At 65.5% G+C, this 225,943-nt stretch carries 215 protein-coding genes, 3 tRNA genes, 3 rRNA genes, 2 pseudogenes and 1 riboswitch (2 of these 224 cut by a window edge); of the genes and pseudogenes, 172 read left to right on the top strand and 51 right to left on the bottom strand.

From position 1 onward, the window contains the following. The 36 genes from recQ to dsbD all read left to right on the top strand — a co-directional run. A protein-coding gene (gene recQ, locus BLS50_RS07065) for a DNA helicase RecQ (RefSeq protein ID WP_006477197.1) crosses the window boundary here: on the top strand, positions 1-950 show its 3' portion. It extends 898 nt beyond the left edge of the window; only the last 950 of its 1,848 coding nucleotides appear in the window; its start codon lies off the left edge, out of view; its stop codon occupies positions 948-950. Positions 951-1,176: 226 nt separating this feature from the next. After that, complete coding sequence (rpsL, locus tag BLS50_RS07055) at positions 1,177-1,557, top strand: 30S ribosomal protein S12 (protein WP_006400662.1); 381 nt, start codon at positions 1,177-1,179, stop codon at positions 1,555-1,557. A 172-nt stretch (positions 1,558-1,729) separates the two neighbouring features. Then, entirely contained in the window at positions 1,730-2,200 is a 471-nt protein-coding gene (gene rpsG, locus BLS50_RS07050; RefSeq protein ID WP_006477195.1) for a 30S ribosomal protein S7, read from the top strand. Between the two features lie 123 nt (positions 2,201-2,323). Beyond that, positions 2,324-4,426 carry an elongation factor G gene (gene fusA, locus BLS50_RS07045; protein ID WP_006482929.1) on the top strand — a complete coding sequence of 701 codons (2,103 nt, stop codon included), beginning with the start codon at positions 2,324-2,326 and terminating at the stop codon, positions 4,424-4,426. A gap of 41 nt (positions 4,427-4,467) precedes the next feature. Next, a complete protein-coding gene (tuf, locus tag BLS50_RS07040; protein ID WP_011350666.1) occupies positions 4,468-5,658 on the top strand; it encodes an elongation factor Tu in 1,191 nt (396 codons plus the stop codon). Positions 5,659-5,945: 287 nt separating this feature from the next. Then, the gene (gene rpsJ, locus BLS50_RS07035; protein ID WP_004199280.1) at positions 5,946-6,257 is read left to right on the top strand and encodes a 30S ribosomal protein S10; all 312 of its coding nucleotides are present in this window, start codon (positions 5,946-5,948) and stop codon (positions 6,255-6,257) included. 178 nt (positions 6,258-6,435) lie between these two features. Further along, positions 6,436-7,086, top strand: coding sequence for a 50S ribosomal protein L3 (gene rplC, locus BLS50_RS07030; RefSeq protein ID WP_006482922.1), 651 nt, complete (start codon positions 6,436-6,438; stop codon positions 7,084-7,086). Next, positions 7,086-7,706, top strand: coding sequence for a 50S ribosomal protein L4 (rplD, locus tag BLS50_RS07025; RefSeq protein ID WP_006477192.1), 621 nt, complete (start codon positions 7,086-7,088; stop codon positions 7,704-7,706). The genes rplC and rplD overlap by 1 nt, the downstream gene beginning before the upstream one ends. Further along, positions 7,703-8,017, top strand: coding sequence for a 50S ribosomal protein L23 (gene rplW, locus BLS50_RS07020; RefSeq protein ID WP_004199275.1), 315 nt, complete (start codon positions 7,703-7,705; stop codon positions 8,015-8,017). Before rplD ends, rplW begins: the two co-directional genes overlap by 4 nt. A 2-nt stretch (positions 8,018-8,019) precedes the next feature. After that, positions 8,020-8,847 carry a 50S ribosomal protein L2 gene (rplB, locus tag BLS50_RS07015; protein WP_006482900.1) on the top strand — a complete coding sequence of 276 codons (828 nt, stop codon included), beginning with the start codon at positions 8,020-8,022 and terminating at the stop codon, positions 8,845-8,847. 10 nt (positions 8,848-8,857) lie between these two features. Beyond that, positions 8,858-9,133 carry a 30S ribosomal protein S19 gene (gene rpsS / locus BLS50_RS07010; protein WP_004199273.1) on the top strand — a complete coding sequence of 92 codons (276 nt, stop codon included), beginning with the start codon at positions 8,858-8,860 and terminating at the stop codon, positions 9,131-9,133. A gap of 12 nt (positions 9,134-9,145) precedes the next feature. Then, positions 9,146-9,475 carry a 50S ribosomal protein L22 gene (rplV, locus tag BLS50_RS07005; RefSeq protein WP_004199272.1) on the top strand — a complete coding sequence of 110 codons (330 nt, stop codon included), beginning with the start codon at positions 9,146-9,148 and terminating at the stop codon, positions 9,473-9,475. 11 nt (positions 9,476-9,486) lie between these two features. Continuing rightward, positions 9,487-10,287, top strand: coding sequence for a 30S ribosomal protein S3 (rpsC, locus tag BLS50_RS07000; protein ID WP_006482899.1), 801 nt, complete (start codon positions 9,487-9,489; stop codon positions 10,285-10,287). A gap of 2 nt (positions 10,288-10,289) precedes the next feature. Next, the gene (gene rplP, locus BLS50_RS06995) at positions 10,290-10,706 is read left to right on the top strand and encodes a 50S ribosomal protein L16 (protein ID WP_006482873.1); all 417 of its coding nucleotides are present in this window, start codon (positions 10,290-10,292) and stop codon (positions 10,704-10,706) included. A 9-nt stretch (positions 10,707-10,715) separates the two neighbouring features. Next, positions 10,716-10,910, top strand: a complete 195-nt coding sequence (gene rpmC, locus BLS50_RS06990; protein ID WP_006400652.1) for a 50S ribosomal protein L29 — start codon at positions 10,716-10,718, stop codon at positions 10,908-10,910. Beyond that, entirely contained in the window at positions 10,907-11,179 is a 273-nt protein-coding gene (rpsQ, locus tag BLS50_RS06985; protein ID WP_006477189.1) for a 30S ribosomal protein S17, read from the top strand. The genes rpmC and rpsQ overlap by 4 nt, the downstream gene beginning before the upstream one ends. Before the next feature lie 309 nt (positions 11,180-11,488). Further along, positions 11,489-11,857 (top strand): 50S ribosomal protein L14, encoded by a 369-nt coding sequence (gene rplN / locus BLS50_RS06980; protein ID WP_006482918.1) that lies wholly within the window; start codon positions 11,489-11,491, stop codon positions 11,855-11,857. A gap of 9 nt (positions 11,858-11,866) precedes the next feature. Further along, positions 11,867-12,175: a 50S ribosomal protein L24 gene (gene rplX / locus BLS50_RS06975; RefSeq protein WP_006477187.1), complete on the top strand. Its 309-nt coding sequence runs from the start codon at positions 11,867-11,869 to the stop codon at positions 12,173-12,175. Between the two features lie 16 nt (positions 12,176-12,191). Then, entirely contained in the window at positions 12,192-12,731 is a 540-nt protein-coding gene (gene rplE / locus BLS50_RS06970) for a 50S ribosomal protein L5 (RefSeq protein WP_006477186.1), read from the top strand. Positions 12,732-12,738: 7 nt separating this feature from the next. Continuing rightward, positions 12,739-13,044: a 30S ribosomal protein S14 gene (gene rpsN, locus BLS50_RS06965; RefSeq protein WP_006482884.1), complete on the top strand. Its 306-nt coding sequence runs from the start codon at positions 12,739-12,741 to the stop codon at positions 13,042-13,044. Positions 13,045-13,058: 14 nt separating this feature from the next. Then, positions 13,059-13,454, top strand: a complete 396-nt coding sequence (gene rpsH, locus BLS50_RS06960) for a 30S ribosomal protein S8 (protein ID WP_006477185.1) — start codon at positions 13,059-13,061, stop codon at positions 13,452-13,454. A gap of 18 nt (positions 13,455-13,472) precedes the next feature. Next, entirely contained in the window at positions 13,473-14,003 is a 531-nt protein-coding gene (gene rplF, locus BLS50_RS06955; protein WP_006477184.1) for a 50S ribosomal protein L6, read from the top strand. Positions 14,004-14,015: 12 nt separating this feature from the next. Next, a complete protein-coding gene (gene rplR, locus BLS50_RS06950; protein ID WP_006477183.1) occupies positions 14,016-14,381 on the top strand; it encodes a 50S ribosomal protein L18 in 366 nt (121 codons plus the stop codon). A gap of 14 nt (positions 14,382-14,395) precedes the next feature. Then, positions 14,396-14,914 (top strand): 30S ribosomal protein S5, encoded by a 519-nt coding sequence (gene rpsE, locus BLS50_RS06945; protein ID WP_006752931.1) that lies wholly within the window; start codon positions 14,396-14,398, stop codon positions 14,912-14,914. Between the two features lie 15 nt (positions 14,915-14,929). Beyond that, entirely contained in the window at positions 14,930-15,112 is a 183-nt protein-coding gene (gene rpmD / locus BLS50_RS06940) for a 50S ribosomal protein L30 (RefSeq protein ID WP_006400644.1), read from the top strand. 26 nt (positions 15,113-15,138) lie between these two features. Further along, a complete protein-coding gene (rplO, locus tag BLS50_RS06935) occupies positions 15,139-15,573 on the top strand; it encodes a 50S ribosomal protein L15 (RefSeq protein WP_006477180.1) in 435 nt (144 codons plus the stop codon). Positions 15,574-15,615: 42 nt separating this feature from the next. After that, positions 15,616-16,965 (top strand): preprotein translocase subunit SecY, encoded by a 1,350-nt coding sequence (gene secY / locus BLS50_RS06930; protein WP_006482915.1) that lies wholly within the window; start codon positions 15,616-15,618, stop codon positions 16,963-16,965. A gap of 7 nt (positions 16,966-16,972) precedes the next feature. After that, positions 16,973-17,191: a translation initiation factor IF-1 gene (gene infA, locus BLS50_RS06925; protein WP_004521905.1), complete on the top strand. Its 219-nt coding sequence runs from the start codon at positions 16,973-16,975 to the stop codon at positions 17,189-17,191. 20 nt (positions 17,192-17,211) lie between these two features. Beyond that, positions 17,212-17,328, top strand: a complete 117-nt coding sequence (rpmJ, locus tag BLS50_RS06920) for a 50S ribosomal protein L36 (protein ID WP_004199844.1) — start codon at positions 17,212-17,214, stop codon at positions 17,326-17,328. Between the two features lie 38 nt (positions 17,329-17,366). Then, the gene (gene rpsM, locus BLS50_RS06915; RefSeq protein ID WP_006477178.1) at positions 17,367-17,732 is read left to right on the top strand and encodes a 30S ribosomal protein S13; all 366 of its coding nucleotides are present in this window, start codon (positions 17,367-17,369) and stop codon (positions 17,730-17,732) included. Between the two features lie 28 nt (positions 17,733-17,760). After that, positions 17,761-18,162, top strand: coding sequence for a 30S ribosomal protein S11 (gene rpsK, locus BLS50_RS06910; protein WP_004197937.1), 402 nt, complete (start codon positions 17,761-17,763; stop codon positions 18,160-18,162). Between the two features lie 154 nt (positions 18,163-18,316). After that, positions 18,317-18,940 (top strand): 30S ribosomal protein S4, encoded by a 624-nt coding sequence (gene rpsD / locus BLS50_RS06905; RefSeq protein ID WP_006477177.1) that lies wholly within the window; start codon positions 18,317-18,319, stop codon positions 18,938-18,940. A 124-nt stretch (positions 18,941-19,064) separates the two neighbouring features. Continuing rightward, positions 19,065-20,042: a DNA-directed RNA polymerase subunit alpha gene (locus BLS50_RS06900; RefSeq protein ID WP_006477176.1), complete on the top strand. Its 978-nt coding sequence runs from the start codon at positions 19,065-19,067 to the stop codon at positions 20,040-20,042. Positions 20,043-20,191: 149 nt separating this feature from the next. Further along, entirely contained in the window at positions 20,192-20,587 is a 396-nt protein-coding gene (rplQ, locus tag BLS50_RS06895; protein ID WP_006477175.1) for a 50S ribosomal protein L17, read from the top strand. 202 nt (positions 20,588-20,789) lie between these two features. Next, on the top strand, positions 20,790-21,116 hold the full coding sequence (gene cutA, locus BLS50_RS06890) for a divalent-cation tolerance protein CutA (RefSeq protein WP_012327750.1): 327 nt from the start codon (positions 20,790-20,792) through the stop codon (positions 21,114-21,116). Beyond that, a complete protein-coding gene (gene dsbD, locus BLS50_RS06885) occupies positions 21,109-22,956 on the top strand; it encodes a protein-disulfide reductase DsbD (RefSeq protein ID WP_074801573.1) in 1,848 nt (615 codons plus the stop codon). The genes cutA and dsbD overlap by 8 nt, the downstream gene beginning before the upstream one ends. Positions 22,957-23,085: 129 nt before the next feature. Here the strand turns inward: dsbD and hemB are convergent, their stop codons facing one another. Continuing rightward, the gene (hemB, locus tag BLS50_RS06880; RefSeq protein ID WP_074801571.1) at positions 23,086-24,084 is read right to left on the bottom strand and encodes a porphobilinogen synthase; all 999 of its coding nucleotides are present in this window, start codon (positions 24,082-24,084) and stop codon (positions 23,086-23,088) included. A gap of 252 nt (positions 24,085-24,336) precedes the next feature. Further along, positions 24,337-24,996, bottom strand: a complete 660-nt coding sequence (gene yihA / locus BLS50_RS06875; RefSeq protein ID WP_006477171.1) for a ribosome biogenesis GTP-binding protein YihA/YsxC — start codon at positions 24,994-24,996, stop codon at positions 24,337-24,339. A 214-nt stretch (positions 24,997-25,210) separates the two neighbouring features. Between yihA and BLS50_RS06870 the strand changes: the two genes are divergently transcribed. From BLS50_RS06870 to msrQ, 5 genes are all read left to right on the top strand, one after another. Then, the gene (locus BLS50_RS06870) at positions 25,211-25,864 is read left to right on the top strand and encodes a c-type cytochrome (RefSeq protein ID WP_074801569.1); all 654 of its coding nucleotides are present in this window, start codon (positions 25,211-25,213) and stop codon (positions 25,862-25,864) included. A gap of 222 nt (positions 25,865-26,086) precedes the next feature. Further along, complete coding sequence (locus BLS50_RS06860) at positions 26,087-28,300, top strand: cytochrome c biogenesis protein ResB (protein WP_069232086.1); 2,214 nt, start codon at positions 26,087-26,089, stop codon at positions 28,298-28,300. Positions 28,301-28,304: 4 nt separating this feature from the next. Further along, positions 28,305-29,495, top strand: a complete 1,191-nt coding sequence (ccsB, locus tag BLS50_RS06855) for a c-type cytochrome biogenesis protein CcsB (RefSeq protein WP_012327754.1) — start codon at positions 28,305-28,307, stop codon at positions 29,493-29,495. A gap of 159 nt (positions 29,496-29,654) precedes the next feature. Further along, positions 29,655-30,650 (top strand): protein-methionine-sulfoxide reductase catalytic subunit MsrP, encoded by a 996-nt coding sequence (msrP, locus tag BLS50_RS06850; protein WP_069232087.1) that lies wholly within the window; start codon positions 29,655-29,657, stop codon positions 30,648-30,650. Positions 30,651-30,670: 20 nt separating this feature from the next. Then, positions 30,671-31,357: a protein-methionine-sulfoxide reductase heme-binding subunit MsrQ gene (gene msrQ / locus BLS50_RS06845; RefSeq protein WP_027809235.1), complete on the top strand. Its 687-nt coding sequence runs from the start codon at positions 30,671-30,673 to the stop codon at positions 31,355-31,357. 94 nt (positions 31,358-31,451) lie between these two features. Here the strand turns inward: msrQ and lptM are convergent, their stop codons facing one another. Further along, positions 31,452-31,730, bottom strand: coding sequence for an LPS translocon maturation chaperone LptM (gene lptM, locus BLS50_RS06840; protein ID WP_011546635.1), 279 nt, complete (start codon positions 31,728-31,730; stop codon positions 31,452-31,454). A 36-nt stretch (positions 31,731-31,766) separates the two neighbouring features. Here lptM and cyaY point away from each other — a divergent pair, with 36 nt between their 5' ends. Next, the gene (gene cyaY / locus BLS50_RS06835; RefSeq protein ID WP_006477165.1) at positions 31,767-32,093 is read left to right on the top strand and encodes an iron donor protein CyaY; all 327 of its coding nucleotides are present in this window, start codon (positions 31,767-31,769) and stop codon (positions 32,091-32,093) included. 81 nt (positions 32,094-32,174) lie between these two features. On the opposite strand, the gene BLS50_RS06830 is transcribed toward cyaY, so the two are convergent. Next, positions 32,175-34,562 (bottom strand): penicillin-binding protein 1A, encoded by a 2,388-nt coding sequence (locus BLS50_RS06830; protein ID WP_085962274.1) that lies wholly within the window; start codon positions 34,560-34,562, stop codon positions 32,175-32,177. A 226-nt stretch (positions 34,563-34,788) separates the two neighbouring features. On the opposite strand from BLS50_RS06830, the gene BLS50_RS06825 reads away from it, so the two are divergent. The 12 genes from BLS50_RS06825 (at position 34,789) to ugpQ (ending at position 46,929) form a co-directional block, all read left to right on the top strand. Beyond that, positions 34,789-35,712, top strand: a complete 924-nt coding sequence (locus BLS50_RS06825) for a type IV pilus biogenesis protein PilM (RefSeq protein WP_074801567.1) — start codon at positions 34,789-34,791, stop codon at positions 35,710-35,712. Further along, entirely contained in the window at positions 35,712-36,356 is a 645-nt protein-coding gene (locus tag BLS50_RS06820) for a fimbrial protein (protein WP_074801565.1), read from the top strand. Before BLS50_RS06825 ends, BLS50_RS06820 begins: the two co-directional genes overlap by 1 nt. Continuing rightward, positions 36,353-37,219, top strand: coding sequence for a pilus assembly protein (locus BLS50_RS06815; RefSeq protein ID WP_074801563.1), 867 nt, complete (start codon positions 36,353-36,355; stop codon positions 37,217-37,219). Before BLS50_RS06820 ends, BLS50_RS06815 begins: the two co-directional genes overlap by 4 nt. Next, entirely contained in the window at positions 37,216-38,847 is a 1,632-nt protein-coding gene (locus tag BLS50_RS06810; RefSeq protein ID WP_069232090.1) for a type IV pilus secretin PilQ, read from the top strand. The genes BLS50_RS06815 and BLS50_RS06810 overlap by 4 nt, the downstream gene beginning before the upstream one ends. A gap of 40 nt (positions 38,848-38,887) precedes the next feature. Beyond that, complete coding sequence (gene aroK / locus BLS50_RS06805; RefSeq protein WP_027809241.1) at positions 38,888-39,442, top strand: shikimate kinase AroK; 555 nt, start codon at positions 38,888-38,890, stop codon at positions 39,440-39,442. Then, complete coding sequence (gene aroB, locus BLS50_RS06800) at positions 39,439-40,518, top strand: 3-dehydroquinate synthase (protein ID WP_074801561.1); 1,080 nt, start codon at positions 39,439-39,441, stop codon at positions 40,516-40,518. The genes aroK and aroB overlap by 4 nt, the downstream gene beginning before the upstream one ends. 41 nt (positions 40,519-40,559) lie before the next feature. Next, positions 40,560-41,768 (top strand): deoxyguanosinetriphosphate triphosphohydrolase, encoded by a 1,209-nt coding sequence (locus BLS50_RS06795; protein ID WP_006477157.1) that lies wholly within the window; start codon positions 40,560-40,562, stop codon positions 41,766-41,768. 88 nt (positions 41,769-41,856) lie between these two features. Beyond that, positions 41,857-43,191 carry a sn-glycerol-3-phosphate ABC transporter substrate-binding protein UgpB gene (gene ugpB, locus BLS50_RS06790; RefSeq protein ID WP_074801559.1) on the top strand — a complete coding sequence of 445 codons (1,335 nt, stop codon included), beginning with the start codon at positions 41,857-41,859 and terminating at the stop codon, positions 43,189-43,191. A 96-nt stretch (positions 43,192-43,287) separates the two neighbouring features. Next, positions 43,288-44,172, top strand: a complete 885-nt coding sequence (gene ugpA, locus BLS50_RS06785; protein ID WP_027809243.1) for a sn-glycerol-3-phosphate ABC transporter permease UgpA — start codon at positions 43,288-43,290, stop codon at positions 44,170-44,172. Beyond that, a complete protein-coding gene (ugpE, locus tag BLS50_RS06780) occupies positions 44,169-45,014 on the top strand; it encodes a sn-glycerol-3-phosphate ABC transporter permease UgpE (protein ID WP_006477155.1) in 846 nt (281 codons plus the stop codon). Before ugpA ends, ugpE begins: the two co-directional genes overlap by 4 nt. Positions 45,015-45,044: 30 nt before the next feature. Further along, complete coding sequence (locus tag BLS50_RS06775) at positions 45,045-46,130, top strand: sn-glycerol-3-phosphate import ATP-binding protein UgpC (protein ID WP_074801556.1); 1,086 nt, start codon at positions 45,045-45,047, stop codon at positions 46,128-46,130. A gap of 28 nt (positions 46,131-46,158) precedes the next feature. Beyond that, positions 46,159-46,929 carry a glycerophosphodiester phosphodiesterase gene (gene ugpQ / locus BLS50_RS06770; protein WP_006477153.1) on the top strand — a complete coding sequence of 257 codons (771 nt, stop codon included), beginning with the start codon at positions 46,159-46,161 and terminating at the stop codon, positions 46,927-46,929. 178 nt (positions 46,930-47,107) lie between these two features. Here the strand turns inward: ugpQ and BLS50_RS06765 are convergent, their stop codons facing one another. Beyond that, positions 47,108-47,839 carry an OmpW/AlkL family protein gene (locus tag BLS50_RS06765; protein ID WP_011546624.1) on the bottom strand — a complete coding sequence of 244 codons (732 nt, stop codon included), beginning with the start codon at positions 47,837-47,839 and terminating at the stop codon, positions 47,108-47,110. 193 nt (positions 47,840-48,032) lie between these two features. On the opposite strand from BLS50_RS06765, the gene BLS50_RS06760 reads away from it, so the two are divergent. From BLS50_RS06760 to thpR, 5 genes are all read left to right on the top strand, one after another. Continuing rightward, the gene (locus tag BLS50_RS06760; protein WP_006477151.1) at positions 48,033-48,746 is read left to right on the top strand and encodes a transposase; all 714 of its coding nucleotides are present in this window, start codon (positions 48,033-48,035) and stop codon (positions 48,744-48,746) included. A 288-nt stretch (positions 48,747-49,034) separates the two neighbouring features. Further along, positions 49,035-53,738 carry a glutamate synthase-related protein gene (locus BLS50_RS06750; RefSeq protein WP_012327769.1) on the top strand — a complete coding sequence of 1,568 codons (4,704 nt, stop codon included), beginning with the start codon at positions 49,035-49,037 and terminating at the stop codon, positions 53,736-53,738. An 85-nt stretch (positions 53,739-53,823) separates the two neighbouring features. After that, positions 53,824-55,290, top strand: a complete 1,467-nt coding sequence (locus tag BLS50_RS06745) for a glutamate synthase subunit beta (RefSeq protein WP_074801553.1) — start codon at positions 53,824-53,826, stop codon at positions 55,288-55,290. A 346-nt stretch (positions 55,291-55,636) separates the two neighbouring features. Continuing rightward, a complete protein-coding gene (locus BLS50_RS06740) occupies positions 55,637-57,130 on the top strand; it encodes an alanine/glycine:cation symporter family protein (protein ID WP_074801550.1) in 1,494 nt (497 codons plus the stop codon). Then, on the top strand, positions 57,127-57,711 hold the full coding sequence (gene thpR, locus BLS50_RS06735; RefSeq protein WP_074801548.1) for an RNA 2',3'-cyclic phosphodiesterase: 585 nt from the start codon (positions 57,127-57,129) through the stop codon (positions 57,709-57,711). Before BLS50_RS06740 ends, thpR begins: the two co-directional genes overlap by 4 nt. A gap of 73 nt (positions 57,712-57,784) precedes the next feature. Here the strand turns inward: thpR and BLS50_RS06730 are convergent, their stop codons facing one another. The 4 genes from BLS50_RS06730 to BLS50_RS06715 form a co-directional block, all read right to left on the bottom strand. Beyond that, positions 57,785-59,086 carry a D-amino acid dehydrogenase gene (locus BLS50_RS06730; protein ID WP_027809250.1) on the bottom strand — a complete coding sequence of 434 codons (1,302 nt, stop codon included), beginning with the start codon at positions 59,084-59,086 and terminating at the stop codon, positions 57,785-57,787. Between the two features lie 25 nt (positions 59,087-59,111). Next, positions 59,112-60,374, bottom strand: a complete 1,263-nt coding sequence (locus BLS50_RS06725) for an MFS transporter (protein WP_074801545.1) — start codon at positions 60,372-60,374, stop codon at positions 59,112-59,114. A gap of 128 nt (positions 60,375-60,502) precedes the next feature. Further along, positions 60,503-61,279, bottom strand: a complete 777-nt coding sequence (locus BLS50_RS06720) for an SDR family NAD(P)-dependent oxidoreductase (RefSeq protein ID WP_074801542.1) — start codon at positions 61,277-61,279, stop codon at positions 60,503-60,505. Next, the gene (locus BLS50_RS06715; protein ID WP_074801539.1) at positions 61,276-63,045 is read right to left on the bottom strand and encodes an ABC transporter ATP-binding protein/permease; all 1,770 of its coding nucleotides are present in this window, start codon (positions 63,043-63,045) and stop codon (positions 61,276-61,278) included. Before BLS50_RS06715 ends, BLS50_RS06720 begins: the two co-directional genes overlap by 4 nt. Before the next feature lie 270 nt (positions 63,046-63,315). Continuing rightward, positions 63,316-63,439, top strand: a riboswitch (TPP riboswitch). Positions 63,440-63,664: 225 nt separating this feature from the next. Here BLS50_RS06715 and BLS50_RS06705 point away from each other — a divergent pair. The 29 genes from BLS50_RS06705 to tatC all read left to right on the top strand — a co-directional run bounded on the left by BLS50_RS06705 (position 63,665) and on the right by tatC (position 85,220). Further along, positions 63,665-64,801, top strand: coding sequence for an FAD-dependent oxidoreductase (locus BLS50_RS06705; protein WP_074801536.1), 1,137 nt, complete (start codon positions 63,665-63,667; stop codon positions 64,799-64,801). A gap of 32 nt (positions 64,802-64,833) precedes the next feature. Continuing rightward, positions 64,834-65,031: a sulfur carrier protein ThiS gene (thiS, locus tag BLS50_RS06700; RefSeq protein ID WP_027809254.1), complete on the top strand. Its 198-nt coding sequence runs from the start codon at positions 64,834-64,836 to the stop codon at positions 65,029-65,031. Between the two features lie 38 nt (positions 65,032-65,069). After that, positions 65,070-65,885, top strand: coding sequence for a thiazole synthase (locus tag BLS50_RS06695; protein WP_006477140.1), 816 nt, complete (start codon positions 65,070-65,072; stop codon positions 65,883-65,885). Beyond that, a complete protein-coding gene (thiE, locus tag BLS50_RS06690; RefSeq protein ID WP_074801533.1) occupies positions 65,882-67,009 on the top strand; it encodes a thiamine phosphate synthase in 1,128 nt (375 codons plus the stop codon). Before BLS50_RS06695 ends, thiE begins: the two co-directional genes overlap by 4 nt. Positions 67,010-67,093: 84 nt before the next feature. After that, complete coding sequence (locus BLS50_RS06685; protein WP_006477138.1) at positions 67,094-67,915, top strand: ABC transporter ATP-binding protein; 822 nt, start codon at positions 67,094-67,096, stop codon at positions 67,913-67,915. After that, entirely contained in the window at positions 67,912-68,679 is a 768-nt protein-coding gene (gene mlaE, locus BLS50_RS06680) for a lipid asymmetry maintenance ABC transporter permease subunit MlaE (RefSeq protein ID WP_006486220.1), read from the top strand. The genes BLS50_RS06685 and mlaE overlap by 4 nt, the downstream gene beginning before the upstream one ends. A gap of 24 nt (positions 68,680-68,703) precedes the next feature. Then, entirely contained in the window at positions 68,704-69,273 is a 570-nt protein-coding gene (gene mlaD, locus BLS50_RS06675) for an outer membrane lipid asymmetry maintenance protein MlaD (RefSeq protein ID WP_006477136.1), read from the top strand. Between the two features lie 31 nt (positions 69,274-69,304). Next, positions 69,305-70,273 carry an MlaA family lipoprotein gene (locus BLS50_RS06670; RefSeq protein WP_074802766.1) on the top strand — a complete coding sequence of 323 codons (969 nt, stop codon included), beginning with the start codon at positions 69,305-69,307 and terminating at the stop codon, positions 70,271-70,273. Positions 70,274-70,384: 111 nt separating this feature from the next. After that, on the top strand, positions 70,385-71,014 hold the full coding sequence (locus BLS50_RS06665; protein WP_027809257.1) for an MlaC/ttg2D family ABC transporter substrate-binding protein: 630 nt from the start codon (positions 70,385-70,387) through the stop codon (positions 71,012-71,014). Beyond that, a complete protein-coding gene (locus BLS50_RS06660) occupies positions 71,011-71,286 on the top strand; it encodes an STAS domain-containing protein (RefSeq protein WP_074801530.1) in 276 nt (91 codons plus the stop codon). The genes BLS50_RS06665 and BLS50_RS06660 overlap by 4 nt, the downstream gene beginning before the upstream one ends. A gap of 192 nt (positions 71,287-71,478) precedes the next feature. After that, a complete protein-coding gene (locus BLS50_RS06655) occupies positions 71,479-72,405 on the top strand; it encodes an ABC transporter ATP-binding protein (protein WP_074801528.1) in 927 nt (308 codons plus the stop codon). Further along, entirely contained in the window at positions 72,402-73,223 is an 822-nt protein-coding gene (locus BLS50_RS06650) for an ABC transporter permease (protein WP_011546608.1), read from the top strand. Before BLS50_RS06655 ends, BLS50_RS06650 begins: the two co-directional genes overlap by 4 nt. Positions 73,224-73,278: 55 nt before the next feature. Further along, positions 73,279-73,518: a BolA family protein gene (locus BLS50_RS06645; protein ID WP_006477131.1), complete on the top strand. Its 240-nt coding sequence runs from the start codon at positions 73,279-73,281 to the stop codon at positions 73,516-73,518. A 14-nt stretch (positions 73,519-73,532) separates the two neighbouring features. Beyond that, positions 73,533-74,882, top strand: coding sequence for a UDP-N-acetylglucosamine 1-carboxyvinyltransferase (gene murA, locus BLS50_RS06640; protein ID WP_006477130.1), 1,350 nt, complete (start codon positions 73,533-73,535; stop codon positions 74,880-74,882). Beyond that, positions 74,879-75,532: an ATP phosphoribosyltransferase gene (gene hisG / locus BLS50_RS06635; RefSeq protein WP_006477129.1), complete on the top strand. Its 654-nt coding sequence runs from the start codon at positions 74,879-74,881 to the stop codon at positions 75,530-75,532. Before murA ends, hisG begins: the two co-directional genes overlap by 4 nt. A 24-nt stretch (positions 75,533-75,556) precedes the next feature. Further along, positions 75,557-76,873 carry a histidinol dehydrogenase gene (gene hisD, locus BLS50_RS06630; protein WP_074801523.1) on the top strand — a complete coding sequence of 439 codons (1,317 nt, stop codon included), beginning with the start codon at positions 75,557-75,559 and terminating at the stop codon, positions 76,871-76,873. A 142-nt stretch (positions 76,874-77,015) separates the two neighbouring features. Further along, complete coding sequence (gene hisC / locus BLS50_RS06625) at positions 77,016-78,089, top strand: histidinol-phosphate transaminase (RefSeq protein ID WP_011546607.1); 1,074 nt, start codon at positions 77,016-77,018, stop codon at positions 78,087-78,089. Positions 78,090-78,154: 65 nt separating this feature from the next. Continuing rightward, positions 78,155-78,742, top strand: a complete 588-nt coding sequence (gene hisB, locus BLS50_RS06620; protein ID WP_011546606.1) for an imidazoleglycerol-phosphate dehydratase HisB — start codon at positions 78,155-78,157, stop codon at positions 78,740-78,742. Between the two features lie 60 nt (positions 78,743-78,802). Further along, positions 78,803-79,423 carry a YchE family NAAT transporter gene (locus BLS50_RS06615; protein WP_006485349.1) on the top strand — a complete coding sequence of 207 codons (621 nt, stop codon included), beginning with the start codon at positions 78,803-78,805 and terminating at the stop codon, positions 79,421-79,423. Then, on the top strand, positions 79,420-80,061 hold the full coding sequence (gene hisH, locus BLS50_RS06610; RefSeq protein ID WP_074801514.1) for an imidazole glycerol phosphate synthase subunit HisH: 642 nt from the start codon (positions 79,420-79,422) through the stop codon (positions 80,059-80,061). The genes BLS50_RS06615 and hisH overlap by 4 nt, the downstream gene beginning before the upstream one ends. 163 nt (positions 80,062-80,224) lie before the next feature. Further along, positions 80,225-80,980 carry a 1-(5-phosphoribosyl)-5-[(5-phosphoribosylamino)methylideneamino]imidazole-4-carboxamide isomerase gene (hisA, locus tag BLS50_RS06605; protein ID WP_006477123.1) on the top strand — a complete coding sequence of 252 codons (756 nt, stop codon included), beginning with the start codon at positions 80,225-80,227 and terminating at the stop codon, positions 80,978-80,980. Between the two features lie 107 nt (positions 80,981-81,087). Beyond that, a complete protein-coding gene (hisF, locus tag BLS50_RS06600; protein ID WP_006751800.1) occupies positions 81,088-81,861 on the top strand; it encodes an imidazole glycerol phosphate synthase subunit HisF in 774 nt (257 codons plus the stop codon). After that, positions 81,861-82,277: a phosphoribosyl-AMP cyclohydrolase gene (gene hisI / locus BLS50_RS06595; protein ID WP_011546604.1), complete on the top strand. Its 417-nt coding sequence runs from the start codon at positions 81,861-81,863 to the stop codon at positions 82,275-82,277. The genes hisF and hisI overlap by 1 nt, the downstream gene beginning before the upstream one ends. After that, positions 82,274-82,639 carry a phosphoribosyl-ATP diphosphatase gene (locus BLS50_RS06590; RefSeq protein ID WP_074801511.1) on the top strand — a complete coding sequence of 122 codons (366 nt, stop codon included), beginning with the start codon at positions 82,274-82,276 and terminating at the stop codon, positions 82,637-82,639. Before hisI ends, BLS50_RS06590 begins: the two co-directional genes overlap by 4 nt. Positions 82,640-82,709: 70 nt before the next feature. Then, a complete protein-coding gene (locus BLS50_RS06585; protein WP_006477118.1) occupies positions 82,710-83,102 on the top strand; it encodes a DUF4870 family protein in 393 nt (130 codons plus the stop codon). Between the two features lie 31 nt (positions 83,103-83,133). Then, the gene (locus BLS50_RS06580) at positions 83,134-83,499 is read left to right on the top strand and encodes a histidine triad nucleotide-binding protein (RefSeq protein WP_011546602.1); all 366 of its coding nucleotides are present in this window, start codon (positions 83,134-83,136) and stop codon (positions 83,497-83,499) included. A 94-nt stretch (positions 83,500-83,593) separates the two neighbouring features. Beyond that, a complete protein-coding gene (gene tatA, locus BLS50_RS06575) occupies positions 83,594-83,824 on the top strand; it encodes a Sec-independent protein translocase subunit TatA (protein WP_006477115.1) in 231 nt (76 codons plus the stop codon). Between the two features lie 26 nt (positions 83,825-83,850). Further along, positions 83,851-84,390, top strand: coding sequence for a Sec-independent protein translocase protein TatB (tatB, locus tag BLS50_RS06570; protein WP_074801509.1), 540 nt, complete (start codon positions 83,851-83,853; stop codon positions 84,388-84,390). A 41-nt stretch (positions 84,391-84,431) separates the two neighbouring features. After that, positions 84,432-85,220, top strand: a complete 789-nt coding sequence (tatC, locus tag BLS50_RS06565; RefSeq protein ID WP_023476200.1) for a twin-arginine translocase subunit TatC — start codon at positions 84,432-84,434, stop codon at positions 85,218-85,220. A 205-nt stretch (positions 85,221-85,425) separates the two neighbouring features. Here tatC and BLS50_RS06560 read toward each other — a convergent pair whose 3' ends face one another. After that, entirely contained in the window at positions 85,426-86,631 is a 1,206-nt protein-coding gene (locus BLS50_RS06560) for a Do family serine endopeptidase (RefSeq protein WP_023476201.1), read from the bottom strand. Positions 86,632-86,652: 21 nt separating this feature from the next. Between BLS50_RS06560 and BLS50_RS06555 the strand changes: the two genes are divergently transcribed. The 8 genes from BLS50_RS06555 to BLS50_RS06520 all read left to right on the top strand — a co-directional run bounded on the left by BLS50_RS06555 (position 86,653) and on the right by BLS50_RS06520 (position 92,321). Further along, on the top strand, positions 86,653-87,399 hold the full coding sequence (locus BLS50_RS06555; RefSeq protein ID WP_006477111.1) for a Nif3-like dinuclear metal center hexameric protein: 747 nt from the start codon (positions 86,653-86,655) through the stop codon (positions 87,397-87,399). A 218-nt stretch (positions 87,400-87,617) separates the two neighbouring features. Then, on the top strand, positions 87,618-88,238 hold the full coding sequence (petA, locus tag BLS50_RS06550; protein ID WP_006477110.1) for a ubiquinol-cytochrome c reductase iron-sulfur subunit: 621 nt from the start codon (positions 87,618-87,620) through the stop codon (positions 88,236-88,238). Further along, entirely contained in the window at positions 88,238-89,620 is a 1,383-nt protein-coding gene (locus BLS50_RS06545) for a cytochrome b (RefSeq protein ID WP_012327783.1), read from the top strand. Before petA ends, BLS50_RS06545 begins: the two co-directional genes overlap by 1 nt. 21 nt (positions 89,621-89,641) lie before the next feature. Beyond that, entirely contained in the window at positions 89,642-90,400 is a 759-nt protein-coding gene (locus tag BLS50_RS06540) for a cytochrome c1 (RefSeq protein WP_006477108.1), read from the top strand. Between the two features lie 94 nt (positions 90,401-90,494). Further along, positions 90,495-91,106, top strand: a complete 612-nt coding sequence (locus BLS50_RS06535) for a glutathione S-transferase N-terminal domain-containing protein (RefSeq protein WP_006400565.1) — start codon at positions 90,495-90,497, stop codon at positions 91,104-91,106. 71 nt (positions 91,107-91,177) lie between these two features. Beyond that, positions 91,178-91,699: a ClpXP protease specificity-enhancing factor gene (locus BLS50_RS06530; RefSeq protein ID WP_011546600.1), complete on the top strand. Its 522-nt coding sequence runs from the start codon at positions 91,178-91,180 to the stop codon at positions 91,697-91,699. 18 nt (positions 91,700-91,717) lie between these two features. Further along, positions 91,718-91,793 (top strand) — tRNA-Thr (locus BLS50_RS06525). Between the two features lie 324 nt (positions 91,794-92,117). Continuing rightward, positions 92,118-92,321 carry a hypothetical protein gene (locus tag BLS50_RS06520; protein WP_074801507.1) on the top strand — a complete coding sequence of 68 codons (204 nt, stop codon included), beginning with the start codon at positions 92,118-92,120 and terminating at the stop codon, positions 92,319-92,321. A 110-nt stretch (positions 92,322-92,431) separates the two neighbouring features. On the opposite strand, the gene BLS50_RS06515 is transcribed toward BLS50_RS06520, so the two are convergent. Next, a complete protein-coding gene (locus BLS50_RS06515; protein WP_011546588.1) occupies positions 92,432-93,232 on the bottom strand; it encodes a transporter substrate-binding domain-containing protein in 801 nt (266 codons plus the stop codon). A gap of 356 nt (positions 93,233-93,588) precedes the next feature. Here BLS50_RS06515 and BLS50_RS06510 point away from each other — a divergent pair, with 356 nt between their 5' ends. From BLS50_RS06510 to BLS50_RS06485, 5 genes and pseudogenes are all read left to right on the top strand, one after another. Beyond that, entirely contained in the window at positions 93,589-96,780 is a 3,192-nt protein-coding gene (locus tag BLS50_RS06510; RefSeq protein WP_074801504.1) for a type VI secretion system Vgr family protein, read from the top strand. Positions 96,781-96,831: 51 nt separating this feature from the next. Next, positions 96,832-101,475, top strand: a complete 4,644-nt coding sequence (locus BLS50_RS06505; protein WP_080486859.1) for an RHS repeat-associated core domain-containing protein — start codon at positions 96,832-96,834, stop codon at positions 101,473-101,475. Positions 101,476-101,546: 71 nt separating this feature from the next. After that, a complete protein-coding gene (locus tag BLS50_RS06495; protein WP_069232109.1) occupies positions 101,547-101,906 on the top strand; it encodes an SMI1/KNR4 family protein in 360 nt (119 codons plus the stop codon). A gap of 99 nt (positions 101,907-102,005) precedes the next feature. Next, a pseudogene (locus BLS50_RS06490) lies at positions 102,006-102,425 on the top strand (RHS repeat-associated core domain-containing protein); the annotation flags it as partial. A 226-nt stretch (positions 102,426-102,651) separates the two neighbouring features. After that, the gene (locus tag BLS50_RS06485; RefSeq protein ID WP_074801495.1) at positions 102,652-102,969 is read left to right on the top strand and encodes a DUF7716 domain-containing protein; all 318 of its coding nucleotides are present in this window, start codon (positions 102,652-102,654) and stop codon (positions 102,967-102,969) included. 87 nt (positions 102,970-103,056) lie between these two features. Here BLS50_RS06485 and icmH read toward each other — a convergent pair whose 3' ends face one another. The 3 genes from icmH to tssJ form a co-directional block, all read right to left on the bottom strand. Beyond that, positions 103,057-103,839: a type IVB secretion system protein IcmH/DotU gene (gene icmH, locus BLS50_RS06480; protein WP_011546582.1), complete on the bottom strand. Its 783-nt coding sequence runs from the start codon at positions 103,837-103,839 to the stop codon at positions 103,057-103,059. Then, positions 103,836-105,182, bottom strand: coding sequence for a type VI secretion system baseplate subunit TssK (gene tssK / locus BLS50_RS06475; RefSeq protein ID WP_006477098.1), 1,347 nt, complete (start codon positions 105,180-105,182; stop codon positions 103,836-103,838). Before tssK ends, icmH begins: the two co-directional genes overlap by 4 nt. A 102-nt stretch (positions 105,183-105,284) precedes the next feature. Next, positions 105,285-105,896: a type VI secretion system lipoprotein TssJ gene (tssJ, locus tag BLS50_RS06470; protein WP_074801492.1), complete on the bottom strand. Its 612-nt coding sequence runs from the start codon at positions 105,894-105,896 to the stop codon at positions 105,285-105,287. Positions 105,897-106,268: 372 nt separating this feature from the next. On the opposite strand from tssJ, the gene BLS50_RS06465 reads away from it, so the two are divergent. The 16 genes from BLS50_RS06465 to BLS50_RS06395 all read left to right on the top strand — a co-directional run bounded on the left by BLS50_RS06465 (position 106,269) and on the right by BLS50_RS06395 (position 122,157). Further along, positions 106,269-106,904: a tetratricopeptide repeat protein gene (locus tag BLS50_RS06465; protein WP_011546581.1), complete on the top strand. Its 636-nt coding sequence runs from the start codon at positions 106,269-106,271 to the stop codon at positions 106,902-106,904. Between the two features lie 46 nt (positions 106,905-106,950). Further along, the gene (tssB, locus tag BLS50_RS06460; protein ID WP_006484395.1) at positions 106,951-107,466 is read left to right on the top strand and encodes a type VI secretion system contractile sheath small subunit; all 516 of its coding nucleotides are present in this window, start codon (positions 106,951-106,953) and stop codon (positions 107,464-107,466) included. 15 nt (positions 107,467-107,481) lie between these two features. Next, the gene (gene tssC, locus BLS50_RS06455) at positions 107,482-108,972 is read left to right on the top strand and encodes a type VI secretion system contractile sheath large subunit (protein ID WP_006477094.1); all 1,491 of its coding nucleotides are present in this window, start codon (positions 107,482-107,484) and stop codon (positions 108,970-108,972) included. Between the two features lie 70 nt (positions 108,973-109,042). Next, entirely contained in the window at positions 109,043-109,546 is a 504-nt protein-coding gene (locus BLS50_RS06450) for an Hcp family type VI secretion system effector (RefSeq protein ID WP_006477093.1), read from the top strand. A gap of 62 nt (positions 109,547-109,608) precedes the next feature. Beyond that, positions 109,609-110,094 carry a type VI secretion system baseplate subunit TssE gene (gene tssE, locus BLS50_RS06445; protein WP_006477092.1) on the top strand — a complete coding sequence of 162 codons (486 nt, stop codon included), beginning with the start codon at positions 109,609-109,611 and terminating at the stop codon, positions 110,092-110,094. A 76-nt stretch (positions 110,095-110,170) separates the two neighbouring features. Continuing rightward, positions 110,171-112,006, top strand: coding sequence for a type VI secretion system baseplate subunit TssF (gene tssF / locus BLS50_RS06440; protein ID WP_006477091.1), 1,836 nt, complete (start codon positions 110,171-110,173; stop codon positions 112,004-112,006). Beyond that, positions 111,970-113,070 (top strand): type VI secretion system baseplate subunit TssG, encoded by a 1,101-nt coding sequence (tssG, locus tag BLS50_RS06435; protein ID WP_027809803.1) that lies wholly within the window; start codon positions 111,970-111,972, stop codon positions 113,068-113,070. The genes tssF and tssG overlap by 37 nt, the downstream gene beginning before the upstream one ends. Before the next feature lie 41 nt (positions 113,071-113,111). Next, positions 113,112-115,781, top strand: coding sequence for a type VI secretion system ATPase TssH (gene tssH / locus BLS50_RS06430; RefSeq protein ID WP_074801489.1), 2,670 nt, complete (start codon positions 113,112-113,114; stop codon positions 115,779-115,781). 44 nt (positions 115,782-115,825) lie between these two features. Next, a complete protein-coding gene (gene tssA, locus BLS50_RS06425; protein ID WP_074801485.1) occupies positions 115,826-116,947 on the top strand; it encodes a type VI secretion system protein TssA in 1,122 nt (373 codons plus the stop codon). 79 nt (positions 116,948-117,026) lie between these two features. Further along, positions 117,027-117,278, top strand: coding sequence for a hypothetical protein (locus BLS50_RS06420; protein ID WP_176934176.1), 252 nt, complete (start codon positions 117,027-117,029; stop codon positions 117,276-117,278). After that, the gene (locus tag BLS50_RS06415) at positions 117,265-118,095 is read left to right on the top strand and encodes a DUF3304 domain-containing protein (protein WP_074801482.1); all 831 of its coding nucleotides are present in this window, start codon (positions 117,265-117,267) and stop codon (positions 118,093-118,095) included. The genes BLS50_RS06420 and BLS50_RS06415 overlap by 14 nt, the downstream gene beginning before the upstream one ends. Before the next feature lie 144 nt (positions 118,096-118,239). Beyond that, positions 118,240-119,091: a DUF3304 domain-containing protein gene (locus BLS50_RS06410; protein WP_074801478.1), complete on the top strand. Its 852-nt coding sequence runs from the start codon at positions 118,240-118,242 to the stop codon at positions 119,089-119,091. Positions 119,092-119,304: 213 nt separating this feature from the next. Continuing rightward, entirely contained in the window at positions 119,305-120,141 is an 837-nt protein-coding gene (locus BLS50_RS06405; RefSeq protein ID WP_074801475.1) for a DUF3304 domain-containing protein, read from the top strand. A 24-nt stretch (positions 120,142-120,165) separates the two neighbouring features. After that, on the top strand, positions 120,166-121,002 hold the full coding sequence (locus tag BLS50_RS06400) for a DUF3304 domain-containing protein (RefSeq protein WP_074801472.1): 837 nt from the start codon (positions 120,166-120,168) through the stop codon (positions 121,000-121,002). A gap of 20 nt (positions 121,003-121,022) precedes the next feature. Further along, positions 121,023-121,244 (top strand): hypothetical protein, encoded by a 222-nt coding sequence (locus BLS50_RS35190; protein WP_124625265.1) that lies wholly within the window; start codon positions 121,023-121,025, stop codon positions 121,242-121,244. After that, complete coding sequence (locus BLS50_RS06395; RefSeq protein ID WP_074801469.1) at positions 121,237-122,157, top strand: DUF3304 domain-containing protein; 921 nt, start codon at positions 121,237-121,239, stop codon at positions 122,155-122,157. Before BLS50_RS35190 ends, BLS50_RS06395 begins: the two co-directional genes overlap by 8 nt. A 286-nt stretch (positions 122,158-122,443) precedes the next feature. On the opposite strand, the gene BLS50_RS06390 is transcribed toward BLS50_RS06395, so the two are convergent. The 4 genes from BLS50_RS06390 to BLS50_RS06375 form a co-directional block, all read right to left on the bottom strand. Further along, positions 122,444-123,394 carry an OmpA family protein gene (locus tag BLS50_RS06390; protein ID WP_074801466.1) on the bottom strand — a complete coding sequence of 317 codons (951 nt, stop codon included), beginning with the start codon at positions 123,392-123,394 and terminating at the stop codon, positions 122,444-122,446. A 4-nt stretch (positions 123,395-123,398) separates the two neighbouring features. After that, positions 123,399-124,388: a type VI secretion system-associated protein TagF gene (tagF, locus tag BLS50_RS06385; protein ID WP_054928314.1), complete on the bottom strand. Its 990-nt coding sequence runs from the start codon at positions 124,386-124,388 to the stop codon at positions 123,399-123,401. Further along, positions 124,385-128,329 (bottom strand): type VI secretion system membrane subunit TssM, encoded by a 3,945-nt coding sequence (gene tssM, locus BLS50_RS06380; RefSeq protein WP_074801463.1) that lies wholly within the window; start codon positions 128,327-128,329, stop codon positions 124,385-124,387. The genes tagF and tssM overlap by 4 nt, the downstream gene beginning before the upstream one ends. A gap of 301 nt (positions 128,330-128,630) precedes the next feature. After that, positions 128,631-129,476, bottom strand: coding sequence for a M15 family metallopeptidase (locus BLS50_RS06375; protein WP_027805517.1), 846 nt, complete (start codon positions 129,474-129,476; stop codon positions 128,631-128,633). A 121-nt stretch (positions 129,477-129,597) separates the two neighbouring features. On the opposite strand from BLS50_RS06375, the gene BLS50_RS06370 reads away from it, so the two are divergent. Beyond that, complete coding sequence (locus tag BLS50_RS06370) at positions 129,598-130,587, top strand: phage tail protein (RefSeq protein ID WP_074801461.1); 990 nt, start codon at positions 129,598-129,600, stop codon at positions 130,585-130,587. Between the two features lie 211 nt (positions 130,588-130,798). After that, on the top strand, positions 130,799-131,827 hold the full coding sequence (locus BLS50_RS06365) for a transporter (protein WP_011546564.1): 1,029 nt from the start codon (positions 130,799-130,801) through the stop codon (positions 131,825-131,827). Between the two features lie 30 nt (positions 131,828-131,857). On the opposite strand, the pseudogene BLS50_RS06360 reads toward BLS50_RS06365, so the two are convergent. Further along, positions 131,858-132,004 (bottom strand): annotated as a pseudogene (locus BLS50_RS06360) (DUF1427 family protein); the annotation flags it as partial. Positions 132,005-132,031: 27 nt separating this feature from the next. Beyond that, positions 132,032-133,009 (bottom strand): quinone oxidoreductase family protein, encoded by a 978-nt coding sequence (locus tag BLS50_RS06355; protein ID WP_074802765.1) that lies wholly within the window; start codon positions 133,007-133,009, stop codon positions 132,032-132,034. Between the two features lie 162 nt (positions 133,010-133,171). On the opposite strand from BLS50_RS06355, the gene BLS50_RS06350 reads away from it, so the two are divergent. After that, on the top strand, positions 133,172-134,092 hold the full coding sequence (locus tag BLS50_RS06350) for a LysR family transcriptional regulator (protein ID WP_074801456.1): 921 nt from the start codon (positions 133,172-133,174) through the stop codon (positions 134,090-134,092). 122 nt (positions 134,093-134,214) lie between these two features. On the opposite strand, the gene BLS50_RS06345 is transcribed toward BLS50_RS06350, so the two are convergent. Continuing rightward, on the bottom strand, positions 134,215-136,383 hold the full coding sequence (locus BLS50_RS06345; RefSeq protein WP_027811726.1) for a M1 family metallopeptidase: 2,169 nt from the start codon (positions 136,381-136,383) through the stop codon (positions 134,215-134,217). Between the two features lie 17 nt (positions 136,384-136,400). On the opposite strand from BLS50_RS06345, the gene BLS50_RS35875 reads away from it, so the two are divergent. The 5 genes from BLS50_RS35875 to BLS50_RS06320 all read left to right on the top strand — a co-directional run bounded on the left by BLS50_RS35875 (position 136,401) and on the right by BLS50_RS06320 (position 140,259). After that, positions 136,401-136,610, top strand: a complete 210-nt coding sequence (locus BLS50_RS35875; RefSeq protein WP_154233672.1) for a hypothetical protein — start codon at positions 136,401-136,403, stop codon at positions 136,608-136,610. Between the two features lie 416 nt (positions 136,611-137,026). After that, positions 137,027-137,521, top strand: coding sequence for an LEA/WHy family protein (locus tag BLS50_RS06335; RefSeq protein WP_074801454.1), 495 nt, complete (start codon positions 137,027-137,029; stop codon positions 137,519-137,521). Positions 137,522-137,676: 155 nt separating this feature from the next. Then, positions 137,677-138,009, top strand: coding sequence for a YegP family protein (locus BLS50_RS06330; protein WP_011546557.1), 333 nt, complete (start codon positions 137,677-137,679; stop codon positions 138,007-138,009). A gap of 136 nt (positions 138,010-138,145) precedes the next feature. Next, positions 138,146-139,279: a methyltransferase gene (locus BLS50_RS06325; RefSeq protein ID WP_074801450.1), complete on the top strand. Its 1,134-nt coding sequence runs from the start codon at positions 138,146-138,148 to the stop codon at positions 139,277-139,279. Positions 139,280-139,368: 89 nt separating this feature from the next. After that, positions 139,369-140,259: a class I SAM-dependent methyltransferase gene (locus tag BLS50_RS06320; protein ID WP_074801447.1), complete on the top strand. Its 891-nt coding sequence runs from the start codon at positions 139,369-139,371 to the stop codon at positions 140,257-140,259. A 47-nt stretch (positions 140,260-140,306) separates the two neighbouring features. Here the strand turns inward: BLS50_RS06320 and BLS50_RS06315 are convergent, their stop codons facing one another. Then, positions 140,307-140,879 carry a DUF1415 domain-containing protein gene (locus tag BLS50_RS06315; RefSeq protein ID WP_006477075.1) on the bottom strand — a complete coding sequence of 191 codons (573 nt, stop codon included), beginning with the start codon at positions 140,877-140,879 and terminating at the stop codon, positions 140,307-140,309. 77 nt (positions 140,880-140,956) lie between these two features. Then, entirely contained in the window at positions 140,957-141,577 is a 621-nt protein-coding gene (locus BLS50_RS06310) for a TetR/AcrR family transcriptional regulator (RefSeq protein WP_011546554.1), read from the bottom strand. 219 nt (positions 141,578-141,796) lie between these two features. On the opposite strand from BLS50_RS06310, the gene BLS50_RS06305 reads away from it, so the two are divergent. From BLS50_RS06305 to BLS50_RS06295, 3 genes are all read left to right on the top strand, one after another. Then, positions 141,797-143,080, top strand: a complete 1,284-nt coding sequence (locus BLS50_RS06305) for an MFS transporter (RefSeq protein ID WP_011694131.1) — start codon at positions 141,797-141,799, stop codon at positions 143,078-143,080. 157 nt (positions 143,081-143,237) lie between these two features. Further along, positions 143,238-143,843, top strand: coding sequence for a nitroreductase family protein (locus BLS50_RS06300; RefSeq protein ID WP_074801443.1), 606 nt, complete (start codon positions 143,238-143,240; stop codon positions 143,841-143,843). Positions 143,844-144,031: 188 nt separating this feature from the next. Further along, complete coding sequence (locus tag BLS50_RS06295) at positions 144,032-145,282, top strand: Hsp70 family protein (protein ID WP_006477071.1); 1,251 nt, start codon at positions 144,032-144,034, stop codon at positions 145,280-145,282. A gap of 103 nt (positions 145,283-145,385) precedes the next feature. On the opposite strand, the gene BLS50_RS06290 is transcribed toward BLS50_RS06295, so the two are convergent. Further along, positions 145,386-145,589 (bottom strand): cold-shock protein, encoded by a 204-nt coding sequence (locus tag BLS50_RS06290; protein ID WP_006477070.1) that lies wholly within the window; start codon positions 145,587-145,589, stop codon positions 145,386-145,388. Between the two features lie 419 nt (positions 145,590-146,008). Here BLS50_RS06290 and BLS50_RS06280 point away from each other — a divergent pair, with 419 nt between their 5' ends. Next, complete coding sequence (locus BLS50_RS06280; RefSeq protein WP_011546550.1) at positions 146,009-147,607, top strand: APC family permease; 1,599 nt, start codon at positions 146,009-146,011, stop codon at positions 147,605-147,607. A gap of 112 nt (positions 147,608-147,719) precedes the next feature. On the opposite strand, the gene BLS50_RS06275 is transcribed toward BLS50_RS06280, so the two are convergent. The 7 genes from BLS50_RS06275 to BLS50_RS06245 all read right to left on the bottom strand — a co-directional run bounded on the left by BLS50_RS06275 (position 147,720) and on the right by BLS50_RS06245 (position 153,828). Then, the gene (locus BLS50_RS06275; protein ID WP_074801440.1) at positions 147,720-148,511 is read right to left on the bottom strand and encodes a DODA-type extradiol aromatic ring-opening family dioxygenase; all 792 of its coding nucleotides are present in this window, start codon (positions 148,509-148,511) and stop codon (positions 147,720-147,722) included. Positions 148,512-148,713: 202 nt separating this feature from the next. Further along, positions 148,714-149,310: a UbiX family flavin prenyltransferase gene (locus tag BLS50_RS06270; RefSeq protein ID WP_006477067.1), complete on the bottom strand. Its 597-nt coding sequence runs from the start codon at positions 149,308-149,310 to the stop codon at positions 148,714-148,716. A gap of 23 nt (positions 149,311-149,333) precedes the next feature. Further along, positions 149,334-149,645, bottom strand: a complete 312-nt coding sequence (gene grxD, locus BLS50_RS06265; protein WP_006477066.1) for a Grx4 family monothiol glutaredoxin — start codon at positions 149,643-149,645, stop codon at positions 149,334-149,336. 67 nt (positions 149,646-149,712) lie between these two features. Next, the gene (prmC, locus tag BLS50_RS06260; protein ID WP_074801435.1) at positions 149,713-150,555 is read right to left on the bottom strand and encodes a peptide chain release factor N(5)-glutamine methyltransferase; all 843 of its coding nucleotides are present in this window, start codon (positions 150,553-150,555) and stop codon (positions 149,713-149,715) included. Between the two features lie 7 nt (positions 150,556-150,562). Then, positions 150,563-151,645 carry a peptide chain release factor 1 gene (gene prfA, locus BLS50_RS06255; RefSeq protein ID WP_006477064.1) on the bottom strand — a complete coding sequence of 361 codons (1,083 nt, stop codon included), beginning with the start codon at positions 151,643-151,645 and terminating at the stop codon, positions 150,563-150,565. A 93-nt stretch (positions 151,646-151,738) separates the two neighbouring features. Then, the gene (gene hemA / locus BLS50_RS06250) at positions 151,739-153,037 is read right to left on the bottom strand and encodes a glutamyl-tRNA reductase (RefSeq protein ID WP_006477063.1); all 1,299 of its coding nucleotides are present in this window, start codon (positions 153,035-153,037) and stop codon (positions 151,739-151,741) included. 26 nt (positions 153,038-153,063) lie between these two features. After that, on the bottom strand, positions 153,064-153,828 hold the full coding sequence (locus BLS50_RS06245) for a response regulator transcription factor (RefSeq protein WP_074801432.1): 765 nt from the start codon (positions 153,826-153,828) through the stop codon (positions 153,064-153,066). A 171-nt stretch (positions 153,829-153,999) separates the two neighbouring features. Between BLS50_RS06245 and BLS50_RS06240 the strand changes: the two genes are divergently transcribed. The 4 genes from BLS50_RS06240 to BLS50_RS06225 all read left to right on the top strand — a co-directional run bounded on the left by BLS50_RS06240 (position 154,000) and on the right by BLS50_RS06225 (position 157,347). Next, a complete protein-coding gene (locus BLS50_RS06240) occupies positions 154,000-154,254 on the top strand; it encodes a DUF1129 domain-containing protein (RefSeq protein WP_006477062.1) in 255 nt (84 codons plus the stop codon). 18 nt (positions 154,255-154,272) lie between these two features. Continuing rightward, complete coding sequence (locus BLS50_RS06235) at positions 154,273-156,087, top strand: aminopeptidase P family protein (RefSeq protein ID WP_074801428.1); 1,815 nt, start codon at positions 154,273-154,275, stop codon at positions 156,085-156,087. 88 nt (positions 156,088-156,175) lie between these two features. Further along, a complete protein-coding gene (locus BLS50_RS06230; RefSeq protein WP_074801425.1) occupies positions 156,176-156,727 on the top strand; it encodes a cysteine hydrolase family protein in 552 nt (183 codons plus the stop codon). Further along, a complete protein-coding gene (locus BLS50_RS06225) occupies positions 156,724-157,347 on the top strand; it encodes an HAD family hydrolase (protein WP_011546543.1) in 624 nt (207 codons plus the stop codon). Before BLS50_RS06230 ends, BLS50_RS06225 begins: the two co-directional genes overlap by 4 nt. A 129-nt stretch (positions 157,348-157,476) precedes the next feature. Here BLS50_RS06225 and ettA read toward each other — a convergent pair whose 3' ends face one another. From ettA to gcvA, 3 genes are all read right to left on the bottom strand, one after another. Next, positions 157,477-159,144 carry an energy-dependent translational throttle protein EttA gene (gene ettA / locus BLS50_RS06220; RefSeq protein ID WP_006494122.1) on the bottom strand — a complete coding sequence of 556 codons (1,668 nt, stop codon included), beginning with the start codon at positions 159,142-159,144 and terminating at the stop codon, positions 157,477-157,479. Positions 159,145-159,313: 169 nt separating this feature from the next. Continuing rightward, complete coding sequence (locus tag BLS50_RS06215; protein WP_012327825.1) at positions 159,314-159,622, bottom strand: DUF3761 domain-containing protein; 309 nt, start codon at positions 159,620-159,622, stop codon at positions 159,314-159,316. 57 nt (positions 159,623-159,679) lie between these two features. Continuing rightward, on the bottom strand, positions 159,680-160,606 hold the full coding sequence (gcvA, locus tag BLS50_RS06210; protein WP_074801422.1) for a transcriptional regulator GcvA: 927 nt from the start codon (positions 160,604-160,606) through the stop codon (positions 159,680-159,682). 205 nt (positions 160,607-160,811) lie between these two features. On the opposite strand from gcvA, the gene BLS50_RS06205 reads away from it, so the two are divergent. From BLS50_RS06205 to BLS50_RS06185, 4 genes are all read left to right on the top strand, one after another. Further along, positions 160,812-162,083 carry an MFS transporter gene (locus tag BLS50_RS06205; protein ID WP_074801419.1) on the top strand — a complete coding sequence of 424 codons (1,272 nt, stop codon included), beginning with the start codon at positions 160,812-160,814 and terminating at the stop codon, positions 162,081-162,083. Between the two features lie 81 nt (positions 162,084-162,164). Beyond that, complete coding sequence (locus tag BLS50_RS06200) at positions 162,165-162,509, top strand: MmcQ/YjbR family DNA-binding protein (protein WP_074801417.1); 345 nt, start codon at positions 162,165-162,167, stop codon at positions 162,507-162,509. 380 nt (positions 162,510-162,889) lie between these two features. Next, entirely contained in the window at positions 162,890-164,281 is a 1,392-nt protein-coding gene (gabP, locus tag BLS50_RS06190) for a GABA permease (protein ID WP_074801415.1), read from the top strand. Positions 164,282-164,511: 230 nt separating this feature from the next. Then, positions 164,512-165,711, top strand: a complete 1,200-nt coding sequence (locus BLS50_RS06185; protein WP_074801412.1) for a glycosyltransferase family 87 protein — start codon at positions 164,512-164,514, stop codon at positions 165,709-165,711. A gap of 150 nt (positions 165,712-165,861) precedes the next feature. Here BLS50_RS06185 and ychF read toward each other — a convergent pair whose 3' ends face one another. Further along, complete coding sequence (gene ychF, locus BLS50_RS06180; protein ID WP_006477050.1) at positions 165,862-166,956, bottom strand: redox-regulated ATPase YchF; 1,095 nt, start codon at positions 166,954-166,956, stop codon at positions 165,862-165,864. 248 nt (positions 166,957-167,204) lie between these two features. On the opposite strand from ychF, the gene BLS50_RS06170 reads away from it, so the two are divergent. From BLS50_RS06170 to BLS50_RS06155, 4 genes are all read left to right on the top strand, one after another. Continuing rightward, positions 167,205-168,383, top strand: coding sequence for a UbiH/UbiF family hydroxylase (locus BLS50_RS06170; RefSeq protein WP_074801405.1), 1,179 nt, complete (start codon positions 167,205-167,207; stop codon positions 168,381-168,383). A 90-nt stretch (positions 168,384-168,473) separates the two neighbouring features. Beyond that, on the top strand, positions 168,474-169,202 hold the full coding sequence (locus BLS50_RS06165) for a DsbC family protein (RefSeq protein ID WP_006477048.1): 729 nt from the start codon (positions 168,474-168,476) through the stop codon (positions 169,200-169,202). 105 nt (positions 169,203-169,307) lie between these two features. Next, on the top strand, positions 169,308-171,107 hold the full coding sequence (locus BLS50_RS06160; protein WP_074801402.1) for a M61 family metallopeptidase: 1,800 nt from the start codon (positions 169,308-169,310) through the stop codon (positions 171,105-171,107). Positions 171,108-171,261: 154 nt separating this feature from the next. Next, positions 171,262-171,858 (top strand): FMN-dependent NADH-azoreductase, encoded by a 597-nt coding sequence (locus tag BLS50_RS06155; protein ID WP_027809353.1) that lies wholly within the window; start codon positions 171,262-171,264, stop codon positions 171,856-171,858. Between the two features lie 129 nt (positions 171,859-171,987). On the opposite strand, the gene BLS50_RS06150 is transcribed toward BLS50_RS06155, so the two are convergent. The 8 genes from BLS50_RS06150 to rpe form a co-directional block, all read right to left on the bottom strand. Further along, on the bottom strand, positions 171,988-172,911 hold the full coding sequence (locus BLS50_RS06150) for a uracil-DNA glycosylase (RefSeq protein WP_074801398.1): 924 nt from the start codon (positions 172,909-172,911) through the stop codon (positions 171,988-171,990). A 13-nt stretch (positions 172,912-172,924) separates the two neighbouring features. Continuing rightward, the gene (locus BLS50_RS06145; protein WP_011546533.1) at positions 172,925-173,551 is read right to left on the bottom strand and encodes a CYTH domain-containing protein; all 627 of its coding nucleotides are present in this window, start codon (positions 173,549-173,551) and stop codon (positions 172,925-172,927) included. After that, positions 173,551-174,336, bottom strand: a complete 786-nt coding sequence (trpC, locus tag BLS50_RS06140) for an indole-3-glycerol phosphate synthase TrpC (protein WP_006477043.1) — start codon at positions 174,334-174,336, stop codon at positions 173,551-173,553. The genes BLS50_RS06145 and trpC overlap by 1 nt, the downstream gene beginning before the upstream one ends. Positions 174,337-174,364: 28 nt before the next feature. Continuing rightward, positions 174,365-175,396 carry an anthranilate phosphoribosyltransferase gene (gene trpD / locus BLS50_RS06135; protein ID WP_006477042.1) on the bottom strand — a complete coding sequence of 344 codons (1,032 nt, stop codon included), beginning with the start codon at positions 175,394-175,396 and terminating at the stop codon, positions 174,365-174,367. A 13-nt stretch (positions 175,397-175,409) separates the two neighbouring features. Beyond that, positions 175,410-176,009, bottom strand: a complete 600-nt coding sequence (locus BLS50_RS06130) for an aminodeoxychorismate/anthranilate synthase component II (RefSeq protein ID WP_006477041.1) — start codon at positions 176,007-176,009, stop codon at positions 175,410-175,412. 13 nt (positions 176,010-176,022) lie between these two features. Next, complete coding sequence (trpE, locus tag BLS50_RS06125) at positions 176,023-177,516, bottom strand: anthranilate synthase component I (RefSeq protein ID WP_006477040.1); 1,494 nt, start codon at positions 177,514-177,516, stop codon at positions 176,023-176,025. 357 nt (positions 177,517-177,873) lie between these two features. After that, positions 177,874-178,638: a phosphoglycolate phosphatase gene (locus BLS50_RS06120; RefSeq protein ID WP_027813568.1), complete on the bottom strand. Its 765-nt coding sequence runs from the start codon at positions 178,636-178,638 to the stop codon at positions 177,874-177,876. A 4-nt stretch (positions 178,639-178,642) separates the two neighbouring features. Next, the gene (rpe, locus tag BLS50_RS06115; protein WP_006482066.1) at positions 178,643-179,329 is read right to left on the bottom strand and encodes a ribulose-phosphate 3-epimerase; all 687 of its coding nucleotides are present in this window, start codon (positions 179,327-179,329) and stop codon (positions 178,643-178,645) included. Between the two features lie 177 nt (positions 179,330-179,506). On the opposite strand from rpe, the gene apaG reads away from it, so the two are divergent. Continuing rightward, a complete protein-coding gene (gene apaG, locus BLS50_RS06110; RefSeq protein ID WP_006477037.1) occupies positions 179,507-179,881 on the top strand; it encodes a Co2+/Mg2+ efflux protein ApaG in 375 nt (124 codons plus the stop codon). Positions 179,882-179,902: 21 nt separating this feature from the next. On the opposite strand, the gene BLS50_RS36275 is transcribed toward apaG, so the two are convergent. After that, a complete protein-coding gene (locus BLS50_RS36275; protein ID WP_006482075.1) occupies positions 179,903-180,046 on the bottom strand; it encodes a hypothetical protein in 144 nt (47 codons plus the stop codon). A 28-nt stretch (positions 180,047-180,074) separates the two neighbouring features. Here BLS50_RS36275 and mltA point away from each other — a divergent pair, with 28 nt between their 5' ends. After that, positions 180,075-181,199: a murein transglycosylase A gene (gene mltA, locus BLS50_RS06105; protein WP_027809350.1), complete on the top strand. Its 1,125-nt coding sequence runs from the start codon at positions 180,075-180,077 to the stop codon at positions 181,197-181,199. A gap of 286 nt (positions 181,200-181,485) precedes the next feature. On the opposite strand, the gene paaK is transcribed toward mltA, so the two are convergent. From paaK to paaN, 5 genes are all read right to left on the bottom strand, one after another. Further along, positions 181,486-182,784, bottom strand: a complete 1,299-nt coding sequence (paaK, locus tag BLS50_RS06100; RefSeq protein WP_074801395.1) for a phenylacetate--CoA ligase PaaK — start codon at positions 182,782-182,784, stop codon at positions 181,486-181,488. A 38-nt stretch (positions 182,785-182,822) separates the two neighbouring features. Then, a complete protein-coding gene (gene paaI / locus BLS50_RS06095; RefSeq protein ID WP_011546526.1) occupies positions 182,823-183,275 on the bottom strand; it encodes a hydroxyphenylacetyl-CoA thioesterase PaaI in 453 nt (150 codons plus the stop codon). Between the two features lies 1 nt (position 183,276). Continuing rightward, positions 183,277-184,068 carry a 2-(1,2-epoxy-1,2-dihydrophenyl)acetyl-CoA isomerase PaaG gene (gene paaG / locus BLS50_RS06090; protein ID WP_074801392.1) on the bottom strand — a complete coding sequence of 264 codons (792 nt, stop codon included), beginning with the start codon at positions 184,066-184,068 and terminating at the stop codon, positions 183,277-183,279. 45 nt (positions 184,069-184,113) lie between these two features. After that, positions 184,114-185,316, bottom strand: coding sequence for a 3-oxoadipyl-CoA thiolase (gene pcaF, locus BLS50_RS06085; RefSeq protein WP_012327842.1), 1,203 nt, complete (start codon positions 185,314-185,316; stop codon positions 184,114-184,116). Positions 185,317-185,403: 87 nt separating this feature from the next. Then, on the bottom strand, positions 185,404-187,110 hold the full coding sequence (gene paaN, locus BLS50_RS06080) for a phenylacetic acid degradation protein PaaN (protein WP_074801390.1): 1,707 nt from the start codon (positions 187,108-187,110) through the stop codon (positions 185,404-185,406). Positions 187,111-187,239: 129 nt separating this feature from the next. Between paaN and BLS50_RS06075 the strand changes: the two genes are divergently transcribed. The 8 genes from BLS50_RS06075 to BLS50_RS06040 all read left to right on the top strand — a co-directional run bounded on the left by BLS50_RS06075 (position 187,240) and on the right by BLS50_RS06040 (position 198,143). Beyond that, entirely contained in the window at positions 187,240-188,016 is a 777-nt protein-coding gene (locus BLS50_RS06075; RefSeq protein WP_074801386.1) for an enoyl-CoA hydratase, read from the top strand. A 564-nt stretch (positions 188,017-188,580) separates the two neighbouring features. After that, positions 188,581-190,113: ribosomal RNA gene (locus tag BLS50_RS06070) — 16S ribosomal RNA — on the top strand. Between the two features lie 62 nt (positions 190,114-190,175). Beyond that, positions 190,176-190,252: transfer RNA gene (locus BLS50_RS06065), tRNA-Ile, on the top strand. Between the two features lie 41 nt (positions 190,253-190,293). Continuing rightward, positions 190,294-190,369, top strand: a tRNA-Ala gene (locus BLS50_RS06060). Positions 190,370-190,700: 331 nt separating this feature from the next. Beyond that, a 23S ribosomal RNA gene (locus BLS50_RS06055) occupies positions 190,701-193,582 on the top strand. Positions 193,583-193,763: 181 nt separating this feature from the next. Next, positions 193,764-193,876 (top strand): 5S ribosomal RNA (gene rrf / locus BLS50_RS06050). The 16S, 23S and 5S rRNA genes sit together here with 2 tRNA genes alongside, the layout of an rRNA operon. 380 nt (positions 193,877-194,256) lie before the next feature. Further along, positions 194,257-196,332 carry a molybdopterin-containing oxidoreductase family protein gene (locus tag BLS50_RS06045; RefSeq protein ID WP_074801383.1) on the top strand — a complete coding sequence of 692 codons (2,076 nt, stop codon included), beginning with the start codon at positions 194,257-194,259 and terminating at the stop codon, positions 196,330-196,332. 137 nt (positions 196,333-196,469) lie between these two features. Beyond that, positions 196,470-198,143: a long-chain fatty acid--CoA ligase gene (locus BLS50_RS06040; protein WP_011544492.1), complete on the top strand. Its 1,674-nt coding sequence runs from the start codon at positions 196,470-196,472 to the stop codon at positions 198,141-198,143. Positions 198,144-198,662: 519 nt separating this feature from the next. Here the strand turns inward: BLS50_RS06040 and BLS50_RS06030 are convergent. Next, positions 198,663-199,814 (bottom strand): porin, encoded by a 1,152-nt coding sequence (locus BLS50_RS06030; RefSeq protein WP_023477229.1) that lies wholly within the window; start codon positions 199,812-199,814, stop codon positions 198,663-198,665. A gap of 276 nt (positions 199,815-200,090) precedes the next feature. On the opposite strand from BLS50_RS06030, the gene coq7 reads away from it, so the two are divergent. The 18 genes from coq7 (at position 200,091) to lpxC (ending at position 220,262) form a co-directional block, all read left to right on the top strand. Next, the gene (coq7, locus tag BLS50_RS06025; RefSeq protein ID WP_074801377.1) at positions 200,091-200,717 is read left to right on the top strand and encodes a 2-polyprenyl-3-methyl-6-methoxy-1,4-benzoquinone monooxygenase; all 627 of its coding nucleotides are present in this window, start codon (positions 200,091-200,093) and stop codon (positions 200,715-200,717) included. A 386-nt stretch (positions 200,718-201,103) separates the two neighbouring features. After that, positions 201,104-201,532 (top strand): division/cell wall cluster transcriptional repressor MraZ, encoded by a 429-nt coding sequence (gene mraZ / locus BLS50_RS06020; protein WP_006477025.1) that lies wholly within the window; start codon positions 201,104-201,106, stop codon positions 201,530-201,532. 23 nt (positions 201,533-201,555) lie between these two features. After that, on the top strand, positions 201,556-202,497 hold the full coding sequence (gene rsmH / locus BLS50_RS06015; RefSeq protein ID WP_011694135.1) for a 16S rRNA (cytosine(1402)-N(4))-methyltransferase RsmH: 942 nt from the start codon (positions 201,556-201,558) through the stop codon (positions 202,495-202,497). Continuing rightward, positions 202,494-202,835, top strand: a complete 342-nt coding sequence (gene ftsL / locus BLS50_RS06010) for a cell division protein FtsL (RefSeq protein WP_006477023.1) — start codon at positions 202,494-202,496, stop codon at positions 202,833-202,835. Before rsmH ends, ftsL begins: the two co-directional genes overlap by 4 nt. After that, positions 202,832-204,679 (top strand): peptidoglycan D,D-transpeptidase FtsI family protein, encoded by a 1,848-nt coding sequence (locus BLS50_RS06005; protein ID WP_053526016.1) that lies wholly within the window; start codon positions 202,832-202,834, stop codon positions 204,677-204,679. The genes ftsL and BLS50_RS06005 overlap by 4 nt, the downstream gene beginning before the upstream one ends. Then, positions 204,676-206,223 carry a UDP-N-acetylmuramoyl-L-alanyl-D-glutamate--2,6-diaminopimelate ligase gene (locus tag BLS50_RS06000; protein WP_074801374.1) on the top strand — a complete coding sequence of 516 codons (1,548 nt, stop codon included), beginning with the start codon at positions 204,676-204,678 and terminating at the stop codon, positions 206,221-206,223. Before BLS50_RS06005 ends, BLS50_RS06000 begins: the two co-directional genes overlap by 4 nt. Then, positions 206,220-207,626, top strand: coding sequence for a UDP-N-acetylmuramoyl-tripeptide--D-alanyl-D-alanine ligase (locus BLS50_RS05995; protein WP_074801372.1), 1,407 nt, complete (start codon positions 206,220-206,222; stop codon positions 207,624-207,626). Before BLS50_RS06000 ends, BLS50_RS05995 begins: the two co-directional genes overlap by 4 nt. Before the next feature lie 16 nt (positions 207,627-207,642). Continuing rightward, complete coding sequence (mraY, locus tag BLS50_RS05990; RefSeq protein ID WP_006477019.1) at positions 207,643-208,812, top strand: phospho-N-acetylmuramoyl-pentapeptide-transferase; 1,170 nt, start codon at positions 207,643-207,645, stop codon at positions 208,810-208,812. Positions 208,813-208,840: 28 nt separating this feature from the next. Then, a complete protein-coding gene (murD, locus tag BLS50_RS05985) occupies positions 208,841-210,352 on the top strand; it encodes a UDP-N-acetylmuramoyl-L-alanine--D-glutamate ligase (protein ID WP_074801369.1) in 1,512 nt (503 codons plus the stop codon). After that, positions 210,349-211,632 (top strand): putative lipid II flippase FtsW, encoded by a 1,284-nt coding sequence (gene ftsW, locus BLS50_RS05980; RefSeq protein WP_011544500.1) that lies wholly within the window; start codon positions 210,349-210,351, stop codon positions 211,630-211,632. Before murD ends, ftsW begins: the two co-directional genes overlap by 4 nt. Beyond that, positions 211,629-212,732 (top strand): undecaprenyldiphospho-muramoylpentapeptide beta-N-acetylglucosaminyltransferase, encoded by a 1,104-nt coding sequence (murG, locus tag BLS50_RS05975; RefSeq protein ID WP_027809362.1) that lies wholly within the window; start codon positions 211,629-211,631, stop codon positions 212,730-212,732. Before ftsW ends, murG begins: the two co-directional genes overlap by 4 nt. Next, positions 212,729-214,126, top strand: coding sequence for a UDP-N-acetylmuramate--L-alanine ligase (gene murC / locus BLS50_RS05970; RefSeq protein WP_011544502.1), 1,398 nt, complete (start codon positions 212,729-212,731; stop codon positions 214,124-214,126). The genes murG and murC overlap by 4 nt, the downstream gene beginning before the upstream one ends. A gap of 1 nt (position 214,127) precedes the next feature. Beyond that, a complete protein-coding gene (locus tag BLS50_RS05965; RefSeq protein ID WP_011544503.1) occupies positions 214,128-215,069 on the top strand; it encodes a D-alanine--D-alanine ligase in 942 nt (313 codons plus the stop codon). Between the two features lie 19 nt (positions 215,070-215,088). Continuing rightward, positions 215,089-215,841 (top strand): cell division protein FtsQ/DivIB, encoded by a 753-nt coding sequence (locus BLS50_RS05960; RefSeq protein WP_006477014.1) that lies wholly within the window; start codon positions 215,089-215,091, stop codon positions 215,839-215,841. 26 nt (positions 215,842-215,867) lie between these two features. Continuing rightward, positions 215,868-217,100, top strand: a complete 1,233-nt coding sequence (gene ftsA / locus BLS50_RS05955; RefSeq protein WP_006487138.1) for a cell division protein FtsA — start codon at positions 215,868-215,870, stop codon at positions 217,098-217,100. A 112-nt stretch (positions 217,101-217,212) separates the two neighbouring features. Further along, complete coding sequence (gene ftsZ / locus BLS50_RS05950) at positions 217,213-218,409, top strand: cell division protein FtsZ (protein ID WP_006477012.1); 1,197 nt, start codon at positions 217,213-217,215, stop codon at positions 218,407-218,409. Positions 218,410-218,597: 188 nt separating this feature from the next. Continuing rightward, complete coding sequence (locus BLS50_RS05945; protein WP_011544504.1) at positions 218,598-219,104, top strand: peroxiredoxin; 507 nt, start codon at positions 218,598-218,600, stop codon at positions 219,102-219,104. Positions 219,105-219,344: 240 nt separating this feature from the next. Continuing rightward, entirely contained in the window at positions 219,345-220,262 is a 918-nt protein-coding gene (gene lpxC, locus BLS50_RS05940) for a UDP-3-O-acyl-N-acetylglucosamine deacetylase (RefSeq protein WP_011544505.1), read from the top strand. A gap of 83 nt (positions 220,263-220,345) precedes the next feature. Here the strand turns inward: lpxC and BLS50_RS05935 are convergent, their stop codons facing one another. Beyond that, positions 220,346-220,822: a DciA family protein gene (locus BLS50_RS05935; protein ID WP_006487136.1), complete on the bottom strand. Its 477-nt coding sequence runs from the start codon at positions 220,820-220,822 to the stop codon at positions 220,346-220,348. A 256-nt stretch (positions 220,823-221,078) separates the two neighbouring features. Between BLS50_RS05935 and secA the strand changes: the two genes are divergently transcribed. The 3 genes from secA to BLS50_RS05915 all read left to right on the top strand — a co-directional run. Next, positions 221,079-223,877, top strand: a complete 2,799-nt coding sequence (secA, locus tag BLS50_RS05930; protein ID WP_011694136.1) for a preprotein translocase subunit SecA — start codon at positions 221,079-221,081, stop codon at positions 223,875-223,877. Between the two features lie 144 nt (positions 223,878-224,021). Continuing rightward, complete coding sequence (gene argJ / locus BLS50_RS05920; protein ID WP_006496770.1) at positions 224,022-225,263, top strand: bifunctional glutamate N-acetyltransferase/amino-acid acetyltransferase ArgJ; 1,242 nt, start codon at positions 224,022-224,024, stop codon at positions 225,261-225,263. A gap of 19 nt (positions 225,264-225,282) precedes the next feature. Beyond that, positions 225,283-225,943 carry the 5' portion of an ATP-binding protein gene (locus BLS50_RS05915; protein WP_012327857.1) on the top strand. The gene runs 209 nt beyond the window's last position, so only the first 661 of its 870 coding nucleotides appear in the window; the start codon lies at positions 225,283-225,285; its stop codon lies beyond the right edge, outside the window.

Here is a 225,943-nt window from a genome sequence, read left to right as displayed (position 1 = left end):
GCATCGACAAACCCGACGTGCGCTTCGTCGCGCACCTCGATTTACCGAAGAGCGTCGAAGGCTATTACCAGGAAACCGGCCGCGCGGGTCGTGACGGGATGCCCGCCAACGCGTGGATGGCGTATGGCCTCGGCGACGTCGTCCAGCAGCGCAAGATGATCGACGAATCCGATGCGGACGACGCGCACAAGCGCGTGCAGACGTCGAAGCTCGACGCGCTGCTCGGGTTGTGCGAAACGATCTCGTGCCGCCGCGTGCGGCTGCTGAACTACTTCGGCGAGGCGAGCCAGCCGTGCGGCAACTGCGACACGTGCCTCGAGCCGCCCGCTTCGTGGGACGCGACGCGCGAGGCGCAGATGGCGCTGTCGTGCGTGTTCCGCGCACAGCGCGCGAGCGGCTTCAATTTCGGCTCGAGCCACCTGATCGAGATCCTGCGCGGCGGGCGCACCGAGAAGGTATTGCAGCGCGGCCACGACCAGCTCAGCACGTTCGGCATCGGCGCGGCGCTGTCCGAGCCCGAGTGGCGCGCGATTTTCCGGCAACTGGTCGCGTACGGCTACCTGGCGGTCGACCATGGCGGCTTCGGCGCGCTGATGCTGACCGAGGCCGCGAAGCCCGTGCTGAAGAACGAGGAAAAGGTCACGCTGCGCCGCTACGTGAAGCCGCAGCGCACCCGCCAGTCGTCGAGCCGCAGCGGCACGCGCGTCGACCCGACGGCCGGCATGGGCGCCCGCGAGCGCGCACGGTGGGACGCGCTGCGCGCATGGCGCGCGGAAACCGCGAAAACGGACGGCGTGCCGGCCTACGTGATCTTCCACGACGCGACGCTCGCCGAAATCGCGCGCAACGCGCCGGAGACGATCGACGACCTGCGTCACATCCCCGGCATGGGCGTGCGCAAGCTGGAACGCTTCGGCGACGAAATCATCGACGTCGTCGAATCGGCCTGACACAGCGTTCCGACCCCTCCTGTAAACCCCGCGATCGGCCGGCAAATCACGCAAGCCGTTGACTTAGTTGGTATTTCCGGAATATCATGCTGGGTTCCGGTATTCGGCGGGCCGAGTCGCGTTCGACAGTTCGCACCCGATTCGCCGGTTCGGAAGTCAACTGTGCGTCGATTCTCGCTTTGCCCGAAATCGTCGTGCAGATTTTGTTCAATTTCAGGAATAAACAATGCCAACCATCAACCAACTGGTTCGCAAAGGCCGTCAGTCGGAAACGACGAAGAGCAAGAGCCCGGCCCTGCAGGACTGCCCCCAGCGTCGCGGCGTGTGTACCCGTGTGTACACGACGACGCCGAAGAAGCCTAACTCGGCACTCCGTAAGGTTGCCAAGGTTCGTCTGACGAACGGCTTCGAAGTGATTTCGTACATCGGCGGTGAAGGCCACAACCTGCAGGAACACTCGGTTGTGCTGATCCGCGGCGGCCGTGTGAAGGACTTGCCGGGTGTGCGTTACCACATGGTTCGCGGCTCGCTGGATACCCAGGGCGTCAAGGACCGTAAGCAAGCGCGTTCGAAGTACGGCGCGAAGCGTGCAAAGGCTGCCAAGTAAGCAGTTTTTGATCAGGGATCGCCGCAGGGCGGTCAAGGCGGGAGTGCCGGATTGCCGGTGCTGTCGAGTAAGTGGTCACCCGGCCAAGCTGGTTAGTCGTGAAGATGTGATCGGGTTTGTTGGTGGCCGCGGAGCTGAATCCAGCTCCAACTGAACAAGTAAAGGAAGAATCATGCCGCGTCGTCGCGAAGTCCCCAAGCGGGAAGTGTTGCCGGATCCGAAGTTCGGTAACGTTGATGTTGCCAAGTTCATGAACATGCTGATGCTGTCCGGCAAGAAGTCGGTCGCAGAGCGCATCGTTTATGGCGCATTCGAACAAATCCAGACCAAGGGTGGCAAGGACCCGCTGGAAGTGTTCACGGTTGCGCTCAACAACGTGAAGCCGGTGGTCGAAGTGAAGAGCCGTCGCGTTGGTGGTGCCAACTATCAAGTTCCGGTCGAAGTGCGCCCGTCGCGTCGTATGGCATTGGCGATGCGCTGGCTGCGTGAGGCTGCGAAGAAGCGCAGCGAGAAGTCGATGGCCCTGCGTCTGGCAGGTGAACTCTCCGAAGCGGCCGAAGGCCGTGGCGGCGCGATGAAGAAGCGCGACGAAGTTCACCGCATGGCAGAAGCCAACCGCGCGTTCTCGCATTTCCGTTTCTAAGCGCCTGGCTGGGCTGTTTGCGGAAATAAATTCCGGGCGGGTGCGCTTTTCAGGCGCCTCGCCCGTTTGTGTTGAGGCGTGATGCAGCAGGGCTGCATCACGTCATCCCAGTAGAGGATCAAAGTGGCTCGCAAGACTCCTATCGAGCGCTACCGCAATATCGGTATTAGCGCTCACATCGACGCCGGCAAAACGACGACGACCGAGCGCATTCTGTTTTACACCGGTGTGAACCACAAGATCGGTGAAGTCCACGACGGCGCAGCCACGATGGACTGGATGGAGCAGGAACAAGAGCGTGGCATCACGATCACATCCGCTGCTACCACGGCCTTCTGGAAGGGCATGGGCGGCAACTATCCGGAACACCGCATCAACATCATCGACACCCCGGGCCACGTCGACTTCACGATCGAAGTGGAACGTTCGATGCGCGTGCTCGACGGCGCGTGCATGGTGTACTGCGCAGTGGGCGGCGTGCAGCCGCAGTCGGAAACGGTGTGGCGCCAGGCGAACAAGTACAAGGTGCCGCGTCTCGCGTTCGTCAACAAGATGGACCGTACCGGCGCGAACTTCTTCAAGGTCTACGACCAGCTCCGTCTGCGCCTGAAGGCGAACCCGGTTCCGGTCGTGGTGCCGATCGGCGCGGAAGAAAACTTCAAGGGCGTCGTCGACCTGATCAAGATGAAGGCGATCATTTGGGACGAAGCGTCGCAAGGCACGAAGTTCGACTACGTCGACATCCCGGCCGAGCTCGCGGAGACCTGCAAGGAATGGCGCGAAAAGATGGTCGAAGTGGCTGCCGAAGCCAGCGAAGACCTGATGAACAAGTACCTGGAAGAAGGCGATCTGCCGGAAGCCGACATCGTCAAGGCGCTGCGTGATCGTACGATCGCGTGCGAAATCCAGCCGATGCTGTGCGGTACCGCGTTCAAGAACAAGGGCGTGCAGCGCATGCTCGACGCCGTGATCGATTTCCTGCCGTCGCCGGTCGACATCCCGCCGGTCAAGGGCGAACTCGAAAACGGCGAAGAAGCAGAGCGCAAGGCGTCGGACGAAGAGAAGTTCTCGTCGCTCGCGTTCAAGATCATGACCGACCCGTTCGTCGGCCAGCTGATCTTCTTCCGTGTGTACTCGGGCGTCGTCAACTCGGGCGACACGCTGCTGAACTCGACCAAGGGCAAGAAGGAACGCCTCGGCCGTATTCTGCAGATGCACGCGAACCAGCGTGAAGAAATCAAGGAAGTCCGTGCGGGCGACATCGCCGCAGCGGTCGGCCTGAAGGAAGCAACCACGGGCGACACGCTGTGCGACCCGGCGAACCCGATCGTTCTCGAACGCATGGTGTTCCCGGAGCCGGTGATTTCGCAGGCAGTCGAGCCGAAGACCAAGGCCGACCAGGAAAAGATGGGCCTCGCACTGAACCGTCTGGCTCAGGAAGACCCGTCGTTCCGCGTGCAGACCGACGAAGAGTCGGGCCAGACCATCATTTCGGGCATGGGCGAGCTCCACCTCGAAATTCTGGTCGACCGGATGAAGCGTGAATTCGGCGTGGAAGCGACCGTCGGCAAGCCGCAGGTTGCGTACCGCGAAACGATCCGTTCGACGGCGAAGGATGTCGACGGCAAGTTCGTCAAGCAGTCGGGTGGTCGCGGCCAGTACGGTCACGCGGTCATCACGCTCGAGCCGAATGAACAAGGCAAGGGCTACGAGTTCTTCGACGAGATCAAGGGTGGTGTGATTCCGCGTGAATACATCCCGGCGGTCGACAAGGGTATCCAGGACACGCTGAAGTCGGGCGTGCTGGCTGGCTTCCCGGTCGTCGACGTGAAGGTTCACCTGACGTTCGGTTCGTACCACGACGTTGACTCGAACGAAAACGCGTTCCGCATGGCCGGTTCGATGGCGTTCAAGGAAGCGATGCGCAAGGCGAACCCGGTCGTCCTCGAGCCGATGATGGCTGTCGAAGTCGAGACGCCGGAAGACTACATGGGCAACGTGATGGGCGACCTGTCGGGCCGTCGCGGCATCGTCCAGGGCATGGAAGACATGGTTGGCGGCGGCAAGATCGTGCGCGCCGAAGTGCCGCTGTCGGAAATGTTCGGTTACTCGACGTCGCTGCGTTCGCTGACGCAAGGTCGTGCAACGTACACGATGGAGTTCAAGCACTACGCTGAAGCTCCGCGCAACGTTGCTGAAGCGATCATCAGCGCGAAGTCGAAGTAAATCTGTAGCTACCCACCGATAATTTTTGAAAGAAGAGAATCATGGCAAAAGGTAAATTTGAGCGGACCAAGCCGCACGTGAACGTTGGTACGATTGGTCACGTTGACCACGGCAAGACGACGCTGACGGCAGCGATCACGACGGTGCTGACGAAGAAGTTCGGCGGCGAAGCGAAGGCATACGACCAGATCGACGCGGCACCGGAAGAAAAGGCGCGCGGCATCACGATCAACACGGCACACGTCGAGTACGAAACGGCTAACCGCCACTACGCACACGTCGACTGCCCGGGCCACGCTGACTATGTGAAGAACATGATCACGGGCGCAGCGCAGATGGACGGCGCGATCCTGGTTTGCTCGGCAGCAGACGGCCCGATGCCGCAAACGCGCGAGCACATCCTGCTGGCACGTCAGGTTGGCGTTCCGTACATCATCGTGTTCCTGAACAAGTGCGACATGGTTGACGACGCGGAACTGCTCGAGCTGGTCGAGATGGAAGTTCGCGAACTCCTGTCGAAGTACGACTTCCCGGGCGACGACACGCCGATCGTGAAGGGTTCGGCGAAGCTGGCGCTGGAAGGCGACACGGGCGAGCTGGGCGAAGTGGCGATCATGAGCCTGGCCGACGCGCTGGACACGTACATCCCGACGCCGGAGCGTGCAGTTGACGGCGCGTTCCTGATGCCGGTGGAAGACGTGTTCTCGATCTCGGGCCGCGGTACGGTGGTGACGGGTCGTGTCGAGCGCGGCATCGTGAAGGTCGGCGAGGAAATCGAAATCGTCGGTATCAAGCCGACGGTGAAGACGACCTGCACGGGCGTTGAAATGTTCCGCAAGCTGCTGGACCAAGGTCAGGCAGGCGACAACGTGGGTATCCTGCTGCGCGGCACGAAGCGTGAAGACGTGGAGCGTGGCCAGGTTCTGGCGAAGCCGGGTTCGATCACGCCGCACACGCACTTCACGGCTGAAGTGTACGTGCTGAGCAAGGACGAAGGCGGCCGTCACACGCCGTTCTTCAACAACTACCGTCCGCAGTTCTACTTCCGTACGACGGACGTGACGGGCTCGATCGAGCTGCCGAAGGACAAGGAAATGGTGATGCCGGGCGACAACGTGTCGATCACGGTGAAGCTGATCGCTCCGATCGCGATGGAAGAAGGTCTGCGCTTCGCAATCCGCGAAGGCGGCCGTACCGTCGGCGCCGGCGTCGTCGCCAAGATCATCGAGTAATATCGACGATCCGCGGATCCCGACGGGGTCCGCGATTCCCGCGGTACGCGGTTGTACCGTCGAAACCGGGTGCCCAGCTTGCGCTGGCGCCCGGTTTTGTTTTTTCGGCGGCGCGTTGCGCGCACCAAGAAACACGCAACACTGCTTCAGAATTTCGTGTAGAATCGCGGGCTTAGCAGTGGAAGTACTGTCCGGAACCTGATGCTTCGCTCCCCGCTGGCGTCATGTTTCACGTTCTTTTAGTGTCCGGCGATGCAACATCGCCTCGCTCTTTTCAAGGAATTGTCATGCAGCAACAGAAAATCCGCATTCGCCTGAAGGCATTCGACTATCGTCTGATCGATCAATCGGCTGCCGAAATCGTCGATACCGCGAAGCGGACTGGCGCAATCGTCCGTGGCCCGGTGCCGCTGCCGACGCGCATTCAGCGTTTTGACATTCTGCGTTCGCCGCACGTCAACAAGACGTCGCGCGATCAGCTCGAAATCCGTACCCACCAGCGCCTGATGGACATCGTCGACCCGACGGACAAGACCGTTGACGCGCTGATGAAGCTCGACCTGCCGGCTGGCGTCGACGTGGAAATCAAGCTGCAGTAAGGCTTCCAGCGCCGGTCGGTCCGCCGGGCGGTGCTAAGTCTTTGTATTGCTTGCGGAAATCGGAAAGTCGGGCTATACTGCTTGGCTTTTCGCGTATTCGCGTAAAAAAGTTGGGCCTTGCGTGCCCGGCATTTTGTAAATCAGCCCCGACCAATCGCAGTCGGGAATGGAGAAAATGATGAGCCTTGGACTCGTAGGTCGCAAGGTTGGCATGACCCGTATCTTCACGGCTGAAGGGGATTCGATTCCCGTCACCGTGCTGGACGTGTCGGACAACCGCGTGACGCAGATCAAGACTGTTGAAACCGACGGCTACACGGCCGTGCAGGTTGCATTCGGCTCCCGCCGCGCATCGCGCGTGACGAAGCCGCTGGCAGGTCATCTCGCCAAAGCCGGTGTCGAAGCCGGTGAAATCCTCAAGGAATTCCGCATTGACGCGGCCAAGGCAGCCGAGCTGTCGAATGGCGCCGTGGTCGGTGCAGATCTTTTCGAAGTGGGCCAGAAGGTCGACGTGCAAGGCGTGTCGATCGGTAAGGGCTACGCCGGTACGATCAAGCGTTACAACTTCTCCTCCGGCCGTGCCACGCACGGTAACTCGCGCTCGCACAACGTGCCGGGCTCGATCGGTATGGCGCAGGATCCGGGTCGTGTTTTCCCGGGTAAACGCATGACGGGTCACATGGGTGACGTGACGGTGACGGTGCAGAACCTCGAAATCGCTCGTATCGACGCAGAGCGCAAGCTGCTGCTCGTGAAGGGTGCGATTCCGGGCGCGAAGGGCGGCAAGGTCTTCGTGACGCCGGCCGTCAAGACCAAGGGGGCGAAATAATGGAACTCAAGCTCCTGAACGAAAATGGTCAGGAAGGTGCAGTGGTCAACGCATCGGACGTCGTGTTCGGTCGTGACTACAACGAAGCGCTGATCCACCAGGTCGTCGTCGCTTACCAGGCGAATGCTCGCCAGGGTAACCGCGCGCAGAAGGACCGTGAGCAAGTCAAGCACACGACCAAGAAGCCGTGGCGCCAGAAGGGTACGGGCCGCGCTCGTGCCGGTATGTCGTCGAGCCCGCTGTGGCGTGGCGGTGGTCGTATCTTCCCGAATTCGCCGGAAGAAAACTTCTCGCACAAGGTCAACAAGAAGATGCATCGCGCAGGTCTCTGCTCGATCTTCTCGCAGCTGGCCCGTGAAGGCCGTCTGTCGGTCGTCGAGGACATCATCCTCGAAGCGCCGAAGACCAAGCTGCTGGCCGACAAATTCAAGACCATGGGTCTCGACTCCGTGCTGATCATCACCGACACGGTCGACGAGAACCTGTACCTGGCTTCGCGCAACCTGCCGCACGTGGCGATTGTCGAGCCGCGCTACGCTGACCCGCTGTCGCTGATCTACTTCAAGAAAGTGCTGGTCACGAAGGCTGCGGTCGCCCAGATCGAGGAGTTGCTGTCATGAGCGAGATTCGCAAGAACGATCATCGTTTGATGCAGGTCCTGCTCGCACCGGTGATCTCGGAAAAGGCGACGCTGGTTGCCGACAAGAACGAGCAAGTCGTGTTCGAAGTCGCACCGGATGCCACGAAGCAGGAAGTGAAGGCGGCTGTCGAGCTGCTGTTCAAGGTTGAAGTTGATTCGGTCAACGTGCTGGTTCAGAAGGGCAAGCAAAAGCGCTTCGGCCGTTCGATGGGCCGCCGCAAGGACGTGAAGAAGGCGTACGTTTGCCTGAAGCCCGGCCAGGAAATCAACTTTGAAGCGGAGGCCAAGTAATCATGGCAATCGTTAAAGTTAAGCCGACATCGCCGGGTCGCCGCGCGATGGTCAAGGTGGTCAACAAGAACCTGCACCAGGGCAAGCCGTTCGCGGCACTGCTCGACTCGCAGAGCTCGACCGCCGGCCGTAACAACAACGGTCGTATCACCACGCGTCACAAGGGTGGTGGTCACAAGCAGCACTATCGTATCGTCGATTTCCGTCGCACGAAGGATGGCATCCCGGCAAAGGTCGAGCGTCTCGAGTACGACCCGAACCGCAGCGCGAACATCGCGCTGGTGCTCTACGCAGACGGCGAACGTCGCTACATCATCGCCCCGAAGGGCCTGACCGTCGGCCAACAGCTGATGTCGGGTTCGGAAGCGCCGATCCGTGCAGGCAACACGCTGCCGATCCGCAACATTCCGGTCGGTACGACGATCCACTGCATCGAGATGCTGCCGGGCAAGGGCGCGCAAATGGCGCGTTCGGCTGGCACGTCGGCCATGCTGCTGGCGCGCGAAGGCGTCTACGCGCAGGTTCGTCTGCGTTCGGGCGAAATCCGCCGCGTGCACATCGAGTGCCGTGCAACGATCGGTGAAGTCGGCAACGAAGAGCATAGCCTGCGCCAGATCGGCAAGGCTGGCGCGAACCGCTGGCGCGGTATCCGCCCGACGGTGCGTGGCGTTGCGATGAACCCGGTTGATCACCCGCACGGTGGTGGTGAGGGCAAGACGGCTGCAGGTCGCGACCCGGTGAGCCCGTGGGGTACGCCGGCTAAGGGTTACCGCACCCGCAGCAACAAGCGCACGACGACGATGATCGTCCAGCGCCGTCACAAGCGTTAAGGAGTAGGCAATGGCACGTTCTGTTAAAAAAGGTCCGTTCTGCGACGCCCATTTGCTGAAGAAAGTTGAGGCGGCTGCAGCTTCGCGCGACAAAAAGCCGATCAAGACCTGGTCGCGTCGCTCGACGATTCTGCCGGATTTCATCGGCCTGACGATCGCTGTTCACAACGGCCGTCAACACGTTCCGGTGTACATCTCGGAAAACATGGTCGGCCACAAGCTTGGCGAGTTCGCACTGACCCGTACGTTCAAGGGTCACGCAGCCGACAAGAAGGCCAAGAAATAAGGGGCAATCAAGATGGAAGTGAAAGCAATTCATCGCGGTGCCCGCATCTCGGCGCAGAAAACGCGCCTTGTGGCTGACCAGATCCGCGGTTTGCCGGTCGACAAGGCGCTGAACGTTCTGACGTTCTCGCCGAAGAAGGCGGCTGGCATCGTGAAGAAGGTTGTGCTGTCGGCAATCGCGAATGCGGAGCACAACGAAGGCGCTGATATCGACGAGCTCAAGATCAAGAGCATCTACGTCGACAAGGCTGCATCGCTCAAGCGTTTCACCGCGCGCGCCAAGGGCCGCGGTAACCGCATCGAGAAGCAATCCTGTCACATCACTGTGACGGTCGGGAATTAAGGAGCCATACGATGGGACAGAAAATTCATCCGACTGGCTTCCGCCTGGCTGTCAGCCGCAATTGGGCTTCGCGTTGGTACGCGAACAACAACAATTTCGCGGCGATGCTGCAGGAAGACATCGGTGTTCGTGAATACCTGAAGAAGAAGCTGAAGAACGCTTCGGTCGGTCGGGTCGTCATCGAGCGTCCGGCGAAGAACGCGCGCATCACGATTTACAGCTCGCGTCCGGGCGTGGTCATCGGCAAGAAGGGCGAGGATATCGAACAGCTGAAGACGGAACTGCAACGCCGCATGGGCGTGCCGGTTCACGTCAACATCGAAGAAATCCGCAAGCCGGAAACCGATGCTCAGCTGATCGCTGACTCGATCACGCAACAGCTCGAGCGCCGGATCATGTTCCGTCGCGCGATGAAGCGTGCGATGCAGAACGCGATGCGTCTGGGTGCCCAAGGCATCAAGATCATGAGCGCAGGCCGTCTGAACGGTATCGAAATCGCTCGTACGGAGTGGTATCGCGAAGGTCGCGTGCCGCTTCACACGCTGCGTGCTGATATCGACTACGCGACTTCGGAAGCGAAGACGACTTACGGGATCATCGGCGTCAAGGTGTGGGTCTACAAGGGCGATACGCTCGGCCGCAACGACGCACCGGTGGTGGAAGAAGTAGCCGAAGACAAGCGTCCGCGTCGCAATGCGCGTCCGGGCGACCGTCGTCCGCGCCGTGACGGCGAAGGCGGCGCTCCGGGTGCTCGTCGTGGCGCACCGCGCCGTGGCGCCGGCAAGCCCGAAGACGGCAAGACTGGAGAATAACGATGCTGCAACCGAAACGCAGAAAGTATCGTAAAGAGCAGAAGGGTCGTAACACCGGCAAGGCGACGCGCGGCAACGCAGTGTCGTTCGGTGAATTCGGCCTGAAGGCGATCGGTCGCGGTCGTTTGACCGCACGTCAGATTGAAGCGGCGCGTCGTGCAATGACGCGTCACATCAAGCGTGGCGGCCGCATCTGGATCCGGATCTTCCCGGACAAGCCGATTTCGCAGAAGCCGGCCGAAGTGCGTATGGGTAACGGTAAGGGTAACCCGGAGTACTACGTCGCCGAGATTCAGCCGGGCAAGATGCTCTATGAAATGGACGGCGTAACCGAAGAACTGGCACGCGAAGCGTTCCGTCTGGCCGCAGCCAAGCTGCCGCTCAAGACGGCATTCATCGTGCGCCAGCTCGGCGCCTAAGGAGAAAACATGAAGGCTTCCGAACTTCTCCAGAAAGACCAGGCCGCGCTCAACAAGGAGCTGGCGGACCTGCTGAAGGCGCAATTCGGCCTGCGCATGCAACTCGCGACCCAGCAGCTCACGAACACGAGCCAGCTGAAGAAGGTTCGTCGCGACATCGCACGTGTGCGGACCGTCATGACTCAGAAGGCGAACCAGAAATGAACGATAGCGTGAAAACCTCGCTGAAGCGGACGCTGGTCGGTCGGGTCGTCAGCAACAAGATGGACAAGACCGTCACCGTGCTGATCGAGCACCGCGTCAAGCACCCGATCTACGGCAAGTATGTCGTGCGTTCGAAGAAGTACCACGCGCACGATGAAGCGAACACCTACAACGAAGGCGATCTCGTCGAAATCCAGGAAACGCGTCCTGTTTCGAAGACGAAGGCCTGGACGGTGTCGCGCCTCGTCGAAGCCGCTCGCGTCATCTAAGCGGGCAGTGCAGTAGGCAGTAACAGGCACTTCTCCACGAAGTGCTTGAAATCGCAAAGTTTTTGCTTGCGGGACCAGGATTATTTGTTATAATCCTGGTCTTCCCTCTTTATGGGAGCCCCGTCGCGGGCGAAGTTGGTGGGGGAAGCGGACTGGCGCCAGCCTGTCCGAAAGATTCACCGAATTGCGATGGCGGGTTTCGTTTGCCGTCGCTGCTGTTCCAACCCAAGCAGCCGATTGGCTGACGGGACCAAGACTGACCGAATGCATCATGGTGGTGCATCCGGATTAAGTTGGGAAAGACAAACCATGATCCAGACCGAATCTCGGCTCGAAGTAGCCGACAACACGGGTGCACGTGAAGTCCTGTGCATCAAGGTGCTCGGCGGCTCGAAGCGTCGTTATGCCGGCATTGGCGACATCATCAAGGTGAGCGTCAAAGAGGCAACGCCGCGCGGGCGCGTGAAGAAAGGCGAAATTTACAACGCCGTGGTGGTTCGCACCGCCAAGGGCGTGCGCCGTCAAGACGGCTCGCTGATCAAGTTCGACGGCAACGCCGCTGTGCTTTTGAATAACAAGCTCGAGCCGATCGGCACCCGTATCTTCGGGCCGGTGACGCGTGAGCTGCGTAGCGAACGATTCATGAAGATCGTTTCGCTGGCGCCGGAAGTGCTGTAAGGAGTCGCGATGAACAAGATTCGCAAAGGTGACGAAGTCATCGTCGTCACTGGCAAGGACAAGGGCAAGCGCGGCGTCGTGCTGGCTGTCGGTGCTGAACATGTGACGGTTGAAGGTATCAACCTCGTCAAGAAGCATGTGAAGCCGAACCCGATGAAGGGTACGACGGGCGGCGTGGAAGCGAAGACGATGCCCCTGCATATTTCGAACGTCGCACTGGTCGACGCGAATGGCAAGGCGTCGCGTGTTGGCATCAAGGTCGAGGAAGGCAAGAAGGTTCGCTTCCTGAAGACGACCGGTGCCGTACTGAGCGCCTGACGCAGCGGAGTAAAAAATGGCTCGTTTTCAAGAGTTTTACAAAGAAAAGGTTGTGCCCGGCCTGATCGAGAAGTTCGGTTACAAGTCGGTCATGGAAGTGCCGCGCATCACCAAGATCACGCTGAACATGGGTCTTGGCGAAGCGATCGCTGACAAGAAGATCATCGAGAACGCCGTTGGCGACCTCACGAAGATCGCCGGCCAGAAGCCGGTCGTCACGAAGGCTCGCAAGGCAATCGCAGGCTTCAAGATCCGCCAGGGTTACCCCATCGGCGCGATGGTGACGCTGCGTGGCCAGGCGATGTACGAATTCCTCGACCGTTTCGTGACGGTTGCCCTGCCCCGCGTGCGTGACTTCCGCGGTGTGTCGGGTCGTGCTTTCGATGGCCGTGGCAACTACAACATCGGTGTGAAAGAGCAGATCATTTTCCCCGAAATCGATTACGACAAGATCGACGCACTGCGTGGGCTGAACATCAGCATCACGACGACTGCGAAGACCGACGACGAAGCAAAGGCTCTGCTCGCCAGCTTCAAGTTCCCGTTCAGAAACTGAGGTTACCGTGGCTAAACTGGCACTGATCGAACGTGAAAAGAAGCGCGCCCGCCTGGTCGCGAAGTTCGCAGCAAAGCGCGAAGCGCTGAAGGCGATCGTCGAAGACCAAAGCAAGTCGGAAGAAGAGCGCTACGAAGCACGCCTGGAGCTGCAGCAACTGCCCCGCAACGCAAACCCGACCCGCCAGCGTAACCGCTGCGCGATCACGGGCCGTCCGCGTGGCACGTTCCGTAAATTCGGCCTCGCGCGTAACAAGATTCGTGAAATCGCATTCCGTGGCGAGATTCCTGGCCTGACCAAGGCGAGCTGGTAATAGGAGAAACGTAAATGAGCATGAGTGATCCTATCGCCGATATGCTGACTCGCATCCGCAACGCGCAGATGGTCGAGAAGGTATCGGTCGCGATGCCCTCGTCGAAGGTCAAGGTTGCAATCGCGCAAGTCCTGAAGGACGAAGGCTATATCGACGATTTCGCCGTGAAGGCGGAAGGTGCGAAGTCCGAACTGAATATCGCGCTGAAGTACTACGCAGGTCGCCCGGTCATCGAACGCCTCGAACGCGTGTCGAAGCCTGGTCTGCGCGTGTACCGCGGCCGTAACGACATTCCGCAGGTCATGAACGGCCTCGGTGTGGCAATCGTGTCGACGCCGAAGGGCGTGATGACCGACCGCAAGGCGCGCGCTACCGGCGTCGGCGGCGAAGTCATCTGCTACGTCGCTTAAAGCCGAGGAGAGAGAAACATGTCTCGAGTAGGTAAGAGCCCGATCGCGCTGCAAGGCGCGGAAGTCAAGCTGGCCGACGGTGCAATCACCGTCAAGGGTCCGCTGGGCACCATCACGCAAGCGATCAATCCGCTCGTGAACGTGGCGAACAACGACGGCACGCTGAATCTGTCGCCGGTCGACGAAAGCCGCGAAGCAAATGCACTGTCGGGCACGATGCGCGCGATCATCGCGAATGCCGTGCACGGCGTGACCAAGGGTTTCGAGCGCAAGCTGACGCTGGTTGGCGTCGGTTACCGTGCGCAAGCGCAAGGCGACAAGCTGAACCTGTCGCTGGGTTTCTCGCACCCGGTGGTGCACCAGATGCCGGAAGGCGTCAAGGCCGAAACCCCGACGCAAACCGAAATCGTGATCAAGGGGATCAACAAGCAACAAGTCGGTCAAGTGGCTGCGGAAGTCCGCGGTTACCGTCCGCCGGAGCCCTACAAGGGCAAGGGCGTGCGTTATGCCGACGAGGTTGTGATCCTCAAAGAAACGAAGAAGAAGTAAGGGTGCGCAATCATGGATAAGACTCAATCTCGCCTGCGCCGCGCTCGCCAGACGCGTATCAAGATCGCTGAGCTGCAGGTCGCGCGTCTCGCCGTGCATCGCACGAACACGCACATCTACGCTCAAGTGTTCTCGCCCTGCGGCACCAAGGTGCTCGCCAGCGCGTCGACGCTCGAGGCAGAAGTGCGCGCAGAACTGGCCGACAAGTCGGGCAAGGGCGGCAACGTCAATGCCGCGACGCTGATCGGCAAGCGTATTGCCGAAAAGGCAAAGGCTGCCGGCATCGAATCCGTCGCCTTCGACCGCTCGGGCTTCCGCTACCACGGCCGCGTCAAGGCGCTGGCTGAGGCAGCTCGCGAAGCTGGGCTCAAGTTCTAAGGAAGGAATTCGTCATGGCAAAGATGCAAGCGAAAGTTCAGGCTGACGAGCGCGACGACGGCCTTCGCGAAAAGATGATTTCGGTCAATCGCGTGACCAAGGTCGTGAAGGGTGGCCGTATTCTCGGCTTCGCCGCACTGACCGTGGTTGGCGATGGTGATGGCCGCATCGGTATGGGCAAGGGCAAGGCGAAGGAAGTGCCGGTCGCTGTCCAGAAGGCAATGGAACAAGCTCGCCGCAACATGTTCAAGGTGCCGCTCAAGAACGGCACGCTGCAGCACGAAGTGCACGGCAAGCATGGCGCATCCGCTGTCCTCCTCGCTCCGGCGAAGGCAGGTACGGGCGTGATCGCCGGCGGCCCGATGCGCGCAGTGTTCGACGTGATGGGCGTTCAGAACGTCGTGGCGAAGAGCCACGGTTCGACGAACCCGTACAACCTCGTTCGCGCCACGCTGGACGGTCTGCGCAAGCAGTCGACCCCGGCAGACATCGCGGCGAAGCGCGGCAAGTCCGTCGAAGATATTTTGGGCTAAGCCCGGGTGGTCACCATGTCTGAAAAAACTGTCAAGGTTCAGCTCGTCAAGAGCCTGATCGGGACCCGCGAATCGCACCGCGCGACCGTGCGTGGCCTGGGCCTGCGCCGACTCAATTCGGTTAGCGAGCTGCAGGACACGCCGGCGGTCCGCGGCATGATCAACAAGGTCTCGTACCTCGTTAAGGTCATCGCGTAAGCGGCCCTACGGATCAAGGAGTTGATATGGAATTGAATAACCTGAAGCCGGCCGCTGGTGCAAAGCACGCCAAGCGTCGCGTCGGTCGTGGCATCGGTTCGGGCCTCGGCAAGACGGCTGGCCGTGGTCACAAGGGTCAGAAATCGCGTTCGGGCGGCTTCCACAAAGTCGGTTTCGAAGGCGGTCAGATGCCGCTGCAACGTCGTCTGCCGAAGCGCGGCTTCACGTCGCTGACGAAGGAATTCGTCGGTGAAGTGCGCCTGAGCGACCTCGAGAAGCTGCCGGTCGACGAGATCGATCTGCTCGCACTGAAGCAAGCCGGCCTGGTCGGCGAGCTGACGAAGAGCGCAAAGATCATCGCGACGGGCGAACTGAAGCGCAAGATCGTCGTGAAGGGTCTCGGTGCCACCAAGGGTGCGCGCGCTGCGATCGAAGCGGCTGGCGGTTCGTTCGCCGAGTGACACGCGTAGCGCGTCGTCACTTGCATTCATCGGAGAAGGTACTTGGCTAACAGCCCGAGTCTTGCAAAACCCGGTCGAAGCACGGCGAAATTCGGCGATCTGCGCCGGCGAGCGATGTTCCTGCTCCTGGCGCTGATCGTCTATCGCATCGGCGCGCACATTCCCGTGCCGGGCATCGATCCGGATCAACTGGCTAAGCTGTTCCAGAGCCAGGCGGGCGGCATCCTGGGCATGTTCAACATGTTCTCGGGTGGCGCACTGTCCCGCTTCACGATCTTTGCGCTGGGGATCATGCCGTACATCTCGGCGTCGATCATCATGCAGTTGCTGGCGATCGTTTCGCCGCAGCTCGAGGCGCTGAAGAAGGAAGGGCAGGCAGGGCAACGGAAGATCACGCAGTACACGCGGTATTTCACCGTGGTGCTCGCGACCTTCCAGGCATTCGGTATCGCGGCCGCGCTGGAAAACCAGCCGGGCCTCGTCACCGATCCCGGCATGCTGTTCCGTCTGACGACGGTCGTGACGCTGGTGACGGGCACGATGTTCCTGATGTGGCTCGGCGAGCAGATTACCGAGCGTGGTCTGGGCAACGGTATCTCGATCATCATCTTCGGCGGGATCGCAGCAGGGTTCCCGAATGCCGTGGGTGGGTTGTTCGAGCTGGTGCGTACGGGTTCGATGAGCATCATTTCGGCGATCATCATCGTGGTTCTGATCGCCGCGGTGACTTACCTGGTCGTGTTCATCGAACGCGGTCAGCGCAAGATCCTCGTGAACTACGCGAAGCGTCAGGTCGGCAACAAGATCTACGGTGGGCAGTCGTCGCATCTGCCGCTGAAGCTGAACATGTCGGGCGTGATTCCGCCGATCTTTGCATCGTCGATCATTCTGTTCCCGGCAACGATTCTCGGCTGGTTCAGTACCGGTCAGCCGACGGGAAGCTGGATTTCCAATACGTTGCATAACGTTGCGGAAGCGCTGAAGCCGGGGCAGCCGGTCTACGTGCTGCTGTACACGCTGGCAATCGTGTTTTTCTGCTTCTTCTACACCGCACTGGTGTTCAACAGCAGGGAGACCGCGGACAACCTGAAGAAGAGCGGCGCGTTTGTTCCGGGCATTCGTCCGGGCGATCAGACCGCACGATATATCGACCGCATCCTCACGCGTCTGACGCTGGCCGGTGCGATCTACATCGTCTTCGTGTGTCTGCTGCCGGAATTCCTGGTGCTGCGCTGGAACGTGCCGTTTTATTTTGGTGGAACGTCGCTGCTGATCATTGTCGTCGTCACGATGGACTTTATGGCGCAGGTGCAGTCGTACGTTATGTCGCAACAGTATGAGTCACTGCTCAAGAAGGCTAACTTCAAGGGCGGCAACATCCCGATGCGTTGAAAGGACTATGGCCAAAGACGATGTAATCCAGATGCAGGGTGAGGTGATTGAAAACCTCCCGAATGCGACCTTCCGTGTGAAGCTGGAAAACGGCCATGTCGTGTTGGGGCATATTTCCGGAAAGATGCGGATGCACTACATCCGCATTCTGCCCGGCGACAAGGTGACGGTTGAGTTGACGCCTTACGATCTGTCTCGTGCGCGGATCGTGTTCCGGGCGAAGTGATTTGAAAAAAGGGTATTATCATGAAAGTGATGGCATCGGTTAAGCGCATTTGCCGCAATTGCAAGATCATCAAGCGCAAAGGCGTCGTTCGCGTGATCTGCAGCTCGGATCCGCGCCACAAGCAGCGCCAAGGCTGACCGCGCGTTTGTTTGCGCTTTTTGTTTGAGGAAAAACAATGGCTCGTATCGCAGGGGTTAACATCCCGAATCACCAGCACACCGAGATCGGCCTGACGGCTATCTTTGGTGTCGGCCGCACCCGTTCGCGCAGCATCTGCGTGGCAGCTGGCGTCGATTTTTCGAAGAAGGTCAAGGATCTGACCGACGCAGACCTGGAAAAGCTGCGTGAAGAAGTGGGCAAGTTTGTCGTCGAAGGCGATCTGCGCCGTGAAGTGACGATGAACATCAAGCGCCTGATGGACCTCGGTTGCTACCGCGGCGTCCGTCATCGCAAGGGCCTGCCGATGCGCGGTCAGCGTACGCGTACGAACGCACGTACCCGCAAGGGTCCGCGTCGTGCAGCGCAAGCGCTGAAGAAGTAAGCGGAACTGACAGTTACAGGAAAACGTAATGGCTAAGGCTTCGAACACCGCGGCGCAACGCGTTCGCAAGAAGGTTAAGAAGAACGTCGCTGAAGGCGTGGTTCACGTTCACGCGTCGTTCAACAACACGATCATCACGATCACCGATCGCCAAGGCAACGCTCTGGCATGGGCGACGTCGGGCGGTCAGGGCTTCAAGGGCTCGCGCAAATCGACGCCGTTCGCTGCTCAGGTCGCAGCCGAGTCGGCTGGCCGCGTCGCGATGGAATACGGCGTGAAGAATCTGGAAGTGCGGATCAAGGGCCCGGGCCCGGGTCGCGAGTCGGCAGTGCGCGCACTGCACGGCCTCGGCATCAAGATCACCGCGATTTCGGACGTCACCCCGATTCCGCACAACGGCTGCCGCCCGCCGAAGCGTCGTCGTATCTAAGGATGTGCTGGCACGTTCGTGCTAGCGCATTGCCTGTCGCCGCTCAGCGTCGACGGGCGTTGCTTTTTTGATTGACTAAGCCCACCGTTCGCCCCAAAGGGAGCGGACTAGCGCGGATTTCGATCCGCGTGACTGATTGATAAAGGAATGCAAAGTGGCACGTTATATCGGCCCCAAAGCCAAGCTGTCCCGCCGTGAAGGCACCGACCTGTTCCTGAAGAGCGCACGCCGTTCGCTCGCCGACAAGTGCAAGCTCGACAGCAAGCCGGGTCAGCACGGCCGTACCTCGGGCGCACGTACGTCCGACTACGGTACGCAGCTGCGCGAAAAGCAGAAGGTCAAGCGTATCTACGGCGTGCTGGAGCGTCAGTTCCGTCGCTACTTCGCTGAAGCCGATCGTCGCAAGGGCAACACGGGTGAAAACCTGCTGCAACTGCTCGAGTCGCGCCTCGACAACGTCGTGTATCGCATGGGCTTCGGCTCGACCCGCGCTGAAGCGCGTCAGCTGGTGAGCCACAAGTCGATCACCGTGAACGGCGTCGTCGCAAACGTCCCGTCGCAGCAAGTGAAGGCGGGTGACGTCGTCGCGATCCGCGAAAAGGCGAAGAAGCAGGCGCGTATCGTCGAAGCGCTGTCGCTGGCCGAGCAAGGCGGCATGCCGAGCTGGGTTGCAGTCGATGCGAAGAAGTTCGAAGGCACGTTCAAGCAAATGCCGGAACGCGCTGAAATCGCAGGCGACATCAACGAAAGCCTGATCGTCGAATTGTATTCGCGTTAATCCGATTGACGGCCGAGGTACCCCGATTGCGTTGCGCAAGGAGGGGCCTCGGCTGTTTATTTTCTGGTTGTTACCGGTCAGCCTTATCGGTGTAACGAGCCGAGGGTATTGAAAAGGAAAGCCCATGCAAACCAGTTTGCTGAAACCCAAGATCATCGCCGTGGAATCGCTGGGCGAGAACCACGCGAGGGTGGTCATGGAACCGTTCGAACGCGGTTACGGCCACACCTTGGGCAATGCGCTTCGCCGCGTGCTGCTGTCGTCGATGGTGGGCTACGCGCCGACCGAAGTCACGATCGCAGGCGTGGTGCACGAGTACTCGACGCTGGATGGCGTGCAGGAAGACGTCGTCAACCTGCTGCTGAACCTGAAGGGCGTGGTGTTCAAGCTGCATAACCGTGACGAAGTGACGGTTACGCTGCGCAAGGAAGGTGAAGGCGTCGTGACGGCCGGCGATATCGAGCTGGCTCACGATTGCGAAGTCATCAACCCGAATCACGTGATTGCGCATCTGTCGAAGGGCGGCAAGCTCGACGTTCAGATCAAGATCGAAAAGGGTCGCGGCTATGTGCCCGGCAACGTCCGTCGCTATGGCGAAGACACGGCCAAGATTATCGGCCGCATCGTCCTCGACGCATCGTTCTCGCCGGTTCGCCGCGTGAGCTATGCCGTTGAAAGCGCACGTGTCGAGCAGCGTACCGACCTCGACAAGCTCGTGATGAACATCGAGACGAGCGGCGTGATCACGCCGGAAGAAGCGATCCGCCAGTCGGCCCGCATCCTGGTCGACCAGCTGTCCGTGTTCGCGGCGCTGGAAGGCACGGAAACGGCAGCCGAAGCGCCGTCGCGTGCACCGCAGATCGATCCGATCCTGCTGCGTCCGGTGGACGATCTCGAGCTGACGGTTCGTTCGGCGAACTGCCTGAAGGCCGAGAACATCTACTACATCGGCGATCTGATCCAGCGCACGGAAAACGAGCTGCTGAAGACGCCGAACCTCGGTCGCAAGTCGCTCAACGAGATCAAGGAAGTGCTCGCTTCGCGCGGTCTCACGCTGGGCATGAAGCTCGAGAACTGGCCGCCGGCTGGTCTCGACAAGTAAGCCCGGTTGTAGCCTGGCTATAGCTGTAGTTGGCAAAGATGCGGATTTTCCTTTAAAATCCGCATCTTGCTTTTTTTCGTTACCGGCCCGTGCACCCTTCGAGGTGCGATAGAAGAGCTGGACCAAAACTTTGAATCAAGGAAACTGAAATGCGCCATCGTCATGGTCTGCGGAAACTGAACCGCACGAGCAGCCACCGTCTGGCTATGCTCCGTAACATGTCCAACTCGCTGATCGAGCACGAAGTCATCAAGACGACGCTGCCGAAGGCGAAGGAACTCCGTAAGGTCGTCGAGCCGCTGATCACGCTCGGCAAGAAGCCGTCGCTGGCAAACCGTCGCCTGGCGTTCAACCGCCTGCGCGATCGTGACTCGGTGGCGAAGCTGTTCGACGTGCTCGGTCCGCGTTTCGCGAACCGTCCGGGCGGCTACCTGCGCGTGCTGAAGTTCGGCTTCCGCGTGGGCGACAACGCACCGATGGCACTGGTCGAACTGCTCGATCGTCCGGAAGTCGACGAAACGGAAAACGTGCAAGAAGCTGAGTAAGCTTCCGGTACGCAGCAGGATCTGAAAGGGGCCGAGCAATTGCTTGGCCCTTTTTGTTTTTGAGATGCCGGCTGCGATCGATTGTCGCAGGCCGGTGCCGGCAGCGTCGCGCGGGCTGCGCTACGATACGGGGCAACCGGTGCGGTCCCTGAACGCGTAACCGGCGCCGACAGAAGCCGGCAGACTCGTTAGGAGGGCGCGGATGATAGTGGTGCTGATGCTGACGACGGTCCCCGATGCGGCGACGGCCGCGGCGCTCGCGGACGGCGCGCTCGACGCGCGGCTGGCCGCGTGCGTGTCCGAGCTCGGCACGATCAAGTCGCGCTATCACTGGCAGGGCAAGGTCGAAACGGCCGACGAGATCCAGTTGCTGTTCAAGACGAGCCCGATCCGGGCACTCGAACTGGAGCGGTTCATTCTCGCGCATCATCCTTACGAGACGCCCGAAATCGTCTCGTGGCAGACGACGGCATCGGCCGCGTATGGCCAGTGGGTGACCAGCGAAACTCAACGTCTATTTCATGTTTAACGGTATGGCGCTTTCGGTGCGCGTGCGCGCGCTGCGGTTTCTTGCGGTCCTGTTGTCGTTCGTGCTCGTGCTGGGCGGATTGTCCGCCGCGCGCGCGGCCGACGATTTCCTCGATCCGTCGGTTGCATTCAAGTTCAGCGCGAGCGAATCGCCGGGACAGGTGGACGTCCGCTTCAAGATCGCCAACGGCTATTACATGTATCGCGAGCGGTTCGCGTTCGCGGTGAAGAGCGGTCAGGCCACGCTCGGCGAGCCGCAATTCCCGGCCGGTCACGTGAAGTTCGACCAGACGTTCCAGAAGAACGTCGAGACCTATCGCGATGAAGTCGTCGTTCACGTGCCGGTAAAGCAGGCGGCCGGGCCATTCGAGCTCGCGGTGACGTCGCAAGGGTGTGCGGACGAAGGGATCTGCTATCCGCCGGCCGAGCACGTGATGAAGGTCGATGGCGCAGCGCTCGGCGCCGCCTCCTCGTCCGGTGACACGGCTGCCGCGGGTAGCTGGTTCGACAAGGTCACGAGCGCCGATTTCGCGCAGTCGCTGCTCGAAGGCCACGGCTTCTTCACGATCGTCGCGCTCTATTTCGTCGCGGGTGTCGTGCTGAGCCTGCTGCCGTGTTCGTACCCGATGATTCCGATCGTGTCCGCGATCATTATCGGCCAGGGCACGCGCGCGACGCATGCACGCGGCTTCGCGCTGTCGCTGACCTACGTGGTCGGCATGGCGCTGGTCTACACGGTACTCGGGATCGCCGCCGCGCTGGTCGGCCAGAGCCTCGGCGCGTGGTTGCAGAATCCGTGGGTGCTCGGCGCGTTCGGCGTGCTGCTGACCGCGTTCGCGATATCGCTGATTTCGGGCAAGGACATCGCCCTGCCGGAGCGCTGGCAGAACGGCGCGGCCGAGGCATCGAGCGCGCGCCAGGGCGGCCACTTCGTCGCGGTTGCGGCGATGGGCGCGTTGTCGGCGCTGGTCGTCGGCGCGTGCATGACGGCGCCGCTGTTCGCCGTGCTCGCTTTCATCGCGCACACCGGCAATGCGTTGCTCGGCGGCGCGGCGCTGTTCGCGATGGGGCTCGGGCTCGGCGTGCCGCTGCTGGTCGTCGGCGTCGGGGCCGGGACGGTGCTGCCGCGCGCAGGTGCGTGGATGGACGGCGTCAAGGTGTTCTTCGGCATCGTGCTGCTCGCGGCCGCGTTGTGGATCGTGTGGCCGGTGCTGGCGGGCGCGCTGAAGATGGTGCTCGCGGCGTTTTGGCTGCTGATCGCGGCCGCGGCGCTCGGGCTGTTCACGCCGAATGCCGGTGCCGCGTCGATCTGGCGCCGCCTGGGCCGCGGCGTGGGCGCCGCGCTCGCGATCTGGGCCGCGACGCTGCTCGTCGGTCTGGCTGCGGGCTCGACCGATCCCGTCAAGCCGCTGGCCGTGCTGGCGGCGCGTACGGTAGCGTCCGGCGGCGCGGCGACGGCCGGCGCGGCTGGTGCGCAGGACGGTCCCGCGTTCGCATCGGTGCGCTCGAGCGGCGAACTCGACGCGCTGCTGAAGACGTCGGGCCAGCCCGTGATGCTCGACTTCTACGCCGATTGGTGCGTGAGCTGCAAGGAGATGGAGCATCTGACGTTCACCGACGCGCGCGTGCAGGCGCGGCTCGCGAAGCTTCACCTGGTGCGCGCGGACGTCACCGCGAACAACCCGGACGATCAGGCGCTGCTCAAACGCTTCAACCTGTTCGGGCCGCCGGGCATCATCTTCTTCGATCGCAACGGCAACGAGATCGGCCGGGTGGTCGGCTATCAGGCGGCCGACACGTTCCTGCGCAGCCTCGATCGGGCGGCCGTGCCGACGGTATGACGGTAGCCGCCGGGAGCGAACCGGCGAACGGAAGATTCGGGCCGGCTGACAGTCTCGATCGACGGTAAACAAAAAACGGCGGAACACCGAGGTGTCCCGCCGTTTTTGCAGGTGCGTGCCGATGCGCGATCAGCGCTGCGCTTTCAGCAGACGCGCGGCATCGAGCGCGAAGTACGTGAGCACACCGTCGGCGCCTGCCCGCTTGAACGCGAGCAGCGATTCGAGCACGACCTTGTCGTGGTCGAGCCAGCCGTTCATCGCGGCCGCCTTCAGCATCGCGTATTCGCCGCTCACCTGGTACACGTAGGTCGGGAAGCGGAACTCGTCCTTCACGCGGCGCACGATGTCGAGATACGGCATGCCGGGCTTGACCATCACCATGTCGGCGCCTTCGTCGATGTCGAGGCGCACTTCACGCAGCGCTTCGTCGCTGTTCGCCGGATCCATCTGGTAGGTCATCTTGTTGCCCTTGCCCAGGTTGGATGCCGAACCGACCGCATCGCGGAACGGGCCGTAGAACGCCGACGCGAACTTCGCCGAATAGGCCATGATCCGCGTATGGATATGACCGTCGCTTTCCAGCATCTCGCGGATCGCGCCGATGCGCCCGTCCATCATGTCCGACGGCGCGACGATGTCGACGCCGGCTTCGGCCTGCGCACGCGCCTGTTCGATCAGGATTTCGATCGTATCGTCGTTGATCACGTAGCCGTTCTCGTCGAGCACGCCGTCCTGGCCGTGGCTCGTGTACGGATCGAGCGCGACGTCGGTCAGCACGCCGAGCTCGGGGAAGCGCTTTTTCAGCTCACGCACGGCGCGCGGAATCAGGCCTTCCGGATTGGCCGCCTCGCGGCCGTCGGGCGTTTTCACCGACGGATCGATGGCCGGGAACAGCGACAGCACGGGCACGCCGAGTTCGACGCACTGCTCGGCGACCTGCATCAGCAGGTCGACCGACACGCGCTCGACGCCGGGCATCGACGGGATGGGCTGGCGTTGCTGGGTGCCTTCGACGACGAACACCGGGTAGATCAGGTCGTCGGTGGTCAGGCGGTTTTCGCGCATCAGGCGGCGGGAGAAGTCGTCGCGGCGCATCCGGCGCGGACGATGAAGCGGATGGAAGCTCATGGCGATTTGGCAGAAATCAGGGCAAGAAGACCTTACGGAACCCTTAGGTCATTTTCGAGATCGTTGGTATATGATAGCGATCGAGCGGCACGCGTTGCGTGCAGCTCCCCGCTTCTCCTCCCTGAGCGGGTGCCTGTCGTTTTTCGATTAGGCTGTTTGACCCGCCGTTCAACGGCGGGTTTTTTTATGAGCCGGCCGAATCCGCAGGTGCCGTCAGGTGCGCACAGCCGATCCCAGCCGCGCGTTGCCCGCTCATTGTGCTACAGGCTCGCTTTTTTCGTCGGCGACGGACGGCCGCAGCCAGCTCTCGATCAGTTCATGGGCCTCGTCGAGCCCCGTACGCTTCAGCGCCGAGAACAGCTGGACCGTCAGCTTGCCCTTCACGCCCTGGTCGCGATACGCGTCGAGCCCCTTCTGCGTGTTGCGCAGCGCATTGATGCTTTCCTGGCGCGTCAATTTGTCGCACTTCGTCAGCAGCGTGTGGATCGGCTTGCCGGTCGGTGCGAACCACTCGATCATCCGTCGATCGAGATCGGTCAGCGGACGGCGTGAATCCATCATCAGGATCAGGCCGCAGAGCTGCGAGCGCGTCGCGAGATAGGACGACAGCAGCATTTCCCAGTGCGCCTTGGCGGCACCGGGCACTTCCGCGTAGCCGTAGCCGGGCAGGTCGACGAGGTTCGCGACGGGCTCGGCGGCCGGGCCGACGGAGAAGTAGTTGATATGCTGCGTGCGGCCGGGCGTCTTCGACGCGAAGGCCAGCCGCTTCTGGTTGCACAGCACGTTGATCGCCGTCGACTTGCCGGCATTCGAGCGGCCCGCGAACGCGATTTCCGGCTGAACCGTCGGCGGCAGGTCGCGCAGATGGTTGACGGTCGTGTAGAAGCGGGCTTGATGGAGCAGAAAGGCCATGGGAACCGGAAGGACGGGCGGCGCGAGCCGCTTGGTGGAGGCGGGGTAGCCCCGATAGGCGCGGGGGCTTTCAGCACGATATTGTACAATACGGCGGTTTTACCGAAGGCCACCGGGCGCCTGCCTCGCGCTTTTATGTGGCTTCTGCGGTAGACTGAACGCCGTCGTTTTTTGCAGAACCTCAAATTCCCACAAGACGAAACAGGGTGTGCGAATGAATCGACTGTGCAAGTCTCTGATGGTGCTTCAGGTTGCAGCAGGGTTCGTAGGTTTCGTAGCGGGGGCAAATGCGGCAGATGCGGCCAAGCCGGATCTGGACCGCGGCAAGGCGATTGCCGGGCAGGTCTGCGCGTCGTGTCACGGCGCCGACGGCAACAGCGCGTCGGGCAGTTTCCCGAAGCTCGCCGGCCAGCATCCCGAATATCTGGTCAAGCAGTTGAACGACTTCAAGACGCAGCCGGGCGCGAAGGGGCCGGTGCGTAATAACGCGGTGATGGTCGGATTCGCGAGCGCGTTGAGCGCGGACGACATGCGCAACGTCGCCGCGTACTACGGGTCGCAGACGACGAAGCTCGGTACCGCACGCAATGCGGCGACGGTGCCGGTCGGCCAGAAGATCTATCGCGGCGGCATCGCGGAAAAGGGCGTACCGGCCTGCGCGAGCTGCCACGGGCCGACGGGGCAGGGGATCCCGGTCCAGTACCCGCGTCTGTCGGGGCAATGGGCCGATTACACGGTCGCGCAGTTGACCGCGTTCCAGCAGGGTGCCGGCGCGCGCAACAACAACGAGGCGATGCATCAGATCGCGTCGCGGCTGTCGGATACCGAGATCAAGGCCGTCGCGGATTACATCGCGGGCCTGCGTTGAGCGGTCAGCCGCGAATGGAATGACCGGGCGCCCGAAGGGCGGCCGGAGTCAGAACAAGAAAAGGGTGGGGCGCCGCGTCGTCGCGGTTGCCTCGCCCTTCTTTTTTGTCGGCACGCGCCGGGCCGAGCCGGGATGGCGCGGCTTGCGGGCGATTGGGGGGCTGCCGCCTCCCGAGCCGAACATAGTGAGCGTGGGGGCTGTTTCCCCTTAGTCGGAGTTTGAATGAGCGTTACCACGTCGGGGTTGCAGTCGAAGTCGGGTCAGGGTGCGTCGAAACGTGCGGTCGAGCTGCTGAGCTCGATGCGTTTCGCGATCGCGTTGCTGGTGGTGTTGTCGATCGCGAGCATCATCGGCACGGTCCTGACCCAGGACGATCCGTATCCGAACTACGTGAACCAGTTCGGGCCGTTCTGGGCGGACATCTTCCGCTCGCTCAGCCTGTACACCGTGTACAGCGCGTGGTGGTTCATGCTGATCCTGATCTTCCTCGTCGTGTCGATCTCGCTGTGCGTGATCCGCAACGCGCCGAAGATGCTCGCCGATGCGAAGAGCTGGAAGGACAAGGTCCGCGAAGGCAGCCTGCGCGCATTCCACCACAAGGCCGAGTACACGGCATCCGGCACGCGCGCGAGCGTCGCGGCGACGCTCGCCAGTTTCGTCACGAAGGCCGGCTACAAGCACGTCGTGCGTGAAACCGACGGCGCGACGCTGATTTCCGCGAAGCGCGGCGCGATGACCAAGTGGGGCTACATCTCGGCACACCTCGCGATCGTCGTGATCTGTATCGGCGGCCTGCTCGACAGCAACCTGCCGATCAAATTCCAGATGTGGATATTCGGCAAGAGCCCGGTCAACACGAGCGCGACGATCAGCGAGATTTCGCCCGACCATCGCCTGTCCGCGTCGAACCCGACGTTCCGCGGCTATGCGTGGGTGCCGGAGGGCCAGTTCGTGTCGACCGCGATCCTGAACCAGCCGAGCGGCTCGCTGATCCAAGATCTGCCGTTCTCGATCCAGCTCGACAAGTTCATCGTCGATTACTACACGACGGGCATGCCGAAGCTGTTCGCCAGCGACATCGTCGTGATCGATCGCGAGACCGGCCGGAAGATCCCGGCACGGGTCGAGGTCAACAAGCCGTTCACGTACAAGGGCGTGTCGATCTACCAGTCGAGCTTCCAGGACGGCGGCTCGCAGATGCAGATGACGGCCTATCCGATGACCGGCAGCCAGGCGGCGACCGTCCCGGTGAAGGGCACGATCGGCAGCTCGGCACCGCTGCAGGTTCCGGGCGCCGACGGCGACACGATCGAGTTCTCCGACTTCCGTGCGATCAACGTCGAGAACATGGCCGACGCGAAAGGCAAGCCGGACGTACGCGGCGTCGCGACGACCAGCTCGCTGAAGGAAGTGTTCGACGAGCGGCTCGGCTCGGGCGCGAAGACGTCGAAGCCGACGCAGCTCCACAACATCGGCCCGTCGGTGCAGTACAAGATTCGCGGCAAGGACGGCCAGGCGCGCGAATTCAACAACTACATGCTGCCCGTCGACATGAACGGCGAGCGCGTGTTCCTCGCCGGTGTGCGCGCGAGCCCCAACGATCCGTTCCGCTACATGCGGATTCCGGCCGACAGCCAGGATTCGATCGGCGAATGGATGCGCCTGCGCGCCGCGCTCGAGGACCCGGCCGTGCGTACCGAAGCCGCCGCGCGCTTCGCGCAGCGCTCGCTGCCGGGCGACGCGTCGCTGCGCGGCCGTCTGCAGGACAGCGCCTCGAAGGTGCTGACCCTCTTTGCGGCGAGCGACGACAGCATCGGCCGCGGGGCGGACGGCCAGCCGGTCGGTGGTTTCCAGGCGGTGGCGACCTTCATCGACCGCTCGGTGCCGAAGGGCGAGCAGGAGAAGGCCGCGAGCCTGCTGCTGCGAATGCTCGAGGGCTCGATGTGGGAGGTCTGGCAGATCGCGCGCGAGCGGGCCGGCGAGCCGGCCGCGCAGCAGGGGACCGACACGATCCGCTTCGTGCAGAACGCGATCAACGCGCTATCCGACAGCTTCTTGTATGGATCGCCGGTCTATTTGCAGCTTGACTCGTTCAAGCAGGTGCAAGCTTCGGTATTTCAGTTGACGCGCGCACCCGGCAAGAATCTGGTGTATCTTGGCAGCCTGCTGCTGGTCGCCGGCATCTTCTCGATGTTCTACGTGCGCGAGCGGCGACTCTGGTTCTGGCTGAAGGACGCCGGTTCGGGCGTCGATGTGGTGATGGCAATGTCCACGGCCCGCAAGACCTTCGATTTCGAGAAAGAATTCGTGCAGACGCGCGACGCGGCCGGCGCCGCCTTGCGCGCCGCACCTCGCGACGCCGCGCCCACCGGTGCGGCTTCGACTGCCCGCTCGCCTGCCGGCGGCGGTTCCGATTCCGAGAATTCCACCCGGTAACATCATGGATCTCACGCAAGTTTCCTCTTCCCGTACGGCGTCGGCTCCGGCGCCGTCATCGTCGCCGTTGTTCGACGAGCGTCCTTTTCTCGCGCGCCTGTCGCTGTTCGACTGGCTGTTTGCCCTGGCGCTGGTGGCGGGCGCGGGCTATGCGCTCGTGCACTACAACGCGCACATGGATTATTACGACAAGGCGGTGATGATCGGCACCGTGCCGGCGCTCGTCGCGCTCGGCTGGCGCTGGAAGCCGGCGCGGCTGATGATGGCGTCGATCGCCGTGCTGTCGCTGCTGTCGATCCAGATCTACCAGGGCGATCTCGCCCGCGCCGATTCGGCGTTCTTCCTCAAGTACTTCCTGTCGAGCCAGTCGGCGATCCTGTGGATGAGCGCGTTGTTCGTGCTCGCGACGATCTTCTACTGGATCGGCCTGCTCGCGCGCTCCGAAACGGGCGCCGCGATCGGCCAGAAGCTCACGTGGGTTGCCGTGCTGATGGGCTTCACGGGGCTGATGGTGCGCTGGTACGAGTCCTACCTGATCGGTGCGGACGTCGGGCATATCCCCGTGTCGAACCTCTATGAAGTGTTCGTCCTGTTCAGCCTGATCACCGCGCTGCTTTATCTGTATTACGAAGGCCACTACGGCACGCGTTCGCTCGGCGCGTTCGTGTTGCTGGTCATCAGCGCGGCGGTCGGCTTCCTGATGTGGTACTCGGTCGCGCGCGATGCGCAGCAGATCCAGCCGCTCGTGCCGGCGCTGCAAAGCTGGTGGATGAAGATCCACGTGCCGGCGAACTTCATCGGCTACGGCAGCTTCGCGCTGTCGGCGATGGTGTCGGTCGCGTACCTGATGAAGGAACGCGGCGTTCTTGCCGATCGCCTGCCGACGCTGGAAGTGCTCGACGACGTGATGTACAAGTCGATCGCGGTCGGTTTCGCGTTCTTCACGATCGCGACGATCCTCGGCGCGCTGTGGGCGGCCGAAGCGTGGGGCGGCTACTGGAGCTGGGACCCGAAGGAAACCTGGGCGCTGATCGTGTGGCTGAACTACGCGGCGTGGCTGCACATGCGGCTGATGAAGGGCCTGCGCGGCGCGGTGGCCGCATGGTGGGCGCTCACCGGCCTGCTGGTCACGACGTTCGCGTTCCTCGGTGTCAACATGTTCCTGTCCGGGCTGCACAGCTACGGCAAGCTGTAAGATTTCCGTTGCTCGTCCGACTATCAGACCGCCGGTGCACTGCGTGCCCGGCGGTTTTGTTTTGTAACGGGCGGGCGAACCGGGCGTCGAACGGCGCGTGACGGGCCGGGTCGAACGCTGATGAAGCATGCGCGCCGCGCATGCGGGAGGAGCTGCACGATGTGGATCAAACGCCCTTTGCGTAACGTACTGACCGGCGCGGATATCGCGTCGAGCGAGATCACGCCGCGCGCGGTATTCGAGAACCGGCGGCGCGTGTTGCAGGCCGCCGGCCTCGCGGCGGCGGGTGGCCTGTTCGGCACCAGCGGCGCGGCGCTCGCCGCGTATGCGTCGCCCGACCCGCGGGCGGCGAAGCTCGCGGCAAAAACCAATCCGAAATTCGTCGCCATCGACAAGGTGACGCCGTTCAAGGACATCACGTCCTACAACAACTTCTACGAATTCGGCACCGACAAGAGCGACCCGGCACAGAACGCCGGCACGCTGCGGCCGCGCCCGTGGCGGGTGAGCGTCGAGGGCGAGGTGCAGCACCCGAAGGTGTTCGATCTCGACGAGCTGCTGAAGCTTGCGCCGCTCGAGGAGCGCGTGTACCGGCTGCGCTGCGTCGAGGGTTGGTCGATGGTGATCCCGTGGATCGGCGTGCCGCTGTCCGAGCTGATCAAGCGCGTGCAGCCGACCGGCAACGCGAAATACGTGCAGTTCGTCACGCTGGCCGATCCGTCGCAGATGCCCGGCCTGTCGACGCCGGTGCTCGACTGGCCGTACTCGGAAGGGCTGCGGATGGACGAGGCGATGAATCCGCTGACGCTGCTGACGATGGGCGTCTACGGGCAGGTGCTGCCGAACCAGAATGGCGCGCCGGTGCGGATCGTCGTGCCGTGGAAGTACGGCTTCAAGAGTGCGAAGTCGCTCGTGAAGATCCGCTTCGTCGACAAGCAGCCGAAGACGAGCTGGAACACGTATGCGGCGAACGAGTACGGCTTTTACTCGAACGTGAACCCGAACGTCGATCATCCGCGCTGGAGCCAGGCCACCGAGCGGCGCATCGGCGAGGACGGCTTCTTCACGCCGAAGCGCAAGACGCTGATGTTCAACGGCTACGGCGATCTGGTCGCATCGATGTATCAGGGCATGGACCTGAAGAAGAATTTCTGAGCGTGACCGTGAGAAACGACATGCCGCCTTCGACGCTCACGCCTGCGCGCGCCGCCAGCACCGGGCCGGCCGCACGAGGGGTGCGCGCGGGTGGGAGCCGTCCCGCCGCGCCGCGCTGGCTCGTACCGGCCAAGGCGCTGGTGTTCGCGGCCGGCCTCTATCCGCTCGCGCGCCTCGTGCTGTTCGGGCTGACCGACCGGCTCGGCGCGAACCCGATCGAGTTCATCACGCGCTCGACGGGCCTGTGGACGCTCGTCCTGCTGTGCGTCACGCTTGCCGTCACGCCGGTCAGGCGCATGACGGGTTTCGCGCCGCTGTTGCGCTTTCGCCGGATGATCGGGTTGTTCGCGTTCTTTTACGCGACGCTGCATTTCACGACCTATCTGTGGTTCGACAAGTGGTTCGACGTCGTCGCGATCCTGAAGGACGTCGGCAAGCGCCCGTTCATCACGGTCGGCTTCGCGGCGTTCGTGCTGCTGATCCCGCTTGCCGCGACGTCGCCGCGTGCGATGGTGCGCAGGCTCGGTCGCCACTGGGCGACGCTGCACAGCGCCATCTATGCGATCGCGCTATTCGGCGTGCTGCACTTCTGGTGGATGCGCGCCGGCAAGCACAATCTCGCGCAGCCGAAGCTCTACGCGGCGATCGTCGCCGTGCTGCTCGGCTGGCGGCTGGTTGCGTGGGGATGGCGGCGCGTGCGCGCGTGACGGCGCGGCCCGGAAAAACGCCCTGGAAAAACAAAAGGCGATGACCGGGAAGTCATCGCCTCGTTTCGCGCGCCGCGCGGGCGGCCTCGCGTCGTTACTTCGTGGCGGCCGGGCCCGATGCCGGAGCGGGCAGGGTCGAGGCGCTGCTCGACAGCTCGGGCGACAGCATGAGCGGCGAGCCGGACGTATCGGGCGTCTCGTCGGACGACGCGTTTTCGTCGGTCGGTTTCACATCCGACGGCGGCGTGTTCTGCGGCTGGATCGGCTTGGGCATCGGGGGCACGGTGGGCAGATAGAGCGCGCCGCTTTGACCGCAGCCGGCAAGAATCGCCAAAGCCGCTACAATCGCGCTCATCCGGAAAACGACTCGCATGATCGTCCCTGAACAATTTAACCGATAGAGTTTAGCATGTCCGATACTGAATACCTGGCCCGTGCCGAGGCCGTGCTGGCGGCCGTCGAGCGTACCGTGGACGTCGCGAACGACGGCGATCACGACATCGATCTGGAGCGCAACGGCAGCGTGCTGACGCTGACGTTCGAGAACGGCTCGAAGATCATCGTCAACCTGCAGCCGCCGATGAAGGAAGTGTGGATCGCCGCGAAGGCAGGCGGATTCCACTACCGTTTCATCGACGGCGAATGGCGCGATACGCGCACCGGTACCGAGTTCTTCTCGGCGCTCACAGAGTACGCGACCCAGCAGGCTGGCCTGCCGATCACGTTCGGCGCGTGACGGCCGGGGCGCGGCGCTCCGCGCGTCGTGCCCAAAGAAAAAGCGCCCCGCGGGGCGCTTTTTTCATGGCCGGGCCGAGCGTCAGTGGCCGCGGAACAGGTTCATGATGTCCTGCTTTTCCTGCTCGTCGACGTGCGGCACGGCCTCGTCGACGTTCTGCGCGGCCGGCGCCTGCGGCACGCCGACCGTCGACACGAAGCCGTGCCCCGGCGTGAACTCGGTGAAGTACAGCTCGCCGCCGAGCGATTCGACACCGTCCGGCACCGTCGGCTTGAACTCGGGCACGCCCTTCAGCGCCGCACCCATGTACTCGATCCAGACCGGCAGCGACAGGCCGCCGCCGGTTTCGCGATCGCCGAGGCTGCGCGGATTGTCGTAGCCGATCCACGCGATTGCGGCGAGCGTGTGCTGGTAGCCGGCGAACCACGCGTCGTGCGAGTCGTTCGTCGTGCCGGTCTTGCCCGCGAGGTCGGTGCGCTTGAGCACGTTGGTCCGGGCGCCCGTGCCGCGCTGCGCGACGCTCTGCAGCAGGCTGTTCATCACATAGGCGTTGCGTGCGTCGATCGCGCGCGGCGCGTTCTGCTCCGCGACGAGCGGCTGCGCGCGTGCGACGATCGCGCCGTTCGGATCGGTGACCTCGGCGATCAGGTACGGATTGACGCGATAGCCGCCGTTCGCGAAGACCGAGTACGCGCCGGCCATCTGCAGCGGCGTGACCTGGCCGGCGCCGAGCGCCATCGGCAGGTAGGCCGGATGGCGATCGGCGTCGAAGCCGAAGCGCGTGATGTATTGCTGCGCGTATTTCGTGCCGATGTTGTTGAGAATCCGGATCGACACGAGGTTGCGCGAGCGCTGCAGAGCGGTGCGCATCGACATCGGGCCCTCGAAGCCGCCGCCGTAGTTCTTCGGCTCCCACGGCTGGCCGCCCGTTTCCGCGGCGCTGAAATACAGCGGGCCGTCGTTGATCACGGTCGCCGGGCCGAGGCCCTTGTCGAGCGACGCCGAGTAGATGAACGGCTTGAACGACGAACCCGGTTGCCGCCACGCCTGCGTGACGTGGTTGAACTTGTTCTTGTTGTAGTCGAAGCCGCCGACGAGCGAGCGGATCGCCCCGTCCTGCGGGACGATCGACAGGAACGCGCCTTCGACCTGCGGCAACTGCGTGATCGACCATTTGCCGGCGTCGTTCTTCACGACGCGGACGATCGCTCCGGGGCGGATGCGGCGGTTCGGCTGCGCGTTGGTCGACAGCGCGCCCGACGCGAAGCGCAGGTTGTCGCCCTCGATCGTCGCCGTGCTGCCGTCGATGAACGCCACCGTGATCTGGCGCGGGCTCGCGGCCGTCACGACCGCGGCGATCAGCTCGCCGTTGTCGGGATGTTCGAGCAGCGCGTCGTCGATCGCCTGTTCGCGATCGTCGGCGCCGGCCGGCAGCTCGATGAAGCCTTCCGGCCCGCGATAGCCGTGGCGGCGCTCGTAATCCATGATGCCCTTGCGCAGCGCGGTGTACGCGACCTGCTGGTCCGCGGAATCGATCGTCGTGACGACGTTGAAGCCGCGCGTGTAGGTTTCCTCGCGATACTGCGCGTACATCATCTGTCTGACCATTTCCGCGACGTACTCGGCGTGCACGCTGAAATCGCGGCCCGGCCCCTTGACGACGAGCGGCTGCGCGGCGGCTTCGTCGTACTGCTCGCGCGTGATGAAGTTCAGCTCGAGCATCCGCTGCAGGATGTATTCCTGGCGCACCTTCGCGCGCTTCGGGTTGACGACCGGGTTATACGCGGACGGCGCCTTCGGCAGCCCCGCGAGCATCGCGGCTTCCGCGAGCGTGATGTCCTTCAGGTCCTTGCCGAAATAGACCCGCGCGGCGCTCGCGAAGCCGTACGCGCGCTGGCCGAGATAGATCTGATTCATGTAGACCTCGAGAATCTGATCCTTCGTCAGCGCGCGCTCGATCCGGTACGCGAGCAGCATCTCGTAGATCTTGCGCGTGTAGGTCTTCTCGCTCGACAGGAAGAAGTTGCGCGCGACCTGCATCGTGATCGTGCTCGCGCCCTGCGACGCGTGGCCGTTCGTCAGCGCGACGAAGCCGGCGCGGATGATGCCGGTGAGGTCGACGCCGCCGTGATCGTAGAAGCGCGCGTCCTCGATCGCGAGAATCGCCTTCTTCAGCGAGTCGGGCACGTCCTTGAAATGGACGACGTCGCGGCGCTCCTCGCCGAATTCGCCGATCAGCACGTGATCGGACGTATAGATGCGCAGCGGCACCTTCGGGCGGTAGTCGGTCAGCGCGTCGAGCGACGGCATGTTCGGCCAGGCCACGACGAGCGCGTAGCCGAGCACGAGGCCGCCGGCCACGACGAGGGCCACGCACATCGCGGCGAAGCCGAGCAGGACTTTTTGCCACCAGGGCCGCTTCTTCGGCTCCGGGGCGGGAGGCGGGGACGTAGGAGTCGTGGATTGCATAGGCATACCGGAAAACAGTCCCGCGATTATAGCTGTCCGGTAAGACCGGTCCTGACGCGGGGGCCGCCCGTCGGAAAGCCGCGGTCGGCGTGCCGTCAGCATAAGTCCGTGCGCGGCCGCCGCGAGCAGATGCTGGCCGTTTGGCCGACTGTCGGCCGCACGCATCGCTTTGCAGAATCAGGTCTCGGAAACGCGGCGTGGGCCGCGACGATCTCGGGAGGCTGGGATGGCAGGACGATGGGTGGCACGGTTTGCACAGGGCAGGTACCGGTCGACGGGAATCGACGTCGGTGCGCACGAGGTGAGGGTGGCCGTGGTGAGCCGGCGCGGCAAGTGCGCGAACGTGCGCGTCGAGGGGCTCGAGCGGGAGCCGGTCGGGTTGGCGGGCGGGCCGGAAGATGCGCGTTGGGCAGCCGTCGCGCGGTCGCTGGCGGCCGCCGTGTCGCGGCTATCGGCGTCCGATGTGCAGTGCGACGTGCGCGGCGTGATGGCGCTGCACGATGACGAGATGCGTACCGCGACGCTCGATCTGGCCGGGCGCGGCGACATCCCGGACGCCGCGCGGCAAGCGGCCGAACGCATTTCGGGGCTGGCGCCGGATAGTCTGGCGTTCGACTGGCGGCATTACGGCGGCGTGCGGTCCGGCGAGATCGCGGTGGCGGTGGCGCCGCTGGCGCTGCTCGAACGGCGGATCGACGTGGCCGCCCAGGCTGGTATCGACCTGACGGTGATCGACGGCGAGTCGGTTGCCGTGCTGCGCGCGCTGCGCTATGCCGCGCAGTTCGAACTCGACGCGCAGGGTTCCTACGCCGTGCTGTGGTTCTGTGACGCGGGTGTGCGCGGCTGGCGCATCGAGGGCCGATCGGCTGTCCCGGTGCTCACACTGTCCGGCACGTTGCCGGAAGCGCTTCCCGATGCGTTGCGCCGGCGCGTGCTCGGAGCCGTGGGTTGCGTATTCGTCGCCGGGGACGAGCGATGTATCGCCCGCTTCGACACGTCCGTCGCCGAGATTGGCGATGTGCTCGGCACGGCGGTGGTGCCGTTCGACTGCGCGGGGTGGGACGGCCAGCCGTGCGCGCGCGCCGGCATGCCGGGCGGCCCGGCGTTTGCCGTCGCATTCGGGCTGGCGTTGCGCGGGGTGTGGGAGTGATGGCCGGTCACGTGGCGGCGAGCGGGGCCGCGGCGATTGCGCCCGGGCAGGCAGTACTCGGCGACTTCAACCTGCTGCCGTACCGCGAGCGATTGGCGCAGGCGTTGCGGCGTCGCCGGGTCGCGCAGTGCGGTGTCGCGATCCTGCTCGGCGTGCTCGGCGCCGGCCTGTGGACGGGCGCTGCCGGGTTGTCGCGGTGGCGGGTGGACGCCGAGCGTGCCAGCGTGGAGACGCGGCTGCGGCAGTTGCAGCCCCAGGTGGCGGCTGCGACACGCGCCGCCAATGCCGCTGCCGCCGTCGCGCAGCGCGACGCGCAGGCGGCTGCGCTGGCCGCACCCTACCGGCGCGTGGCAGGGTTGCTCGCGACCCTCACGCAGGTGCGCGCCGATCATATCCGGCTCGACGCGCTGCGCATGACGTCGACCGGCGCCGTGCTCGATGCCCGTGCCGCGAGTTACCGGGCGGCTGCGCGGTGGCTCGCCGCGATGGCGCGCGAGCAGCGCGACTGGCGGATCGATATAGAGACGTTGAAGCCTGCCTCGGACGCGCCGGCTGCCCCGGCCGGGATGCCGTTCCGGTTCTCGGTGCAGTTGCGCTGGCACGACGCGATGCCGTCGCGGACGGTGTCGGGAGGTGGAGCATGACCGTGCTCGTGTATCGGCCGGTGCTGCGCGGAGGTGCCGGGTCGGGCCGCCTGTCGCGTGTGTCGCCGGCGGCCGTGCATGCCATGGGGTGTGTACTGGCATTCGCCGCCGTGCTGGCCGGCGGCATTCATCTGGCGAATGCGGCCGACTGGAGCGGGCTGGCCCATAGTCGCGCGTTGCTCGCCGCAGCGCAGGCGCGCGCGGCCGACGCGCAACGTGTGCTTGCTGCCGCGGGACGACGACGCGACGGACATCGTGCGTCGACGCGCGACGATCATTCGCCGCATGCGCCGGAATGGGCGGCACTGATGCTGGAACTGGCCGATCTCGCCGCGTCGAGCGGGCTGCGCGGGGTATCGATCGAGCCGCAGCGCGCCGATGGCGCGGAATCGGACGGCCGGCGCACCGTGCACATCGCCGCGGATGGCGGTTTTCGCGCGCTGCTGCACATGGTTGGCGGGCTCGCGCGCTTCCCGGTGCTGGCGGTACCGACGGCGCTGCGTATCGAGCGTGGCATGGCGGCGGCGCGGGTGGACATGTCCGTCGACGTGTTTCCGGCACTGCCGGCGACAACGACTGCTCCGGACAACACGCCGGTTCGCGCCGCGGCGCTCGACGCCGATCCGTTCGGCGAGGCTGGCCCGGCCGAAGCGGCGGGGCACGCGGCGCGCCTCGCCGGCACGATTCGCGACGCGCGCGCCGGTCTCGCGTTGTTCGACGACGGCGATGGCGCGTTCACCGCCGTTGCGCCTGGCGACCTGCTCGGGGCCGCGCGCGTGGTGCGCGTCGAGCGCGCGGCCGTGACGCTTGCGACGGCGGACGGAGCGCAGCGGCTCGTCCTGGACGACGGAGGCCGGCCATGACGAAACACGGCTGTTGGCTATTTGCCATCTGGGCCGGGGTGACGGCGGCCGACGCCGGCGCGTCGTTGCCGCCGCTGCCCGCGGTCTGGCCCGCCGGGGCGACGGATGTGTCGGTGCCAGGCTTGCCGCAGTCGCTGCGCGTGGCCGACGGCGCGGACGGTGCGGTAGCGCAGGACGCCGGCCCGCCGCCATTCGATCAGGCGGCGCGCACGGCACTGCCGACGGAAACCGCCGCAACGACCCCCACGCTGGAGGGACCGCCGATCCCGCTGGCGCCGCCGGCCCGGATGAGCGACGCTGCGGCCCGGCAACCGGGCGATGCGGACGACGCGCGGCGGATCTCGCTGAATCTGCAGGGCGTCGGGCTCGCGGCCGCATTCGACGCGATCGCGCGGTTCACGGGGCTCAATATCGTCGTCGGCGAGCAGGTGCGCGGCACGGTGACGTTACGTCTGAATAATGTCCGCTGGCGCGAGGCGTTCGACACGCTGCTCGACACGCACGGGCTCGCGATGTCCCGGCGCGGCAACGTGATCTGGGTCACACCGGCAGCCGAGCTGGCTGCGCGCGAACGCGAGCGCTTCGAAATGCATGCGCGGGCCGCCGATCTGGAGCCGCTCGCGAGCCGTACGTTCGTGCTGCACTATCCCCGCGCGCAGGACGTGCAACGGCTGCTGGCCGGCGCGACCGGCCAGCGCCTGCTGTCGAAGCGCGGCGCTGCTGCGGCCGATCCCCGCACGAACCTGCTGTTCGTCACCGATCTCGCGCCGCGCATCACGCAGATCGCGGGCCTGATCGATGCGATCGACCGGCCGTCGCGGCAGGTCCGGATCGAGGCCCGCATCGTCGAAGGCGAGCAGGGTTTCTCGCGCAACCTCGGCGCCCGCGTCGCGCTGCGTGCGCAGGGGCGGCCGCCAGCGGCCGAAGGCGCGCCCTTCACGGCGAACGCACGCAACGCGCTCGACCTTGCCGCGCGGCCGCTCGGCGGCTTCGACGCGGTGACCGCCGGTTTCACGCTGTTCGCCGCGCCACTCAGCCGCGTACTCGACATCGAACTGAGCGCGCTCGAGGCGCAGGGACGGGGCCAGATCGTTTCGCGTCCGCGGGTGGTGACGGCCGATCGCGTCAAGGCCATCGTCGAACAGGGTTCCGAGCTGCCGTACCAGGCGAAGGTCGGCAACGGCATGAGCGGTGTGCAGTTCCGCCGCGCGACGCTCAAGCTCGAAGTCGAGCCGCAGATCACGCCGGACGGGCGCGTGGTGCTCGATCTCGACGTGACGAAGGACAGCGTCGGCGAGCCCACCGCGGCGGGCCCCGCCATCCATACGAAGCATGTGCAAACGCGCGTCGAGGTCGAGAATGGCGGGACGGTCGCGATCGGCGGCATCTATGAACAACTGAACCGGAACGATGTGACGCGGGTGCCGCTCTTGGGCAAAATACCGTTTCTGGGCGCGCTTTTCCGGCACCGCGCGCAGCGCGACCAGCGCAACGAACTGGTCGTTTTCATCACGCCGACCGTCGTCGATGCGCGTTGCGGCGCACCCGGCGCGGGCGACGCGGATGCCGAGGAAACGGGGCCGGAAGCCGCCGGCGCAGGCTCGACAAGGCAGCCGCTTTGCCAGTAAGCTGCGCCACACACCAGCAAGATTGAAGCAGAGGAAGCCGTTGCAAGCGCGGGACCCACATGCAAACGTATTTTTCGTCGGCCTTATGGGAGCGGGTAAGACCACCGTGGGCCGTGCGGTCGCGCGTCGTCTCGACAGGACGTTCTTCGACTCCGACCACGAAATCGAGGCCCGCACGGGCGCGCGCATTCCGGTGATCTTCGAGCTGGAGGGCGAGGCCGGGTTTCGCGATCGCGAAACGCAGGTGATCGCCGATCTCGCGCAGCGCGAGAACATCGTGCTCGCGACGGGCGGCGGCGCGGTGCTGCGCCCGGAAAATCGCGACAGCCTGAAAGCCAACGGCATCGTCGTCTACCTGCGCGCCAATCCGCACGATCTGTGGCTGCGCACGCGCAAGGACAAGAACCGCCCGCTGTTGCAGACGGAAGATCCGAAGGGGCGTCTCGAAGCGCTGTACGAAGTGCGCGACCCGCTGTACCGCGAATGCGCGGATTTCGTCATCGAGACCGGCCGTCCGTCGGTCAACGGTCTCGTCAACATGGTGCTGATGCAACTCGAACTGGCCGGCGTCATCGCCAAGCCGCTACAAGCATGATTACTGTCAACGTCGATCTGGGCGACCGCGCCTATCCGATTCATATTGGCGCCGGCCTGATCGGCCGCACCGAGCTGTTCGCGCCCCACATCAAGGGTTCGTCCGTCACGATCGTCACGAACACGACGGTCGATCCGCTCTATGGCGACGCGCTGCGCGCGGCGCTCGCGCCGCTCGGCAAGCGTGTGTCGACGGTCGTGCTGCCTGACGGCGAGGCGTACAAGAACTGGGAAACGCTGAACCTGATCTTCGACGGCCTGCTGACGGATCACGCCGATCGCAAGACGACGCTCGTCGCGCTCGGCGGCGGCGTGGTCGGCGACATGACCGGCTTTGCCGCTGCGTGCTACATGCGCGGCGTGCCGTTCATCCAGGTGCCGACGACGCTGCTGTCGCAGGTCGATTCGTCGGTCGGCGGCAAGACGGGCATCAACCACCCGCTCGGCAAGAACATGATCGGCGCGTTCTACCAGCCGCAGGCCGTGATCGCGGACATCGGCGCGTTGACGACGCTGCCCGATCGCGAGCTGGCGGCGGGCGTGGCCGAAGTCATCAAGACGGGCGCGATCGCCGATGCCGGGTTCTTCGACTGGATCGAGGCGAACGTCGAGGCGCTGAACCGTCGCGAGCCCGCAGCGCTCGCGTACGCGGTGAAGCGTTCGTGCGAGATCAAGGCGAGCGTCGTCGCGGCCGACGAACGCGAAGGCGGCCTGCGCGCGATCCTGAATTTCGGCCACACGTTCGGCCATGCGATCGAGGCCGGGCTCGGCTATGGCGAATGGCTGCACGGCGAGGCGGTCGGCTGCGGGATGGTGATGGCGGGCGACCTGTCGGTGCGGCTCGGCCTCCTCGACGAAGCGTCGCGGCAACGCCTCGATGCGGTGATCGCGGCCGCGCATCTGCCGACCCGCGGGCCCGCGCTCGGCGATGCGCGCTACATGGACCTGATGCGCGTCGACAAGAAGGCCGAGGCCGGCGCGATCAAGTTCATCCTGCTGAAGCGATTCGGCGATACGCTGATCACGCAGGCGCCGGACGAAGCGGTATTCGCTACACTGGCGCAGACGACGCGCTAACGGCGGCCCGGATTCGCCGGCGCCCCTGACATGGAGGAGACGTGAGCGAGACATCCAGCAGCACACTGCCCGAAGCCAGCCGCGCATCCGCTGCGCCGGTGGCCGAGCCGCCGACGCTGGCGGCGCTGGAAGCCCATCTCGCTCCGTATGCCGCGCACGCGTCGCAGTCACGCGGCCGCCGCCATCCTGAAACGCCGCCGGCGGCGCGCACCGAATTCCAGCGCGATCGCGACCGCATCGTCCATTCGACCGCGTTTCGCCGGCTCGAATACAAGACGCAGGTCTTCGTCAATCACGAAGGCGACCTGTTCCGCACCCGCCTCACGCACAGCCTCGAAGTCGCGCAGATCGCGCGCTCGGTCGCACGCAACCTGCGCCTGAACGAGGATCTCGTCGAAGCGATCTCGCTCGCGCACGATCTCGGCCATACGCCGTTCGGCCATGCCGGGCAGGACGCGCTGAATGCGTGCATGCGCGAGCACGGCGGCTTCGAGCACAACCTGCAGAGCCTCGCGGTGGTCGACGAGCTCGAGGAGCACTACGGCGCGTTCAACGGGTTGAACCTGTGCTTCGAGACGCGCGAAGGCATCCTGAAGCACTGCTCGCGCGAGAATGCGCGCAAGCTCGGCGCGCTCGGCGAGCGCTTTCTGCAGGGTCGCCAGCCGTCGCTCGAAGCGCAGCTCGCGAACATCGCCGATGAAATTGCCTACAACAACCACGACGTCGACGACGGCCTGCGCTCCGGCCTGATCACGATCGAGCAGCTCGCCGAAGTGGAGCTGTGGCAGCGTCACTACGAAGCGGCGCTCGCCGAATTCCCGCACCTCGAAGGCCGCCGGCTCGTGCACGAGACGGTGCGCCGCATCATCAACACGCTGATCGTCGACCTGATCGACGAGACGACGCGCAATCTCGCCCGCGTCGCCCCCGCGTCGCTCGACGACGTGCGCGCCGCGCCGCCGCTCGTGTCGCACAGCCCGGAGGTCGCCGCGCAGGCGGCAGCCCTCAAGCGCTTCCTCTTCAAGAACCTGTATCGCCACTACAAGGTGATGCGCATGGCGAGCAAGGCACAGCGCGTCGTCACCGGGTTGTTCGACGCGTTCATCGACGATCCGCGCCTGCTGCCGCCGCCGTACCAGTCCGACGACGCGGCGCAGCAGCCGCGTCTCGTCGCGCACTACATCGCCGGCATGACCGACCGCTTCGCGCTGAAGGAATATCAGCGCCTGTTCGTCATCAACGACAACTGACTGTCACAAACGATCACTAGACTTCGCCGGTTCAATGGCGACGGGAATGTTGCACACGCTGTTGGTAACGTTTTCATAGGAGAGGTCGATGAAGAAGAAGCCTGCGGGGACACTGGTTCGTTCGATCGCGCTCGGCGGCGCGCTGATGTTCGGGGTACAGCACGTGGCGCTCGCCGCGACGGAAATCCAGTTCTGGCATGCGATGGAGGCCGCGCTCGGCGAGCGGGTCAATGCGATCGCCGACCAGTTCAACGCGTCGCAAAGCGATTACAAGATCGTGCCGGTCTACAAGGGCACCTACGACCAGGCGCTCGCAGCGGGCATCGCGGCCTATCGCAGCGGCAACGCGCCGGCGATCCTCCAGGTCTATGAAGTCGGCACGGCGACGATGATGCAGGCGAAGAAGGCGGTCGTGCCGGTCTACGACGTGTTCAAGCAGGCCGGCGTGACGCTCGACGAAAAGGCGTTCGTGCCGACCATCGCGAGCTACTACAGCGACGCGAAGACGGGCCACCTCGTGTCGATGCCGTTCAACAGCTCGACGCCGGTGCTGTACTACAACAAGGACGCGTTCAAGAAGGCGGGCCTCGATCCGAACCAGCCGCCGAAGACGTGGGCCGACGTGAAGGCGGATGCCGAGAAGCTGCGCAAGTCGGGGATGGCGTGCGGCTTCACGACCGGCTGGCAAGGCTGGATCCAGCTCGAAAACTACAGCGCGTGGCACGGGCTGCCGTTCGCGAGCCGCAACAACGGCTTCGACGGTACCGACGCCGTGCTCGAGTTCAACAAGCCGCAGCAGATCGAACACATCTCCTTCCTGCAGCAGATGGCGAAGGACGGCACGTTCACGTACGCGGGCCGCAAGGACGAAGCGTCGGCGAAGTTCTACAGCGGCGACTGCGGGATCCTCACGACGTCGTCGGGCGCGCTCGCGAACGTGCAGAAATTCGCGAAGTTCAGCTACGGCACGGGCATGCTGCCGTACGACGCGAACGTGAAGGGCGCGCCGCAGAACGCGATCATCGGCGGCGCGAGCCTGTGGGTGCTGGCCGGCAAGGACCCGGCGACCTACAAGGGCGTCGCGAAATTCCTCGCGTACCTCGCTTCGCCCGCGGTCGCCGCGAAGTGGCACCAGGACACCGGCTACCTGCCGGTCACGACCGCCGCGTACGATCTGACCCGCCAGCAGGGCTTCTACGCGAAGAACCCGAGCGCCGAAACCGCGATCAAGCAGATGCTGAACAAGCCGCCGCTGCCGTACACGAAGGGGCTGCGCCTGGGCAACATGCCGCAGATTCGCACGGTGGTCGACGAGGAGTTCGAACAGGTCTGGGCGCAGAAGAAGTCGCCGAAGGACGCGCTCGATTCGGCTGCGTCGCGCGGCGACGAGCTGCTGCGCCGTTTCGAGAAGTCGGGCGGCTGAGCACGCATCGCTTCGTGCCGCCGGCGGTATCGCGCGTCAGCGCATGCCGTCCGGCGGCGCGGTTTCCCTTCCGTTTCGCCTGACCGGATATCCGCGATGCAATCCCGTTCCCGTTTCGGTACGAGCCCGGTGCCGTACCTGCTGATCGCGCCGCAGCTCGCGATCACCGCCGTGTTCTTCCTGTGGCCGGCCGGCGTCGCGCTGTGGCAGTCCACGCAGACGCAGGACGCGTTCGGCACGTCGAGCGAATTCGTCGGCCTCGCGAACTTCACGCACCTGTTCGCCGATCCGCTGTATCTCGATTCGTTGCGCACGACGCTCGTGTTCAGTTCGCTGGTCACGGTGAGCGGGCTCGTCGTGTCGCTGCTGCTCGCCGCATGCGCCGACCGCGTGATCCGCGGCGCGCGCGTGTACCGCACGCTGCTGATCTGGCCGTACGCGGTCGCGCCGACGATCGCGGCCGTGCTGTGGGCGTTCCTGTTCAACCCGAGCATCGGCCTGATCACATATGCGCTCGCGAAGGGCGGCATCGTGTGGAACCATGCGCTGAACGGCGAGCAGGCGATGTTCCTCGTCGTGCTGGCGTCGGTGTGGAAGCAGGTGAGCTACAACTTCCTGTTCTTCTACGCGGGGCTGCAGGCGATTCCGCGCTCGCTGATCGAGGCGGCGGCGATCGACGGCGCGGGGCCGGTGCGGCGCTTCTTCAACATCGTGCTGCCGCTGCTGTCGCCGACGAGTTTCTTCCTGCTGGTCGTGAACCTCGTCTACGCATTCTTCGACACCTTCCCGGTGATCGACGCGGCCACCGGCGGCGGCCCGGCGCAGAGCACCAGGACGCTGATCTACAAGATCTTCGCGGAGGGCTTCCAGGGGCTCGACATCGGCAGCTCGGGCGCGCAGTCGGTCGTGCTGATGATCATCGTCGTCGCGCTCACGGTGATCCAGTTCCGCTTCGTCGAACGCAGGGTGCAATACGCATGATCGAAAATCGCAAGGGCTTCGACCTGTTCTGCCACGCGGTGCTGATCGCGGGCGTGGTGCTGATCGTGTTCCCTGTCTACGTCGCGTTCTGCGCGGCGACGATGAACGCGCAGGAAGTGTTGACGGTGCCGCTGTCGCTCGTGCCGAGCACGCACCTGTTCGAGAACGTCGCGTACATCTGGGGGCACGGCAGCGGCGGCACGACGGCGCCGTTCGGCCGCCTGCTCGTGAACAGCTTCGCGATGGCGCTCGGCATCGCGGTCGGCAAGATCGCGGTATCGATCCTGTCCGCATACGCGATCGTCTATTTCCGCTTCCCGTTTCGCAACACGGCGTTCTGGCTGATCTTCATCACGCTGATGCTGCCGGTGGAAGTGCGGATCTTCCCGACCGTGCAGGTCGTGTCGACGCTGCATCTGACGAACACCTACGCCGGGCTCTCGCTGCCGCTGATCGCGTCGGCCACCGCGACGTTCCTGTTCCGCCAGTTCTTCATGACACTGCCCGACGAACTGATGGATGCCGCGCGCATCGACGGCGCGGGGCCGCTGCGTTTCTTCTGGGACGTCGTGCTGCCGCTGTCGAAGACGAGCATCGCCGCGCTGTTCGTGATCACCTTCATCTACGGCTGGAACCAGTATCTGTGGCCGATCCTGATCACGACGGAAGCGTCGCTGTCGACGGCGGTGGTGGGTATCAAGACGATGATCGCGAGCGGCGACGCCGCGACCGAATGGCAATACGTGATGGCGGCGCTGCTGCTGGCGATGATCCCGCCGCTCGTCGTCGTGCTGGCGATGCAGCGCTGGTTCGTGCGCGGCCTCGTCGATTCCGAAAAATAACCCCCACGGTAACCGGGAGAAGGACCAGGTATGGCTGCGCTGAGCTTGAAGGGCGTCAGGAAATCCTACGACGGCAAGCAGCACGTGCTGCATGGCATCGACGTGGAGATCGCCGACGGCGAATTCATCGTGCTGGTCGGCCCGTCGGGCTGCGGCAAGTCGACGTTGCTGCGGATGATCGCGGGGCTCGAGAGCGTGACGGACGGCGAGATCGCGATCGGCGACCGGGTCGTCAACACGCTGGAGCCGAAGGATCGCGACATCGCGATGGTGTTCCAGAACTATGCGCTGTACCCGCACATGACGGTCGCGCAGAACATGGGTTACGGGCTGAAGATCCGCGGGATCGAGCGCGCGACGATCGATTCAAGGGTGGCCGCGGCCGCGAAGATCCTCGAGCTCGAGCCGCTGCTCGCGCGGCGCCCGCGTGAACTGTCGGGCGGGCAGCGGCAGCGCGTCGCGATGGGGCGCGCGATCGTGCGCGAGCCGTCGGTGTTCCTGTTCGACGAGCCGTTGTCGAACCTCGACGCGAAGCTGCGCGTGCAGATGCGGCTCGAGATCCAGCGGCTGCATGCGCGGCTCGCGACGACCAGCGTGTACGTGACGCACGACCAGATCGAGGCGATGACGCTCGCGCAGCGGGTGATCGTGATGAACCGTGGTTACGCGGAGCAGATCGGCGCACCGGTCGACGTGTACGAGAAGCCGGCGACGGTGTTCGTCGCGGGCTTCATCGGCTCGCCCGCGATGAACCTGATGCACGGCCGGCTGTCGGAAGACGGCGCGAGCTTCACGGTCGCGGGCGGCGGTCCCGCGCTGCCGGTGGCCGGCGCGCCGGGCATCGGCCGCGAGATCGCCACCGGGCGCGACTGGGTACTCGGCATGCGTCCCGAACACATGACGCCGCAGCCGGGCGTCGCGCAGGCGACGCTGCCGGTCGATTCGTGCGAGCTGCTCGGCGCGGACAATCTCGCGCACGGCCGCTGGGGCGATCACGACATCGCGGTGCGCCTGCCGCACGCGGACCGCCCCGCGCGCGGCACGGCGCTGGCGGCCGCGCTGCCCGCGCACCGGCTGCATTTCTTCGATCCCGAATCCGGCAAGCGCGCCGGCTGAAACCGCTGCATTCGCCGAGAGACCGACGATGATCACCCGTATCGACTGGCCCTATCCGCGTGTCGTCGCCCATCGCGGCGGCGGCACGCTCGCACCGGAGAACACGCTGGCCGCGCTCGACGAGGGCGCGCGGCGCGGGCACCGGATGGTCGAATTCGACGCGAAACTGTCGGCCGACGACGTGACGTTCCTGCTGCATGACGACACGGTCGACCGGACCTCGAACGGCCACGGAGCGGCGGCGGGCATGCGTTATGCGGCGCTGGCCGCGCTCGACGCGGGCGCGTGGCGCGATGCGCGCTTCGCCGGCGAACGGATGCCGACGCTCGAGGCGGCGGCGGCGCGCTGCCTCGCGCACGGGCTGGCCGCGAACGTCGAGATCAAGCCGTGCCCGGGGCGCGAGCGCGAAACCGGGCAGCGCGTGGCGGCCGACGCGGCTGCGTACTGGCGCGATGCCGCCGTTGCGCCGTTGCTGTCGTCGTTCTCGTTCGAGGCGCTGCAACAGGCGCGTGCGACGGTGCCGGCGTTGCCGCGCGGGATGCTCTACGAAGTCGTGCCGGACGACTGGCATGCGCAGGTCATCGATGCGCTCGACTGCGTATCGTTGCATGCAGACCACACTCGGCTCGACGAATCGCTGGTGCGCGCGATCAAGGCGGCCGGGTTGCGCATCCTGGTTTACACGGTGAACGACCTCGAACGGGCACGCGAACTCGCGCGCTGGGGCGTCGATGCCGTCTGCACGGACCGCATCGACCTGATCGCGCCCGATGCGCTGGACGACATCGACGTCGTCTAGCGGCGATGGCCGCGTCCGCGTCCGGTAAAAAACCGTCGCCCGGACCGTGCCTGACGCGAAAAAACGACGCCCCGGCGCGCTGAGCGCCGGGGCGTTTTGCATCGTGGAGACGTTACGCCAGGAAAAATCCGCTACAAATTGCAGCAGGATTAACCATTCCCCAAATATTCGACTACGCTTAGAAGCGGTAGCCGAGGTTCAGGTACGTGACGATCGGGTTCAGCGAGATGTGGGCCTTCGACGTTTCCGTCAGCGTCCCGACCGGCGTCCGGCGGGCCGTCGTGAACGTCGCGGTCACGCTGACCGGGATGTACGACAGCGACAGGCCTGCGAACCAGTGTTTCGTGAAGTTGTACGTGAAGCCGGCGTTGAGCACGGGCGCCCACTGGTTGCTGGTCGTCGCGCTGGTCGGGCCGCCGAGCACGCCGTTCTCGAACGCGCTGTTGGTGATCTTGGCGCCGGTGAACCAGACGTACGTCGCGCCGACGCCGACATACGGACGGAACTTCGCATTGGCGTCGTTGAAGTGGTAGCGAAGCAGGACGGCAGGGCTCCACTGGTATGCACGGCCGAGTACGCCGAATCTGTCGAACTGACCCTTGCCGGTGATGTCGAACTTCGGCGGGATCCCCATCACGAGCTCGGTGGAGATATGGTCGGTGACGAAGTAGCCTGCTGCGAGCCCCAGCGTGTCGGCGTCGTTGATGCCGGCGCCGGTGTTGGGAATCGATTGGTTGATGGGCGTGCCGCCTACGCGGTAGACGAACAGCGGGTCACTGCTGTCCTGCGGCGAAAGGTGCAGCCAGCCGGTGCTGACGTAGAAATCACCTGCGGATTGTGCATGTGCCGTACCGCCCGCGAACGTGAATGCGAGCGCTGCGGCCCCCGTAATGGCCAGTTTTCGTTTCATTGTGTCTCCTCCGATCAAAGGCGTGCTCATTATGACGACTGCGTTTAAAACCAAACAAGCTCGTAAGTTAGAGTTTTCTCCCTAGGATTCGCACGACCGTACGCTTACGCGCGCCGCAGGGACAGGCATTCTACGCAGGTGCGCACTTTCGGACCTCCGGGTATTTCCTAACGCGTTCAAACGGACATTCAGCATGGCACGGTTAGCACGACTCTACGTTCCCGACCAGCCGCAGCACGTGATACTGCGCGGCCTGGATCAGCAACCCGCGTTCGTCGACGACCAGGACTACGAACTCTTCATCGATTGCCTGAAGGCCGCCGCACGCGATCATCACCTGTCGGTGCATGCCTACGTGCTGCTGCCGCGCCAGGTGCAACTGCTCGTGACGCCCAGCGACGAAGCCAGCCTGCCGAAGGCGATGCAGGCCGTCGGCCGTCGCTACGTCGCGCATTTCAACCGGCGCTATTCGCGCCGCGGCACGCTGTGGGAAGGCCGCTATCGCGCGACGGTGATCGAAGGCGAGCGTTATTTCCTGCTCGCGAGCCGCGTGGTCGAGATGAGCCCGGTGCGTGCGCAGCTCGTCGCGACGCCCGAGGCCTATCGCTGGTCGAGCTACCGGCATCACGTCGGGCTCACCGTCGACAGCCTGATCACCGACCATCCGCTCTACTGGGCGCTCGGCAACACGCCGTTCGACCGCCAGCGTGCGTACAAGGAGCTGTGCGAGCAGCCGCTCGACGAGCGGCAGGCCGACCAGCTGCAGCAGGCGACGCTGAAGGGCTGGGTGCTCGGCGGCGAGAATTACCGCGAGTGGGCGGCGCGCACCGCGAACCGGCGCGTTTCGCCGTTGCCGCGCGGACGCCCCAGAAAGGTGCGTGAAAACACGCCACCGATCCAGCAGTAATGCCGGAAAGGCGGGCCAGAAGCGGCGCTGCGGGCGCCGCTTCTTTTTGCACCAAAACGATGCGCCCCCAATAAAACAGCACCAGATCAAGGCATCCATTTAATTGGGGTTCGATCAAGCGGTTTTTGTTGCTATTCCCTTGATTCGTCGCGTATATTCCGAATTCCGGTGGCCCGGGCGAAGCCTGCCCAACCACTGTCGGCCGTGCCGTCTCCCGTCGGGAGCGGGCTCGACGGCAACAAGAAAACGGTTCAACGGCCTCCAGGCCCCCTTTACGACGGTGTCCCCATGAACGACCACCAGCAGCCGCTCGCCGCGGTGCCCGCCGCACAAGGTCTGTACGACCCGCAAAACGAACACGACGCCTGCGGCGTCGGCTTCGTCGCTCACATCAAGGGCAAGAAGAGCCACGAGATCATTCAGCAAGGCCTGAAGATCCTCGAGAACCTCGATCACCGCGGCGCGGTCGGCGCCGATCCGCTGATGGGCGACGGCGCGGGCATCCTGATCCAGATTCCGGACGCGTTCTATCGCGAGGAAATGGCGAAGCAGGGCGTGGACCTGCCGCCGGCCGGCGAGTACGGGGTGGGGATGATCTTCCTGCCGAAGGAAAACGCATCGCGTCTCGCCTGCGAGCAGGAACTCGAGCGTACGGTGAAGGCCGAAGGCCAGGTCGTGCTGGGCTGGCGCGACGTGCCGGTCGACCATGCGATGCCGATCTCGCCGACGGTCAAGGCGAGCGAGCCGCTGATCCGCCAGATCTTCATCGGCCGCGGCAAGGACATCATGGTGACGGACGCGCTCGAGCGGAAGCTGTACGTGATCCGCAAGACGGCGAGCCACCGCATCCAGGCGCTGAAGCTCAAGCACGGCAAGGAATACTTCGTGCCGTCAATGTCGGCGCGCACGATCGTCTACAAGGGGCTGCTGCTCGCGGGCCAGGTCGGCGTGTACTACCGCGACCTGCAGGACCCGCGCGTCGTGTCGGCACTCGCGCTCGTGCACCAGCGCTTCTCGACCAACACGTTCCCGGCGTGGGAGCTGGCTCACCCGTACCGGATGATCGCGCACAACGGCGAGATCAACACCGTGAAGGGCAACGTGAACTGGTTGAACGCACGTACCGGCGCGATCGCATCGCACGTGCTCGCCGACGACCTGCCGAAGCTGTGGCCGCTGATCTATCCGGGCCAGTCGGATACCGCATCGTTCGACAACTGTCTCGAACTGCTGGTGATGGCCGGCTACCCGCTCGTGCATGCGGTGATGATGATGATCCCGGAAGCGTGGGAACAGCACACGCTGATGGACGAGAACCGCCGCGCGTTCTACGAATACCACGCCGCGATGATGGAACCGTGGGACGGCCCGGCCGCGATCGCGTTCACCGACGGTCGCCAGATCGGCGCGACGCTCGACCGTAACGGCCTGCGTCCGGCGCGCTACATCGTGACCGACGACGACCTCGTCATCATGGCGTCGGAAGCTGGCACGCTGCCGATCCCCGAATCGAAGATCGTCAAGAAGTGGCGCCTGCAGCCGGGCAAGATGTTCCTGATCGACATGGAACACGGCCGCATCATCGACGACAAGGAACTGAAGGACAACCTCGCGAACGCGAAGCCGTACAAGAGCTGGATCGACGCGGTGCGCATCAAGCTCGACGAGATCGAGCCGAAGGCCGAGGAAGTCGCGGCCGGCCGCACGCAGGGCGCTGCGCTGCTCGACCGCCAGCAGGCGTTCGGCTACACGCAGGAAGACCTGAAGTTCCTGATGGCGCCGATGGCGCAGCAGGGCGAGGAAGCCGTCGGTTCGATGGGCAACGACTCGCCGCTCGCGGTGATGTCGAACAAGAACAAGACGCTCTATCACTACTTCAAGCAGCTGTTCGCGCAGGTCACGAACCCGCCGATCGACCCGATCCGCGAAAACATGGTGATGTCGCTCGTGTCGTTCATCGGCCCGAAGCCGAACCTGCTCGACACGAACAACATCAACCCGCCGATGCGGCTCGAAGTGTCGCAGCCGGTGCTCGACTTCAAGGACATCGCGAAGATCCGCGCGATCGACCAGTACACGGGCGGCAAGTTCAGCGCGTACGAACTGAACATCTGCTACCCGGTCGCGTGGGGCAAGGAAGGCATCGAGGCGCGCCTCGCGTCGCTGTGCGCGGAAGCCGTCGACGCGGTGAAGTCGGGCTACAACATGCTGATCGTGTCGGACCGCAAGACCGACGCCGAGCACGTCGCGATTCCGGCGCTGCTCGCCACGTCGGCGATCCACACGCACCTCGTCCAGCAAGGGCTGCGCACGAGCACGGGCCTCGTCGTCGAGACGGGCTCCGCGCGTGAAACGCACCACTTCGCGCTGCTCGCGGGCTACGGCGCGGAAGCCGTGCACCCGTACCTCGCGATGGAAACGCTCGCGAAGATGGCCGAAGGCCTGCCGGGCGACCTGTCGCCGGAGAAGGCCGTCTACAACTTCACGAAGGCCGTCGGCAAGGGCCTGCAGAAGGTGATGTCGAAGATGGGCATCTCGACGTACATGTCGTACACGGGCGCGCAGATCTTTGAAGCGCTCGGCCTGTCGAGCGACCTCGTCGAGAAGTACTTCAAGGGCACGGCATCGAAGGTCGGCGGCATCGGCCTGTTCGAAGTCGCGGAAGAAGCGATCCGCCTGCACCGCGATGCGTTCGGCGACAGCCCGGTCCTGCGCGACATGCTCGACGCGGGCGGCGAGTACGCGTACCGCGTGCGCGGCGAAGACCACATGTGGACGCCGGATTCGATCGCGAAGCTGCAGCACGCGACGCGCAGCAACTCATACCAGACGTACAAGGAATACGCGCACCTGATCAACGACCAGACCAAGCGTCACATGACGTTCCGCGGCCTGTTCGAGTTCAAGGTCGAGCCGACCAAGGCGATCCCGATCGACGACGTCGAGCCGGCGAAGGAGATCGTCAAGCGCTTCGCGACCGGCGCGATGTCGCTCGGTTCGATCAGCACCGAAGCGCACGCGACGCTCGCGGTCGCGATGAACCGGATCGGCGGCAAGTCGAACACCGGCGAAGGCGGCGAGGACCAGAAGCGCTATCGCAACGAACTGCGCGGCATTCCGATCAAGGCGGGCGAGACGCTGAAGTCGGTGATCGGCGACGAGATCGTCAGCGACATTCCGCTGAAGGACGGCGATTCGCTGCGCTCGAAGATCAAGCAGGTCGCGTCGGGCCGCTTCGGCGTCACCGCCGAGTACCTGGCATCGGCCGACCAGATCCAGATCAAGATGGCGCAGGGCGCGAAGCCGGGCGAAGGCGGCCAGCTGCCGGGCCACAAGGTGTCGGAATACATCGGCAAGCTGCGTTACTCGGTGCCGGGGGTCGGCCTGATCTCGCCGCCGCCGCACCACGACATCTACTCGATCGAGGATCTGGCGCAGTTGATCCACGACCTGAAGAACGTGAACCCGAGCGCGAGCATCTCCGTGAAGCTCGTGTCGGAAGTGGGCGTGGGCACGGTCGCGGCCGGTGTCGCGAAGGCGAAGGCCGATCACGTCGTGATCGCCGGCCATGACGGCGGCACGGGTGCGTCGCCGCTGTCGTCGGTCAAGCATGCGGGCACGCCGTGGGAGCTCGGCCTGGCCGAAACGCAGCAGACGCTGGTGCTGAACCGCCTGCGCGGCCGCATCCGCGTGCAGGCCGACGGCCAGATGAAGACGGGCCGCGACGTCGTGATCGGCGCGCTGCTCGGCGCGGACGAATTCGGCTTCGCAACGGCGCCGCTCGTCGTCGAGGGCTGCATCATGATGCGCAAGTGCCACCTGAACACGTGCCCGGTCGGCGTCGCGACGCAGGACCCGGTGCTGCGTGCGAAGTTCAAGGGCCAGCCCGAGCACGTCGTGAACTACTTCTTCTTCGTCGCCGAGGAAGTGCGCGAGATCATGGCGCAGCTCGGCGTCGCGAAGTTCGACGACCTGATCGGCCGCGCCGACCTGCTCGATACGCGCAAGGGCATCGAGCACTGGAAGGCGAAGGGCCTCGACTTCTCGCGCGTGTTCTACCAGCCGGAAGAGTGCGAGGACGTCGCGCCGCGCCATGTCGACGTGCAGGATCACGGCCTCGAGCGCGCGCTCGACCACGTGCTGATCGAGAAGGCGAAGGCCGCGATCGAGAACGGCGAGCATGTGTCGTTCATCCAGCCGGTGCGCAACGTGAACCGGACGGTCGGCGCGATGCTGTCGGGCGTGATCGCGAAGAAGCACGGCCACGACGGCCTGGCCGACGACGCGGTGCACATCCAGCTGAAGGGCACGGCCGGCCAGAGCTTCGGCGCGTTCCTCGCGAAGGGCGTGACGCTCGACCTCGTCGGCGACGGCAACGACTACGTCGGCAAGGGCCTGTCGGGCGGCCGGATCATCATTCGTCCGACCAACGACTTCCGCGGCAAGTCCGAGGAAAACATCATCTGCGGCAACACGGTGATGTACGGCGCGATCGAAGGCGAAGCGTTCTTCCGCGGCGTGGCCGGCGAGCGCTTCTGCGTGCGCAACTCGGGCGCGACGGCGGTCGTCGAAGGCACGGGCGACCACGGCTGCGAATACATGACGGGCGGTACGGTCGTCGTGCTCGGCGAGACGGGGCGCAACTTCGCGGCCGGCATGTCGGGCGGCCTCGCGTACATCTACGATCCGGAAGGCACGTTCGCGGCGAAGTGCAACAAGTCGATGGTCGCGCTCGAACCGGTGCTGCAGCAGGCCGAGCAGGAACGCACGGTCGACCGCGCGCTCTGGCACGAAGGCACGACGGACGAAGCGCTGCTCAAGGGGCTCGTCGAGCGTCATTTCCAGTTCACGGGTTCGCCGCGCGCGAAGTCGCTGCTGGAAAACTGGGACGCGGCGCGCCGCCAGTTCGTGAAGGTGTTCCCGCACGAATACAAGCGCGCGCTGGGCGAGATCGGTGCGAAGAAGGCGGCGAAGGAAGTGCTGGCCGCCTGAGCGACGAACGACATAGCGAATGCCGCGCGCGCCTGACGGCGGCGCGTGGCTCCCCCACCCGATACACCGAACAGAAGAGCACCTTATGGGCAAGGCAACCGGTTTTCTGGAGTTCGAACGCCGCCACGAGGCGTACGAAGCACCGCTCACGCGCGTGAAGCACTACAAGGAATTCGTCGCGGCACTGACCGACGCGGACGCGAAGATCCAGGGCGCGCGCTGCATGGATTGCGGCATCCCGTTCTGCAACAACGGCTGCCCGGTCAACAACATCATCCCGGACTTCAACGATCTCGTTTACCGCCAGGACTGGCAGCAGGCGATCGAAGTCCTGCACTCGACCAACAACTTCCCGGAATTCACGGGCCGCATCTGCCCGGCGCCGTGCGAAGCGGCGTGCACGCTCGGGATCAACGACGACCCGGTCGGCATCAAGTCGATCGAGCACGCGATCATCGACAAGGCTTGGGGCGAAGGTTGGGTCAAGCCGCTGCCGGCCGAACACAAGACGGGCAAGAAGGTCGCGGTCGTCGGTTCGGGCCCCGCGGGCCTCGCCGCCGCGCAGCAGCTCGCGCGGGCGGGCCACGACGTGACGGTGTTCGAGAAGAACGACCGCATCGGCGGCCTGCTGCGGTACGGGATTCCCGACTTCAAGCTCGAGAAGTGGCTGATCGACCGCCGCATGCGTCAGATGGAAGCGGAAGGCGTGACGTTCCGCACCAGCGTGTTCATCGGCAAGGAGCCGCTGCCGGAGTCGATCGGCAGCCTCGCGAAGGAAACCATTTCGCCGGACACGCTGAAGGAAGAATTCGACGCGGTCGTGATCGCCGGCGGTTCGGAAACGCCGCGCGACCTGCCGGTGCCGGGCCGCGAGCTCGCGGGCGTCCATTTCGCGATGGACTTCCTGCCGCAGCAGAACCGCGTGAACGCGGGCGACAAGCTGGCCGACCAGCTGCTCGCGAAGGGCAAGCACGTGATCGTGATCGGCGGCGGCGATACGGGTTCGGACTGCGTCGGCACGTCGAACCGTCACGGCGCGAAGCACGTCACGCAGTTCGAGCTGCTGCCGCAGCCGCCGGAAGAGGAAAACAAGCCGCTCGTGTGGCCGTACTGGCCGATCAAGCTGCGCACGTCGTCGTCGCACGACGAGGGCTGCGAGCGTGACTGGGCGGTCGCGACGAAGCGTCTCGAAGGCAAGAACGGCAAGGTCGAGAAGCTGATCGCGGTGCGCGTCGAGTGGAAGGACGGCAAGATGCAGGAAGTGCCGGGTTCCGAGTTCGAGATGAAGGCCGATCTCGTGCTGCTCGCGATGGGCTTCACGCAGCCGGCCGCGCCGGTGCTCGACGCGTTCGGCGTCGCGAAGGATGCGCGCGGCAATGCGCGTGCGGCGACCGAAGGCGATCGTTCGTACTACACGTCGGTCGACAAGGTGTTCGCGGCAGGCGACATGCGTCGCGGCCAGTCGCTCGTGGTGTGGGCGATCCGCGAAGGCCGCCAGTGCGCGCGCTCGGTCGATGCGTACCTGATGGGGCATTCGGAACTGCCGCGCTGAGCTGAAGCGCGCGAGCGGGTTTCGATGGAAGCCGGGCGTCCGAAAGGGCGCCCGGTTTTTTTATGGCTGGGCGCGCGATCGATGTCGTTGCATCAGCGTCGGCCCGGATGAGCCGAGCGGCGTCCGGCGTTCCTGCCGCGCGGGCGCGAGCCGGTGGGCCGGGGCGCCATCATCGCTCCCGCATTTTCGCGAAGCGTCGTCTAACCTGATGACATCCGGCGTCGATTTTTCGTCATCTCAAATCCTTTCGTTTTGTAATGATCCTTGAGAACTGTCATATCATGTCGCCCCTCGGGCCGCATTCGCGGTCGCCGCACATGACTGACGTTATTTACAAGGACTCTGGATGGAAGCATTCGTGCAAGGGCTGATCGAAGCCGTCAACGGCGTGCTGTGGAACTACGTGCTGATCGCGCTGCTGCTGGGCGCCGGCGCGTGGTTCACGTTGCGGTTCCGGATGATCCAGCTGAAGGCGCTGTTCCTCAGCATGAAGCTGGTCGGCAGCAAGGGCGAGCCGGGCAGCATCTCGTCGTTCCAGGCGTTCGCGACCGGGCTCGCGAGCCGCGTCGGCACCGGCAACATCGCCGGCGTCGCGGTGGCGCTGACGGTCGGCGGGCCGGGCGCGATCTTCTGGATGTGGATGACCGCGCTCGTCGGGATGTCGTCCGCGTTCGTCGAGGCGACGCTCGCGCAGATCTTCAAGGTGTCGCACCCGGACGGCAGCTATCGCGGCGGCCCCGCGTACTACATCCAGACGGGGCTGCGCTCGCGCGGCTTCGGCGTGCTGTTCTCGCTGTCGCTGATCCTCGCGTTCGGCTTCGTGTTCAACGCGGTGCAGGCCAACGCGATCGCCGATGCGTTCCATACGTCGTTCGGCTGGCGTCGCGAGACGGTTGGCTTCGGTCTCGTGCTGCTGTCCGCGCCGATCATCTTCGGCGGCATCCGCCGCATCGCGACGGTCGCACAGGTGATCGTGCCGCTGATGGCGATCGGCTACCTCGCGCTCGCGGTCTACGCGGTCGCGACGCACATCACGCTGGTGCCCGGCGTGATCGCGTTGATCGTGAAGAGCGCGTTCGGCCTCGAGCAGGCGGCCGGCGGCCTGACCGGCTATGCGGTCAGCCAGGCGATCGCGATCGGCGTGAAGCGCGGGCTGTTCTCGAACGAGGCCGGCATGGGTAGCGCGCCGAACGCAGCCGCGACCGCCAGCACGCGCCACCCCGTCACGCAGGGGCTGATCCAGATGCTCGGCGTGTTCGTCGACACGATCGTGATCTGCAGCGCGACCGCGTTCGTGATCCTGCTGTCGGGCCAGTACGAACTCGGCACCGGGATGGAGGGCGCGGCGCTCACGCAGCGCGCGATTTCGAGCCACGTCGGCGACTGGGGCGGCATCTACATGGCCGTCGCGATCTTCTTCCTCGCGTTCTCGTCGGTGATCGGCAACTACGCGTATGCGGAAGGCAACGTCGAATTCATCACGAAGCGGCGCGGCGTGTTGCCGCTGTTCCGCATCGCCGTGCTCGGCATGGTGATGTTCGGCAGTGTCGGGCAACTGCCGCTCGTGTGGGCGATGGCCGATACGAGCATGGGGCTGATGGCGATCATCAACCTGATCGCGATCCTCGCGCTCGGCAAGTACGCGCACGCCGCCTGGGCCGACTATCGCCGCCAGCGCGCGGCCGGCGTCGCCGATCCGGTGTTCACGCGCAACACGATCCCCGAACTCGCACGCGTGCTGCCGGCCGACGTGTGGGGCGAGCATGGCCCGCTGCCGCAGCGCCCGGTTGCTTCCGCCGACGCGCCGAATGCGCCGCGGGCCGCCGTGAGCGAATCATGAACGGCGACCGGCTCCGTGCGTTCGTCGCGCTGATGCCCGATGCGGCATCGCGCGACGCGCTGCACGCGTTGCCGGTCACCCGTGGCGCGCGGCGCATGCCGCCCGCGCAACTGCACATGACGCTCGCGTTCATCGGCGCAATCGAGCGGGAGCGGTGCGACGCGCTGGCCGCGCACCTGCCCGCGCTCGCGGCCGCGCATGCGTTGCCGTCGTTGCCGGTCGAGCGGATCGCGTGGTGGCCGAGCCTGCCGCGTGCGCGGCTGATCGTCGCGGAACTCGCGGCCGATGCCGCCTGCGTCGCGCTGAATGCGGGGCTGGCGGCGCTGCTGCGCGAACTCGGCGTGCCGGCCGACCGGCGGCCGTTCCGGCCGCACGTGACGCTCGCGCGGCTGCCGCACGATGCGATCGGCCAGCCCGCGCACGGCGGCGCGCCGGGGCGGCCCGTCGAGGTGCGCGTCGAAGCGCTGACGCTGTTCGAAAGCCGGCTGTCGCAGGAGGGCGTGTCGCATCGGCCGATCGTGTCGGCGCCGATTGCACGCGCGGACGACAGCGTCGGCGCTGAGGAGCGGCCCCACGAATGAATTTTTCCAGCTAGTGCAACGTGCCTTCCCGCCCGCATGGCGGCGTCGCTCGTCGTGATTGGCGCGAACACGCCTACCTGCCGTACCGCGCGAGCGTCAACCCCGCCAGATCGATCTCCGGCGTGCGTCCGGTGACGAGATCCGCGACCACCTTTCCCGAACCCATCGACATCGCCCAGCCCGTCGAGCCGTGGCCGACGTTGAGCCAGAGGCCGTCGATCCCGCTCGCGCCGAGCAGCGGCGGCCCGTCTGGCGTCATCGGCCGGCGGCCGACCCAGAAGCGCGCCGACGCGCGATCGGCCGCGTGCGGAAACCAGTCGTCGAGCACCTTCATCAGCGTGTCGAGCGCCTGCTGCCGCAGCGCCGCGTGGCGATTGCCGAGCTCCGCGGTGCCGGCGACGCGCAGCGTCGGGCCGAAGCGCGTGATCGCGGTCTTCAGCGATTCGTCCATCAGCGCGGCGCAGGGCGCCTTTTCGTCGTCGACGACCGCGAGCGTGGCCGAGTAGCCCTTCACCGGATACAGCGGCACGTCGATGCCGTACGGTCGCAACAGGCCGGCGCTGTCGACGCCGAGCGCGACGACGATCGCGTCGGCGGCGAGTGTCGTGCCGTGTCGCGCGCCGCCGCTACCGTTGCCTTCGTGGTTTCCGCCCGCGGCGACGACGTGGACGCCGCGCGCTTTTCCGCCCGCGACATCGAGTGCGCGCAGTTCGGTGTTGAAGCGGAATGCCACGCCGTTCGCTTCGCACAGCGCCCGCAGTTCGCGGGTGAAGCGCGCGCAGTCGCCGGCTTCGTCGTCGGGCAGATAGATGCCGCCGACGGGCGCTTGCCGTGCCCAGCGCAGGCCCGGTTCGATCGCGGTGCAGCCGGCCGCGTCGAGTTCGCGAAACGCGATGCCGGCATCGCGCAGCACCTTCAGCGCGGGCTGCACCATGTCGACGTCGAACGCGCCGCGCAGCAGTTGCAGGTAGCCGCGGCTCGCGCCGTAGTCGAAGGGATAACGCTCGCGAAACGCATGCAGGCACGCGCGGCTGTAATACGCGATGCGCTGCATCCGCTGCTTGTTCACGCGAAACCGCTCGAATTCGCATTCGCGCAGCCAGCGCGCGATCCAGCGCCACTGCGCGGCGTCGAGCGCCGGCCGGAAGATCAGCGGCGACGCGGGCTTGAACAGGTATTTGAGGATCTTGCCGGGCATCCCGGGCGCGGCCCACGGCGTCACGTAGCCCGGCGCGATCACGCCCGCATTGCCGAGGCTCGTCGCCTGCGCGACATCGGCCTCGCGTTCGATCACGGTGACGTCGCAGCCTGCTTCGCGCAGGTGCCAGGCGGTGGTGACGCCGATCACGCCGGCGCCGAGAACGATCACGTGCATGCGGTGTCCGGAACGAAGCGGTGGCTCACGACGCGACGGCCGGATCGTCGACGAGCGACTTGCCGCGCGTTTCCGGCAGCACGAGCGCCGCGACGATCACCAGCAGATAGCCGCCGCCCGCGACGAGGCCGATCGCCTTCACGAGCGACATCGATTGCGACAGCGCGCCGACGAGGATCGGAAAGAACGAACCGAGCCCGCGCCCGAGGTTGTAGCAGAAGCCTTGGCCCGAGCCGCGGATCGCGCCCGGATACAGCTCCGACAGATACGCGCCGACGCCCGCGAAGATGCCCTGCACGACGATGCCGAGCGGGAAGCCGAGCAGCAGCATCGCGGTATCGGTGATCGGCAGCATCGTGTACGCCATGCCGAGCGAGAACGAGCCGACGGCGAACAGGATGAACGATGCGCGGCGGCCGAGCCGGTCGGACAGGATCGCGCCGACCACGTAGCCGACGAACGAGCCGACGATCAGCACGACCAGATAGCCGCTCGTGTTGAACACCGACAGGTGGCGCACGGTTTTGAGATAGGTGGGCAGCCACGTCGTGATCGCGTAGTAGCCGCCGAGCATGCCGGTGCACAGCGCGCTGCCGAACAGCGTCGCGCGCAGGTGCGGCGGCGAGAAGATCTCGAGGAAGTGGCCCGATACGCGGCCTTCGTCGCGGGCACGGCGCGTGGCCGTATAGATGTCCGGATCGCTGACGTTGCGGCGGATATAGAGAATCCACAGGGCGGGCACGATGCCGATCCAGAAGCACGCGCGCCACGCGACCTGCTCCGGCAGCAGCGCGAAGAACGCCCAGTAGAGGATCGCGGCCGCGCCCCAGCCGAACGACCAGCTGCTCTGCACGGTGCCCACGGCCTTCGCGCGATGCTCGGGCGAGCGGATCGTCTCGGCCATCATGATCGTCACGACCGACCATTCGCCGCCGAAGCCGAAACCCTGCAGCGTGCGCGCCGCAAGGAGCTGCCAGAACGAATGCGTGAAGCCGGACAGGCACGTGAACAGCGCGAACGTCGCGATCGTCCACTGCAGCACGCGCACGCGGCCATAGCGATCGGCGAGGATGCCGGCGACCCAGCCGCCGATCGCCGACGAGATCAGCGAACTGGTCGCGATCATCCCGGCCTCGCTCTTCGTCATGCCCCAGGTGGCGATCAGCGTCGGGATCAGGAACGAATAGATCATGAAGTCGAACGCATCGACCGCATAGCCGCCGAATCCGGCGTACAGCGTCCGGCGCTCGCGCGTCGACAATTCGTTGAACCACTGGAATGCCTGCATGCTTGCCGCCCCCTCTCGTCTTGTCTCGTCCCGCGCTGTCGCGTCGCGGTTATTTTACGGGCGCGATCCGGCATGCCAAAAAGGCGGATGCAGGTTCGTGATGAAAAGCAGGCAGGAGGGAAGACGCGTCAGAGCGTCAGGCCGCCATCGACGTGGATGACCTGGCCGGTGATCTGCCGCGCCGCGTCCGACAGCAGGAACGCGATCAGCGCGGCGACGTCGTCGGGTTCCGCGATGCGGCCGAGCGGTGTCGCCTGTTCGGCCTGCGCCCATGCGGCGGCGTTGCCGGCGCTCGGCCCGTGGTCCTTGCGCGTGAAGCCCGGCGCGACCGCATTGACGGTGATGCCGTGCGCGGCGAATTCGGCGGCCGCGCTACGCACCAGCGATTCGAGCGCGGCCTTCGCGGCGGCGGTCGCCGCGAACGGTGCATCGGCGCGGTAGCGGTGCGCGACGAACGAACTGACCGCGACGATCCGCGGCGTGGCCGACGTTTCGAGCAGCGGCCGCGCACGGCCCGCGAGCGCGGAGAACGCCCCGGGCATCGTCGCGAAGGCGGACGCGAGTGCGTTCGCGGAGAGCTCGGAAATGGATTGCCGCGCGGCGAAGCCGGCGTTCGCGACGAGCTGGTCGAGCCCGCCGAAGCGCGTCGCGGTGCTATCGACCAGTGCGGCGGCGATACCCGGTTCGCCGAGATCGCCGGTCAGCGTGATGCACTCGGCGCCGGCCGTCGTGCACGCATAGGCGACGTCGGCGAGCCGCGCCCGCGCCGTCTCGTCCGCGCCGCGCGCATGCAGCGCCAGCGCGATGCCGGGCGCCGCGAGCCGCCGCGCGAGCGCCGCGCCGATCCCCGAGCCTGCGCCGGTGATCAGCGCGATGCGTTCGAGGTGCGCGGCGCGTGCGTTCACGCGGCGACCTTGTCGTCGCTGCTCACGCGCTCGACGTTGATCGTGCCGACGTGGAACGCGGCCAGCGACTCGCGGTGCGCGATGCTGACGATCGCAGCCTTCGGCAGTCGTTCGGCGAACAGGTGATAGAGGCGGGCTTCGTTATCCGCGTCGAGCGCGCTGGTCGCTTCGTCGAGGAACAGGAAGTCGGGCTTGTGCAGGAGCACGCGGGCGCCGGCCAGACGCTGCTGCTCGCCCGGCGACAGCACGCGGGTCCAGTGCGCGGTTTCGTCGAGGCGCTCGACGTAGTCCTCGAGGCGGCACGCGCGCAGCGCATCGCGGCACGCTTCGTCGCTGAAGGTGTCGGGCGTCGCCGGGTAGGTAAGCGCGGCCTTGAGCGTGCCGATCGGCAAATAGCTGGTTTGCGGCACGAACATCATCCGCGCGCCGACCGGCGCGTCGATCGCGCCGTCGCCGAACGGCCACAGGCCCGCGAGCGCGCGCATGAACGTGCTCTTGCCGGAACCCGACTTGCCGATCACGAGCCAGCGCGAGCCGGGCTCGATCGTGACGTCGCCGATGTTCGCGAGCGCGTTGCCGTTCGGCAGCGCGAGCTTGAGCGACGACGTCGACAGTTTCGCGGCGTCGATGTAGTGCAGGTTGATGCCGCCGTGCTCGGTCGCGGGCGACAGGCTTTCCTTCAGGTGCGACGTGCCCATCACACGCTTGAATTCGCGCAGACGGTTGACGGTGGCGCGCCATTCGACGAGGGTCGAGTAGCTGTTGATGAACCACGAGAACGAGTCGCTGACGGTGCCGAACGCGGACGAGATCTGCATCAGCACGCCGAACGAGAACGCACCGGCAAAGTAGCGCGGCGCCGCGACGACGAGCGGGAAGATGATCGCGATCTGCCCGTAGAAGCTCAGCACGAACGTGAGCCGCTTCGTGTACTTCATCACGCGCCACCAGTTGTCGCGGATGCGCGTGAAGAGGGTCTGCGCGTTGCCGGCCTCGGTCTTCTCGCCGTCGTAGAACGCGATCTGCTCGGCGTTCTCGCGCACGCGGATCAGCCCGAAGCGGAAATCGGCCTCGACGCGCTGCTGCTGGTAGTTGATCGACACGAGCGGATGGCCGACCTTCTGGATGATCAGCGAGCCGACCACCGCGTACAGCGCGGCCGCCCACACCATGTAGCCGGGAATCGCGATCGGCGTCGCGCCGAGCGTGAACGTCAGCGCGCCGGCGAGCGACCACAGGATCGTGATGAACGACACGAGCGTGACGACCGTCGACAGCAGGTCGAGCGACAGCGCGAGCGTCGTGGTCGCGAACGACTGGAGGTCGTCGGTGATCCGCTGGTCGGGGTTGTCGGCGAGGCGGTCACGTTCGATCCGGTAGAACGCGCGATCGCCGAGCCACTGGCCGAGGAAGCGGTCGGTGAGCCACTGGCGCCAGCGGAAGCCGAGCATCTGCCGCAGGTAGCGGCCGTACACGGCGAGGATGATGAACGCGAAGGCGAGCGCGGAGAACTGCATCAGCAGGTTCGGGAAGTCGTGGACGTCCTTCGACTGCAGCGCGTTGTAGAACTGCGCGTTCCACTTGTTCAGCCGGACGTTGATCCAGACCACGCAGAGGTTGATCGCGATGATCGTGACCAGCAGGCCCCACGCGATTTTCCATTCGGACGATACCCAGTAGGGCTTGATGAGGCTCCATGCGGATACCGGGCGCTCGTCCTGCGGCGCGTCGGGTGCGGAGCGGACGGGATCGATCGATTGGGTCATGTGCTTCCTGATGATGAGCCGGCGCGCGGGCCGGGCGAAACCGGGCGCGCGCCGCGATACGGCATGCCGGGGCGCGGCGCCGACTGACGGCGGGCGTCCGGATGGTCGCCCGTGCGTCTTAAACGGCACTTAAAAACCGGCGGTGACGCGGCAACCGGCCGCTCGCGCGGCCGGCCTGCGGGCATTGTGCCAGAGCGGCGCGGCACGCCGGCGAATTTGCCGCTAGGGGGACAGTTTGCGGCGCTTTCCGCTTTTATGGTCTAATGGCCGACGACGAAACAGGGGTGCTTCGTGGCGCGGCCGGCAGATGTTCCGGGCAGCGCGGCGAGGCTGAGAAAGACCCTTCGCACCCGATCCGGGTAATACCGGCGAGGGAAGTTTCTGATCCCGCCGGGCCGCGCTGGCCGCCATCCCACATGGTCAGCGCCCGAGTCCCGCCCGGCCGGCCTTTGCTGCCGGTTTCGTCCTTTTGGGTACGCGCATTGCGCGTTACGGAAGGAATGATGGCCGCACAATCTTCAGTCTTTTGCAGGGCTTCCGCCCCGATGTCGCGTGCGTTCGCAGGCGGCGGCGCGTGTGCGTCGACATTCGTCGCGCGTGACCGCGCGGAGGGCGCGCGATGAACGTCCGGGATACACGACCCGATTTCGCGGTGCTCGGCGGCGGCCTCGTCGGCCGCCTGATCGCGTGGCGGCTCGCGGGCGACGGGCATCGCGTCGCGCTCTACGAGCGCGGCGGCCCGGACGGCGAGCAGTCGGCCGCGTGGGTCGCGGCCGCGATGCTCGCGCCGCTCGCGGAAGCGGCCAGCGCGGAACTGCTGATTACCGAGCTGGGCGCCGCGTCGCTCGCGCGCTGGCCGCAGTGGCTCGCGGAACTGCCCGAACCCGTCTTCTTCCAGCAGCACGGCACGCTCGTCGTCTGGCATCACGCGGATCGCGCGGAGGCGCCGCTGTTCGAGCGGCGCGTGCGCGCGAACGCGCCGGCCGAGCTGCTCGACGGCGGCTTCGTGACGCTCGCCGGTGCGCAGATCGATGCCGCAGAACCCGTGCTCGCGGGCCGCTTCGCGCGCGGGCTGATGTTGCCGCGCGAAGGGCAGCTCGACAACCGCCAGGCGCTGCGCGCGCTCGCGGCGGGCCTGGCCGAACGCGGCGTCGCGCTGCACTGGCATGCGTCGGTCGACGACGCGAATCTGCCGGCCGCGCATTTCACGATCGATTGCCGCGGGCTCGGCGCGAAATCCGCGCTGCCCGCGCTGCGCGGCATTCGCGGCGAAGTCGCGCGCGTGCATGCGCCCGGCATCGGGCTCACCCGGCCCGTGCGGCTGCTGCATCCGCGCTACCCGCTGTACATCGCGCCGAAGCAGGACGATCTCTATGTGATCGGCGCGACCGAGGTGGAGGGCGAGGACATGTCGCCCGTCAGCGTGCGTTCGGCGCTCGAGCTGCTGAGCGCGGCGTTTTCCGTGCATCCGGCGTTCGGCGAGGCGCGCATCCTCGAACTCAACGCGCAGTGCCGGCCGACGCTGCCCGATCACCGCCCGGCGGTGATCTGGGACGGCGCGTCGACGCTCGCGGTCAACGGCCTGTACCGGCACGGCTTCATGATCGCGCCGGAAGTCGCGCAGGCGGCCGTCGTGTTCGCGCAGGCCGCGCTCGGCGGCGCACTCGGCGATGCCGACGCGTTCGCCGCATGGCGCGACGCCGCCCGCTGGCCGACGCTGCTTCATCACCGCAACGACGCGCGCCAGCCGGCCTGACGCGCGCAGCCGACCGAATCCGACCGAGCCTCATGGATATCCAGATCAATCAACAGACCCTGACGTTGCCCGATGACGCGACCGTGGCCGACGCGCTGGCCGCGTACGGCGCGCGTCCGCCGTACGCGGTGGCGCTGAACGGCAACTTCGTCGCGCGCACGCAGCATGCGGCGCGCGCGCTCGCGGCGGGCGACCGGCTCGACGTCGTGCACCCCGTCGCGGGCGGCTGAGCGCCGCCGGTTCGTCCCCGCTCTTCCAGGAAAACGACATGACGTCCCACCCCTCCGCCGACGCGCTGACGCTGTACGGTGAAACCTTCGCAAGCCGCGTGCTGCTCGGCACGTCACGCTATCCGTCGCTGCAATCGCTGTCCGATTCGATCGCCGCGTCGCGCCCCGGGATGGTGACGGTCGCGCTGCGCCGGCAGATGACGGGCGGCACGGCCGAAGCCGGCTTCTTCGACCTGCTCAAGCGCCACGCGGTGCCGTTGCTGCCGAACACGGCCGGTTGCCAGACCGTCGCCGAAGCCGTGACGACCGCGCACATGGCGCGCGAGGTCTTCGACACCGACTGGATCAAGCTCGAACTGATCGGCGACGACTACACGCTGCAGCCCGACCCGGTCGGGTTGATCGAAGCGGCCGCGCAACTGGTCAAGGACGGCTTCAAGGTGCTGCCGTACTGCACCGAGGATCTCGTGATCGGCCGGCGCCTGCTCGACGCCGGCTGCGAGGCGCTGATGCCGTGGGGCGCGCCGATCGGCACCGGCAAGGGCGTCGTGAATCCGTACGGGCTGCGCGTGCTGCGCGAACGGCTGCCGGACGTGCCGCTGATCGTCGACGCGGGGCTCGGCGTGCCGTCGCACGCGTGCCAGGTGATGGAGTGGGGCTTCGACGGCGTGCTGCTGAATACGGCGGTGTCGCAGGCCACGCACCCGGAAATCATGGCAAGGGCGTTCGCGCAGGGCGTCGAGGCGGGCCGCGCCGCATATCTCGCCGGTCCGATGGACGCGCGCGACACCGCGCATGCGAGCACGCCGGTCGTCGGGATGCCGTTCTGGCACCAGGACGGAGGCGGCGCATGAGCGCGGCGCGCTTCGCCGATGCGTTCTGGCCGCCGGCCGACGAGCTGGCCGAAGCGGCCGAGCGGATTCGCGCGCGGCTCGGCGACTGGCCGGCCGGCGCGGCGCCGTGGCGGCTCTGCGTGGCGGCGCCCGACGTGCCGGCCGACGGCGACGTGCTGATCGTGTCGGCGGGCGACCGTGCCGCGCAGGCACGCGCATCGGCCGTGTCGCGGCCTGCGTCGCCCGATGCGGTGGCGATCGAATTCGACGAGCAGGGCGCCGTGCTGCATGCGGCGGGCGTGCGTTACGCGCTCGACGCCGCGCATCCGCTCGGGGACGACTGGATCGCGGCGCTCGCCGCGTTCCTCGATTGCGGCTTCGCGCCGGTCGACGCGCTGGTGCTCTCGCTGGCGTGGCGCGACGGCGACGAGACGCGCGCCGCCGACGCATGGCCGGTCGATGCCGCGCGATTCCCGCGGGTGGCCGGGCTGCCGCCCGCGCCGGAGCCGGCGTTCCCGCCGTGCCCCGCGCGGCTCGGCCTCTATCCGGTCGTGCCGAGCGCCGAATGGGTCGAGCGCGTGCTCGACGGCGGCGCGCGAACCGTGCAATTGCGCGTGAAAGAGGCGACGCCGGACACACTGCGTCAAGAAATCGCGCGCGCGGTCGCGGCCGGGCGCCGCTATCCCGATGCGCGCGTGTTCATCAACGATCACTGGGAGATCGCCGCAGAAGCAGGCGCGTACGGCGTACATCTCGGTCAGGAAGACCTCGAAACGGCCGATCTGGCCGCGATCGCGCGCGCGGGCCTGCGGCTCGGACTTTCGAGTCACGGCTATTACGAGATGTTGCGGGCGCTGCACGAGCGGCCGAGCTACCTCGCGCTCGGCCCCGTGTACGCGACCGCCACCAAGGCCGTTGCCGCGCCGCCACAGGGGCTCGCGCGGATTGCCCGCTACGCGCGCTTCGCCGGCGCGCGCGCGCCGCTCGTCGCGATCGGCGGGGTGGGGCTCGACACGCTGCCGGCGGTGCTGGCGACGGGCGTGGGCAGCGTCGCGGTGGTCAGCGCGGTCACGGGCGCGGCCGACTATCGGACGGCGCTTATTGCACTGCAGCAGTGCTTTACCGGACAATTTGACAATCATTGACCGCAGGGCCCGGAACGGCGTCACGACATCATTCCAATGCAGGCCCTATAATTCGGCGTTCTGCGTAAAAGGACTGTCAGCTCCGTGAGCCCCACTCCTACCGAGACCCTGCTGGAACTTCGCGACGTCGACTTTGGCTACGGCGACCGCCTCGTCCTGTCCAACCTGAACCTGCGCTTCGGGCGCGGGCAGGTCGTCGCGGTCATGGGCGGCTCGGGTTGCGGCAAGACCACCGTGCTGCGCCTGATCGGCGGCCTCGTGCGTGCGCGCCGCGGCCAGGTGCTGTTCGACGGCGCCGATGTCGGCGCGCAAACGCGCGACGGCCTGTACGCGCTGCGCCGCAAGATGGGCATGCTGTTCCAGTTCGGCGCGCTGTTTACCGACATGTCGGTGTTCGAGAACGTCGCGTTCGCGCTGCGCGAGCATACCGACCTGCCCGAAGACCTGATCCGCGACCTCGTGCTGATGAAGCTCAACGCGGTCGGGCTGCGCGGCGCGCGCGACCTGATGCCGTCCGAAGTATCGGGCGGGATGGCGCGCCGCATCGCGCTGGCGCGTGCGATCGCGCTCGATCCGCAGCTCATCATGTACGACGAGCCGTTCGCGGGCCTCGATCCGATCTCGCTCGGCATCACCGCGAACCTGATCCGCACGCTGAACCAGGCGCTCGGCGCGACGTCGATCCTCGTCACGCACGACGTGCCGGAATCGTTCGCGATCGCCGACTACGTGTATTTTCTGGCCAATGGCGGCGTGCTCGCGCAGGGCACGCCCGACGAGCTGCGCGCGTCGACCGATCCGAGCGTGCGGCAGTTCATCGACGGCGCGCCGGACGGCCCGTTCAAATTTCATTACACGAGCCCGCCGCTCGCAGCGGATTTCGGGCTCGGCGGAGGGCGCGCATGATCAGCGCGATCGGACGTTACGTCATCGGCGGCCTCGAGCGCGCGGGCTACGGCACGCGCCTGTTCGTGCGCCTCGTGCTGGAATTCTTCCCGCTGCTGCGCCGGCCGCGGCTGGTCACGAAGCAGATCCACTTCCTCGGCAACTATTCGTTCGTGATCATTGCGGTGTCGGGGCTGTTCGTCGGTTTCGTGCTCGGCCTGCAGGGCTATTACACGCTGAATCGCTACGGTTCCGAGCAGGCGCTCGGCCTGCTGGTCGCGCTGTCGCTCGTGCGCGAGCTCGGGCCGGTCGTCACCGCGCTACTGTTCGCGGGCCGCGCGGGTACGTCGCTCACGGCGGAGATCGGCCTGATGAAGGCCGGCGAGCAGCTCACCGCGCTCGAGATGATGGCGGTCGACCCGATCAAGAACGTGATCGCGCCGCGCATGTGGGCGGGCATCATCGCGATGCCGCTCCTGGCCGCGATCTTCAACGCGGTCGGCGTGCTCGGCGGTTACTTCGTCGGCGTCGTGCTGATCGGCGTCGATCCGGGCGCGTTCTGGTCGCAGATGCAGGGCGGGGTCCAGGTCTGGGCCGACGTCGGCAACGGTGTGATCAAGAGCATCGTGTTCGGCTTCGCCGTGACCTTCATTGCGCTGTACCAGGGGTATGAAGCGAAGCCCACGCCCGAAGGCGTGTCGCGCGCGACCACCAAGACGGTCGTGTTCGCGTCGCTCGCCGTACTCGGCCTCGATTTCCTGCTGACCGCGCTGATGTTCAGCTAAGCCTCAGCCAAGCCAAATTTTGGGATGACGATGAAAAAGACTGCTCTCGACTTCTGGGTCGGCCTGTTCGTGGTGGTGGGCTTCCTTGCGGTGCTGTTCCTGGCGCTGAAGGTCGGCAACATGAGCTCGCTGTCGTTTCAGCCGACCTACTCGGTGAGGATGAAATTCGACAATATCGGCGGGCTGAAGCCGCGCGCGGCCGTGAAGAGCGCGGGCGTCGTGGTCGGCCGCGTGAAGTCGATCGGCTTCGATCCGAACACGTACCAGGCGGTCGTCACGATCGACGTCGACGGCCAGTACCCGTTCCCGAAGGATTCGTCGGCGAAGATCCTCACGTCGGGCCTGCTCGGCGAGCAATATATCGGCCTCGATCCGGGCGGCGACACCGAAATGCTGAAGTCCGGCGATACGATCACGATGACGCAGTCGGCGATCGTGCTCGAGAACCTGATCGGCCAGTTCCTGTACAGCAAGGCCGCCGATGCGGGCGGCGCGAAGCCGGCAGCGGGGGCGTCGGCCGTTCCGGCCGCGCCGGCCCCGGTGGCGGTACCGGCGTCGGCGGTGTCCGGCGCGTCCGGCTCGGCGGCTCAATAACCACACGAGAGAAAACAAGAGGGTAATGACCATGCACACGATCCGCATCAGGCACGCCGCGCTGGCGATGGCGGCAGTCGCCGCGTTGAGCGGCTGCGCGACCGTGCAGACGCCGACCAAGGGCGATCCGCTCGAAGGCTTCAACCGGTCGATGTACAAGTTCAACGACACGGTCGATACGTACGCGCTGAAGCCGGTCGCGAAGGGTTACCAGTACGTGGTGCCGCAGCCGGTGCGCGACAGCGTGACGAACTTCTTCTCGAACATCGGCGACGTCTACATCGCGGCGAACAACATCGTGCAGCTGCGGATCGCGGACGGCGTCGGCGACATCATGCGCGTCGTGATCAACACGGTGTTCGGCGTCGGCGGCCTGTTCGACGTCGCGACGATCGCGAAGCTGCCGAAACATACGGCCGACTTCGGGATCACGATGGGCCGCTACGGCGTGCCGTCGGGCCCGTATCTCGTGTTGCCGCTGCTCGGCCCGAGCACGCTGCGCGACACGGCCGGCCTTGGCGTCGACTACGTCGGCAACCCGCTCACCTACGTGAAGCCGGACGGCCTGAGCTGGGGCCTGTTCGGCGTGAACCTGGTCAACACGCGCGCGAACCTGCTCGGCGCAGGCGACGTGCTGGATGCCGCGGCGCTCGACAAGTATTCGTTCGTGCGCAACGCGTACCTGCAGCGTCGCCAGATGCTGATCAGCAACGCGCGCGGCGAGGCCGCCGCGACGTCGAGCAACGACGCGCTGCCGAAGTACGATCTGCCGGAAGACGGCGCGGCACCGGCGGCAGCCGGCGCGGCCGGAACGGCGGGCGCGGCAGCGGTGGGCGGCGCGGCGCCGGCGCCCGCGCCCGCATCGGGCGCGGCGGTTGCTGCGCCGGCCTCGGGCGCGGCCGAAGCGCCGAATCCGGCCAGCGAAACGAACGTGCCGGCGATGCAGGTCGCGCCGCCGTCGCCGGGCGGGTTCCGGTTTCCGAGCATCCGGCTGCACTGACGGACTTACATTCGTTACAGCCGGAAACGATTCAGTCGGTAGCGTAGGCGAACTTGCGCGTAAGCTACCTGCTCCAACCTTCGCATCGACTCATTCATGCAGGCCACTATGATGAAAAAACTGTTCCTGATCCCCGTTTTCGCGGCGCTGTTCTCGTTCGGCAGCGCAGCTCACGCGCAAGTCGACCAGTCGAACCCGCAAGCGCTGATCAAGACGGCGACCCAGCAGGTGCTCGACGAAGTCAAGCAGCAGACGATCAAGCAGGGCGACACCAACCGCATCATCTCGATCGTCAACAAGGACATCCTGCCGTACACCGATTTCCGCCGCACCACGCAGCTCGCGATGGGCCGCAACTGGCGCACGGCGACGGCCGAGCAGCAGCAGCAGGTTCAGGAGCAGTTCAAGCTGCTGCTGATCCGCACGTATTCGGGCGCGCTCGCGCAGCTGAAGCCGGACCAGCAGATCCAGTACCCGCCGTTCCGCGCCGATCCGGCCGATACCGACGTCGTCGTGAAGACGGTCGCGCTGAACAACGGTCAGCCGGTCCAGATCGACTACCGCCTGTACAAGACGGCGAACGGCTGGAAGGTGTATGACCTGAACGTGCTCGGCGCATGGCTGATCCAGACGTACCAGCAGCAGTTCAACGAGAAGATCCAGCAAAGCGGCGTGGACGGCCTGATCAAGTTCCTGACGCAACGCAACCAGGAGCTTGCCGCGGGCAAGCAGGCGTCGTGAGCGGCTTCGAAGCCGGCTCCTCGCTGACCGTCGCGAGCGCGAAGTCCGCGCTTGCGGACGGTCTTGCACGCATCGGCGCCGGCGCGACCGCCGTCGATTGCGCGGCGCTGACGCAGTTCGACTCGTCCGCGCTCGCCGTGCTGCTCGCATGGCAACGTGCCGCCCAAGCGCGCGGCACAGCCCTCGACATCCTCAATCTCCCTCCGAAGCTCGCCAGCCTCGCGCGCGCCTACGGCGTCGACGCACTCATCGAAGGCACCGGGCGACATTGACCCTGTCCGACCGAAGCCTGCCGCGCCAGCCAGCGCGCGCACGCTTCAGGCCGCGCGCCGTCGGCGCCGGCTCCACCAGCCGGTTTGCCCTATAATCAAGCGTTTTGCGGGGCAGCCAATCGGCGTCCGGCCCCCATTTTCTTTCGCAGCAAGCACAGAATAGGCGTCGCGGCCCTTGCGTCGCGCACAGTCATGTCAGCCATAGAAATCCGTCACGTCAAGAAGCGCTACAAGTCGCTTCAGGCGCTCAAGGGCGTCAGCCTGTCGGTCGAGGAAGGCGAGTTTTTCGGTCTGCTCGGCCCCAACGGCGCAGGCAAGACCACGCTCATCAGTATCCTCGCCGGGCTCGCCCGGGCCGACGAAGGCAGCATCTCGGTGCGCGGTCACGACGTCGTCCAGGACTTCCGCAACGCGCGCCGCGCCCTCGGCGTCGTGCCGCAGGAACTCGTTTTCGACCCGTTCTTCACCGTCCGCGAGACGCTGCGCATCCAGTCCGGCTATTTCGGGCTGCACCGCAACGACGACTGGATCGATGAAGTGATGGCCAATCTCGATCTCACCGAGAAAGCCGACGCGAACATGCGCGCGCTGTCGGGCGGGATGAAGCGCCGCGTGCTGGTCGCGCAGGCGCTCGTGCACCGGCCGCCCGTGATCGTGCTCGACGAGCCGACCGCCGGCGTCGACGTCGAATTGCGCCAGACGCTGTGGAAATTCATCTCGCGCCTGAACCGCGAGGGTCACACGATCGTGCTGACCACCCATTACCTCGAGGAAGCCGAGTCGCTGTGCGACCGCATCGCAATGCTGCGCCGCGGTGAAGTCGTCGCGCTGGATCGCACCGACGCGCTGCTGCGCCGCTTCGCGGGCCTGCAGCTGTACCTGCGGTTCGCGACCGGCGCGCTGCCGGCCGAGCTGCGCGGGCTGGAGACCGACCCGGCCGCGCGCGTGCCGGGCGAGCATCTGCTGCGCCTCGCGAGCTACGACGAGGTCGAACGCATCCTCGCGCAATGCCGCGCGGCCGGCTGCACGTTCGACGAGATCGAGGTCCGCAAGGCCGACCTCGAGGATGTGTTCGTCCAGGTGATGAACGGAGCCGAGGTGATCGAGGGTCTGGCATGAATCAACACTCCCCACGCGAACTGCGTTCGCTGACGTCCGAGGGGACGGCCCGGCCCGTGCCGGGCAGCGGGTTTCGCACGCTGTTCTACAAGGAACTGCTGCGTTTCTGGAAGGTGTCGTTCCAGACGGTGCTCGCGCCGATCGTCACGGCGCTGCTGTACCTGACGATCTTCGGCCACGCGCTGTCGGGCCGCGTCGAGGTGTATCCGGGCGTCGAGTACGTGAGCTTTCTCGTGCCGGGCCTCGTGATGATGAGCGTGCTGCAGAACGCGTTCGCGAACAGCTCGTCGTCGCTGATCCAGTCGAAGATCACCGGCAATCTCGTGTTCATGCTGCTGCCGCCGCTGTCGTACCGCGACATCTTCGGCGCGTACGTGCTCGCGTCCGTCGTGCGCGGGCTCGCGGTCGGCACCGGCGTGTTCGTCGTGACGATCTGGTTTATCCCGATGCACTTCGCAGCGCCGCTGTTCATCATTGCGTTCGCGCTGCTCGGCTCGGCGATTCTCGGCACGCTCGGCCTGATCGCCGGGATCTGGGCCGAGAAGTTCGACCAGCTCGCCGCGTTCCAGAACTTCCTGATCATGCCGCTGACGTTCCTGTCCGGCGTGTTCTATTCGACGCATTCGCTGCCGCCCGTGTGGCGCGAAGTGTCGCGTCTCAACCCGTTTTTCTACATGATCGACGGCTTCCGTTTCGGGTTCTTCGGCGCGTCCGACATCAACCCGTTCGCGAGCCTCGCGATCGTCACCGGTTTCTTCGTGCTGCTCGCGCTGATCGCGATGCGGCTGCTCGCGACCGGCTACAAACTGCGTCATTGATATCGACAGGCCGCGGCCGCCCCAGGGCGGCGCGCGCCGACAGGAGCCTTACACCATGTTGCCGACTCCCGAACAGGTCAAGCAATACATCGCCGGCGGTCTCGCCTGCACGCATCTGGAAGTCGAAGGCGACGGCCAGCATTTCTTCGCGACGATCGTGTCGGCGGCCTTCGAAGGCAAGCGGCCGATCCAGCGGCACCAGCTCGTCTATGCGGCGCTCGGCGATCGCATGAAGCAGGAAATTCACGCGCTCAGCATGAAGACGCTGACGCCCGCCGAATGGCAGAACGCATAAACGGAAATCACTGAGTGCAAGTCACCGTCAACGAGCGCGACGCCGTCCAGAGCGTCGCCACGGCACACCCGGCCGCCAACGGGGAATCGCAGGGACAGGGGATGGACAAACTCGCGATCGAAGGCGGTAACCGCCTGTCGGGCGAGATCGTCGTGTCGGGCGCGAAGAACGCCGCGCTGCCGATCCTGTGCGCGGGGCTGCTCACCGCCGATCCGGTCGATCTCGACAACGTGCCGAACCTGAAGGACGTGCGCACGACGCTGAAGGTGCTGAACCAGATGGGCGTGAAGAGCGAGACCGACGGCTGCCGCGTGCAGCTCGACGCGTCGCGCGTCGACAACCTCGTCGCGCCGTACGAGCTCGTGAAGACGATGCGCGCGTCGATCCTCGTGCTCGGGCCGCTGCTCGCGCGTTTCGGCGAGGCGAAGGTGTCGCTGCCGGGCGGCTGCGCGATCGGCGCACGGCCGGTCGACCAGCACATCAAGGGCCTGCAGGCGATGGGCGCGGAGATCAGCATCGAGCACGGCTTCATCGAAGCGCGCGCGAAGCGCCTGAAAGGCGCGCGCATCGTGACCGACATGATCACGGTGACGGGGACCGAAAACCTGCTGATGGCCGCGACGCTCGCCGACGGCGAGACGGTGATCGAAAACGCCGCGCGCGAGCCGGAAGTGAGCGATCTCGCACACTTGCTGGTCGCGATGGGCGCGAAAATCGACGGCATCGGCACCGACCGCCTCGTGATCCAGGGCGTCGAGCGGCTGCACGGCGCGCGTCATTCGGTGATCCCCGACCGGATCGAGGCCGGCACGTTCCTGTGCGCGGTCGCGGCCGCCGGCGGCGACGTGATGCTGACGGGCGTGCGCCCGCACATCCTCGACGCGGTGATCGACAAGCTGCGCGAAGCCGGCGTGTCGATCGAGGAAGGCGACAGCTGGCTGCGCGTGAAGATGGACCGCCGCCCGTCGGCGGTGACGATCCGCACGTCGGAATACCCGGCGTTCCCGACCGACATGCAGGCGCAGTTCATGGCCCTCAATACGGTCGCGACGGGCACCGCGCAGGTCGTCGAGACCATTTTCGAGAACCGTTTCATGCATGTGCAGGAGCTGAACCGGCTCGGCGCGAACATCACGATCGACGGCAACACGGCGCTCGTGACCGGCGTCGACAAGCTGTCCGGCGCGAACGTGATGGCGACCGACCTGCGTGCGTCGGCGAGCCTCGTGATCGCCGGGCTGCGCGCCGACGGCGAAACGCTCGTCGACCGCATCTATCACCTGGACCGCGGCTACGACCGTATGGAAGCCAAACTGACCGCCGTCGGCGCGAACGTGCGCCGCCTTTCCGGGAGCCAAGCATGACCGCGCCGCTGACCCTCGCCCTGTCGAAGGGCCGGATTTTCGAGGAAACCCTGCCGCTGCTGGCCGCCGCCGGCGTGCAGGTGGCCGAGGACCCGGAAACGTCGCGCAAGCTGATCCTGCCGACCACCGATCCGAACCTGCGCGTGATCATCGTGCGCGCGAGCGACGTGCCGACCTACGTGGAATACGGCGCGGCCGATTTCGGCGTGGCCGGCAAGGACGTGCTGGTCGAGCACGGCGGCTCGGGCCTGTACCAGCCGATCGATCTGAACATTGCGCGCTGCCGGATGTCGGTGGCCGTGCCGGCCGGTTTCGACTACGCGAACGCGGTGCGCCAGGGCGCGCGCCTGCGGGTCGCGACGAAATACGTCGAAACGGCGCGCGAACACTTTGCCGCGAAGGGCGTGCACGTCGACCTGATCAAGCTGTACGGCTCGATGGAGCTCGCGCCGCTGGTCGGGCTGGCCGACGCGATCGTCGACCTCGTCAGCTCGGGCGGCACGCTGAAGGCGAACAATCTGGTCGAGGTCGAGGAGATCATGGCGATCTCGTCGCGCCTCGTCGTGAACCAGGCCGCGCTGAAACTGAAGCGCGCGGCGCTCAAGCCGATCCTCGACGCGTTCGAACGCGCGTCGCAGAATGGCGGTTGAGCGCATCACCGTAACGGAACTCCCATGTCCATCACCATCCGCAAGCTCGATTCGACGAACGAAGGCTTCGGCGCCGCGCTGCGCGCCGTGCTCGCGTTCGAGGCGAGCGAAGACGAAGCGATCGAGCAATCGGTCGCGAAGATCCTCGCCGACGTGAAGTCGCGCGGCGACGCCGCGGTGCTCGAGTACACGAACCGTTTCGACCGGCTGAGCGCGAACAGCGTCGCCGCGCTCGAACTGCCGCAGGACGCGCTGCAGACGGCGCTCGACGGCCTCGCGCCGAAAGCGCGCGCGGCGCTGGAAGCGGCCGCGGCGCGGGTACGCGCGTACCACGAGAAGCAGAAGATCGAATGCGGCACGCATAGCTGGCAGTACACGGAAAGCGACGGCACGGTGCTCGGCCAGAAGGTCACGCCGCTCGACCGCGTCGGCCTGTACGTGCCGGGCGGCAAGGCCGCGTATCCGTCGTCGGTGCTGATGAACGCGATTCCCGCCCGCGTCGCGGGCGTCGGCGAGATCGTGATGGTCGTGCCGACGCCGGACGGCGTGAAGAACGACCTCGTGCTGGCGGCGGCGCTGCTCGGCGGCGTCGATCGCGTGTTCACGATCGGCGGCGCGCAGGCGGTCGGCGCGCTCGCGTACGGCACCGAGACGGTGCCGGCCGTCGACAAGATCTGCGGCCCCGGCAACGCGTACGTCGCGTCGGCGAAGCGCCGCGTGTTCGGCACGGTCGGCATCGACATGATCGCCGGGCCGTCGGAAATCCTGGTGCTGTGCGACGGCACGACCGATCCGAACTGGGTCGCGATGGACCTGTTCTCGCAGGCCGAGCACGACGAACTCGCGCAGTCGATCCTGCTGTGTCCGGACGGTGCATTCCTCGATCGCGTCGAGAAGGCGATCGGCGAGCTGCTGCCGACGATGCCGCGCCAGGACGTGATCCGCGCGTCGCTCGAAGGCCGCGGCGCGCTGATCAAGGTGCGCGACATGGCCGAGGCGTGCCGGATCGCGAACGACATCGCGCCGGAACACCTCGAAATCTCGGCGCTGGAGCCGCAGCAATGGGGCCAGCAGATCCGCCACGCGGGCGCGATCTTCCTCGGCCGCTACACGAGCGAGAGCCTCGGCGACTACTGCGCGGGCCCGAACCACGTGCTGCCGACGTCGCGCACCGCGCGCTTCTCGTCGCCGCTCGGCGTGTACGACTTCATCAAGCGCTCGAGCCTGATCGAGGTCAGCGCGGAAGGCGCGCAGACGCTCGGCGAGATCGCATCCGAGCTCGCCTACGGCGAAGGGCTGCAGGCGCACGCGAGGAGCGCCGAGTTCCGGATGAAGGGCTGACCGCGCATCGTGCGCGGGGCCGGGCGGGCGCCGAGGCGCCGGCACCGGCGGCACCCGGAGCGGGGCAGGAGACCAGCGCAGGGCGGCAGCCGCCGCCTTGCCGACCCATTGACGCCGGCGCGACGCACGCCGGCTTGAGACCATGACGACGCCACAAGACATCATCCGCCGCGACGTGCTCGCGATGACCAGCTATCCGGTGCCGGACGCGAGCGGGTTCGTGAAGCTCGACGCGATGGAGAACCCGTACCCGCTGCCCGCGCCGCTCGCCGCGGCGCTCGGCGAGCGGCTCGCGCAGGTCGCGCTGAACCGCTACCCGGCGCCGCGCCCGGCCGCGCTGCTCGACAAGCTGCGCCACGCGATGCGCGTGCCGGCCGGCTGCGACGTGCTGCTCGGCAACGGTTCCGACGAAATCATCAGCATGATCTCGGTCGCGTGCGCGCAGCCGGGCGCGAAGGTGCTCGCGCCGGTGCCGGGCTTCGTGATGTACGAACTTTCGGCGAAGTTCGCGCAGCTCGAATTCGTCGGCGTGCCGCTGAAGGCGGACCTGACGCTCGACGTCGACGCGATGCTCGCGGCGATCGCCGAGCACCGGCCGGCGATCGTCTATCTCGCGTACCCGAACAACCCGACCGGCACGCTGTACGACGATGCCGACGTCGAGCGGATCGTCGCGGCCGCCCGGCACAGCCTGATCGTGATCGACGAGGCGTATCAGCCGTTCGCCGAGCGTTCGTGGCTGCCGCGCGCCGCCGAGTTCGACAACGTCGTCGTGATGCGCACGGTGTCGAAGCTCGGCCTCGCGGGTATCCGCCTCGGCTACCTCGTCGGCTTGCCGGCGTGGCTGAACGAATTCGACAAGGTGCGCCCGCCGTACAACATCAACGTGCTGACCCAGGCGACCGCCGATTTCCTGCTCGATCACCTCGACGTGCTCGACGCGCAGGCGGCCGAATTGCGCGCGGAACGCACCCGCCTCGCGCAGGCGGTGGCCGCGCTGCCGGGCGCGACGGTGTTCCCGAGCGCCGGCAATTTCCTGCTGGTGCGCGTGCCGGACGCGGCCGCCGTGTTCGATGCGCTGCTCACCGAGCGGGTGCTGGTCAAAAACGTGAGTAAAATGCATCCATTACTGGCCGAATGCGTGCGGCTGACCGTCGGTTCTCCCGACGAAAACGCCCGCCTGCTGGCCGCCTTGAAACTCGCGCTGCCCGGTTGAGCCCAGGGCGCGGCGGCGCGCGACGATCAATCCCCATTTACATCAGACTCAATCAAGGAATTGCCATGCGTGTGGCGGAAGTCGTTCGCAATACCAGCGAAACGCAGATCCGTGTGAAGCTCGATCTCGACGGCACCGGCCGGCAGAAGCTGGCCACCGGCGTGCCGTTTCTCGACCATATGCTCGACCAGATCGCGCGACACGGTCTGGTCGATCTCGAGGTCGAAGCGCATGGCGACACGCATATCGACGATCACCACACGGTCGAGGATGTCGGCATCACGCTCGGTCAGGCCGTCGCGAAGGCGATCGGCGACCGCAAGGGCATCCGCCGCTACGGCCATTCGTACGTGCCGCTCGACGAGGCGCTGTCGCGCGTCGTGATCGATTTCTCCGGCCGGCCGGGCCTCGAATTCCACGTGCCGTTCACGCGCGCGCGGATCGGCACGTTCGACGTCGACCTGTCGATCGAATTCTTCCGCGGGTTCGTGAACCACGCGGGCGTCACGCTGCACATCGACAACCTGCGCGGAATCAACGCGCACCATCAGCTCGAGACGGTGTTCAAGGCCTTCGGCCGGGCGCTGCGCGCGGCGGTGGAGCTCGACGAGCGGGCGGCGGGGCAGATTCCGTCGACCAAAGGCAGCCTCTAACCTCCGAACGGACGACGCCAAGGACGACCTCACGGCTTCGGCGCGGCGCGCCGGCGTGCGATGGATCTGCTCAAATCGTTCATTTCGCTGCTCGCGCTGATCAACCCGGTCGGCGCGGTGCCGTTCTTCCTGAGCCTGACGGCGCAGCAGACGGACGACGAGCGGCGGCGCACGATCCGGATTGCATCGGTGTCGGTGTTCTGCGTGATGACGGTGACCGCGCTGCTCGGGCAGCAGATCATCAACTTCTTCGGCATTTCGGTCGGGTCGCTCGAAGTGGGCGGCGGGATCATCATGCTGCTGATGGCGATCAACATGCTGAACGCGCAGATCGGCAACACGCGATCGACGCCGGAGGAGCGCCACGAAGCCGAGCTGAAGGACAACATCGCGGTCGTGCCGCTGGCGATTCCGTTGCTCACGGGCCCCGGCTCGATCAGCACGGTGATCATCTATGCGGCGAACGCGCATCACTGGTATGAACGGGCCGGGCTGGTCGCGATCGGCGCGGTCCTGGCTTTTCTGTGTTTCGTCGCGATGCGGCTCGCCGAGCCGATCGCGAACTGGATCGGCCGCACCGGCATCAACATCGCCACGCGGCTGATGGGTCTGATGCTGTCGGCGCTGGCGGTGGAATTCATCGTCAATGGACTGAGGGCGCTATTGCCTGCACTGAGATGAAAACTTCGATTGCGATTGTGGATTATGGGATGGGCAACCTGCGCTCGGTCGCGCAGGCGCTCAAGAAGGCCGAACCGGCCGCCGACGTGGCGATCGTCGACACGCCGGTCGCGATTCGCGCGGCCGACCGTGTCGTGCTGCCCGGCCAGGGCGCGATGCCCGACTGCATGCGCTGCCTCGGCGAATCGGGCCTGCAGGAGGCCGTGATCGAGGCGTCGCGCACGAAGCCGCTGCTCGGCGTGTGCGTCGGCGAGCAGATGCTGTTCGACTGGAGCGCGGAAGGCGACACGAAGGGCCTCGGCCTGCTGCCGGGCAAGGTCGTGCGCTTCGCGCTCGACGGCCGCGTGCAGGACGACGGCTCGCGCTTCAAGGTGCCGCAGATGGGCTGGAACCGCGTGCGCCAGGCGCAGCCGCACCCGCTGTGGGACGGCGTGCCCGACGACGCGTATTTCTACTTCGTGCACAGCTATTACGTAACGCCGGACAACCCGGCGCACACGGTCGGCGAAACGGCCTACGGCGCGCCGTTTACGTCCGCGGTCGCGCGGGACAATCTCTTCGCGACCCAATTCCACCCCGAGAAAAGCGCGGAGGTCGGGTTGCGTCTGTATCGCAACTTCGTACACTGGAAACCGTAAACGTGGTGCGGGAGCCACAGTCGACGGCGCGCAAGCGCCTGTCGTGCGGGGCTCTCACGCTTAAGCGCCGAAAGAGTTGTACTAAACTAGCGAGACGGCGCGGCACCGGTTTGGCCGGTACGCGCCGGATTCTTTTCTTTTTCCACGACGACACCCGATTGCTATGTTGCTGATTCCGGCCATCGACCTCAAAGACGGTCAGTGTGTGCGCCTCAAACAGGGCGATATGGACCAGGCCACGATTTTTTCCGAGGACCCGGCGGCGATGGCCCGCAAGTGGGTCGATCTCGGCGCCCGGCGGCTCCATCTCGTCGACCTGAACGGCGCATTCGCCGGCAAGCCGAAGAATCTCGAGGCGATCGAAGCGATCCTCGACGAAGTCGGCGACGAAATTCCCGTCCAGCTCGGCGGCGGCATCCGCAGCCTCGAGACGATCGAGAAGTATCTCGACGCCGGCCTGTCCTACGTGATCATCGGCACCGCCGCCGTGAAGAACCCGGGCTTCCTGCAGGATGCGTGCACCGCGTTTTCCGGCAGCATCATCGTCGGGCTGGACGCGAAGGACGGCAAGGTCGCGACCGACGGCTGGAGCAAGCTGACCGGCCACGAGGTGATCGATCTCGCGAAGAAGTTCGAGGACTACGGCGTCGAATCGATCGTCTACACGGACATCGGCCGCGACGGGATGCTGCAGGGCATCAACATCGACGCGACCGTGAAGCTCGCGCAGGCGGTCGGCATCCCGGTGATCGCGTCGGGCGGCCTGTCGAACCTCACGGACATCGAGAGCCTGTGCGAAGTGGAAGAGCACGGCGTCGAAGGTGTGATCTGCGGCCGTGCGATCTACTCCGGCGATCTCGATTTCGCGGCCGCGCAAAAGCGCGCGGACGAACTGAACGGCGAACTCGACAACGCGTAACCGCGCGTCGTCCCGTTCGCCGGGGCTGCCCGCAGGCGGCCCCGACCGGAAGCCTCGCGCGAGGCTTCCGCAACCGGCCGTCCCAGCGCGGCATTTGGCGCAACATCATGGCTCTAGCTAAACGCATCATCCCCTGCCTGGACGTGACCGCCGGGCGTGTCGTCAAGGGCGTCAATTTCGTCGAGCTGCGCGATGCCGGCGACCCCGTCGAAATCGCCCGCCGCTACGACGACCAGGGTGCCGACGAACTGACCTTCCTCGACATCACCGCGACGTCCGACCAGCGCGACCTGATCCTGCCGATCATCGAAGCCGTCGCGTCGCAGGTGTTCATTCCGCTGACCGTCGGCGGCGGCGTGCGCGCCGTCGAGGACGTGCGGCGCCTGCTGAACGCGGGCGCGGACAAGGTCAGCATGAATTCGTCGGCGGTCGCGAACCCGCAGCTCGTGCGCGACGCGGCCGACAAGTACGGCTCGCAGTGCATCGTCGTCGCGATCGACGCGAAGCGCGTGTCGGCCGACGGCGAGACGCCGCGCTGGGAAGTGTTCACGCACGGCGGCCGCAAGAACACGGGCCTCGACGCGATCGAGTGGGCGCGCAAGATGGCCGAGCTCGGCGCCGGCGAGATCCTGCTCACGAGCATGGACCGCGACGGCACGAAGTCGGGCTTCGACCTCGCGCTCACGCGCGGTGTGTCGGACGCGGTGCCGGTGCCGGTGATCGCGTCGGGCGGCGTCGGTTCGCTGCAGCATCTGGCCGACGGCATCAAGGACGGCCGCGCCGACGCGGTGCTGGCCGCCAGCATCTTCCACTACGGCGAGCACACGGTCGGCGAGGCGAAGCGCTTCATGTCCGACCAGGGCATCCCGGTGAGACTGTGATGAATACCGAAACGAAATCCCTGCCCGCGTGGCTCGACAAGGTCCGCTGGGACGACAACGGCCTCGTGCCGGTGATCGCGCAGGAAGCGTCGACGAACGACGTGCTGATGTTCGCGTGGATGAACCGCGAGGCGCTCGCGAAGACGATCGAGACGCAGCGCGCGGTCTACTATTCGCGTTCGCGCAAGCGCCTGTGGTTCAAGGGCGAGGAGTCGGGCCACGTGCAGCACGTGCACGAAGTGCGGCTCGATTGCGACGAGGACGTCGTGCTGCTGAAGGTCGAGCAGGTGTCGGGCATCGCATGCCACACCGGCCGGCATTCGTGCTTCTTCCAGAAATTCGAAGGTACGGTGGACGGCGGCGACTGGGTCGCGGTCGAGCCGGTGCTGAAAGACCCCGAACACATCTACAAATGACGCAATCGACCGAAGACACGCTGCTGCGCCTCGCGGCCGTGATCGACAGCCGCAAGGGCGGCGATCCCGATCAATCGTACGTATCGCGCCTGTTCCACAAGGGCGACGACGCGGTGCTGAAGAAGATCGGCGAAGAGGCGACGGAAGTCGTGCTGGCCGCGAAGGACGTGCGCCAGGGCGGCGCGCCGAGCGCGCTCGTCGGCGAGGTGGCCGACCTGTGGTTCCACTGCCTCGTGATGCTGTCGCATTTCGACCTGAACCCGGCCGACGTGATCGCCGAACTCGAGCGTCGCGAAGGCTTGTCGGGGATCGAGGAAAAAGCGCTGCGCAAGCGCCGCGAGCGCGAGGAAAACGGCGGGTGACACGCAGGCCCCGCCGCGGTGGCAACAGTGCGGTAAGCTGTAAGAATTGTCATCCAACGGGGGTAGCATCATGAACGATACGTCGAACCAGTTCCCGACGCCGGCGGTGTCGGGGGCAGCGGAGGCCGAACGCCTGAACGGGCTGCGCACGCTGACCCACGTGCTGTACGGCCTTTATGCGATTCACTGGCTGACGGGCGGCGTCACGGGCATCATCGCGATCATCATCAACTACGTGAAGCGCGGCGACGTGGCCGGCACGCCGTACGCCGATCACTTCGAGTGGCAGATCCGCACGTTCTGGCGCGCGCTGATCGCTTATGTGATCGGGTTCGCGCTGATGTTCGTCGCGATCGGGTTCGTCGTTATGTTTGTCACGTGGATTTGGACGCTGTACCGTATCATCAAGGGTTGGCTGTACCTGAACGACAACAAGACGCTCGATCCGCAGGCGTGGTTCTGACCGGCGCGCGCGGGCGTTTCGCAGGAGCAACATGAGTCACGATCCGAATTGCCTGTTCTGCAAGATCGCGGCAGGCGAGATTCCGAGCACGAAGGTGCACGAGGACGACGAATTCGTCGCGTTCCGCGACATCCGCCCGGCGGCCGACACGCACGTGCTTGTGATTCCGCGCCGGCACCTGCCGACGCTGTCGGCGGCGAGCGAGGCCGATGCGCCGATGCTCGGCCGGCTGATGCTGCTCGTCGCGCGTCTGGCCGACCAGCTCGGCGTCGCGTATACGGGGGGCGAAACCGGTTTTCGCACGGTGATCAACACGGGACCGGGCGGCGGGCAGGAGGTCTACCACCTGCACGCGCATATCCTGGCCGGCCCGCGCCCGTGGCAGCGGATGGGTTGACGACGCGGGGCGTTTCCCCGCATCCGATAGTCGAAGCCGGCGCGTCGCCGGCGATTTGCGCCGCCCCGCGGCGTGGTTGAGGAGAGGTTTCATCATGGGTGGATTGAGCATTTGGCACTGGCTGATCGTGCTGCTGATCGTCGCGCTGGTTTTCGGTACGAAGAAGCTGCGCAACATCGGCAACGACCTCGGCAGCGCCGTGAAGGGTTTCAAGGACGGCATGAAGGAAGGCGAAACGCCGGCGGATGCGCAGCAACTGCCGCGTTCGGGCGCGGTCGACGTCAACGCGAAGGAAACGACGCGTTCCGATTCGAACAAGGCGTAACGCCGGCACGCTGACAGGCATTCGCGATGCTGGATCTCGGTCTTTCGAAGATGGCGCTGATCGGCGTCGTCGCGCTCGTGGTGCTCGGCCCCGAGCGCCTGCCGCGCGTCGCGCGCACGGCAGGCGCGCTGTTCGGCCGCGCGCAGCGGTACATCAACGACGTGAAGGCCGAGGTCTCGCGCGAAATCGAACTCGACGCGCTGCGGACGATGAAGACCGATTTCGAATCGGCCGCGCGCAATGTCGAGACGACGATTCACGACAACCTGCGCGAGCACGAGAAGGAACTGAACGACACGTGGCATTCCGCGGTCGGCGGTCTTGACGGGGCTGCCGGCGACGCCGGTTCCGTCGGTTCCCCGGGTTCCGATACGCCCGCGGCGCCGTCGTGGCGCGGCAGTTCGGCCGCGCTGGCGCCGAAGCGTCGCAACTGGCGCATCAAGCAGGCGGCGACGCCTGTCTGGTACAAGCGCGCGACGATCCGCCGCACGCACGTGCAGTCGGGCGCCGCGCGTGTCGCGCGCCATCAGCCGGCCAGCCTGCGCCGGCCGACGCGCTTCTTCTGAGTCGAGCGCATGCTCGCTCGTCAATCCTACCGAGGGCCGGTGTGAGCGACCCCCAGCAGAACCCGGGCGACGCCCCGGAAGAAACCTTCATTTCCCATCTCGTCGAGCTTCGCGATCGCATCATTCGCGCGGGGCTGGCCGTGATCGTCGTGTTCCTGGGGCTCGTCTACTGGGCGCCGGACATCTTCAAGCTGCTCGCGCGGCCGCTGATGGACAACCTGCCGAAAGACGGCAAGATGATCGTCACCGACGTCACCGGCTCGTTCTTCGTGCCGATGAAGGTCACGATGCTCGTCGCGCTCGTGATCGCGCTGCCGATCGTGCTGTACCAGATCTGGGCGTTCGTCGCGCCGGGGCTGTACCAGCACGAGAAGAAGCTCGTCGCGCCGCTCGTCGGCAGCAGCTACTTCCTGTTCCTGTGCGGGATGGCGTTCGCGTATTTCCTCGTGTTCCCGACGATCTTCCGCGTGATGGCGCACTACAACGCGCCGCTCGGGGCCGAGATGACGACCGACATCGACAACTACCTGAGCTTCGTGCTGGGGATGTTCATCGCGTTCGGGGTCACGTTCGAGGTGCCGATCGTCGTCGTATTGCTCGTCCGGATGGGCGTGCTGTCCCTGAAGAAGCTGAAGGAGATGCGGCCGTACGTGATCGTCGGCGCATTCGTGGTCGCGGCGGTCGTCACGCCGCCCGACGTGTTCTCGCAACTGATGCTGGCGCTGCCGCTCGTCGTGCTGTTCGAGATCGGGCTGCTGGCCGCGCGGTTCTTCGTGCCCAAGAAGCCGGCCGAAGAGGGCGAGGCGGGGAACGGCGAAGCGGCGAGCTGACGGCTCGCGGCGCCGGGCGGCTTTCCGGCCCCCGGCTGCAGTGGCCCGGTTTGGTCCATCAGCCGGCGCGTGAGAAAACCACCTTCCCGCCAACGACGAATCGTCAGACGCAATGCAAAAGGGCAGCCGATGGCTGCCCTTTTTCATTTCCGCGTCGCGTTGCCTCGCATCGCGACCGGCAGGCGGCGCACCGCCCGCCGAAACCTCATTCGCTATCGTTGTCCTGGTCGTCGAGCGCCTGCTTCGGCGGCGGCGGGCGCTTGCCGATCACGACGTTCACGTCGAACTGCTTGCCTTTGCGTACGACGTGCACCTTGGTCGGCGTGCCCGGCTTGATCTGCGCGACGGTGTTCAGCAGCTTCGTCGTGTCGGTGATTTCGTCGCCGTTCACGCTCACCAGGATGTCGCCCGGCTTGATGCCGGCCTTGTCTGCCGGGCCGCCCTGCAGCACGCCCGCGACGATCGCGCCCGATTTCTGCTGCAGCCCGAACGACTCGGCGATTTCCGGCGTGACGTCCTGCGGTTCGACGCCGATCCAGCCGCGCGTGACCGAGCCCGTCGTGATGATGCTTTCGAGCACCGTGCGGGCGGTCGAGACGGGAATCGCGAAACCGATGCCGAGCGAGCCGCCCGAGCGCGAGTAGATCGCCGTGTTGATGCCGAGCAGGTTGCCGTTCACGTCGACCAGCGCGCCGCCGGAGTTGCCGGGGTTGATCGGCGCATCGGTCTGGATGAAGTTCTCGAACGTGTTGATGCCGAGGTGGTTGCGGCCGAGCGCGCTGATGATGCCCATCGTGACCGTCTGGCCGACGCCGAACGGATTGCCGATCGCGAGCACGACGTCGCCGACGCGCGACTGGTCGGAGCGGCCGAGCGTGATCGTCGGCAGGTTCGTCATGTTGATCTTCAGCACCGCGAGATCGGTTTCGGGATCGCTGCCGATCACCTTCGCGGTGGCCGTGCGGCCGTCGGCGAGCGCGACTTCGATCTGGTCGGCGCCGTCCACGACGTGCTGGTTCGTTAGAATGTAACCTTCAGGGCTCACGATAACGCCCGAGCCGAGGTTGGCGGCCGGCTCGTCCTGCTGCTTGCGGGCGTTGCGGTCGCCGAAGAAGTAACGGAACAGCGGATCTTTCGCGCGCGGGTCGGGCGGCAGCGAGCCGTCCTTGCTGGAGAACACGTTGACGACGGCCGGCATCGCCTTCTGCGCGGCTTCGGCGTACGACGTGGTCGCCGGTGCGCCGCCGATGCCCGGCGCGACTTCCCGCAGCGCGACGATCGGCGTGGCGAGCTGCTTGCCGAGCTGTCCTTGCCGTTGCAGCCATTGCGGCTTGAGCGTCACGACGATGAACATCAGCGCGAGCAGTACGGTCACCGCCTGCGCGAAGAACAGCCAGAAGCGTCTAAGCATCTGAATGGATTAGAGGTTTATATGGATCGGATCGAACTTGAATTGTACTTGAACAATACCCTTGAAACCGCGCGCTTCAAGGACTATTGCCCGAACGGCCTCCAGGTCGAAGGACGCCGCAAGATCGAGAAGATCGCCACCGGCGTGACGGCGTCGGTCGCGTTCCTCGAAGCCGCGCTCGAATGGGGGGCGGATGCCGTGCTCGTCCACCACGGCTATTTCTGGCGCAACGAGGCGCCGCAGATCACCGGCCGCAAGTACCAGCGCCTGAAGCTGCTGCTCGCGAACGACCTGAACCTGTTCGCGTTCCACCTGCCGCTCGATGCGCATCCCGAGTTCGGCAACAACGCGCAGCTCGGCGAAAAGCTCGGCCTGATCGGCGACCAGCGGTTCGGCGAAGGCGATCTCGGCTGGATGGCGACGCTGCCGATGCCCGTCACGCTCGAGCACTTCGTCGCGAAGGTCGAGCGCACGCTCGGCCGCACGCCGCTCGTGCTCGGCGAGCCGGACACGCAACTGCGCCGCATCGCATGGTGCACGGGCGCCGCGCAGAGCTATTTCGACGCGGCGATCGACGCCGGCGCGGACGTGTTCCTGACCGGCGAGGTGTCCGAGTCGACCACGCACGCGGCGGCGGAGAGCGGTGTCGCATTCGTTGCGGCAGGGCACCATGCGACCGAGCGCTACGGAATCCAGGCACTTGGGCGCCACTTGTCGGAAGAATTCGATCTCGAACACCTGTTTATCGATATTCATAATCCGGTCTGAGCGACGGATTTGCGGCGGCGCATCGAAAGTCCACAATGTAGCATCCGCTTAAAAGCGAAATGATTTAATTGCTCCGGTAGTGGGGGATAACCCTTAACTATCAAACACTTCGAAGGGATTTTCATCTCCGGGCCTTGTAAATGACGACTCCATTCGAGCAAACTAGCGGCGGAATGGAAAGTCGTGACGGAAAATCCAACTCAGAAGTGGGGCGTGTGATGCGAGACAAGGAAGAGAAACGCGTCGACAGCGGCCGCCGTACCTGGCTGATTGCGACATCCGTAGCAGGTGGCGTAGGAGGCGTCGCCACCGTCATACCTTTCGCGGCGTCGCTTGCGCCGTCCGCGAAAGCGAAAGCGGCCGGGGCCCCGGTCGAGGTCGACATCAGCGGCCTGAAGCCCGGCGAAATGGTCACCGTGCCGTGGCGCGGCAAACCCGTCTGGATCCTGAATCGCACCGATTCGATGCTGGCCGACGTGGTCAAGGCCGACAAGGAAGTGGCCGATCCGACCACGAAATCCCCCTATTCGATGCCGTTGCCCGCGTATTGCGCCAACGAATATCGGTCGCGGGCCGATCGCAAGAACATTCTCGTCGTGATGGCCGTGTGTACGCACCTTGGCTGCACGCCTAGTCAACGCTTCACGCCGGGTCCGCAGCCGAACCTGCCGGACGACTGGCCGGGCGGTTTCCTGTGCCCGTGCCACGGTTCGACCTACGACCTCGCCGGCCGTGTGTTCAAGAACAAGCCGGCGCCTCAGAATCTCGACATCCCGCCCTACATGTTCACGTCGGCGACGACCCTCGTGATCGGCAAGGACGAGAAAGGAGAAGCGTGATGGCCGCCGACAACAAAGAAGTCTCCACCACAGGTTTCACCGGCTGGATCGACCAGCGCTTCCCGCTCACGTCCACCTGGAAGAAGCACGTATCCGAGTACTACGCGCCGAAGAACTTCAACTTCTGGTACTTCTTCGGCTCCCTCGCGCTGCTGGTGCTCGTCAACCAGATCGTCACGGGCATCTTCCTGACGATGAACTACAAGCCCGACTCGACGCTCGCATTCGCGTCGGTCGAGTACATCATGCGCGAGGTGCCGTGGGGTTGGCTGATCCGCTACATGCACTCGACCGGTGCATCGATGTTCTTCGTGGTCGTGTACCTCCACATGTTCCGCGGGCTGCTGTACGGGTCGTACCGCAAGCCGCGCGAGCTCGTCTGGATCTTCGGCTGCGCGATCTTCCTGTGCCTGATGGCCGAGGCGTTCTTCGGCTACCTGCTGCCGTGGGGTCAGATGTCGTTCTGGGGCGCGCAGGTGATCGTGAACCTGTTCTCGGCGATCCCGTTCGTCGGGCCGGACCTGTCGCTGTGGATTCGCGGCGACTACGTCGTGTCCGACGTCACGCTGAACCGCTTCTTCGCGTTCCACGTGATCGCGATTCCGCTCGTGCTGGTCGGCCTCGTGGTCGCCCACCTGGTGGCGCTGCACGAAGTCGGGTCGAACAACCCGGATGGCATCGAGATCAAGGCGAAGAAGGACGAGAACGGCATCCCGCTCGACGGCATCCCGTTCCACCCGTACTACTCGGTGCACGATTTCCTCGGCGTATGCGTGTTCCTGATGGTGTTCGCGCTGATCGTGTTCTTCTCGCCGGAGATGGGCGGCTACTTCCTCGAGGCGAACAACTTCGTCCCGGCGAACCCGCTGCAGACGCCGCCCGAGATTGCGCCGGTCTGGTACTTCACCGCGTTCTACGCGATGCTGCGCGCGACCACCGACCCGTTCAAGATCGTGCTGATGATCGTGATCGCGCTGCTCGGCGTGCTCGCGCTGATCCGTGCGCGCGGCAAGTGGAAGGTCGGGCTGCCGGTGCTGGCGGCGGCAATCGTCGTGTTCATGTACCTGACGGAGTCGAAGTTCTGGGGCGTGGTCGTGATGGGCTCGGCGGTGATCTCGCTGTTCTTCCTGCCGTGGCTCGACCGCAGCCCGGTGAAGTCGATCCGCTACCGGCCGCTGTTCCACAAGGTGTTCCTCGGGATCTTCGTCGCGGCGTTCCTGACCCTCGCGTTCCTCGGCACGCGGCCGCCGTCGCCGGCGGCGACGCTGATCGCGCAGGCCTGCGCGCTGATCTACTTCGCGTTCTTCCTCGGCATGCCCGTCTGGACGCCGCTTGGCACGTTCAAGCAGCCGCCGGAACGGGTGCGCTTCAAGCCCCATTAACGTGAGCGAGGAGAGAACGACATGAAGAAACTGCTTTCGACACTCGCGTTGATCGGGGCGACGGCCTGTGCGCTGCTGGCGGCGCCGGCCGTGCGGGCGGAGGGCAATTTTCCGCTCGACCGGGCGCCCGATAACACGGAAAATCTCGTTTCGCTTCAGCACGGCGCGCAATTGTTTGTAAACTATTGCCTGAACTGCCACAGCGCGAACCTGATGCGCTACAACCGTCTGACGGATCTGGGCATATCCCAGAAGGAGATCGAAACGAATCTCCTGTTCACGACCGACAAGGTCGGGAACACGATGTCCGTCGCGATGCGGCCCGACGACGCGAAGAACTGGCTCGGCACCACGCCGCCCGACCTGTCGGTCGAGGAGCGTGCGCGCGGCCGCGACTGGCTGTACACGTATCTGCGGAGCTTCTACCGCGACGATACGCGGCCGACCGGCTGGAACAACGCGGTGTTCGAGAACGTCGGCATGCCCCACGTGTTGTGGCAGCTGCAGGGGCAGCGCGTTGCCAAATTCGAAGACAAGACGGACGAGGAGACGGGCGAGAAGGCCCACGTGCTCGTCGGCTTCCAGCAGGTCACGCCGGGCACGCTGTCGTCGCCCGACTACGATGCTGCGGTGGCCGACCTGGTGGCCTATATGACATGGATGTCCGAGCCGGCCCAGCAGACCCGCAAGCGCCTCGGCGTGTGGGTGCTGATCTTTCTCGGTGTCCTGACTTTCCTGGCCTGGCGGCTGAATGCCGCGTACTGGAAAGATATCAAGTAAACACGCCTGACCGGCGTGGGGCCGGCGCAAGGCGGAACCCGTGAAAGGGGTTTCGCCGCGTGCCGGCCCTCGGCTTTTTTGAGGAAACGCAAATATGATGGTTCTGTATTCCGGCACAACTTGCCCGTTCTCCCAGCGTTGCCGGCTGGTGCTGTTCGAGAAGGGCATGGACTTCGAAATCCGCGACGTCGACCTGTTCAACAAGCCGGAAGACATTTCGGTGATGAACCCGTACGGTCAGGTGCCGATCCTGGTCGAGCGCGACCTGATCCTGTACGAATCGAATATCATCAACGAGTACATCGACGAGCGCTTCCCGCATCCGCAACTGATGCCGGCCGACCCGGTGCAGCGCGCCCGTGCGCGCCTGTTCCTGCTCAACTTCGAGAAGGAGCTGTTCGTCCACGTCAGCACGCTCGAGAACGAGAAGGGCAAGGCGGCGGAGAAGAATCACGAGAAGGCACGCCTCGCGATCCGCGATCGCCTGACGCAGCTCGCGCCGATCTTCGTGAAGAACAAGTACATGCTCGGCGAAGAGTTCTCGATGCTCGACGTCGCGATCGCACCGCTGCTGTGGCGCCTGGATCACTACGGCATCGAGCTGTCGAAGAACGCCGCGCCGCTGATGAAGTACGCCGAACGGATCTTCAGCCGTCCGGCCTACATCGAAGCACTGACGCCGTCCGAAAAGGTCATGCGTCGTTAATGTTGCAATGAAGGCATGACGGAGCGGGTGGCGCGGCGTGCCGCGCGCCCGCTCCGGGTTCGAGGATTGTGATGCAAGAGATTTCAACGAAGCCTTATCTGCTGCGCGCGTTGTACGAGTGGTGCACCGATAACGGTTACACGCCGCATATCGCGGTGAGGGTCGACAACTCGACGCGCGTGCCGCGTCAGTTCGTGCGTGACGGCGAGATCGTGCTCAACATCAGCTTCGAGGCGACGAGCCAGTTGCAGATGGGCAACGAGTGGATCGAGTTCACGGCCCGGTTCTCCGGGAAGGCGCACAAGATCGAGATTCCGGTGGCTAACGTGCTCGCGATCTATGCGCGCGAGAACGGGCAGGGCATGGCGTTCCAGGTCGATGCGGTCGCGGGCGAAGGCGAGGATTCGGGCGCGTTCGACGATGACGCCGCGCCGGCTGACGACGCGCAGCGCGACGAGTCCGTATCGCCGTTGGCGCCGGTCGCCGACAGCGGCGCGAACGAGGAGCCGTCCGAAGGGGCCGACGAACCGCCGAAAACCGACGGCGACGGCTCGAAAGGCGGCAGCAGACCTCGCCTCAAGATCGTGAAATGAGGTAGAATCTCGCGCTACGCCGGCTTAGCTCATCTGGTAGAGCAGTTGATTTGTAATCATCAGGTGGCGGGTTCGAGTCCTGCAGCCGGCACCAAATCCGAAAAAGGGTTACGGAGTTTTCCGTAACCCTTTTTTCGTTCATGGAGCCGCGTGCCGCGATGGCGCGAGCACCATCGCCATCCCCCTTTTCTCGTCACACCCGCGTCACGCTGCACCGCTAACGTTGCACGCTCCCGTCGCGGCAGCATTGTCGCGATCGGGGTGTACGTGACCGCGTCCGACGCCGTGCCCGCGTCGCGCAGGCTCACCCGGGATCTCGCTCCCGCCAGCGCATTGGCTGCTGCCTCGCATCCATTCCATTCGAAAACGCGATCGACGCCGATCAAACTGCATCACGGACGATCAGGAGACACGAACCATGCTGAGCCCGCATGAATTCTCGATGCTGCTGCGCATTACACGTGCGCCAGACAGTGTCGACCTCGCGAACCCGGCCTTTGCCGTGCTCGTGGAAAAGCGGCTGGTCGACGACACGCAGGTCCGCGTGAATGCGGTAGCGGCGCGTCCGGCGCTGACGCCGATCGGCCAGATGCTGCTTTCCCGCTTCGACGAGGCGGCCTGACGGAAAAAAGGAAAAGGGGAAGAAGGGAAGAGGGCGAGGCGAACGCTGCAGCTGCGCGTCACGCCTTCGCCGCAGCGAAAACGTGACGCATTGAACACGCGTCGAACCGCTTACTGCGCGACCGGCACCGTCACGTCGCTGCCGAACCAGTGCGTCGAGATCTTCTTCAGCGTGCCGTCCTTGCGCAGCGACTCGAGCGCATCGTTGATCGCCTTCTCGAACTTCGGATTGCCCTTGCGGAACGGGATCGCCATTTCCTGCTTGCCGCCGTTCAGCACCGCCCCCGCGCGCAGCGGCAGGTTCGACGTCTTGATCATGTACGGCAGCATCAGGCGATCGTCGAGCGTCGCCTCGATCCGGCCCGCGGCGAGGTCGCGCAGCTTCTCCGGCGCGCCCGGATACGTCTGCACCTCGATGCCCGGCACGGTGCGCGCCATTTGATCGTAGTTGGTGCCGAGCGTCACGCCGAGCTTCTTGCCCTTGAAGTCGTCGAGCGACTTGAAGTTGCGCGTGTCGTCCTTGCGCTGGATCAGCTGCGCGGCCGAGTACGTGTACGGCTCGCTGAAGTCGAGCGCCTCCTTGCGCTGCGGCGTGATCGTGACCTGGTTGACGATCACGTCGAACTTGCCGGCCTGCAGCCCGGCGATGATGCCGCTCCATTCGGTCGGGATGAACTGCGTCTTCACGCCGAGCTTGCCGGCGACCGCGTTCGCGACGTCGACGTCGAAGCCCTCGAGCTGGCCGGACGTGCCGCGCGAGTTGAACGGCGGATAGGTGCCTTCGAGGCCGACGCGCAGCACGCCGGCCTTCTTCACGGAATCGAGCAGGTCGTCCGCGTGCGCGGCGACGGCCGTGAAGCCGAGGGCCGACGCGAGCAGCAGGCCCGACAGCAGGAACTTCGAACGTTTCATCGCAGATCTCCAGGGTTCAGTGTCGTGATGTGAGCGCCGGCTCTCGGTCGGACCCGGCGGCGGCCGGCATACGGGCACGTAGACACTACTCGCAACCGCGCCGCGCCGGAAGTCGAATTGGCCCTGATTGCAATCGATTTCATGGGACGGGGAAGGGCATCGCTGCGGCGCGGGTCGGTTTCGGCGAGCGGTCAGTCGGTAAGGGCTGTCCATCAAGCTTCCGGGCGCGTTTGAAAATGTGCTTTTGAATCAGGCCACTTTGGGCGGAACCGTGCAAAGTTTTGCCTGTAAAATCGCGCAAGCGAAATGAAGCGGCGCCATCCGAGGGCGCGTCAAAAGAAGAAAAGGCCGTAGCCATGAACATGCAGAACACAATCGCCGCATTGCGCGGCGGGTTGCTTCAGCAGGACCGGTTGTTGAAGCTCGATACGCCATTGGGGAGCAACGTCCTGACCGTGCAGCGGGCAGTTGGCCGTTCGCGGATCGGGCGCGCGTACGAGTTCACGCTCGACGTGCTGTCGGCCGATAGCGATCTGGAGCTTAAAAAGCTGATCGCGCAGCCGGTCACGTTGTGGATTCAGCAAGGCGATCGCAGCTATCGGCCGGTGAATGGCTACGTGCACACCGCGCGTCGTCTGGGCGCCGACGGCGGGCTCACGACCTATCAGCTCACGTTCGCCGATTTCACCCATTTCCTGAAGTTCCGTCGCGACCAGCGGATCTGGAACGATACGACCGTCGACCAGATCATCAGCGACGTGCTGAACCAGCATCCGCAGGCGAAAGGCCATTTCCGATTTGCGCTGTCGAAGCCGTTGCCGAACCGCTCGTACACGCGACAGCACGACACCGACTGGCATTTCGTGCATCGGCTGATGGAGGACGAGGGGCTCTACTGCGCGTGGCAGCAGGCCGACGACGGCAAGTCGCACACGCTCGTGGTGACCGACAACCTGCAGGCGTTCGCGCCGCTATCGCCGCAGACCGTGCGCTTCTATCGTGGCGGGGCGGCGAGCGAAGCCGATGCGTTCACGCAATGGTCGGGCACGCGCACGCTGCAGAGCGTCACGCGATCGACGCGCACGTTCGACTACAAAAATCCCGCGCAGCCGTCGAATCCGAAAGGCACGTCGTTGCCGACGATGGCCGGTCAGGGCGAATTGCCCGATCAGCTGGAAGTCTACGAATACACCGGTGCGTACACGTATCTGGACCAGACACGCGGCGATCATCTGACGAAGATCCGGATGGAGCAGTGGGAATCGGAGGCGAAGCGCTTCCATGGCGAGGGCGGCGTGCGTGCGATCGATGCCGGCCGGCGCTTCACGCTGGCGGATCATCCCGAACACGATCGCGATCCGGCCGACCAGCGCGAATTCGCGGCGATCGGCGTCGAATGGTGGATCGAGAACAACCTGCCCGTTGCGAACGGCAGCGCGGATTTTCCGTACAGCCTGCACGACGCGTTGACGCAAGCGCAGGAGGGCTACGGCGCCGACCCCGCGTTTCGCGTGCCGCACGACGACGGCTCGGTCGGCTTCTATCTCGTCGAGGTCGAAGCGCAGCGCGTGAACGTGCCGTATCGCAGCCCGTTCGAGCATCGCAAGCCGGAGATGCACCTCGAGACGGCGATCGTCGTCGGGCCGCAGGGCGAGGAGGTTTATACCGACGAGCTGAACCGGATTCGCGTGCAGTTCGTGTGGGATCGCCTGAACCCGGGTAACGAGAACGCGTCATGCTGGGTGCGCGTCGTGCAGTCGGATACGGGCGGCGGCTACGGCGGCGTGCACGTGCCGCGCATCGGCGAGGAAGTGCTGATCGACTACGTCGGCGGCGACTGCGACCGGCCGCTGGCCGTGGGGCGCGTGTACAACGGCGCGAACCAGCCGCAGTGGCATAGCGACGGGATTCTGTCCGGCTATCGATCGAAGGAGTATTCGGGCGGCGGCTACAACCAGCTCGTGATGGACGATGCGACCGGGCAGAACCGCGTGCAACTGATGAGCAGCAGCGCGAACAGCCTGCTGCATCTCGGCTACATCATCGACCAGAACGGCAATGCGCGCGGGTCGTATCTGGGCAGCGGTTTCGATCTGCGCTCGGACGCATATGGCGCGGTGCGGGCGAGCCAGGGCCTGTACGTGACAACACATCCGAAGGCGGCGAATAGCCAGCCGCTCGACGTGAAGGAGGCGCAGCAGCAGCTCGTGGCGGGCGAGAGCCTGGTCGAGGCGATGTCGGGCGTGAGCGAGCAGCATCAGGCGGAGAGCCTGAAGGACGCGCAGGACACGATGCGCGCGTTCACGGACGCGACGCAGGACAGCCAGTCGGGCAGCGCAGCGGGCGGGCGCACGGCAGGCGGCGGCACCGGTAACGCGAACGCGTTCAAGGAACCGGTGATGCTGTTCGGCAGCCCGTCGGGAATCGGGATGTCGACGCAGCAGTCGGTGCATATGGTCGCGAACGATCACGTGAACGTGGCAAGCGGCCGGAGCGTGCACGTGGCCGCGGGCAAGTCGCTGATCGGCAGCATCGGGCAGAAGCTGAGCCTGTTCGTGCAGAACGCGGGGATGAAGCTGTTCGCGGGCAAGGGCAAGGTCGAGATCCAGGCGCAGTCGGACAACATCGAGGTGACCGCGCAGAAGGCGGTGAGGGTGGTGTCGGCGACGGACCGGATCGAGATCGCGGCCGATCAGGGGATTTTGCTGACGAGCGGCGGCGGATATATCCGCATCAAGGACGGCGACATCGAGATTCATACGCCGGGCGCGGTCGATGTGAAGGGGGCGTCGCATACGTTCGCGGGGCCGGCGAGCATGGGGTATCCGCTGCCGAGCCCGCGGCCGGATCAACCGGGGCAGCTCGAACTGTTTCACAAGTACGTGAACGGCGAGGCGGTGAAGGGCGGGCTGTTCACGGTGAAGGACGTGAACGGCGCCGTGCTGAAGAAAGGCGCACTCGACAACAGCGGTTATACGGTCGTGAGCGGCTTGCCGCCGGGGGCGGTGCGCGTCGAATTCGGGAAAGACCCACGCGAGTCGGATCAGCCGGCGAACTATTTCAAGCAGGCGAAGTGGCCGGCGGAGCCCGTGCAACCGTCGCCCGAGGCCGCGCAGGCCGCGGCGAGCGGACAGCTCGCGAGTCAGCTGCAAGGGATGGCGCCGGCCGCGACGACCGCGGCGATGGGACTGGTGAGCGGCGGCGGCGCAGGTGCGGCTCTCGGCGGGCTCGCGAGCGCCGCATTGCCGGCTGCTGCGACCGCGTTGGGTGGCGCCGGCGTGGCGTCCGCGTTGCAGACCGCCTCGAGCCTGAGCGGTGCGGCGAAGCAGGTGGCCGGGATGGTCCAGGCCGCCCGTCAGGGCGGGCTTGCCGCGCTGGCTGCACCAGCTGCGAATGCGGCGTCCGGGGCGTTGCAGGGTGCGTTGCCCGGTGCATTGCCGGGCGTGGCCGGTATCGCGGGCAAGGGCGCCACGACCGTCGCGTCGGCCGCGGGCGCGACGGGCATGAAGCTGCCGACAAGCGGGTTTGGCGGACCGTTGAAATCCTGAGAGGACGGCTCGTCAGCCGTCTTGAAAAAAACGAATTGAACGAACAACGACATGGCACAACAACTTCCACCCGGTGCAGAGAAGGAACAGGCTGTTTCCTGGCTCAGCGATATTTCACCGAAAGACGTGGCGGCGGGGGGCGATCGTTTCAATAAGTGGTTGCTCAAGATCAGCGGCAATCACATTTCGTTCGAGGATCTCAAAACCGTCGCGAGTGCGGTGCCGATCATCGGCAACCTGATGGCGTTCTACGATGCCGTGTGCGACATCGTGACGATCGTCGAGAAGCGTCATGCCGATCTGCTCGATTACCTTGGACTCGCGATCAACCTGATCGGGGTCATTCCGGTTCCGCCGCCGCTGGCGTCGTTCCGACTGTCGGCGCGACCGCTGTTGGCGCTTGTGCGCAATCAGTTGCTGGTGTCTCGCGGCAATCTCGGGGCGGCGATCATTGGCGTGCTCGTTGCACACGTCAACGCCGCGGCCGCGACGGAAATCGAGAACTTCCTGAAGACGTTGCAGGAAGTCCTTGTCGATCTGCTGAATGACTGCGCGGCCAAGGCGCAGGAATTGATGGTCGGTATTGCCAGCGGACTCGAGCTTGCCCTCAAAGGGCAGATTTTCGACAGTAGTGCGAACGTGCGACGTACGCAGCAGATCGCGCGGAAGATGGGCGAGCGATCCTGGTACAACCCGAAGCTCTTGGTCGATGCGTTCGAGTACGGTTACGAAGGTTCGATCGCGTTGGGCAAGGAAGCCGGCAACGCGACGGTCGGGACCGCCGCGAAGCTGGCGCCGGATTCGTGGCTCCAACCGTTTCGCGATATCGTCGCCTTCCTGAAGACTGAAGCGCCGAAAGTCGCGAAGGCCATCCGTGATCTGAATGGCAGCGAAGAAGGCAAGATGCTCTGGCTGATCGCACAAGTGATCGAGGCCGTGGCAAGGGTGCGGGCGGGCGGCAAGCTTCGTGAAAAGACCGCCGACGTGCCGACCGGCGGTAAGGGAAGGGCACATCATGATCGCCCGCAGGAGCCGGTGGGTGCGGTCGAGCAGCATGCGCATCCGGAGGGTCCTGGCCAGAGCCCCTGCAAAGGTTGCGGGGTCGGCGCGTCGACCGGATCGATCGATTTTGCTTTCGGCGATGAGACGTTCACGCATACGGACTTTGAACTGCCTGGCGCATTGCCGCTTGTCTGGGCGCGTACTTATCGCTCACGCCTGTCCGCATACGACACCGGAGAACTCGGCGCGCGATGGATTACGCCGTACACGACGCGCATCGATATAGAAGGCGACACATGGTTCTACCGTGATGCCAGCGGGCGCAGCATTGAATATCGCGCGCTCGCAGCCGGAAGCGTGCATGATGATCTCTCGGAAAACCTGACGCTGTCGCGACTCGACGATACGTGGGTGACGATTGCGTACGGCCATGACGAGTTGCACGTGTATGAACAGCGTGGCAACGCGTTCAGGCTGGCGATGCAGAAAGATCGCGCGGGTAACACGATCACGCTCGACTACGATGCGCGCGACCACGTGGCGCGCCTGATTGATGCGAGCGGTAACGTGCTGTCGTTCGAGCACGACAAGCACGGCCGGATCGTACTGATCGAGCAGGTGCTCGAAGACGGTAAGCGTCGCACGCTCGCGAGCTACGCCTATGACGAAGCGGCCGATCTGGTCCGCGCAACCGATCGGCACGGCAACGCGTGGAACTACCAGTACGACCGACATCTCGTCACGCGCTACACCGATCGCACCGGCCGCGGGATGTCGCTTGAATGGGACGGCGCGGACGCTGACGACAACGTGAATGCGAAATGCGTGCGCGAGTACGCGGACGACGGCAGCCTCGATATCCGTCTGGCGTGGCATCCGAACATTCGATTGACCTACGTGACCGATGCGCTCGGTCAGACGACGCGTTATTACTTCAACATCAAGGGCTACGTTTATCGGATCGCCTATCCGGATGGGAGTGAGGAGTGGTTCCGGCGCGACGAGCACAACAATCTGACGTTGCACATTCTGCCGGACGGCAGCGTCGAGCAGATGCGCTACGACGCGCGCGGTAACCGGACATGGCACGAGCGCGCTGACGGCAGCATTGTCGAGATGGCATACGACGACAAGGACCAGATGATCCGGCTCGTCGATCCGAACGGGCACGTGTGGCAGCGCAAGTACGACGATGCGGGCAATCTCGTCGAGGAAATCGATCCGCTCGAGCACTCGACGAAGTACAGCTATAACGACAAGGGGCTGCCGACACAGATCACCGATGCCAAAGGCGGATCGAAGGCACTCGAATACAACGCCGCCGGGCAATTGATCGGCTACACGGACTGTTCCGGAAAGAAGACGGCGTGGCGCTATGACGATATCGGGCGTGCGATCGAGACAAAGGATGCGTCCGGGGGCGTCGTTGCTTATGCATATGGCCCGAACGGCCAGTTGACGGAGATTCGTTCGCCGGCCGGCGTCGAACACGTGCAGTACGATGCTGAAGGTCGATTGCTTGGGCATACGGATCAACTCAATCGGTCGACGCGATATGGCTACGATGCCGTTGGCCGTATCGCGAGCCGCGCGGACGCGCTCGGGCAGACGATCGCGTATCGCTACGATCGTCTCGGGCGCTTGACCGCGCTGACCGATGCCAACTTTGCGACGTACCAGTTCCGCTACGATCCGGCAGGGCGGCTGATCGAGGAAATCGCCTTCGACGGCAAGTCGACGCGTTATCAGTACGATCCGGACAGCGGCAGTCTCGTTTCGATCGATGAAGCGGGTTGCGTGACGTCGGTCGACGTCGATGCGAACGGCCGTCTGCTGAAGCGCATCGCGGGGGACAGCGAGGAACGGTTTGCCTACGATCCGAGCGGCAGGTTGATCGACGCGGTGAATCGGTACAGCCGCGTGCAGTTCTTCTTCGATCCGGTTGGCAATCTGGTGCGTGAACATCACGCCTACGATCTGTTCGGCGACCGGCGCAGCTACGTGTGGCATCACGAATACGACGAACTCGGCAATCGGCGGCGTACCGTTCGGCCGGACGGGCACGCGGTCGACTGGCTGATGTATGGCTCGGGGCATGTGCACGGGATGCTGCTCGACGGCGAGGAGTGTGTGCAGTTCGAGCGCGATGACTTGCATCGCGAGACGGTGCGTGTGCTGTCGAGCAAGGTCGGGCAGCGCACGCACTACGATCCGGCTGGGCGCGTGCTGCAGCAGACGATCCAGCGGTCGACGTCGCCTGCGCCGCTTGCCGAGCGGCGTTATCGCTATGACGCGGTGGGGCAGTTGTCGCGGATCGAGGACAGCCGCAAGGGCGGGACCGATTATCGATACGATCCTGTCGGGCGTTTGATCGAGGCGATCAGTCCCGTCGCGAAGGAACGGTTCGCGTTCGATCCGGCGAGCAACATCATCGATCCGGTGCGAACTGCCGAGACGCCTGCATCGCGTCCGAGCCCGGTGCGGCCGGAAAGCACGTTGCCGGTCGAGGTGCCGAAGGTGCTCGGGAACCTGCTGAAGGCGTATGCGGGGATGCACTTCGAGTACGACGCGCGCGGGAATCTGGTGCGCAAGCGTACGCCGGCGGGTGAGCAGGAATACGAGTGGGATGAATTCAATCGCTTGCTGTCCGCGCGGGTTGCCGAGACATCGCGGCAGAGTCAGGCTCGGTATTTCTATGATGCGTTCGGTCGTCGTATTGCGAAGGAGGTGAACGGCGCGCGGACGGTGTTCGGGTGGGATGGCGACACGCTGGCGTACGAGAGTGATGGCGAGCGTGGCACGCACTATCTGTACGAGCCGGGGACGTTCGTGCCGCTGGCGCAGTATGTGGCGGAGCCGGTTGAGGGAATCGAGACGCCGGTATGGACGAGTACCGACCGCTATGTGCCGGAGGAAGACCCGCTGCAAAAGGTGCCGGAGCGGCGGGGTGACGCGGCGGTGTTCTATTACCACTGTGATCAGATTGGCACGCCGCAGCTTCTAACGGACGATGATGGCGATGTGGTCTGGGAAGCGTCGTACAAGGCTTGGGGTGAAGCGCGGGAGGTGATTGCGCGGGCGTCGAAGGCGGCGGGGATTGTGGCGAAGAATCCGCTGCGGTTTCAGGGGCAGCAGGGCGATGACGAGACGGGGCTGCATTACAACCGCCATCGGTACTATGATCCGAGTAGTGGCCGGTTCATTAGCAAGGACCCAATCAGCCTCGCGGGCGGCATTAATGTCTATCAATATGCGCCCAGCCCTATTGAGTGGATCGATCCGCTTGGTTTGAGTCGTTTCAAGAAGGGGACTTGGGGGCCGTGTAAGAAAGGGACTGGTCTCGCATACACTGTTTTTCGGCAGGATATTGATTGGGATATGGAGCATCGAGGAAAAACCAATTTGCAGCGAGCAATGGAAGGTGGTGCGCCATTTATGATGAAAGATGGTGTGCCACAGCAGATTCAATTGCACCACTCTCGTCAGCAATCCATGGGTCCCTTGTTTGAAGTAACAACCAGCACACATAGAGCTGCGAGGGGCGCAGGCCGCGAGGCACTACATCCGTATGGCAACCAAAAGAATCCCGATTTTCCCGTTGATCGTGATGCCTTTGATATTGATCGAAAACAATACTGGCAAGATCGGGCGGCAGAGGCGAACGCCTCAAAAAATGGAGGGTGCGATCTGTGATTCCATCGACAGTCGAGCGGTATCTGGCTGGATCTACTGGCGACATCGCTAGGAGTGATCCGAAAACAGCCATGAGGGCACTTCAGGACCTCGGCGTTGCTTCAGATACTGATTTTGGACAGTTCTATCTCAAGTATCAGGGGAGCTTTATAAGCCCGCGACCTGTTGCGGAGTTGCTTGATATCGAGGGGCCATCTATTCCCGCAATCCCGGATCAAACGGAATATGTTAGGGATCGGTACGGTATTCCAGAACAGTATTTGGCTTTAACGTCGGATGAAGGCGAGGGAATGTACCTGTACGGCAAGGACGATGGTGCTGTCTACGACCTTGATATTTCCGTGCTAAATGATTTTATAAAAGGGAAGATCCCGGCCCGCTGGGCTACATTTAATGATTTCTTGATTTGGTATTTTGAATTATCGGTGTAGGAAAAAGGGCCGCGCGAGCGGCCCTTGGCGTTATTTGGGAGCGAAATTGTTGCCACACGGCTGGTCTCACTTTGATTGATAAGGTCAGCTGAAGCGCATCGCGAGGAACGGTTTGCCTACGATCCGAGCGGCAGGTTGATCGACGCGGTGAATCGGTACAGCCGCGTGCAGTTCTTCTTCGATCCGGTTGGCAATCTGGTGCGTGAACATCACGCTTACGATCTGTTCGGCGACCGGCGCAGCTACGTGTGGCATCACGAATACGACGAACTCGGCAATCGGCGGCGCACCGTTCGGCCGGACGGGCATGCGGTCGACTGGTTGATGTATGGCTCGGGGCATGTGCACGGGATGCTGCTCGACGGCGAGGAGCACGTTCAGTTCGAGCGTGACGATCTTCATCGCGAGACGGTGCGCGTGCTGCCGAGCAAGGATGGGCAGCGCACGCACTACGATCGGGCCGGACGCGTGTTGCAGCAGACGATTCAGCGATCGACGTCACCTGCGCTGCTTGCCGAGTAGCGATATTTCTATGACGTGCTCAGTCAGACGACAGAGCCAGCTTCCGGAATAATTCTGTGCATCGCCACCGGACAGAAGGGTGCCGGCAACAAATCGCCGGGGTGTTGCTGAGTCCGGACGGCGGAAAGCAATAAGGCCCGGTGGTGGCCGGATTCGGCATAATCACGGCTTGCCACCGTGACCTATCCCCGCAACGCGTTCACCCCGTTCAACCGCAATACCCATGTCGACCACCTCCGCGACCACCGCGTCGCTGCAGCACATTCTTGAACATCCTGGCGACTTTTCCGGATGGCTTTGCCTGCCACCAACGCCATGGGCGCTAGATACAGAGGGCGTATTCACCGAAGACACTGACAACACTGGAGTCGACACGCCGCCCGCCGCCGCCCCACAACCCGGCTGGCGCGTCACGCTGAACAGCGCGACGATCGAAGACATCGTGATCAACGCGCATGACCAGGTCGACGAACCGACCGTCGCGCAATTGTTCGACGCGTTCGTGTTCTACGTCGACAACGACGAGTTCATTCTGCTCTGACGAGGCACGCGCCACACGCCACAGCAAAAAAGGACCGCCACGCGGTCCTTTTTCACGAGGCATCAACATTCGAACGAAGCCGATTCCTCAAGGCAACGAAATCGTCAAATTAGCCGATTCCGGCCCGACCTTGATCACCTGCGAATACGGCGCCAACGCCTGCAGCGTCTTGTCCTTGAGATAGGTATTGAGCCCGAGATACCCAAGCAACGCAACGAGCGCAAACACGGTCCCGATCGCCCACACCGGCACCTCCCGCTTCAACCGGTGCGCGATCTGGTCCGGCAGCGGCCAATGCGGCGCAAACGCAGCCCGCTTGCCCTTCATATGCGCGATCTCGTCCCCAAGCCGCGCGGTGAGATACGCGAGCTTCTCCGGCCCTTCGAGCAGATACTTGCCCTGGAACCCGAGCAGCAGGCACATATGAAACACCTCGAGCGACTGCAGCCGCGCCGCACCCTGCGCACGACACTCCTCGAGATACTGGAAGAACTTCTCGCCCGCGAGTTGCTCGCCGAACAGCACGAGCTGCAGCGGCCGGCGTTCCCAATCCGCGCGGATCTTGAACTGCGACGACAGCACCATTTCGTCGATGGCCGCGCAGAACGCGAACTTCGCACCGTACACGTCCTCGGCGGCGATATTCAGCTTCTTCGCGCCGCGCTCGAAATCCGACAGGAATTCCTGGATCCGCGTGCTGAACTCGCTGGCGCTGTCCGGCTCCCGCTTGTTCTTGAGCAGGAACAGCATGAAGAACCCGTCGTACAGCAAATCGAGCAGCGAGCGGGCCTGGAACGCGGAGTCCGTCGATGCCGGGCTGTGCAGGGGCGGCGGCACGTTGTCGCCGAACAGGGAAGGCGCGTAGCTCATGATGTGACCGCGATCAGTTCGAATTTCAGGTCATTGATGCCAGTCGGCGCGTAGATCATCGCGGACTGGGCCTGCAGCATGCGCTCGTACAGCGGGCTGCGTGAATCGAGCGCGAAGTAGCACGCGCCGGGGCGCACCGGAATCGCGGGCGGCACCTGCGGCGTGTACGACAGCCGCACGCCGGGCATCGCCGACAGCACGAGCTTGTCGACGTCGTCGGGCGCGCCGACCTTGAAGCGGGCCGGCACCGCATCGACGAGCTCGACGCTCGGCATGTCCGCGGACACCGCGAGGTAGAACTCGGTCTTGTCGTCGATCTTGCCGGAATCGAGGCGGCCAAGGTGGAACGACGGGCGCACCTCGTCGAGCGTGATCGCGAAATAGCGCGTCGAGATCACGGTGTCGAGCAGCTCGCGCAGCATCAGGTCGAGGCGCGCGAAGCTCGGGCCCGGGTCGTCATGGCGATACACGGGCAGGTCAGCGAGCGTATAGCCCTTCGAGAACGTCATCAGCTGGCCCGCGAGGCGCAGCAGTTCCTGGAACAGCCGCTCCGGATGCAGCGCCGCGTGCTGGTGCAGGTGCGCGAGCGTCGCGAATGCGGCGTTCGCCGTATGCAGCAGCCAGAACGACGCGATGTCGCCCGAACGGAATTCGATGATGTTCTTCGACGGCTCACGGTGGAAGCCGTACAGCGCGTTCACTTTTGCCTGTAGTGCGTCGACCAGCTGGCGCAGCCGCTGGTGCAGGATCGGCGACGCTTCGATCGCGAGGCACGGCGGCACGAAGCTGTCGTCGATCTCGAAGCCGGACGTCGCGGTGCGGCGCACGCGTACGAGCGGCACCGACAGCAGCTGGTCGCGCGGCTCGCTGTGCGCGATCAGCTTGACCTGCGTCTTCAGGAACGTGATGTCGGCTTCGGCGGCGTCGGTGAAGTTGTCGGCAACGCTCGTCTGCTCGCTGACGAACCGCGTCATGAAGCCGGCGGCCGGATCGTCGCTGTAGTTGGTGCCGTTCTCACGCAGCGGGTGCAGCGCGAGATAGAACACGAATTCGTTGATGCCGTCGGGCAACGTATCCAGCGCGATCGGCGGCGGCAGATCGTCTGCCTGTGGCGCGGCATACAGCGCGCCGTCCGGGAACACGAGCGCGAGCTCGGCGACCCGCAGCACGTTGCTGCCGAGCGCGTCGCGGTCGATGCGCACCGAGCGCACGCCCCAGTTGTACGGCTGGATCGCCTGGATGGACTCGAACAAGCGCGCCTCGTGGTACGCGTCCTGTCGCTGAAAGTGTTGAGGCCGGAGGAACAGCCCTTCCCCCCACAGCACCTTGGCCGAATAACTCATGTCAAATCCGGTTAATGTGGCGTTGCGATGTAATCGATTTGTTCGTGCCCGAATTAAATCGCCAAGTGTTAACTCTTGTTAATTGACATCCGTGCGTCATGTTTAACCGCAAGAGACCGAAGACAGCAAATTCAGCGGTTGCGAAGGCGCACCTTGTTGCGGTGCGATGACCGTGCCGTCGGTGACCGTCATCGCGCAATTATGCAGGCCGATGATTATGCCGGATTTCTCCGATTTCGCCGGATCGAATGTCAGTTTCCATCGTTGCAGCGCGGGATCGCGGAACAGCGCGACGACGCCGAATGCCTGGGCTTCGCGCGATACCTTCTCGGTTGCCGTATAGCGCTGGCCCGGAATCAGCGTGATTTCGCGCACATTCAGCAGATCGGCGCCGAGTGCGGCTTTTTCCTTGGTCGGATCGGTAAAGGCGTCGAACGGCGCTTGCTGGAACGAGGTCGGGTCCTTCAGCGCATAAAGCCGGACGACGAGCGCGAGCGGCTTGTGGTCGGTCGCGGCATTCAGGTTCGGCGCGGCGGCCAGCGTGAGCCCGATGTTGCGCGGCGGCTTCTGCGCGTCGGGCACCTCGGGCTTGCCGATACCGGCCGCGGACATCACGGCGCTCGCGGCCGAGCCGAGCAGCGGGGCGGCCGCGCATCCGGCCAGAAGGGCGCAGGCAACCAGCGGCAGCGCGTAGCGAATCATGGACGATCTCATCGTTTTTTCGGCGTGCCGCCTTTATCCCTGTCAAAACTGCCGGGTATTGCCGCGTTCGCTGCGCCTCCCCGACATTGCACCGTTCAACTATTAAGCACGCCCGCGTCAGGCGAGCGTCCGGAAATTTTTTCCGCCGTCCGGGCGGCGCGTCGTGAGACCAGTAAAACTTGCGCATTCCGGCCCGAGGAAAAACCGCGGCGAGCCCGCAGCGATCGGCCATTCGAGGGGGTAGCGCCCGGTTTTAAAAGGAATTACTCTTCACACGACGATTGAATTATGAAAAATTGATCGGTACTATACCCGCGCGCTTCTTGCAAAGCAAAAGAACCAGATTCTCAACGATTTAAAACTCACGCGCCGGTGGATATAACGATGAAAGACCGTCTGTTCGCAAAACTGTCTGGGGTAGTGGTGGCTTGCGGCGTGATCGCCGGCTGTGCGAGCCAGCCTCCCGCGCCGCCGACTGCGGAAGTATTCAACAAGTCGCTGGCCGATGCGGACGCCGTCGCGAAGGCGGGGGACCAGGACAAGGCGCTCGGCCTGTACCAGCAGCTCGCGAAGTCGGATCCGACGCGCGAGGAACCGTGGTCGCGCATCGCGCAAATCCAGTTCGCGCAAAACCATTACGGGCAGGCGATCGTCGCCGCCCAGGAAGCGCTGCAGCGCGACGCGACCGATCGTCAGGCGAAGAGCGTGCTGGCCGTCGCCGGCCTGCGGATCGCGACGCAGTCGCTCGGCGAGCTGCGCCAGGACGCATCGCTCGCGGGCGATGCGAAGTCCGACGCGCAGGCGCTCGCGAAGCAACTGCGCGATACGCTCGGCGAATCGGCGCTGTTTCCGCCGGAAACCAAGACCGTGAAACCGCGCCCGCCGCGCCGCGTCGTCCATCGCCCGAAGGGCGGGGCCGCACCGGCTGCCGATGCGGCTGCGCCGGCCGCACCGAGCGCGCCGACGCCGCCTGTGGCGCAAAAGGGCAGCGCGGACCCGTTCGGCGCACTGCGCAACTGAAACCGCAACTGACGCGATAACCACAACTAACCTGGGAGCCGTCGAGATGGCCAAGAAAGAAAGCATTCAGAAAAGCTTGCAGAAAATACGGCCGCCGCGCGTCCAGCTGACCTATGAGGTCGAGAAGGGCGATGCGATCGAGGTGAAGGAGCTGCCGTTCGTCGTCGGGGTCGTCGGCGATCTGGCGGGCCAGTCCGAAATCGAGCAGCCGAAGCTGCGCGATCGTAAATTCGTCAACATCGACCGCGATAATTTCGACGACGTGATGAAGGCGATCGAGCCGCGCGCCGCGTTCCAGGTGGAAAACCGCCTGAGCCCGGAAGGCGGCAAGTTCGCGGTCGACCTGAAGTTCCGCTCGCTGTCGGATTTCAGCCCGGACGAAGTCGTCGAACAGGTCGAGCCGCTGCGCCGCCTGCTCGAGGCGCGCTCGAAGCTCGCCGACCTGCGCAACAAGCTCGCCGGCAACGACAAGCTCGAGGATCTGCTGTCCGAGGTGCTGAAGAACACGCAGCAGCTGCAGGAGCTCGCGAAGGGCACCGGCGGCGACAAAGACGGCGAATGACGACGGAGTGTTGAGATGAACCAGCAAACGGCTGCGGCCCAAGCGAGCGGCGCGGAATACGCCGCCGGGACTTCGCTGCTCGACGACATCGTCGAGAAGAGCAAGGTCGCGAAATCCGATTCCGAGCATGCGCGTGCGAAGGACCTGATCGGCGAACTCGTGCATCAGGTGCTCGACGGCACGGTGATCGTGTCGGACAACCTGTCGGCCACGATCGACGCGCGCGTCGCGGAACTCGACCGCCTGATTTCCACGCAGCTTTCCGCCGTGATGCACGCGCCGGAGTTCCAGCGCCTCGAAAGCACGTGGCGCGGGATGGATTATCTGGTCAAGGAAAGCAACACGGGCCAGACGATCAAGATCAAGGCGCTGCACGCGCCGAAGCGCGATCTCGTGCGCGATTTCAAGGGCGCGAGCGAGTTCGACCAGAGCGCGCTGTTCAAGAAGGTCTACGAAGAGGAATTCGGCACGTTCGGCGGCTCGCCGTTCGGTGCGCTGATCGGCGATTACGAGATCTCGCGCCAGCCGGAAGACATGTACTTCATCGAGCAGATGTCGCATGTCGCGGCGGCCGCGCATGCGCCGTTCATCGCGTCGGCGTCGCCGGAGCTGCTCGGCCTCGAGTCGTTCTCCGACCTTGGCAAGCCGCGCGACCTCGGCAAGGTGTTCGACACCGTCGAATACGCGAAGTGGAAGTCGTTCCGCGACGCCGAGGATTCGCGCTACGTCGGCCTGACGCTGCCGCGCTTTCTCGGCCGCCTGCCGTTCAATCCGAAGGACGGCCAGACCGCGGAGAACTTCAACTTCGTCGAGGACGTCGACGGCACCGATCACGACAAGTACCTGTGGTGCAACGCGGCATGGGCCTTCGCGGCCCGCCTGACGGCCGCGTTCGACGACTTCGGCTGGTGCGCGGCGATCCGCGGCGTCGAAGGCGGCGGCCTCGTCGAGGATCTGCCGACCCACACGTTCAAGACCGACGACGGTGAAGTCGCGCTGAAGTGCCCGACCGAAATCGCGATCACCGATCGCCGCGAGAAGGAGCTGAGCGATCTCGGCTTCATCCCGCTCGTCCATTGCAAGAACTCAGATTACGCCGCGTTCTTCGCTGCGCAGTCGGTGCAGAAGCCCAAGAAATACAGCACCGACAGCGCGAACGCGAACGCCGTCCTGTCCGCCCAGCTTCAGTACATCTTCTCGGTATCGCGCGTCGCGCACTACCTGAAGGCGATGATGCGGGACAAGATCGGCAGCTTCGCATCGGCGCAGAACGTGGAGACTTTCCTCAACCGGTGGATTTCGCAGTACGTCCTGCTCGACGACAACGCCTCGCAGGAACAGAAAGCGCAATTTCCGCTGCGCGAGGCATCCATACAAGTGTCGGAGATTCCGGGCAAGCCGGGCTCGTATCGTTCGGTCGCGTTCCTGCGCCCGCACTTTCAGCTCGACGAACTCTCGATTTCTCTGCGACTTGTCGCTGATCTGCCCAAACCGGCAAATTCATAAGCGAGTAAATCGCCCGGGCGGGCCGCCTGGGTAGGACGTTAAAACCACCTCTTTGGGGAGTCGAAGGGCCATGTTACATATGCACTTGCAGTTTGGTAGTCCCGCGGTGAAGGGCGAATCCGCGGATAAAGACCACCAAGGCTGGATCGAACTGAAATCGTGGGATCACTCGATCGTTCAGCCGCGTTCGGCAACCGCATCGACCGCTGGCGGTCACACGATGACGCGTTGCGAGCACGGCGACATGATCTTCACGAAGGAAATCGATTCGTCGAGCCCGCTGCTGTATCAGCACGCTTCGGGCGGTACCACGTTCGACGAAGTGACGGTCCATTTCTCGCGCGCGGACGGTGAAGGCAAGCGCGTGCAGTATCTGGAAGTCAAGCTCAAGTACGTGATCATCTCGAGCATCGCGCCGAGCGTTCGCGAGGAAGGTCTGCCGCTCGAGACGTTCTCGCTGAAGTACGCAGCCGTGCAGTGGAAGCAAACCCAGCAGAAGATCGGCGGCAACCAGGGCGGCAACACGCAAGGCGCCTGGAGTCTGACGAAGAACGACAAGACCTACGCGGTCTAAGGTCGGTTGCGGCAACGGGGCGCGTCGCGTCCCGTTGTCGTTTTCGCTGTCAACACCGGCCGATGAAACGATTCGAACCCAGTTTTCTCGACAAGCTGTTCGACGACGAACCGCATCTGCCGGCCTCGGCTGCGATGCGGCAATTGTCGCTGGACGAGCTCAAGAACACGGTCGCCCGCGACGTCGAGGCGATCCTCAACACCCGTATCGCGCACACCGAGAACGAGCTGGCGGCGCTGCCGGAATGCCAGAAGTCGGTGCTGACCTACGGGCTGAACGATTTCGCGGGGCTGAGCCTCGCGAGCCACTACGACCGCGCATTCATCTGCAAGTCGATCCAGCAGGCCATCGCGCGCCACGAGCCGCGCCTGCAGCAGGTGCAGGTGACGTTCGAGCTGAACGAGCAGGCCACCAACGCGCTGTACTTCGCGATCCAGGCGCTGCTCGTCGTGCACCCGGCCGAGGAGCCGGTCAGTTTCGACGCGATGCTGCAACCGTCGACGCTGCAGTATTCGGTCACGCGCGCACGCGCGGCACGCATGCAGTAAATCAAGCCGCCGAGCGGGCCGGACCGCCCGGTGGTGAATCAGGTCCGGCAGGAAATATTGAGGTTCGGGGTCGTCGATGGAAGAATTGCTGCCGTATTACGAACGCGAATTATCGTTTTTGCGGCGCTATTCGCGAGATTTCGCCGAACGCTATCCGAAGATCGCCGCGCGTCTCGCGCTGTCCGGCGAGCATTGCGAGGATCCGCACGTCGAGCGGATGATCGAGTCGTTCGCGCTACTCGGCGCGCGCATCAACAAGAAGCTCGACGACGATTACCCGGAATTCACCGAAGCGCTGCTGGAAGTGCTGTATCCGCACTACCTGCGGCCGTTCCCGTCGTGCTCGATCGCGCAGTTCACGCCGGCTTCGCCCGGCCAGCAGACCGAACCGGTCGTGATCGATCGCGGCACCGAGCTGAAAAGCCGTCCGATCCGCGGCGTGCAATGCCGGTTCCGTACCGCCTACGACGTGACGCTTGCGCCGATCCGCATCTCGGAGGCGCGCTATACGCCGGTCGCGCTCGCGCCGAGCGCGACGGTGCTGCCGTCGAACGCGACGGGCGTGATCTCGATCACGTTCGAATCGCTCGCCGCGCAGCTCGATCTCGGCGCGCTGAAGCTGTCGACGCTGCGCGCGCATCTGCACGGCGAGCAGTCGTTCGTCGCCGCGCTGACCGACTGCCTGTTCGTCAACGTGCTCGGCGCGTACGTCGAGCCCGAACGCAACGGCCGCTGGACCGCGCTGCGCAAGCTGCCGATCGCGCAGGCCGGTTTCGCCGAGGACGACGCGCTGATCGACTATCCGGCGAAATCGCATCCCGCGTACCGCCTGCTCACCGAATACTTCGCGTTTCCCGACAAGTTCGATTTCGTCGACTTCGACCTTGCGGCGATCGCGCGCGCGTCGGGCCGCTGCCAGCGCGCGACGCTGCATCTGGTGCTGCAGGACGTGCGCAGCGATTCGCATATCGCGCGCCTGCTCGAGCTGCTGACGGCGAGCCATTTCCGGTTGTTCTGCACGCCGATCGTCAACCTGTTCCGCCAGCACGGGGAGCCGATCCGCATCACGCACCGCGCGGTGTCGTATCCGGTGATCGCCGAGGCGCGGCGTGCGTTCGCGTACGAGGTGTACTCGATCGACTCGGTGAAGCTCGTCCGGCAGCAGGCGCACGAGGAATCGGTGATCGAGTTCCGGCCGTTCTATTCGCTGCATCACGGCGAATCGGCGCGCATCGGCCATTACTGGTTCGCGCGCCGCAACGACTGGGTCGCGCAGAAGAGCCCCGGCTATGAAACCGAGATCTCGATCGTCGACATCGACTTCGAGCCGACGTCGCCGCAGACCGACACGCTGAGCCTCGACCTCACCTGCACGAACCGCGACCTGCCTTCGATGCTGGCGTTCGGCCTCGAAGGCGGCGACCTGTTTCAGGAAGGCGGGGCGCAGACGAGCGGCATCTCGCTGCTGCGCCGCCCGACGCAGAGCGTGCGCTTCGAGCGCGGCCGCGCCGCGCACTGGCGGCTCGTGTCGCACCTCGCGCTCAACCACGTGTCGCTCGTCGCGCACGGCCTCGCGCCGCTGAAGGAAATGCTGACGCTGTACGACCTGCGGCGCACGGCCGTGTCGATGCGCCAGATCGACGGCCTGGCCGGCGTCGAGCAGCGCGGCGCCGTGCAGTGGCTGCCCGGCAAGCCGTTCGCGACCTTCGTGCGCGGCATCGAGATCCGGCTGACGATCGACGAGGAGCACTTCGTCGGCGCGAGCCTTGCGTCGTTCGTGCGCGTGCTCGACAGCTTCTTCGGGCTGTACGTCCACCTCAACAGTTTCGTTCAATTGGTCGTCGTGTCGAAGCGCACCGGCGAGGAGATCATCCGATGCAAGCCCCGAACCGGCGAATCGATCCTGGCGTAGTCGACGCGCTGCTCGACGAGCCGCATCGCTTCGAGTTCTTCCAGGCGGTGCGGGTGCTCGAAGGGCTGTTCGCGCGGCAGGCGTCGGATGCGCCCGGCGCGTGGCGGCAGGGCGACGTGGTCGCGCAGCACATCGCATTCCGCAACACGCTGTCGCTCGGCTTTCCGCCGAGCGAGATCGAAGGCGCGCGTTCGTTCGACGACGACGGCGCGCCGCTGAACTCGGACGAGCAGCGCGGCACCGCGCTCGCTGCGGGCGAGCTCGGCCGCGTCGAGCTGACGCCCGCGTTCTTCGGGCTGCTCGGCGGGCAGGGCGCGCTGCCGCTGCACTACACCGAGCAGATCGTCGCGCGCGAGCACCTGCGGCGCGACCATGCGGCGCGCGCGTTCTTCGACGTGTTCTCGAACCGCGCGACCGCGCTGTTCTATGCGGCGTGGAAGAAATACCGGCTGCCGTTCCATTACGAGCTCGACCGCGACGAGCGCTACCTGCCGCTGTTGCTCGCGATCGCGGGCGTGCCGAGCGACGAAGTGCGCGACAGCCTCGCGGCCGGCCCGGGCGGCGTGCTCGACGAAGCCGTGGCCGGCTATGCGCTCGCGGCGCGGCACCGGCCGATGTCGGCCGCCTACCTGCAGCGCACGCTGTCCGATTACTTCCGCGTGCCGGTGAAGATCGACCAGTTCGTCGGCAAGTGGTACGACGTGCCGCCCGATCAGCTGAGCGTGCTCGGCGAAGTCAACGCGGTGCTCGGCGCGACGGCGCTCGTCGGCGAGCGCGTGTGGCAACGCGACATGCGCGCGCGGATCGTCGTCGGCCCGCTGTCCAAGCGCGATTACGAAGCGTTCCTGCCCGGCGGCGCGCACGCCGTCGCGCTCGAGCGGATGCTGACGCTGCTCGCCGGCGTCACGCTCGAGTACGAGGTGAAGCTCGTGCTCAAGCGCACCGAGGTCGGCGCGAGCGTGCTCGGCGCGGGCTCGCGGCTCGGCTGGGATGCGTTCCTGTGCACGCGCGACGCGCTGGAGGACCGCTCGGACGCTCGCTACGAACTGCACGTGATTCACTGAGACCCTAACAACAACACGCAATCGAACCTGAGATCGACGCCATGAGCACGCCTCTGAAGACCCTGATCACGAAACTGAATCCGCTGTGCCGCCACGCGACCGAGCGTGCGGCGAGCGCGTGCCTGGCGCGCGGCCACTACGAGGTCGATCTGGAGCACCTGTTCCTCGCGTTGCTCGACGAAGCGACGGGCGACCTGCCGCTCGCCTTGCGCGCGAGCCGCGTCGATCCGCATGCGCTGCACGCCGATCTCGAACGCGAGCTCACGCGCCTGAAGACCGGCAACACGCGCACGCCGGTGTTCTCCGTGCATCTGATCGCGCTGTTCGAGCAGGCGTGGCTGATCGCGTCGCTCGATTCGCAGCTCGGCCGCATCCGTTCCGGGCACCTGCTGCTCGCGCTGCTGACCGCGCCGGATCTCGCGCAGTTCGCGCAACGGATGTCGTCGCGCTTCGCGGAAATGAACGTGACGGACCTGAAGCACAAGTTCGACGAAATCATGGCCGGTTCGAGCGAAGCCGAGCCGCGCCAGGCGGACGACGAAGGCAGCGACGTCGCGCCAGCCGCCGACGGCTTTGCGCCTGCGGCCGGCCCGTCGAAGACGCCCGCGCTCGACACCTACACGACCAACCTCACGCAGCGTGCGCGCGACGGCAAGATCGACCCGGTGATCGGCCGCGAGGCGGAGATCCGCCAGGCGATCGACATCCTGATGCGCCGCCGCCAGAACAACCCGATCATGACCGGCGAGGCCGGCGTCGGCAAAACGGCGGTCGTCGAAGGGCTCGCGCTGCGGATCGCGGCCGACGACGTGCCGCCGCCGTTGCGCGGCGTCGCGCTGCACGTGCTCGACATGGGGCTGCTGCAGGCCGGCGCGAGCGTGAAGGGCGAGTTCGAGAACCGGCTGAAGAGCGTGATCGACGAGGTGAAGAAGAGCGCGCACCCGATCATCCTGTTCATCGACGAGGCGCACACGATCATCGGCGCGGGCGGCCAGGCCGGCCAGAACGACGCGGCGAACCTGCTGAAGCCGGCGCTGGCGCGCGGCGAACTGCGCACGATCGCCGCGACGACGTGGAGCGAATACAAGAAGTACTTCGAGAAGGATGCGGCGCTCGCGCGGCGCTTCCAGGTCGTGAAGGTCGAGGAGCCGAGCGAGCCGCTGGCCGCCGCGATGCTGCGCGGGATGTCGGGCCTGATGGAGAAGCACTTCAACGTGCGGATTCTCGACGATGCGATCACCGAGGCCGTGCGCCTGTCGCACCGCTACATCAGCGGCCGCCAGCTGCCGGACAAGGCGATCAGCGTGCTCGATACCGCCTGCGCGAAGGTCGCGCTCGCGCACAGCGCGACGCCGGCCGCGATCGACGATACGAAGAAGCGCATCGAGCGCATCGATGCGGAAATCGCGTCGCTGGAGCGCGAGGCGGCGGGCGGTGCGGCGCACGACGAGCGGCTCGGCGAGCTGCGCGGCGCGCGCGACACGGCGCTCGAACAACTGGCGAAGGATGAGGAACGCTATGAAGCCGAGCGCGTGATCGTCGCCGAGATCACCGGGCTGCGCGACGCGCTTGACAAGGCACGCGGCCCGTCGGAAGACGGCCAGCCGGTCGACGTGCAGGCCACCCGCGAGAAGCTCGCTGAACGCGTCGCGGCGCTGCACGCGCTGCAGGGCGGCGAGCCGATGGTGCCGCTGCAGGTCGACGGTCACGTCGTCGCGGAGATCGTCGCCGCGTGGACGGGCATTCCACTCGGCCGGATGGTGAAGGACGAGATCGACACCGTGCTGAACCTGCAGCCGCTGCTGACCGCGCGCGTGATCGGCCAGGACCATGCGCTGGAGGCGATCGCGCAGCGCGTGCGCACCGCGACCGCGAACCTCGAGGACCCGAACAAGCCGCGCGGCGTGTTCATGTTCGTCGGGCCGTCGGGCGTCGGCAAGACCGAGACGGCGCTGGCGCTGGCCGACATCCTATACGGCGGCGAGCGCAAGATGGTCACGATCAACATGAGCGAGTACCAGGAAGCGCACAGCGTGTCGGGCCTGAAGGGTTCGCCGCCGGGCTACGTCGGTTACGGCGAAGGCGGCGTGCTGACCGAGGCGGTGCGCCGCAATCCGTATTCCGTCGTGCTGCTCGACGAGGTCGAGAAGGCGCACCCGGACGTGCTCGAGATGTTCTTTCAGGTGTTCGACAAGGGCACGATGGACGATGCCGAAGGGCGCGAGATCGACTTCCGCAACACGCTGATCATCCTGACGTCGAACGTCGGCTCGGCCGCGGTGATGCAGGCCTGCCTGAACAAGCCGGCAGAGGAACTGCCCGATCCGGACGCGCTTGCCGAGACGCTGCGTCCGCAGCTGTACAAGACCTTCAAGCCGGCGTTCCTCGGCCGGATGAAGGTCGTGCCGTACTACCCGATTTCCGACGACGTGCTGGCCGAGATCATCGAGCTGAAGCTCGAACGCATCCGCCGCCGGATCGAGGCGAACCACAAGGCCGCGTTCGAATGGGACGAGTCGCTCGTCGACGCGGTGCTCGCGCGCTGCACCGAGGTCGACTCGGGCGCCCGCAACGTCGACCACATCCTGAACGGCACGCTGCTGCCGGAGATCGCGGGCCACGTGCTCGGCCGGATCGCCGACGGCGCGGCGATCGCGCGCATCGCGGTGCGCGCGGACGAGGCCGGCGAATTTGCGTACACCGTCGAATGAGCCCCCGCACGCGACATCTGATGCATCAACGGATTCACTGAACCATGCCGATCAATCTCCCCGAGCTGCTGACGCCGATCAGCGATGCGTCGCCCAGCGGCGACGACCTGCTGTTTTCGAACGAATTCGACGCGATCCAGGACGCGCGGCGCTACGACGACCCGACGCTCGACCAAGGCGAATGGGTAACCGAGATCAAGGAGGCCGACTGGGGCTTCGTCGTCGACCATGCGGGCGAGCTGCTGCGCACGCGCACCAAGGACCTGCGGCTCGCCGTGTGGCTGACCGAGGCGCTCGCGCTCGAGGACGGCATCACCGGCCTCACCGAAGGCTATGCGCTGCTCGAAGGCCTGTGCCGCGACTTCTGGGACACCTTCCACCCGCTGCCCGAGGACGACGATATCGAGCACCGGCTCGGCAACGTCGCGTGGCTGTCCGGCCGCACGGCCGAGCTGCTGCGCGCGGTGCCGCTGACGGACGGCGCATCGAATGCGTTCAGCACGCTCGACTGGGAAGTCGCGCAGCACGTCGCGCAGTCGATCAAGCGCGACCCCGAACATGCCGACGACATCGCGCGCGGCAAGCCGTCGATCGACCAGATCGACGCGTCGCGGCGCGTGACGTCGATCGCGTTCTACACGGCGCTGCTGGCGAACCTGAAGGCGTTCGAATTCGCACTCGATGCGTTCGAGGAGCGGCTCGTCGAGCGCGCGGGCGATTCGGCGCCGAGCTTCCGGCAGGCGCGCGACGCGTTCGAGACCGTGTACCGGCTCGCCGAGCGCTTTGCGCGCGAACAGGGCTATACGGGCAGCGCGCCGCACGCGCAGGCGGCGCCGCAGGCCCAGCCCGAACGCATCGAGCCGGTGTTCGGCCAGCCGATCCAGACCGAGGAGACTCACGTGCAGCAGCAGACCGCTTCGCGTCCGCCGGTGACGCAGATGATCGCCGGCATCCAGAACCGCGCGCAGGCCGTCGACCAGTTGCGCGCGGTGGCGCGCTATTTCCGTCAGACCGAGCCGCACAGCCCGGTCGCGTATCTCGCCGACAAGGCGGCCGAGTGGGCCGACATGCCGCTGCACAAGTGGCTCGAGAGCGTCGTGAAGGACGACGGCTCGCTGTCGCACATTCGCGAGCTGCTGGGGGTGAGGCCCGACGAGCAGGCGTGAACGATCGTTTTTTGACCTGAGAGCGCGGGCCCGGTCCGCCGGCTTCTATCTCGTCGAGGTCGACGCGCAGCGCTCGAGCGTGCCGTATCGCAGCCCGTTCGCGGCACACGGGATCGTCGAGGAAACGGAATTGCAGTGCTACGTGGTGATGGGCGTGCTGGTTCCGCCGCGGTTCGACGAGCATCCGGCGGCGCAGTCATGCCTCGAGGCCGTCGCAGATGGGAAGGCGGCGCTCAATGACGCGCTGGCGTCGATCAACGATACGACGTGGGACGCCATTCGCGAGACGCACGAACGGGAATTGCTGGAGGCGCGTAGTGACCTGGCGTAGGTTCGGGTTCGCGGTGGGGCTGCTCGTGGTGGCTTTGAGCTTGAGCGCGTGCGGCAAGTCGGAGCCCGTGTATAGCGGAGTCTCGGTTATTGCACACAACTACCTGCCGTACAACCTCGACGGATTTTCGATCACGGATGCGCATGGAAACGAGGCCTTCGGGGGAAACAGCTTGCCGGGCGGCGGGGGCGGGGTGACCTGCTGCTACAAACTCGAAGGCACGGAATTCGTCGTCAAATGGCGTTATGTCGACGTCGACCAGTGGCACAAAGGTAACGAGGAAACCCTGCACGCCGAGGCCAGGGTCGCGATGTTGTCGACTCAGGTTCCGGAAAAGATCGGCGATCGAATTATCGAGGTGCACTTTTACCCGGATCGTCACGTCGAGCTGCAATTTCCCGGTGCGCTGGCGGATACGTCGCGCATTCCGATGATCGATGTGTCGCGCTGGATGTCCAGCCGCTACCAGAATGAATTGAACCGGAAGTACGACGAACGCGAAGATCAGCAGTTTCGACGCATTGTTCGTGTCGTAGCGATGGCATGGTTGAAATACCGACTCACGGATCTCGATGATCTCGAGCAGTACGCGTATTACGACTTGCTTGTGAACAGCCGGTTCGATGCGCATCCGGCGATCCAACACATATTGCAGACTGCTGCCGGCAAGCCAGGGATGTTCGCGAAGTCGATGCAGTCGCTGCCGAAGAGCGTGTGGTCGGCGCTGGCAAGCGATAGCTTTGCGCCAGTGGTTGTCCCGGTCGTTCCGGACGGATTGTTGCCGCCGCCGCGTGTGCCGGAGGTGCGGCATGGCTGAGTCGGATCGGCTCGCTCACGATTGAGGGCAGACGCCCATCGCGTGCATTCGCGCCGTGCGCGAAGGCGATCGATCGCGGATGCAAAACAGGCACCTGCTCGTCAAGGAACGGCGGGCGAAGTGTCACTCAGAAGGGCAACATCGATGCATGGAGCAACGAAACTGGCGCGCACGACGGGCCGCGTTTTGGCGTCTAGCCTGTTGTTCGCAGCGGTGACGGCCTGTGGTAAATCCGAGCCGACCTACAGCGGGATTTCGGTCATGGGCCGGAACTATCTGCCGTACAACATGAACGGTTTCACCATCACCGATGCCTATGGCAACAAGGCAAGCGGCGGTGGAGACGACCCGCCCGGCGCAGGAGGGGGCAGCGTCGCGTGCTGCTACACGCTCAAGGGCACCGAATTCACGGTCAAATGGAAGTACTACGACGCAGATCGATGGACGATGGACGACTCGCACGCGCAGCAAGTCGAGACCAAGATCGTGATGCCGAAGTCGGCCGTTCCCGATAAAGTCGGCAGCCGTATTCTCGAAGTTCATTTCTATCCGGATCGTCACGTCGAGTTTCAGTTCCCCGGCGAGCTTCTGGATGAGTCACGCATTCCGGTTGTAGATGTTTCGCGATGGATGGCAGTGCACTATCAGGAACAACTGGACAAGAAATTCGATGATACGGATGGGCAGTCGCATCGACGCATCGCTCGCGTTGTTGCCGGGGCGTGGCTGAAATACCGTCTGACCGATCGGGATGATCTCGAGCAGTATGCGTATTTCGCGTTGCTCGTGAATAGCCGGTTCGATGCACATCCCGAGGTTCAGCGCATCCTGCAAACGGCCGCTGGCAAGCCGGGGGTGTTTGCGAAGTCGATGCAGTCATTGCCGAAGGGTGTGTTGTTCTCGCTGTCGAACGACGCGTTCGAAGCAGTGGCGGTGCCGGCGATATCCGATGGTTTGCTGCCACCGCCGCGTGCAGAGGATGCGCTGCATGGGTGATCGTATCGGGTACGTATCGGATGCGATTTGCGGTGCACACGAGCGGGATTGAGAAAACGTGGACAGTTTCGGCAGCGGGATGCGCGATGAGGGAAATAGGCGCGGCGCACTCGGAGGACCATGTCGCTGAGGGTATTCGGATGATTGCGGTTGGCCGATGCCTGCACTGGCGTGCCGGTCGCGATTCAGAAGGGAAACGTCAATGGTGGAGCAATGAAATTGTCGGGTCTGGTAAGTCTTGTTCTGGCAGGGTGCTTGCTCGTGGTGACCGTGACCGCATGCGGGAAGTCGGAGCCGACCTACAGCGGGATTTCGGTCATGGCCCAGAACTACCTGCCCTATAACCTGGACAAATTCACGATCGTCGACGCATACGGCAATAAGGCGAGTGGCGGTGGCGACAGTATGCCGGGCGGTGGCGGTGGGGTGACCTGCTGCTATCAGCTCAAGGGGACCGATTTCACGGTCAAGTGGGACTATTACGACGTTGATCAGTGGCATAACGGCGACGAGCAGACGTTTCATGCCGAAGCAAAGGTTACGTTGTCACCGTCAAAGGTTCCGGAGAAAGTCGGGACTCGAATTGTCGCGGTTCATTTTTATCCGGATCGTCACGTCGAACTTCAGTTTCCCGCTGCACCAGCGGACGACTCACGCATTCCGATGATTGACGTGTCTCACTGGGTATCGAGTCATTACCAGACGCAACTGAGCAAACGCTACGATGAGCGCGAGGATCAGCAATATCGTCGCATCGTTCGTGTCGTCGCGATGGCATGGTTGAAATACCGACTCACGGATCTCGATGATCTCAAGCAGTACGCGTACTACGACTTGCTTGTGAACAGCCGATTCGATGCGCATCCGGCGATCCAGCACATACTACAGACGGCTGCCGGCAAGCCAGGGACGTTCGCGAAGTCGATGCAGTCATTGCCGAAGGGGGTGTTGTCTGCGTTGACGAATGACCGATTCGACCCGGTGACGGTTCCTGCCATTTCAGATGGCTTGCTGCCACCATCGCTCGCAGACGGGGTGCCGCACGGCTGATCGCGTTTGACAATGGGTGGAGCAATGAGATTGTCGAGTCTGGTTGGTCGTATTTTGGCAGGGTGTCTGCTTGTGACGGCCATGATTGCTTGTGGCAAGTCGGAACCTGCCTACAGTGGGATTTCGGTCATGGGCCGGAACTATCTGCCGTACAACATGAACGGCTTCACCATCACCGACGCTTACGGCAACAAGGCGAGTGGGGGCGGCGACGATCCGCCCGGTGCAGGAGGTGGTAGCGTGAAATGTTGCTACAAGCTCAAGGGCACGGAATTCGTCGTCAAGTGGAACTACTACGATGTCGACCAATGGCATAAAGGGAACAAGCAGATGTTCCATGCCGAGACGAAAGTGTCGATGCCGCAGTCCCAATCGTCGGACGATGTGGGGTCGCGAATTCTCGAAGTGCATTTCTTTCCAGACCGGCACGTCGAATTTGAGTTTCCAGGCAAGATGCTTGACGACGCGCGACTGCCTATTGTCGATGTCGTCAGGTGGGCGAAACGGTATCAGACGCAACTGGACAAGCGATATGACGAGCGCGAGGATCAGCAGTTTCGTCGTATTGCTCGTGTCGTCGCGTCGGCGTGGTTGAAATACCGTCTGACCGATCGGGATGATCTCGAGCAGTATGCGTATTACGCGTTGCTCGTGAACAGCCGGTTCGATGCACATCCTGAGGTTCAGCGCATCCTGCAAACGGCCGCCGGCAAGCCGGGGACGTTCGCGAAATCGATGCAATCGCTGCCGAAGCGCGTGTTGTTCTCGCTGTCGAACGACGCGTTCGAAGCAGTGGCGGTGCCGGCGATATCCGATGGTTTGCTGCCACCGCCGCGTGTAGAAGATGCGCCGCATGGGTGACCGTACCGGATACGTATTGGATGCGACTTGCGACGCAGACGACCGGGTCCTTCTGGAGGAGCTCAGCGGTGCGGCGTCAGTCTGCGATCGCCGTTTACGACGGCAAGGTCGACACACTCGCGGAGCGAATGCCGCAGAAACCGCTGTTCGACCCGACGAACGAAAATATCAAGCCTGTCGCCGTGCCGGCCGTTCCCGACGGCTTGCTGCCGCGGCCTTGTGAACACAGTGCTTATGCCTGATTTCATGCAACACGCTGCACCGAAATTCCCCGCGATCGTTCCAGACCGTCGCGGCGTACGCGCAGCTCGCGGACGGTTCCCCGCCGCGTTGCGGGTCGCCGCCGCAGGCTTGCTGTTCGTGTCGATGGCGGCGTGCAGCAAGTCCGATCCGACCTACACCAGCATTTCAACGGAGGCGCTGAACTACCTGCCATACAACCTCGTTCGGTTCACGATCACCGACCGGTTCGGCAACAAGGCACGCGGTGGCGGCGACCTGGAACCCGGAGCCGGGGAAGGTAGCATCGCCTGCTGTTACTTGCTGAAGGGCAACGATTTCAAGGTCCAATGGACGTATTACGATGCGGACGACTGGCGGCCGGGGGAGCAGGTGAAGAAACAGCAGGCGGAGACGAACGTTTCGTTGCCGCCAACCAAGGAGCCGGATTCGATCGGCTCGCGCATTCTCGAGGTCCACTTCTACCCCGATCGTCATGTCGAACTGGCATTTCCTGGCGAGATGCTGGGCAGTACCCGATTGCCGATCGTGGACGTGTCGCGTGACCTGACGAAACGGTACGGCAAGCGGCTCGACCAGAAGTACGAGGACAACGACGCCCAGTCGCACCGCAGGATTTCGAGAATCGTTGCGCAAGCCTGGATCAAGTACCGCTTCATGGATCGCAGCGACCTCGAGCAATACGCCTATTACGCGCTTCTGGTGAATCCCCGATTCGACGCGCACCCGGCGGTGCAGAAGCTCATCCAGTCGAGCAAGGGGAAACCGGGCGCATTCGCGAAGGCGGCCGCCGCCCTGTCACCGACCGTTGTGAAGGAGCTTGGGCAGAACCGATTCCAGGCGGTTGCGGTACCGTCGATTCCGGCGGGCCTGGTGCCACCGCCACGTGAGGAGAATAGCCATGGCCGGGGCTAACGATCGAAACGCCATTCGACTCGATCCGGACGACGCTACGCCGCAGAGCGTGCGAATGGCAGTCGACAAGATGGGAAAGACGGACTATGCGAAGGAAGACAGGCAGCGCAAGAGCAACGATCTCACTGCCGAACGAGTCGACTAGGCGAGCAAGCAGAGCCAGCAATAGGCGAAAGGTTACCAGGGCACGCCACCGACACATTGACATTCTTCAGCGGCGCGCAATCGCGTACCGCTGACACCCGGTCGCACCGGGGCGGATCATCCCGAGCCGCCCCCCGCAAACTCACTGCCCCACCCGGAACTCGATCCGCCGATTCCTCGCCCTGCCATCCGCCGTATCGTTCGGCGCAATAGGCTGATCCGGGCCCACTCCCGTCGTCGTCATCTGCTGCGGCGGAATGCTCTTCGTGATCAGATAACCCTTCACCGCATCCGCGCGCGCCTGGCTCAGCGCGATGTTCGACGTCCGGTTCCCCGAGTTGTCGGTGTGGCCGATGATGTCGACCGTGCGGTTCTGCATCTTCGCCAGCGCGGCCGCCATCTGGTCGAGGATCAGCTTGCCCTGCGGCGTCAGCGTCGCGCTGCCCGTCTCGAACTCGATCGTCCGGTTCGCGAGCGTCTGGTCGAGCACGCCCTGTTCGGACGCCGACACGCGCAGCCCGTTCTTGATCGTGTACGTCGGGTTCAGTGTGTTCGCCATGTCGCTCGCGAGCTGCTGGCGCTGCGCCTCGTTGTGCACCTCGCCCTTCATCTCGATCTGCGTGCCGTTGATCTTCAACTGGCCCTTGCTGATCTGCTTGAGCTGCGCGCCGAGCAGCTTCTGCACGTTCGCGCTCCAGTTCGGCGGCGTCGCGACGTCGCCCACCTCGACCTGGTCGACGACGTTCGTCGCGCCGTAGGTATCGCGCAGCTTCTGCAGCACGGCCGCCTTGGTCGCCTCGTCGGGCACCTTGCCGCCGACCACCACCTGGCCGGGCGTCGCGTTCGCGGGCGGCGGCGCGATCGTGCCGGCAGTGCCGTGCACTACCGTGCCGGACGCGCCGCCGGCGTTCGGGTTCGCCTGCGGCAGCGCGGTCGTCGCGACCGTGCCGTTGCCGACCGGCGTGACGGTCGCGCCCGTGTTCTGCGCGAAGGCCGCGCCGCTCGCGACGAGGCCGACCGCGAACAGCGCGGCGAGGGCGGGCGAGACGGCGGCCGACAGGCGCGCGCGCCGGACCTGAATCGTGCGATGCATGCCGTCAGCCTCCGATGAACGCTTCGCGGAACGCGTCGATGGCGACGCGCAGCGAGAGTTGCGGTTGTTCGAGGTAGCTGACGAGCTTGCTGATCTGCTGATCGTTTTGCGCATGGGCGTCGATCCACTCGGGATCGTCGATGTCGATGTTGTGGGCGGCGTAGGTCTGCGGGTCGACGACGCTCAGCAGCGTCTTCGCCGACGCGCCGTTGAAGCCGATGACGAGCCGTTCGCGTTCGGCGATCGTGCCGATGAAGATCGCGAGCTCGAAGTCGGCCTGCGCGACGAACGGCGCGATCAGTTCGAGCCAGAACGCGGCGACGAGGCTGCGGTAGAACGGGTCGACCGGCAGCGGCAGCGTGAGGCCGCGCTCGATGTGCGACGAGCCGCTCTGCATCACCGGGCGCAGCAGCGAGCCGAGCGCGAGCATCGCGCCGCGCAGCCGCACCGGATGACCGCTTTCGAGCAGCATCTCCTGCAGGCCGTACAGCGTCTGGTGTTCGACGAAATCGTTGAAGGTGCCGTCATGCGACGTGCCGGGGCCGCCGATGTCGATCGGCACCTGCGTGTCGCCGAGCGCCTGCAGCGCGCCGGGCGGCTCGTCCTTGCCGAGCAGCGGCGGGATCTGCGCGGCGACGCGCGACCACAGCCGCGCGAACGCGAGCGGGCTGCGCGCGAGGAACGCGAGCGGCCGGTCGACCTCGAGCGCGGTCGCGCCGAGGAACGGGAAGCGGCGCATCGACACGTCGTGGCTCGCGACCATGTGGCCCGCGATCGCGAGCTTGCTGCGCGAGCCGAGGAACGCGAAATGCATCGGCTTCGCATCCTCGTAGACGATCTTCCAGCGCGGATCTTCCGCGAGCAGCTCCAGCGCCTGCGCGATCCAGCGATCGAGCGTCTGCAGCAGTTGCGGATTGTGCGCGCTCTTCACGAAGTCGCCGCGCGACGGAATCTTGCCGAAGTAGGCGATTTGCGCCTGTACGGTTTGCGTCATTGCGCCCTCTGTGCATTCGTTGCGTTGGCGGCCGCGACGGCCGGCGCGACGCCCGGCGTGCCGGTGCCGGCTTGCGTCGCGTTCTGCGCGGCGCCCGCGCTCGCGTCGGCGACCGACGACGGCAGCTGCAGGCCGCGCAGGCTCTGCTGCTGCGGCTGGTCGCCGCTACCGGCCGACGGTTGCGACGTGCTGATGATGCGCATCGTCACCGACACGTTCACGCTGCCCTGTGCCCACGTCAGGTCGAAGGTGCCGTCCGGACGGCGCTTGCGCTGCGCCGAGTTGATCAGCTTCTCGAGACCGTAGCGGCCCGGCTCGTTGACGAGCTGCACCGTGCGGCCGTCGAAGGTCGTCGCGGACAGCGTCGCGCCCGGCGCGCCCTGCGGGTTCGGCCACACGAAGTTGGTCCACTGCGGCGGCGTGTTGCGGTAGCGCAGCTGCTGGCCGTCGATCGCGATCGTGTATTCCGTCGTGCCCGTGCTCGGTTGCGGCAGGATCTGGAACACGGTCTGCGGTTCGGCCGACGCGGCCGCGCTGCCGGCGGCGCCGCCCGCGAGCGGCGCGACCCAGCGTGCGAAGCCGTTCGTGAAGTCCGGCGTGAGCCCGATGCCCATGTCGCCCCACGTGCGGGCGGCGAGCGTGTCGCCGCGGCGCACCGCGAGCGGCCCGAGTGTCGTGCCGACGAACTTCGCGATCGAGCCGTCCGGGCCGAACACCTGCGCGATTTCGCCGGCGCCGGCCTCGACCTTCGCGTTCGCCGCGAACGGGTACTTGGTCGCGAGCGAGCTCTGGAACGGCTGGTAGACCTGCGCGTTCCACACCTTGTTGACTTCGGCGCTGGCCGGCTGGATCACGACCGCGAACGCCTGCATCAGCGGCCGCACCAGCAGCGGGCGCAGCGACTTGCGTTGCGAATCGGTCAGGCCCGTCAGCATCTGCTCGTCGACGAGCTTGAGCGAATCGGCGAGTTCCGACCCGTTGCCGTCGAGCGTCTGCTGCATCAGCTGGCGCGCGCCCGGCCCCGGGTCGCCCTGGTTCTTGATCACGTTGAAGCGGGTGCGGACCTTCGACAGCGACTCCATGTAGCCCTTGAGCATCGACGTGCCGTCATGCGTCGCGACGATCCGCGCGAGCCCGACGAATTCCTGGCCGATCGGACCCATCGGCACCTCGGCCGGATTGCCGTTGATGTCGATGTTGGCTGCCGCCATCTGGCCGGCCTGCGAGCGCGTGAACAGTTGCTTGACCCAGTTCACGACGCCCGTCTGCGCCTTCTTGATCGTCACGTTCGCGAGCGACGGGTTGTCCCACGACGTCTGGTCGTACGCGGTCTCGAGGATCTTGCGGATCGGCGAATCCTGCGGGTCGCCCAAACGGTTCATCCCGTCGACGGCCTGGCCGAAGCTGGTGAAGCCCTGTACCGCGATGCCCTGCATGAACTTCTGCCAGTGCTGCGCGTACTCGGTCTTGTACATGCCGACGAGCGTCTTCTGGATCTGCTCGGGGCTGCCCTCGAGCGTCAAGTCGTCCTGCGTCGACGTGTTGAGCACCCAGTCCTTCGCCTGCAGCTCCTTGGTCGCCGCATCGCGGATCGCCGGCTGCACGTAGTCGAACCACGCTTCGCGCGTGAACGTGCCCGGAATCGCGTAGCTGCCTGCCACGAGCCCCTGGTTGCCGTCGCCGACGATGCGCGCGATGGTCATCGGCGCGAAGCGGGTCGACGCGCGAGCCTTGATTTCCTCGTAGACGCGCTGGCGGGCCGGCATGCCGCGCACGACGCGGCGCAGGTTCTCGCGGGTCTGGTCGACGAGCGCGAGGTTCGCGTCGATCATCGGCCAGTCGTCGTCGTTCACGCGCGACAGGTAGAACGAGATCATGCGCTCGGCGCTTCGGATCATCTCGTCGCGCGGCATGTTGCCGCGATTCGTCTCGAGCCAGCCGCGCCAGAAGCGGGCGAGCTGGTCGGTCAGGTGCGCCTGTTCGACGTGACGCTTGTCGGACAGCATCAGATAGGTCTTCAGCGCGTTGTATGCGTCCTGCACGTTGGTCGGCGACGCGTCGCTGTAGAGGCCGCCCTGCGGCGCGGCCGCCTGTTGCGGGGCGGCGGCCGGCGCGGTGCCGGACGCGGCCAGCACGGCGCCGGCTTGCGGCGCGGCGCCTGCCGCGTTCGTCGAGACCGGCAGCGTGCCGCCCTGCACGGCGCCCGATTCGGGCGGGCGCGTCATCGGCACGAGTTGCTCGGGGTGCGCGTTCACGTCCTTCATGAACGACGCGAGGTTCTGCGACACCGGGGCCAGCAGGATCTGGCGCACGCCGTTGTAGTACTCGGTCAGCAGGTGCTGCTCGAGACGGTCGCCCTGGTACAGGCCGAGCGACACCGACAGCGGCTTGTCGCGGCGGAACTGTTCGAGCTGCTCGATCCGGTCCTCGATGATGTCCATCGCCTGCAGGCGCGACTGCAGGTCGTTGCGGCCCTGTTGCAGGCGCGTGACGTTGTCGAGGTCGGCCTGCACGTTCGCGACGAGCTGCTGGTTGCCGATGGTCGACCAGGTCCAGCCGCCCAGCGCGAGCGCGAGCGCCGCGACGAAGCCGAAGAAGGTCGCGTAGCGCAGCCGCGTCTTGGTCGGGCTCGCGAACTGGCGCACCGTCTGGCGGTCCGCGAAGATCACCTTCGAGAACAGGTCGCGCAGGAAGAAGCCGTTCTTCGAGAACGCGCTGTGCGGTTTCGGCAGCGCGCTGCCGTCGAGGCCGAAGCGGTGCGCGATGCGCTGCGCGGCCGCGCTGTTGGTTTCGCCTTCCTGCAGCGCGCTGGTGAAGTAGAAGCCGCGGAAGATCGGCTTGTACTGGAACGGGTTGTTCTCGAACAGCGTCGCGAGGAACGCGCGCAGCGACGGCTTGATCGTCGAGAATTCGAGCGGGAAGCTCAACTGGCCCGGCGACAGCTGGTTGCCGCGCGACAGCGACAGCTGCGCGACGCTGATTTCCTTCAGCCCTTCGTAGAGTTCCTCGAAGTGCGTGTCGAACTGCGCGACGACGTCACGCTTGTCGTCGGGCTCGTAGGGCAGGGTGGCGCCCCACACGCGGTCGTACTCGTGCTTGTCGCTGCTGCTGAAGAATTCGGTGAAGCCGGTGATCAGGTCGGCCTTCGTGAACATCACGTAGACCGGCGCGAACACTTCCAGCTTTTCGGTCAGCTCCTGAACGCGCTGACGGAGGTTCTTCGCGAGGTTGATCGCGAATTCGGGGCGATTGCCGGTGAGTTCGGCGATGCTGGCCGTGACGATGATGCCGTTGATCGGCGCCTTCGGACGGTAGCGCTTGAGCAGCCCGAGGAAGCCGAGCCACTCGCTGCGGTCTTCCTCGTGCACCGAATAGCGGCCGGCCGTATCGAGCAGGATCCCTTCGGTCGTGAAGAACCAGTCGCAGTTACGCGTGCCGCCGATGCCGTGGATCACGGCGCTGTTCTTGTCCGCGAACGGGAACTGCAGGCCGGAATTGAGCACGGCGCTGCTCTTGCCCGCGGCCGGGTTGCCGATCACGATGTACCACGGCAGCTCGTACAGCGCGGAGCCGCCCGACACCTGGCCGATCTTCGACGTCTTGATCGTCTTCACCGCATCCGACAGGCGCGTGCGCAGCACGTCGAGGTCGGCCGTCTTCGCGTCCGGCGCGAGCGCCGCGGCGGCCGGTGCGGCGATCTTGCCGGTTTCCGCCTGCTCTTCCAGCACCTGGCCGAGCTGCTGGTTCGCGCGCTTCACGCGCCAGCGGCGCCACAGCGCGACGACGAGCCACAGCGCGAGGACCGCCGCGAACGCGAGCGCCGCCCACAGGAGCGGCAGCTGCAGCATGTCGGCGACGATGAACAGAATGGCCGCTAGCGCGACGATCCCGACGATCGAGAGCGTACGCGGATGAGTCAGCACGTTGAGGATGCGTTGCATAGGACGTTCAGGTTCCGGTGCGATTCGGTGAGGCGACGCAGGCGCGCCGAGCGGCAAGGGTGGCGCCGCGATGTGTCGCCATGCTGTCAGACGGGATGAAGGAGGCTGGCATCAATGCGCCCGCGGCATCGGAGAAGGCGCGCGCATTAACGAAAGGACGCTGTGAGATTTAAAACGGAAGCGGCGGCCGGAAAAAATCGCGCACCGGAATGCCCGATTGTTTGCGCCGCCCAAATCGTTTCCTGCCGGGTGATTAAAAAGCCCCATGCCGCCCTCATTATTTCTTGTCCGGCAGCCCTGACTAGCTGCCGCGTCCCAGTTTAAAACCGGGTTTATGGTATTCCACGTGCCCGAGATCCATCATTTTCCATCGGCCGCCCCAGGTGAGGCCGACTTGCTCGGCGACCTGGCCGTACAACTGGTAGCCGCGCATCGCCCACGGATCTTTCTCGGAAATGACCAGCTTGCCGTCGCGCAGGAATGCGTTGTCGGCCGCCAACCCGAACTGGTGATAACTCTGGAAGGCCGCCGCATTGGTCACGTTCGTGCCCATCTGCGCGAGCCGGTTCTGTCGTTCCGGGCTCCGGTAGCCTTCCAGCAGCGCCATTTCATAGCCATGTTGTTCGTGCATGATCTTGTAGACCAGCAGCAAACGCGTACGGAAATCCGGGTCCAGCAGGTTCCAGTCGCGGCTTGCATCCTTGAGCGCCGGGCGGACCTGTTCGACTTCCTTCGTGGCAAAGACTTCCGGCGGCAACGGCGGCGGCGGCACGAGTTGTTCGCCCTGCAACAGCGCGGCGATCTTCTCGTCGGGCACGCGCGCCGTGTCGTCGTACTGAAATAATTGCCGACCGCGTAACGCAATGGCCACCAATGGCGGCGTCGCAAGAATACCTGCCGACACCATAATCATCAAGCGCCGCCGAACCAGTAAATTTTGCACGTCGCTTAATGCGCCGCGCGTCACGGTTGCCGATTTAACAATTTGACTGCGCGTGCGTGCGGCGCGCTCGTTCGCACGGCGCGTCAGACGGCCGTGAAACTGGGCGACGGATTCGAAAACGGTCGCGCGGATACCCGGTAAAAGCAACAGTGCCGCAACGGCGACGGCGAGGGTGAAATAGGCGACGAGTGCGACGGCAATCAAAGAAATCCCCGGAAATTGGAATTGATTGTGTTTTGCAATGCTTGCTCTTAGAATCAGGCTGCTTCGAGAGGCCGGGCTATATTATCGCGGTGAATTAAACCAGGATTCAATGAGACGCTGAATGAGTGCGCCGGAAAATTCAAATTCGAAAACTCCGCCCAGCCTGCTGTCCGATACTAAACCGGCAGGCGAGGGAGGACCTCGGCAGTCGCGCATTCTCGCGGATCTGGAAGGGCGTGTCACGCCGCCCGCCGAGCCGCCGCGCCGTTCGCTGAAGGCGCCGATCGCCGCCGTGGTGGCGTTGGTCGTGGCCGTCGGCGGCTGGGGCGCGTGGCGCATGCAGCAGTCGTCGGGCGAACCGCACGTCGCGGTGGCATCCGCGACGGCACCCGCGGCGGCTGCGCCGGACAAAGCCGCGCCGGCCAGCGGCGGCGCCGTGCAGGTCGCGCAGAACGGCGCGTCCGCCGCATCGGCCGCGCAACCGGCCACGATCGTCAACGACGACTCGGCGTCCCAGACCGTTGCATCCGCATCGGCTTCCGCTGCCTCCGCGGCGGACAACAGCCGGCTGTCGCGCGCGCTCGCCAACGGCGCCGACGATGGCTCGGGTACGGCGGCGGCCGGCGTCGCCGCAACCGCGGCCGCCGCAGCGGCGACGACCAGGACGGCGAAGGCCGACGCGTCGAAGAGCACGAAGGTCGCCGCTCACGGCAAGACCGACACGAAAACCGAGGCGAAGGCCGATACGAAGGCCGAAGCCCGCAAGCATCGCAAGGAACAGCAGGCCGAGCTCGCGCAGGCGAAGAAGCGCCGCGAAACGACGCCCACCCGAACCGCGAAGGCGGCCGGGAAGGACGATCCGGATGCCGATCTGCTTGCGGCGCTCGTCGCGCGCACGAAGCCGGCCGACAAGAAACTCGCCGCCGAGAAGGCGCAGGCCGTGCCGACCAAGGCGTCGGCAACGACTGGCGGCTCGCTGGCGTCGCGCGTGAAGGCGTGTTCGGAGCGCGGTTTCTTCGAGGATCAGCTGTGCCGCTGGCGCGTGTGCGACGGCCACTGGGGCAAGGACCCCGCGTGCCCGAGCGCCGCGCAGTCGGAGACGCGGCAGTAACGCGTGCCGCGCGCATCACGGGGTCTTTCCGGTCAGCGCCGCCCATTGGGCGGCGCGTTGTTTTTGGGGCAGGAGAAGCTGCCGGTATGATGCCGTGTGACACTGTCACGAGCGCGTCACGCCCGTCGGGCATACGTCTCCTTTCTTTTCCCGGCGCGGGCCCGCGACCCGCGATGTGCGGCGCGCCGCGCGCCGCACCACCTTCGACACGATGGACCTGATCGTACAGACTTACGGCGCCGACACGTCCGGCATGGTGTGCGGATTCCGCTTCGATCCGGGCGGCGCCGGCGCGATGCTCGATGCCGACGCGGCCGCCGCATGGCTGCGCACCTGCCGCGAGCACGGCGCGGCCGCATCGGGCGATTTCGTCTGGCTGCATTTCAATCTGGCGCACGGCGCGAGCGAGCGCTGGATGCGCACGCATCTCGGGTTGCCCGACAGCTTCTTCGAATTCCTGCACGAAGGCTCGCGCTCGACGCGCATCGAGCAGGAAGACGGCGCGTTGCGCGCGATCGTCAACGACGTGATGTTCAACCTCGAGCTCACGCCGTCGGAGATCGCGACGCTGTTCGTCCACGTCGAGCGGCGCATCATGGTGACCGCGCGGCTCAAGCCGCTGCGCTCGGTCGACACGCTGCGCGCGTGCGTGCGCGACGGCGAGCAGTTCCGCTCGCCCGCGGAGCTGCTCGTGCACCTGCTGCGCGACCAGGCCGACCTGCTGATCCAGATCATGCGGCGCACGAGCGTCGACGTCGACCGCATCGAGGATCGCTTCCTGTCGCAGCGGCTCACGTCGAGCCGCATCGAGCTCGGCGCGATGCGCCGCACGCTGACGCGCCTGCAGCGCATGCTCGCGCCGGAGCCCGGGTCGATCTTCCGGCTGCTCGCGAAGCCGCCCGCGTGGCTGCATACGGAAGACGTGCAGGAGCTGCGCGAGTCGACCGAAGAGTTCTCGCTGGTGCTCGCCGATCTGGCGGGGCTCAACGAGCGCATCAAGCTGCTGCAGGAAGAGATCGGTTCGCGCCTCGACGAGCAGAACAACCGGACGCTGTTCACGCTGACGCTCGTCACCGTGATCGCGCTGCCGATCAACATCGTCGCCGGCTTCTTCGGGATGAACGTCGGCGGCGTGCCGTTCTCGGAGAACAAGCACGGCTTCTGGCTGATGGTGCTGCTGGTTGCCGGCTTCACCGCGCTGGCCGCGTGGTGGGCGTTCCGGCGCCGCGACGATCGCTAGCGCGCCATCGGGCGAGGCATCAACGCATCAACGCAGCAGCGCGATCGCGCGTTCCCCGATCACCATCCCGAGCAGGCCGACGAGCGCAACGAGCGGCGGGGCCGGCGAGCGCACGTGCAGTAGCGCGTACAACACACCGACACCGACGCCCACCGCGAGCGAGGTCAAGTAATCCATCATGGCGGTCTCCCGTAAGGTCCGGTGTCAGGGCTTGAGGATGACGCGCTCGCGCGCACCGGCCAGCACCGCGCGATACGCGTCGTGCGCATGCTCGAGCGGGTACACGTAGTCGTCACCGATCGGGAACGGGCGCAGCGTCCCGTTGCCGAAGCCGGGCGCGAGCGTATCGAGGATCTGCGCGACCGCGGCCGGGCCGAGCTGCAGCGAATCGATGCCCACGAACGTGTGCTGGCCGCGATAGAACGCGAAGATGTCGAACGGCACGCTGCGCTCGATCGTCGAGATGAAGATCTGCCGCGCGCCGATCGCCATCGACGCGTTCGCCGCTTCGAAATACGGGCTGCCGACCGTGTTGTAGACGATGTCCGCGCCGTGGCCGCCGGTCAACTCGCGTACCGCGTCGGCCACTGTCCGGCTCGATGCGTCGATCATGGGGACGTCGCCCGACGCGTGGCCGCGATAGTCGCCGGGCCCGCGCTCGACGCCGATCACGGTCGCGCCGCGCGCGCTGGCGAGCTGGATCGCGGCCTGGCCGACCTTGCCGTTCGCGCCGAACACGAGCACGACGTCGTCGGCCGTCGGCAGGCCGGCCCGGCGCAGGCCCTCGTATGCGGTGACGAACGGCACGCCCACGCCGGCCGCCTCTTCGAGCGTCAGCACGCCCGGCTTGCGGCGCACGTGCGCGGCGTCCAGCACGAGCCATTCCGCATGCGAACCGTCGCGCCCGACGCCGAGATCGCCGCCCGAGCCCCACACCGGCGCGCCGATCCAGTTGTCGGGGCCGCTGCGCACGATGCCGGCCCAGTCGCGCCCCGGCGTGCGCGGCCACACCGCATGCGGCATGCGGCCGAGCGCGGCCTTCACGTCGCTCGGGTTCACGCCGGCCGCGCGCACCTCGATCAGCATCTGGCCGTCGGCCGGTACGGGCGGGGCGATGTCCCGCACGCGTGCGTCGAGCGACTCGATGTCGGCCGCGGGGGTGTCGAAGCGGATGCTGCGCATGATGATCTCCATGAACGATGGCGGCCGCCCGGCCCGGCGGGCCGGCGTGTGCGGCGGATGAAACCGGTGAATGCAGTCTAGTGGGCCCGGTTTGACGCGGAAACGTGCAAAGGCGGATGATTGCTTTGCGTTTTCCGCATAGCTAAATTCGCAGGCTCACGAATGGACGACTTCCTTTCCCCGCACCTCGCGCTGTTCGTCGACGTGGTCGACCAGCAGAGCTTCTCGGCGGCCGCGCGCCGGCTCGGCGTTGCCGCGTCGTCGGTCACGCGGCGCATCGACCGGCTCGAGACGCAGCTCGGCATCCGTCTCCTGCATCGCACCACGCACGCGCTGCGGCCGACCGAGGCCGGGCAACTGCTGTACGGGCGTGCGACCCGGATGCTGGCCGAACTGCGCGGCTTGCAGGAAGACCTGCACAGCCAGCACGACGAACCGGGCGGGCTGCTGCGCATCGACTGTCCGGCGCCCTTCGGCCGGCGGCACCTGATGGCCGCGCTGGCCGCGTTCATGCAGCGCTATCCGGCGCTGCAGGTCGACCTCGTGCTGACCGACAGCATGGTCGACCTGCAGGGCACGCGGCTTGGTTCCGACGTCGATCTCGCGGTGCGCATCGGCCCGCTCGAGGACACGCGTTTCGTCGCGACGGTGCTGGCGCCGCAGCGGCGCGTGCTGTGCGCGAGCGCGGCCTATCTCGCACGGTGCGGCGAGCCCGCATCGCCCGACGCGCTCGCCGGCCACGACTGTCTCGCGTGGCATGGCGCGCCGCCGCCCGGCGCGTGGCGCTTCGGCGAGCGCCGTCACGTGCCGGCGCAACCGCGGTTTCGCAGCAATCATTCGGAAGCGTTGCTCGAGGCGGCCATCGACGGGCTCGGTCTCGCGCACCTGCCGACCTGGCTCGCGGCGGACGCGCTGCGCGATGGACGGTTGCGCGCGCTGCTGCCGCAGTATGCGGCGGCGCCCGAGCAGGCGACGATTCACGTGCTGCGCCAGCAGGCGCGCGGCAGTGCGCGCACGTCGCGGCTCGTCGCGTTCCTCGCCACGTGGTTCGCGCAACCGGCGTGGGACGCCGCGTGGGCGTGACGGCGAACGAACGCCGCGCCCCATGAAAAAAGGGCCTCGCATGCGAGGCCCGTCAACAGGTCGGAGAAACCGGTACGCCGGCCGGCGCCGCGGGTCGCGCGGTACCGGCCGGACGCGCACCGTTACTGCGTCACTACCTTGCGCGGCTTGAAGAGGCCCTGGTATTGCCGTGCCGGACGTTCCTTCGTCACCGCTTCGATGCCGCCGAAGGTCGGCGTCTGGCGCAGCTTCATCGCGGCCGGCGAAGCGACCGAACCGATCGACGTCGAGCGCGAAGCCGGCGCGAGGTTGTTCGCGACGAGCAGCGCCGCTTCACTCTTCAGGTTCGCCAGCAGCACCGGATCGGTCGAGCTGTTCACCTGCGTGAGCAGCCCGCTCCAGGCCGTGTCGCTGTAGTTCACGACGTAGTAGTCGAGACCGCTCGGATCGGCGACCACGCCCGTGCAGCCTTCGATCCGCGTCTGCGCCTGCGTATCCTTCAGCGCGAGCGTCGTGCGTTTCGCGAGACCCTGGCCGTACGCGAGCGTGATCGGCACCGTCCACTGCAGGCCCGGATACGCGTTCTTGTTCGGGAACGGCTGCTGTTTCAGCGTGACGACCGTCTGGTTCTTCGTCAGGTCGCACTGCGTGTCGAGCGAGATCAGCGGCACGCCGGTCTGACGCACGTAGCTGTCGCCGATCGGGCCGACCGCCTGGCCGCTTTCCTTCGACAGCGCATCCCACAGACGCTTCGGCGTCCCGTTGCCGAACGAGTAGTCGACCAGGTACTGCTGCAGGCCCTTACGCAGCGTCTGCTCGCCGAGATAGTTCTCGAGCGTCTTCAGCACGTGGCCGCCCTTGTCGTACGTGAACGCGCTGGCGCTCAGCACGAAGTCGTTCGACGCCCAGTCGTTGAAGTTCGGCGCGACCGGGAACGCGTTCGGGCCGATGTCGCGATTGATCACGCGATACTTGTTCTTCACCTGGTCGAGCCAGCTGAACTCGTTGGGGAAGAACTGGATCGTCGTCTTCGTCTCGAAGAACGTCGCGAACGATTCGTTGAGCCACACGTTGTCCCACCAGTCGGTGGTCACGAGATCGCCGAACCACTGGTGCGCCACTTCGTGCGTCAGCACTTCGTTGCCGTAGTGCGACATCGGCTGCCCCGGCTGCGGCAGGATGTCGTCGGCGAACTCGAGGATCGAGCCCCAGTTCTCCATCCCGCCGAAGTTCAGGTCCTTCTGCTCCTTGAACGCATCGTTCGCGGCCACCGTGTCGAACTTCGTGAGCGGCAGCGGGATGCCCGTGTAGCGGTAGTAGTAGTCGAGCGCCTGCTTGGTGCGGTCCATCGCCGGCTTCGCCCACTCGCTCATGCCCGGCGGCGTGAACACACGCAGGTGCAGGCCGCCCTTGCCGCCCGGCAGCGGGCTCGTGAAGTCGTCCTCGTAGGTGTCGAACAGGCCGCCGCCGAAGAACAGCAGGTACGACGGCATCGGCGGGGTCTTCTCGAACTGCACGAGCTTGTAGCCGCCGCCGACGTTGGTCGACGGCTTCTCGGCCGCGTTCGACACGACGCGCCAGCTTTGCGGTACTTCGGCCGTCACTTCATAGGTCGGGCGGAACGCCGGCTCGTCCCAGCCGGGGAACCACTGGCGCGACAGGTTGGTTTCGCCCTGCGTCAGGATCGCGCCGCTCGTCTTGCCGTCGGTGCCCTTCAGGTCGACGCGGAACACGCCTTCCGCGGCCGAGCAGCCCGGATACGGATCGTCGCCGCAGCTGCCGCCCGTCTGCGTGGCCGGATCGTCGTACGACTTGAAGTTGATGATGCCCGACCACTCCATGTGCAGCGAATAGTTGCCCGGCGCGATCGTGCCGGCGACGGGGCGCAGCTGATAGAAGTCGCCCTTGTCCTGCGGCGTCGCGATCAGCTGGATGTTGCCCGGCTGCAGCGTGATGCGGCCGTTGGTGAACTTGATCCGGTGGCCGGCGATCACGATGTTGTTGACCGGCTTCAGCACCTTGATTTCGACGTCGGCGCGGCCGTCGAACGCGTTCAGCGCGTCGTTCGGGCGGAACCACAGCCGGTAGTTCACGGGCACCACGGTGTCCGGCAATTCGACAGGCGAGACGCTCTTGTCGACGTTGGATGCGCTCGGCGGCGCGGTGACGGCGGGCGACGAGCTGGTATGCGGCGCGCCGGCGGAGCTGAGCGCGGAAGCGGAGCCCGCACCGCCGTCGTCGCCGCCGCACCCGGCGAGCGCGAGTGCGGCGACGAGCGGCAGATAACGCATCTTGCGAATATGAATCGACATGACTGAAACCTCGATTGTTGAAAGAATCGTTCAGTGCTGCGAAAACGCCGGCAAAAGCAATCCCCTCGCCGTTTAATCAACAGCGAAAAAATGCCAATGACGGATTATTCGAAAAGACGGCGGCCGACTACGTAAAGGTAATCATGGTTTACTGCCCCCTCTGGATTTTCCGGATGTCGGTTAACTGGCCGGTTCAAAATGGCCGGGCGCGTGTTGTACTGAATTGATTTCGCGCGCACGACACGGGGCCGCACGCCCGACGCGGGCGCGCAATCCCTTTGAACCGACGACCTACGGGGCTGGCCGGGCCAGTCCGCAGGACGGAAGGACAGCGTGTCGCCGTCCCGTAAATTCGCCGTCATGCGGCTTCAAGGTTTGTCGGCTTGCTCCAAGGATGCGTAAATATACTTGATGGTTTTGGGTAAAGGAAACGAAAAATTTAGAAAGAGCATCTATTGAATTCCGGGCGCTTCATTGAATGCTGAAAGTCATTAATGCGCTTTCCGTTTGGCCGGTAATTTCGTAGTTTTAATCTATTAACGATCTTGCGGTGCTGCAAAGACTACGAAATCCGGTGACGGTTGGCATGGTCGGTACAATGCATCGACGACCCGTTCACCGATTGCCGCGAGGAGACTGTCCCATGCCACGAGCCCTGTTCCATATCGCGCCGCTGCGCACCGTGTTGCTGCTGTTCGCGGCCGTGTTCCTGCTCGGCGGTTGTGCAGGGTTCACGCGCGAGCCGGTGCGCGTGTCGGTCGCCGGGCTCGACCCGCTCGTCGGGCAGGGCCTCGAGATGCGCTTCAGCCTGAAGTTGCGCGTGCAGAATCCGAACGATGCGCCGATCGACTACGACGGCATCTCGGTCGCGCTCGACCTGAACGGCACGCCGTTCGCGAGCGGCGTCAGCGATCGGGCGGGCACCGTGCCGCGGTTTGGCGAGGCCGTGCTCGACGTGCCGGTTTCGGTGTCGGCCTTCGCGGCCGCGCGGCAGGCGTGGAACCTGCCCGGCGCGGCCGCGAACGGCGAACTGCCGTACGCGCTGCGCGGCCGGCTCGCCGGCAGCGTGGTGGGCACCGTGCACTTCAACGACGCGGGCACGCTGCGTCTGCCGACCATGCCGGGGTGGGGCGGATAGGCCGTTTGGTTCGAATTCAACGTCGGTCAAATGTGTCTGAAAATTCACCATTTGACAGTCTTTAATGCTTATCTCCGTGGAATCTCGATTTTGGTCGACGCGCCCCCTTACACTTGTCGATGTCCGAGGGTCGGACATTCTTTTAGGGGAAATCCATGGCGGCAAAATTCGAGCTCAAGAAGGCCGTGAACGGCCAGTACTACTTCCACCTGAAGTCGGCGAACGGCGAGATCATCCTCGCGAGCGAGCGCTACGAGGAGAAAAGCGGCGCGAGGAACGGGATCGCGTCGGTGCGGGAAAACGCGCCGCTGGACGAGCGCTACGAGCGCAAGCTCGCGCACAACGGTGAGCCGATGTTCAATCTGAAGGCAGCCAACCACCAGATCATCGGCACAAGCGAGACGTACAAAACCGTGCAAGGCCGCGAGAACGGCATCGCGGCCGTCAAGCGCGATGCGCCCATTGCGGAAACCGTCGATCTCGGCTGATCGACGATTGTGCCGCGGCGAACGCTCTCGGGCGGCCGTCGCGGCGCCCGTTTTGCCGGGTCGGGCAAAGCGCGGTATGGTGTGGTCCGCGCGGCGAATTCTCGCCGCCGCTGAAGTCAACCGTAACCGAGTTCGCGTGACCGATTCCCCCGTTTTCCACTGGACCGACGCCGACGGCGTCGATCATGCCGTGCGCTGGCGCTCCGAAGCCGGCGTGCAACCGCCGAAGCGCGCGGTGCCCGCCGACGACCGCCTCACCGCCGACGCGGCCTACCGCCTCGCGTGCGAGGGCACCGCGCTCGTCTGGCAGGGCGACTTCCAGAATGCGCGCCAGCTCGTGCAGGCGATGGCGCGCCGTGTCGAACGCAAGCCGAAGAAGGCGAAAGCCGCGGCCGGCGTCGAAGCATTCAACCTGCATCGTCTCGCGCAATCGCAGCGCGCCCGCACGCTCGGCATGCTGCTGATCCCGCTCGACGCCGATTACTCGATCCCGCTGCGCCGCGCGCCCGACGTGCGCGCGGCTTGCGAGGAGGCGTACGGCCCCGGCGGCGCGCCGTCGGTCGTGTCGCTGCGCGAACTGCTCGGTCTCGTCGGCGCGCACGAGTGGCGCAAGAAGGGCGTGCCGATCCCGGCGCTCGGCGGCGCGCCGATCCATCCGCATTACGGCGTGTTCTCGCCGGTGCGCGGCGAATACGTGGAGCTCGTCGCGCGTGCGCCGCTGCCGGCGACGTCGCTCGCGTTCGATATCGGCACGGGCACCGGCGTGCTGGCGGCGGTGCTCGCGTCGCGCGGCGTCGAGCGCATCGTCGCGACCGACCAAGATTCGCGCGCGCTCGCCTGTGCGCGCGAGAACGTCGCGCGGCTCGGTCATGCGGGCCAGGTCGAGATCGTCGAGGCCGATCTGTTTCCGGCCGGCCGGGCGCCGCTCGTGGTCTGCAATCCGCCGTGGGTGCCGGCCCGGCCGAGCGCGCCGATCGAATACGCGGTCTACGATCCCGACAGCCGCATGCTGCGCGGTTTCCTCGCCGGGCTGGCCGCGCATCTGGAGCCGGGCGGTGAAGGCTGGCTGATCCTGTCCGATTTCGCCGAGCATCTCGGCCTGCGGCCGCGCGAAACCCTGCTGCAATGGATCGACGAAGCCGGCCTCGTCGTGCTCGGCCGCGACGACATCCGACCCGCGCACCCGAAGTCGACGGACGCCGACGATCCGCTGCATGCGGCGCGTCGCGCCGAGGTCACGTCGCTGTGGCGGCTCGGCGCCCGGGCCTGACCGCGTATTTTCGGTAAACTGTCGCCATTCCTCACGAATTTCCGCCGCCGGGCCGTGGTCGACCGACCGTGGCCCGGCGGCGCTTCACGATGTCGAACAAGACCCACGAAATCCGCCCGGAGCAGTCCGTCGAGCTGCTGAAGGAACTGCACATCCTCACCCGCGACGGCAAGCTGAACCAGGACAGCCGCCGCAAGCTGAAGCAGGTCTATCACCTGTTCCAGTTCATCGAGCCGCTGCTCGCCAGCGTGCAGGCCGACAAAGGCCGCGTGACGCTCGTCGATCACGGCGCCGGCAAGTCGTATCTCGGCTTCATCCTGTACGACCTGTTCTTCAAGCAGCAGCCGGGGCACGGCACGCCGGCGTTCGCGTCGCACGTGTACGGCATCGAGACGCGCGAGGAACTCGTCACGCGCTCGACCGAGCTCGCCGCGCGGCTCGGGTTCGGCGGCATGTCGTTCCTGAACCTGTCGGTCGCCGATTCGATCACGTCGCCGCAACTGCCCGACACGGTCGACGTCGTTACCGCGCTGCACGCGTGCGACACGGCGACCGACGACGCGATCCGCTTCGCGCTCGCGAAGCGCGCGCAGCACATCGTGCTGGTGCCGTGCTGCCAGGCGGAGGTCGCGGGCGTGCTGCGCAAGAACAAGGGCAAGTCGCTCGCGAATGCGCTGACCGAGGTGTGGCGGCACCCGCTGCATACGCGCGAATTCGGCAGCCAGATCACCAACGTGCTGCGCTGCCTGCAACTCGAGGCGCACGGCTACCAGGTCAGCGTGACCGAGCTGGTCGGCTGGGAGCATTCGATGAAGAACGAGCTGATCATCGCGCAGTACAAGAACCTGCCGCGCCGCAAGCCGGGCGAGCGGCTCAACGAGATCCTCGCGATGTTCGGGCTCGCCGAGCTGAACGAGCGCTTCTTCGTCGCGCAAGCCGCTGCGGCGGGCGACGCCGCCGTCGAGCCGGCCGAAGGCTGACGGCGCGGCGGCGCGGGTGCGCGGGCATGGCGCCCGCGCGGCACACGTCACACGTCGTCGCCCGGCCGGCGCATCCATTCGCGCCAGCCTTCGTGGCCGAGGCGGCGCAGCGTTTCCTGATTCTTTTCGTAGATCGCGGACGCGTCCGGGAACGCGTCGACCGCGCGCGCGATGCTGTCCTCGCGCAGCAGGTGCAGGATCGGATACGGCGCGCGGTTCGTGTAGTTCTCGATGTCGTCGGGTTCGGTGCCGTCGAACTGGTATTGCGGATGGAAGCTCGCGATCTGCAGCACGCCGTCGAGCCGCAATTGCTGAACGAGCCGCTCGGCGAAGAACAGCGCATCGTTGTAGTCGACGAAATCGGCGAACGCATGCGGGTAGATCACGAGTGTCGTATCGATCTGCTGCGGGTCCGCCGCGTCGAGCAAGCGCAGCTCGGTTTCGAGTTCGGCGAGCGCGTCCTCCAGGGTCGTCGCTTCGCTGATCGCGTAGCGCACCTGTTCCTTCACGTAGACGCTTTTCGCGAACGGGCACAGATTGAGCCCGATCACCGCGCGCGCGAGCCAGTGCCGCGTGGCGGCGAGGATGTCGTCGTGCGAGTCGGGGCGGGTGTCGGTCATCGTGATACCAGTCGGGCGGAAGGGCTATGAGGGCCGCATTGTAGCGGGGCGCGCCGCAGACGAACCCGCGCGGCCCGTCACGCGCAGGCGGCTTCGATCAACTGCGTGACGAGCGCGGGCGCGCTGCCGATCGGCGTTTCGCCGTGCCGGTAGGTCTGGCTCGCCGCGTAGATGCCTTCGACCACCAGCGCGAGCGCATCGGCGAGCGCCTTCGGCTGCCGTGCGCCGGCGCCTTCGCACAGCGCGACGAGGCGCTTCATCAACTGCTCCTTGTTCTGCGCGACGCGTTCGCGCGCCGGGTGCGACGCATCCGGGAATTCGGCGGCGACGTTGACGAACGGGCAGCCGCGATAGTCCTTTTGCGTCGCGCGCTCGGCGAGATCGACGAAGTACTGGATCAACTGCGCCTTCGGCTGCCCCGGATGCTTCGCGGCGCTCGTGTCGAGCCGCTCGAAGAAGCACGCGTCCATCCGTTCCAGATACGCGAGGATCAGCTCGTCCTTCGACGAGAACTGGCGGTACAGGCTCATCTTGTTGACGCCCGCGCGTTCCACCACCGCCTCGACGCCGACCGTGCGCACGCCTTCCTTGTAAAACAGCTCCTCGGCGGCACGCAGCAGGTGCTCCTGCGCGGTGGCGCCGTCGATCGGCCGGCGTGTGCGCCGCGCCGGCGGTTTGGCGACCTCGATGCCCGACATGATGACCCTCGACGACGTAATGGATTGCTTGACATGTTACCGACTGGTAACTACGATCGCAACACACTTGTGACCGGTCGGTAACAATCGCGGCCGGATCAACAGACGAATGCCAAGCGTCGGCCCGGGTCAGCCGATGTTGAAATGCGCGGCGGAGGTGGCCTGGTCGGGGCGGGGCAGGTGCAATGGCACCGCAACCGCCAACTGGAGAACGCGAAGATGAACTGGGCAGTGACACGAATCAGAGGGCGCTTCCATTACGGATGGCTCGCGGCGGCGGTGGTATTCCTGATCCTGCTGGCGGCAGCCGGCACACGCGCGACGCCGAGCGTGCTGATGGTGCCGCTCGAACGCGAGCTCGGCTGGAGCCGCGCGGCGATTTCGCTGGCGATTTCGGTGAACATCGCGCTGTATGGCCTGACGGGCCCGTTCGCGGCCGCCGCGATGCAGCGCTTCGGGCTGCGCCCGACGATCCTCACCGCGCTGGTGACGATGAGCGCGGGCGTCGCGCTGTCGTCGATGATGACGCAGAGCTGGCAGATGGTCGTGATCTGGGGGCTGATGGTCGGCTGCTCGACGGGCGTCGTCGCGCTGACGCTGTCCGCGACCTTCGTCACGCGCTGGTTCCATGCGCGGCGCGGCCTCGTGATGGGCATCCTGACCGCGAGCACGGCCACCGGCCAGCTCGTGTTCCTGCCGATGCTCGCGGCGATCGCGCAGCGCCACGGCTGGCGGCCGGTCGTGCTGGTCGTCGCGGTGGCGGCCGCGATCGTGATTCCGCTCGTCGCGTTCCTGCTGCCCGAGCGGCCGGCCGACGTGCGGTTGCGCCCGTACGGCGAGCCGGCCGATGCGCCGCCCGCGCCCGACGCGACGAAGGAGAACCCGCTCGCGGTCGCGTTCCGCACGCTGCTGATGGCAAGCCGCTCGCGCGACTTCTGGCTGCTGTTCTTCAGCTTCTTCATCTGCGGCGCGAGCACCAACGGCTATGTCGGCACGCACCTGATCGCGATGTGCAGCGACTACGGGATGACCGAAGTGCAGGGCGCGTCGCTACTTGCGGCGATGGGCATCTTCGACCTGTTCGGCACGACGCTGTCGGGATGGTTGTCCGACCGTTACGACAACCGCGTGCTGCTGTTCTGGTATTACGGGCTGCGCGGGCTGTCGCTGATCTATCTGCCGCATGCGTTCGGGATCGATTTCTTCGGGCTGCCGCTGTTCGCGATGTTCTACGGGCTCGACTGGATCGCGACCGTGCCGCCCACCGTGCGGCTCGCGACCGACGTGTTCGGCAAGGCCGCGGCGCCGGTCGTGTTCGGCTGGATCGTGGCCGGCCACCAGCTCGGCGCGGCATTCGCGGCGCTCGGTGCGGGGCTGCTGCGCGCGAGCCTCGGCACCTATACGATCGCGTCGATGATCTCGGGCGGCCTGTGCATCATCGGGGCGCTGATCGTGCTGCGGATCAACCGCGGCCCGTCGCGCGCGGCGGCGCAGGCAGCCTGATCAGGGCGCGTCCGACCGGCCGCACACGCTGCGGCCGGCCATTGCACGCACGGAGATTTGCATAGCGCGGCAGGATCGGGCGCGCCGTCGCTCAAGCGGGTATGCTTGCGGTTTGCCGGGCGTTCGCGCCCCTTCATCGATGTCAGCGAGGAACCGCATGTCTGTCAAACCTGCTCCCACCACTGTTTCGATTCACGATCTGATCGCGGGCCGCTGGAGCCCGCGCGCGTATTCGGATGAAGCCGTCAGCGCCGGCGATCTTCACGCGGTGCTCGAAGCAGCACGCTGGGCCCCGTCCGCGTACAACGCGCAACCGTGGCGTTTCATCGTATTCGATCGCACCCAGGATGAAGACGCGTTCAAACGCGCGTTCGCGACGCTGGTGCCGTTCAACCAGGGCTGGAATGCACCGGCGCCGGTGCTGATCGCGGTCACCGCGCACACGCTCACGCCGAAGGGCGAGCCGGCGCCGACCGCGCTGTACGACGCCGGCGCCGCCGCGATGTCACTGGTGTTGCAGGCGCACGCGCTCGGCCTCGCCGCGCACCAGATGAGCGGGTTCGACGCGAAGGCGTTCCGCGACGCGTTCGAGATTCCGGCGGACGTCGCGATCGCGTCGATCATCTCGCTCGGCCACTACGGCAACGTCGACAAGCTCGATCCCGTGCTGCGCGATCGGGAGAAGGCGCCGCGCACGCGCCACGCGATCGGCGAAGTCGTCTACGCGGGTGCGTGGAAAAAGAGCTTCGACGCGGCGGCCTGACTCCGCAGGCGGGCAGGCTGCATCGCGCATCCTGTCCGCGCATGTTCCCGGTGCGCCATGCCGCGCGCCGTCGCCGCCGGCGCCCGTTGCGCGGCACCGGTGGCCGGCCCCGGTTGTGATCGCGCGGGCTTCATGTTAAAAAGCCCGTCCTTTCCGTTTTCGCGCCGGCCCTGCTGCGGCAATTTCCCATGACTTACTGCGCGATCGATTTCGGCACGTCCAATTCCGCCGTGGCGCTGCCCGACGGCGATGGCATGCGCCTCGCGCCCGTCGAGGGCGACCACCTGACGCTGCCCACCGCGATCTTCTTCAACAACGACGAAGAGACGGTCGAATACGGCCGGGCGGCGCTGGCTTCCTATATCGACGGTTTCGACGGCCGGCTGATGCGCTCGATGAAGAGCATCCTCGGCTCGCCGCTCGCGGAAACGACCACCGATCTCGGCGACGGCAGCGCGATCGCGTACACCGAAATCATCGCGCGCTTCCTGACGCACCTGAAACGCAAGGCCGAAGCGCGCGCAGGCGCGCCGATCGGCCGCGCGGTGCTCGGCCGGCCGGTGTTCTTCGTCGACGACGATCCGCGCGCCGACCGTCTCGCGCAGGATCAGCTCGAGGCGGCCGCGCGATCGGTCGGCTTCGCGGACGTTCACTTCCAGTACGAACCGATCGCCGCCGCGTTCGACTACGAGTCGCGCCAGCCGGCCGAGCGTCTGGTACTCGTCGCCGACATCGGCGGCGGCACGTCCGACTTCTCGCTGGTGCGCGTCGGGCCGGAACGGATGGCGCGCCTCGAGCGCAAGGACGACGTGCTGGCGCACCACGGCGTGCACGTCGCGGGCACCGACTACGACCGGCGGGTCGAGCTGGCGGCGATCCTGCCCGCATTCGGCTACCGTTCGCTCGACCCGGAAGGGCGCGAGCTGCCGAACAAGATCTATTTCGATCTCGCGACCTGGCACCTGATCAACACCGTCTACACGCCGAAGCGCGTCGGCGAGCTCAAGCTGATGAAGCACCTGTACCAGGACGTGCGGCAGTATGACCGGCTCACGAGCGTGGTCGAGCAGCGGCTCGGGCATGCGCTGATGGCGCGCGCGGAAGAAGCGAAGATCGGCGTCGCGGCGGGCGGGGAGACGATGATCGACCTGAACGACGTGGAAGAGGATCTGCTGATCGCGTTCGACGCTGATCGTCTCGTCGACGCGAGTCGGGACGATACCGCGCGCATCGTCGATGCCGCGCGCGAAACGGTGCGGCTCGCGGGCGTGGCGCCGCGCGATGTCGGGGCGCTGTATTTCACCGGCGGTTCGACGGGGCTCGCGTTCCTGTCGGGCGCGCTCGCCGGCGCGTTCCCGGATGCGCAGCCGGTGTTCGGCGATCGCCTCGCGAGTGTCGCGACGGGTCTCGGCATTCACGCGCAGCGATTGTTCGGCTGAATGGCGGGCGGCTGAAAGGCCGCCATGCCGGGCGGACGACCAATGCCCAAAAACAAAAAGCCCCGCCGAAGCGGGGCTTTTTTACACGAATGATCGCGCCAGCTTAGACCGGACGGATGTTCGCAGCTTGCAGACCCTTCGGGCCCGTCTTCACTTCGAATTCAACCTTCTGGTTTTCTTGCAGCGTCTTGAAGCCTTCGACGCGGATTTCCGAGAAGTGCGCGAACAGATCGTCGCCGCCGCCTTCCGGGGTGATGAAGCCGAAGCCCTTTGCGTCATTGAACCACTTGACGGTACCGGTTGCCATGTTACTTGTTCCTAAAAAGATAAAACGGGGCCGAAGCCCATGGGGTGCGGAAAATCAAGGAAGGGGTAATAGGACCAACCGGAGTACCGTTGATGGGCGAACTACGAAAGAACCAATTCACTCGCCACTTGAAATCCTGCGAAGTCCTTTATACGGCTAATCCGTCTGACGGTCAACCGTATTCCCATGCTCTCAGGGTTATTGCGGATATCCGGTTTACAAAGCTTGCAAGCGATGCGAATTTTTTGTAGGGGGCGATCGATTTTGGCGCCACGTTCGAGGTGCAACCGTTAAACTACGCGCCGCGTGGACGGGTTGCCCCGATCGGGTGACCCTCCCCCCAAGAATGCGTGCGCGGTGCTGTCCGAGCCGATCCCGGACCGCAGGCCGACCATGCTTTTTGAGACACAGGAGAGGATGTGAAGAGTTCTATTCAACGGAACATCGGCCCGTTTGCATTGATGCTGACGGGGCTGGGTTCGATTATCGGCTCGGGCTGGCTGTTCGGTGCCTGGAAAGCCGCGAAGATCGCCGGTCCGGCGGCGATCTGCGCCTGGATCATCGGCGCCGTCGTGATTCTGGCGATTGCGCTGACGTATGCGGAACTGGGCGCGATGTTCCCCGAGTCGGGCGGCATGGTGCGTTACGCGCGCTACTCGCACGGTTCGCTGGTGGGCTTCATCAGTGCATGGGCCAACTGGATCGCGATCGTATCCGTGATTCCGATCGAGGCCGAAGCGTCGATCCAGTACATGAGCACGTGGCCGTATCCGTGGGCGCACGCGTTGTTCGTGAACGGCGAATTGCAGACCCTCGGCCTGCTGCTGTCGGCCGTGCTGGTCGTCGTCTACTTCATGCTGAACTACTGGGGTGTGAAGGCCTTCGCGCGGGCGAACACCGCGATCACGATCTTCAAGTTCCTGATCCCCGGCCTCACGATCCTCGGCCTGATGCTGACGAGCTTCCACTCGGAGAACCTCGGCGTCGCATCGAATGCGAGCTTCGCGCCGTACGGCTGGTCGGCCGTGCTGACCGCAGTCGCGACGAGCGGCATCGTGTTCGCGTTCAACGGCTTCCAGAGCCCGGTGAACCTGGCCGGTGAAGCGCGTAATCCGTCGCGCAGCGTGCCGTTCGCGGTGATCACGTCGATCCTGCTGGCGCTCGTGATCTACGTGCTGCTGCAAATGGCCTATATCGGTTCGGTGAATCCGGCCGACGTCGCGAAGGGCTGGGCGCACTTCAACTTCTCGTCGCCGTTCGCGGAACTCGCGATCGCGCTGAACCTGAACTGGCTCGCGATCCTGCTGTACGTCGACGCGTTCATCAGCCCGAGCGGCACCGGTACGACCTACATGGCGACGACCACCCGCATGATCTACGCGATGGAGCGCAACAACACGATGCCGAAGATGTTCGGCAACGTGCATCCGATCTACGGCGTGCCGCGCCAGGCGATGTGGTTCAACCTGCTCGTGTCGTTCGTGTTCCTGTTCTTCTTCCGCGGCTGGAGCTCGCTCGCGGCGGTGATCTCGGTCGCGACGGTGATCTCGTACCTGACCGGCCCGATCAGCCTGATGGCGCTGCGCCGTTCGGCGACCGATATCGAGCGTCCGCTGTCGATTCCGCTGATGAAGCTGATCGCGCCGTTCGCGTTCGTGTGCGCTTCGCTGATCCTGTACTGGGCGAAGTGGCCGCTGACCGGCGAAATCATCCTGCTGATGATCGTCGCGCTGCCGGTGTATTTCTACTTCCAGGCGAAGTCGGGCTGGACCGGCTGGGGCGCCGACCTGAAGGCCGCGTGGTGGCTGGTCGCTTACCTGCCGACGATGGCCGTGCTGTCGCTGATCGGCAGCAAGGAGTTCGGCGGTCATGGCTACCTGCCGTACGGCTGGGACATGCTGATCGTCGCGGCGATCTCGCTGGTGTTCTACTTCTGGGGCGTGAATACCGGTTACCGGACCCAGTATCTCGACGAGCGCGAGTCGCACGACGAGATCCTCGAAGGGATCGGTGCCTGACGCCTGACCTGCCGTCGGATTCGGCGGCGGCAGGATGCAGTGAAAAAAAGCCCGCCCGGGCGTTGCTCGGGCGGGCTTTTTGTTGGGCCGGCGGTGGCGCCGCCGGCCAGGCTCAGGCGCCGGCGCTCGCGAACACGTAGTTCGTCATCGCGAGCACGCGCTGATAGGTGCCGAGCGACTGGATGCCGAGTTGGTAGTCGTCGTCCGCCGCGCCGAGCGCCGTGAAGACCGGCAGCAGATGTTCGTCGGTCGGATGCATCAGCGCCGCGTGCGGCGCCTGCCGGCGGTAGTCGAGCAGCGCGTCGACGTCGCGGGCGGCCAGTTTCGCCTCGAACCAGTCGGTGAATTCCGCGACGCGCGGGTCCGCATCCTCGGGCGCCGCGCCGAAATCGGCGGCGCGCAGGTTGTGCGTGATCTGGCCCGAGCCGATCACCATCACGCCTTCGTCGCGCAGCGGTCGCAGCGCGCGGCCGAGCGCGAAGTGATGCGCGGCGTCCGAGCGCGGCTGGATCGACAGTTGCGCGACCGGCACGTCGGCTTCCGGAAACATCAGCAACATCGGCACCCACGCGCCATGATCGAGGCCGTGTTCGGTCGTCGCGGTCGCGATGCCGGCCGCGTTCAGCAGCGTGGCCGCGCGCTCGGCGACGTCGGGCGCACCCGGCGCCGGATAGCGGATGTCGTACAGCGCCTGCGGGAAGCCGTAGAAGTCGTGAATCGTGTCCGGATGCGCGGCGACGCTCGCGACCGGTCGTTGCGTGCCCCAGTGCGCGGACAGCATCAGCACCGCGCGTGGGCGCGGCAACTCGGCGCCGAGGTGGGTGAACGCGCCGGACGGCAGCGCCGGGTCGATCGGCAGCGTCGGGGCGCCGTGGGACAGGTACAGCGAAGGCAAGCGGTTCATGGTGGTGACCTGCAAAAGGATTTGCCTGTGACTATAGGCGTGTACCGTGCATTGATAAATCGACGCTACGGAATTTGATTGACGCTTGTTTGTTGATAATCGTGGCGAAGGCAGGCTTTCGGAGGCCGGGTCGCATCAGAAGGCGTGAAATGGAAGGAGTTGCTGCGCGAATCGGTGGAGATCCGCGCAGAAGAGGCGTAGCTTACTGCGCGTGCCGGATGCCGGGCCACGGCGTTGTGAGCGGCGCGCTGAGCGCGAACAGGTCGAGCACGCGCGTGACGGTCTGGTCGACGAGTTCCTCGATCGTCTTCGGCATCGCGTAGAACGCGGGCAGCGGCGGAAAGACGATGCCGCCCATTTCGGTGACGGCGGTCATGTTGCGCAGATGCGCGAGGTTGAACGGCGTCTCGCGCACCATCAGCACGAGACGGCGGCGTTCCTTCAGCGTGACGTCGGCCGCGCGGGTGATCAGGTTGTCGGACAGCCCGTGTGCGACGCTCGCGAGCGTCTTCATCGAGCAGGGCGCGATCACCATGCCGTCGGTCGCGAACGAGCCCGACGCGATCGTCGCGCCGACGTCGCGCACCGAATGCACGACGTCCGCACGGCTTTCGACATCGGCCTTCGGCAGCTTCAGTTCATGCTGGATGTTGAGCCAGCCGGCGTTCGAAATCAGCAGATGCGTTTCGACGCCGCCGGCGGCGCGCAGCAGATCGAGCAGCCGCACACCGTAGATCACGCCGGTGGCGCCGGTGATCGCGACGATCAGCCGGCGCGGCGGCGCGCTGGGAGATGCCATCGAAAGGGGGCGGGTGCCGCGTGTTACGCGGCGGCGAACAGTTGCTGCAGTTCGCCCGACTGGTACATCTCCATCATGATGTCCGAGCCGCCGATGAATTCGCCCTTCACGTACAGCTGCGGGATGGTCGGCCAGTTCGAGAAGGCCTTGATGCCCTGGCGGATTTCGTCGTCCTCGAGCACGTTGACCGTCTTGAACTGGTCGACGCCGCAGGCCTTCAGCACCTGCACGGCGCGGCCCGAGAAGCCGCACATCGGGAATTGCGCGTTGCCCTTCATGAAGAGCACGACCTGGTTTTCGTCGACGATTTGCTTGATACGTTGTTGGGTGTCCATGACTGACCTTGCGTTTGCGGGGCGTTAGATCGAAATGATAGCGGATTTCAACCGGGCGGGCCGGGCATCAGCCCGGCAGGCGGCCGCCGGTCGTGCGTTCGATGGCGGCGAGATCGGCGAGCGATTCGACCGCGACGAAGCCGTGCGACGCCAGTATCGCGCGGACGGCTTCGGCCTGGTCGTAGCCGTGCTCGATCCACAGCGTGCCGCCCGGTTTCAGATACGCGCCGGCGCCCGCGACGATCGCGCGGATCGCGCTGAGGCCGTCGGCGTCGTCGGTGAGCGCGCCGCGCGGCTCGAAACGCAGATCACCTTGCGCGAGGTGCGGATCGTGCTGCGCGATGTACGGCGGGTTGCTGACGATCGCGTCGAACCCGAGCGCGGGATCGAGCGCCGCGTACCAGTCGCTCTGCAGCCAGTGCAGCGGGCCGCCGGGGCGGTGCGCGTCGAGCAGCTTGTCGGCGTTGCGTTGCGCGACCGCGAGCGCGGCCGGCGAACGGTCGAGCGCCCAGACGCGCGCATCGGGGCGCTCGGCCGCGATCGACACGGCGATCGCGCCGCTGCCGGTGCCGAGATCGAGCACGGCTGCGTGCGGCAGCCCGTCGATCGCATCGAGCGCGGCTTCGACGAGCAGCTCGGTTTCGGGGCGCGGGATCAGCACGTCGGGCGTCACGTCGAACGGGCGGCCGAAGAACTCGCGCATCCCCACCAGCTGTGCGACGGGCTCGCCGGCGACGCGGCGCGCTTCGAGCGCGCGGTAGCGTTCGACCGCGGCGACGTCGAGCGGCGCGTCGCCGCGCGTGATCAGCTGCGTGCGGGTCCAGCCGAGCGCATGTGCGAGCAGCACGCGTGCATCGACCGGGTCGAGCGGCGATGCGCGCAGCAGGGCGTCGGCGGTGGTGTCGGACATCGCGGCCTCAGTCGGCTTCGCCGAGCGACGCGAGCAACTCGGCCTGGTGCTCGGTGACGAGCGCGCCGATCAGTTCGTCGAGATCGCCGTCCATGATCGCCTCGAGCCGGTACAGCGTCAGGTTGATCCGGTGATCGGTCATCCGGCCCTGCGGGAAGTTGTACGTGCGGATGCGCTCCGAGCGGTCGCCGGAGCCGATCAGGCTCTTGCGCGTCGCGGCTTCCTTCGCGTGCTGCTCGTGATACTGCTTGTCCTTGATGCGCGCGGCGAGCACCTTCAGCGCGCGATCCTTGTTCTTGTGCTGCGAGCGGTCGTCCTGGCATTCGACGACGATCCCGGTCGGGATGTGCGTGACGCGCACCGCCGAATCGGTCTTGTTGATGTGCTGCCCGCCCGCGCCGGACGCGCGGAACGTGTCGATCCGCAGGTCGGCCGGATTGATCTCGACCTCGCCGATCTCGTCGGCTTCCGGCATCACGGCGACCGTGCACGCGGACGTATGGATGCGCCCCTGCGTCTCGGTGGCCGGCACGCGCTGCACGCGATGGCCGCCCGATTCGAACTTCAGGCGCGAATACGCACCCTGGCCCGCGATCCGCACGATCACTTCCTTGTAGCCGCCGAGATCCGACGCGCTCTCCGACATCATTTCGACCTGCCAGCGCTGACGTTCCGCGAAGCGCAGGTACATGCGCAGCAGGTCGCCCGCGAACAGCGCCGATTCGTCGCCACCCGTGCCCGCGCGGATTTCGAGGAAGATGTTGCGGTCGTCGTTCGGGTCCTTCGGCAGCAGCATCTTCTGCAGCTCGGTCTCGAGGCGCGCCATGCCCTCGCGCGCGCTGCGGATTTCGTCTTCCGCGAAATCGCGCATCGACGGATCGGCCAGCAGCTCCTGCGCAGCCGTTTCGTCGCTGCGCGACTGGCGCCATAACGCGTATTGCTCGACGACCGGGCCGAGTTCCGCATGTTCGCGCGTCAGCTTGCGGTACTGGTCGAGGTCGGCCGTGACGTTTTCGCGGCTCAGCAGGTCGTTCAGTTCGGCCAGCCGTGTGGACAGCTGGTCGAGCTTGCGTTGCATGCTCGTCTTCATGGTGTGGAGCGGCGCTCCCGGGCAAGGGGTATTCGGAAAGGATAGGCCGGCGGCAGGACAATGCGCGGCCGGCGGCAGGGCGACCGGGCGGCGCTAGTGGCCGGACTGGTCGTTCGAGCGCGGCGCGTGCTGGTAGAAGCCGCGCATCAGGTCGATCAGCGAATCGCGATCGGCGCCGTTGACGCGGTTGAGCGCGCTCGTCGGGCCGTGGATCAGCTTGTTGGTCAGCGCCTGCGACAGCGCTTCGAGCACGGCGGCCGGATCGTCACCGCGCGCGAGCAGCTTCTGCGCCTTTTCGACTTCGGCCCGGCGCAATGCGTCGGCCTGCGTATGCATGTGACGGATCACCGGCACGACGCTGCGCGTGTCGAGCCATTGCATGAAATTCTGCACGCGGGTTTCGATGATCGCCTCGGCCTGGGCGACCGCGGCCTGGCGCGATGCGTTGCCTTCGCGCACGATCGCGCCGAGATCGTCGACGGTGTACAGGAACACGTCCTTCAGCTTGCCGACTTCGGGCTCGATGTCGCGCGGCACCGCGAGGTCGACCATGAAGATCGGCCGGTGGCGGCGCGCCTTCACCGCGCGCTCGACCGCGCCGAGACCGATGATCGGCAGCGTCGACGCGGTGCACGACACGATGATGTCGAATTCGTGCATGCGGGTGGGCAGGTCGGCCAGCGGCATCGCGCGGCCGTTGAAGCGTTCGGCGAGCCGCTGGCCGCGTTCGGCCGTGCGGTTCGCGACGACGAGCTCACGCGGGCCTTGCGCGGCGAAGTGCGTCGCGCACAGCTCGATCATTTCGCCCGCGCCGATGAACAGCACGCGCTGATCCGACACCTTTTCGAAGATCCGCTGCGCGAGGCGCACCGCGGCGGCGGCCATCGACACCGACTGCGTGCCGATTTCGGTCGTGCCGCGCACTTCCTTCGCCACCGCGAACGTGCGCTGGAACAGCTGGTTCAGATAGGTGCCGAGTGCGCCCGCTTCGGTCGCGGTGCGAACGGCATCCTTCATCTGGCCCAGAATCTGGGTTTCGCCGAGCACCATCGAATCGAGGCCGGACGCGACGCGAAACGCGTGCCGGACCGCTTCCGACTGCGGCAGCGCATAGACGTGCGGCGCGAGTTCGTCGACCGGAATCCGGTGATATTCCGACAGCCAGCGGACCGCGCCTTCGCGGGCAGCGCGATCGTCGGTCGCGCAATACAGCTCGGTGCGGTTGCAGGTGGAGAGGATCGCCGCTTCGGGCGTATTCGGCGCCTGCGGGCCGAGAAACACGTTCTTGAACGTGACGAGAGCCGGCTTGATTTGCTCGAGCGGAAACGCCACGCGTTCGCGCAGGGCGACAGGCGCAGTGTGGTGGTTGATTCCGATCGTGAGGAGTTGCATATCGAGGGCTATCGTTTAGCCCCATATTATAGCGTTTCAGCGATTTCCTCACTCGCGGCATACCGGGCATCGGCGTGGCGGGGCCGCGAATTTGGGGGCTCGATCGGTACGCGGTCGAGCTGATAGCCGAAGCCGTAGAGCGGCAACAGCCGGTAGCCACGCTCCGGAAGCAACTGCAATTTGCTGCGCAGCCGGGACGCGTGCGTGTCGAGCGTGCGCGACTTCATGTCGCGGCGGCGCGCCCATACCGTTTCGAGGATATGGGCGCGCGACACGGGCCGCGACAGGTTCGTGAACAGCAACTGTGCGAAACGGAACTCCTTCGGCGTGAGTGAAACGATTGCGTCGCCGAAACGGACGAGGCAATGCGTGGCGTCGAACGTGTATTCGCCATACATTTCGCGCGAGCGGGTGGGCGGCCGCCGGACGCCGGCGCGGCGGCTCAGCGCATTGACGCGCGCGAGCAGCTCGGGCCCGCTCACGGGCCGCACGAGACAATCGTCGGCGCCCGCGTGCAGGCACGAGACGATTTCGCTTTCGCGCGCCGACTGCATCACGGCGATGGCGGGCAACCCGGGCAGGACCGCCTGCGCGCGCGGAATGACTTCCTGCGCCGGCTGGTCGCCGGCCCAGTGGCCGGTGACCAGCATGTCGCAGGTGTTGTCGGCGGCGAGCCACTCGAAGAATGCGGCGCCGGACGGAAATGCGTGGCACACGTGACCGCCCGCGAAGAGCAGGCGGTTCAGGAGTGCGGTATGACGCGACTCCGGATCGATCAGAGCGATTCGCATGAGAATTTCTTCAATATGGCAGCCGGTGTGCGCTTGCCATAACGTCGAGTCGGCCCCTACACTCGAATGTTCGCGGCGCCCGGCTGGTCTCGGGTTCGATGGATGAATCGATGCTAGCCGCTGGTAACGTTCACGCCTATGGGACGAATCTGAATTTATAGAAGGCGTCGAATGAACTGGTTTGGAATCCTTGTCCTGGGAGCGGCCGTCGGGCTGTTCGGCCGCTGGCTGCATCCGATGCGGCGCACGGGCCGGCCCGCGTGGTGGATCGCGGTGCTCGTCGGCATCGTGGGCGCGGCCGCCGCCCGCATGGTCGGCAATCTCTCGGGACTGTTTTACGATGGCGAGACGCTCGAATGGCCGGTCTGCACCGGCGTCGCGTTCCTCGCCGTAGCCGTGACGGTCGCGCTGTCGGCCCGTCGCTGAATGCTCTCAGGTGAAATCATGAATGCCCGTCTCCCCGAAGTCTCGCCGGTGCCGGCCCGTCTCGCGCTGTTGCGCGACGCCATGGTCCGCGAGAACCTGGCCGCTTATCTCGTGCCGTCCGCCGATCCCCATCTGTCCGAATACCTGCCCGAACGCTGGCAGGCGCGCCGCTGGCTGTCCGGCTTCACGGGCTCGGTCGGCACGCTGGTCGTGACCGCGGATTTCGCGGGGTTGTGGGTCGACAGCCGCTACTGGGTGCAGGCCGACGCCGAGCTGGCGGGCACGGGCGTGCAGCTGATGAAGATGACGGGCGGGCAGCAGAGCGCACCGCACGTCGACTGGCTCGCGCAGAACGTGGCGGCCGGCGCGACGGTCGGGGTCGACGGCGCGGTGCTCGGCGTCGCGGCCGCGCGCGGGCTGACGGCCGCGCTGAGCGCGCGCGGCATCGCGCTGCGTACCGACGTCGACCTGCTCGACGCGATCTGGCCCGAGCGGCCGGGGCTGCCCGGCGACGCGGTGTTCGAGCACGTGGCGCCGCAGGCCGACACGACGCGCGCGAGCAAGCTCGCCGAGGTGCGCCGCGCGATGCAAGCGCACGGCGCGCAGTGGCATTTCGTGTCGACGCTCGACGATCTCGCATGGCTGTTCAACCTGCGCGGCGCCGACGTCAACTTCAATCCGGTGTTCGTTGCGCACGCAATGATCGGCGCCGAGCGCGCGACGCTGTTCGTCGCCGACGGCAAGGTGCCGCCGGCGCTGGCCGCGTCGCTTGCGCAGGATGGCGTCGACGTCCGCGCCTACGACGCCGCGCGCGCGTCGCTCGCGGCGCTGCCCGACGGCGCGACGCTGCTGATCGACCCGCGCCGCGTGACGTTCGGCACGCTCGAGGCCGTGCCGGCCGGCGTGAAGCTCGTCGAGGCCGTGAATCCGTCGACGTTCGCGAAATCGCGCAAGACGTTCGCCGAGATCGAGCACGTGCGCGTGACGATGGAGCACGACGGCGCCGCACTCGCGGAATTCTTCGCGTGGTTCGAACAGGCGGTGAACCGCGAGACGATCACCGAGCTGACGATCGAGGAAAAGCTCACGGCCGCGCGTGCCCGACGCCCCGGCTACGTGTCGGCGAGCTTCGCGACGATCGCCGGCTTCAACGCGAACGGCGCGATGCCTCACTACCACGCGACGCGCGAGTCGCACGCGACGATCGCCGGCGACGGCCTGCTGCTGATCGACTCGGGCGGCCAGTACATGACGGGCACGACCGACATCACGCGCGTCGTGCCGGTCGGCACCGTCAGCGACCTGCAGCGGCGCGATTTCACGATCGTGCTGAAGTCGATGATGGCGCTGTCGCGCGCTCGTTTCCCGCGCGGCATCCGCTCGCCGATGCTCGACGCGATCGCGCGTGCGCCGATGTGGGCGGCCGGGCTCGACTACGGCCACGGCACCGGGCATGGCGTCGGTTACTTCCTGAACGTGCATGAGGGCCCGCAGGTCATTTCGCACTACGCGCCGGCCGAGCCGTACACGGCGATGGAAGAGGGGATGATCACGTCGATCGAGCCGGGCGTGTACCGCCCGGGCCAGTGGGGCATCCGGATCGAGAACCTGGTCGTGAACCGTGCGGCCGGGAAGACGGAATTCGGCGACTTCCTCGCGTTCGAGACGCTGACGCTGTGCCCGATCGACACGCGCTGCGTGCTGATCGAGATGCTGCACGACGAAGAGCGCGCGTGGCTGAACACGTATCACGCGACGGTGCGCGAGCGCGTCGGCCGGCATGTGAGCGGCGACGCGAAGGCGTGGCTCGACGCGCGTACGCAGCCGATCTGACGCAACGCACGGTAACGGCCGGATAGCGATCCGGTAACGATCCGGTAACGATCGAACGACGGCCGGCCGATAACAGCGAGGGCAAGCAATGGCAGACACCGCGGTGATCGTGGTCGACATGCAGCGCGGGCTGGTGGAGCGGGCGCAGCCCGCGTACCGGCTCGACGACGTGGTGTCGGGCATCAACCGGTTGACGGCGGCGGCGCGCGCGGCGAACGCGCCGGTGTGCTTCGTGCAGCACGACGGCGACGCGGACGACGACGTCGTGCCCGGCACGCCGGGCTGGGAACTGCATGCGGGGCTGATCGTCGGTCGCGACGACTGGCGCGTGCGCAAGCAGGCGAGCGATGCGTTTCACGACACGCCGCTCGCGGCGCAGCTCGATCGCCACGGTATCCGCTCGGTGCTGATCTGCGGCTATGCGACCGAGTTCTGCGTCGATTCGGCGGCGCGCCGTGCCGCGCTGCTCGGCTACCGGACGACCGTCGTGTCCGACCTGCACACGACGAACGAGCGCGCCCACCTGTCGGCGGCGCAGATCGTCGCGCACCATCACTTCATCTGGAACAACAATTCGCTGTCGGGCAACGCGGTGACGCCGCGTCCGCTCGCGGACGTGCTCGCTACGGAGTTCGCATGACGATCAAGGCAGTGGTGTTCGATTTCGGCGGGGTGCTGATCGACTGGAGCCCCGAGTACCTTTACCGCGAACTGATTCCCGACGCCGCCGAGCGTCGCTGGTTCCTCACGCACGTGTGCGCGATGGACTGGGTCGTCCGCCAGGACGGCGGACAGACGATCGAGGAAGGCACGGCCGAACTCGTCGCGAAGTTTCCGGAGCACGAAGCGCTGATCCGCGCGTTCTATGCGCGCTGGCACGAGATGATCGGCGGCGTGCTCGAAGAGGGCGCGGCGCTCGTCGACCGGCTGGAAGCGCAGGGGATGCCGCTGTTCGGGCTGACGAACTGGTCCGCGCAGACGTTTCCGTATGCATGGGACAACTTCCCGGTGCTGCGCCGGTTCAAGGACATCGTCGTGTCGGGCCGCGTGAAGCTCGTGAAACCCGATCCGGCGATCTACCGCGAGATGCATGCGCGGATCGAGCCGCACCTGCCCGGCATCGCGCCGCACGAACTCGTGTTCATCGACGACAACGCGCACAACGCGGCGGCCGCGACGGCGCTCGGCTGGCACGGCATTCATCATACGAGCGCGGCGGCGACCGAAGCGCGGCTGCGTGAGCTGGGCGCGCTCGTGTAAGCGACGGGGAAGCCACGCGGGATAAAAAAAGCGAGCCAAGGGCTCGCTTTTTCGTTGTGCTGTCGGATGCGGCCCGCTTCGGCATCCGGCCCCGCGTGATCGCGGCGCCGGGCGCCCGGGCCGCACCGGTCAGCGGCTGATCGGCTTGTAGCGCAGACGCTTCGGCTTCGCGGCTTCCTCGCCGAGGCGCGCACGCTTGTCGGCTTCGTACTCCTGGTAGTTGCCGTCGAAGAACGTGACCTGCGAATCGCCTTCGAACGCGAGGATGTGCGTCGCGATCCGGTCGAGGAACCAGCGATCGTGCGAGATCACCATCACCGAGCCCGCGAATTCGAGCAGCGCGTCTTCCAGCGCGCGAAGCGTTTCGACGTCGAGGTCGTTCGACGGTTCGTCCAGCAGCAGCACGTTGCCGCCGGAGATCAGCGTCTTCGCGAGGTGCAGGCGGCCGCGTTCGCCGCCGGACAGGTTGCCGACGATCTTCTGCTGGTCGCCGCCCTTGAAGTTGAAGCGGCCGATGTACGCGCGCGACGGCGTTTCGTACTTGCCGACCGTCAGCACGTCGGCGCCGCCCGAGATTTCCTCGAACACCGTCTTCGAACCGTCGAGCGCGTCGCGGCTCTGGTCGACGTACGCAAGCTTCACCGTCGGGCCCATCACGACTTCGCCCGAATCCGGCTGTTCCTTGCCGGTCAGCATCTTGAACAGCGTCGACTTGCCGGCGCCGTTCGGACCGATGATGCCGACGATCGCGCCGGCCGGGATCTTGAAGCTCAGGTTGTCGATCAGCAGGCGGTCGCCGAACGACTTGCTGACGTTCTTGAACTCGATCACTTCATTGCCGAGGCGTTCGCCGGCCGGAATGAAGATTTCCTGCGTTTCGTTGCGCTTCTGGTATTCCTGGCTGCTCAGCTCCTCGAAGCGGGCGATACGCGCCTTCGACTTCGCCTGGCGGCCCTTCGGGTTCTGGCGCACCCACTCCAGTTCCTTCTTGATCGCCTTCTGGCGTGCCGATTCCGACGCTTCTTCCTGCTTCAGGCGCTCTTCCTTCTGGTCGAGCCAGCTGCTGTAGTTGCCCTTCCACGGAATGCCGTGGCCGCGGTCGAGTTCGAGAATCCACTCGGCCGCGTTGTCGAGGAAGTAGCGATCGTGCGTGACGGCGACCACGGTGCCCGGGAAGCGCACCAGGAACTGCTCGAGCCAGTCGACCGATTCGGCGTCGAGGTGGTTGGTCGGTTCGTCGAGCAGCAGCATGTCGGGCTTCTCGAGCAGCAGCTTGCACAGCGCGACGCGGCGCTTTTCACCGCCCGACAGGTGCTCGATCTTCGCGTCCCACGGCGGCAGGCGCAGCGCGTCGGCGGCCACTTCGAGCTGCTGCTCGGGGCTGCCGCCGTCGCTCGACGCGAGAATCGCCTCGTACTTCGCCTGCTCGGCCGCGAGCGCGTCGAAGTCGGCGTCCGGTTCGGCGTAGGCCGCGTAGATTTCTTCCAGCTTCTTGTTCGCCTGGAACAGGTCGCCGAGGCCTTCCTCGACGGCTTCGCGCACGGTCTTCGTCGGATCGAGCTGCGGTTCCTGCGGCAGGTAGCCGATGTTCAGGTTCGGCATCGGCGTGGCTTCGCCTTCGATGTCCTTGTCGACGCCCGCCATGATGCGGATCAGCGTCGACTTGCCCGAGCCGTTCAGGCCGAGCACGCCGATCTTCGCGCCGGGAAAGAACGACAGCGAGATGTCCTTCAGGATCTGGCGCTTGGGCGGCACGATCTTGCCGACCCGGTTCATCGTGAAAACGTATTGGGCCATTTCGGTGTGAAAGTCAGAAGTGGTTGGGACGGCCGCGCAGCGCGCGGGCGTGGCGGCGTCGGGTGATTCGGTACGGAGCGTGCCGCGCGGGGCGCGGCGGTGCGAGCGCGTATTGTACTTCGCCGCCGGCTGCCGCTGGCGCGGTGCAGGCCATTCGGCCGACCCGCGCTCACAGCCACGCGGCGACGCCGCCGTGCCCCGAGCACGTGCCGCGCCGGTGACGGCTGAAGCTGTACGTGCCGTCGCGGCAACGTGCGCTCGCGCCGTCCGGCACGCGGCCCGATTTCGAATGGGCGGGCGCATGCACGGTTTCGCCGTCGCGGTTGCGATACGTGTCGTGACGGTCGAGATCGGCTTCGTTGCCGTAGCCGGGTGATGCGCGATAGGCGTGCGCGGCAGGGGGCAACGCGGCGCCCGCGACGAACAGCGCGGCGGACAGGGTCGCGACATGGGTCGCACGGCGGAGCAGGGCACGCATGGTCTCTCTCGTTCGGTTCGTTGTTATCGATGGCGGGCCGATGGCCCGCGCCGCATGTTAGCGGATCGAGGCCGCGCCGGTCATCGACGCCGCGCCGTCGGCTTGCGCGGCATCGAGAATCCAGCGGCGGAACGCGGCAACCTTCGGCCGTTCCGCGTGATGCGGCGGATAGACGAGGTAGTACGCGAAATCGTCGAGCCACGCGACGTCGGCAAGCTGCACGAGCCGGCCGCTCGCCAGCTCGCCGCGCACCATCGCGGCCGGCAGCAACCCGGCGCCCTGGCCGGCAACGATCGCCTGCAGCAGCAGGCCCGAATCGTCGAACGCCGGGCCGCGCGGCGGGCCGAAATCGTCGATCCGCTGCGCGCCGAACCAGATGTGCCAGCCCTTGCGTTCGGCGTCGTGCAAGTGCGGCCAGCCGACGAGCTCGGCCGGCGTCGCCGGCATGCCGAGCCGCGCGACGAGGTCCGGCGACGCGAGCGCGACGATTTCCACCGTCAGCAGGCGTTCGCTGCACAGCCCGATGTAGCGCCCGAGGCCGTGGCGGATTGCGACGTCGACGCCGTCGCGCGCGAAATCCGCGAGCGCGTGGCTCGTGAGGACCTGCAGGTCGACGTCCGGGCACGCCTGCCGGAACTGCGCGAGGCGTGGGACCAGCCACGCGGACGCGAAGAACGGCGTGACACTCACCGTCAGCACGCCGCTGTCGGCGGCGCCCGACACGCGCTGCGACGCATCGGCGATCTGCCGGAACGCGTTGCGCACGGGCGGCAGGTAGTCGCGGCCGGCGGCCGTCAGCAGGATGCCGCGGTTCACGCGCTCGAACAGCTGCACGCCGAGATGCGTCTCGAGCGTGCGGATCATCTGGCTCACCGCGCCGGGCGTGACCGACAGCTCCTCGGCCGCCGACTTCACCGACAGGTGGCGGGCGGCGGCTTCGAATGCGCGCAACGCGTTGAGCGGCGGCAGGCGGGAACGATTCATTCAGTTTTTCTAAAGCGAAAGGTCGACGAAATATCGTTTGAGACGACGCGTATGCGCGCGTACCGTTGACGCATCGGATCGCCTGTTTCGCGGCTGCCTGTCGGGTGCCGATCGGCGGCCGATGCGATCAACATAGTTCAACTATATCCACGGGGCAATCCGGACCGCCGCCCGGCAGCCGGTGGAACCCGAAAGGAGCATCGTCATGAACCGCCCGGGCGCGTCACGCGTTTTCCATGGCTGGTACGTGGTGGCGGCCGCGTTCGCCGTCACGTTCGTCGGGTTCGGCAGCGCGTATACGTTCAGCGCGTTCGTCGAATCGCTGCAGCGGGATTTCGCCGCGTCGCGCGGCCAGATCTCGCTCGTGTTCTCGCTCGCCGGCTTCCTGTACTTCGGCTTCGGCATCGTCAGCGGGCCGCTGGCCGATCGTTTCGGCTCGCGGCGGCTCGCCGTCGCCGGGATGCTGCTGACCGGCGCGGGGCTCGCGGCGGCCGGCGCGGCGCATACGCTGCTGCAGGTCTATGTCGCGTACGGGCTCGGTGTCGGGTTCGGCGTCGGCTGCGCGTACGTGCCGGCCGTCGGCGCGGTCCAGCGCTGGTTCGTGCGCCGGCGCGGGTTCGCGTCGGGGCTCGCGGTCGCGGGGATCGGCGTGGGCACGCTGGTGATGCAGCCGCTCGCGTCCGCACTGATCGCGCAGGTCGGCTGGCGCGGCGCGTATTTCACGCTCGCCGCGCTCGTGATCGTGCTGGGAGCCGGCATGTCGCTGCTGATCGAGAACGACCCGCGCGGGCGGGGGCTGTTGCCGGACGGCGATGTCGCCCCGGACGGCGACGGCCGGAATGGCGGGGCTTCCCCGGCCGCGGCCGCGAGCGTACCAGCCGGCGCGACGGTGCGCGAAGCCGTCACGTCGCGGCCGTTCGCGAGCCTCTACGCGGCCTGCCTCGTCTGTTCGTTCGGCGTATTCGTCCCGTTCGTTCACCTCGTGCCGTACGCGCTCGATCACGGCGTCGCGCCGTCGACGGCCGTGCTGCTGCTCGGCGCGATCGGCGTGGGCAGCACGGCCGGCCGCTTCTTCCTCGGCGGCCTGGCCGATCGCTTCGGCCGCCGCGCGTCGCTGCTCGCGATGTTCGCCGGCATGGCCGTTGCGCTAGTCGCATGGGCGGGCGCCGGCACCGTCGCGACGCTGGCCGGGTTCGCGCTCGTGTTCGGCGTGTTCTACGGCGGCTGGGTCGCCGTGCTGCCGGCGGTCGTCATGGACTATTTCGGCGGGCGCAACGTGAGCGCGATCATCGGCATCCTGTACACGAGCGTCGCGTTCGGCACGCTGATCGGGCCGGCCGCCGCCGGCTTCATCTACGACGCGGGCGGCGGCTATCTCGTACCGATCCTCGCGAGCGCCGCCGCGAATGCGGTCGCGTTCGCGATCGTCGCGACTACCGGGCGTGCGCCGGCCGCCGCGCGTGCGGCTGGTGGATAGGGCCACCCGGCTGGGCGTGCCGCGCGATTTCCGGTAGGGTGGCCGGACCGTCAACCATCGACGCACGGTCGGAGAGGCATCGTGACATTCGACGAAGTCCGGCAGATCGCACTGGCGTGGCGCGGCGTCGAGGACGGCACGTCGTACGGCACGCCCGCGCTCAAGGTGAAGGGCAAGGTGCTCGCGCGGCTGCGCGAGGACGGCGACACGCTCGTCGTGAAGTGCGTCGGCCCCGACGAGCGTGCATGGCTGATCGAGTCGGCGCCCGACGTGTATTACGTGACCGATCACTATGTCGGCTGGCCGATCGTGCTGGTGCGCCTGTCGGCCGCGCATCCCGACGCCGTGAAAAACCTGCTTCTGCGGGAATGGCACGCGATCGTGCCGGCGAAGTGGCGGGACGAAGCCGCCCGCGACACGCACTGAATCGCGCCCACCCCGCGCGCGATGCAGCCTGCCGAACCGGATCAAGCGTTGCATCGGTTCGTATCGATGCAACGAGTGGTTCCATCGAAATTCTTCAATTGGTTCTTAGTGAAGAACCGTTTGATGCTTACACTCCTTCGCTTCGAAGGCGGCTGACGACAGCCGACGGAACGGGCGTACGCGATGCGCCGGCGCCCGGTGCGCCGCATCGCACCCGCAGCTTCGCAGACTGCGCGGACGACCCGACCGGAACGGCCCCATCCGGCCCATGCCCGCGTGCGACGCACGCGCGGCCGCGGCCGGATTCAAGAACGACAACTCCCCGCGCCGCCTTCACGCGACACCCGGTCGTACCGGAACCGTTTTTTGGAGAGAGACAGATGAGTGGAAGCAACACAGGCCTCGGCACTGGCCTGAAGCAGCGTCACGTAACGATGATGTCGATTGCCGGCGTGATCGGCGCGGGCTTGTTCGTCGGCTCCGGCCACGCGATCGCGGAAGCCGGGCCGGCATCGATACTCGCGTATGCGATCGCGGGCGTGCTGGTCGTGCTGGTGATGCGTATGCTCGGCGAAATGGCCGTCGCGCATCCGGACAGCGGGTCGTTCTCGACCTATGCCGATCGCGCGATCGGCCACTGGGCCGGCTTCACGATCGGCTGGCTGTACTGGTGGTTCTGGGTGCTGGTGATCCCGATCGAGGCGACCGCCGCCGCGACCATCCTCAATGCGTGGTTCCCGGGCATCGCGACGTGGATCTTCGCGCTCGGCATCACGCTGCTGCTCACCGTCACCAATCTCTTCTCCGTCAAGAACTACGGCGAATTCGAATTCTGGTTCGCGCTGATCAAGGTCGTCGCGATCGTCGTGTTCCTGTGCATCGGCGGTGCGGCGATCGTCGGCATCATTCCGGCGCCGGCCGTGTCGGGCGTGTCGAACCTGTTCGTGCACGACGGCTTCATGCCGCGCGGCGCGAGCGCGGTGCTCGCGGCGATGCTGACGACGATGTTCTCGTTCCTCGGCACCGAGATCGTGACGATCGCGGCCGCCGAATCGGACAACCCGCAGCGCCAGATCGTGCGCGCGACGAACTCGGTCATCTGGCGTATCACGCTGTTCTATCTCGGCTCGATCCTCGTCGTCGCGGCCATCGTGCCGTGGAACGACCCGCTGCTGCCGAAGCACGGCTCGTATCAGCGCGCGATGGAGCTGATCGGCGTCCCGAACGCGAAGGCGATCATCGACGTGATCGTGCTCGTGTCGGTCGCGAGCTGCCTGAATTCTGCGCTGTACACCGCGTCGCGGATGCTGTTCTCGCTGTCCCGGCGCAAGGACGCGCCCGCCTTCCTGCATCGCACCGATTCGACCGGCACGCCGCGTGCGGCGGTGCTCGCGTCGACCGCGTTCGGCTTCCTGACCGTGATCGCGAACTACCTGATGCCGGAGCAGGTGTTCGGCTTCCTGCTCGCGACGTCGGGCGCGATCGCGCTGCTCGTGTATCTCGTGATCGCGATCTCGCAACTGCGGATGCGCAAGACGCTCGAATCGGGCGGCGCGGACCTGACGCTGCGGATGTGGCTGTTCCCGTGGCTCACGTGGGCCGTGATCCTGTTCATCTGCGGCACGCTGACCGTGATGTTCGTCAGCGAGGAGCACCGGATGGAAGTCGGCGCGACGGCCGTGCTGGCGTTGATCGTGCTGTTCGCATCGTGGCTGAACAAGCGCGGCCGCGATGCGCGGGCGAACGCGGGGCGCCGGGTGTCGGCGACGTGATCTGATCGCGTGATGTAACGGCGGAGCGGGAGCCCCGTTCATGAACATGGCCTGACCGGCATTTGCCGGCCGGGCCATTTTTCTTTCGACGACGGACGGATGCCGTTGCGAGTACCGGCCGCGCGGCATCGATCCTGGGCGACGCGCGCTGCTGCGTGCCGGCGGGAACGTCATCTGCCGAAACGATCGTCGCCTATACTCGACGAGAAGAAAAATCGCGGGGGTGGGCGATGGGGACGGTGCACGGATCGGGCAGTCGCGCGGTCGACGCGCGGCGCGTCGGCACGTATGCAGCCGCGGTACTCGCGCTGCAGATCGTCGTTCTGGCTGTCTGGGCGATGAGGTACTACGGCTGGCACGATCGCTCGTCCCCGATGGTCGGCTCGGACTTCGCGATTTTCTGGGCGGCGGCCCGTGTCGCGATCGAGCACGGCGCCGCGGCGATCTTCTCGCCCGGGTGGATGCAGCCGATCGAAGCCGCCCTGCGGCCGTTCGACGACTTCGCTCCGTGGCCGTATCCGCCGACGTTCCTGCTCGTCATCCTCCCGTTCGGCCTCGTGCCGTTCGCCTTCGCGCTCGCGGTGTTCGCGACACTGCAGATCGCTTGTTATGCGGCGGTCGTCGCGCGTGTCGTGCGCCCGCTCGACGCGCAGCTGCGCGTCGCGATTGCCGCATTTCCGGGGCTGCTCGGCGCGGCGCTCACGATGCAAAATTCCTTCATGACGGTCGCGGCGGCGGCGGCGGCGCTGCTCCTGCTCGAATCGAGCCCGGTTCTGGCGGGCGCATGCATTGCGGTGCTGATCGTGAAGCCGCAATTCGGCGTGTTGTTCCCGTTGGCGCTCGTCTGCGGGCGCCACTGGAAGGCATTGATATCGGCCGGCGCGTTCAGCGCCGGCATCGTCGCGGTGTCGCTGGCGGCGTTTGGCGTGCGGGCGTGGGCCGCGTTTTTCGCGTTCATGCCGGCGTTCCACCACAACGTGGTCGAGTACGGCGACACGCTTCGGCGGGCCATGCCGTCGACGATCTCGCTCGCCCGGGCAGCCGGGCTGTCCGTCGGGCCAGCCTATGCCGTGCATGCGGTCGTCGGGGTACTGGCGGTCGCGGCGGTCGTCGACGTCTGGATTCGCCGCTCGCGCTTCGCGCTCCGCGCCGCCGCGCTGGCCGCCGGTACGCTGCTCGTGCAGCCTTACTATGTGTACTACGACTTGCTCTGGCTGGTATTGCCGGTTGCATTCCTGCTGCTGGACGCGCGGAACGTCCCGTTGCGCCGAGCCGAGATCGTGATCGTCGTGCTGGCCTGGTTCGCGCCGGCGCAGGCCTTCGTCGCGGTGATCAGCGGCACGGGTTGGCCGGTTGCGTCGGCGGTGCTGGTCGCGCTGCTCGCGATGATCGTGCGCCGGAGCCGCGAGCCGGCGCCGGTGGCTGCGTAGCGGTTGCCTGACGAGCGGGTGAGCGCATGTTGCTGCAGTCGGTCGACCCGAGCGGAACGATGCCGGGCGCATGAAACAGAAAACCCCTTGCGGCGCCGAGGCCGCAAGGGGTTTTCCGTGTATTGCCGTACTACGCCCGGGGTGATTCGCTCAGACGTTGAACAGGAAGTTCATCACGTCGCCGTCGTGCACGACGTATTCCTTCCCTTCCGCGCGCATCTTGCCGGCTTCCTTCGCGCCTTGCTCGCCCTTGTACGTGACGAAGTCGTCGAACGCGATCGTCTGCGCACGGATGAAGCCGCGCTCGAAGTCGGTGTGGATCACGCCGGCCGCTTGCGGAGCGGTATCGCCGATGTGGATCGTCCACGCGCGCACTTCCTTCACGCCGGCGGTGAAATAGGTCTGCAGGCCGAGCAGCTTGAAGCCCGCGCGGATCACGCGGTCGAGGCCCGGCTCTTCCATGCCCATGTCGGCGAGGAATGCTTCCTTGTCCGCATCGTCGAGATCGGCGATTTCCGCCTCGATCGCCGCGCATACGGCGACCACCGGCGCGTTTTCGCTTTCCGCGTACTTGCGCACCGCCTCGAGGTGCGGGTTGTTCTCGAAGCCGTCGTCCTTCACGTTGGCGACGTACATCGCCGGCTTCGCGGTGATCAGGCAGAACGGCTTGATCAGCGCCTGTTCGTCGTCCGACAGCGCGAGGCCGCGCACGGCCTTGCCCTGGTCGAGCTGCGCGCGCACCTTTTCGAGCACCGCGACGAGTTTCGCCGCTTCCTTGTCGTTGCCCGACTTCGCCGCCTTCGAATAGCGCGTGAGCGCCTTCTCGATGGTGCCGAGGTCGGCGAGTGCGAGTTCGGTGTTGATCACTTCGATGTCGTCGATCGGGCTGACCTTGCCGGCGACGTGAATGACGTTGTCATCCTCGAAGCAGCGCACGACGTGCGTGATCGCATCGGTTTCGCGGATGTTCGCGAGGAACTGGTTGCCGAGGCCTTCACCCTTGCTTGCGCCCGCGACGAGGCCCGCGATGTCGACGAATTCGACGACGGCCGGCACGACACGCTCCGGCTTGACGATCTCGGAGAGCGCCTTCAGGCGCGTATCGGGCACTTCGACGATGCCGACGTTCGGCTCGATCGTGCAGAACGGGTAGTTCTCGGCGGCGATGCCGGCCTTGGTCAGCGCATTGAACAGGGTGGACTTGCCGACGTTGGGCAAGCCGACGATGCCGCATTTGAGACTCATGGAATCCTTCGGACGGGTGAGGCGGCGCGGCCGGACAGGGCACGGCGGCGCGGGAAAAAAGGGGCGGCCGGCGCGTGGAGCGCGGCGGGCCGGCGGTCAAAGACGCTATTGTACCGTGACGGCGCCCCGGATTCCGGGCTGCGCGCCGAACGGCCGATGCGGCGAGCCGCCGCGCGGGCGCACCGGCCCGCGATTCTGCTGATTTCCCGCAAAGTCCGGCCGCGTAAGGGTTTGGCCCCGCGGCTATAATGCCCGCCATGACTGCCCACCACTCCTTCGACGTCGCCGTGGTCGGCGGCGGGCTCGTCGGCAAGACGGCCGCGCTCGCGCTGACCCAGTCCGGCTACAAGACAGCCTTGCTCGCCCAGCCGGCCACGCCGCGCCCCGCCGATCTCGCGTTCGACACGCGCGTCTACGCGCTGTCGTCCAGTTCGCAAGCGTTGCTCGAGCGGCTGCGGGTCTGGCAGGCGCTCGACCACGGCCGGCTCGCCCCGGTCTACGACATGCGCGTGTATGGCGATGCGCATGCCGAACTGCATTTCTCCGCCTACCAGGCGTCCGTGCCGCAGCTTGCCTGGATCGCCGAATCCTCGCTGGTCGAGACGTCGCTCGACGCCGCGCTGCGGTTCCAGCCGAACCTGACGTGGTTCGATGCGCGTGCGCAGGGCTTCGACGTGCGCGACGACGCGGCCGTGCTGACGCTGTCGTCGGGCCAGGTGCTCGAAGCCGATCTCATCGTCGGCGCCGACGGCGCGCATTCGTGGGTGCGCTCACAAATGGGGGCCAGGGTAGAGCGGCGCGACTACCGGCAAACGGGCGTCGTCGCGAACTTCAAGGCATCGTTGCCGCACCGCGAGACCGCGTACCAGTGGTTCCACGAAGGCGAGATCGTCGCGCTGCTGCCGCTGCCGGACGGCCACGTGTCGCTCGTGTGGTCCGCGCACACCGCGCATGCCGACGCACTGCTCGCCCTCGATCCGGCGCAGCTCGCGGCCGAGGTCGAGCGCGTGTCGCACGGTCAGGTCGGCGCGCTCGAATGCGTGACGCCGGCCGCCGGCTTCCCGCTGGCCCTGCAGACGGTCGACAAGCTGATCGCGCCGCGCGTCGCGCTGGTGGGCGATGCCGCGCACCTGATCCACCCGCTCGCGGGGCAGGGGATGAACCTCGGGCTGCGCGACGTCGCCGCGCTCGCCGACGCGATCGCGGGCAAGGAAAGCTTCCGTAATCTCGGCGATACGGTGCTGCTGCGCCGCTACGAACGTTCGCGCCGCGAGGACATCCGCGCGCTGATGGTCGCCACCGACGGCCTGCAGCGGCTGTTCGCGGTGCCGGGCTCGCTCGCGAAGGCGGTGCGCAATGCGGGCATGGCGTTCGTCGGCGCGCAGCCGCTCGTGAAGCGCTGGCTCGTGTCGGCCGCGCTCGGCTGAGCGAACCTTCCGCCGCCGCGCCGGTCGGAGTCGGTTCCGTTACGGCGTACACTGTGCCGTGCACTCCGATTGAGCTGAAGGAAGATTTCAATGAAAAAAACGATCCGCATCGCGTCGCTGGCGCTGGCCGTCACGATGGCGACGCTCGGCTGCACCGCGCAGGCCGACCAGACCACCGACAAGCTGAAGGCCACGCTGCAAGCCCGTCTCGGCAACGACGCGCCGATCAAGAGCGTGTCGAAATCGCCGGTCGCAGGCCTTTACGAAGTGAACCTCGGCTCGCAGATCATCTATAGCGACGCGGCGGGCGACTACGTGCTGCTCGGCGATCTCGTCGACGCGAAGACGCACAAGAACCTGACCGACGCCCGCCTGTCCGAAATCAACAAGATCGACTTCGCGAGCCTGCCGTTCGCGAATGCGATCAAGATCGTCAAGGGCAACGGCGCCCGCAAGATCGCGGTGTTCTCCGATCCGAACTGCCCGTACTGCAAGAAGCTCGAGACGACGCTGCAGTCGGTCGACAACGTGACCGTCTACACGTTCCTGTACCCGGTGCTGTCGCCGGATTCGACCGCGAAGTCGAAGGCGATCTGGTGCGCGACCGATCGGGCGAAGACGTGGGAAAGCTGGATGCTCGACCATCGCGCGCCGTCCGGCGCCGGTACTTGCGACACCACCGCGCTCGACAAGAACCTTGCGCTCGGCCGCGGGATGAACGTCACGGGCACGCCGACGATCTTTTTGCCGGACGGTCGCCGCCTGCCGGGCGCGGTATCGGCCGACCAGCTCAACCAGGCGCTCGCCTCGAGCAAGTAACCGACTGCACGCCGGGCGCAGCGCCCGGCCAGCGAGGGGCGCCCGCATGATCTGCCGGCGCCTCTCTTCGTTTTCGCCGCCGTATTCGACCGACCGATTGCCACGATGACCCAGCCGATCCGCTATTCGATTGTCCCGAAAGATCTTGCCGCGCACCTGTTCGAAGTGACGGTGACGGTTGCCGATCCCGATCCCGAAGGCCAGCGTTTCTCGCTGCCGGTATGGATTCCGGGCAGCTATCTCGTGCGCGAGTTCGCGCGCAACATCGTGACGCTGCGCGCGTTCAACGACGCGGGCCGCAAGGTGCGCATCGCGAAGACCGACAAGCACACGTGGCAGGCCGCGCCCGTGACCGGCGCGCTGACGCTGCGCTACGACGTGTATGCGTGGGATTTGTCGGTGCGCTCCGCGTATCTCGACGAATCGGGCGGCTTCTTCAACGCGACAGCCGTGTTCCTGAGCGTCGCCGGTCGCGAGGACGCGCCGTGCGAAGTCGACATCGCGAAACCGGCCGGTGCCGCGTTCCGCACGTGGCGTGTCGGCACCGCGCTGCCCGAAGCGGGCGGCACCAGGCGTTACGGTTTCGGCGCGTATCGCGCGGCGAACTATGACGAGCTGTCCGACCATCCGGTGACGATCGGCGAATTCGTGCTCGCGACGTTCGACGCGCACGGCGTGCCGCACGACATCGTGATCGCCGGGCGCGTGACGCAACTCGACCTGGAGCGGCTGCGTACCGATCTGAAGCGTGTGTGCGAAGCGCAGATCGCGCTGTTCGAGCCGAAGTCGAAAAAGGCGCCGATGGACCGCTACGTGTTCATGACGCTCGCGGTCAGCGACGGCTACGGCGGCCTCGAGCATCGCGCATCGACCGCGCTGATCTGCAACCGGACCGACCTGCCGGTGAAGGGGCGACCGGAAACGACGGAAGGCTATCGCACGTATCTCGGCCTCTGCAGCCACGAGTATTTCCACACGTGGAACGTGAAGCGCATCAAGCCGGCGGCGTTCGTGCCGTACGACCTCACGCGCGAGAACTACACGTCGCTGCTGTGGCTATTCGAGGGCTTCACGTCGTATTACGACGACCTGATGCTGGTGCGCAGCGGGCTGATGTCGCAGGACGACTATTTCGCGGCGCTCGGCCGCACGATCGGCGGCGTGCTGCGCGGCACGGGCCGGCTCAAGCAGAGCGTCGCGGAAAGCTCGTTCGACGCGTGGATCAAGTACTACCGCCAGGACGAGAACGCGACCAACGCGATCGTCAGCTATTACACGAAGGGCTCGCTCGTCGCGCTGGCGTTCGATCTCGCGATCCGCGCGCAGACGCGCAACCGGAAGTCGCTCGACGACGTGATGCGTCTGCTGTGGCAACGCTACGGCCGCGACTTCTATCGCGGCAAGCAGGCGGGCGTGGACGAAAACGAAGTCGAGGCGCTGATCGAGGAAGCGACGGGCGTCGCGCTCGGCCGCCTGTTCGCCGACGCCGTGCACGGCACGCGCGACCTGCCGCTCGCCGAACTGCTCGCGCCGCTCGGCGTGACGCTGGTCCCCGACGTCGCGACCGGTGCGGCCGCGAAACCGACGATCGGCGCGCGCCTGCGCGGCGGCGCGGACTGCACGTTGGCGGCGGTCTACGAAGGCGGCGCCGCGCATCGCGCGGGGCTGTCGGCCGGCGACACGCTGATCGCGGTCGACGGGCTGCGCGTGACGGGCACGAACCTCGATGCGCTGCTCGCACGCTACCGGCCGGGCGACAAGGTCGAGATTCACGCGTTCCGCCGCGACGAGCTGCGCACCGCGAAACTGAAGCTCGACGGCCCGGAAGTCACCCGCTACCGGCTGACGGCGGCCGCGAAGCCGGCTGCGGCCACGAAGGCCCGCGAAGCCTGGCTGAAGGGGTAATCGTACGAAAGCGGGTAGCGGGGCACGATCGGCGATTGTTCTGTTGCTGCAACAATCCGTCGCCCTGAACCCGCTTTTTCGCGGTCATGCGGCCACGCACAATGGCGTCACTCGCGCTACCGAAGCGCAACCCCACCCCCACCCGGAGCCTGACATGACGACCATTCTGCAAATCAATTCCGCCGCGCGTTCGCAAGGTGCGCAATCCACGCTGCTGTCCAACGAACTGACGGCAAAGCTGCAACAATCGAACCCCGGCGCGAACGTCGTGGTTCGCGACCTGCTGGCCGATGCGCTGCCGCACCTCGACGAATCGGTGCTCGGCGCGTTCTTCACGCCGGCCGACAAGCGCACCGCGGAACAGAATGCGATCGTCGCGAAGAGCGATGCACTGATCGCCGAGCTGCAAGCGGCCGACATCATCGTGATCGGCGCGCCGATGTACAACTTCGGCATCTCGTCGCAACTGAAGACGTACTTCGACTGGATCGCCCGCGCAGGCGTCACGTTCCGCTACACCGAGAACGGTCCGGAAGGCCTGATCAAGGGCAAGAAGGTTCACGTGGTGACGGCGCGCGGCGGCAAGTACCTGGGTACGCCGAACGACAGCCAGACCCCGTACCTGCGCACGTTCCTCGGCTTCATCGGTCTGACCGACGTGAGCTTCATCCACGCGGAAGGCCTGAACCTCGGCCCGGACGCACAGAGCGCCGCGCTGGCCGGCGCACGCGAAGCGATCGCCGCCGCGTAACGCGCGTAACGCGTCAGGTCGATGCGGGTGCGATGCACCCGCTGCGTCGCCCGATGAAAAAAACGCCGCGTCCTTTCGGGGACGCGGCGTTTTTGCATTCGGCCGGCGAACTCGCCGCAACCGAGGCTGTTACGCGAGCGTTTCGGCTACGTCCGGCAGGCGCCAGTCGATCGGTTCGCGGCCGGCGGCGGCCAGATAGTCGTTCGCGAGCGCGAAATGGCGGCAGCCGAGGAAGCCGCGGTGCGCGGACAGCGGCGACGGATGCGGCGCCTCGAGCACGCAATGCGCGTTCGCGTCGAACAGCGCGCGCTTGGCCTGCGCGTGCGCGCCCCACAGCATGAACACGAGCCCGCGATGACGGCCGGCGAGCTCGCGGATCAGCGTGTCCGTGCATTGCTCCCAGCCGCGCTTCGCATGGCTCGCGGCCGCGCCGCGCTCGACCGTCAGCACGGTGTTGAGCAGCAGCACGCCCTGGCGTGCCCACGTGTCGAGGCAGCCGTGACGCGGCGTGTCGTGACCGAAGTTCGCGGCGATTTCCTTGAAGATGTTGCGCAGCGACGGCGGCGTGCGGACGGCCGGCGGCACCGAGAACGCGAGGCCGTGCGCCTGCGGCGTGCCGCGGTCGTCGCCGTGGTACGGGTCCTGGCCAAGGATCACGACCTTCACGTCGTCGGGATGCGTCAGGCGCAGCGCGCGGAACACGTCGGTCGGGTAGACCGTCTTGCCGGCCGCACGCTCTTCATCGACGAAGCGGCACAGCGGCGCGTACGCGTCGCTGTCGGTGAACGGTTTCAGCACGTCGCGCCAGACGGCCGGCAGCGCGTCAAATTGTTCGGCCAGATGCGGCACGTCGGCGGCAACGGGCCGCAGGGCCGCGGCGGCCGGGGCCGGGGCTGGCGCGGGCGCCGGTGCGGCGGTTTTCCTCGCAGCTTTGCGCCGAGCGGCAGGCGGCTCGGAAGCCGGGGACGGAATATCGGCCGGTGCCGTTTCCGGCACGGGATCGTCGAACAGCGACGCCTGTTGCGGCGCGCGGGAAGTCTTGCGGGTTGCCATGCGTGATGCGAGTTTATTGCGCGCGCAGCCGGTAGCCGCGCTGCGCCTTGCTGATGTTTTCGGGAACGAGGCCCGGCAGTGCCTGCTGCAGTTCGGCGGCGAGCGTCGCGAGCGCCGTTTCCGGGCCGTCGATCAGTTCGAGTTCGATTTCGCTGATCGGTTCGCGGCGCGTTTCGTGTTCCGCCTGGACGACGATCTCGCCGAGGTCCACCGCGGCCTCGACGGTTGCGCCGCCGATTGCGATGCGCCACAGCGTACGCGAAAAATCCGTGCGGAACAGCGCGTGCAGCGCGCCGGCCGCGTCATTGAGCGCGGCGGCGGCTTCCGGCACGTCGCAGGCCGCGACGAGCGCGTCGATTTCGAGCGCGTCGCCGGCGACCGGCAGCTCCCATTCGTGGCGGCTGTGCAGGCCGCCTTCCGCGCTGCCGACCGTCTTGAACGTCTGCAGCCAGCCGTCCGGCGTGCGGCGCACGCGCACCGCGCTCTTCGAGCGCGCCAGCGCGAGATCGGGCGTGTCGTAATAGACGTTCGCGAGCGTGATGGCACGGCCGGGTTCGCCGGTCAGCGTCTCGAAGAAGCGGCGCGCGGCGTCGGCCTGGCCGGCCGGCAGCGCGAGCTTGATTTCCTGTTCGATCGCCATCAGAAGAACATCCGTGCGAGTTCCTCGCCCGGCTGCTCGGCGCGCATGAACGCCTCGCCGACGAGGAACGTGTTCACGTTCGCCGCGCGCATCGTGTCGACGTCGGTGCGCGACAGGATGCCCGATTCGGTCACGACGATGCGATCCGCTGGAATCATGTCGAGCATGTCGAGCGTGGTCTGGATCGACGTTTCGAACGTGCGCAGGTTGCGGTTGTTGATGCCGAGCAGCGGCGTCTTCAGCGTCAGCGCCTGTTCCATCTCGTGGCGGTCGTGCACTTCGACCAGCACCGCCAGGCCGAGCGAGTGCGCATACGCTTCGAGATCCTGCATCAGCGGCGTGTCGAGCGCGGCGGCGATCAGCAGGATCGCGTCGGCGCCCATCGCGCGGGCTTCGACGATCTGGTACGCGTCGACGATGAAGTCCTTGCGCAGCACCGGCAGCGTGCAGGCCGCGCGCGCTTCCTCGAGATAGCGGACGCCGCCCTGGAAGAACTGCTCGTCGGTCAGCACCGACAGGCACGCGGCGCCGTGCGCCGCATACGAGCGCGCGATGTCGGCCGGCACGAAGTGCTCGCGCAGCACGCCTTTCGACGGGCTGGCCTTCTTGATTTCGGCGATCACGGCGGCGTTGCCGGCCGCGTGCTTCGCGCGCAGCGCGCCGACGAAGTCGCGCAGGTCGCGCGCCGAGGCTTCCAGTTTCAGTGCCTCGAGCGGCGTGCTGCGCAGGGCCGCCGCGATTTCTTCGCGCTTGACGGCGATGATTCGGTCGAGAATGTCGCTCATGTGGGTTCCTGCTGGATTCGTAAGAGGGTCAGCGCTTGAACTGCTGCGTGAAGCGCACGAGTTCGTCGACCTTCGCGCGGGCCTTGCCGCTCGCGATCGCTTCGCGGGCGAGCTGGATGCCGTCCGCGATCGATTCGGCGATATTGGCCGCGTAGAGCGCGGTGCCCGCGTTCAGCGTGACGATCTCGCGCGCGACGCCCGGCTGGTTGTCCAGCGCGCCGAGCAGCATCGTGCGCGATTCGTCGGCATTTTCCACCTTCAGCGTGCGGTTCGACACCATCTGCAGGCCGAAGTCCTCCGGATGGATCTCGTATTCGTGCACCTTGCCGTCGCGCAATTCGCCGACGAGCGTCGCGGCGCCGAGCGACACCTCGTCCATCCCGTCCTTGCCGTACACGACGAGCACGTGCTGCGCGCCGAGACGCTGCATCACGCGCACCTGGATGCCGACGAGGTCGGGGTGGAACACGCCCATCAGCTGGTTCGGCGCGCCGGCCGGATTGGTCAGCGGGCCGAGGATGTTGAAGATGGTGCGCACGCCGAGCTCGCGGCGCACGGCCGCGATGTTCTTCATCGCCGGGTGATGGTTCGGCGCGAACATGAAGCCCATGCCGGTTTCGGCGATCGATGCGGCGACTTGCTCCGACTGCAGGTCGATGTTCACGCCGAGCGCCTCGAGTACGTCGGCGCTGCCGGACTTGCTCGATACGCCGCGGTTGCCGTGCTTCGCGACCTTCGCGCCCGCGGCCGCCGTGACGAACATCGACGCGGTCGAGATGTTGAACGTGTGCGAGCCGTCGCCGCCGGTGCCGACGATGTCGACGAAGTTCGAGTTGTCCTGCACCTCGACGTGGTTCGCGAATTCGCGCATCACGGTCGCGGCGGCGGCGATCTCGCCGATCGTCTCCTTCTTCACGCGCAGCCCGGTGATGATCGCGGCCGCCATCACGGGCGACAGGTCGCCGCGCATGATCAGCCGCATCAGGTGCAGCATTTCGTCGTGGAAGATTTCGCGGTGCTCGATCGTGCGCTGCAGCGCTTCCTGCGGGGTAATCGTCATCGTGCGTCTCCCGTCAGGCAGCCGGTGCGGCGGCATGGGCCGCTGCGCGATGCTGCTTCAGGAAGTTCTCGAGCAGCGCATGGCCATGCTCCGAGAGAATCGATTCCGGGTGGAACTGCACGCCTTCGACCGGCAGCGTCTTGTGGCGCACGCCCATGATCTCGCCGTCGTCGGTCCACGCGGACACCTCGAGGCAGTCGGGCAGCGATTCGCGCTCGATCGCGAGCGAGTGGTAGCGCGTCACGTCGAAATGCTTCGGCAGGTCGGCGAACACGCCGCGGCAGTCGGTTTCGATCCGGCTCACCTTGCCGTGCATGATGGTCTTCGCGCGCACGACGCGACCGCCAAACGCTTCGCCGATCGCCTGGTGGCCGAGGCAGACGCCGAGGATCGGCTTTTTGCCGGCGAATTCACGCAGCACGTCGAGCGTGATGCCCGCGTGTTGCGGATTGCTCGGGCCGGGCGACAGGCAGATGGTATCGGGGTTCAGGCGCGCGATGTCGTCGAGCGTGATTTCGTCGTTGCGGTAGGTACGCACGTCCTCGCCGAGTTCGCCGAAGTACTGGACCAGGTTGTAGGTAAACGAGTCGTAGTTGTCGATCATGAGCAGCATGGTCAGTCTCCGGTCAGAAGTCGCTATCGAGGCCGTCCTGGACCTGTTCGGCCGCACGCAGCACCGCGCGCGCCTTGTTCTCGGTCTCTTGCCATTCGGATTCGGGTACCGAATCCGCGACGACGCCGGCCGCCGCTTGCACGTACAGGTTGCCGTTGTGGATCAGGCCCGTGCGGATCGCGATCGCGAGATCCATCTCGCCCGAGAACGACAGGTAGCCGACCGCACCGCCGTACAGCCCGCGCTTGACCGGCTCGAGCTCGTCGATCAGTTCCATCGCGCGCACCTTCGGCGCGCCGGACAGCGTGCCGGCCGGGAACGTCGCGCGCAGCACGTCGTAGTTCGTCATGCCGGGCTTCAGCTTGCCTTCGACCGAGCTGACGATGTGCTGCACGTGCGAGTACTTCTCGATCACCATCTTGTCGGTCACCTGCACCGAGCCGATTTCCGCGATGCGGCCGACGTCGTTGCGCGCGAGGTCGATCAGCATCACGTGCTCGGCGATCTCCTTCGGATCGTTCAGCAGCTCGGTCGCGAGTTCCGCGTCGCGCTCGGGCGTGTTGCCGCGCGGGCGCGTGCCGGCGAGCGGCCGGATCGTGACGATCTGGTCTTCGCCGCGCTTTTCCTGGCGCACCAGGATTTCCGGCGACGCGCCGACCACGTGGAAATCGCCGAAGTTGTAGTAATACATGTACGGCGACGGATTCAGCGAACGCAGCGCGCGGTACAGCGACAGCGGATTGTCGCGGTACGGCTTCGTGAGCCGCTGGCCGACCTGGATCTGCATCAGCTCGCCGGCGGCGATGTATTCCTTCGCCTGGCGCACGGCGGCCAGGTAGTCGTCCTTCTTGAATTCGCGGAACGTTTCGGTGCGCACGCTCGCCGACGTGACGGGCGGCTGCACGGTCGTGCGCAGGCGCTGCTTCAGTTCGCGCAGGCGGTGTTTCGCCTTCGCATACGCTTCGGGCTGGCCCGGGTCCGCGTAGATGATCAGGTAGAGCTTGCCGGCGAGGTTGTCGATCACCGCGACTTCCTCGGTCAGCAGCAACTGGATGTCGGGCAGGCCGAGATCGTCGCGCGGCGCGGTGTTCGCGAGCTTCTTCTCGATGTAGCGCACCGCGTCGTAGCCGAAGTAGCCGGCGAGGCCACCGCAGAAACGCGGCAGGCCCGGGCGCTGCGCGACCTTGAAGCGGGCCTGGAACGATTCGATGAACTGGAACGGATCGCCGTCGTGCGTCTCGACGACCTGGCCGTCGCGCACGACTTCCGACACGCCGTTGCGGGTGCGCACGAGCGTGCGTGCGGGCAGGCCGATGAACGAGTAGCGGCCGAAACGTTCGCCGCCGACCACCGATTCGAGCAGGAACGAGTTGGCGCCCGCCCGTTCGGGCTGGGCCAGCTTCAGGTAGAGGGACAGCGGCGTTTCGAGATCGGCGAGGGCCTCCGCGATCAGCGGGATGCGGTTGTAGCCTTCGTTCGCCAGCGATTGGAATTCGAGTTCGGTCATGTTCCGGTCCTGTTCGGGACGAGCGGCGCGTGCGCCAGGGATCACTTGACGCTGCGCGGGTGGCCGTCGGCGAAAGGGCGGTCGATCGAGAAGTGCCTGTTGCCGGCCGGCACTCCGGGCGTGAACGTCGCGAGCCTGCGGCCGAGCCTGAACGCAAGCGTTCGGACACGGTGGAACTCGAGGTGGTGCGACGATCGGCGCGCGGATGCGCAGCGAGATAAAAAACGGCGCTGAAGACGTGCTTCAGCGTACCTCATCGAAGAGGTTAGCGCGACCAGCGACGCCAGGGCCAGGCTCCCCGGTCGATGCTGCTCAGACTCCGTTTTTTATTCAGAAACATGCGGATGGAAGAAATAATCAGAGGGTTGGCCGGCCGGCGTTGTGCGCGGAAATTGCGCGAGCCGCGACCAGCAACGAATCGACTATACCATCCGAATTTATCGTTTGTATAGCTTTGCCGTGGTTGTAGCCGTACGGCACCGTTAGCGTCGCCATCCCGGCCGCGCGGCCGGCCAGCGCGTCGTTTTCCGAGTCCCCGATCGCGACCGCGGCGTCCGGCGCGACGCCCAGCGCGTCGCAGGCCGTCAGCATCGGCAACGGATCGGGCTTCTTGCGCGCGACGCTGTCGCCGCCCAGCACGATGCCGAAGCTGCCGGCCAGCCCGTATTGCTCGAGCAGCTCGACTGCGAAGCGGTGCGGTTTGTTCGTCACGCACGCGAGCCGGATGCCGGCCGCGCGCAGCGCGTCGAGCCCGGCTGCCACGTCCGGATAGAGACGCGTGTGGCGGCCGTTGATCTTCGCGTATTCGGTCTGGTAGATCGCGAGTGCGTCGTCGAAGCGCGCGTGCGCTTCGTCGGCCGGGAAGCGCGGCTTCAGCACGCTCTGGATCAGGTGTTCGGAGCCCTTGCCGACATAGCCGATCACTTCGTCGCGCGACGTGGCCGGCGCGCCGAGCTGCGCGAGCATCCCGTTCAGGCCGGCCGTGAAATCGTCGGCCGTGTCGACCATCGTGCCGTCGAGGTCGATCAGCGCCGCATCGATGCGCGGCGCGGCGAAGCGGATCGGGGCCGCGTCCGTGGCGGCCCCGGCCGGCGCGCGGCCGGCGAACGACGAGTCGGCCATGGCGTCAGCTCCGTTCGACGGTCGCGAGCGCCGCGCGCATCTCGTCGATCACCTTGCGGTAGTCGGGCTTGCCGAAGATCGCCGAACCCGCGACGAACGTGTCCGCGCCGGCCGCCGCGATTTCCGCGATGTTGTCGGCCTTCACACCGCCGTCGACTTCGAGCAGGATCTCGCGGCCGGTGCGCTCGGTGTACGCGTCGATGCGGGCGCGCGCCTCGCGCAGCTTGTTCAGCGTCTCCGGAATGAACGACTGGCCGCCGAAACCGGGGTTCACCGACATCAGCAGCACGAAGTCGAGGCGATCCATCACGTGGTCGAGGTAGTTCAGCGGCGTGGCCGGATTGAACACCAGACCGGCCTTGCAGCCGTGGTCGCGGATCAGCGACAGCGTGCGGTCGATGTGATCGGAGCCTTCCGGGTGGAAGCTGATCAGGTTCGCGCCGGCCTTCGCGAAATCGGGCACGATCCGGTCGACCGGACGCACCATCAGGTGCACGTCGATCGGCACCTGCACGTGCGGGCGGATCGCCTCGCAGACGAGCGGGCCGATCGTCAGGTTCGGCACATAATGGTTGTCCATCACGTCGAAGTGAATCCAGTCGGCGCCGGCGGCGACCACGTTGCGGACTTCTTCGCCGAGCCGTGCAAAGTCGGCCGACAGGATGCTGGGGGCGATGCGGAATTGAGTCATGACAGGGGAGCGGGGACGTTGCGGCGCAAAACCGTCATTCTACCGTCCGGCGACTCGGTGCGCGGCGGCAGGCCGTGCGGTTGCGGCCCGATTGCGCATAGAATGCCGAACCAATGCGGCGCGCCCGCGGCCCGGCCGCTCGAGTCGGCGCGCGCGGTTACCTAGAGCGGACACACCATGAGTCAGTATCAGTTCACCGTTTCGGTGAAAACCAGCTACTTGCCGGAACAATCCGACCCCGATCACCGTCAATACGCATTCGCGTACACGCTGACGATCCGCAATACCGGACAGGTCGCGGCGCAGCTGATCGCCCGTCACTGGATCATCACGGACAGCGAGAGCCATGTGCAGGAAGTGAAGGGGCTCGGCGTCGTCGGGCACCAGCCGCTGTTGCAGCCGGGCGAGCATTTCGAATACACGAGCTGGGCCGTGATCGCGACGCCGGTCGGCACGATGCGCGGCGCGTACTTCTGCGTGGCGGAGGACGGCGAGCGTTTCGAGGCGCCGGTCGACGAGTTCGCCCTGCACATGCCGCGCACGCTGCATTGAGCGTGCAGTGAGGGCCGTGCGTCAGCGCGGCTGGCGGTCGTTGTGGCGGGCCTGCTTCTTTCTGCCCGACGACGTCCACACGACGATGAAGATCAGCAGGGCAAGCGCTACGAAGGCTTCGAGCGCGAAGATGAGCATCGGATATTGGTCGAGAAAATCTGACATGGCGGTTTCCATCAAGAACGGACATTGTATGTGGTTTGGGCCCCGGCTGGCCGGGTGGATGGCCGCTGCTGCTGCGGCGGCGCTGCTCGCGGCGTGCGGCGGCGCGCCGACGCGAACTTCCGCGCTGAAGCCGCCGACCGGCGCGGCGATCGTGCCGGGGCAGGTCGCCGCAAAGCGGCTCACGCCGGTCGCGTGGCAGCAGGTGCCGGGCTGGCAGGACGATTCGCTGATCGGCGCGACGGCCGCGCTGCGGCAAAATTGCGCGCGGCTTGCGCGTCAGCCGGCCTGGACGCGCGCTTGCGCGGCCGCCGACCGGCTCGACGAACTCGACGTCAGCAGCGCTCGCACCTTCTTCGAAACGTATTTCACGCCGTTCCAGCTCGCGAATACCGACGGTACGCTCGACGGGCTCGTGACCGGCTATTACGAGCCGCTGCTGCACGGTTCGCGCGTGCGTCGCGGCCCGTATCAGTACGCGCTCTATCGCTGGCCGGCCGGCTATCGCGCGGGCGCCGCGCTGCCGGCACGCGCGCAGCTCGAGCGCGCCGGCATCCTGAACGGCAACGAACTCGTGTGGGTCGACGATCCGATCGAGGCGTTCTTCCTGCAGGTGCAGGGCTCGGGGCGCGTGCTGCTCGACGACGGTTCGGTGATGCGGGTCGGCTTCGGTGGCACCAACAATCAACCGTACCGTTCGATCGGCAAATGGCTGCTCGATCGCGGCGAGCTGACGCCCGCGCAGGCGACGATGCAGGGCATCAAGGCCTGGGCGAAGGCGAATCCGACGCGCGTCGACGCACTGCTCGATACGAATCCGCGCTTCGTGTTCTTCCGCGACATGCCGACCAAGGAGGATGCGCCGCACGGCGGCGCGGACGGTCCGATCGGTGCGCTCGGCGTGCCGCTGACGCCTGAGCGCTCGATCGCGGTCGATCCGTCGTCGATCCCACTCGGCACGCCGGTGTTCCTGCAGACCACGCGTCCGCTGACAAATACGCCGATGAACCGGCTCGTGTTCGCGCAGGATACGGGCTCGGCGATCAAGGGCGGCGTGCGGGCAGACTATTTCTGGGGGCTCGGCGACGACGCGGGCGACCAGGCCGGCCGGATGAAGCAGGTCGGCCGGATGTGGCTGCTGTTCCCGAATTCGTGATTTGGGGGCGGCGCGGGTTGCCCGGATGGTGGCTCGTGGACGAGACGCGGCAGGATGGCGCGTCTCATTGTGCGCGGGGCGTGCCGGTCTGATCGCCGGTGTGTCCGTCTGATTTCAGTTCGCGTGATGCTCTGCGTGTCACGTCGAACGACGCCTTGGAGTAGAACAGCCCGATCGGCGTTGGCCGACCGGGCTGTTTCATTTGCAGGCTCGGATTCGCCGCTGCGCGGCGTGCGTGCGGCGAGTGCGCGAAGTTCGCGCCGCTCGCCTGCGCGGCGAGGTGGCCTCAGCTCTTGCGCTTGTCGATGACGCGGCGCGCCTTGCCGACCGATCGCTCGATGCCGTTCACCGGCAGCACGTTGATCACGGCCGTCACGCCGATCAGCGACTTGATGTCGTACGCGAGCGCCTGTTTCGCCGCCTGGATCGCCGCGGTGTCGGGCGCGGTTTCCGGGCAGGGCTCGACGTTGAGCGTCAGCACGTCCAGCGGGCCTTCCTTCGTCAGCACGATCTGATAGTGTGGCGCGAGTGCGCGCTGCTTGAGCAACTGTTCCTCGATTTGCGTCGGGAACACGTTGACGCCGCGCACGATCATCATGTCGTCCGACCGGCCGGTGATCTTCTCCATCCGGCGCATCGTTCGGGCGGTGCCCGGCAGCAGGCGCGTGAGGTCACGGGTGCGGTAACGGATGATCGGCAGCGCTTCCTTCGTCAACGACGTGAACACGAGCTCGCCGAGTTCGCCGTCCGGCAGTACTTCGCCGGTTTCCGGGTCGATGATTTCCGGATAGAAGTGGTCTTCCCAGATGGTCGGGCCATCCTTGGTCTCGACGCATTCGGATGCCACGCCCGGGCCCATCACTTCGGACAGCCCGTAGATGTCGACCGCATCGATGCCCATCCGCTGTTCGATCGCGACGCGCATGTCGTTGGTCCACGGCTCCGCGCCGAAGATGCCGATGCGCAGTGAACTCCGCACCGGATCGAGGCCCTGGCGCTCGATCTCGTCGGCGATCGACAGCATGTAGCTCGGCGTGACCATGATGATGTCTGGCCGGAAATCCTGGATCAGCTGTACCTGCTTCTCGGTCTGGCCACCGCCGAACGGGATCACGGTGAGGCCCGCGCGTTCGGCGCCGTAGTGCGCGCCGAGCCCGCCCGTGAACAACCCGTAACCGTAGCTGACGTGCACCTTGTCGCCGCGGCGCGCACCCGCGGCGCGGATCGAACGTGCGACGAGATTCGCCCACGTGTCGATGTCGGTGGCCGTATAGCCGACGACCGTCGGCTTGCCGGTCGTGCCGGACGACGCGTGGATGCGCGAGATCTGGTCCTGCGGCACCGCGAACATCCCGAACGGATAACTGTCGCGCAGATCGCCCTTCGTCGTGAACGGGAAGCGCGACAGGTCGGCGAGCGTCGTCACGTCATCCGGATGCACGCCCGCTTCGTCGAACTTGCGGCGATAGACGGGCGAGTGGTCATACGCATGCCGGAGCGACCACTTGAGGCGTTCGAGCTGCAGCGCGGTCAGCTCGTCGCGTGAGGCGGTCTCGATCAGCTCGAGCGGTAGCGGGGTAGTCATGCATGTCTCCAGTGTTTGTTATGGACGGGCCGCCGACGTCAGTGGTCTTCCGGGATGACCGTGCCCTTGATCTGGGCGGATTTGCCGCGAAACATCGCGACCGTCTCGCCTGTCTGGTTCGTGACGCGGATGTCGTAGATGCCGTGGCGGCCGGCACGTGCCTGCTCGATCGCCTCGGCCGTCAGCAGGTCGCCGCCGTGCACGGGGCGGAGGAATTCGATCGAGCAGCCGGCCGCGACCGCATTCAGGTTGTACGAGTTGCACGCGAACGCGAACGTCGAATCGGCGAGCGTGAAGATGATCCCGCCGTGGCAGGTCTGGTGCCCGTTCAGGAATTCGGGCCGCACGCGCATCTGCAGGCGGGCGTACCCGGCGCGTACTTCGGCGATTTCCATACCGAACGCGCGGCTGCAGGCGTCGGCGTCGTACATGGCCTGCGCGGTGGCGCGGGCGAGCGAGTCAGGGTCGAGCGTGGCGGTGGCATTCGTCATGTCAACGCCCCTCGAAGCGTGGTGCGCGCTTCTCGATGAAAGCCTGCACGCCTTCCGCATAGTCGTGCGACTGGCCGAGCTTGCGCTGCAGGTCGCGTTCCACGTCGAGCTGCTGATCGAGCGTGTTGGTGACGCTGTCTCGCATCGACTGCTTGATCGATGCGATGGCGAGCGTCGGCTGCTGCGCGAGCTGGGTGGCGAGCTGGCGGGTTGTCGCGACGAGCGCGTCGTCGTCGACCGCACGCCAGATCAGGCCCCACTGTTCGGCCTGCTCGGCGCCGAGCTTGTCACCGGTCAGCGCGAGCCCCAGCGCGCGTGCCATACCGACGCGTTGCGGCAGGAACCACGTGCCGCCCGAATCGGGCACGAGTCCGATCTTGACGAAGGCCTGGATGAAACTGCTCGAGCGGGCGGCAAACACCAGGTCGCACGCCAGTGCCAGATTCGCGCCGGCGCCGGCTGCCGTGCCGTTGACGGCGGCGATCACCGGAATCGGCAGACGCTGCAGGCGGCGGATCAGTGGATTGAAATGCTCGTCGATCAGCGTGCCGAGATCGGTGGGCGCGCCCGGCGTGAAGTCGAGGTCGGCCAGATCCTGACCCGCGCAAAAGCCGCGCCCCGCACCCGTCAGGATCAGCGCGCGCGCGCCGGCCGCCTCGACCTCATCGAGCGCCGACTGCAGTTCGCGATGCATCGCCCGCGTGAAGCTGTTCAGCTTGTCGGGCCGGTTGAGCGTGACCGTGGCCACGCCCGCGGCCTGATCGATATCCAGCTGGATCGCCTGATAGGACATGCAGTGTCTCCTTCATGACTTCGTTATAGGCGGGCGGCGCGTGGGTTACACGCGTTCGATCGCGATCGCGATGCCCTGGCCGACGCCGATGCACATCGTACAGAGCGCGAAGCGGCCGCCGGTACGCTCGAGTTGATGGAGTGCCGTGGTGACGAGCCGCGCGCCCGATGCGCCGAGCGGGTGGCCCAGAGCGATCGCACCGCCATTCGGGTTCACGCGCGGATCGTCGTCGGCGACGCCGAGCATGCGCAGCACGGCGAGACCTTGCGACGCGAATGCCTCGTTCAGTTCGATCACGTCGAACTGGTCGATGCGCATGTCGAGCTGGCGCAGCAGTTTCTGCGTGGCCGGCGCGGGGCCGATGCCCATCACGCGCGGCTCGACGCCGGCGGTCGCCATGCCGACGACGCGCGCGCGGCGGCGCAGGCCATACTGGTCGGCCGCCTGCGCATTGGCGAGCAGCAGCGCGCAGGCGCCGTCGTTCACGCCCGACGCGTTGCCGGCCGTTACCGAGCCGTCGGGACGCACGACGCCCTTCAGTTTCGCGAGCGCTTCGAGCGACGTTTCGCGCGGATGTTCGTCGCGCGACACGACGATGGCATCGCCTTTCTTCTGCGGAATCGTGACCGCGACGATTTCTTCAGCGAGCGTGCCGTCCTGCTGTGCCCGCGCGGCCTTCTGCTGGCTGCGCAGCGCGAACAAGTCCTGATCCGCGCGGCTGATGTCGTAGTCGACCGCGACGTTCTCGGCCGTCTCCGGCATCGAATCGACGCCGTACAACTGTTTCATCAGCGGATTGACGAAGCGCCAGCCGATCGTCGTGTCGAAGATGTCGGCCTGGCGCGCGAACGCGCTTGCGGCCTTGCCCATCACGAACGGCGCGCGCGTCATGCTCTCGACGCCGCCTGCAATCATCAGGCGCGCTTCACCTGCCTTGATCGCGCGCGCGGCCGTGCCGACCGCGTCCATGCCGGAACCGCACAGCCGGTTCAGCGTCGTGCCCGGCACGGCAGTAGGCAGGCCCGCCAGCAGCGCCGACATGCGCGCGACGTTGCGGTTGTCCTCGCCGGCCTGATTCGCGCAGCCGTAGATCACGTCGTCGATCGCCGCCCAGTCGACGTCGCGATTGCGCTCGATCAGCGCCTTGAGCGGCACTGCGCCGAGGTCGTCGGCACGGACATCTTTCAGGGCGCCGCCGTAGCGGCCGATGGGGGTGCGAATCGCATCGCAGATGTAGGCGTCTGTCATGAGCGTATCGGTGAGTGACGAACCCGCCGGGTGGCGGATTCGTTCATGGTAGAGAACGTAGTGGCGTTTGCACGTCGGCCAATCGGGTTATGCCGTCTGGCCAGCTTCCGCGGGTGCCGCCTTCGGGGCAACATGGACGCGGCTTTGCACCACGCGGAACCGGTTGGCGACGAATGCCGGGTCGGCCAGCGCTGCGTTGGCGGCCGGGTTCGCGCCTGTGCCGTGGAAGTCGGAGAACGCGGCCGACTGGTTGACGAATACGCCGCCCGTGAGATTGATAGACAGCGCGACGCCGCCACGCACTGCCGCGTCGTGTGCGGCGTCGACGATTGCATCGTCCGTGCTGTAGACGGAGAGGGTCAGCGCGCCATGCTCGGCTGCGATTTCACCGGCGAGATCGAGCGACTGCGCGGTCGAGTCGGTCGCGATCACGAACGAGATCGGGCCGAACCACTCCTGTGTGAATTTCTCGCGGTCGGCCACGTCGAGTTGCAGCACGAGCGGCGTACGCACGCGCGCATCGGGGAAGGCGGGATGCTGGAGCGTCACGCTGTCCGCGAGTACGTGGCCGAGCTTGCGCGCGTCGTCGATGCGCGCAGTCACGCCTTCGTTCTGGATCGCACCGATCAGTTCGACCGAACGAGCCGGGTCGCCGGTGAGTTTTTGCACGGCAACCGCGATCGCCTGCGCGACTTCGTCGAAGCTCGCATGGCCGTCGGTCGTCCGGATGCCGTCGCGTGGCACGTAGATGTTCTGCGGTGCCGTGCACATCTGGCCGGAGTACAGCGCCAGCGAGAACGCGATGTTCTTGGCGGCGGCCTTCAGGTCGTCGGTCGAGTCGATCACGATCTGGTTGACGCCGGCTTTCTCGGTGTAGACCTGTGCCTGGTGGGCATGGCGTTCGAGCCACGTGCCGTTCTGCGTGCTGCCGGTGAAGTCGATCAGCTTGATCTCGGGGCGCAGCGCGAGGTCCTGGACGAGGGCGCCGTCGTTGGGTTCGGTCGCGAGGAGCGTGACGACGTTCGGATCGAACCCGGCTTCGCGCAGCACGTCGCGGGCGATCCGCACCGTGATGGCGAGCGGCAGGATCGCGCCGGGGTGCGGTTTGACGATCACGGTATTACCGGTTGCCAGGTCGGCGAACAGGCCCGGGTAGCCGTTCCAGGTCGGGAACGTGCAGCAGCCGAGCACGAGGCCCGTGCCGCGCGGCACGATCGTGTAGCGCTTGTGCATCGCGAGCGGCGGGTTCTTGCCTTGCGGTTTTTCCCAGTGCGCATCGGCCGGGATGCGGCGCAGTTCGTCCCACGCATAGGCGACCGCCTCGAGGGCGCGGTCCTGCGCGTGCGGGCCGCCGGCCTGAAACGCCATCATGAAGGCTTGCCCGGTGGTGTGCATCACGCTGTAGGCAATTTCGAAGCTTGCGCGGTTCAGGCGCGCGAGGATTTCGAGGCTGACGCCGACCCACGCGCTCGGGCCGGCTTCGCGCCACGTGTGTTGCGCGGCGGCGGCGGCAGCGATCAGTGCGTCGGGCGCCGATTTCGGGTACCGGACGCCCAGCGCGATGCCGTACGGCGAGCGCTCGGCGCCGACCGTTTCACCAGTCGCCGGCTGGTCGAGCACGAAGGTCTTGTCGAGGTGTGACTTGAACGCGGCCTCACCGTCCGCGCTGGCGCTTTCCCCGTACACTTTGGGGCTCGGCATTTCGGCGAACGGGCTCCAGTACCCGCGGCTCTCGATGGCGGCGAGTGCGTGTTTCAGCGTGTCTTCGTGCTTCGTGAACAGTGCGTGGGTCATGGCGGCGGCCTGATGAACGTTGAGAGGAATTGGATCGATTAATTAACCGACCGGTTGGTCGGAGAATGGTAGCATCAAACTATTCGCATGTGCGAGGCGTTTCTCATTTCATTGATCGAGGAGAAATAGATGGCTTATGAGAACATCCTGGTGGAGACCCGGGGGCGTGTCGGTCTGGTGACGCTGAACCGTCCGAAGGCGCTGAATGCGCTGAACGATGCGCTGATGGATGAGTTGGGCGCGGCACTGAAGGCGTTCGATGCGGACGACGATATCGGTGCGATCGTCGTGACCGGGAGCGAGAAGGCATTCGCGGCCGGCGCGGACATCGGCATGATGGCGACCTACTCCTATATGGATGTTTATCGGGGCGACTACATCACGCGCAACTGGGAGACGGTCCGCGAGATCCGCAAACCGATCATTGCCGCGGTTTCGGGCTTTGCGCTGGGCGGCGGCTGCGAACTCGCGATGATGTGCGACATCATCTTCGCGGCGGACACGGCCAAGTTCGGTCAGCCGGAAATCAAGCTGGGCGTCATGCCGGGCGCGGGCGGTACGCAGCGTCTGCCGCGCGCGGTATCGAAGGCGAAGGCGATGGACATGTGCCTGACCGCGCGCTTCATGGACGCCGCCGAGGCCGAGCGTGCCGGGCTCGTTTCGCGCGTGCTGCCGGCCGACAAGGTGCTCGAGGAGGCGATTGCTGCCGCGACGGCGATCGCCGAGTTTTCGCTGCCGGCGGTCATGATGGTCAAGGAGTCGGTGAACCGCGCGTACGAGACGACGCTGGCTGAAGGCGTTCACTTCGAGCGCCGGCTGTTCCATTCGCTGTTCGCAACCGAAGACCAGAAGGAAGGGATGGCGGCATTCGTCGAGAAGCGGAAGCCGGTGTTCAAGCACCGCTGATCGACTGGCGTCGGCCGGGGTCCGGTGGCTGGCCTGCATCGGTTATCGGCGTAATCGCCTTGACCCGTTCATCAAAAGCCCCCGTGCGCGGCAGCGCACGGAGGTTTTTTCAAACTTTCTTCACAAAGCGCTTGCGTGGATGGGGGCGGGTGCTTAGAATCACGCCTCTTTCGCGCCAACGGAAACACGACGCGAAAGGAAGGGAAGCAGTGCTGTTGAGGTTCGGCGGTAGCGAGCCTCGGCGGTACGGAAGTTGAGCCCCGCAGTCGCAACGAAGTCGTTCAGAAAGTTGTTGACGAGCTGCGAAACACGGTTCATAATCTCGCTTCTCTGCTGCTGAAAACGCAGCGCTGCTGAGGGGTTCAGATCCCTCGCAGAAATGCTCTTTAAAAATTAACAGCCGATAAGTGTGGGCGCTTGATGAAAGCGAGCTGATCCTCGGATCAGATAGCGAAAGTATCAAGAGTCTCACACTAAAGTAAGTCAGGTTTATGAAGTGATTCATATTCCTGTCAGCTTTGAGTGAGCGACCGGTTCGAAAGAACCGAAAACAGTAACAGGTTTGAACTGAAGAGTTTGATCCTGGCTCAGATTGAACGCTGGCGGCATGCCTTACACATGCAAGTCGAACGGCAGCACGGGTGCTTGCACCTGGTGGCGAGTGGCGAACGGGTGAGTAATACATCGGAACATGTCCTGTAGTGGGGGATAGCCCGGCGAAAGCCGGATTAATACTGCATACGATCTACGGATGAAAGCGGGGGACCTTCGGGCCTCGCGCTATAGGGTTGGCCGATGGCTGATTAGCTAGTTGGTGGGGTAAAGGCCTACCAAGGCGACGATCAGTAGCTGGTCTGAGAGGACGACCAGCCACACTGGGACTGAGACACGGCCCAGACTCCTACGGGAGGCAGCAGTGGGGAATTTTGGACAATGGGCGAAAGCCTGATCCAGCAATGCCGCGTGTGTGAAGAAGGCCTTCGGGTTGTAAAGCACTTTTGTCCGGAAAGAAATCCTTGGCTCTAATACAGCCGGGGGATGACGGTACCGGAAGAATAAGCACCGGCTAACTACGTGCCAGCAGCCGCGGTAATACGTAGGGTGCGAGCGTTAATCGGAATTACTGGGCGTAAAGCGTGCGCAGGCGGTTTGCTAAGACCGATGTGAAATCCCCGGGCTCAACCTGGGAACTGCATTGGTGACTGGCAGGCTAGAGTATGGCAGAGGGGGGTAGAATTCCACGTGTAGCAGTGAAATGCGTAGAGATGTGGAGGAATACCGATGGCGAAGGCAGCCCCCTGGGCCAATACTGACGCTCATGCACGAAAGCGTGGGGAGCAAACAGGATTAGATACCCTGGTAGTCCACGCCCTAAACGATGTCAACTAGTTGTTGGGGATTCATTTCCTTAGTAACGTAGCTAACGCGTGAAGTTGACCGCCTGGGGAGTACGGTCGCAAGATTAAAACTCAAAGGAATTGACGGGGACCCGCACAAGCGGTGGATGATGTGGATTAATTCGATGCAACGCGAAAAACCTTACCTACCCTTGACATGGTCGGAATCCTGCTGAGAGGCGGGAGTGCTCGAAAGAGAACCGGCGCACAGGTGCTGCATGGCTGTCGTCAGCTCGTGTCGTGAGATGTTGGGTTAAGTCCCGCAACGAGCGCAACCCTTGTCCTTAGTTGCTACGCAAGAGCACTCTAAGGAGACTGCCGGTGACAAACCGGAGGAAGGTGGGGATGACGTCAAGTCCTCATGGCCCTTATGGGTAGGGCTTCACACGTCATACAATGGTCGGAACAGAGGGTTGCCAACCCGCGAGGGGGAGCTAATCCCAGAAAACCGATCGTAGTCCGGATTGCACTCTGCAACTCGAGTGCATGAAGCTGGAATCGCTAGTAATCGCGGATCAGCATGCCGCGGTGAATACGTTCCCGGGTCTTGTACACACCGCCCGTCACACCATGGGAGTGGGTTTTACCAGAAGTGGCTAGTCTAACCGCAAGGAGGACGGTCACCACGGTAGGATTCATGACTGGGGTGAAGTCGTAACAAGGTAGCCGTATCGGAAGGTGCGGCTGGATCACCTCCTTTCCAGAGCTTCTCGCAAAGTTGAGCGCTCACGCTTATCGGCTGTAAATTAAAGACAGACTCAGGGGTCTGTAGCTCAGTCGGTTAGAGCACCGTCTTGATAAGGCGGGGGTCGTTGGTTCGAATCCAACCAGACCCACCACCGTCTTGTGTGGCGGTACACACCTGAGGAATTCTGTACATGGGGGCATAGCTCAGCTGGGAGAGCACCTGCTTTGCAAGCAGGGGGTCGTCGGTTCGATCCCGTCTGCCTCCACCAATCCTCAATGACAAACATTCGAATGATGATTGTTCGAGTTTTTCTCATTGGCGATTGAGCCAGTCAGAGCGGTACGAAAGTATCGGCTGTCGTTCTTTAACAATCTGGAAGAAGTAAGTAATTTGGATAGCGGAAGCGTCTTGAGATGGACGTGGAAGTTATCCGGGTTGTGATTGTATCGATGTATCTCAAGATGATTCGGGTCTACTCCCTTCGGGAGTGGGGCCTGCGTAAGCGCTAAAGCGCTAACGCCGGACCGACATCAATTGGAATACGGCACAACGCGAGAACTCAACCTGTAGCGACTGTCGATGAGACAGACTCGTTATAGGGTCAAGCGAACAAGTGCATGTGGTGGATGCCTTGGCGATCACAGGCGATGAAGGACGCGGTAGCCTGCGAAAAGCTACGGGGAGCTGGCAAACGAGCTTTGATCCGTAGATGTCCGAATGGGGAAACCCACTCCTTTTGGAGTATCCATGGCTGAATACATAGGCCATGTGAAGCGAACGCGGTGAACTGAAACATCTAAGTAACCGCAGGAAAAGAAATCAACCGAGATTCCCAAAGTAGTGGCGAGCGAAATGGGATGAGCCTTGCACTCTTTATTTGTATTGTTAGCCGAACGCTCTGGAAAGTGCGGCCATAGCAGGTGATAGCCCTGTAGGCGAAAACAGTATGAAAGAACTAGGTGTGCGACAAGTAGGGCGGGACACGTGAAATCCTGTCTGAAGATGGGGGGACCATCCTCCAAGGCTAAATACTCGTGATCGACCGATAGTGAACCAGTACCGTGAGGGAAAGGCGAAAAGAACCCCGGGAGGGGAGTGAAATAGATCCTGAAACCGCATGCATACAAACAGTCGGAGCCTCGTAAGGGGTGACGGCGTACCTTTTGTATAATGGGTCAGCGACTTACGTTCAGTAGCAAGCTTAACCGTATAGGGCAGGCGTAGCGAAAGCGAGTCCGAATAGGGCGTTCAGTTGCTGGGCGTAGACCCGAAACCAGGTGATCTATCCATGGCCAGGATGAAGGTGCGGTAACACGTACTGGAGGTCCGAACCCACTAACGTTGAAAAGTTAGGGGATGAGCTGTGGATAGGGGTGAAAGGCTAAACAAACCTGGAAATAGCTGGTTCTCTCCGAAAACTATTTAGGTAGTGCCTCGTGTCTCACCTTCGGGGGTAGAGCACTGTCATGGTTGGGGGGTCTATTGCAGATTACCCCGCCATAGCAAACTCCGAATACCGAAGAGTGCAATCACGGGAGACAGACATCGGGTGCTAACGTCCGGTGTCAAGAGGGAAACAACCCAGACCGCCAGCTAAGGTCCCCAAATATAGCTAAGTGGGAAACGAAGTGGGAAGGCTAAAACAGTCAGGAGGTTGGCTTAGAAGCAGCCACCCTTTAAAGAAAGCGTAATAGCTCACTGATCGAGTCGTCCTGCGCGGAAGATGTAACGGGGCTAAGCTATATACCGAAGCTGCGGATGCGAGCTTTGCTCGCATGGTAGGAGAGCGTTCCGTAAGCCTGCGAAGGTGCCTTGTAAAGGGTGCTGGAGGTATCGGAAGTGCGAATGCTGACATGAGTAGCGATAAAGGGGGTGAAAGGCCCCCTCGCCGTAAGCCCAAGGTTTCCTACGCAACGTTCATCGGCGTAGGGTGAGTCGGCCCCTAAGGCGAGGCAGAAATGCGTAGCTGATGGGAAGCAGGTCAATATTCCTGCACCATTGTTAGATGCGATGGGGGGACGGATCGCGGAAGGTTGTCCGGGTGTTGGAAGTCCCGGTCGCTGCATTGGAGAAGGCGCTTAGGCAAATCCGGGCGCGTAATTCAAGGGTGTGGCGCGAGCTCCCTAGGGAGCGAAGCAATTGGAAGTGGTTCCAAGAAAAGCCTCTAAGCTTCAGTCTAATGATGACCGTACCGCAAACCGACACAGGTGGGCGAGATGAGTATTCTAAGGCGCTTGAGAGAACTCGGGAGAAGGAACTCGGCAAATTGGTACCGTAACTTCGGGATAAGGTACGCCCTTGTAGCTTGACTGGCCTGCGCCAGGAGGGTGAAGGGGTTGCAATAAACTGGTGGCTGCGACTGTTTAATAAAAACACAGCACTCTGCAAACACGAAAGTGGACGTATAGGGTGTGACGCCTGCCCGGTGCCGGAAGATTAAATGATGGGGTGCAAGCTCTTGATTGAAGTCCCGGTAAACGGCGGCCGTAACTATAACGGTCCTAAGGTAGCGAAATTCCTTGTCGGGTAAGTTCCGACCTGCACGAATGGCGTAACGATGGCCACACTGTCTCCTCCCGAGACTCAGCGAAGTTGAAGTGTTTGTGATGATGCAATCTACCCGCGGCTAGACGGAAAGACCCCATGAACCTTTACTGTAGCTTTGCATTGGACTTTGAACCGATCTGTGTAGGATAGGTGGGAGGCTATGAAACCGGAACGCTAGTTTCGGTGGAGCCGTCCTTGAAATACCACCCTGGTTTGTTTGAGGTTCTAACCTTGGCCCGTGATCCGGGTCGGGGACAGTGCATGGTAGGCAGTTTGACTGGGGCGGTCTCCTCCCAAAGCGTAACGGAGGAGTACGAAGGTACGCTAGGTACGGTCGGAAATCGTGCTGATAGTGCAATGGCATAAGCGTGCTTAACTGCGAGACCGACAAGTCGAGCAGGTGCGAAAGCAGGTCATAGTGATCCGGTGGTTCTGTATGGAAGGGCCATCGCTCAACGGATAAAAGGTACTCTGGGGATAACAGGCTGATACCGCCCAAGAGTTCATATCGACGGCGGTGTTTGGCACCTCGATGTCGGCTCATCTCATCCTGGGGCTGTAGCCGGTCCCAAGGGTATGGCTGTTCGCCATTTAAAGAGGTACGTGAGCTGGGTTTAAAACGTCGTGAGACAGTTTGGTCCCTATCTGCCGTGGGCGTTGGATATTTGAAGGGGGCTGCTCCTAGTACGAGAGGACCGGAGTGGACGAACCTCTGGTGTACCGGTTGTCACGCCAGTGGCATCGCCGGGTAGCTATGTTCGGAAGAGATAACCGCTGAAAGCATCTAAGCGGGAAACTCGCCTTAAGATGAGATATCCCTGGGGACTAGATCCCCTTGAAGGGTCGTTCGAGACCAGGACGTTGATAGGTCAGGTGTGTAAGCGCAGTAATGCGTTCAGCTAACTGATACTAATTGCCCGTAAGGCTTGATCCTATAACAAGTCTGTCTCGATAGCCGTTAGCGCTTCAGCGCTTACGGATATCGAGCGTCGAGTGCAAAGCACTCGACGTACTGCGGTTGAAGTACCGCGTACGTGTGAGATACAGCTCACAACCTCAATTACTGCTTCTTCCAAGATTGGTTGCGCTGCGAAGCAACGCAACAACCCCCTTTGCCTGATGACCATAGCGAGTCGGTCCCACCCCTTCCCATCCCGAACAGGACCGTGAAACGACTCTACGCCGATGATAGTGCGGATTCCCGTGTGAAAGTAGGTAATCGTCAGGCTCCCTTCAAGCCAAGAACCCCCGCCCGAAAGGCGGGGGTTTTTGCATTGGCGCGGCGGAAATGTGCATGGCGGGGTGAAGCCTTACCAACGCTACTGCATTAGCATCTCACCCACGCAATCAATCCCTGCATCCCATTCCCTCAATCGCTTCTATCTCCGGCGATTCAATTGCTTATTGATCGTATCTTCGATCAAGACGCAATTTCTTCTCCGCAGCGTATCGACAAGCGCGATCATATGATCAGCTTTCCGTCCGTGGCAGCCCGCCACCCTTCCACTCGACCGCCGGGCAGATCATCCAAAATCGCTGCGAAATGAACGCTTTATTCGGCGCGTCCACGTAAAATTTGCGAACCCCCCCATCTCTACATTCAAAACGATGAACGCCGCCACCCAGGTAGCGCGGGCCGTTTGCCCGCATGATTGTCCGGACACGTGCGCAATGCGTGTGACCGTCGAGAACGGCAAGGCAATCAAGGTCACCGGCGATCCCGACCATCCGCCGACGCAGGGCGTGTTGTGCACGAAAGTCAGTCGATACGCGGATCGCGTTCATCATCCCGATCGCCTCACTGTCCCGCTCAAGCGCGTCGGCGCAAAAGGGGAAGGGCGCTTCGTGCCGATCAGCTGGAGCGAGGCGTTCGACGAGATCGGACGTCGCCTCGGTGAAATCACCGCACGCGCGCCGGAAGCGATCGTGCCGTACAGCTATGCGGGAACGATGGGGCTCGTGCAAGGCGAGGGTATTGCCCAGCGTTTCTTCCACAAGCTCGGCGCTTCGCGGCTGGAGCGTGCGATCTGCGCGGCGGCCGGCGCAGCGGGGCTGCGATACACATACGGCGGCAGTGTCGGCATGCACCTCGAGTACTTCGAGGAAAGTGAACTGATTCTGATATGGGGCGCGAATCCGATTGCATCGAGCCTGCACTTCTGGACCCGCGCCCAGGAAGCGAAGCGCCGTGGCGCGCGTTTGGTCGCGATCGACCCGTATCGTTCGCTGACTGCGGAGAAATGCCATCAGCACATTGCATTGAAGCCCGGTACCGATGGCGCGTTTGCGCTCGGCATGATGCATGTGTTGATCACCGAAAACCTGCTCGATCACGATTACATCGCCGACCATACGCTCGGCTTCGACGCGCTCAAGGCGCGCGCAATGTCCTATCCGCCGGAACGCGTTGCGCAGATCTGCGGCATCGATGCGTCGGAGCTGGTCGATCTTGCGCGTCGCTACGGCGCTACGCGCAAGGCGTCGATTCGCCTCAACTACGGTATGCAGCGTGTTCGCGGCGGCGGCAATGCGGTGCGTGCGATTGCCAGCCTGCCGGCACTGACGGGGGCGTGGCGCGACCGGGCGGGCGGCCTGCTGCTCTCGTCGTCGGAATCCGCGCCGGTCAACCAGGCGGCGCTGCTGCGTCCGGATCTGATGCCGGGTTGGCCGCATAAGCTGCCGCGCATCATCAACATGAACGCGATCGGCGACGCACTGCTGCACCCCGGCAACGCGACATTCGGGCCGAAAGTCGAAGCGGTGATCGTATACAACTCGAATCCGGTGGCGGTCGCGCCGGACTCGTCGAAGGTTGCCGCGGGCTTTGCTCGCGACGACTTATTCACGGTCGTTCTCGAGCACTTCAAAACAGATACGGCCGATTTCGCCGACATTGTATTGCCGGCGACGACGCAGCTCGAACATCTGGACGTGCATAAGTCGTACGGCCATACCTACGTGATGGCGAACCTGCCGGCGATTCCGCCGGTGGGTGACGCGCGGCCGAACACGGAGATCTTCCGGGGAATCGCGCGCAGCATGGGACTCGACGAACCGGCGCTTTATCACAGCGACGAAGAGGTCGCTCGCGCGGCGCTTCGCTGGGACGATCCGGCGCTCGACAGCGACTGGGACACGCTGAAGCGGGCCGGCTGGCTGAAGCTCAAGCTGCCGGAGGCGCCGTTCGCGAATGGTGGTTTCCGCACGCCCTCCGGCAAGTGCGAGTTCTACAGCCCACGGCTCGAACAGATGGGCATGGACCCGGTCCCTGACTACCTGCCTCCGTTCGAGTCGGCTGAAGCCGCGCCCGAGCTTGCCGCGCGCTATCCGCTGGCGATGATTTCGCCACCGGCCCGCCACTTCCTGAACAGCACATTCGTGAACGTCGACAGCCTGCGCTCGACGGAAGGCGAGCCGCACCTCGACATGCACCCGTCCGACGCCGATGCGCGCGGCATCGCGGAGGGCGACACCGTCCGCATCTTCAATGACCGTGGCTCGATGCAGGCACTCGCGCGCATTACCGACCGGGCGCGTGCCGGGCTCGTCGTCGGATTGTCGATCTGGTGGAAGAAGCTGTCGCCGGACGGTAGGAACGCGAACGAGGTGACGAGTCAGGCGCTGACCGATTTGGGGAATTCGGCGACGTTTTACGATTGTCTTGTGGAAGTTGAGCGGATTTGATCGAATATCGCCGTATCATCAGACGAAATTGATATGGAAGTTCGAAGTGGACATCTAACCCTGTTGTCTCGGGGCGGGGGAGCCGTTACGATGCGTTTTAGCACGACCATTCGAAAATCTGTGAGGAGACGCGCGGTATGGACAAAATTTGGCTGAAATCGTACCCACCCGGCGTTCCAGCCGAAATTGACTCCTCTCCTTATCCGTCCGTCCCGGACCTGCTCGACGAGAGCTTCCGTCAGTATCGCGACCGTACCGCGTTCGTCTGCATGGGCAAGGGCATCACGTACGGCGAACTCGACAAGCTGTCGCGCCAGTTCGGCGCATGGCTGCAATCCCGCGGCCTGGCGCGCGGGTCGCGGGTCGCGATCATGATGCCGAACGTGCTGCAGTACCCGGTGACGATCGCCGCGGTCCTGCGCGCTGGCTATACCGTCGTCAACGTCAATCCGCTCTATACGCCGCGCGAGCTCGAGCATCAGCTGAAGGACAGCGGTGCGGAGGCAATCGTCATCCTGGAGAATTTCGCGTCGACGCTGCAGGCCGTCATCGCCAATACGGCCGTCAAGCACGTGGTCGTCGCATCGATGGGCGATCTGCTGGGCATCAAGGGATGGCTCGTCAATTACGTGGTGCGCAACGTGAAGAAGATGGTGCCTGCGTGGCAGCTGCCGTCGTTCACGCGCTTCAAGGCCGCGCTGTCGGAGGGCGCGCGACTGGCGTTCAAGCCGCAGAAGATCGGCCCCGACGACGTCGCGTTCCTGCAGTACACGGGTGGTACGACCGGTGTCGCGAAGGGGGCGACGCTGCTGCACCGGAACATCGTGTCGAACGTGCTGCAGGCCGGCGCCTGGCATCATCCGGCTCACGAGAAGTATCCGGAGGTGGAACAGTTCGTGACAGTTGTCGCGCTGCCGCTGTATCACGTGTTCGCGCTGACCGTGTGCGGTTTCCTGACGATGCGTACGGGCGGCATGGGTATCCTGATCCCGAACCCGCGCGACATCGCCGGCATGATCAAGGAACTGAAGGGCTACCAGATCTCGACGATTCCGGCCGTCAACACGCTGTACAACGCGCTGCTGAACCACCCGGAATTCGGTCAGCTCGACCTGTCGAAGCTCGTGATCGCCAACGGTGGCGGTATGGCGATCCAGGAGGGCGTCGCGAAGCGCTGGTATGAAAAGACGCGTACCGCGATCATCGAAGGATACGGGCTGTCCGAAACCTCGCCGGTGGCGACCTGCAACCCCGTGACGGCGACCGAATACAGCGGCACGATCGGCCTGCCGCTGCCGTCGACCGAAGTCGCGATCCGCGACGATGCCGGCAACGACGTCGCGCTCGGCGAGCCGGGCGAGATCTGCATTCGCGGACCGCAGGTGATGGCCGGCTACTGGAACCGGCCGGACGAGACCGCGAAGGTCATGTTCGCGGACGGCTTCTTCAAGACGGGCGACGTCGGCGTGATGGATGCGCGTGGCTACGTGAAGATCGTCGATCGCAAGAAGGACATGATTCTCGTGTCCGGCTTCAACGTGTACCCGAATGAAGTCGAGGACGTGGTGGCGTCGCATCCGGGCGTGTTCGAGGTGGCGGCGGTCGGCGTGCCGGACGAGCATTCCGGCGAAGCCGTGAAGCTGTTCATCGTGAAAAAGGATCCGGCGCTGACCGACAAGGACATCCTTGCCTACTGCAAGGAGCGGCTCACCGGGTACAAGCGGCCGAAGCTGGTCGAGTTCCGTACGGAGCTGCCGAAGACGAACGTCGGCAAGATCCTGCGACGCGAACTGCGCGATGGGCGTGCGTAACGCATGCAACGCACGCAACGATGCGGTTGAACGAAAAGCCCGGCCTGTGCCGGGTTTTTTGTTTGCGGCTGCGGGTGGATGACCGGAAGCGCCCGTTTCGTGCGGGGCGCGGCGGCAAGCCTTTTTCGAGCTGACGGCTGGAGGGCGTGTCGACAGCTACCATCCAATCACCAATCACCAATCACCGATCCACCGATCCACCGATCCACCGATCCACCGATCCACCGATCCACCGATCCACCGATCCACCGATCCACCGATCCACCGATCCACCGATCCACCGATCCACCGATCCACCGACCCACCGACCCACCGACCCACCGACCCACCGACCCACCGACCCACCGACCCACCGACCCACCGACCCACCGACCCACCGATCCACCGACCCACCGACCCACCGACCCACGGACCCACCGACCCACCGACCCGCTGATCCACCACCGTCACCGCCTCACCACAAAAGAAAAAGGCGCCCGAAGGCGCCTTCAATATGCTGCGGCGTGTCAGGCAAGCTGATTAGAACTTGTGACGGATACCGACGCGTGCCGCGACCTGGTTGCTCGTGCTCGACCCGGCCAGACCGTTGATCGCTGCCGTTGCCTTCAGGACGTTGCCGTTCGAATCGAGCACGTTGCCCGATGCGTGCTGGTACACGCCGATCGCGTAGACGTCGGTACGCTTCGACAGGAAGTAGTCGACGCCCAGCGAGCCTTGGTGGTACTTGGCTGCCGAGTTGCCGTCGATCTTGCTGCCTTGCGTGTAGTCGTACGCCGCGCCGAGGATCAACGCCGGCGTCAACTGGTACTTGAAGTTGATTTCGCCGTTGTTGAACGTCGCGGTCTGGTTCACGAACGGGCCTGCCGAGAAGCCCTTGAACTTCGTGTTCGAGTACGTCGCGCCGATCGTCGCTGCGCCGAACGTGTAAGCGCCGCCTGCACCGATGACCTGGTACGTGTTCGCGTTGTTCGCGTACGCGCCGTAGACCGGCGACGAAACCGACGACGACGTCGACCCGTTGTTGAACATGCCGCCGAACTGGTTCGGCGTACGTGCGTTCAAGTAACCGACGCCGAGGACGAGCGGGCCGTTGGTGTAGCCTGCGCCGAGCGACCAGACCTGGTTCTTCGAGAACTGGCCTGCCTGGCCGCCGAAGCTGTACAAGCCGCCGAACGTGAGGCCGCCGTAGTTCGCGCTCGTGAACTTGACCGCGTTGTTCACGCGATACGCGTTGTTGAAGTTGTCGAGGTCGCCCGGGTGAGCGGCGATGTAGCCGCCCCACTGGTCGCCTGCCTCGAGCGGGCCGACGAAGTCGACGACGGAGTCGTACTGACGGCCCAGCGTGACCGTACCGTACTGGCTCGACAGGCCGACGTAAGCCTGACGACCGAACATCAGGCCGCCCTGACCGAGCCTGCCGCTGTTCACGTCGAAACCGTTTTCGAGGGTGAAGATCGCCTTCAGGCCGCCACCGAGGTCTTCGGTGCCGCGCAGGCCGAAGCGGCTGCCCTGCATCACGCCGCTCGCCAGGCCGTACAAGTGCTTGCCGCCTGCGTTGTTATTGAAGAGGAAGCCTTCATCGATGATGCCGTAAAGCGTCACGCTGCTTTGCGCATGGGCAGCGCCAGCGAACGCGCCCAGCGCGACGAGCGCGAGAAGCGACTTTTTCATTAGCGGATCTCCAAGAATCACTGAATTTTTTTGGCGGGGCGGATAGTTATGTTCTGGCGACGGGCCCCATCAACTTCGCAAGAAGTCGCACGTAATGTAGCAAAGCCGGTTTTTGCCACAAAGCGAAATGCTGCAGCTCAACACCGCCATGTTTCCTTTATGCAACAATGGTTAAAATCACGGGTTAACCGCAATTTCCGCTGAATAATCAAGTCGGTTACGCAGCGGACTCGTGCCCTTGCCGCGCGCAGCGGCACCTGCAGCCAGGAGAACAGGATGGTGTTGGATGAACTGATCAGCGAATTCGATCGCGGCCTGCGATCGCTGACCGGCATTAGCCGGATGAGCCGGCCGGTGCCCGCGCCGGCCGATACGCCGGACGTCGAACTGACGCCCGCCGAACGCACGCACGCGGCCGGCCTGATGCGCGTGAATCACGTCGGCGAGGTCTGCGCGCAGGCGCTCTATCAGGCGCAGAAGCTCACCGCGCGCACGGCGTCGGCGAAGGCGATGTTCGAGGAGGCCGCGCGCGAGGAGGAGGATCACCTCGCGTGGACCGCGCACCGCCTGAAGGAACTCGATTCGCGCCCGAGCCTGCTGAATCCGCTGTGGTATGCCGGCGCCCTCGCGATCGGCGTCGCGGCCGGCACGCTCGGCGACAAGGTCAGCCTCGGCTTCATGGCCGAGACGGAGCGGCAGGTCGAAAGCCATCTCGAAGGTCACATGTCCGAGCTGCCGCCGACCGATACCGCGTCGCGCGCGATCGTCGACCAGATGCGGATCGACGAGGTGAAGCACGGCAAGGCCGCGACCGACGCCGGCGGGATCGAGCTGCCGCTGCCCGCGCGGATGCTGATGCGCGCCGCGTCGAAAGTCATGACGAGCACTGCGTACTATCTCTGAGATTTGCGCCGGGGTGGCGTGGGACGCCGCCCCGGTTCACCGCCCCCGATATCGCCCGCTCCCTCCTCGTTTTCCCGCCCCCGAAAGCCCCGTCCGCACGCCCGTCTGGCCCGTCTTTCTCACGTATCACCTTCACAAGTTGCACTAGCTCATTCATTTATAACGGTTTTTGGAATGAGGGGCCGCATGAGCATGTGCGCGTAAGTCCTTGTTCTAACTAACAAAATTCGTCAAAAAAGCGGGCCGCTCCCTTGACCGTGCCACACCCTTCCTCTAAAGTGGGAGACAGTGTGAGAAAGTGTATTTTTGTGTGATTTAGCAGGCTGTTCCGGCTAAATTCTCAGCATTGAGCGGGTGCTTCGGTACCCTGAACGGGAGGGCGGAAAGTGTTCCAAGGGGCGTCGGCGCTGACGCTCGATGCGAAAGGGCGGATGTCGGTGCCGTCTCGCTATCGCGAAGCGCTGCAAGGACAGGCAGAAGGACGGGTGACTGTGACCAAGCACCCGGACGGCTGCCTGTTGCTGTTTCCGCGCCCCGAATGGGAGGTGTTCCGCGCCAAGATCGCCGCGCTGCCGATGGACGCGCACTGGTGGCGGCGAATTTTTCTCGGCAATGCGATGGACGTCGATCTCGACAGCGCGGGCCGGATTCTTGTATCGCCCGAGCTGCGCATGGCAGCCGGACTGGAAAAGGAAGTCATGTTGTTGGGAATGGGTAGTCACTTCGAGCTGTGGGATTCGCAGACCTACAACGCGAAGGAGCAGGCAGCGATGGCGCAGGGCATGCCCGACGCGCTGAAGAATTTCACGTTCTGATTGCGGTGACGGAGACGCCCGCGATGGGAAATGAATTGCGGCATCGGACGGTGCTGTTGGATGAAGCGGTCGAGTCGCTCGTGACGCGGCCGGACGGCGTGTACGTCGACGGCACGTTCGGGCGCGGCGGCCACAGTCGCGCGGTGCTCGCGCGGCTGGCGTCGGCCGGGCGGCTGATCGCGTTCGACAAGGATCCGAGGGCGATCGAGACGGCGCAGGGCATCGAGGATGCGCGCTTCTCGATCGTGCATGACAGCTTTGCATCGATGCGCGACGCGCTTGCGGCGCGCGGCGTCGAGAAGGTGTCGGGGGTGTTGCTGGACCTGGGCGTGTCCTCGCCGCAGGTGGACGATCCGGCGCGCGGCTTCAGTTTCCGCGCCGATGGTCCGCTGGACATGCGAATGGATCCGACGCGTGGCGAGTCGGCGGCCGAATGGCTCGCGCGGGCTTCGGTGCAGGAATTGACGGAGGTGATACGGGATTATGGGGAAGAACGGTTTGCTTTTCAGATTGCAAAGGCGCTTGTTGCTCGCCGGGCAGAGTCCGACCGTCTTGGGCCTCTCGACACCACGGGCGAGCTTGCCCAAATCGTGGGTCACGTCGTCAAAACCCGTGAGAAGGGCAAGGATCCGGCAACCCGCACCTTTCAGGCTATACGGATTCACGTCAATCAAGAGCTTGCGGACCTGCAAGTCGTACTAGACGCGGCACTGTCGTTGCTGGAGCAAGGGGGGCGGCTGGTGGTCATCAGCTTTCATTCACTCGAGGACCGGATCGTCAAGCGATTCATGCAGGCGCACGCGAGTGCGCCTGCGGTCGATCGTCGCTTGCCGATCCGCGCCGTCGATCTCCCGAGCCCGCCGCTCAAGATCATCAGCCGCCAGTTTCCGAGCGAAGCGGAAGTCGCCGCGAATCCGCGCGCCCGCTCGGCCGTGATGCGCATCGCGGAGCGCGTCACGCCATGAGCCGCCTCAATATCTTCCTGCTGATCATCGTGATGGGTTGCGCGCTGTCGGTCGTCAACTCGACGAACCAGCAACGCCAGATCTTCATCCAGCTGCAGCGTGCGCAGTCGCAGGAGCGTCAGCTCCAGCAGGACTACGCACAGCTTCAATATCAGCAGAGCGCGCTGTCGAAGACGTCGCGCATCGAGCAGCTCGCGAACGATTCGCTGAAAATGCAGCCGATCTCGACCGGCCGCACGCAATACCTGACGCTGCCGGCGGGCGCCGCGAAGGCGATCGACGCGCCGATCCCGGCGTCGGCCGACACGGCCGGCAAGGGCAAGGGGGGCGCGCGATGAAGCCGTCCCCGAAGCGCCAGAACGTGAAGTTCTCGTCGAGCCCCGTGCTGGGCGTTCATTTGCCGATGTGGCGCTCGAAGCTCGTCGTGTTCCTGCTGTTCATGGCGTTCGTCGCGCTGGCCGCACGGGCGTTCTGGATCCAGGGCCCCGGCAACGCGTTCTATCAGAAGCAGGGCGAAAGCCGCTACCAGCGCACGATCGAACTGCCCGCGACGCGCGGCAAGATCCTCGACCGTAACGGGCTCGTGCTCGCGACGAGCCTGCCGGTGCGCGCGATCTGGGCGATTCCCGACGCGGTGCCGGACGATCTCGACGCGGACAAGGTCAACCAGCTCGGCAAGCTCCTCGGCATGACGTCGAAGGAGCTGCGCGTGAAGCTGTCGGAAGACAAGGGTTTCGTCTACGTGAAGCGCCAGGTGCCGATCGACGTCGCGGACAAGGTCGCCGCGCTCGACATTCCCGGCATCTATCAGCGCAACGAATACAAGCGCTTCTACCCGGAAGGCGAGATCACCGCCCACCTGATCGGCTTCACGAACGTCGAGGACGAAGGCCAGGAAGGTGTCGAACTGGGCGACCAGAAGATGCTGTCCGGCACGTCGGGCATGCGCCGCGTGATCAAGGACCGGATGGGGCACATCATCGAGGATGTCGCCGAGCAGATTCCGCCGCACAACGGCACCGACGTCGACCTGTCGATCGACAGCAAGATCCAGTACATCGCGTACGCGAACCTGAAGGCCGCCGTCGAGAAGTTCAAGGCGAAGGCCGGCGCGGCGATGGTCGTCGACGTGCGGACCGGCGAAGTGCTCGCGCTCGTCAACTATCCGACGTACAACCCGAACGACCGCTCGCGCATGACGGGCGAGCAGTTGCGCAACCGGATCATGACCGACGTGTTCGAGCCGGGCTCGATCATGAAGCCGTTCACGGTGTCGCTCGCGCTCGACCTGCACCGCGTGACGCCGAACACGCTCGTCGAGACGGGCAACGGGCATTTCGTGCTCGACGGCGCGCCGATCACCGACGACGCGGGTTTCGGCACGCTGACGGTCGGCGGCGTAATCCAGAAGTCGAGCAACATCGGCGCGACGAAGATCGCGATGACGATGCGGCCCGAGGAAATGTGGAATATGTATACGAGCATCGGCCTCGGCCAGGCGCCGAAGGTCGGCTTCCCGGGCGCGGTGGCTGGCCGTCTGCGTCCGTGGAAGAGCTGGCGCCGCATCGAGCAGGCGACGATGTCGTACGGCTACGGCCTGTCCGTGTCGCTGTTCCAGCTCGCGCGGGCGTACACGGCAATCGCGCACGACGGCGAGCTGATGCCCGTGACCATTTTCAAGACGGACCCCAATCAGCCGGTCGCGGGCACGCAAGTGTTCAATCCGACCACCGCGCGCGAAGTGCGCTCGATGCTGGAGACGGTGGTCGCCCCTGGCGGCACGTCGCCGGATGCGGCCGTGCCGGGCTATCGCGTCGGTGGCAAGAGCGGTACCGCGTACAAACATGAAGGGCACGGCTACACGCGCAAGTACCGCGCGTCGTTCGTCGGGATGGCGCCGATGCCGAATCCGCGTGTCGTGATCGCGGTGTCGGTCGACGAACCGACTGCCGGCAGCCACTTCGGCGGTCAGGTGTCCGGCCCCGTATTCTCGGCGATCGCCGGCGACACGATGCGTGCGTTGAACGTCCCGCCGAACATGCCGATCAAGCAGCTCGTCGTGTCCGACGATTCGCCGGAATCTGCTGCCGCGAAGGGCCCGCAAAAGCTGGCTACGAATGGCGGCGCGAAGCATATGATCGTGTCCAGCACGACGCGTAATTCACCAGGAGTTGTTCGATGAGCGCCGCCCGCAGTTCCCATCCGGCGCATCAGCAGATCGCAGCCGCGCTTGCGTGGCTGCGTCAGCATGTGGCCCCCACGGCGCAACTGCATGCCGACACGCGCAGCCTCGAGGCTGGCGACGTGTTCGTCGCGTACGCGGTCGACGGGGCAGATAACCGCGCTTTCATGGCGGATGCCGTCGCACGCGGTGCGGCCGCCGTGCTGTATCAGCCGGAAGGGCTGGCCCACGCACCGGCCGCGCCGGCCGTACCCGTCGCGCTGGCGGTGCCGGCGCTCGACCAACTCGCCGGCGAGATCGCCAGCGGCTGGTACGGCGACCCGAGCGACAGCCTGCTGGCGGTCGGTGTCACGGGCACGAACGGCAAGACGTCGTGCACGCAATGGATCGCCACCGCGCTGACGGCGCTGCACCAGCCGTGCGCGGTGATCGGCACGCTCGGCACCGGGATGCCCGGTCAGCTCGTGCCGACCGGCTTCACGACGCCCGACGCGCCGCAACTCCAGCGCAGCCTCGCGCAATTGCGCGACGCGGGCGCGCAGGCGGTGGCGATGGAAGTGTCGTCGCATGCGCTGCATCAGGGGCGTGCGAACGGGACGGCGTTCGACGTCGCGGTGTTTACGAACCTCACGCAGGATCACCTCGACTATCACGGCACGTTCGATGCGTACGAGGCCGCGAAGGCGAAGCTGTTCGCGTGGCGCGGCTTGCGCGCGGCGGTGATCAACCGCGACGATGCGGCTGGCCGCCGCCTGCTGGAGAAGCTGGCCGGTCGCGTGCGCACGATCGCGTACGGGATCGGCGATGCACCGGCGCCCGACGCCGATCGCGAACTGGTCGCGCTCGACGTGCGTGCCACCGCGACGGGTACCACATTCCGCCTGCGTTCGTCGTGGGGCGACGCGGACGTCGAGGTCGGCACGCTCGGCACGTTCAACGTCAGCAACCTGCTCGCGGTGCTCGGCGCGCTGCTCGCGGCCGACGTGCCGTTCGACGCGGCACTCGCCGAGATCGAGCGGCTCGAGTCGGTCAACGGCCGGATGCAGCGGCTCGGCGGCCGGTTGCAGAACGACGAGCCGCTCGTCGTGATCGACTACGCGCACACGCCCGACGCGCTCGAAAAGACGCTCGACGCGCTGCGCCCGATCGCTGCGGCGCGCGGTGGCCGGCTCGTCTGCATGTTCGGCTGCGGCGGCGATCGCGATGCGACGAAGCGTCCGCTGATGGGCGCGATCGCGGAGCGGCTCGCCGACGAAGTCGTCGTCACGAGCGACAACCCGCGCAGCGAAGATCCGCAGCACATCATCGACCAGGTCGTCGCGGGCATGACCGCGCCTGATCGCGCACGTCGTATCGAGGATCGCGCCAGCGCGATCCTGCAGGCGGTGCGGGGCGCCGCACGCGAGGATGTCGTCGTGCTGGCCGGCAAGGGCCACGAGGCCACGCAGGAAATCATGGGCAAGAAGCGTACGTTCTCCGACCAGGATCACGCGCGGCTCGCGCTCGCAGCGCGCGCGACGCACGGCAAGGGAGGCGCCGAATGACGATGTTCAGCCTCGGCGAAGCCGCCCGCCTGATTCCCGGCGCCACCGTCCACGGCGACGCGGGCGTCACGTTCAACCGCGTGTCGACCGATAGCCGCACGGTCGGCGCGGGCGACCTGTTCGTCGCGCTGAAGGGCGAGCGTTTCGATGCGCACGACTTTCTCGGCGACGTCGCCGCGCGCGGCGCTGCCGCGGCGCTCGTCGCGCACGCGCCGGCGGGCATTGCGATGCCGATGATCGAAGGCGGCGAAACGCGTGCCGCGCTCGGCGCGCTCGCGCACGGCTGGCGGATGCGATTCCCGCTGCCGCTCGTCGCGGTGACGGGCAGCAACGGCAAGACGACCGTCAAGGAAATGATCGCGTCGATCTTCGCGGCGGCGGTCGGCGCCGACGCGCGACTCGCGACGGCCGGCAACCTGAACAACGATGTCGGCCTGCCGCTGACGCTGCTGCGCCTGTCGGCCGCACATCGTCTCGCGGTGATCGAGATCGGCATGAACCATCCGGGCGAAACCGAAGTCCTCGCGCGCCTCACCGCGCCGACGGTCGCGCTCGTCAACAACGCGCAGCGCGAGCACCAGGAATTCATGGCGACGGTGGAAGCCGTCGCGCTCGAACATGCGGCCGTGATTCACGCGCTGCCGCCGGACGGCGTCGCGGTGTTCCCGGCCGACGACGCGTACGCGGGCATCTGGCGCGTCGCGGCAACCGGCAACCGGATCCTCGATTTCGCGCTGCACGACGCCGAACGGCAGAACGACGCGCAGGTCGTCGGCCGCATGCACGGCGGCGAACTCGCGATCGACACGCCGGCGGGCGCCGTCACGGTGCGGCTGCGCGCGCTCGGCGAGCACAACGCGCGGAACGCGCTGGCCGCGACGGCCGCGGCGCTCGGCGCCGGCGTCGCGCTGTCGGCGATCCGGCAGGGTCTCGAAGCGTTCGAACCGGTCAAGGGCCGGCTGCAGGTGAAGCAGGCGAGCGTCGGCAGCCTCGCGGGCGCGACGGTCGTCGACGATACGTACAACGCGAACCCCGATTCGATGCGTGCCGCGATCGACGTGCTCGCCGCGCATCCGGCGCCGCGCGTGCTGGTGATCGGCGACATGGGCGAAGTCGGCGACGAAGGGCCGGCCTTCCATCGCGAGATCGGCGCGTACGCGCGCGAACGCGGGATCGACGCGCTGTTCGCGCTCGGTGACGCATCGCGCGACGCGTGCACGGCCTACGGCGACACGGCACGCCATTTCGACGACGTCGGCGCGCTCGTGTCGGCGCTGCTCGCGGCCGGTTACGGCGCGCAGGCGACGGTGCTCGTGAAGGGCTCGCGGTACATGAAGATGGAGCGCGTGGTCGACGCGCTGACGAACCAACCCGCGGCGGGCACCGTGCCCGCCGCACACTGAGTAGAAGGAAGGAAGCATGCTGCTGGCGCTGGCGCAATGGCTGCAAGGAGACGCAAGCTTTTTGCGCTTGTTCACGTACCTCACGTTCCGGGCGGTGATGGCCACCATCACCGCGCTCGGGATCGGGCTCGTGTGCGGTCCGTGGGTGATCCGCAAGCTGACGCAAATGAAGGTCGGGCAGGCCGTGCGCAAGGACGGCCCGCAGACCCACCTCGTCAAGTCCGGCACGCCGACGATGGGCGGCGTGCTGATCCTGATCGGCATCGCGGTCGCGACGCTGCTGTGGGGCGACCTGACGAACCGTTTCATCTGGATCGTGATGCTCGTCACGTTCGGCTTCGGCGTGATCGGCTGGGTCGACGATTACCGCAAGGTCGTCCACAAGGACCCGCGCGGGATGTCGTCGCGCGAGAAGTATTTCTGGCAATCGGTGATCGGGCTGTTCGCGGCTGTTTATCTCGCGTTCAGCGTGTCCGAGGCGAACAACGTGCGCGTGTTCGACCTGTTCATGGCGTGGGTGCGGAGCGGCCTGTCGATGGGGCTGCCGGCGCGCGCCGACCTGATGCTGCCGTTCCTGAAGTCGATCAGCTACCCGCTCGGCGTGTGGGGCTTCATCGTGCTGACCTACTTCGTGATCGTCGGCGCGAGCAACGCGGTGAACCTGACCGACGGCCTCGACGGCCTCGTGATCATGCCGGTCGTGCTGGTCGGCGCGTCGCTCGGTGTGTTCGCGTACGTGATGGGTAGCGCGGTCTATTCAAAATACCTGCTGTTCCCGCACATCCCGGGCGCGGGCGAGCTGCTGATCTTCTGTTCCGCGATGGGCGGGGCCGGGCTCGCGTTCCTCTGGTACAACACGCACCCCGCGCAGGTGTTCATGGGCGACGTCGGCGCGCTGGCGCTGGGCGGCGCGCTCGGCACGGTCGCGGTGATCGTGCGCCAGGAAATCGTGCTGTTCATCATGGGCGGCATCTTCGTCGCGGAAACGCTGTCGGTGATGCTGCAGGTGTCGTGGTTCAAGTACACGAAGAAGCGTTACGGCGAAGGGCGCCGCCTGCTGAAGATGGCGCCGCTGCATCACCATTTCGAACTGTCCGGCTGGAAGGAAACGCAGGTGGTCGTGCGTTTCTGGATCATCACGCTGATGCTGTGCCTGTTCGGTCTGACCACCCTCAAGCTGCGGTAAAGGAAAGGTAACAAGGATGTCTGGCGAGATGTTTGGAGATCGGCAACGGCCGATGGTGCTCGTACTGGGGCTCGGGGAATCGGGTCTCGCGATCGCGCGATGGTGCGCGAGGCACGGGTGCCGGCTGCGTATTGCCGATACCCGCGAGGCGCCGCCGAACCTTGCCGCGCTGCAGGCCGAAGGCATCGATGCGGAATTCGTTGGTGGGGCGTTCGCGCCCGCGCTGCTCGACGGCGGCGTCGAGATCGTCGGACTGAGCCCCGGGCTGTCGCCGCTGGAGCCGGCACTCGCGGCGCTGGTCACGGCCGCGAGCGAGCGCGGTGTCGCGGTATGGGGCGAGCTGGAATTCTTCGCGCAGGCGCTGCGCGCGCTCGGCACGAGCGGCTACCAGCCGAAGGTGCTCGCGATTACCGGCACCAACGGCAAGACCACGACGACGAGCCTCACGGGCCTGCTGTGCCAGCGTTCGGGCAAGAAGGTCGCCGTCGCGGGCAACATCAGCCCGGCGATGCTCGACCGGCTCGCGAGCGCGATCGACGAAACCGCGCTGCCCGACGTGTGGGTGCTCGAACTGTCGAGCTTCCAGCTCGAGACCGCGCGCACGTTTGCGCCCGACGCGGCCGCGATCCTCAACATCACGCAGGACCATCTCGACTGGCACGGCAGCTTCGACGCATACGCGCAGGCAAAGGGCCGGATCTTCGGCGCGACGACGACGCGCGTGCTGAACCGCGACGACGCGGCCGTGATGAAGTTCGCACCCGCAGCCGGCGCGGCCGACGCGCCGCGCACGGTCACGTTCGGCCTGAACGAGCCGACGCAGGACGGCGACTACGGGCTGTCGCGCGACAACGGCATCGCCTGGCTGGTGGAAGCCGTCGATCGCGACGCGCCGGATGAAGCGACGACGACCCGCCGGCGCAAGCGCGACGCCGCGCATACGCCCGACATCGCGCAAAAGCGCCTGATGCCGGCCGACGCGCTGCGCATCCGCGGGCTGCACAACGCGGCGAACGCGCTGGCCGCGTTCGCGCTCGCGCGCGCGATCGACCTTCCGGCCGCACCGTTGCTGCACGCGCTGCGCGAATACCGCGGCGAAGCACATCGCGTCGAAGTGATCGCGACGATCGACGACGTCGACTATGTGGATGACAGCAAGGGCACGAACGTCGGCGCGACGGTAGCCGCGCTCGACGGGCTCGCGCAGAAGATCGTGCTGATCGCGGGCGGCGACGGCAAGGGGCAGGATTTCGCGCCGCTGGTCGCGCCGGTCGCGCGCTGGTGCCGCGCGGTGATGCTGATCGGGCGCGACGCGCCGGTGATCCGCGACACGCTCGCCGAAACGGGCGTGCCGCTCGCCGACCACGCGACGCTCGAAGCAGCGGTGCACGCAGCAGCCGAGCTCGCCGAGCCGGGCGATGCGGTGTTGCTGTCGCCTGCTTGCGCGAGCCTCGACATGTTCAGGAACTACGCCCATCGCGCGGAAGTGTTCCGCGCGGCGGTCGACGCAATCGCCATCGACAAAGGAGCGACGCCATGAGCTGGTCCGATCGCCTCGTCTCCCGCTTCAATGACCGGCGCGACACCGGCGGCAATGCCGCGGGCGGCCGCGTCGCATCGGCCACGCGCGCCGCGACGGGCGGCCTCGCGAGCGTCGTCAACGGCGTGCGCCCGAGCCGTTCGCGGATGCTCGATTTCGACTATTCGCTGCTGTGGGTCGCGATCGCGCTGCTCGGACTCGGCGTCGTGATGGTGTATTCGGCGTCGATCGCGATGCCCGATTCGCCGAAATACGCGTCGTATCACGATTACGCGTTCCTGATGCGCCACTGCGTGTCGCTCACCGTCGCGTTCATCGCGGCGGTGCTCGCGTTCCGCGTGCCGGTGTCGACCTGGGACAAGTACGCGCCGCATCTTTTCCTGATCGCGCTGGTCGGCCTCGTGATCGTGCTGATCCCGCACGTCGGCAAGGGCGTGAACGGGGCGCGCCGCTGGATTCCGCTCGGCATCACGAACATGCAGCCGTCGGAAATCATGAAGCTCGCGGTGACGATCTACGCGGCGAACTACACGGTGCGCAAGCAGGAATACATGCAGAGCTTCGCGAAGGGCTTCCTGCCGATGGCGTTCGCGGTCGGCCTGGTCGGCGCGCTGCTGCTGCTCGAGCCTGACATGGGCGCGTTCATGGTGGTCGCCGCGATCGCGATGGGCGTGCTGTTCCTCGGCGGCGTGAACGGCAAGCTGTTCGGCGGCCTCGTCGCGACGGCGGTCGGCACGTTCACGATGCTCGTGTGGCTGTCGCCGTGGCGTCGCGAGCGGATCTTCGCGTATCTCGATCCGTGGGACGAGCGCTACGCGCAGGGCAAGGCGTACCAGCTCACGCACTCGCTGATCGCGTTCGGCCGCGGCGAGTGGTTCGGCGTCGGCCTCGGCGGCAGTGTGGAGAAGCTGAATTACCTGCCGGAAGCGCATACGGACTTCATCCTCGCGGTGATCGGCGAGGAACTCGGCTTCATCGGCGTGCTGGTCGTGATCCTGCTGTTCTACTGGATCGTGCGTCGCGCGTTCGAGATCGGCCGCCAGGCGCTCGCGCTCGATCGCACGTTCGCGGGCCTGATGGCGAAGGGCATCGGCATCTGGTTCGGCGCGCAGACGTTCATCAACATGGGCGTGAACCTCGGGCTGCTGCCGACCAAGGGGCTGACGCTGCCGCTCGTGAGCTATGGCGGCTCCGGCATCCTGCTGAACTGTGTCGCGCTCGCGGTGCTGCTGCGGGTCGATTACGAGAACCGGGTGCTGATGCGCGGAGGGAAGGTATGACCGCGTCGCAACGCACGCTGATGGTGATGGCAGGCGGCACCGGGGGCCACGTGTTCCCGGGGCTCGCGGTCGCGCACCGGATGGAAGCGGCGGGCTGGCGCGTCGTATGGCTCGGCAATCCGGCCGGGATGGAAGCGACGCTGGTGCCGAAGCACGGCATTCCGATGGAGTACGTGCGGTTCGGCGGGCTGCGCGGCAAGGGCCTGAAGACCAAGCTGACGCTGCCGGTCAACCTGCTGCGCGCATGCTGGCAGAGCCTCGGCGCGCTGCGCCGCGTGCGGCCGGACGTCGTGCTCGGGATGGGCGGCTACATCACGTTCCCGGCGGGCGTGATGACCGCGCTGTCGGGACGGCCGCTCGTGCTGCATGAACAGAATTCGATCGCGGGCCTGACCAACAAGGTGCTCGCGAAACTCGCGAAGCGCGTGCTCGTCGCGTTCCCCGGCGCGCTGCCGCACGCGGAATGGACGGGTAACCCGATTCGCGCGGAACTGGCGCACACGGAACCGCCCCACGCACGCTATGCGTCGCGCAGCGGCCCGTTGAACGTGCTGGTCGTCGGCGGCAGCCTCGGGGCGGCCGCGCTCAACGAAGTCGTGCCGCGCGCGCTGGCGCTGCTGGCGCCGGGCGAGCGCCCGCGCGTCGTGCACCAGGCCGGCGTGAAGCACATCGAGGCACTGAAGGCGAATTACGAAGCGGCCGGTTTCGCGGCCGGCGAGGACGTGCGGCTCGTACCGTTCATCGACGACATGGCGGCCGCGTATGCGGCGGCGGATCTGGTGATCTGCCGGTCGGGCGCGATGACGGTGTCGGAGATCGCGGCGGTGGGTGTGGCGGCGCTGTTCGTGCCGTTCCCGTACGCGGTCGACGATCACCAGACGACCAACGCCGCGTTTCTCGCCGATGCGGGCGCGGCCGTGCTGGTGCAACAACGCGACCTGTCGGCGGAGCTGCTCGCCGACTGGCTGCGCGGCCAGTCGCGGGCATCGCTCGCGGACATGGCGGAACGTTCGCGCGCGCTCGCGAAGCCCGAGGCCACCGACGAAGTCGCGCGCGTCTGCGCGAAGGCGGCCGGCGCGAACCTGGAACAACTGCAATGAAACACATCGTCAAACACATTCATTTCGTCGGGATCGGCGGCGCGGGCATGAGCGGCATCGCCGAAGTGCTCGTCAACCTCGGCTACGCGGTCAGCGGCTCGGACCTGTCGCGCAATGCGGTGACCGACCGCCTCGAGGCGCTGGGCGCGCGGATCGCGATCGGCCACGATGCGGCGAACATCGAGGGCGCGAACGCGGTCGTCGTGTCGACGGCCGTGCGCTCGGACAACCCCGAAGTGCTGGCCGCGCGCCACCAGGGCGTGCCGATCGTGCAGCGCGCGGTGATGCTGGCGGAGCTGATGCGCCTGAAGCAGGGTATCGCGATCGCCGGCACGCACGGCAAGACCACGACGACGAGCCTCGTCGCGAGCGTGCTCGCCGCGGGCGGGCTGGACCCGACCTTCGTGATCGGCGGCCGGCTGATCAGCGCCGGCGCGAACGCGCGGCTCGGCACGGGCGACTTCATCGTCGCCGAGGCCGACGAGTCGGACGCGTCGTTCCTGAACCTGTACCCGGTGATCGAAGTCATCACGAACATCGATGCCGACCACATGGACACCTACGGCCACGATTTCGCGCGGCTCAAGCAGGCGTTCATCGAATTCACGCAGCGCCTGCCGTTCTACGGCAGCGCGGTGGTGTGCGTCGACGATCCGAACGTGCGGCAGATCATTCCGTTCATCTCGAAGCCGGTCGTGCGCTACGGCCTGTCGCCGGACGCGCAGGTGCGCGCGGAGGACATCGACGCGCGCGACGGCCGGATGCACTTCACGGTGATCCGCGAAGGGCGTGCGCCGCTCGCGGTCGTGCTGAACATGCCGGGCCTGCACAACGTGCAGAACGCGCTCGCGGCGATCGCGATCGCGACCGATCTCGGCGTGTCGGACGACGCGATCCAGCTGGCGCTGGCGGAATTCAACGGCGTCGGCCGGCGCTTCCAGCGCTACGGCGAGGTGCCGAGCGCGGACGGCGGCCAGTACACGCTGATCGACGACTACGGTCATCACCCGGTCGAGATGGCGGCGACGATCGCGGCCGCGCGCGGCGCGTTCCCGGGCCGTCGCCTCGTGCTGGCGTTCCAGCCGCACCGCTACACGCGCACGCGCGACTGCTTCGACGATTTCGTCAACGTGCTGTCGACGGTCGATGCGCTGGTGCTGACGGAAGTCTATGCGGCCGGCGAGGCCGCGATCCCGACGGCCAGCGGCGACGCGCTGTCGCGTGCGCTGCGCGCGGTGGGCAAGGTCGACCCGGTGTTCGTCGCGACGGTCGACGACGTGCCGGACGCATTGGCGAAGGTCGCGCAGAACGGCGACGTGGTGATCACGATGGGGGCGGGTTCGATCGGCGGCGTGCCGGCGAAGCTCGTGCAACACATTCAACAGAAGGCATGACATGAGCGGGATCGATCCGAAACGTTTCGGCAAGGTGGCGGTGTTGTTCGGCGGCGAATCCGCCGAGCGCGAGGTGTCGCTCACCTCGGGCCGCCTCGTGCTGCAGGGCCTGCGGGATGCGGGCGTCGACGCGCATCCGTTCGACCCGGCCGAGCGGCCGCTGTCGGCGCTGAAGGACGAAGGTTTCGTGCGCGCGTTCAATGCGCTGCACGGCGGCTACGGCGAGAACGGCCAGATCCAGGGCGCGCTCGATTTCTACGGGATTCGCTACACGGGCAGCGGCGTGCTGGGCTCGGCGCTCGGCCTCGACAAGTTCCGCACGAAGCTCGTGTGGCAGCAGACGGGCGTGCCGACGCCGCCGTTCGAGACGGTGATGCGCGGCGACGACCTGGCCGCGCGCGCGACCGACATCGTCGCGAAGCTCGGCCTGCCGCTGTTCGTGAAGCCGGCGAGCGAAGGCTCGAGCGTCGCGGTGCTGAAGGTGAAGACGGCCGACGCGCTGCCGGCCGCGCTCGCGGAAGCCGCGACGCACGACAAGATCGTGATCGTCGAGAAGAGCATCGAAGGTGGCGGCGAATATACCGCGTGCATCGCCGGCGATCTCGACCTGCCGCTGATCAAGATCGTGCCGGCGGGCGAGTTCTACGACTACCACGCGAAGTACGTTGCCGACGATACGCAGTACCTGATCCCGTGCGGCCTGCCGGCGGAACAGGAAACGGAACTGAAGCGCATCGCGCGCCGCGCGTTCGACGTGCTCGGCTGTACCGACTGGGGCCGCGCGGATTTCATGCTCGACGCGGCCGGCAATGCGTATTTCCTCGAAGTGAACACGGCCCCCGGGATGACCGACCACTCGCTGCCGCCGAAGGCCGCGCGCGCGGTCGGCATCGGCTATTCCGAGCTGGTCGTGAAGGTGCTGTCGCTCACGCTCAACGACTGACGCAGGAACGGAACGACGTATGTGGAACAACGTTCGCCAACTCAACCTTGCCGCCAGCGCGCTGTACGCGCTGCTGCTGCTCGTGTTGGCGGCGGCCGGCTGCTACTGGCTGATCCAGCGCCCGACGTTCGCGCTGCGGGAAATCCGCATCGACGGCGACACCGAGCACATCAACTCGCCGACGGTGCGCGCGGGCGTGGTCGGCCGGCTGAAGGGCAATTTCTTCACGGTCGATCTCGATACGGCGCGCGCGGCGTTCGAGCAGATGCCGTGGGTGCGTCACGCGAGCGTGCGCCGGGTGTGGCCGAATGCGCTGGCTGTCACGCTCGAGGAGTACAAACCGCTCGGGACCTGGGGCAGCGATCAGCTGGTGAGCGTCGACGGCGAGCTGTTCACCGCGAACCAGGGCGAACTGGAGCAGGAGCTGCCGGCGTTCGACGGCCCGGAAGGCAGTGCGAAGGAAGTCGTCACGCGATATCGCGACTTCGGGAAATGGTTTGCGCCGCTGAAGGCGGCGCCGGAAGAAGTGACGCTGTCGGCGCGGTACGCGTGGACGGTGAAGCTGTCGAACGGCATGCAGGTCGAGCTGGGCAAGGAACGCAACAGCGACACGCTGCATGACCGGAGCCAGCGCCTGGTCGCCGCGTGGCCGGCCGTCACGGAGCGTTGGGGCAACGACATCGAGTACGCGGACCTGCGGTATCCGAACGGATTCGCGATTCGCGCGGCAGGCATGCGGTTCCTGACCGATACCGACAAGCGCAAGAAGTAACGAGAGATCACACGCAAGAGCACTTTATGAGCAAAGACTACAAGGATCTGCTGGTTTCCCTCGACATCGGCACGTCGAAGGTGGTGGCCATCGTCGCCGAGCTGAAAGGCGAGGGTCACTACGAGGTGATCGGTCTCGGCCAGAGCGAGTCGAAGGGTCTGAAGAAAGGTGTGGTGGTCAACATCGAGGCCACCGTGCAATCGATCCAGCGCGCGCTCGAGGAAGCCGAGCTGATGGCCGACTGCAAGATCACCAACGTGTTCACGGGGATCGCGGGCAGCCACATCCGCAGCTTCAACTCGAGCGGGATGGTCGCGATCAAGGACAAGGAAGTCACGCAGACGGACGTCGCGCGCGTGATCGAGACCGCGAAGGCGATCAACATCCCGACCGACCAGCAGGTGCTGCACATCCTCACGCAGGAATTCATCATCGACGGCCAGGAAGACGTGCGCGAGCCGATCGGGATGAGCGGCATCCGGCTGGAAGTGAAGGTGCACATCGTGACGGGCGCGGTGAGCGCCGCGCAGAACATCGTCAAGTGCGTGCGCCGCTGCGGTCTGGAGGTGAACGACCTGATCCTGCAGCCGCTCGCGTCGTCGCTGGCGGTGCTGACGGAAGACGAGAAGGATCTCGGCGTGGTGCTGGTCGACATCGGCGGCGGCACGACCGACATCGCGATCTTCGCCGAAGGCGCGATCCGCCACACGGCGGTGATCCCGATCGCCGGCGACCAGATCACGAGCGACATCGCGATGGCGCTGCGCACGCCGACGCCGGATGCGGAAGACATCAAGGTCGGCTACGGGATCGCGAAGCAGGCGCTCGCCGATCCGGACGAAATGGTCGAAGTGCCGGGCCTCGGCGAACGCGGTCCGCGCACGCTGTCGCGCCAGGCGCTCGCGGCCGTGATCGAGCCGCGCGTCGAGGAACTGTTCTCGCTCGTGCAGCAGGTCGTGCGCGAGTCGGGTTACGAAGAACTCCTGAGCTCCGGCGTGGTCATTACCGGCGGCGCGTCGATGATGCCGGGCATGGTCGAGCTCGGTGAAGACATTTTCCTGAAACCGGTGCGTATCGGCGCGCCGGAATATGCAGGCGGCCTCTCCGACGTCGTGCGCAATCCGCGCTACTCGACGGCGATGGGGCTGCTCGTCGAAGGCAGTGCGCAGCGCATGCGCGGCCGCAAGGTCGCCGTGCAGTCCGGCAACGCGGGGCAGGTGTTCTCGCGGATGAAGGAATGGTTCCTGAGCAACTTCTGACAAACCGAATCGAAATTCGCGCTGGTGCCGGCGGCTGGCGCGCGACAGGGGGTTGCCCGATCTCCTGCCGAATAACGGCCGAGTAGCAGTCATTCTCTTGACGGAGGCAACAATGGAATTCGAAATGCTGGAAACCGAAACCAACGGCACCATCATCAAGGTGGTCGGCGTTGGCGGCGCTGGCGGCAATGCCGTCCAGCACATGATCAACCGCGGCGTGCAGGGCGTCGACTTCATCGTGATGAACACGGACGCCCAGGCGCTGTCGCGTTCGCGCGCATCGTCGGTGATCCAGCTCGGCAACACGGGTCTGGGCGCCGGTGCGAAGCCGGAAATGGGTCGTGCGGCAGCGGAAGAAGCGCGTGAGCGCATCGCCGACGCACTGCGCGGCGCGCACATGGTGTTCATCACGGCCGGCATGGGCGGTGGCACGGGCACGGGCGCCGCACCGGTGGTCGCGCAGATCGCGAAGGAGATGGGCATTCTGACGGTCGGTGTCGTCAGCAAGCCGTTCGAGTTCGAAGGCGGCAAGCGCATGCGCGTCGCCGAAGCAGGCTCGCAGCAACTGGAGGATCACGTCGACTCGCTGATCGTCGTGCTGAACGACAAGCTGTTCGACGTGATGGGCGACGACGCCGAGATGGACAAGTGCTTCCAGTGCGCGGACGACGTGTTGAACAACGCGGTGGCAGGTATCGCGGAAATCATCAACGTCGACGGCCTCGTGAACGTCGACTTCGAAGACGTGAAGACGGTGATGGGCGAGCAGGGCAAGGCGATGATGGGTACGGCGACGGTTGCCGGCGTCGATCGCGCACGCCTCGCGGCGGAACAGGCCGTGGCGAGCCCGCTGCTCGAAGGCGTCGATCTGTCGGGCGCGCGCGGCGTGCTGGTCAACATCACGTCGAGCCGTTCGCTGCGCCTGTCGGAAACGCGCGAAGTGATGAACACGATCAAGAGCTACGCGGCGGAAGATGCGACGGTGATCTTCGGTGCGGTGTACGACGACGCGATGGGCGATGCACTGCGCGTGACGGTCGTGGCGACGGGTCTGGGCCGTGCGGCGAAGAAGCAGCAGTCGGCCCCGATGACGCTGCTGCGCACGGGTACGGACAACCAGCCGGTCAGCGCGGTGTCGCACGGCTATGCGCAGCCGCATCACGTCAGCACGGCCGACTACGGCGCGCTCGATACGCCGGCGGTGTGGCGCAATTCGCGCGAAACCGCGGCATCGCACGTGCAGGCGCTGCAGGAGAAGGGTGTCGACACGTACGACATCCCGGCTTTCCTGCGCAAGCAGGCTGACTGACGCAAACACAGGCGAAGCCGCGGCGAAGTTGCCGCGGTAACGCCGGCGTGACGGATGCTACGGACCCAAACAGGCCGCGTCGGATGCGACGCCGGGCCGGGAAACGTGCCCTCTTCGCTTGAGCGGAGCGGGATGGGCCGTGCTGTCCGCAACACGTTGAAAAACCGTATCGCTATGAGGGACCAGCCATGATTCAAGTGGGCGACGCGCTGCCCGACGCGCAATTGTTCGAGTTCATCGACGACGCGCGCGAAGGGTGCACGCTGGGGCCGAACGCCTACAGCGTGCGCGACCAGGTTGCGGGAAAGCGGGTGGTGATCTTCGGATTACCGGGCGCGTTCACGCCGACCTGCTCGGCGCAGCATGTGCCGGGCTACGTCGAGCACGCCGAGCAATTGCGCGCGGCGGGTATCGACGAGATCTGGTGCGTGTCCGTCAACGACGCATTCGTGATGGGCGCATGGGGACGTGATCTGCACACCGCGGGCAAGGTGCGCATGATGGCGGACGGCAGCGCGGCTTTCACTCATGCGCTGGGGCTGACGCAGGATTTGTCCGCGCGTGGCATGGGAATTCGTTCCCTGCGCTACGCGATGGTGATTGACGGCGGTGTGGTCAAGACGCTGGCCGTCGAGGCGCCGGGCAAATTCGAAGTGAGCGATGCGGCGAGTGTTCTCGCGACGTTGACGTCCTGATCGTGCGGTGCGCCGTTGCCTTCCGGCAACGCTGCTCACCGGCCTCAGGGCAGTTGTAACACGGGCTGATGACCGGAAACGCCTCCGTTCCGGGCATCGGCCCGTCCCGTATCGGCGCGGGTAAACTGTCGAAACAGATTGATACGCAGTTTCAGACAGCGCTGAATAGGGAATTACGCTATAATCCCGCCTATCGAATATAACTCCTGATTGATATCTTCAATCAAGACGAAGAAGACCATGTTGAAGCAGCGCACCATCAAATCCATCGTGAAGACCGTGGGTATCGGTGTCCACTCGGGCCGCAAGATCGAGTTGACGCTCCGTCCCGCCGCGCCCGGCACGGGCATCGTCTTTTCACGCGTCGACCTGCCCACGCCGGTCGACATTCCCGCATCGGCGATGTCGATCGGCGACACGCGGCTCGCGTCGGTGTTGCAGAAGGATGGCGTGCGCGTGTCGACGGTCGAGCACCTGATGTCCGCGTGTGCGGGGCTGGGCATCGACAACCTGTACGTCGATGTGACGGCCGAGGAAATCCCGATCATGGACGGCAGCGCGGCCACGTTCGTGTTCCTGATCCAGTCCGCCGGCATCGAGGAGCAGAACGCGCCGAAGCGCTTCATCAAGGTGACGAAGCCGGTCGAGATCCGCGATGGCGACAAGTTCGCGCGTCTCGATCCGTATTTCGGCTTCAAGCTGAAGTTCTCGATCGACTTCCGCCACCCGGCCGTCGACAAGACGGGCCAGGAGCTCGAGGTCGATTTCGCGACCACGTCGTACGTGCGCGAGATCGCGCGTGCGCGCACGTTCGGCTTCGCGCACGAGGCCGAGATGCTGCGCGAGATCGGCCTGGCGCGCGGCGGCAGCATGGACAACGCGATCGTGCTCGACGAGTACCGGATCCTGAACAACGACGGGCTGCGCTATGACGACGAGTTCGTAAAGCACAAGATGCTCGACGCGATCGGCGACCTGTACGTGATCGGCCACCCGCTGCTGGCGTCGTACACCGCGTACAAGTCGGGCCACGGCCTGAACAACGCGTTGCTGCGCGAACTGCTCGCGCACGAAGACGCGTACGAGATCGTGACGTTTGACGATCCGCAGGCTGCACCGAAGGGGTTCGCGTTCGACGCGCAGACGGCCTTCGCGTGACCGGCGTTCAGCGCAAGCGATAAAAAAGCGACCCTCGGGTCGCTTTTTTGTTGGCTGGCGGCCGCCGACGATGGCCGGTGCGGTCAACGCGGCTTCGCGCCGTGCCGTGCCGCCATCCGCGCGAGCGCGGCCTGCAGCGGCGACGGCTCGAGGTGGTCGGCGAGGTCGCGCAGTGCGGCGGCGCCGGCCGAGGTCATCCGCGCCTGCTTCACGTGCGGCGGCTCCGGCGCGTCCTTCGGCCGCACGCGTACGCGCAGCGTCGTCACGGGCCAGCCGCGTTTCTGGAGGTCGCCGAGCAGCCGTACTTCGACCTGCCGCAGCCGCGCGGCCAGCGCATTGTGCGCGGCAAAGAGGGTCAGGGTGCCGTCCTTGATGAAGCCCGGCTCGACGTGATTCGCCAGATAGTCGGGCAGGCATGCGCCCAGGTCGCGCTGCAGCGACGCGATCTGCTCGACGCCCGCGCGCAGCGCCGCGAAAGCGTCGGTACGGCCGAGCACTTCGGACACGGGTTGCGGGCGATAGGCGGCGAGCGGGCCGAAACGCTTGGAAAATCGGTTCATCGAGGCTTTCTTCGAGCGCGCACGCGCGCGGACGTTGCAGCCGATTGTACCCGCGCCGGCCCGTACACGGGCGGCTTTCGGCTCCGCCCGCCCGGCCCCGGCGCGCGATGCCCGTCCGGCCGGGACGCAGGCGCACGCGTCCCCGCGTGCTAAAATTCAACGTTTGAGTCCACTAATTCGCTAAGCCGCCGAGGCTCGGGCGCCGGGGCGCGCAACACGCGCCGGGCGTCGGTGCTGCGACGCAGGATCCGATCCGATGACAACCGGTTTTCTCCAGAAAATTTTTGGCAGCCGCAACCAGCGGCTCGTCAAGCAATACCAAAAGACCGTCGCGACGATCAATGCGCTCGAAACGCAGATCGAGAAGCTGACGGACGACCAGTTGCGCGGCAAGACGGACGAATTCCGCCAGCGGGTCGCGGCCGGCGAGTCGCTCGACAAGCTGCTGCCCGAGGCCTTCGCGGTCTGTCGCGAAGCGAGCCGCCGCGTGCTGAAGATGCGGCACTTCGACGTGCAGATGATCGGCGGCATGGTGCTCCACTACGGCAAGATCGCGGAAATGCGCACCGGCGAAGGCAAGACGCTCGTCGCGACGCTGCCCGTGTACCTGAATGCGCTGGCCGGCCGCGGCGTGCACGTCGTGACCGTCAACGATTACCTCGCGCAGCGCGACGCCGAATGGATGGCGCGCCTCTACAACTTCCTCGGTCTGTCGGTCGGCATCAACCTGTCCGGCATGGAACACGACCAGAAGCAACAGGCCTACGCGGCGGACATCACGTACGGCACGAACAACGAATTCGGCTTCGACTACCTGCGCGACAACATGGTCTACGAGACCGACGCGCGCGTGCAGCGGGCCCTGAACTTCGCGGTCGTCGACGAAGTGGACTCGATCCTGATCGACGAAGCGCGTACGCCGCTGATCATTTCGGGCCAGGCCGAGGATCACACCGAGCTGTACGTGCGGATGAACGCACTGCCGCCGCTGCTCGAGCGCCAGATCGGCGAGGAGAAGGCCGACGGCACGGGCGTCGAGAAGCCGGGCGACTACACGCTCGACGAGAAGGCGCGCCAGGTGTTCCTGACGGAATCGGGCCACGAGAAGGCCGAGCGTCTGCTCGCCGAATGGGGCCTGATCGGCGAGGGCGAGAGCCTGTACGCGCCGCAGAACATCACGCTGATGCACCACGTGTACGCGGCGCTGCGCGCCCACACGCTGTTCCACAAGGATCAGCACTACGTCGTGCAGAACGGCGAAGTGGTCATCGTCGACGAATTCACGGGCCGCCTGATGGCCGGCCGCCGCTGGTCGGACGGCCTGCACCAGGCGGTCGAGGCGAAGGAGCACGTGAAGATCCAGAGCGAGAACCAGACGCTCGCGTCGATCACGTTCCAGAACTACTTCCGGATGTACGCGAAGCTGGCCGGCATGACCGGTACCGCGGACACCGAAGCGTACGAATTCAACGAGATCTACGGCCTCGAGACGGTCGTGATCCCGACCAACCGCCCGCCGAAGCGGATCGACAAGCAGGACCAGATCTACAAGACGGCCAAGGAGCGCTACGACGCGGTGATCCGCGACATCCGCGACTGCTACGAGCGTGGCCAGCCGGTGCTGGTCGGCACGACGTCGATCGAGAACTCCGAACTGCTGTCGCACCTGCTGAAGCAGGCCGGGCTGCCGCACGAAGTGCTGAACGCGAAGCAGCACGAGCGTGAAGCGGCGATCGTCGCGGAAGCCGGCCGTCCGAAGCGCATCACGATCGCGACCAACATGGCCGGCCGCGGTACCGACATCGTGCTCGGCGGCAACGCGGAGAAGCAGGCGGCGTTCATCGAGGCCGACGATGCGATTCCGGCCGACGAAAAGGCCCGTCGCATCCAGAAGCTGCACGACGAGTGGGAAACGCTGCACGAGGAAGTGAAAGCCGCGGGCGGCCTGCACATCATCGGCACCGAGCGCCACGAATCGCGCCGGATCGACAACCAGCTGCGCGGCCGTGCAGGCCGCCAGGGCGATCCGGGCTCGTCGCGCTTCTACCTGTCGCTCGACGACCCGCTGCTGCGTATCTTCGCGGGCGACCGCGTGCGCTCGATCATGGATCGCCTGAAGATGCCGGAAGGCGAGGCGATCGAGGCGGGCATCGTCACGCGGTCGATCGAATCGGCGCAGCGCAAGGTCGAAGCGCGCAACTTCGACATCCGCAAGCAACTGCTCGAATACGACGACGTGTCGAACGACCAGCGCAAGGTGATCTACCAGCAGCGCAACGAGCTGCTCGAGGCGCACGACATCACCGAGACGATCACCGCGATGCGTCACGGCGTGATCACCGAAGTCGTCCGCCAGTTCGTGCCGGAAGGCAGCATCGAAGAGCAGTGGGACGTGCCCGAGCTCGAGGAAGCGCTGCGCAACGACTGGCAGCTCGATCTCGCGATCCAGGAAATGGTGAACGAGTCGTCGTCGATCACCGCCGAGGAGATCCTCGACGCCGTGATGACGGCCGCCGACGAGCAGTACGAGGCGAAGGTCGCGATGGTCGGCCGCGAATCGTTCAGCGCGTTCGAGCGCTCGGTGATGCTGCAGACGGTCGACCGCCTGTGGCGCGAGCACCTGGCGGCGCTCGACCACCTGCGCCAGGGCATCCACCTGCGCGGCTATGCGCAGAAGAACCCGAAGCAGGAGTACAAGCGCGAGGCGTTCGAGCTGTTCGCCGCGATGCTCGACGCGATCAAGCAGGAAGTCACGCGCATTGTGATGAACGTGCAGATCCAGTCGCCGGAACAGCTGGAAGAGGCGGCCGAGCAGATCGAGGAGCGCGGCGGTCATCTCGAGAACGTCGAATACCAGCACGCCGACTACGCGGACGCCGGTGCGCCGGTCGCGAACGTCACCGCAGCCGCGGCGGCCACGGCGACGGCCGACATGGTCGGCAGCGCGATGACGCACAGCGGCCCCGGCGGCGAAATGCCGAAGGTCGGCCGCAACGACCCGTGCCCGTGCGGCAGCGGCAAGAAGTACAAGCAATGTCACGGGAAGCTGTCATGATCGGCGGCGGCGCGCGTCACGCGTGCCGCGTCGTTCGCAGCTTCGAGTCAGTGATGTGAGTTGTGGCGGCCCGCGCGTGCGGCCGCCGGTTCTTCCAATCGATGCCGGCGCGTGCCGGCATTTTCCATCCGGCAGGTGTGCCCCATGGCTGTCAATTTTCCGTCGATCGATCCCGCCCAACTGCATCCCGTCGCCGGCGTCACGCTCGGCTGGGCGGAAGCGAACATCCGCAAGCCGAATCGCAAGGACGTGCTGGTCATCTCCGTCGACGAAGGCGCGACGGTCGCGGGCGTGTTCACCGAAAACCGTTTCTGCGCGGCGCCGGTCACCGTCTGCCGCGAGCACCTGGCGAAGGTGCGTGCGGGCGGCGCGGGCATCCGTGCGCTGGTCGTGAATACGGGCAATGCGAACGCGGGCACCGGCGAGCCGGGCCTCGTGAACGCCCGTGAAACGTGTACGGAACTCGCGCGTCTCGCGGGCATCGAGCCGGCGCAGGTGCTGCCGTTCTCGACCGGCGTGATCCTCGAGCCGCTGCCGATCGATCGTCTGAAGGCCGGCTTGCCGGCTGCGCTCGCGAACCGCAAGGCCGCGAACTGGTTCGACGCCGCGCAGGCGATCATGACGACCGACACGCTGCCGAAGGCGACGTCGCGCCAGGTGACGATCGACGGCCACACGGTCACGCTGACGGGCATCAGCAAGGGCGCGGGCATGATCAAGCCGAACATGGCGACGATGCTCGGCTTCCTCGCGTTCGATGCGAACGTCGCGCAGCCGGTGCTCGACACGCTCGTCAAGGAAGTCGCCGACCGCTCGTTCAACTGCATCACGATCGACGGCGACACGTCGACGAACGACTCGTTCATCCTGATCGCATCGGGCAAGAGCACGCTGCCGGCGATCACGTCGACCGATTCGCCGGCCTATGCGGCGCTGCGCGACGCGGTGACGGAAGTCGCGCAGGTGCTGTCGCAACTGATCGTGCGCGACGGCGAAGGCGCGACGAAGTTCATGACGGTGCAGGTCGAAGGCGGCAAGAGCGTCGCCGAATGCCGCCAGATCGCGTACGCGATCGGCCATTCGCCGCTCGTGAAGACGGCCTTCTACGCATCCGACCCCAACCTGGGCCGGATTCTCGCGGCGATCGGCTATGCGGGCGTCGCGGATCTCGACGTCGGCAAGATCGACCTCTATCTGGACGACGTGCTCGTCGCGAAGGCGGGCGGCCGCAACCCGGCCTATCAGGAAGAGGACGGCCAGCGCGTGATGAAGCAGAGCGAGATCACGATCCGCGTGCTGCTCGGCCGTGGCGACGCGCAGGCCACCGTCTGGACGTGCGACCTGTCGCACGATTACGTGAGCATCAACGCGGATTACCGCTCCTGATCGGGAGCGCTCGAACGACATGGACAAGCTTGAACAGTTTCTGACGCGCGCGGAAGCGCTGCTCGGCCGTCTCGAAGGGATGCTGCCGCCCGCACCGGCGGCCATCGACTGGAACGCGGCGCACGCGTTCCGCTGGCGCAAGCGCCAGGGGCGCGGTTACCTGCAGCCGGTACCGGCCGTGTCGTCGATCACGCTCGGCGACTTGCACAACATCGATCGCCAGAAAGCACTGATCGACCAGAACACGCGGCAGTTCGTACAGCGCAAGCCGGCCAACAACGTGCTGCTGACGGGCGCGCGCGGTACCGGCAAGTCGTCGCTGATCAAGGCGTGCCTGAATGCGTACGCGAACGACGGGCTGCGCCTGATCGAAGTCGACAAGGACGACCTGCACGATCTCGGCGACATCGTCGACCTGATATCGCAGCGTCCGGAGCGGTTCATCGTGTTTTGCGACGACCTGTCGTTCGAGGACGGCGAATCGGGCTACAAGGCGCTGAAGGTCGCGCTCGACGGGTCGATCGCCGCGCAGTCGGACAACGTGCTGATTTACGCGACGTCGAACCGCCGCCATCTGCTGCCCGAGTACATGAGCGACAACGAGTCGTACAAGCATCTGCCGGACGGCGAGATTCACCCTGGCGAAGTCGTCGAGGAGAAGATCTCGCTGTCGGAGCGCT

This window comes from Burkholderia orbicola (genome assembly GCF_900100915.1).
GTDB lineage: Bacteria > Pseudomonadota > Gammaproteobacteria > Burkholderiales > Burkholderiaceae > Burkholderia > Burkholderia orbicola.
The sequence above is the reverse complement of the archived record's forward strand: the minus strand, read 5'-3'. Positions and strand labels throughout refer to the sequence as shown.

Bases quoted from the DNA above. Each gene is read 5' to 3' on its own strand.
- rpsL (WP_006400662.1), top strand. From the start codon at position 1,177: ATGCCAACCATCAACCAACTGGTTCGCAAAGGCCGTCAGTCGGAAACG.
- rpsG (WP_006477195.1), top strand. From the start codon at position 1,730: ATGCCGCGTCGTCGCGAAGTCCCCAAGCGGGAAGTGTTGCCGGATCCG.
- tuf (WP_011350666.1), top strand. From the start codon at position 4,468: ATGGCAAAAGGTAAATTTGAGCGGACCAAGCCGCACGTGAACGTTGGT.
- rpsJ (WP_004199280.1), top strand. From the start codon at position 5,946: ATGCAGCAACAGAAAATCCGCATTCGCCTGAAGGCATTCGACTATCGT.
- rplC (WP_006482922.1), top strand. From the start codon at position 6,436: ATGAGCCTTGGACTCGTAGGTCGCAAGGTTGGCATGACCCGTATCTTC.
- rplD (WP_006477192.1), top strand. From the start codon at position 7,086: ATGGAACTCAAGCTCCTGAACGAAAATGGTCAGGAAGGTGCAGTGGTC.
- rplW (WP_004199275.1), top strand. From the start codon at position 7,703: ATGAGCGAGATTCGCAAGAACGATCATCGTTTGATGCAGGTCCTGCTC.
- rplB (WP_006482900.1), top strand. From the start codon at position 8,020: ATGGCAATCGTTAAAGTTAAGCCGACATCGCCGGGTCGCCGCGCGATG.
- rpsS (WP_004199273.1), top strand. From the start codon at position 8,858: ATGGCACGTTCTGTTAAAAAAGGTCCGTTCTGCGACGCCCATTTGCTG.
- rplV (WP_004199272.1), top strand. From the start codon at position 9,146: ATGGAAGTGAAAGCAATTCATCGCGGTGCCCGCATCTCGGCGCAGAAA.
- rpsC (WP_006482899.1), top strand. From the start codon at position 9,487: ATGGGACAGAAAATTCATCCGACTGGCTTCCGCCTGGCTGTCAGCCGC.
- rplP (WP_006482873.1), top strand. From the start codon at position 10,290: ATGCTGCAACCGAAACGCAGAAAGTATCGTAAAGAGCAGAAGGGTCGT.
- rpmC (WP_006400652.1), top strand. From the start codon at position 10,716: ATGAAGGCTTCCGAACTTCTCCAGAAAGACCAGGCCGCGCTCAACAAG.
- rpsQ (WP_006477189.1), top strand. From the start codon at position 10,907: ATGAACGATAGCGTGAAAACCTCGCTGAAGCGGACGCTGGTCGGTCGG.
- rplN (WP_006482918.1), top strand. From the start codon at position 11,489: ATGATCCAGACCGAATCTCGGCTCGAAGTAGCCGACAACACGGGTGCA.
- rplX (WP_006477187.1), top strand. From the start codon at position 11,867: ATGAACAAGATTCGCAAAGGTGACGAAGTCATCGTCGTCACTGGCAAG.
- rplE (WP_006477186.1), top strand. From the start codon at position 12,192: ATGGCTCGTTTTCAAGAGTTTTACAAAGAAAAGGTTGTGCCCGGCCTG.
- rpsH (WP_006477185.1), top strand. From the start codon at position 13,059: ATGAGCATGAGTGATCCTATCGCCGATATGCTGACTCGCATCCGCAAC.
- rplF (WP_006477184.1), top strand. From the start codon at position 13,473: ATGTCTCGAGTAGGTAAGAGCCCGATCGCGCTGCAAGGCGCGGAAGTC.
- rplR (WP_006477183.1), top strand. From the start codon at position 14,016: ATGGATAAGACTCAATCTCGCCTGCGCCGCGCTCGCCAGACGCGTATC.
- rpsE (WP_006752931.1), top strand. From the start codon at position 14,396: ATGGCAAAGATGCAAGCGAAAGTTCAGGCTGACGAGCGCGACGACGGC.
- rpmD (WP_006400644.1), top strand. From the start codon at position 14,930: ATGTCTGAAAAAACTGTCAAGGTTCAGCTCGTCAAGAGCCTGATCGGG.
- rplO (WP_006477180.1), top strand. From the start codon at position 15,139: ATGGAATTGAATAACCTGAAGCCGGCCGCTGGTGCAAAGCACGCCAAG.
- infA (WP_004521905.1), top strand. From the start codon at position 16,973: ATGGCCAAAGACGATGTAATCCAGATGCAGGGTGAGGTGATTGAAAAC.
- rpmJ (WP_004199844.1), top strand. From the start codon at position 17,212: ATGAAAGTGATGGCATCGGTTAAGCGCATTTGCCGCAATTGCAAGATC.
- rpsM (WP_006477178.1), top strand. From the start codon at position 17,367: ATGGCTCGTATCGCAGGGGTTAACATCCCGAATCACCAGCACACCGAG.
- rpsK (WP_004197937.1), top strand. From the start codon at position 17,761: ATGGCTAAGGCTTCGAACACCGCGGCGCAACGCGTTCGCAAGAAGGTT.
- BLS50_RS06900 (WP_006477176.1), top strand. From the start codon at position 19,065: ATGCAAACCAGTTTGCTGAAACCCAAGATCATCGCCGTGGAATCGCTG.
- rplQ (WP_006477175.1), top strand. From the start codon at position 20,192: ATGCGCCATCGTCATGGTCTGCGGAAACTGAACCGCACGAGCAGCCAC.
- cutA (WP_012327750.1), top strand. From the start codon at position 20,790: ATGATAGTGGTGCTGATGCTGACGACGGTCCCCGATGCGGCGACGGCC.
- dsbD (WP_074801573.1), top strand. From the start codon at position 21,109: ATGTTTAACGGTATGGCGCTTTCGGTGCGCGTGCGCGCGCTGCGGTTT.
- hemB (WP_074801571.1), bottom strand. From the start codon at position 24,084: ATGAGCTTCCATCCGCTTCATCGTCCGCGCCGGATGCGCCGCGACGAC.
- yihA (WP_006477171.1), bottom strand. From the start codon at position 24,996: ATGGCCTTTCTGCTCCATCAAGCCCGCTTCTACACGACCGTCAACCAT.
- BLS50_RS06870 (WP_074801569.1), top strand. From the start codon at position 25,211: ATGAATCGACTGTGCAAGTCTCTGATGGTGCTTCAGGTTGCAGCAGGG.
- BLS50_RS06860 (WP_069232086.1), top strand. From the start codon at position 26,087: ATGAGCGTTACCACGTCGGGGTTGCAGTCGAAGTCGGGTCAGGGTGCG.
- ccsB (WP_012327754.1), top strand. From the start codon at position 28,305: ATGGATCTCACGCAAGTTTCCTCTTCCCGTACGGCGTCGGCTCCGGCG.
- msrP (WP_069232087.1), top strand. From the start codon at position 29,655: ATGTGGATCAAACGCCCTTTGCGTAACGTACTGACCGGCGCGGATATC.
- msrQ (WP_027809235.1), top strand. From the start codon at position 30,671: ATGCCGCCTTCGACGCTCACGCCTGCGCGCGCCGCCAGCACCGGGCCG.
- lptM (WP_011546635.1), bottom strand. From the start codon at position 31,730: ATGCGAGTCGTTTTCCGGATGAGCGCGATTGTAGCGGCTTTGGCGATT.
- cyaY (WP_006477165.1), top strand. From the start codon at position 31,767: ATGTCCGATACTGAATACCTGGCCCGTGCCGAGGCCGTGCTGGCGGCC.
- BLS50_RS06830 (WP_085962274.1), bottom strand. From the start codon at position 34,562: ATGCAATCCACGACTCCTACGTCCCCGCCTCCCGCCCCGGAGCCGAAG.
- BLS50_RS06825 (WP_074801567.1), top strand. From the start codon at position 34,789: ATGGCAGGACGATGGGTGGCACGGTTTGCACAGGGCAGGTACCGGTCG.
- BLS50_RS06820 (WP_074801565.1), top strand. From the start codon at position 35,712: ATGGCCGGTCACGTGGCGGCGAGCGGGGCCGCGGCGATTGCGCCCGGG.
- BLS50_RS06815 (WP_074801563.1), top strand. From the start codon at position 36,353: ATGACCGTGCTCGTGTATCGGCCGGTGCTGCGCGGAGGTGCCGGGTCG.
- BLS50_RS06810 (WP_069232090.1), top strand. From the start codon at position 37,216: ATGACGAAACACGGCTGTTGGCTATTTGCCATCTGGGCCGGGGTGACG.
- aroB (WP_074801561.1), top strand. From the start codon at position 39,439: ATGATTACTGTCAACGTCGATCTGGGCGACCGCGCCTATCCGATTCAT.
- ugpB (WP_074801559.1), top strand. From the start codon at position 41,857: ATGAAGAAGAAGCCTGCGGGGACACTGGTTCGTTCGATCGCGCTCGGC.
- ugpA (WP_027809243.1), top strand. From the start codon at position 43,288: ATGCAATCCCGTTCCCGTTTCGGTACGAGCCCGGTGCCGTACCTGCTG.
- ugpE (WP_006477155.1), top strand. From the start codon at position 44,169: ATGATCGAAAATCGCAAGGGCTTCGACCTGTTCTGCCACGCGGTGCTG.
- BLS50_RS06775 (WP_074801556.1), top strand. From the start codon at position 45,045: ATGGCTGCGCTGAGCTTGAAGGGCGTCAGGAAATCCTACGACGGCAAG.
- ugpQ (WP_006477153.1), top strand. From the start codon at position 46,159: ATGATCACCCGTATCGACTGGCCCTATCCGCGTGTCGTCGCCCATCGC.
- BLS50_RS06765 (WP_011546624.1), bottom strand. From the start codon at position 47,839: ATGAAACGAAAACTGGCCATTACGGGGGCCGCAGCGCTCGCATTCACG.
- BLS50_RS06760 (WP_006477151.1), top strand. From the start codon at position 48,033: ATGGCACGGTTAGCACGACTCTACGTTCCCGACCAGCCGCAGCACGTG.
- BLS50_RS06750 (WP_012327769.1), top strand. From the start codon at position 49,035: ATGAACGACCACCAGCAGCCGCTCGCCGCGGTGCCCGCCGCACAAGGT.
- BLS50_RS06745 (WP_074801553.1), top strand. From the start codon at position 53,824: ATGGGCAAGGCAACCGGTTTTCTGGAGTTCGAACGCCGCCACGAGGCG.
- BLS50_RS06740 (WP_074801550.1), top strand. From the start codon at position 55,637: ATGGAAGCATTCGTGCAAGGGCTGATCGAAGCCGTCAACGGCGTGCTG.
- thpR (WP_074801548.1), top strand. From the start codon at position 57,127: ATGAACGGCGACCGGCTCCGTGCGTTCGTCGCGCTGATGCCCGATGCG.
- BLS50_RS06730 (WP_027809250.1), bottom strand. From the start codon at position 59,086: ATGCACGTGATCGTTCTCGGCGCCGGCGTGATCGGCGTCACCACCGCC.
- BLS50_RS06725 (WP_074801545.1), bottom strand. From the start codon at position 60,374: ATGCAGGCATTCCAGTGGTTCAACGAATTGTCGACGCGCGAGCGCCGG.
- BLS50_RS06715 (WP_074801539.1), bottom strand. From the start codon at position 63,045: ATGACCCAATCGATCGATCCCGTCCGCTCCGCACCCGACGCGCCGCAG.
- BLS50_RS06705 (WP_074801536.1), top strand. From the start codon at position 63,665: ATGAACGTCCGGGATACACGACCCGATTTCGCGGTGCTCGGCGGCGGC.
- thiS (WP_027809254.1), top strand. From the start codon at position 64,834: ATGGATATCCAGATCAATCAACAGACCCTGACGTTGCCCGATGACGCG.
- BLS50_RS06695 (WP_006477140.1), top strand. From the start codon at position 65,070: ATGACGTCCCACCCCTCCGCCGACGCGCTGACGCTGTACGGTGAAACC.
- thiE (WP_074801533.1), top strand. From the start codon at position 65,882: ATGAGCGCGGCGCGCTTCGCCGATGCGTTCTGGCCGCCGGCCGACGAG.
- mlaE (WP_006486220.1), top strand. From the start codon at position 67,912: ATGATCAGCGCGATCGGACGTTACGTCATCGGCGGCCTCGAGCGCGCG.
- mlaD (WP_006477136.1), top strand. From the start codon at position 68,704: ATGACGATGAAAAAGACTGCTCTCGACTTCTGGGTCGGCCTGTTCGTG.
- BLS50_RS06670 (WP_074802766.1), top strand. From the start codon at position 69,305: ATGCACACGATCCGCATCAGGCACGCCGCGCTGGCGATGGCGGCAGTC.
- BLS50_RS06665 (WP_027809257.1), top strand. From the start codon at position 70,385: ATGAAAAAACTGTTCCTGATCCCCGTTTTCGCGGCGCTGTTCTCGTTC.
- BLS50_RS06655 (WP_074801528.1), top strand. From the start codon at position 71,479: ATGTCAGCCATAGAAATCCGTCACGTCAAGAAGCGCTACAAGTCGCTT.
- BLS50_RS06650 (WP_011546608.1), top strand. From the start codon at position 72,402: ATGAATCAACACTCCCCACGCGAACTGCGTTCGCTGACGTCCGAGGGG.
- BLS50_RS06645 (WP_006477131.1), top strand. From the start codon at position 73,279: ATGTTGCCGACTCCCGAACAGGTCAAGCAATACATCGCCGGCGGTCTC.
- hisG (WP_006477129.1), top strand. From the start codon at position 74,879: ATGACCGCGCCGCTGACCCTCGCCCTGTCGAAGGGCCGGATTTTCGAG.
- hisD (WP_074801523.1), top strand. From the start codon at position 75,557: ATGTCCATCACCATCCGCAAGCTCGATTCGACGAACGAAGGCTTCGGC.
- hisC (WP_011546607.1), top strand. From the start codon at position 77,016: ATGACGACGCCACAAGACATCATCCGCCGCGACGTGCTCGCGATGACC.
- hisB (WP_011546606.1), top strand. From the start codon at position 78,155: ATGCGTGTGGCGGAAGTCGTTCGCAATACCAGCGAAACGCAGATCCGT.
- BLS50_RS06615 (WP_006485349.1), top strand. From the start codon at position 78,803: ATGGATCTGCTCAAATCGTTCATTTCGCTGCTCGCGCTGATCAACCCG.
- hisH (WP_074801514.1), top strand. From the start codon at position 79,420: ATGAAAACTTCGATTGCGATTGTGGATTATGGGATGGGCAACCTGCGC.
- hisA (WP_006477123.1), top strand. From the start codon at position 80,225: ATGTTGCTGATTCCGGCCATCGACCTCAAAGACGGTCAGTGTGTGCGC.
- hisF (WP_006751800.1), top strand. From the start codon at position 81,088: ATGGCTCTAGCTAAACGCATCATCCCCTGCCTGGACGTGACCGCCGGG.
- hisI (WP_011546604.1), top strand. From the start codon at position 81,861: ATGAATACCGAAACGAAATCCCTGCCCGCGTGGCTCGACAAGGTCCGC.
- BLS50_RS06590 (WP_074801511.1), top strand. From the start codon at position 82,274: ATGACGCAATCGACCGAAGACACGCTGCTGCGCCTCGCGGCCGTGATC.
- BLS50_RS06585 (WP_006477118.1), top strand. From the start codon at position 82,710: ATGAACGATACGTCGAACCAGTTCCCGACGCCGGCGGTGTCGGGGGCA.
- BLS50_RS06580 (WP_011546602.1), top strand. From the start codon at position 83,134: ATGAGTCACGATCCGAATTGCCTGTTCTGCAAGATCGCGGCAGGCGAG.
- tatA (WP_006477115.1), top strand. From the start codon at position 83,594: ATGGGTGGATTGAGCATTTGGCACTGGCTGATCGTGCTGCTGATCGTC.
- tatB (WP_074801509.1), top strand. From the start codon at position 83,851: ATGCTGGATCTCGGTCTTTCGAAGATGGCGCTGATCGGCGTCGTCGCG.
- BLS50_RS06560 (WP_023476201.1), bottom strand. From the start codon at position 86,631: ATGCTTAGACGCTTCTGGCTGTTCTTCGCGCAGGCGGTGACCGTACTG.
- BLS50_RS06555 (WP_006477111.1), top strand. From the start codon at position 86,653: ATGGATCGGATCGAACTTGAATTGTACTTGAACAATACCCTTGAAACC.
- petA (WP_006477110.1), top strand. From the start codon at position 87,618: ATGCGAGACAAGGAAGAGAAACGCGTCGACAGCGGCCGCCGTACCTGG.
- BLS50_RS06545 (WP_012327783.1), top strand. From the start codon at position 88,238: ATGGCCGCCGACAACAAAGAAGTCTCCACCACAGGTTTCACCGGCTGG.
- BLS50_RS06540 (WP_006477108.1), top strand. From the start codon at position 89,642: ATGAAGAAACTGCTTTCGACACTCGCGTTGATCGGGGCGACGGCCTGT.
- BLS50_RS06535 (WP_006400565.1), top strand. From the start codon at position 90,495: ATGATGGTTCTGTATTCCGGCACAACTTGCCCGTTCTCCCAGCGTTGC.
- BLS50_RS06530 (WP_011546600.1), top strand. From the start codon at position 91,178: ATGCAAGAGATTTCAACGAAGCCTTATCTGCTGCGCGCGTTGTACGAG.
- BLS50_RS06520 (WP_074801507.1), top strand. From the start codon at position 92,118: ATGCTGAGCCCGCATGAATTCTCGATGCTGCTGCGCATTACACGTGCG.
- BLS50_RS06515 (WP_011546588.1), bottom strand. From the start codon at position 93,232: ATGAAACGTTCGAAGTTCCTGCTGTCGGGCCTGCTGCTCGCGTCGGCC.
- BLS50_RS06510 (WP_074801504.1), top strand. From the start codon at position 93,589: ATGAACATGCAGAACACAATCGCCGCATTGCGCGGCGGGTTGCTTCAG.
- BLS50_RS06505 (WP_080486859.1), top strand. From the start codon at position 96,832: ATGGCACAACAACTTCCACCCGGTGCAGAGAAGGAACAGGCTGTTTCC.
- BLS50_RS06495 (WP_069232109.1), top strand. From the start codon at position 101,547: ATGAGGGCACTTCAGGACCTCGGCGTTGCTTCAGATACTGATTTTGGA.
- BLS50_RS06485 (WP_074801495.1), top strand. From the start codon at position 102,652: ATGTCGACCACCTCCGCGACCACCGCGTCGCTGCAGCACATTCTTGAA.
- icmH (WP_011546582.1), bottom strand. From the start codon at position 103,839: ATGAGCTACGCGCCTTCCCTGTTCGGCGACAACGTGCCGCCGCCCCTG.
- tssK (WP_006477098.1), bottom strand. From the start codon at position 105,182: ATGAGTTATTCGGCCAAGGTGCTGTGGGGGGAAGGGCTGTTCCTCCGG.
- tssJ (WP_074801492.1), bottom strand. From the start codon at position 105,896: ATGAGATCGTCCATGATTCGCTACGCGCTGCCGCTGGTTGCCTGCGCC.
- BLS50_RS06465 (WP_011546581.1), top strand. From the start codon at position 106,269: ATGAAAGACCGTCTGTTCGCAAAACTGTCTGGGGTAGTGGTGGCTTGC.
- tssB (WP_006484395.1), top strand. From the start codon at position 106,951: ATGGCCAAGAAAGAAAGCATTCAGAAAAGCTTGCAGAAAATACGGCCG.
- tssC (WP_006477094.1), top strand. From the start codon at position 107,482: ATGAACCAGCAAACGGCTGCGGCCCAAGCGAGCGGCGCGGAATACGCC.
- BLS50_RS06450 (WP_006477093.1), top strand. From the start codon at position 109,043: ATGTTACATATGCACTTGCAGTTTGGTAGTCCCGCGGTGAAGGGCGAA.
- tssE (WP_006477092.1), top strand. From the start codon at position 109,609: ATGAAACGATTCGAACCCAGTTTTCTCGACAAGCTGTTCGACGACGAA.
- tssF (WP_006477091.1), top strand. From the start codon at position 110,171: ATGGAAGAATTGCTGCCGTATTACGAACGCGAATTATCGTTTTTGCGG.
- tssG (WP_027809803.1), top strand. From the start codon at position 111,970: ATGCAAGCCCCGAACCGGCGAATCGATCCTGGCGTAGTCGACGCGCTG.
- tssH (WP_074801489.1), top strand. From the start codon at position 113,112: ATGAGCACGCCTCTGAAGACCCTGATCACGAAACTGAATCCGCTGTGC.
- tssA (WP_074801485.1), top strand. From the start codon at position 115,826: ATGCCGATCAATCTCCCCGAGCTGCTGACGCCGATCAGCGATGCGTCG.
- BLS50_RS06410 (WP_074801478.1), top strand. From the start codon at position 118,240: ATGCATGGAGCAACGAAACTGGCGCGCACGACGGGCCGCGTTTTGGCG.
- BLS50_RS06405 (WP_074801475.1), top strand. From the start codon at position 119,305: ATGAAATTGTCGGGTCTGGTAAGTCTTGTTCTGGCAGGGTGCTTGCTC.
- BLS50_RS06400 (WP_074801472.1), top strand. From the start codon at position 120,166: ATGAGATTGTCGAGTCTGGTTGGTCGTATTTTGGCAGGGTGTCTGCTT.
- BLS50_RS35190 (WP_124625265.1), top strand. From the start codon at position 121,023: ATGCGACTTGCGACGCAGACGACCGGGTCCTTCTGGAGGAGCTCAGCG.
- BLS50_RS06395 (WP_074801469.1), top strand. From the start codon at position 121,237: ATGCCTGATTTCATGCAACACGCTGCACCGAAATTCCCCGCGATCGTT.
- BLS50_RS06390 (WP_074801466.1), bottom strand. From the start codon at position 123,394: ATGCATCGCACGATTCAGGTCCGGCGCGCGCGCCTGTCGGCCGCCGTC.
- tagF (WP_054928314.1), bottom strand. From the start codon at position 124,388: ATGACGCAAACCGTACAGGCGCAAATCGCCTACTTCGGCAAGATTCCG.
- tssM (WP_074801463.1), bottom strand. From the start codon at position 128,329: ATGCAACGCATCCTCAACGTGCTGACTCATCCGCGTACGCTCTCGATC.
- BLS50_RS06370 (WP_074801461.1), top strand. From the start codon at position 129,598: ATGAGTGCGCCGGAAAATTCAAATTCGAAAACTCCGCCCAGCCTGCTG.
- BLS50_RS06365 (WP_011546564.1), top strand. From the start codon at position 130,799: ATGGACCTGATCGTACAGACTTACGGCGCCGACACGTCCGGCATGGTG.
- BLS50_RS06355 (WP_074802765.1), bottom strand. From the start codon at position 133,009: ATGCGCAGCATCCGCTTCGACACCCCCGCGGCCGACATCGAGTCGCTC.
- BLS50_RS06350 (WP_074801456.1), top strand. From the start codon at position 133,172: ATGGACGACTTCCTTTCCCCGCACCTCGCGCTGTTCGTCGACGTGGTC.
- BLS50_RS06345 (WP_027811726.1), bottom strand. From the start codon at position 136,383: ATGTCGATTCATATTCGCAAGATGCGTTATCTGCCGCTCGTCGCCGCA.
- BLS50_RS06335 (WP_074801454.1), top strand. From the start codon at position 137,027: ATGCCACGAGCCCTGTTCCATATCGCGCCGCTGCGCACCGTGTTGCTG.
- BLS50_RS06330 (WP_011546557.1), top strand. From the start codon at position 137,677: ATGGCGGCAAAATTCGAGCTCAAGAAGGCCGTGAACGGCCAGTACTAC.
- BLS50_RS06320 (WP_074801447.1), top strand. From the start codon at position 139,369: ATGTCGAACAAGACCCACGAAATCCGCCCGGAGCAGTCCGTCGAGCTG.
- BLS50_RS06315 (WP_006477075.1), bottom strand. From the start codon at position 140,879: ATGACCGACACCCGCCCCGACTCGCACGACGACATCCTCGCCGCCACG.
- BLS50_RS06310 (WP_011546554.1), bottom strand. From the start codon at position 141,577: ATGTCGGGCATCGAGGTCGCCAAACCGCCGGCGCGGCGCACACGCCGG.
- BLS50_RS06305 (WP_011694131.1), top strand. From the start codon at position 141,797: ATGAACTGGGCAGTGACACGAATCAGAGGGCGCTTCCATTACGGATGG.
- BLS50_RS06300 (WP_074801443.1), top strand. From the start codon at position 143,238: ATGTCTGTCAAACCTGCTCCCACCACTGTTTCGATTCACGATCTGATC.
- BLS50_RS06295 (WP_006477071.1), top strand. From the start codon at position 144,032: ATGACTTACTGCGCGATCGATTTCGGCACGTCCAATTCCGCCGTGGCG.
- BLS50_RS06290 (WP_006477070.1), bottom strand. From the start codon at position 145,589: ATGGCAACCGGTACCGTCAAGTGGTTCAATGACGCAAAGGGCTTCGGC.
- BLS50_RS06275 (WP_074801440.1), bottom strand. From the start codon at position 148,511: ATGAACCGCTTGCCTTCGCTGTACCTGTCCCACGGCGCCCCGACGCTG.
- BLS50_RS06270 (WP_006477067.1), bottom strand. From the start codon at position 149,310: ATGGCATCTCCCAGCGCGCCGCCGCGCCGGCTGATCGTCGCGATCACC.
- grxD (WP_006477066.1), bottom strand. From the start codon at position 149,645: ATGGACACCCAACAACGTATCAAGCAAATCGTCGACGAAAACCAGGTC.
- prmC (WP_074801435.1), bottom strand. From the start codon at position 150,555: ATGTCCGACACCACCGCCGACGCCCTGCTGCGCGCATCGCCGCTCGAC.
- prfA (WP_006477064.1), bottom strand. From the start codon at position 151,645: ATGAAGACGAGCATGCAACGCAAGCTCGACCAGCTGTCCACACGGCTG.
- hemA (WP_006477063.1), bottom strand. From the start codon at position 153,037: ATGCAACTCCTCACGATCGGAATCAACCACCACACTGCGCCTGTCGCC.
- BLS50_RS06245 (WP_074801432.1), bottom strand. From the start codon at position 153,828: ATGCGAATCGCTCTGATCGATCCGGAGTCGCGTCATACCGCACTCCTG.
- BLS50_RS06240 (WP_006477062.1), top strand. From the start codon at position 154,000: ATGAACTGGTTTGGAATCCTTGTCCTGGGAGCGGCCGTCGGGCTGTTC.
- BLS50_RS06235 (WP_074801428.1), top strand. From the start codon at position 154,273: ATGAATGCCCGTCTCCCCGAAGTCTCGCCGGTGCCGGCCCGTCTCGCG.
- BLS50_RS06230 (WP_074801425.1), top strand. From the start codon at position 156,176: ATGGCAGACACCGCGGTGATCGTGGTCGACATGCAGCGCGGGCTGGTG.
- BLS50_RS06225 (WP_011546543.1), top strand. From the start codon at position 156,724: ATGACGATCAAGGCAGTGGTGTTCGATTTCGGCGGGGTGCTGATCGAC.
- ettA (WP_006494122.1), bottom strand. From the start codon at position 159,144: ATGGCCCAATACGTTTTCACGATGAACCGGGTCGGCAAGATCGTGCCG.
- BLS50_RS06215 (WP_012327825.1), bottom strand. From the start codon at position 159,622: ATGCGTGCCCTGCTCCGCCGTGCGACCCATGTCGCGACCCTGTCCGCC.
- gcvA (WP_074801422.1), bottom strand. From the start codon at position 160,606: ATGAATCGTTCCCGCCTGCCGCCGCTCAACGCGTTGCGCGCATTCGAA.
- BLS50_RS06205 (WP_074801419.1), top strand. From the start codon at position 160,812: ATGAACCGCCCGGGCGCGTCACGCGTTTTCCATGGCTGGTACGTGGTG.
- gabP (WP_074801415.1), top strand. From the start codon at position 162,890: ATGAGTGGAAGCAACACAGGCCTCGGCACTGGCCTGAAGCAGCGTCAC.
- BLS50_RS06185 (WP_074801412.1), top strand. From the start codon at position 164,512: ATGGGGACGGTGCACGGATCGGGCAGTCGCGCGGTCGACGCGCGGCGC.
- ychF (WP_006477050.1), bottom strand. From the start codon at position 166,956: ATGAGTCTCAAATGCGGCATCGTCGGCTTGCCCAACGTCGGCAAGTCC.
- BLS50_RS06170 (WP_074801405.1), top strand. From the start codon at position 167,205: ATGCCCGCCATGACTGCCCACCACTCCTTCGACGTCGCCGTGGTCGGC.
- BLS50_RS06165 (WP_006477048.1), top strand. From the start codon at position 168,474: ATGAAAAAAACGATCCGCATCGCGTCGCTGGCGCTGGCCGTCACGATG.
- BLS50_RS06160 (WP_074801402.1), top strand. From the start codon at position 169,308: ATGACCCAGCCGATCCGCTATTCGATTGTCCCGAAAGATCTTGCCGCG.
- BLS50_RS06155 (WP_027809353.1), top strand. From the start codon at position 171,262: ATGACGACCATTCTGCAAATCAATTCCGCCGCGCGTTCGCAAGGTGCG.
- BLS50_RS06150 (WP_074801398.1), bottom strand. From the start codon at position 172,911: ATGGCAACCCGCAAGACTTCCCGCGCGCCGCAACAGGCGTCGCTGTTC.
- BLS50_RS06145 (WP_011546533.1), bottom strand. From the start codon at position 173,551: ATGGCGATCGAACAGGAAATCAAGCTCGCGCTGCCGGCCGGCCAGGCC.
- trpC (WP_006477043.1), bottom strand. From the start codon at position 174,336: ATGAGCGACATTCTCGACCGAATCATCGCCGTCAAGCGCGAAGAAATC.
- trpD (WP_006477042.1), bottom strand. From the start codon at position 175,396: ATGACGATTACCCCGCAGGAAGCGCTGCAGCGCACGATCGAGCACCGC.
- BLS50_RS06130 (WP_006477041.1), bottom strand. From the start codon at position 176,009: ATGCTGCTCATGATCGACAACTACGACTCGTTTACCTACAACCTGGTC.
- trpE (WP_006477040.1), bottom strand. From the start codon at position 177,516: ATGACCGAACTCGAATTCCAATCGCTGGCGAACGAAGGCTACAACCGC.
- BLS50_RS06120 (WP_027813568.1), bottom strand. From the start codon at position 178,638: ATGGCCGACTCGTCGTTCGCCGGCCGCGCGCCGGCCGGGGCCGCCACG.
- rpe (WP_006482066.1), bottom strand. From the start codon at position 179,329: ATGACTCAATTCCGCATCGCCCCCAGCATCCTGTCGGCCGACTTTGCA.
- apaG (WP_006477037.1), top strand. From the start codon at position 179,507: ATGAGTCAGTATCAGTTCACCGTTTCGGTGAAAACCAGCTACTTGCCG.
- BLS50_RS36275 (WP_006482075.1), bottom strand. From the start codon at position 180,046: ATGTCAGATTTTCTCGACCAATATCCGATGCTCATCTTCGCGCTCGAA.
- mltA (WP_027809350.1), top strand. From the start codon at position 180,075: ATGTGGTTTGGGCCCCGGCTGGCCGGGTGGATGGCCGCTGCTGCTGCG.
- paaK (WP_074801395.1), bottom strand. From the start codon at position 182,784: ATGACTACCCCGCTACCGCTCGAGCTGATCGAGACCGCCTCACGCGAC.
- paaI (WP_011546526.1), bottom strand. From the start codon at position 183,275: ATGACGAATGCCACCGCCACGCTCGACCCTGACTCGCTCGCCCGCGCC.
- paaG (WP_074801392.1), bottom strand. From the start codon at position 184,068: ATGTCCTATCAGGCGATCCAGCTGGATATCGATCAGGCCGCGGGCGTG.
- pcaF (WP_012327842.1), bottom strand. From the start codon at position 185,316: ATGACAGACGCCTACATCTGCGATGCGATTCGCACCCCCATCGGCCGC.
- paaN (WP_074801390.1), bottom strand. From the start codon at position 187,110: ATGACCCACGCACTGTTCACGAAGCACGAAGACACGCTGAAACACGCA.
- BLS50_RS06075 (WP_074801386.1), top strand. From the start codon at position 187,240: ATGGCTTATGAGAACATCCTGGTGGAGACCCGGGGGCGTGTCGGTCTG.
- BLS50_RS06045 (WP_074801383.1), top strand. From the start codon at position 194,257: ATGAACGCCGCCACCCAGGTAGCGCGGGCCGTTTGCCCGCATGATTGT.
- BLS50_RS06040 (WP_011544492.1), top strand. From the start codon at position 196,470: ATGGACAAAATTTGGCTGAAATCGTACCCACCCGGCGTTCCAGCCGAA.
- BLS50_RS06030 (WP_023477229.1), bottom strand. From the start codon at position 199,814: ATGAAAAAGTCGCTTCTCGCGCTCGTCGCGCTGGGCGCGTTCGCTGGC.
- coq7 (WP_074801377.1), top strand. From the start codon at position 200,091: ATGGTGTTGGATGAACTGATCAGCGAATTCGATCGCGGCCTGCGATCG.
- rsmH (WP_011694135.1), top strand. From the start codon at position 201,556: ATGGGAAATGAATTGCGGCATCGGACGGTGCTGTTGGATGAAGCGGTC.
- ftsL (WP_006477023.1), top strand. From the start codon at position 202,494: ATGAGCCGCCTCAATATCTTCCTGCTGATCATCGTGATGGGTTGCGCG.
- BLS50_RS06005 (WP_053526016.1), top strand. From the start codon at position 202,832: ATGAAGCCGTCCCCGAAGCGCCAGAACGTGAAGTTCTCGTCGAGCCCC.
- BLS50_RS06000 (WP_074801374.1), top strand. From the start codon at position 204,676: ATGAGCGCCGCCCGCAGTTCCCATCCGGCGCATCAGCAGATCGCAGCC.
- BLS50_RS05995 (WP_074801372.1), top strand. From the start codon at position 206,220: ATGACGATGTTCAGCCTCGGCGAAGCCGCCCGCCTGATTCCCGGCGCC.
- mraY (WP_006477019.1), top strand. From the start codon at position 207,643: ATGCTGCTGGCGCTGGCGCAATGGCTGCAAGGAGACGCAAGCTTTTTG.
- murD (WP_074801369.1), top strand. From the start codon at position 208,841: ATGTTTGGAGATCGGCAACGGCCGATGGTGCTCGTACTGGGGCTCGGG.
- ftsW (WP_011544500.1), top strand. From the start codon at position 210,349: ATGAGCTGGTCCGATCGCCTCGTCTCCCGCTTCAATGACCGGCGCGAC.
- murG (WP_027809362.1), top strand. From the start codon at position 211,629: ATGACCGCGTCGCAACGCACGCTGATGGTGATGGCAGGCGGCACCGGG.
- murC (WP_011544502.1), top strand. From the start codon at position 212,729: ATGAAACACATCGTCAAACACATTCATTTCGTCGGGATCGGCGGCGCG.
- BLS50_RS05965 (WP_011544503.1), top strand. From the start codon at position 214,128: ATGAGCGGGATCGATCCGAAACGTTTCGGCAAGGTGGCGGTGTTGTTC.
- BLS50_RS05960 (WP_006477014.1), top strand. From the start codon at position 215,089: ATGTGGAACAACGTTCGCCAACTCAACCTTGCCGCCAGCGCGCTGTAC.
- ftsA (WP_006487138.1), top strand. From the start codon at position 215,868: ATGAGCAAAGACTACAAGGATCTGCTGGTTTCCCTCGACATCGGCACG.
- ftsZ (WP_006477012.1), top strand. From the start codon at position 217,213: ATGGAATTCGAAATGCTGGAAACCGAAACCAACGGCACCATCATCAAG.
- BLS50_RS05945 (WP_011544504.1), top strand. From the start codon at position 218,598: ATGATTCAAGTGGGCGACGCGCTGCCCGACGCGCAATTGTTCGAGTTC.
- lpxC (WP_011544505.1), top strand. From the start codon at position 219,345: ATGTTGAAGCAGCGCACCATCAAATCCATCGTGAAGACCGTGGGTATC.
- BLS50_RS05935 (WP_006487136.1), bottom strand. From the start codon at position 220,822: ATGAACCGATTTTCCAAGCGTTTCGGCCCGCTCGCCGCCTATCGCCCG.
- secA (WP_011694136.1), top strand. From the start codon at position 221,079: ATGACAACCGGTTTTCTCCAGAAAATTTTTGGCAGCCGCAACCAGCGG.
- argJ (WP_006496770.1), top strand. From the start codon at position 224,022: ATGGCTGTCAATTTTCCGTCGATCGATCCCGCCCAACTGCATCCCGTC.